Origin of the sequence: Microbulbifer sp. NBRC 101763, assembly GCF_040371615.1 — a bacterium.
GTDB lineage: Bacteria > Pseudomonadota > Gammaproteobacteria > Pseudomonadales > Cellvibrionaceae > Microbulbifer > Microbulbifer variabilis.
Genome location: NZ_BAABQV010000007.1, coordinates 114,975 through 313,398, shown reverse-complemented (window position 1 = coordinate 313,398; position 198,424 = coordinate 114,975). Strand labels below are relative to the sequence as shown.

151 protein-coding genes and 2 pseudogenes (1 of these 153 running past the window's edge) are annotated in these 198,424 nt (G+C 47.4%); 89 read left to right on the top strand and 64 right to left on the bottom strand.

Annotation, left to right across the window (positions count from 1 at the left end):
- The first annotated feature begins 157 nt into the window (after positions 1-157).
- The 33 genes and pseudogenes from ABWV76_RS18700 (at position 158) to ABWV76_RS18540 (ending at position 40,616) form a co-directional block, all read left to right on the top strand.
- A complete protein-coding gene (locus ABWV76_RS18700) occupies positions 158-601 on the top strand; it encodes a hypothetical protein (RefSeq protein ID WP_353376945.1) in 444 nt (147 codons plus the stop codon).
- Positions 602-714: 113 nt separating this feature from the next.
- Positions 715-1,017, top strand: coding sequence for a hypothetical protein (locus ABWV76_RS18695; RefSeq protein WP_353376943.1), 303 nt, complete (start codon positions 715-717; stop codon positions 1,015-1,017).
- A gap of 118 nt (positions 1,018-1,135) precedes the next feature.
- Positions 1,136-1,744, top strand: coding sequence for a tetratricopeptide repeat protein (locus tag ABWV76_RS18690; protein ID WP_353376942.1), 609 nt, complete (start codon positions 1,136-1,138; stop codon positions 1,742-1,744).
- A gap of 99 nt (positions 1,745-1,843) precedes the next feature.
- Positions 1,844-2,158, top strand: coding sequence for a hypothetical protein (locus tag ABWV76_RS18685; protein ID WP_353376941.1), 315 nt, complete (start codon positions 1,844-1,846; stop codon positions 2,156-2,158).
- Positions 2,159-2,222: 64 nt separating this feature from the next.
- Positions 2,223-2,666 carry a hypothetical protein gene (locus ABWV76_RS18680; protein ID WP_353376939.1) on the top strand — a complete coding sequence of 148 codons (444 nt, stop codon included), beginning with the start codon at positions 2,223-2,225 and terminating at the stop codon, positions 2,664-2,666.
- 188 nt (positions 2,667-2,854) lie between these two features.
- Positions 2,855-3,166, top strand: a complete 312-nt coding sequence (locus ABWV76_RS18675) for a DUF4279 domain-containing protein (protein ID WP_353376938.1) — start codon at positions 2,855-2,857, stop codon at positions 3,164-3,166.
- A 153-nt stretch (positions 3,167-3,319) separates the two neighbouring features.
- Positions 3,320-3,628 (top strand): transposase, encoded by a 309-nt coding sequence (locus ABWV76_RS18670; RefSeq protein WP_353376937.1) that lies wholly within the window; start codon positions 3,320-3,322, stop codon positions 3,626-3,628.
- Positions 3,629-3,717: 89 nt separating this feature from the next.
- A pseudogene (locus ABWV76_RS18665) lies at positions 3,718-4,482 on the top strand (IS3 family transposase); the annotation flags it as partial.
- Positions 4,483-4,980: 498 nt separating this feature from the next.
- Entirely contained in the window at positions 4,981-5,811 is an 831-nt protein-coding gene (locus ABWV76_RS18660) for a glycerophosphodiester phosphodiesterase family protein (RefSeq protein WP_353376936.1), read from the top strand.
- 1,143 nt (positions 5,812-6,954) lie between these two features.
- On the top strand, positions 6,955-7,719 hold the full coding sequence (locus ABWV76_RS18655; protein WP_353376934.1) for a transporter substrate-binding domain-containing protein: 765 nt from the start codon (positions 6,955-6,957) through the stop codon (positions 7,717-7,719).
- 2,297 nt (positions 7,720-10,016) lie between these two features.
- Positions 10,017-10,808, top strand: a complete 792-nt coding sequence (locus tag ABWV76_RS18650) for an ABC transporter permease (RefSeq protein WP_020412098.1) — start codon at positions 10,017-10,019, stop codon at positions 10,806-10,808.
- Positions 10,805-11,512: an ABC transporter ATP-binding protein gene (locus ABWV76_RS18645; RefSeq protein ID WP_020412099.1), complete on the top strand. Its 708-nt coding sequence runs from the start codon at positions 10,805-10,807 to the stop codon at positions 11,510-11,512. Before ABWV76_RS18650 ends, ABWV76_RS18645 begins: the two co-directional genes overlap by 4 nt.
- Before the next feature lie 129 nt (positions 11,513-11,641).
- Complete coding sequence (locus tag ABWV76_RS18640) at positions 11,642-12,760, top strand: KpsE/RkpR family capsule polysaccharide export protein (RefSeq protein WP_353376933.1); 1,119 nt, start codon at positions 11,642-11,644, stop codon at positions 12,758-12,760.
- A 93-nt stretch (positions 12,761-12,853) separates the two neighbouring features.
- Complete coding sequence (locus ABWV76_RS18635) at positions 12,854-14,488, top strand: polysaccharide biosynthesis/export family protein (protein WP_353376932.1); 1,635 nt, start codon at positions 12,854-12,856, stop codon at positions 14,486-14,488.
- A 300-nt stretch (positions 14,489-14,788) separates the two neighbouring features.
- Entirely contained in the window at positions 14,789-15,727 is a 939-nt protein-coding gene (gene rfbA, locus ABWV76_RS18630) for a glucose-1-phosphate thymidylyltransferase RfbA (protein WP_020412102.1), read from the top strand.
- Between the two features lie 126 nt (positions 15,728-15,853).
- Positions 15,854-16,402 (top strand): dTDP-4-dehydrorhamnose 3,5-epimerase, encoded by a 549-nt coding sequence (rfbC, locus tag ABWV76_RS18625; RefSeq protein ID WP_353376931.1) that lies wholly within the window; start codon positions 15,854-15,856, stop codon positions 16,400-16,402.
- A 138-nt stretch (positions 16,403-16,540) separates the two neighbouring features.
- Positions 16,541-17,428, top strand: a complete 888-nt coding sequence (gene rfbD, locus ABWV76_RS18620; RefSeq protein ID WP_353376929.1) for a dTDP-4-dehydrorhamnose reductase — start codon at positions 16,541-16,543, stop codon at positions 17,426-17,428.
- A 44-nt stretch (positions 17,429-17,472) separates the two neighbouring features.
- Positions 17,473-18,582, top strand: a complete 1,110-nt coding sequence (gene rfbB / locus ABWV76_RS18615; protein ID WP_353376928.1) for a dTDP-glucose 4,6-dehydratase — start codon at positions 17,473-17,475, stop codon at positions 18,580-18,582.
- A 14-nt stretch (positions 18,583-18,596) separates the two neighbouring features.
- Positions 18,597-20,465: a glycosyltransferase family 2 protein gene (locus tag ABWV76_RS18610; protein ID WP_353376927.1), complete on the top strand. Its 1,869-nt coding sequence runs from the start codon at positions 18,597-18,599 to the stop codon at positions 20,463-20,465.
- A 10-nt stretch (positions 20,466-20,475) separates the two neighbouring features.
- Positions 20,476-21,714, top strand: coding sequence for a glycosyltransferase family 4 protein (locus ABWV76_RS18605; RefSeq protein WP_353376926.1), 1,239 nt, complete (start codon positions 20,476-20,478; stop codon positions 21,712-21,714).
- Positions 21,707-22,654, top strand: coding sequence for a hypothetical protein (locus ABWV76_RS18600; RefSeq protein WP_353376925.1), 948 nt, complete (start codon positions 21,707-21,709; stop codon positions 22,652-22,654). Before ABWV76_RS18605 ends, ABWV76_RS18600 begins: the two co-directional genes overlap by 8 nt.
- A gap of 7 nt (positions 22,655-22,661) precedes the next feature.
- Positions 22,662-23,798, top strand: a complete 1,137-nt coding sequence (locus ABWV76_RS18595; RefSeq protein ID WP_353376924.1) for a polysaccharide pyruvyl transferase family protein — start codon at positions 22,662-22,664, stop codon at positions 23,796-23,798.
- An 18-nt stretch (positions 23,799-23,816) separates the two neighbouring features.
- The gene (locus ABWV76_RS18590) at positions 23,817-24,956 is read left to right on the top strand and encodes a polysaccharide pyruvyl transferase family protein (RefSeq protein ID WP_353376923.1); all 1,140 of its coding nucleotides are present in this window, start codon (positions 23,817-23,819) and stop codon (positions 24,954-24,956) included.
- A 72-nt stretch (positions 24,957-25,028) separates the two neighbouring features.
- The gene (galU, locus tag ABWV76_RS18585; protein WP_282951501.1) at positions 25,029-25,964 is read left to right on the top strand and encodes a UTP--glucose-1-phosphate uridylyltransferase GalU; all 936 of its coding nucleotides are present in this window, start codon (positions 25,029-25,031) and stop codon (positions 25,962-25,964) included.
- Positions 25,961-27,019, top strand: a complete 1,059-nt coding sequence (galE, locus tag ABWV76_RS18580; RefSeq protein WP_282951500.1) for a UDP-glucose 4-epimerase GalE — start codon at positions 25,961-25,963, stop codon at positions 27,017-27,019. Before galU ends, galE begins: the two co-directional genes overlap by 4 nt.
- A 136-nt stretch (positions 27,020-27,155) precedes the next feature.
- Positions 27,156-27,716 (top strand): sulfotransferase, encoded by a 561-nt coding sequence (locus tag ABWV76_RS18575; protein ID WP_353376922.1) that lies wholly within the window; start codon positions 27,156-27,158, stop codon positions 27,714-27,716.
- A 140-nt stretch (positions 27,717-27,856) separates the two neighbouring features.
- Entirely contained in the window at positions 27,857-28,999 is a 1,143-nt protein-coding gene (locus ABWV76_RS18570) for a glycosyltransferase family 92 protein (RefSeq protein ID WP_353376920.1), read from the top strand.
- A 124-nt stretch (positions 29,000-29,123) separates the two neighbouring features.
- The gene (locus tag ABWV76_RS18565) at positions 29,124-31,388 is read left to right on the top strand and encodes a glycosyltransferase family 2 protein (RefSeq protein ID WP_353376919.1); all 2,265 of its coding nucleotides are present in this window, start codon (positions 29,124-29,126) and stop codon (positions 31,386-31,388) included.
- Between the two features lie 270 nt (positions 31,389-31,658).
- Positions 31,659-33,392 carry an SLC13 family permease gene (locus ABWV76_RS18560; protein WP_353376918.1) on the top strand — a complete coding sequence of 578 codons (1,734 nt, stop codon included), beginning with the start codon at positions 31,659-31,661 and terminating at the stop codon, positions 33,390-33,392.
- Between the two features lie 5 nt (positions 33,393-33,397).
- A complete protein-coding gene (locus ABWV76_RS18555) occupies positions 33,398-34,330 on the top strand; it encodes a glycosyltransferase family protein (RefSeq protein ID WP_353376917.1) in 933 nt (310 codons plus the stop codon).
- Positions 34,331-34,359: 29 nt separating this feature from the next.
- Positions 34,360-36,372, top strand: a complete 2,013-nt coding sequence (locus ABWV76_RS18550) for a capsule polysaccharide biogenesis protein (protein ID WP_353376916.1) — start codon at positions 34,360-34,362, stop codon at positions 36,370-36,372.
- A gap of 1,029 nt (positions 36,373-37,401) precedes the next feature.
- Positions 37,402-38,646 carry a capsule polysaccharide biogenesis protein gene (locus ABWV76_RS18545; protein ID WP_353376914.1) on the top strand — a complete coding sequence of 415 codons (1,245 nt, stop codon included), beginning with the start codon at positions 37,402-37,404 and terminating at the stop codon, positions 38,644-38,646.
- Between the two features lie 191 nt (positions 38,647-38,837).
- Positions 38,838-40,616, top strand: a complete 1,779-nt coding sequence (locus tag ABWV76_RS18540; protein ID WP_020412120.1) for a DEAD/DEAH box helicase — start codon at positions 38,838-38,840, stop codon at positions 40,614-40,616.
- An 86-nt stretch (positions 40,617-40,702) separates the two neighbouring features.
- Here the strand turns inward: ABWV76_RS18540 and ABWV76_RS18535 are convergent, their stop codons facing one another.
- Complete coding sequence (locus ABWV76_RS18535; protein WP_353376912.1) at positions 40,703-41,242, bottom strand: cytochrome b; 540 nt, start codon at positions 41,240-41,242, stop codon at positions 40,703-40,705.
- Positions 41,243-41,315: 73 nt separating this feature from the next.
- Positions 41,316-42,284, bottom strand: a complete 969-nt coding sequence (locus ABWV76_RS18530; protein ID WP_020412122.1) for a LysR family transcriptional regulator — start codon at positions 42,282-42,284, stop codon at positions 41,316-41,318.
- Positions 42,285-42,464: 180 nt separating this feature from the next.
- Between ABWV76_RS18530 and metE the strand changes: the two genes are divergently transcribed.
- Complete coding sequence (metE, locus tag ABWV76_RS18525) at positions 42,465-44,699, top strand: 5-methyltetrahydropteroyltriglutamate--homocysteine S-methyltransferase (protein WP_353376911.1); 2,235 nt, start codon at positions 42,465-42,467, stop codon at positions 44,697-44,699.
- Positions 44,700-44,766: 67 nt separating this feature from the next.
- Here metE and ABWV76_RS18520 read toward each other — a convergent pair whose 3' ends face one another.
- Both ABWV76_RS18520 and pepQ read right to left on the bottom strand, forming a co-directional pair.
- Entirely contained in the window at positions 44,767-46,818 is a 2,052-nt protein-coding gene (locus ABWV76_RS18520; RefSeq protein WP_353376910.1) for an amidohydrolase family protein, read from the bottom strand.
- A gap of 205 nt (positions 46,819-47,023) precedes the next feature.
- Positions 47,024-48,325, bottom strand: a complete 1,302-nt coding sequence (gene pepQ / locus ABWV76_RS18515; protein ID WP_353376909.1) for a Xaa-Pro dipeptidase — start codon at positions 48,323-48,325, stop codon at positions 47,024-47,026.
- 83 nt (positions 48,326-48,408) lie between these two features.
- On the opposite strand from pepQ, the gene purU reads away from it, so the two are divergent.
- The 4 genes from purU to ABWV76_RS18495 all read left to right on the top strand — a co-directional run bounded on the left by purU (position 48,409) and on the right by ABWV76_RS18495 (position 55,205).
- On the top strand, positions 48,409-49,248 hold the full coding sequence (gene purU / locus ABWV76_RS18510) for a formyltetrahydrofolate deformylase (RefSeq protein WP_282951487.1): 840 nt from the start codon (positions 48,409-48,411) through the stop codon (positions 49,246-49,248).
- Between the two features lie 591 nt (positions 49,249-49,839).
- Positions 49,840-50,571, top strand: a complete 732-nt coding sequence (locus ABWV76_RS18505; RefSeq protein ID WP_020412128.1) for an AraC family transcriptional regulator — start codon at positions 49,840-49,842, stop codon at positions 50,569-50,571.
- 393 nt (positions 50,572-50,964) lie between these two features.
- A complete protein-coding gene (locus ABWV76_RS18500; RefSeq protein ID WP_353376908.1) occupies positions 50,965-53,772 on the top strand; it encodes a TonB-dependent receptor in 2,808 nt (935 codons plus the stop codon).
- Between the two features lie 101 nt (positions 53,773-53,873).
- Positions 53,874-55,205 carry a glycosyl hydrolase family 18 protein gene (locus ABWV76_RS18495; RefSeq protein WP_353376907.1) on the top strand — a complete coding sequence of 444 codons (1,332 nt, stop codon included), beginning with the start codon at positions 53,874-53,876 and terminating at the stop codon, positions 55,203-55,205.
- A 253-nt stretch (positions 55,206-55,458) separates the two neighbouring features.
- On the opposite strand, the gene ABWV76_RS18490 is transcribed toward ABWV76_RS18495, so the two are convergent.
- The 9 genes from ABWV76_RS18490 to argS all read right to left on the bottom strand — a co-directional run bounded on the left by ABWV76_RS18490 (position 55,459) and on the right by argS (position 86,081).
- Entirely contained in the window at positions 55,459-55,803 is a 345-nt protein-coding gene (locus tag ABWV76_RS18490; protein WP_157533367.1) for a hypothetical protein, read from the bottom strand.
- Positions 55,804-55,915: 112 nt separating this feature from the next.
- The gene (gene gcvP, locus ABWV76_RS18485; protein WP_353376905.1) at positions 55,916-58,807 is read right to left on the bottom strand and encodes an aminomethyl-transferring glycine dehydrogenase; all 2,892 of its coding nucleotides are present in this window, start codon (positions 58,805-58,807) and stop codon (positions 55,916-55,918) included.
- Between the two features lie 743 nt (positions 58,808-59,550).
- Positions 59,551-60,813 carry an MFS transporter gene (locus ABWV76_RS18480; RefSeq protein WP_353376904.1) on the bottom strand — a complete coding sequence of 421 codons (1,263 nt, stop codon included), beginning with the start codon at positions 60,811-60,813 and terminating at the stop codon, positions 59,551-59,553.
- A 238-nt stretch (positions 60,814-61,051) separates the two neighbouring features.
- Positions 61,052-65,323: a non-ribosomal peptide synthetase gene (locus tag ABWV76_RS18475; protein WP_353376903.1), complete on the bottom strand. Its 4,272-nt coding sequence runs from the start codon at positions 65,321-65,323 to the stop codon at positions 61,052-61,054.
- Between the two features lie 10 nt (positions 65,324-65,333).
- Complete coding sequence (locus ABWV76_RS18470) at positions 65,334-75,071, bottom strand: non-ribosomal peptide synthetase (protein ID WP_353376902.1); 9,738 nt, start codon at positions 75,069-75,071, stop codon at positions 65,334-65,336.
- Between the two features lie 3 nt (positions 75,072-75,074).
- A complete protein-coding gene (locus tag ABWV76_RS18465) occupies positions 75,075-80,156 on the bottom strand; it encodes a non-ribosomal peptide synthetase (protein WP_353376901.1) in 5,082 nt (1,693 codons plus the stop codon).
- Between the two features lie 1,485 nt (positions 80,157-81,641).
- Positions 81,642-83,120 carry a nucleoside hydrolase gene (locus ABWV76_RS18460; RefSeq protein ID WP_353376900.1) on the bottom strand — a complete coding sequence of 493 codons (1,479 nt, stop codon included), beginning with the start codon at positions 83,118-83,120 and terminating at the stop codon, positions 81,642-81,644.
- Between the two features lie 175 nt (positions 83,121-83,295).
- Entirely contained in the window at positions 83,296-84,183 is an 888-nt protein-coding gene (locus ABWV76_RS18455) for a dTDP-4-dehydrorhamnose reductase family protein (protein ID WP_353376899.1), read from the bottom strand.
- Positions 84,184-84,344: 161 nt separating this feature from the next.
- Positions 84,345-86,081, bottom strand: coding sequence for an arginine--tRNA ligase (gene argS, locus ABWV76_RS18450; RefSeq protein WP_353376898.1), 1,737 nt, complete (start codon positions 86,079-86,081; stop codon positions 84,345-84,347).
- 117 nt (positions 86,082-86,198) lie between these two features.
- Between argS and sbcB the strand changes: the two genes are divergently transcribed.
- The 4 genes from sbcB (at position 86,199) to ABWV76_RS18430 (ending at position 91,188) form a co-directional block, all read left to right on the top strand.
- Positions 86,199-87,668 (top strand): exodeoxyribonuclease I, encoded by a 1,470-nt coding sequence (gene sbcB / locus ABWV76_RS18445; RefSeq protein ID WP_502914814.1) that lies wholly within the window; start codon positions 86,199-86,201, stop codon positions 87,666-87,668.
- 111 nt (positions 87,669-87,779) lie between these two features.
- Positions 87,780-88,796 (top strand): aspartate carbamoyltransferase, encoded by a 1,017-nt coding sequence (locus tag ABWV76_RS18440; RefSeq protein WP_026304938.1) that lies wholly within the window; start codon positions 87,780-87,782, stop codon positions 88,794-88,796.
- Between the two features lie 119 nt (positions 88,797-88,915).
- Positions 88,916-90,343: an NfeD family protein gene (locus tag ABWV76_RS18435; protein ID WP_020412144.1), complete on the top strand. Its 1,428-nt coding sequence runs from the start codon at positions 88,916-88,918 to the stop codon at positions 90,341-90,343.
- A gap of 77 nt (positions 90,344-90,420) precedes the next feature.
- Positions 90,421-91,188, top strand: coding sequence for a slipin family protein (locus tag ABWV76_RS18430; RefSeq protein ID WP_020412145.1), 768 nt, complete (start codon positions 90,421-90,423; stop codon positions 91,186-91,188).
- A 158-nt stretch (positions 91,189-91,346) separates the two neighbouring features.
- On the opposite strand, the gene pgi is transcribed toward ABWV76_RS18430, so the two are convergent.
- Positions 91,347-92,969 (bottom strand): glucose-6-phosphate isomerase, encoded by a 1,623-nt coding sequence (gene pgi / locus ABWV76_RS18425; protein ID WP_020412146.1) that lies wholly within the window; start codon positions 92,967-92,969, stop codon positions 91,347-91,349.
- Between the two features lie 70 nt (positions 92,970-93,039).
- Here pgi and ABWV76_RS18420 point away from each other — a divergent pair, with 70 nt between their 5' ends.
- Positions 93,040-93,192 (top strand): hypothetical protein, encoded by a 153-nt coding sequence (locus ABWV76_RS18420; RefSeq protein WP_157533368.1) that lies wholly within the window; start codon positions 93,040-93,042, stop codon positions 93,190-93,192.
- Positions 93,193-93,285: 93 nt separating this feature from the next.
- Here the strand turns inward: ABWV76_RS18420 and ABWV76_RS18415 are convergent, their stop codons facing one another.
- On the bottom strand, positions 93,286-93,480 hold the full coding sequence (locus ABWV76_RS18415; protein WP_157533369.1) for a hypothetical protein: 195 nt from the start codon (positions 93,478-93,480) through the stop codon (positions 93,286-93,288).
- A gap of 349 nt (positions 93,481-93,829) precedes the next feature.
- Here ABWV76_RS18415 and ABWV76_RS18410 point away from each other — a divergent pair, with 349 nt between their 5' ends.
- The gene (locus ABWV76_RS18410; protein ID WP_353376895.1) at positions 93,830-93,976 is read left to right on the top strand and encodes a hypothetical protein; all 147 of its coding nucleotides are present in this window, start codon (positions 93,830-93,832) and stop codon (positions 93,974-93,976) included.
- Positions 93,977-94,000: 24 nt separating this feature from the next.
- On the opposite strand, the gene ABWV76_RS18405 is transcribed toward ABWV76_RS18410, so the two are convergent.
- Together ABWV76_RS18405 and nhaC are read right to left on the bottom strand one after the other, a co-directional pair.
- A complete protein-coding gene (locus tag ABWV76_RS18405; RefSeq protein WP_020412148.1) occupies positions 94,001-95,044 on the bottom strand; it encodes a DUF3549 family protein in 1,044 nt (347 codons plus the stop codon).
- 19 nt (positions 95,045-95,063) lie between these two features.
- Positions 95,064-96,530 carry a Na+/H+ antiporter NhaC gene (nhaC, locus tag ABWV76_RS18400; RefSeq protein ID WP_282951474.1) on the bottom strand — a complete coding sequence of 489 codons (1,467 nt, stop codon included), beginning with the start codon at positions 96,528-96,530 and terminating at the stop codon, positions 95,064-95,066.
- A 326-nt stretch (positions 96,531-96,856) separates the two neighbouring features.
- Between nhaC and ABWV76_RS18395 the strand changes: the two genes are divergently transcribed.
- From ABWV76_RS18395 to ABWV76_RS18370, 6 genes are all read left to right on the top strand, one after another.
- On the top strand, positions 96,857-98,026 hold the full coding sequence (locus tag ABWV76_RS18395) for a 1-acyl-sn-glycerol-3-phosphate acyltransferase (protein WP_353376893.1): 1,170 nt from the start codon (positions 96,857-96,859) through the stop codon (positions 98,024-98,026).
- An 89-nt stretch (positions 98,027-98,115) separates the two neighbouring features.
- The gene (gene dinG / locus ABWV76_RS18390) at positions 98,116-100,254 is read left to right on the top strand and encodes an ATP-dependent DNA helicase DinG (RefSeq protein WP_020412151.1); all 2,139 of its coding nucleotides are present in this window, start codon (positions 98,116-98,118) and stop codon (positions 100,252-100,254) included.
- Positions 100,255-100,347: 93 nt separating this feature from the next.
- A complete protein-coding gene (locus ABWV76_RS18385; protein WP_353376892.1) occupies positions 100,348-100,671 on the top strand; it encodes a YqcC family protein in 324 nt (107 codons plus the stop codon).
- Positions 100,672-100,968: 297 nt separating this feature from the next.
- Positions 100,969-101,661 carry an ATP-dependent zinc protease family protein gene (locus tag ABWV76_RS18380; RefSeq protein WP_020412153.1) on the top strand — a complete coding sequence of 231 codons (693 nt, stop codon included), beginning with the start codon at positions 100,969-100,971 and terminating at the stop codon, positions 101,659-101,661.
- A gap of 54 nt (positions 101,662-101,715) precedes the next feature.
- Positions 101,716-103,248, top strand: a complete 1,533-nt coding sequence (locus ABWV76_RS18375) for an inactive transglutaminase family protein (RefSeq protein ID WP_020412154.1) — start codon at positions 101,716-101,718, stop codon at positions 103,246-103,248.
- A gap of 9 nt (positions 103,249-103,257) precedes the next feature.
- Positions 103,258-104,262: an alpha-L-glutamate ligase-like protein gene (locus ABWV76_RS18370; RefSeq protein WP_020412155.1), complete on the top strand. Its 1,005-nt coding sequence runs from the start codon at positions 103,258-103,260 to the stop codon at positions 104,260-104,262.
- A gap of 79 nt (positions 104,263-104,341) precedes the next feature.
- Here ABWV76_RS18370 and ABWV76_RS18365 read toward each other — a convergent pair whose 3' ends face one another.
- Positions 104,342-105,502 carry an acyl-CoA desaturase gene (locus ABWV76_RS18365; protein ID WP_020412156.1) on the bottom strand — a complete coding sequence of 387 codons (1,161 nt, stop codon included), beginning with the start codon at positions 105,500-105,502 and terminating at the stop codon, positions 104,342-104,344.
- Between the two features lie 677 nt (positions 105,503-106,179).
- Here ABWV76_RS18365 and ABWV76_RS18360 point away from each other — a divergent pair.
- Positions 106,180-108,183, top strand: a complete 2,004-nt coding sequence (locus ABWV76_RS18360) for a hybrid sensor histidine kinase/response regulator (protein ID WP_353376890.1) — start codon at positions 106,180-106,182, stop codon at positions 108,181-108,183.
- Positions 108,184-108,255: 72 nt separating this feature from the next.
- Here the strand turns inward: ABWV76_RS18360 and ABWV76_RS18355 are convergent, their stop codons facing one another.
- On the bottom strand, positions 108,256-109,059 hold the full coding sequence (locus ABWV76_RS18355; RefSeq protein ID WP_020412158.1) for an inositol monophosphatase family protein: 804 nt from the start codon (positions 109,057-109,059) through the stop codon (positions 108,256-108,258).
- Positions 109,060-109,193: 134 nt separating this feature from the next.
- On the opposite strand from ABWV76_RS18355, the gene trmJ reads away from it, so the two are divergent.
- The 23 genes from trmJ to ABWV76_RS18240 all read left to right on the top strand — a co-directional run bounded on the left by trmJ (position 109,194) and on the right by ABWV76_RS18240 (position 134,388).
- Complete coding sequence (gene trmJ / locus ABWV76_RS18350; RefSeq protein WP_051089477.1) at positions 109,194-109,985, top strand: tRNA (cytosine(32)/uridine(32)-2'-O)-methyltransferase TrmJ; 792 nt, start codon at positions 109,194-109,196, stop codon at positions 109,983-109,985.
- A gap of 105 nt (positions 109,986-110,090) precedes the next feature.
- Positions 110,091-110,567 (top strand): Fe-S cluster assembly transcriptional regulator IscR, encoded by a 477-nt coding sequence (iscR, locus tag ABWV76_RS18345; protein ID WP_026304944.1) that lies wholly within the window; start codon positions 110,091-110,093, stop codon positions 110,565-110,567.
- 63 nt (positions 110,568-110,630) lie between these two features.
- Positions 110,631-111,845 carry an IscS subfamily cysteine desulfurase gene (locus ABWV76_RS18340; protein ID WP_026304945.1) on the top strand — a complete coding sequence of 405 codons (1,215 nt, stop codon included), beginning with the start codon at positions 110,631-110,633 and terminating at the stop codon, positions 111,843-111,845.
- A 27-nt stretch (positions 111,846-111,872) separates the two neighbouring features.
- Positions 111,873-112,295 (top strand): Fe-S cluster assembly scaffold IscU, encoded by a 423-nt coding sequence (gene iscU, locus ABWV76_RS18335; protein WP_020412162.1) that lies wholly within the window; start codon positions 111,873-111,875, stop codon positions 112,293-112,295.
- Between the two features lie 14 nt (positions 112,296-112,309).
- Complete coding sequence (gene iscA, locus ABWV76_RS18330; protein ID WP_020412163.1) at positions 112,310-112,660, top strand: iron-sulfur cluster assembly protein IscA; 351 nt, start codon at positions 112,310-112,312, stop codon at positions 112,658-112,660.
- Positions 112,661-112,786: 126 nt separating this feature from the next.
- Complete coding sequence (gene hscB, locus ABWV76_RS18325; protein WP_020412164.1) at positions 112,787-113,317, top strand: Fe-S protein assembly co-chaperone HscB; 531 nt, start codon at positions 112,787-112,789, stop codon at positions 113,315-113,317.
- A gap of 78 nt (positions 113,318-113,395) precedes the next feature.
- The gene (hscA, locus tag ABWV76_RS18320; RefSeq protein ID WP_353376889.1) at positions 113,396-115,267 is read left to right on the top strand and encodes a Fe-S protein assembly chaperone HscA; all 1,872 of its coding nucleotides are present in this window, start codon (positions 113,396-113,398) and stop codon (positions 115,265-115,267) included.
- Positions 115,268-115,317: 50 nt separating this feature from the next.
- Entirely contained in the window at positions 115,318-115,656 is a 339-nt protein-coding gene (fdx, locus tag ABWV76_RS18315; protein ID WP_020412166.1) for an ISC system 2Fe-2S type ferredoxin, read from the top strand.
- A gap of 28 nt (positions 115,657-115,684) precedes the next feature.
- Positions 115,685-115,879, top strand: a complete 195-nt coding sequence (iscX, locus tag ABWV76_RS18310; protein WP_020412167.1) for a Fe-S cluster assembly protein IscX — start codon at positions 115,685-115,687, stop codon at positions 115,877-115,879.
- A gap of 203 nt (positions 115,880-116,082) precedes the next feature.
- Entirely contained in the window at positions 116,083-116,511 is a 429-nt protein-coding gene (gene ndk, locus ABWV76_RS18305) for a nucleoside-diphosphate kinase (protein ID WP_282951468.1), read from the top strand.
- 63 nt (positions 116,512-116,574) lie between these two features.
- The gene (gene rlmN / locus ABWV76_RS18300) at positions 116,575-117,693 is read left to right on the top strand and encodes a dual-specificity RNA methyltransferase RlmN (protein WP_353376888.1); all 1,119 of its coding nucleotides are present in this window, start codon (positions 116,575-116,577) and stop codon (positions 117,691-117,693) included.
- Positions 117,694-117,965: 272 nt separating this feature from the next.
- Positions 117,966-119,858 (top strand): cytochrome-c peroxidase, encoded by a 1,893-nt coding sequence (locus ABWV76_RS18295; RefSeq protein WP_353376887.1) that lies wholly within the window; start codon positions 117,966-117,968, stop codon positions 119,856-119,858.
- 602 nt (positions 119,859-120,460) lie between these two features.
- Positions 120,461-122,407, top strand: a complete 1,947-nt coding sequence (locus ABWV76_RS18290) for a cytochrome-c peroxidase (protein ID WP_353376886.1) — start codon at positions 120,461-120,463, stop codon at positions 122,405-122,407.
- Positions 122,408-122,775: 368 nt separating this feature from the next.
- Positions 122,776-123,555 carry a type IV pilus biogenesis/stability protein PilW gene (gene pilW / locus ABWV76_RS18285; RefSeq protein WP_040628362.1) on the top strand — a complete coding sequence of 260 codons (780 nt, stop codon included), beginning with the start codon at positions 122,776-122,778 and terminating at the stop codon, positions 123,553-123,555.
- Positions 123,545-124,504, top strand: coding sequence for a RodZ domain-containing protein (locus tag ABWV76_RS18280; protein WP_353376885.1), 960 nt, complete (start codon positions 123,545-123,547; stop codon positions 124,502-124,504). Before pilW ends, ABWV76_RS18280 begins: the two co-directional genes overlap by 11 nt.
- A gap of 100 nt (positions 124,505-124,604) precedes the next feature.
- Positions 124,605-125,717, top strand: a complete 1,113-nt coding sequence (gene ispG, locus ABWV76_RS18275; RefSeq protein WP_353376883.1) for a flavodoxin-dependent (E)-4-hydroxy-3-methylbut-2-enyl-diphosphate synthase — start codon at positions 124,605-124,607, stop codon at positions 125,715-125,717.
- A 57-nt stretch (positions 125,718-125,774) separates the two neighbouring features.
- Entirely contained in the window at positions 125,775-127,037 is a 1,263-nt protein-coding gene (hisS, locus tag ABWV76_RS18270; protein WP_353376882.1) for a histidine--tRNA ligase, read from the top strand.
- A gap of 70 nt (positions 127,038-127,107) precedes the next feature.
- Positions 127,108-127,821: a YfgM family protein gene (locus ABWV76_RS18265; RefSeq protein ID WP_020412176.1), complete on the top strand. Its 714-nt coding sequence runs from the start codon at positions 127,108-127,110 to the stop codon at positions 127,819-127,821.
- Positions 127,821-128,984, top strand: coding sequence for an outer membrane protein assembly factor BamB (gene bamB / locus ABWV76_RS18260; RefSeq protein ID WP_353376881.1), 1,164 nt, complete (start codon positions 127,821-127,823; stop codon positions 128,982-128,984). The genes ABWV76_RS18265 and bamB overlap by 1 nt, the downstream gene beginning before the upstream one ends.
- A 141-nt stretch (positions 128,985-129,125) precedes the next feature.
- Positions 129,126-130,520 (top strand): ribosome biogenesis GTPase Der, encoded by a 1,395-nt coding sequence (der, locus tag ABWV76_RS18255; RefSeq protein ID WP_353376880.1) that lies wholly within the window; start codon positions 129,126-129,128, stop codon positions 130,518-130,520.
- Positions 130,521-130,659: 139 nt separating this feature from the next.
- Positions 130,660-132,123 carry an NAD-dependent succinate-semialdehyde dehydrogenase gene (locus ABWV76_RS18250; protein ID WP_282951457.1) on the top strand — a complete coding sequence of 488 codons (1,464 nt, stop codon included), beginning with the start codon at positions 130,660-130,662 and terminating at the stop codon, positions 132,121-132,123.
- Between the two features lie 55 nt (positions 132,124-132,178).
- A complete protein-coding gene (gene tsaA, locus ABWV76_RS18245; RefSeq protein ID WP_020412180.1) occupies positions 132,179-132,868 on the top strand; it encodes a tRNA (N6-threonylcarbamoyladenosine(37)-N6)-methyltransferase TrmO in 690 nt (229 codons plus the stop codon).
- A gap of 698 nt (positions 132,869-133,566) precedes the next feature.
- Complete coding sequence (locus ABWV76_RS18240) at positions 133,567-134,388, top strand: MBL fold metallo-hydrolase (RefSeq protein WP_020412181.1); 822 nt, start codon at positions 133,567-133,569, stop codon at positions 134,386-134,388.
- Between the two features lie 376 nt (positions 134,389-134,764).
- On the opposite strand, the gene ABWV76_RS18235 is transcribed toward ABWV76_RS18240, so the two are convergent.
- Complete coding sequence (locus ABWV76_RS18235) at positions 134,765-135,553, bottom strand: class I SAM-dependent methyltransferase (RefSeq protein ID WP_282951455.1); 789 nt, start codon at positions 135,551-135,553, stop codon at positions 134,765-134,767.
- Positions 135,554-135,705: 152 nt separating this feature from the next.
- On the opposite strand from ABWV76_RS18235, the gene ABWV76_RS18230 reads away from it, so the two are divergent.
- The gene (locus ABWV76_RS18230) at positions 135,706-136,194 is read left to right on the top strand and encodes a GFA family protein (protein WP_353056847.1); all 489 of its coding nucleotides are present in this window, start codon (positions 135,706-135,708) and stop codon (positions 136,192-136,194) included.
- A gap of 83 nt (positions 136,195-136,277) precedes the next feature.
- On the opposite strand, the gene ABWV76_RS18225 is transcribed toward ABWV76_RS18230, so the two are convergent.
- Positions 136,278-137,906 carry a di-heme oxidoredictase family protein gene (locus ABWV76_RS18225; RefSeq protein WP_353376878.1) on the bottom strand — a complete coding sequence of 543 codons (1,629 nt, stop codon included), beginning with the start codon at positions 137,904-137,906 and terminating at the stop codon, positions 136,278-136,280.
- Positions 137,907-139,137: 1,231 nt separating this feature from the next.
- Here ABWV76_RS18225 and ABWV76_RS18220 point away from each other — a divergent pair.
- The 8 genes from ABWV76_RS18220 (at position 139,138) to ABWV76_RS18185 (ending at position 148,673) form a co-directional block, all read left to right on the top strand.
- Positions 139,138-140,166 carry a glycosyltransferase family 4 protein gene (locus ABWV76_RS18220; protein ID WP_353376877.1) on the top strand — a complete coding sequence of 343 codons (1,029 nt, stop codon included), beginning with the start codon at positions 139,138-139,140 and terminating at the stop codon, positions 140,164-140,166.
- A 513-nt stretch (positions 140,167-140,679) separates the two neighbouring features.
- Complete coding sequence (locus ABWV76_RS18215; RefSeq protein WP_353376876.1) at positions 140,680-142,698, top strand: protein-disulfide reductase DsbD family protein; 2,019 nt, start codon at positions 140,680-140,682, stop codon at positions 142,696-142,698.
- Entirely contained in the window at positions 142,676-142,849 is a 174-nt protein-coding gene (locus ABWV76_RS18210; protein ID WP_353376875.1) for a hypothetical protein, read from the top strand. Before ABWV76_RS18215 ends, ABWV76_RS18210 begins: the two co-directional genes overlap by 23 nt.
- 15 nt (positions 142,850-142,864) lie before the next feature.
- Positions 142,865-143,341, top strand: coding sequence for a redoxin domain-containing protein (locus ABWV76_RS18205; protein ID WP_353376874.1), 477 nt, complete (start codon positions 142,865-142,867; stop codon positions 143,339-143,341).
- 16 nt (positions 143,342-143,357) lie between these two features.
- A complete protein-coding gene (locus ABWV76_RS18200; RefSeq protein ID WP_245556662.1) occupies positions 143,358-143,861 on the top strand; it encodes a protein disulfide oxidoreductase in 504 nt (167 codons plus the stop codon).
- A gap of 177 nt (positions 143,862-144,038) precedes the next feature.
- Complete coding sequence (locus tag ABWV76_RS18195) at positions 144,039-144,857, top strand: MBL fold metallo-hydrolase (protein ID WP_353376872.1); 819 nt, start codon at positions 144,039-144,041, stop codon at positions 144,855-144,857.
- Positions 144,858-144,950: 93 nt separating this feature from the next.
- Positions 144,951-145,643, top strand: coding sequence for an aspartate/glutamate racemase family protein (locus tag ABWV76_RS18190; protein ID WP_353376871.1), 693 nt, complete (start codon positions 144,951-144,953; stop codon positions 145,641-145,643).
- A 549-nt stretch (positions 145,644-146,192) separates the two neighbouring features.
- Entirely contained in the window at positions 146,193-148,673 is a 2,481-nt protein-coding gene (locus ABWV76_RS18185) for a TonB-dependent receptor plug domain-containing protein (RefSeq protein WP_353376870.1), read from the top strand.
- Positions 148,674-148,785: 112 nt separating this feature from the next.
- Here ABWV76_RS18185 and ABWV76_RS18180 read toward each other — a convergent pair whose 3' ends face one another.
- From ABWV76_RS18180 to ABWV76_RS18010, 35 genes and pseudogenes are all read right to left on the bottom strand, one after another.
- Entirely contained in the window at positions 148,786-149,244 is a 459-nt protein-coding gene (locus tag ABWV76_RS18180) for a hypothetical protein (RefSeq protein WP_020412192.1), read from the bottom strand.
- Between the two features lie 84 nt (positions 149,245-149,328).
- Positions 149,329-150,870, bottom strand: coding sequence for an NADH-quinone oxidoreductase subunit N (locus ABWV76_RS18175; RefSeq protein ID WP_020412193.1), 1,542 nt, complete (start codon positions 150,868-150,870; stop codon positions 149,329-149,331).
- Positions 150,867-152,444 carry an NADH-quinone oxidoreductase subunit M gene (gene nuoM / locus ABWV76_RS18170; RefSeq protein WP_282951444.1) on the bottom strand — a complete coding sequence of 526 codons (1,578 nt, stop codon included), beginning with the start codon at positions 152,442-152,444 and terminating at the stop codon, positions 150,867-150,869. The genes ABWV76_RS18175 and nuoM overlap by 4 nt, the downstream gene beginning before the upstream one ends.
- Positions 152,441-154,279, bottom strand: a complete 1,839-nt coding sequence (gene nuoL / locus ABWV76_RS18165) for an NADH-quinone oxidoreductase subunit L (RefSeq protein WP_353376868.1) — start codon at positions 154,277-154,279, stop codon at positions 152,441-152,443. Before nuoL ends, nuoM begins: the two co-directional genes overlap by 4 nt.
- Before the next feature lies 1 nt (position 154,280).
- Positions 154,281-154,598, bottom strand: a complete 318-nt coding sequence (nuoK, locus tag ABWV76_RS18160; protein ID WP_020412196.1) for an NADH-quinone oxidoreductase subunit NuoK — start codon at positions 154,596-154,598, stop codon at positions 154,281-154,283.
- Positions 154,588-155,112 carry an NADH-quinone oxidoreductase subunit J gene (nuoJ, locus tag ABWV76_RS18155; RefSeq protein ID WP_020412197.1) on the bottom strand — a complete coding sequence of 175 codons (525 nt, stop codon included), beginning with the start codon at positions 155,110-155,112 and terminating at the stop codon, positions 154,588-154,590. The genes nuoK and nuoJ overlap by 11 nt, the downstream gene beginning before the upstream one ends.
- An 85-nt stretch (positions 155,113-155,197) precedes the next feature.
- On the bottom strand, positions 155,198-155,716 hold the full coding sequence (nuoI, locus tag ABWV76_RS18150) for an NADH-quinone oxidoreductase subunit NuoI (RefSeq protein WP_020412198.1): 519 nt from the start codon (positions 155,714-155,716) through the stop codon (positions 155,198-155,200).
- Between the two features lie 40 nt (positions 155,717-155,756).
- Positions 155,757-156,713, bottom strand: a complete 957-nt coding sequence (gene nuoH / locus ABWV76_RS18145; protein ID WP_020412199.1) for an NADH-quinone oxidoreductase subunit NuoH — start codon at positions 156,711-156,713, stop codon at positions 155,757-155,759.
- 7 nt (positions 156,714-156,720) lie between these two features.
- Positions 156,721-159,558: an NADH-quinone oxidoreductase subunit NuoG gene (gene nuoG / locus ABWV76_RS18140; protein WP_353376866.1), complete on the bottom strand. Its 2,838-nt coding sequence runs from the start codon at positions 159,556-159,558 to the stop codon at positions 156,721-156,723.
- A 79-nt stretch (positions 159,559-159,637) separates the two neighbouring features.
- The gene (nuoF, locus tag ABWV76_RS18135) at positions 159,638-160,912 is read right to left on the bottom strand and encodes an NADH-quinone oxidoreductase subunit NuoF (RefSeq protein WP_353376865.1); all 1,275 of its coding nucleotides are present in this window, start codon (positions 160,910-160,912) and stop codon (positions 159,638-159,640) included.
- The gene (nuoE, locus tag ABWV76_RS18130) at positions 160,890-161,456 is read right to left on the bottom strand and encodes an NADH-quinone oxidoreductase subunit NuoE (protein WP_353376864.1); all 567 of its coding nucleotides are present in this window, start codon (positions 161,454-161,456) and stop codon (positions 160,890-160,892) included. The genes nuoF and nuoE overlap by 23 nt, the downstream gene beginning before the upstream one ends.
- 140 nt (positions 161,457-161,596) lie before the next feature.
- Positions 161,597-163,402 carry an NADH-quinone oxidoreductase subunit C/D gene (gene nuoC / locus ABWV76_RS18125; protein ID WP_282951439.1) on the bottom strand — a complete coding sequence of 602 codons (1,806 nt, stop codon included), beginning with the start codon at positions 163,400-163,402 and terminating at the stop codon, positions 161,597-161,599.
- A 47-nt stretch (positions 163,403-163,449) separates the two neighbouring features.
- Positions 163,450-164,097, bottom strand: a complete 648-nt coding sequence (locus ABWV76_RS18120; RefSeq protein WP_020412204.1) for a NuoB/complex I 20 kDa subunit family protein — start codon at positions 164,095-164,097, stop codon at positions 163,450-163,452.
- Between the two features lie 19 nt (positions 164,098-164,116).
- On the bottom strand, positions 164,117-164,530 hold the full coding sequence (gene ndhC / locus ABWV76_RS18115) for an NADH-quinone oxidoreductase subunit A (protein WP_020412205.1): 414 nt from the start codon (positions 164,528-164,530) through the stop codon (positions 164,117-164,119).
- A 443-nt stretch (positions 164,531-164,973) separates the two neighbouring features.
- Complete coding sequence (locus ABWV76_RS18110) at positions 164,974-165,159, bottom strand: hypothetical protein (protein ID WP_353376863.1); 186 nt, start codon at positions 165,157-165,159, stop codon at positions 164,974-164,976.
- A gap of 579 nt (positions 165,160-165,738) precedes the next feature.
- On the bottom strand, positions 165,739-166,359 hold the full coding sequence (locus ABWV76_RS18105) for a class I SAM-dependent methyltransferase (protein WP_353376862.1): 621 nt from the start codon (positions 166,357-166,359) through the stop codon (positions 165,739-165,741).
- Between the two features lie 561 nt (positions 166,360-166,920).
- The gene (locus ABWV76_RS18100; protein WP_353376861.1) at positions 166,921-167,511 is read right to left on the bottom strand and encodes a TrmH family RNA methyltransferase; all 591 of its coding nucleotides are present in this window, start codon (positions 167,509-167,511) and stop codon (positions 166,921-166,923) included.
- A gap of 579 nt (positions 167,512-168,090) precedes the next feature.
- A complete protein-coding gene (locus ABWV76_RS18095) occupies positions 168,091-168,603 on the bottom strand; it encodes an SEL1-like repeat protein (protein WP_353376860.1) in 513 nt (170 codons plus the stop codon).
- Positions 168,604-169,127: 524 nt separating this feature from the next.
- Positions 169,128-169,853, bottom strand: a complete 726-nt coding sequence (locus ABWV76_RS18090) for an SMI1/KNR4 family protein (RefSeq protein ID WP_353376859.1) — start codon at positions 169,851-169,853, stop codon at positions 169,128-169,130.
- Between the two features lie 98 nt (positions 169,854-169,951).
- Positions 169,952-170,362 (bottom strand): hypothetical protein, encoded by a 411-nt coding sequence (locus ABWV76_RS18085; RefSeq protein WP_353376858.1) that lies wholly within the window; start codon positions 170,360-170,362, stop codon positions 169,952-169,954.
- A gap of 1 nt (position 170,363) precedes the next feature.
- Positions 170,364-171,194, bottom strand: coding sequence for a CPBP family intramembrane glutamic endopeptidase (locus ABWV76_RS18080; protein ID WP_353376857.1), 831 nt, complete (start codon positions 171,192-171,194; stop codon positions 170,364-170,366).
- A 721-nt stretch (positions 171,195-171,915) separates the two neighbouring features.
- Positions 171,916-172,512 carry a hypothetical protein gene (locus ABWV76_RS18075; RefSeq protein ID WP_353376856.1) on the bottom strand — a complete coding sequence of 199 codons (597 nt, stop codon included), beginning with the start codon at positions 172,510-172,512 and terminating at the stop codon, positions 171,916-171,918.
- Positions 172,513-173,336: 824 nt separating this feature from the next.
- A complete protein-coding gene (locus ABWV76_RS18070; protein WP_353376855.1) occupies positions 173,337-173,819 on the bottom strand; it encodes a YcxB family protein in 483 nt (160 codons plus the stop codon).
- Between the two features lie 1,172 nt (positions 173,820-174,991).
- Entirely contained in the window at positions 174,992-175,414 is a 423-nt protein-coding gene (locus ABWV76_RS18065) for a hypothetical protein (RefSeq protein WP_353376854.1), read from the bottom strand.
- Between the two features lie 1,153 nt (positions 175,415-176,567).
- Complete coding sequence (locus ABWV76_RS18060) at positions 176,568-177,014, bottom strand: SF0329 family protein (RefSeq protein WP_353376853.1); 447 nt, start codon at positions 177,012-177,014, stop codon at positions 176,568-176,570.
- A 107-nt stretch (positions 177,015-177,121) separates the two neighbouring features.
- Entirely contained in the window at positions 177,122-177,520 is a 399-nt protein-coding gene (locus tag ABWV76_RS18055; protein WP_353376851.1) for a hypothetical protein, read from the bottom strand.
- A gap of 611 nt (positions 177,521-178,131) precedes the next feature.
- Entirely contained in the window at positions 178,132-178,272 is a 141-nt protein-coding gene (locus tag ABWV76_RS18050) for a hypothetical protein (RefSeq protein ID WP_353376850.1), read from the bottom strand.
- 59 nt (positions 178,273-178,331) lie between these two features.
- Positions 178,332-178,976: a hypothetical protein gene (locus tag ABWV76_RS18045; protein WP_282951430.1), complete on the bottom strand. Its 645-nt coding sequence runs from the start codon at positions 178,974-178,976 to the stop codon at positions 178,332-178,334.
- 653 nt (positions 178,977-179,629) lie between these two features.
- Positions 179,630-180,238: a hypothetical protein gene (locus ABWV76_RS18040; protein WP_353376849.1), complete on the bottom strand. Its 609-nt coding sequence runs from the start codon at positions 180,236-180,238 to the stop codon at positions 179,630-179,632.
- Positions 180,239-180,269: 31 nt separating this feature from the next.
- Positions 180,270-180,683 carry a hypothetical protein gene (locus ABWV76_RS18035; RefSeq protein WP_020412222.1) on the bottom strand — a complete coding sequence of 138 codons (414 nt, stop codon included), beginning with the start codon at positions 180,681-180,683 and terminating at the stop codon, positions 180,270-180,272.
- Positions 180,684-180,771: 88 nt separating this feature from the next.
- A pseudogene (locus ABWV76_RS18030) lies at positions 180,772-181,014 on the bottom strand (DUF7674 family protein); the annotation flags it as partial.
- 240 nt (positions 181,015-181,254) lie between these two features.
- Complete coding sequence (locus ABWV76_RS18025; protein WP_353376847.1) at positions 181,255-181,566, bottom strand: hypothetical protein; 312 nt, start codon at positions 181,564-181,566, stop codon at positions 181,255-181,257.
- A 65-nt stretch (positions 181,567-181,631) separates the two neighbouring features.
- Complete coding sequence (locus ABWV76_RS18020; RefSeq protein ID WP_020412226.1) at positions 181,632-182,045, bottom strand: SRPBCC family protein; 414 nt, start codon at positions 182,043-182,045, stop codon at positions 181,632-181,634.
- Positions 182,046-182,171: 126 nt separating this feature from the next.
- Complete coding sequence (locus tag ABWV76_RS18015) at positions 182,172-182,420, bottom strand: DUF7336 domain-containing protein (RefSeq protein ID WP_026304956.1); 249 nt, start codon at positions 182,418-182,420, stop codon at positions 182,172-182,174.
- Positions 182,421-182,514: 94 nt separating this feature from the next.
- Positions 182,515-182,865 (bottom strand): hypothetical protein, encoded by a 351-nt coding sequence (locus ABWV76_RS18010; RefSeq protein ID WP_353376846.1) that lies wholly within the window; start codon positions 182,863-182,865, stop codon positions 182,515-182,517.
- A gap of 933 nt (positions 182,866-183,798) precedes the next feature.
- On the opposite strand from ABWV76_RS18010, the gene csrA reads away from it, so the two are divergent.
- Positions 183,799-183,987: a carbon storage regulator CsrA gene (gene csrA, locus ABWV76_RS18005; RefSeq protein ID WP_020412229.1), complete on the top strand. Its 189-nt coding sequence runs from the start codon at positions 183,799-183,801 to the stop codon at positions 183,985-183,987.
- 432 nt (positions 183,988-184,419) lie between these two features.
- Here csrA and ABWV76_RS18000 read toward each other — a convergent pair whose 3' ends face one another.
- From ABWV76_RS18000 to ABWV76_RS17980, 5 genes are all read right to left on the bottom strand, one after another.
- A complete protein-coding gene (locus ABWV76_RS18000; RefSeq protein ID WP_353376845.1) occupies positions 184,420-185,064 on the bottom strand; it encodes a DUF4304 domain-containing protein in 645 nt (214 codons plus the stop codon).
- Between the two features lie 165 nt (positions 185,065-185,229).
- A complete protein-coding gene (locus ABWV76_RS17995; protein WP_353376843.1) occupies positions 185,230-188,004 on the bottom strand; it encodes a valine--tRNA ligase in 2,775 nt (924 codons plus the stop codon).
- A gap of 147 nt (positions 188,005-188,151) precedes the next feature.
- Positions 188,152-188,976, bottom strand: a complete 825-nt coding sequence (locus ABWV76_RS17990; RefSeq protein ID WP_353376842.1) for a hypothetical protein — start codon at positions 188,974-188,976, stop codon at positions 188,152-188,154.
- Positions 188,977-189,000: 24 nt separating this feature from the next.
- Positions 189,001-189,423, bottom strand: a complete 423-nt coding sequence (locus ABWV76_RS17985; protein WP_020412233.1) for a DNA polymerase III subunit chi — start codon at positions 189,421-189,423, stop codon at positions 189,001-189,003.
- 111 nt (positions 189,424-189,534) lie between these two features.
- The gene (locus tag ABWV76_RS17980; protein ID WP_020412234.1) at positions 189,535-191,001 is read right to left on the bottom strand and encodes a leucyl aminopeptidase; all 1,467 of its coding nucleotides are present in this window, start codon (positions 190,999-191,001) and stop codon (positions 189,535-189,537) included.
- A gap of 189 nt (positions 191,002-191,190) precedes the next feature.
- On the opposite strand from ABWV76_RS17980, the gene lptF reads away from it, so the two are divergent.
- Positions 191,191-192,327 carry an LPS export ABC transporter permease LptF gene (gene lptF, locus ABWV76_RS17975; protein WP_020412235.1) on the top strand — a complete coding sequence of 379 codons (1,137 nt, stop codon included), beginning with the start codon at positions 191,191-191,193 and terminating at the stop codon, positions 192,325-192,327.
- The gene (gene lptG, locus ABWV76_RS17970; RefSeq protein WP_026304958.1) at positions 192,314-193,375 is read left to right on the top strand and encodes an LPS export ABC transporter permease LptG; all 1,062 of its coding nucleotides are present in this window, start codon (positions 192,314-192,316) and stop codon (positions 193,373-193,375) included. Before lptF ends, lptG begins: the two co-directional genes overlap by 14 nt.
- 6 nt (positions 193,376-193,381) lie before the next feature.
- On the opposite strand, the gene ABWV76_RS17965 is transcribed toward lptG, so the two are convergent.
- The 3 genes from ABWV76_RS17965 to ABWV76_RS17955 form a co-directional block, all read right to left on the bottom strand.
- Positions 193,382-193,873, bottom strand: a complete 492-nt coding sequence (locus ABWV76_RS17965; RefSeq protein WP_353376841.1) for an RDD family protein — start codon at positions 193,871-193,873, stop codon at positions 193,382-193,384.
- A 76-nt stretch (positions 193,874-193,949) separates the two neighbouring features.
- Positions 193,950-194,438, bottom strand: a complete 489-nt coding sequence (locus ABWV76_RS17960; protein WP_020412238.1) for a hypothetical protein — start codon at positions 194,436-194,438, stop codon at positions 193,950-193,952.
- Positions 194,439-194,857: 419 nt separating this feature from the next.
- Positions 194,858-195,553 carry a class I SAM-dependent methyltransferase gene (locus tag ABWV76_RS17955; RefSeq protein ID WP_353376840.1) on the bottom strand — a complete coding sequence of 232 codons (696 nt, stop codon included), beginning with the start codon at positions 195,551-195,553 and terminating at the stop codon, positions 194,858-194,860.
- Positions 195,554-195,636: 83 nt separating this feature from the next.
- On the opposite strand from ABWV76_RS17955, the gene ABWV76_RS17950 reads away from it, so the two are divergent.
- From ABWV76_RS17950 to tadA, 3 genes are all read left to right on the top strand, one after another.
- The gene (locus tag ABWV76_RS17950) at positions 195,637-197,271 is read left to right on the top strand and encodes a GMC family oxidoreductase (protein ID WP_020412240.1); all 1,635 of its coding nucleotides are present in this window, start codon (positions 195,637-195,639) and stop codon (positions 197,269-197,271) included.
- Positions 197,268-198,071, top strand: coding sequence for a putative RNA methyltransferase (locus ABWV76_RS17945; protein WP_020412241.1), 804 nt, complete (start codon positions 197,268-197,270; stop codon positions 198,069-198,071). Before ABWV76_RS17950 ends, ABWV76_RS17945 begins: the two co-directional genes overlap by 4 nt.
- A gap of 74 nt (positions 198,072-198,145) precedes the next feature.
- Positions 198,146-198,424, top strand: partial view of a tRNA adenosine(34) deaminase TadA gene (gene tadA, locus ABWV76_RS17940; RefSeq protein WP_020412242.1) — the 5' portion only. Its footprint extends 177 nt past the window's final position; the window shows 279 of its 456 coding nt (coding positions 1-279); it begins with the start codon at positions 198,146-198,148; its stop codon lies off the right edge, out of view.

Sequence of the window (198,424 nt, the reverse complement as noted above, 5' to 3'; positions counted from 1 at the left end):
GGACCCAAATCAGCTAAAGTCAGTTTACATTAGCATTGCTGACCAAATTCAAAACCATGTTTCAGGTAAAAAGGGATAACAATACGCTGCACCTGACTCCGGCGCCTATGCGCCTCCGCTGGTGAGCTCGGCGTTAAGCCAAACCAGAATTGAAGTTATGGATAAAATCGAATTACAGAGAAAAACTAAAGCTAAAAACGGTAAGGTTGAGGCCTACTGGTTTGAGAACGAGAGTATCGGGTTACAGAAAACATTATTCCATCGTATAACCATACCTCTAGAACCTTTTGATTCAGGTCTTGAGTATGAGGAGCAGCCACTATCAACTGAAATAGTCTTGGACTGGTACGAGTTAAACTTAGCGAATTCAGCGGAACTCGATGGGGCTAATTTATCACACGAGTCATACCCAGAAGCAGAAGGTTCGGTTTATGTCGGTTGTGCTCACAATTGGTGTAATGTAAAAGAGCTAGTGTTTTCTAAAGCAAATGATGGCCGCTATGAAATAAAAGGTTCCGTTGTCGTTGAATTTGAGAATGAGGGTGTGGCTCAAAATGAGCCGTTCACTTTCGAAACAACAATCGAGGTAGTCACGGCTTAACAAGCGGCTGCTGTCGGACTGCCAAAAGCGTCACTCATTTTGCTGATGCAAAAGCAGCGCCACTTTTTCTCAGCCGCAGAGCCGGGCGTTATGTGTAAAGTAGGGAAGTACTAATGAGTATAGACAAAGAAAATATTCCAGACTTTTCTGGTAAATGTATTTCAATGTGTTTGACCGACTCGGAATGCAGTCATGATTTGGACAATCCACGCTTTGAATATCAAGGTGGAAAATTATTTATTGTTGGTGAGATTCCAGTTGGATGCAGTGAGTCAGGTTGGGATGCTGGTCATGTTGGCGCAGCTGAATGGGCACAAGTTATAAGCTATGTGCTTTTCGATGATTTTGAATCGTATACAAAAGCAGTAAAAGTGTCTGAGTCGTATTACGAAAATAGTAACGAGAAAAACACATAACAAGTTACTGCATCCGACCACCTACACTACGCTCCCTTTGTGCTGTACGCTACGCTAGCACAAAGCGGCTCCATTCCGGTGGCGGCTGAGTAAGGCGTTATAAATCATAAGGAGTGGCATGAAACTAAGCACTGTATTACTAACACTTCTTCTCACTGCTTGCGCAGGAATGAACCAAAATCCCGGTGAAAGAACAACCGATACTAATTGGGAGCAAGGCAATTACTCCAGGGCAATTGAGGTTGCTAGACCGTTAGCCGAGCAAGGCTACCCTTGGGCTCAATTGCGTTTGGGCATTTACTACAATTCTGGATACGGTGTCGAAGTCGATATTCCTGAAGCGATAAAGTGGTACAAACTAGCCGCGCGTCAACTCGATGAAAGCAAGTGGGCTGAAGGCTATTTCGTTGGTGCAACTGGTGAGTACGGTTACTTTGGGCAAAAGAATGACGCACTTATCGCTCAATACCGGCTGGCTGATCTCTACTATAACGGTGAAGGCAGCGATAAAAATCTCGTACTTGCCTTGCTTATCATCAACAATGTAATTGCAAAATCAAATGGTGAACCACAAGTCTTTTTCTGCTGTGACTGGTCTGGCGGTCGCTGGTTTCGGCAAACTCAATTTACTGACTTAAAGTCAAAAATTGAGGCAGAGCTTACTGACACCCAAAAAGCAGAGTTCAGTAAATTGTCGGCAATTTGGGTGCTAAAAAATGATTTATAACAAGTAAAAGCAGGTTGCTACGGGCCTTTGGCCCTTCGCGAGACGGCCTACGCTACGCTCCAGCCGCCCCTGTTGTAGTCGTTAAATGTTCAGTGAGTTATGACACCAGAAGAATTCATGAATAATGTTGTCGAGTCTATCGATTCTTTGGTGGATTTGTATTCACAGGGCAAGAACGGACCGACATACCTTAGATCTGAGCTAGATAAAATTGAGTTATCTAATGAGCAAAGGGAAAAAGTGTTGGAGTTGATCCAGCTAGCAGTAGGAGAGGCCACGCATGCAATAATATGTGGCATAGAGGGGACTGCATCACTCGGTAGTAGTCAAGAAATCTATAAGCTACTTGATGAAAATGGCAATGAACTCACTGGAAACCTTGACGCCCTGCTTTTCGAGAGGCTTGAGGGGTAAACATTTAACAAACACAGGCAGTAAAGCTCCGGCCCTCCGCGGGGCGTTAACTGCTGAGGGAGCCATGAAACTGAACCACCCAAAAAGCAAGATGGCTTTTGAGCCAAGTCCAGGATGGTTTCTCGGTCCATTTGACATATATGATCGAGAGGAGTCTTTAGGGGAAAAGCTCAACGAGTATGATCCGCTTGAATCCAATCAGCTTCAAAATTTATTTGATGGATACTTCTTTAAAGAATGTGGGTACGCAACTAAGCATAAGGCAGCGATGGTTAAGTGTCTTGTTGAAGCATTGAGCGAGGATGCATACGACTTTTCAATACATCTTCCCAACTATGAGGATGAAGAAAACTATTTTTTCCTTCCATCGAGTTGGAAGTTTTCTCGACCTAGGTATATTTTTGAACAAGCATATATAGCTTCAGTTAGGCACTGGGGTAATGAATTAAAAGAGACAGGTTTGGAGCTTCCTGACGCTAAACAGTTGGGAATCGGAAAATGCAGTTAATAAGTGCAGGCACGATTGCACCTTCGGTGCTGGCCCCCGCCGCTTCGCGGCTCCGGCCCGTGCTGCAGACGTTATGTTTAGAAAGAAGTTTAACTATGGCATGTACTGAAACATTCTCAACTCTTGTAATTGTTTCTAGCGAAATAGAATCCAGAGAAATTGAATTGATTCTTGGTGTTGAGTGAACAGTGAAAAAGGAAAAGGAGCCAGATTCTAAGTATCGTCATAGAAGGGAAAACGCTGTCTGGAAATGGTCTACCGAAAAATTATTGGATTCAACTGAAAATAGTATTCATATAGATAAACTGATTGAAATATTTAAGTCTAAGGCTTCAGAACTACAAAAGTTAAGAGATATGGGTTGTAGAACTGAAATATGGAATTATTGGGATTCTACTGGGCAAGGTGGACCAAGCCTTTATGTCAAGACTATGAAAGACCTAGTGGAATTAGGTTTAGATATTGTCTGGGATATATATTTCGATGATGGAAGTGGATAAACATAACAAAAAACGTACCTGATAAAATACTGCTTCGCTCGTTTCACTCGCTACACAGAATTTTTCAGGTAATTTAGGCGTTATAAGTAAGACTTGCCCACGTTTGGTAGACACCCTGTATAGTTAGGTTTAGGCCTAACACGGAGGTGTATCATGGGTAAGAAAAGAACTCGGGCGTATACGGAGGAGTTCCGTAGAGAAGCAGTTAAGAGAGCAGAAAAGCCTGGAGCAACAACGGCTTCTGTGGCTCGAGAGCTAGGCGTCAGCGCACAGCAGATCTACAACTGGCGTCGTCAATTTAATCGACTGTCTGATAAGCAGTTCAATAGTTTAGACGGCGTCAACTATTTCAAGCAGGAAAGCACTGAAGTTCGCAAGCTCAAGAAGGAACTGCATGAAGCACGTCAGGAGGTTGAATTTCTAAAAAAGGCAGCTGCGTACTTTGCGAACCACCAAGAGTAAAGTACGCACTGATACAAGAGCATGTGGGGTCATTCCCGGTTAGCTTGATGTGTCGGTGTTTAGAAGTCTCAAGATAGGGTTATTATCGATGGCGAGGGCGGTTGCCACCTTCTCGCACGATTGGAAAGATACGAACAATCGATAAAATCCGAGAGATGTTTACTGCGTTTAAAGGTCGTTATGGAGCGCCTAGAATCGCTTGCGAGCTTCGAGAGTTAGGTGAGCCATGTTCACGGAACTACGTCGCTAAGCTTATGCATCAGGAGCATATTAAAGCGAGAAACGGCAAAGGCTTTCGATATAGTCAGCCCGTAGAGGGGAGCATTAATGTCTCCGCCAACTTACTTAAGCGTTGCTTTGATGTGGATCGACCAAATTGCCGCTGGACAAGTGACATTACGTATATCTGGGTTCTGGAGCGGTGGTTGTACCTCGCGGTAGTTATGGATCTGTACTCTCGACGTATTGTAGGTTGGGCATTCGACTCCCAGATGACCGATGAATTGACACGTCGAGCATTGAAAATGGCTCTAGAGCGACGACAAATAAAGCCTGGACTAATAGTTCACTCTGACAGGGGTGTGCAATATCGATCGCAGAAATACCAGGATCTCGTGTCTGAAAGCAAGTGCAAGCCGAGTATGAGTCGCCAGGCTAACTGTTGGGATAATGCAGCAATGGAATCATTCTTTTGCAGGCTAAAAGTCGAGCTGGTCTATGCTGGAACATTCGAAAGCGAAGTGCAAGCAAAATCTGAGGTGTTTGAGTACATTGAGATTTTCTACAATAGGGTTCGTAAGCACTCTGCATTGGGCTATGTAAGTCCAGCAGAGTATGAGCGTAACTATACATAGTTAGAGTGTCTACTTTTAGTGGGCAAGACCAATAGTAAAATAACTTAAATTTGATTATAACGAACCCAAATGCAAAGGATAATTAATTGAGCTGAGAACAATCTATTGAAAAATATGTGCGCTAGTACCGATTATTCGGCTGAATCACTGTTGCGTAAACTAAGTATATAGATTTAAGGTGAACTGTCGATTAAACCTTTACAATCTAAATTAAATTTTTATGACAAGAATAAATGTTTAGCGTTTAAGGTTAGTTAAGAATATTCTACTAATTTTCTAGTAAATCTTCTAGAGCGTAATAGAAGTATTTTGTCATCACACTAATTTTTTAGTTCAAGTATTATTTGAACCAGATTGGAAACATGTTTATTAGATTCTTGTTATAGAGCAATATTAAGCACCTAAAGCATAGATTCAATAAACTAGCAGGTTTGATTGGTAGTATATTTGTATTTCATGTAGTGGTTTACCAATTTAATAATAAAGGAAATTCTCTAAATGAAAAAAATGTTAAAAGCCATTGTCTGTCTTGCTTTAGGAGTCGGTTTCTGTAATCAGGCCTTAGCTATAGAGATTCTTGCTCACAGGGGGGCGTCTGGTGAGTACCCTCAAAGTACTTCCCTAGCATTTGATATGGCCATGGAACAGGGTGCAGATATCCTGGAGCTGGATGTTCATTTATCAAAAGATCGTTACATCATTATTAATCATGATGCAGATCTCAAAGACAATGTAGGGGTGTCTGATAAAATTGAAGATTTGACCTTAGGTGAAATTAAATCCCTGGATGCAGCATATGAATTCACTCGTGATAATGGTAACAGTTATCCCTTTCGAAATCAGGGGCTTACTTTGTTAACACTGAATGAACTATTCGAGCGTTATCCTGATGGTTTATTCAATGTAGAGATTAAACCTAATGATAAAGTGCTCTCAGAGATACTTTGGCAGATTATTTCAGATTATCGGATGCAGGGGCAGGTTACCGTTGCGAGCCAACATAGCAAAGCAATGAATCATTTTCGTGATATCAGCGGGGGTGAGGTTAGAACCAGTGCAACCATAGGTGAACTTATTGAGGCAAGTCTTGCCTGGAGCACAGGGTTCGGTTGGGCTTTCAAGCCTAAGTTTGATGTTGCTCAGCTTCCATATAGCATTACAACTAAGCCCTATGTGCGTTTTTTCCAGAAAAAAGGGGTACTTGTTGATCTGTGGACCGTGAATGATGAAGACCATATAGAGCGCAGTATTTCACTGGGTGTAGACGGCATTATTGGTGATTATCCTGATCGTATTTATCAGGCACTTGTAGATGCTGGAGAACGCTAATTTTTGAACCAAATTTCTTTATACTAATTTACAACTATAGCAAGCCATCATTAATAGAAGAGGGGCATCGTTGATAATGAAATGAGTAATCCCAGGCAATTTTTGATCATTTTGATGGTGTATGTAAATTTACGATACCGGCTTAAGAGTCGGTTTTTTATTCAAAAATAAATATTAATATATTGAAGTCATAGATTGTAATCAATCCCCTTGATATTTAGCGTCGCCCTTCTGCTTGCTACCCCATCAATTTGATGTTTAATAGAATCGATTTGTAGGCGCCAGACAACAGTACAGTATAATTTTAAAGTGTGTAAAACGGTTTCTTCAAAATAAAGAAATTTAATTGTCACCAATTAAAACTGATCAGGAAAGCGGATCCACTTTCAATTTATAGAATAGTTTCTATGTTTACTTTTATAATTTAATAATCAATTTTTTATTTTAAAATGTGATGGCACATCTTTAGCTTACTTATTTGTCACTTATAGGAATTTGATATGGCCGAAGAGATTTTCCCAGTATTTGTCAGGTCGGCCAGCTTGGTTTCAGATAATGCGCATTTAATAATATATGATGGGCAATATCTAACTCTATTTAGGAGTTTGATCTGGGAAAGTATGCTAAATTTTGGTGACTAATATAAATCTTTTGGTGTTGTGGAATGGGGCGGCTGCGAATGTCCAGTTACGAAGAATGTTCAAATGGGCGATGACTTACTTCAGTTTAGGTATATAGCTCCTATTGAATAAAAGTAACAGGAAATTTGATAAGGAAGAGATTGCGTCAAAGATGACTCAATTTAATGCCCATTACTAACGGAAATTTCAAGTATCTATGAAGGACGAAAGAAGTAGGCAGCTCTTCTAAAGCTTTTAACTACTGCTTATTTATTAGAAGGAGTAAATAATACCAAAGATGCTGGAAAGTTTTTCATGCCAAAAGGGATTAATATTTAATTTTTTATTACACGCAGGTTAATTATCTATAGAGGTCCACCAATCTATACGCGCCACTGACATCACATTCGACTTATGGGCGAATTTTGGCGCTAGTCCGTGTTCATTACCATATAGGGTATTATTTCATAGCCTAATCTACTATCTAACTTATTCTAATTTCGGTGTCATTCTGAGTATTGTTATGCAAAACAATGGATTAAAACAGCTAGTTTTGATTTCCTTTCTATTTGGTTATGCACTGTTCACTTCCGCGTCAGAGCTTAAAGTAGCGATTGAGGAGGATGCGCCACCATATGTGGGGAATAATGCGGAACGCGGACTCGAGGTAGATGTAATACTAAAGTCACTTCCAGAATATTCAATAACATTTTTACAGATGAGCTGGGGTGATATTCCAAAAGCAATTGGGAGGGGAATTGCAAACGCAGAAGCAAATGCGATCGAACATGGTGGCCCAGAGAAGTACTACTACTCAAAATACTATATCGGTTTTGTAAATTATGCGATTAGTCACAAAAGTAAAGGTTATAAGATAGATAGTGTGAATGATCTTGTTGGGCATGATCTCATTGTTTGGCAGGGAGCCCATCTTACTCTCGGACCAGATTTTAAGCGCCTGTTCTCGCCTGGAGCGCCTGGCAGGAAAAACTATGTTGAGGCTGATAACTCAGAGGATCAAGTCCTAGACTTCTGGAGAAACCCAGATTCTATCATAATAGTTGATAAAAGTATTTTTATGAATTTCACTATTGTGGAGGGACACTCAATGGATGAAGTGGATATCCACAAGATTTTTTTGCCTGTTACTAAATTCAAGATGGCATTTAAGAATGAAAAACCTAGAGATGATTTCAATAAGGGGTTAGACCGACTCTGTGCCAAAGGTGAATATGCTAAGTTGTTGAAGGAATATGGTATCCCAGAAAAAGCAAACATATGTGAATGAAATGTAATTTTGAACTAAGACTTTAAATTTTGGATGCGTGAAAAAATAAGTGATATGAATATATTTATAAATTATCTAGATAATAATTGGTTTTTAAGTCATTCTCTCTAAGCAACCTATTCATATATATTGCGATAAATACTCTCGGTTAGTTTTCCCCAAGAATCGCCATGGTAAAAGATTTATAACTGATGACTCTATAGAAAATACAGGCTGGATTGTCGTTGTTGAAGATTAAGATAACTCAAAAATGAAGTCCTTGACGCTTGATTTCACATAATTAGATACTTCAGTAGACTAATCTTAAGAAAAACTGGCTCTCTTCGCCTTACATAGCATCTAGCTAAATATCATTATGATCCGAGCTCTTGTATGGTCGAGAATGCATATTGCCTTATGAGTATCATGTTGAATGATTTATTCATGAGGATATGTATAAAATAAGAGCAATTATTGAGAAGTTAATTTTTATTCTATGGATTCTTGAGTTGACTTTCAGTGAGAGTAACCGCCTCAAATTTTGATAAATTTTAATATTTTCCAAGCCTGTATTTCTTATAAAAATCATAGATGAGCTTGGTTCCCAGTAGATTACGATAAACATGGGAACACTCTAGTCTGCTAAGCAGTTTATTTCATTAAAACGACTGGTCTAGAAAGCTTGACTCAATCTACTAAGACTAACTTCCGTAGAATGGATTGATGCTTATTGGTTAGAGTTTCAAGGCTTACCACAACAAATTGTCTGTAGTTTACAAAGTTTACTTTTTTGTGTGGCAAGCTGCCACCAGTTATCGAACGATAATCGATGCTATGTAGAATAATTGATATTATCCCAAGCTGAAAAGAAACAACTGTCTAACAAGCGGATAATTTTTGATGTTAGTGTATACCCATTGATTTGAGCTTGCCCCGAAATACGTAGTCTTTTACCACACACTGAGAGAAAGGGACAGATATCGAAAATGCGTAGTTTTTCAACTAGATTATTCATTGAGCCATTAGGCTTGTAACTTTATAGATCTTGCTGGTGGTAGCTGCGGGCAGTTAAATACGACTAATCTACTAACAAACTTAGCCTGCTTAATAGCTGGTTTACGATACTTTAAGCTGGGTGTGTATTATTTTGCTAACGTATAGTGACCTTGCAGTATCTATTAAAAGCTCATCGGCGATGATCTCGGTCGGCTGGTTGATTGATTGGGTGGACGAAGTGTTAGCCTAAATTTAGGTTGTTCAGTGACCGTTAACCACAAGGCAATCTTACTTGGATTGTTTAACTAAAAGCCTGTTTTAGGCGTGAATCTTGTTATCACCAACAGAGCGTTGCTGTGAAGCAAATTGAGCTGGTTTGGCTTTTATGAAAAGTCACTCCAATCGGGCACGGGCTTAATTAAGAGATATCATTTTCACATGCTAGGCAAGCAAACGCCCAAGTGCGGATCACAGTGTGAGGACCTTTGTTTATTGCGTGAGTATGGGAGCCTATACCTTTGCAAGGTATGGCGTTGGTCAAGTCAGCCCTGAAGCAAAATCTTATCACTGTAGTTTTGGCATATGAGTACTAACGTATGCAAAAGATTGAGTAGAGTTATTGTTTTCCTTAGAATGCAATCGATTGCATCGTTGAGCGACACCCTCTGAGAGCACTACCTCAATCAGGAGCGCCTCTATCGTTGCATAAGATTTGTTCAATTTATAAGGTTTATTAGTACGCTCAATAAATGATCGAATCGTTGGGTCATATACCGTGAATTTAGGTTGGAGCGGAAATTGTAACTGGTAAATTACGAAGAGCTGCACACGTTACGTTGAGGGAATGTTTGAGATTTTGGGTAAAGGTTCTTGCTGGAAATTTGCCCAGAGTGGATGCTTATTCGCCTGCTTGCCATTCAAACCATTTGGTCCAAGATTAGCCATTGGCGACAGGAAGCGTGCGTGCATTGAGTGGATTGATCAAAGAGTGTACCTTTTCAGACTACTCAGTCTGATCTCACCAATTTAGTGTAGGAAAGTTCGTAATGGCGCGTAATTAATTCGTCAAGACGCTGATGGCGGGACTGCGATAGCATACCGCGCCTATTAAGGACGCAACTGGCGTTTTCAGGAAGATTCGCTATATAAAGTGTGTGACCCTAGTATTTTTCACGCTAATAACAACGATCACAGCAAAAAGGCGCGTGTAACAGTTGTAACAATGTGAAGAAAATCCCACCAAATGGAATTGAGTTAATTATCCCAGTTTGTTGCCCTGGTTGGCGTGGAACTGGTTCACATATATCAAAGAAAAAGCTGATATGGAATCCTCCGTTCAACGCACAGTGTGGCAGATCCAGCGTGATGTAATTCATGCGATGCTGGTTAGGGAGATGAAAACCCGTTTTGGTAAGTGGCGGCTGGGCTACGTGTGGGTGCTGCTCGAACCGTCTCTGCATATGATGGTGCTTGTAACAATTTTCAGCTTGGTTAGGGAAAACTTCTACCCTGGTATTCCCACTGCATTGTTCATGTTATCTGGAATTGCGCCTTTCCTTTGTTTCAGCCATTGCTTTGGGAAGGGGCTTACTGCTATTGAGCCGAATAGGGGGCTGTTTAACTATCGGCAACTGAGACCATTTGACGCAGTACTGACTCGCACGCTGTTGGAGTTTGCCATCTATTTAGTAGCCCTGACATGCTTACTTGGCTTGCTAGCGTGGTTCGGAGTGTCCACTCGTTTTAATAACTTCTTGTTGTTAGTAGTCGTAAACTTGCTATTTTTCTGCTTCTGCCTTGGGCTTAGTTTGGCTCTCTGTGTTGTTGGCCAAAGGTTTCCTGAAGCTGCGAAGATGTCCCCAATAATTGTACGATCGCTATACTTTTTGTCTGGGGTGTTTTTCTCACTGGAGCAAATTCCAGAAGAGTATCACCCTTACCTGGTATGGAACCCACTCCTACATGTTATTGAGCTTACTCGAGAGGGGTTATTTGTTCAGTATCAAGGAGCTTTTGGAAACCTTAACTACTTGATATTTATTTCCGTTTCTTTCCTCGCCTTTGGCTTGCTGACATATAGGGCTAACTGGCGTGACCTGGTGAGAAGCCAATGATCAAGTTGGAAAATCTAACAAAGTCTTATCGTACGCCAAATGGCCGTAAAGTACTGTTTCGCAATGTGAACTCGACTTTTCCAGAAGGAAAAAATATCGGTATTTTGGGCCGCAATGGTGCGGGTAAATCAACATTGTTACGCATCATGGGAGGTATTGACTATCCCGATTCAGGGCGGGTGGTAACAGATCGGAGAATTTCCTGGCCCATGGGGCTTTCTGGCGGGTTCCAGGGAAGCCTAACTGGACGGGATAATGTAGCTTTTGTTTGTGGAATACATGGCATTTGGGGTGGGGAGCAGCGCAAGGTTATGGACCGGGTTCAGGACTTTGCCGAAATCGGCGATTATTTCGATGCTCCAGTAAAAAGTTATTCTTCTGGAATGCGCTCACGCCTCGCTTTTGGGCTCAGTATCGCCGTAGATTTTGATACTTACTTGGTTGATGAGGTGATGTCTGTCGGGGATGCGCACTTTAAGAGAAAGTGTGAAGAGATTATTGCCGAGAAGCGCAAAACTTCAACGTTCATTATTGTTGCCCATGCTATGCCATTGTTACGAAAAAATTGTGACGTTGGTATTTATCTTGATGCTGGACAGCTTACCGTATTCGATACGGTGGATGACGCTATTGAAAAATACCAGGGTGAACAACCTAGACCCAAACCCAAAGCTGGCAACGCCAATAAGGCTCTTAAAGTATAAAAGTTGATTATGGAAGCTAGAGACTCGCTCAAAGCAGAGCAAAAAATGGACCTTGCCAAGTATAAAGCGAAAAGCACTCTACGGAACGCTTTTAAGAGCTTAAAGCAATGGGTGGGGGAAAATGCATCAGTGAAAGATAAAACAATTAAAGATCATCTCTATCGGTGGCGTGGTATCACCCTGTTTGTTGTCTTACCACTTATCATGGTCAGTGCTTACTATCTTTTCTGGGTTTCTGAGCGCTATCTAAGTAGCACCCAGCTAATTGTAAAAGATAGCGGTTCCAGTCAAGTGGCCTCACCAGCTCTGGGTTTCCTTATGCCAGGAGTCGGCACAGATAATCAGGATGCCTTCCTGGTGGTCAACTATATCCAGTCTCTGGATATGGCTCTGTATCTCGATGAAAAACTGAAGTTGGCTGAGTATTACCAGAGCGATCACCATGACATTTTCTCCAGGCTGGCTCTAGATGCTACGCAAGAAGACTACCTGGAGTATTACCGGAGCCATATCAACGTAGGCCATGATGAGACTACAGGTATCATCACAATAGATATGCAGGCCTATGACCCTACTTTTGCGCAGCTCTTGGTGGAGACAGTTACTCAAAAATCTGAAGACTTTGTCAATGCGGTGAGCAATCAGCTGGCTGACAAGCAAGTTGCCTTTGTGAAAACCGAAGTCGAACTGGCGCAAAGCAAGTTACGAAGTACTAAACAGGAGATTCTTGATTTCCAGAACAGCAATAATGTGGTTAGCCCGGAGGAGTTAACCAAGGGGATAAGCAGCATTATTCAAGGCCTGGAAGCTCGCTTGGCAGAGCAGCGGGCGAATCTCACTGCAGCTAAAACCTACCTGAATACAGACTCCTCGCAAATTGTTTCCATGATGGCCGAAATTGGAGCACTGGAAAAGCAAATTGAAATGGAGAAGGTTCGCTTGGTCGGTATCGGTGAGGAAGAGGGCGACCAGAGGCTTAATAGCTTGGGAGCGCATTTTCAAAATCTGGAGTTAGACCTTCAATTTGCTACTGATGCCTACGCGGCTTCTTTGAAAGCACTGGAAACTGCCCGAATGGAGGCTTCAGGTAAGCTAAAACATTTAATGGTAGTGACTCAGCCTTCTCTTGCCGAGGAAGCCGAATACCCACACAAACTATATAACCTGACAACTCTCGCCATAATACTATTGATGCTATATGGGATAGTAAAAATGTTAGTCGCCAGCATTCGCGATCACAGAGTGTAACCTGGGCAGGGAAGGACCTGGCTCATAGATAGAACCGGCGAATATCGCCCTCTTATTAACTAAGTTAATTTTCATTTACAAAGAATGACGAAAATGATTAAAGGGAAAATAAGAAGCTTTGGTTTAGGAGTAGGGCTACTAGTTTCATTTGTCAGTATACAGTCTGTAGCTCTAGAGACTCAGCTAATAGATGAAGTGGCACCTACAGAAATACCGCGATCAGGTGTGCCAGTTTTTGGTGAATCCCTCTTTAAAGGAGCCTTCAAGGACCAGCCATTTAGCGGTTTTAATCCTGACTACCGGATCACTATAGGTGATCAAATCAATCTGCAGCTCTGGGGTGCTTATAGTTTTAGTGCCACCTTGCCAGTTGATCCCCAGGGCAATATTTTTGTGCCTGAAGTTGGGCCTGTTCATGTTGCAGGCGTTAAAAATGGCGTGCTGAATGATTTTGTCCTGCGGCATGTAAAGCGCGTCTTTAAAAATAATGTACAAGCGTACGCGAATTTAGAGGCTAGTCAGCCGGTAAAAGTGTTTGTTACCGGGTATGTTAACAGTCCCGGCTTATACAACGGCTTTAGTTCTGATTCTATTTTGTACTATCTGGATAGTGCCAGCGGTATTGATGCAGAAAGTGGTAGTTTTGTTGACATTAAAGTCATGCGCCAGGGAGAGGAGATACAAGGAGTAAATCTGTACAACTTCCTGGTGGACGGCATTATGCCAGCTCTCCAGCTTCGTAATGGTGATGTTGTTGTAGTGGGCGGGCGGCATGGATCGGTAACCGTGGAAGGTGCGGTACAGCAACCTGCTCAAATGGAATTCGTAGGGCCTTATACCCAGCTTGGGGAAATGCTACTTGTGACCAAGCCCGACCCACAAGCCAATTTTGCCCGAATTACTCAGGTCATTGGTGGAGTTCAGCAGGCTAATTACATGCCGTTAGCGGATGCTATGACAACGCGATTGTACCCTGGAGCACAAGTAGAGTTAGTACGAGATAACGATATTGAGTCTATTTCGATACGTGTATCGGGTGAGCTGGATGGTCCAGCTACCTATGTTCTTCCCTATGGAGCAACACTCAATGAATTGTTAGATCAGTTGAGTTTCCGAGGCAATGCTGATGTAGATTCTATTCAGCTTTACCGTAAAAGTGTTGCCGAGAGGCAGAGAGCAGCTTTAGATCGTTCGTTGGATGCCCTGCAAATGGAAGTATTAACGCGTCAGCCCAATACTGATCTGGAGAAGTCAGCGCAAAAAGACAATGCCATGATGATTCAAAATTTCATTGAGCAGGCACGCAAGGCTGAACCCAGAGGGCAGGTCGTGATTGCAAACAACCCAAACGCGGCGAAAATGCTTCTTGAGGATGGTGATGAACTGGTAGTGCCTCTAAAATCTTCAACGGTTTCAATAGTGGGAGAAGTTATATTTCCAACTTCTCTTGTGTATAGCAAAAAGCGTACTTTAGAGGACTATATCGAGCTGGCCGGTGGATTCGCTAATAATGCTAATCGCGATGAACTCGTTATTTTGCACCTCGATGGCACTATCAGTCGTATTGATGATAGGGACTTTGATAATCGCCTGGGAGATCGTTTGCGCCCCGGAGATGAAATCATGGTGATGCCAAAAATACAGTCTAGTGAATTACAAGTAACCAAAGATGTCACCGAGATACTTTATCGTATCGCAGTTGGCACAGCCGCAGTTCTCTCCTTCTAAATTGGTACGCGGTGCCCGTTATTTTTATTCATATTGGCCTCATTATTGCTGATTAATTGTCAGGAGCCGCCGAGTTTGGCTCCTGTCTTTTACGGTTATGAATATAGCTTTTGGCGAGTGTAGGCACGTGTAATACCGTTTTCATTAATTGTATGTAACTATGCACGTCAAAATTATTTAAATAAATTTTGACTGATAATCGCATTCTGTCCAATTAAACAAACCGGGCAAAAACCCCTGAATTTATCTCTGAGGGGCGTTCTCGGATCATTAAAGGATGTAAATTCAAGGGTGGGCGAAATGGTTGTGAAAGGATCTTCTGATAGAAAGGGGATAATCTTAGCTGGAGGTTCAGGTACTCGCCTGTATCCCCTGACCAAAGGTGTAAGTAAGCAGCTGATGGCTGTCTATGATAAACCGATGATTTACTATCCACTGACAACCCTGATGTTGGCAGGTATCAGAGACATCTTAATTATCACTACACCAGAGGAACAGTGCCTATACCAGCGCTTGCTCGAAGATGGTGCTCAATGGGGGATCAGTATTTCTTATGCAGTACAGCCCTCACCGGATGGTCTCGCCCAGGCCTTCTTGATTGGGAGAGAGCATGTGGGTAATCATAAAAGTGCACTTGTTTTGGGTGATAATATTTTCTACGCACAGAATTTCAGCCAGATACTTCAACATGCCAATGCTAAAGAGGCTGGAGCCACAGTATTTGGGTACCGTGTTGCGGACCCTCGTGCCTATGGGGTAGTTGAGTTTGATAGCGAAGGCTGTGCCATAAGCCTGGAGGAAAAGCCCGAACATCCAAGGTCCAACCATGCTGTTACGGGTTTGTATTTTTATGACAACCAGGTTTGTGATATTGCCCGGGAAATTAAACCTAGTGCTCGTGGTGAACTGGAAATTACCGATATTAATAAGGTCTATCTGAATGAAGGGCAACTTGACGTAGAGCGACTCGGACGAGGAAGCGCCTGGCTGGATACTGGTACCCATGACAATCTGTTGGAAGCTGCACATTTTGTTCAGACTATTGAGCGGCGTCAGGGTCAAAAAATAGCTTGCCCGGAAGAAGTTGCCTATCGTAAAGGGTTTATAAGCGCTGAAGACTTGGAAAAGCAAGCCCATCCGCTAATGAAGAGTGGTTACGGCAAATACCTGATGCAAATACTGATTGAGAGTGGAGAGAGTTCAACTCTGAATGCACGACGATACGCACTAGGGACATAAAAAGAATTGCTTCGGGATAATTCGAGCCATAAATTTTAGTCAGTAGGCTATTGCAATATTGCCGGTTGTTCATGATGGGCCGTCAGCCGGCGCCTTCCCCTCTTACTTTGTGATTACTAATGTTGTATGAAAATCATTGAAACAAAAATTCCCGATGTAAAAATTATCGAACCCAAAGTATTTGGGGATGAGCGTGGCTTCTTTTTTGAGTCTTTTCGAGATGACGTTTTTAATAGAGAGTGCGCTGAGAGAGTCTTTGTGCAGGACAATCATAGTAAATCTTCTCTGGGGATACTGCGTGGCTTACATTATCAGACTGAGCAGACGCAGGGTAAATTAGTTAGGGTGACTCAAGGCGAGGTTTTTGATGTTGCCGTGGATCTACGCAAAGGTTCAAACACTTTTGGTATGTGGGTTGGTGTTTATCTTTCTGCAGAGAATAGAAGACAGCTCTGGGTGCCCGAAGGTTTTGCGCACGGGTTTTATGTTACTAGCGAATCTGCCGAATTTGTCTATAAATGTACGGATTATTATGCACCAAAGTATGAGCAGTCGATTGTTTGGAATGACCCGGATTTGAACATAGAATGGCCGCTCGTTGGTGATGAACAGCCACAGCTATCGCCGAAAGATCGGGATGGGAAATACTTTAAGGATGCTACCTATTTCGCCTGAAATTTAGGACTTATTTCCTTAAAAGAGTGTAATTACCCTTCTGGTTGTAATTCAGTCTCGTTGAATCGGAAACATCTTTTTTTGAGCGGCAAACTGAGCTGCTTTTAGTGTATTGGTAAGCAGGCACAAGAGACACTTATGAAAATTCTAGTAACTGGGAAGAATGGGCAGCTGGCCACTGAGCTTCAGCAGCAGTGCCCCAATGAGTTTGAACTGGTGTCTCTAGCTAAAGAAGAACTGGATATTTCTGATAGAGCAGCTGTATTTTCGGCAGTCGAACATTTTTGCCCTGACGTGATTATTAATGCAGCAGCCTACACTGCAGTAGATAAGGCTGAGCAAGAGAAAGAAAAAGCTTTCTCTATAAATACGCTTGGTGCAGAAAATCTGGCTCACGCCTGTAAAGAGTTTAATTTACGTTTTCTACATGTATCAACGGATTTTGTTTTTGATGGTGAAAAATCTTCTCCCTATTTAGTATCAGATACCGTAAATCCACTTGGCGTCTATGGAAGCAGTAAAGCTGAAGGTGAGTCCGCTGTTCAGAATATAATTCCTGAAGCAATAATTTTAAGAACAGCCTGGGTCTATGCTGCCCATGGTAAAAATTTTGTTAATACGATGTTACGCCTGATGAGTGAGCGCGATGAGCTAGGAGTAGTGGCTGATCAGGTGGGAACACCGACATGGACCGGATCCATTGCGCAAGCTCTATTTTGCTTGGCCGAAAGTAAAGAGGCGTATGGTATTTATCATTGTACAGATCTCGGTGTGGCCAGCTGGTATGACTTTGCAGTAGCTATCTTTGAAGAGGGAAAGGCAAGTGGCCGGATTCCCCTTGATAAGGAATTGATCATTAAAGCTATTGCAACGAAGGATTACCCTACCCTTGCAAGAAGACCCGCTTACAGCGTGTTGGATAAGAGCCGTTTAGTTGATGAGCTAGGTATGGAGTTGAGGAACTGGCGTGATTCGTTGAGATTTGCCTTATCTCATAAAGCACTTCAGCGAAATGTTGAGCAATAACCCCCTTTTAATATTTAAGAACTAAAATTAATAGTGATCTTAAGATGAAAAACTTACTGGTAACTGGCGGCGCTGGTTTTATAGGTGCCAACTTTGTGCACTACTGGATAGAAAATTATCCGCAAGATACAGTTATCGTGTTAGATGCATTAACTTATGCAGGTAATCTCAAAAGTTTGAATTCGGTAAAGGATTGTCCAAATTTCCAGTTTTACCAGGGTGACATCTGTGACACTGATCTAGTAGAAACGCTTCTCAGAGAGCATCGTATAGATACATTGGTACACTTTGCGGCGGAAAGCCATGTAGATCGCTCTATCAGTGGTCCCGATGTATTTATTCAGACCAATATCATAGGTACTCATAGCCTACTTAAAGCGGCAAAAAAAGTTTGGCTGGAAGAGGGGGTCAATCGCGAGATACACCGTTTCCATCATGTTTCAACTGATGAAGTATACGGAACTCTCGAAGCTGAAGAACCGGCATTTAGTGAGGCTACCCCTTACGCACCTAATAGTCCTTATTCAGCGAGTAAAGCCGCATCAGATCATCTGGTACGCGCCTACCACCACACTTACGGACTAAAGGTAACCACCAGTAATTGCTCAAACAATTATGGTCCCTACCATTTTCCGGAAAAGCTGATCCCGTTGCTGATCACCAATATCTTACAAGACAAGCCATTGCCAATTTATGGTGATGGCCAGCAAATTCGTGATTGGCTCTATGTTGAGGATCATGCTCGAGGTATCGATTTGGTAATCCGCAAAGGCGAACTGGGCGAGTGTTACAACATTGGGGGAATTAACGAATGGACCAACATCAATATCGTAAAAATGATTTGTGAGTTGATGAATAGAGAGTTTGAAGCTCAACCAATACTTGCCAACAGGTATCCGCAGGCAACTTCTGTAATAGCTGGCAAAGCCCAAGATCTTATTATTTTTGTGGACGACAGGGCTGCTCATGATCGGCGCTACGCTATAGACCCACGGAAATCCAATAGCCAGCTGGGCTATCAACCACAGGAGAGCTTTGAAACTGGCATCCGAAAAACGCTCCTTTGGTATTTAGAAAACGAGGATTGGTGGTCTTCAGTGATGGATGGCAGTTATCGACAGTGGATAGAACAGCAATACAGCACCGCTGAGTAAGGATGGATAAATCAATGGGTATTAAGATACGAAAGCGTTTCAAGGCTGCTGGATCCGTGCAGGAAAAGATGTTCTCAGAGCAGGTGCAGGTATGGGTAGACGTATGTGGAGTTATCGGTGGGCGACATCTGCTGATACAAGGTTGGGCGTTCCACCCTGAATACAAATCTCTGGACTTCCGGCTTGAATATATCGGCAGTGAAGAGGACAGCAGCTCTCAGGATGTAGGTGAGCTTAATTATTATACCCTGAGAACTACTCGATTAGATGTAAACAGACATTTCAAATTCGAAGGTGATAGCTGCTGGGGTTATAGCCTCCTAGTGGAATGGCCCTATGATGTCGCTGTGGAAAACACTTTTCTGCGCATGACTGTAAGTGCTGACAGCCAGTCTAAAGGGGTAGAGCTTAAGCCATTTGTAGAGTTAACCGGTGAAACCTTATTTGGTCACTGTATGACTTGGCGTACGGGAGAAAAGGCTGAATTGCTCAACTTGATGTTTGAGAGCATGGGTAATGGGGTCTTTGAAATTCCGGGATTAAAAAAACTAGAAGAAAGCCAACTCAAGTCTCTGGTTGACTGGCACTGGGATAGTATTCTGGCAGTGCCCGGCCACGGACTATTCCTTTCTGGCTGGCTACTTGATGGTCAGCGGGATCTGGCAAGTTTAGTGCTACGTACTACTGATGGCAGCTACAGTCTCAATTTGCTCGAGGAATCTGCACGTTTTGACCGTATTGATGTCTTAGAGGCCTTTCCCGGTAGAGCTGAGCCAAACTATAAGGCAGGCTTCTTCACTTGGGTGCCCATGCCACATCTGATAGAGCGGGCCAGTCTAGAGATGCTGTTTTTTACAAAAGAGGGCGGCTTGGGCGTAGTGCCAGTTCGGCAGTCTAACGTTCGTGAAGATATCACCCAGGCCAGCCAGCAGGTGCTGGTGAATTTCAATGTAGATGGCCGGGAATACCAGAGCAATATGCGTAAATATATTGGCCCGGCACTGTCTGCGCTTTGGTCCAATCGGCGCTATCTCCTGGAAGATCCCCAAGTGGAAATATTGCAGTTCGGGCAAGAGGTGAAAGAACCCAAGCGTAGTGTGATAGTGCCGCTATATGGTCGCTATGACTTCTTACTGCACCAGATAGCCCAATTTACTGAGGATGCCGATTTTGCCGAGACGGAACTGATTTATGTTCTGGATGACCCCAGGCTCTATGATGCGTTTATACCTTTCTGTTATGACACCAGTATGTTGTTCCCTGTAAGCTTCAAGGTGATTTACGGCGGTCGTAATTTGGGTTATGCCGGTGCTAATAATCTCGGAGTACGCTATGCCAGCGCAGATAACTTAGTATTGCTTAATTCAGATATTATTCCTAGCTGCAGTGGTTGGATATCCAGAATCGAACAAAAAGTATCTTCGCTGAAGGATGTCGGTGTGGTTGCACCAAAGTTGGTTTTTGATGATGGCACAATCCAACATGTGGGAATGACTTTTTCCAATAGCGTCCAGTTTGGCAACTTATGGTTGAACGAACACCCAGGTAAGGGTAATCCGGAATGGTTGGTGGACATTGATTCTGTGATGGAATCACCGGCAGTTACCGGTGCATGTATGTTTATTAGCAAAGCGTTATATGATTCTGCGGATGGTCTGGATGAGACTTATGTACTCGGGGATTTTGAAGATTCTGATCTCTGCTTGAAATTACGCGAAGCAGGCTACCGTCACTATGTTCTTGCCGATGAAAAGCTCTACCACCTGGAGCGGATGTCACAAAATTTGTTCGAAAATAGAGACTGGAAATTTAAAATCACCCTTTATAACGCCTGGCAACATACCGAGCGCTGGGGAAGCCTGATTGAACAGCTGGTTCGTTAAGGAATTATCAATGACTGAACACAGAATACTGATTGTTTCCCACGGTCACCCGGATCACAGCAAGGGTGGTGCAGAAGTGGCCGCCTATAACCTGTTTAAGGAATACGAACGACTGGGCTTGGACACTGTTTTTTTGGCACGTACCGACCAGCCTTCCCATGGAGGATCTGCTTTCTCCACTATTAATTCGGACAAAGAGATTCTATTCCATACCCATATGTCCGATTTTTTCCTGTTCCAATCGGGTTGTAAAAAGCATGTTTGGCAGGAATTTCGTGCATTATTAAAGCGCTACAAACCGACTGTAGTACATTTTCATCATTACATTCATATGGGGTTGGAATTGATCCGTGAGGTAAGAAATACCTTACCGGATGCACGTCTTGTTGTAACACTGCACGAATATTTAGCTATCTGTGCTAATAATGGCCAAATGGTTAAGCCAGGCAAACAGATGAAGCTTTGTTATAAGTCATCTCCCACTGACTGTGCACGTTGTTTCCCCGAGCGCTCTGCAGCGGACTTCTTCCTGCGGGAGAAGTATATCAAATCCATTTTTAACTTGGTGGATATGTTCGTCTCACCCAGTCATTTTCTGATTGAGCGCTATAAAGCCTGGGGAATCCCCGAAGAAAAAATGGTAATGATCGAAAATGGCCAGCCGGAGATCGAAACGCCTGCACCTCGTCCCTTAGCAGAAGGGGAAGGGCGCGGCCGTTTCGCTTTCTTTGGTCAGATCAATCCTTTTAAAGGTGTAGATGTATTGCTGGAGGCCTTTAAACTGTTGCCCGAAGATATCCAAGAGAAGGTTCACTTGGATATTCACGGAGCTAATTTACAAGGCCAGACGGAAGAGTTTCAGGAGAAAATTCTTGGGTTGTTAGAGGATCTGGGCGATTTGGTTACCTTGCATGGATCCTATGAGTCCCATGAAATAGGTCGCTTAATGGAGCAAGCCGACTGGGTGATTATTCCTTCGGTATGGTGGGAAAACTCACCGATGGTTATTCAGGAGGCCTTTAACCATGGCCGTCCTTTGATCGGTAGTGATATCGGCGGTATGGTTGAAAAAATTTCCGATAATATAAGTGGGCATCATTTCCGTAACGGGAGTAGTAATTCTCTGAAACAGGCAATACTGAAGGCTTGTGGAGAGGATAGTAGCTGGAACCTGATCGCAAGTAATATTCCGAAACCTCTAACTGTTAGTGAATGCGCAGATAAACATATGGGTATTTATCATGGCTAAACTATATCTGCATGTCGGAATGCCTAAGACGGGCACCAGTTATATTCAAGCCTATATGAACCTGAATGCAAAAAGGCTAAAAGGTGATCACGATGTTGATGTTATATCGGGGCGGGATCCACATATTATTGCATGTGAGCATATTGGGGATGCTCGCTTACGAAAGCGCGAAGATATTAACGGATTGTTGCAGGAAAAAAAGTTATCTGAAATATCCAAAAAACTGACTACATTTAGCACAGGCTCTGTAGCTATCTGTTCATCTGAGTATTTTACGCTCTCCGATAAGAAGTCGGTTTTGAGTTACTTCTCTTCCTATTTTGATGAAGTAGAGGTTATCTATACCGTTCGTAGACAAGACAAGTTACTGGCTTCAGGATTTAACCAGGATGTAAAAGCTTTAGGTAGAACTTCTAATCTTGTTTGGTCAAAAAAAGATAGCCTTCTGGATTATTATGCCAACTGTCAGGAATGGGTAGATCTTGGAGCGAAAGTATCGATCATTAATTTTGATCAGGTGCGAAGTTCAAACCAAAAGATAGAGGAACAGTTCTTTGAGGTCTGTGGTATATCTGGAAATTTATCAGGTTACGCTATTCCAGATTCAAAAGGAGCGAATTACTCCCTGAAAAAGAGAGAGGTTCTTTTAAAGCTGGCTCTTAATCGGAGAGGCGTGTCTGCGCCAGAGCTGCTGGAAGAGTTTATCTCCTTTAACAATCAGGATGTTGAGTTTGTACTCCCAAAATATTATGCAAGGGTATTGATGGGGTATTACTCTGAGTCAAATAGGAAGTTTGCTGATAAATTCTGTATCGGAACTGATATGAGTGAATTTATAGTTTCTGAACCCTTGGTAAATGGTATAAGTGGATTTGAATGGAATCCATTGTCCGAATCTGAATGTCTAGTCGATTTCTTTATTCAAAAGTTAATTCCTTAGGTGCTGTATGAAAAGAATAGCATTTGTTGGTGCTAACCCAAATGGGTCATCATTTAATAAAAATACAGAAGAAGCTTTTTTAAATTCTGGGAATAACACGGGAAATTATGCATTTTGGAATGCAGTAGATCGACAGGTTTTAGGTGATAAGAAGTATATCGAAGGTTGGAATTTCAATCCTGAGAAAATTCAAAGTGAGTTTGATCTAATTGTTCTTCCTGCGTCAAATTTTATACATCCTGATCGGGATATGGGAAGTTTGGCAGACAAGCTGGAAAAAGCAAACCTCCCAGTCTTAGTGGTTGGCCTAGGGGCGCAAGCGACTCACAAGAATGAGGGGGTTAAGTTTAAGGAAGGGACTATTAGGTTTGCTAAAGTTTTGAGTGACTTAGCTACGAAAATCGCTGTTCGAGGAGAATATACGGCTACACTCCTTGAGTCATTTGGGGTTAATAATGTAGAGATTGTAGGGTGCCCATCAAATTTTACAAATTTAGATCCTGAGTTGGGTGTAAAGAGTGAGAGTTCTTTAAGAGCATTAAAGAATATGCCAGAAGAAAAATTAAGTATTTTGGTAAATATTGATGCGCACAGGAAAAAATTTAAAAAAGTTTTTGATGGATTTCATTTATCAATAAAGAAAAACTATTTCGAGGTTGTATGCCAGAATCCCCTTGAATTAGTTTCTTTAGCACGTGGAGACGCATATGATGAGGAAAATCATCATATGCTTCATCAGGCTGACTTATGGTGTCCTGGTGAGTCAAGAGATGTATTCGAGCGCTTTGTTAAAGAACGGTTTGTTACTTTTTTTAATGCAGAGGCCTGGATGGAATATGTTCGAAAGTTTGATTTGTCAGTTGGTACACGATTACATGGAAACATGCTTGCTTTCCAAAGTTATGTCCCATCATTGTTTGTTTCCCATGATACGAGAACAAGTGAGCTTGCAGATATTATGATGCTGCCAACTTGCTCTTGGGATATGTTTGTAGCTGGAGGTGTTGCAGACATGGTAGATGGTTGTAAATTTGATGGGGCGGCTTATGACAAGAATCGAAAAGCTCTGATAAAAAGATATCTTGATGTTTTAGCTGCTTATGATATTTCAGTTTGCAATAAGCTTACTGAGTTTGTAAATTAAAAAATTGGGGTTGCTTTTGTGAAGTGGAGCTATGTTGGTCCAGGTTATGGGAAAAAATTTTTCCCGAATGATATTAATAAATATAAATCACAGTTTAGTGGTAATACTGGAAATTTAATTTACTACTTTGCTACGCAGTGCGTTATTGATTTTTCAGGTAGGCCGATGAGTGTTGGCACTGATACGTCGATTTTTAATCGTGAGGGTGCTGGTATTGTGCTTTCACTTGCAAATCAACTCGGGTTTCATACTGATTTGTCAAAAAGAGGGCTGTCACTTTGTAATTTGAATGTTCCTGTGATTGGTTTGGGGTTGGGGGCGCAAGTAAAAACCAAAACAGATGACATTAGTTTCATACCAGGAGGAACAATCTCTTGGCTTAAAGATTTTTTCGAACGCAGGAAGGGGGCAACAATAACACTGCGAGGGGATTACACTTTAAGTTTGATGGAAAAACTGGGATTTTCTAACAACGTGGTATCAATAGGATGCCAAACTAATTTCATATCCTCCGATAAGAGATTAGGGGAAAATATCTATAAGAAAATATGTGGAAATAAACTGGAGAGAATAAACATAGCTGCGGGTAGTCCATTCAATAAAGAACTAAGAAGTCTAGAGGCATCTTTGCTAAGGATGGCCGTGCAATCAGATGGTGATTATATTGTTCAGCATCCTGAGAGTTTTATATCGCTGGCGGCAAATTTTTCCGATGATGATTTCGAAAAATCCTTTGAGAAGATATTCCCTGCTTTTTCATCTTCTGGATTTTCTGAAGCAGAATTTAGGAGCGCAGTTAGAAAAAATTTTAGACTATATAATGATGCTGTAAATTGGATGCTATCTCACAGATCTACGGATGTCGTTGTTGGTACTAGAATCCACGGTGTTCAGTCTGCAATACAATCTGGTGTTCCTGCTATTTGTTTGTATATTGATTCTAGGACACATGAGCTTTGTGAAAAAATGAAAATCCCCCATGCATCAGCGAGTTCTTTTGAGGCTGGAATAAGCAAATCTCAGATTGAGTCAATTCTTAAAGATTGGGATTTTGAAGAATTTGATAGGAATAGGCTAGAGCTTGCGAAAAAAATGGAAAAATTTCTTGATGATAATAGTGTTCCATTAGGGCGTTCTCTAAAAGCCTTGGTTGATTAGAAAGTAAAGTAGAAATTTTAAAAGGATTTTTATTCTTTATATTAATTGTTTGTAGATACAATGCGAATTTAAATGAAAGCAATTTTACCTGTTGCCGGCTTGGGAACCCGTATGCTGCCGGCCACCAAGGCTATTCCCAAAGAAATGCTGCCTATCGTCGATAAACCGCTTATTCAGTATGTGGTCAATGAGGCGGTTGCCGCTGGGATAAAACATATTGTGTTGGTTACCCATTCCAGTAAGAACTCTATCGAAAACCATTTCGATACCAGTTTTGAGTTGGAGGCTACCCTAGAGGCCAGGGTCAAACGACAGCTATTGGATGAGGTTCGGTCCATCTGCCCGAAAGACGTTACTATCATGCATGTACGCCAGGGTGAGGCGAAGGGGTTGGGGCATGCTATCTTATGCGCCCGACCATTGGTGGGTGATGAGGATTTTGCGGTGTTACTTCCGGACGTCATTATCGATGATGCAGCTTCTAATCTCTGCCGGGATAATTTGGCGCAAATGTTGTCGCGATTCAATCGGATTGGTGTTAGTCAGGTGATGGTTGAGCCGGTTCCGGTAGAAGAAGTGCATAAATATGGCGTGGCGGATTGTCAGGGAGCGGCGTTGTCTCCAAATGCCTCGCAGCCAATGACAGCCATTGTGGAAAAGCCTCCTGCAGCTGAAGCGCCATCGAATTTAGCAGTGGTTGGACGCTATGTATTGTCACGCAAGCTATGGCCCTTACTTGAGCAGACATTACCAGGTGCCAGTAACGAAATTCAGCTTACTGATGCTATTGCAGAGCTGATGACACAGGAAACAGTTGAGGCTTATCGTATGGTCGGCAAGAGTCATGATTGTGGCTCTAAGTTGGGCTATCTAAAGGCAAATGTTGAATACGGATTGCGCCATCCAGATTTAGCAGAAGATTACCGGGCTTATTTGAATACGTTGATGCTATCTGGGGATATGGCTTCCGATAGTCAGATCCAGCTTCCAGAGGATGCTGCTGCATGATTGAGAATAGCGAAACGATGGGTAGACGGGTATTGGTTACCGGTGGCGCGGGTTACATTGGCTCTCACACCCTGGTGGCATTACAAGAGGCTGGGTTTGAGGCTGTAGTTATCGATAGCCTGTGCAATAGCTCCGAAGTAGCTTTACAAAGAGTACAGGCGATTAGCGGCAAACCGGTTCGCTTCTATCGTGGTGATATTAGAAACCGCAAACTGCTAGACCAAATTTTTACTGAGAATGTGATTCATGCCGTAATTCATTTTGCCGGACTGAAGGCAGTAGGTGAATCTTCACAGAAGCCGATCGACTACTACCAGAGTAATGTTAGTGGCAGTCTGGTATTACTGGAGGCTATGCAGGCGTTTGGAGTTAAGCAGCTGGTGTTCAGCTCTTCCGCCACTGTTTATGGTAGTGAGGCCCCTGTGCCTTATGTGGAAACTCTACAAACTGGTCGCACCAGTAACCCATATGGCACCAGTAAATGGATGGTAGAGCAGGTTTTACGGGATGCGGCCGCTGCGAACCCAGAGCTTTCTGTGGCACTCCTTCGATATTTTAATCCTGTTGGTGCGCATCCTTCTGGATTGATTGGAGAAGATCCTCAGGGAATACCTAACAACCTGCTACCTTATATCGCCCAGGTTGCAGTGGGTAAGCGCAACGAGTTATCGATATTTGGCGATGACTACCCCACACCGGATGGCACCTGTCTGCGGGATTACCTTCATGTAGTGGATTTGGCGATAGGGCACGTTCGAGCCTTGGAGTGGCTGGCAGATAAGTCAGGCGCAGAAGCATTTAACCTTGGGACCGGTCGGGGCACTTCTGTACTGGAAATAGTTCGAGCTTTTGAACGGGCTTCAGGTGTAACAGTTCCCTATCGGCTGTCACCACGTCGTGCAGGCGACCTGCCAGCTTTTTGGGCTGATGCTTCCAAGGCAAAATGTGAATTGGGGTGGGTTGCAAATCTGGGGTTGGAGCAGATGATGGCCGATACTTGGCGGTGGCAGAGTAAAAACCCCCATGGCTATGGCGCTGTTGCTACCAATAAGTAGATGAAAATGGCGCTAGCGATATTTTCTTGAAAATAGCAGAAGAAAATAGAGAATCTCGCGAACGTCTCACTATGCACTGTGTTGACAGCGTTAAGTTAGCTCGGCATTGAATAAACAAGTTTTTTAGATTTTTAGCATGAAAGTATTTCAGATTGGCTTTAATAAGTGTGGTACGACAAGCCTGAACCACTTTTTCTTGCGCAATGGCTATAAAGCTATTCACTGGGATCATGGGAACTTGGCTTTACAGATTGAAGATAACTATCTACATGGACGGCCATTGCTGAGTGGATATGAAGATTTCGATTTCTTTAGCGATATGGAGCTGGTTTCAAGTCGGTGCCTATATGCCTTCGAAAAATACTATCAGGAACTGGACCGACAGTACCCAGGTTCTCTTTTTATATTAAATACACGCCCTGTGGATAAATGGATAAAGAGTCGCCTTAATCACGGTGATGGAAGTTACTTGCGGCGTTTTGAACAAATCTACTCGTGTAACCGTGAAGGCGTTATAGATCGTTGGAAGTACGAGTGGTACAAGCATCATTCAAATGTGCTTCAGTATTTTTATGGGTGTGAGAACTTCCTTCTATTTGATATTGAAAACGATGATGGAAGCAAGATAAAAAAATTTACTGGCTGTTCAAAAATGCAGGCTTCTTTTTACAGACATGATCACCGGACCAGCTGTTAGTATGGTTGGTGCTACGACTGAGATAAAGTGTGTCTGCACTTTTCTGATTGTCACTCCTGTTAGATTATACGTTATTTTAATAGTGACCACTTTCGAAACTTTTTAGAATAGTTGACTAAAGATGGTCTTTTGGAGCGCGAATGAAGTTTGGAATCGCTGCGATTTTTAAAAATGAATATGAGTATATTCTTGAATGGATTGTCTATCACCAGTTGATAGGTGTTGATGCCTTTTATATTGCTGATAATGTCAGTGATGATGGATCCTCACAGTTATTGGAAGCACTGGACAGCCTCGGTGTGATAAAAAGGGTTTATTTCCCCAGAGTTGGTACCGGTGGTCCACAGATGCCTGCTTATAATAATATGTTGCATCGGTTCGGTAATGAAGTTGACCTTTTGTGTTTTATTGATGCCGATGAATTTCTTGTCAGCACAAATGGCAGTAATTTAAAGGATGTTTTATCTGATTTTTATGCACTAGAGGATGCTGGTGCTCTGGCACTCAATTGGCGAAACTTTGGGTCGTCCGGTCATAAATTCAAGGATGAGGGCTTGGTAATTGAGCGTTTTACATATGCCTCAAAACAAGATCATGATTTCAATCGACATATCAAGACGATCTTAAAGCCCTCTATGGTAGAGAGGATGCATGTTCATGAATGTATCCTTAAATCTGGACGTTATTATTCAGGGAATCTTCAACCAACGGTCTTTGAGAATGGCAGTCCGTGTGAGCCCAAGACGAGCAAGGTTCTCTATGATGGGATAAGAGTTAATCATTATGTGGTTAAGTCCCGTCATGAGCATGTTATGAAAAAGGAGCACAAAGGCTCTGGAGCTGGCAGTGCAGAGAGAAAAAAGGGTGAGGCTTACTTTAAGGCGCACGATTTAAATGATGAGAGAGATAAGGCACTGCTCTGCTATGTTGATGACGTGAAGGCAGGCGTTGCAGCCCTGAGGGATCGTATTGGTGCAGAAACCCCATTCCTCTGTTACGGGAAAGCGTTTGTTGATGTTAAGCCTGAGCTGATTACCGGTTGGGCTGTTACAGAGTCTGATTGTCCTGTAAAGATTCGCTTGTTGGTCAATGGCGTAGAACACCTTGTCGATTTGAGTCGGGCGCGCCCCGATGTTGTACGTAAGGGGCTTTCCAAAAGGCTACAATGTGGCTTCAGTTTTAAACCCAAGAAGGTTATCACTAGCGAAGATAAAATTGAGGCGTATATATACGGTACGACTGTTGAAGCGAAGGTTAACTTTAAGTTGGATATTAGCGCTTAGGAAGAAACCTTATATATGGCCGGATATGGCATTGGAACAAGTAGCTAAACTTGAAAGTAAGGTTATTCCGGTACGCATAACAAGCACGGTAAAGTGCACAATTAAATAGCGGGATTTAATACTGGTGTTTAAATTTTTGAAGTCCCTGTTTCGTATTGATTTGATCTCCAGGCTTAAGCCAGCACTTGCTATTAGTCGGGCTAGTGATGCTTCGATGAATTTTGACTGGTATTCTGAGGGAAAAGATCCGCAATTTTTGGTAAAGGGACGGATGCCCAGTGCCGGATGGTATATGGTGGAAATTGCTTTGAACTATAATCAGTCTTCTATAGATTCAAAGATCTACTTTGATTATGGGGCTGGTTTAAGTGAATCTGACAGCATTTTTATTCCTATTAAATCCGGTAAAGTCACCAAGCGCCTGGTATACCTTTCTGCTCGACCACAGGCAGTACGTTTTGACCCCATGGAATCTGTGGGGCTATTTTCAGTAAAGCGTTTTAACTTAGTCAGACTTTTGCCCCAGTTTGCTTATGATCGCTTGGCTCAGCGTCTCAACAATATGCACTTTAAGTTTCGTAACTTGGGAAAAGCGAATGTGTTGCGGAGCATTCGCGAGGAAGCCTTAGAAAGGAATTGTTGTTGGCGTGATTTGGCGTTAGAACACTACGGGAGAACTTTTATTAAGAGACGTCAGTCTCGCGATTATAATGAGTGGATCAGAACCGTTGAGCTCAAACGCCTCGAATCTGCGGATAAGGGGCTTTCCCTAAATACAAATACAGGCCCCCTGATTTCAATTGTTGTCCCTACTTACAATACTGATTTAAAGCTATTGTGCGCTTGCGTTGACTCGGTACTAGCACAAAGTTACGGCAATTGGCAGCTTTGTATTGCCGACGATGCGTCTTCGGAACCACAGGTTAAGGCTTGCTTGAAGGAATACCAAGCCAAAGATGCACGCATCCAAGTGGAATTCCGGAAAAGTAATGGACATATTTCAGCGGCTAGTAATAGCGCTTTAAATTTGGTAAAGGGCGAATATATCGCTTTACTGGACCATGATGATACTCTGGCGCCGCACGCCCTACAAAGAGTGGCAGAGGAGATTCGGAAGAAACCGCAAGCTCAATTGCTTTATAGTGATGAAGACAAAATTGATCATTTGGGTGAGCGTTTTGATCCGCACTTCAAGCCGGATTGGAATCCTGATCTTCTATTGTCACAAAATTATATTTGCCATTTGACGGTGCTAAGGGCATCTCTAGTGGCACGGGTAGGAGGCTTCCGCTTGGGGGTTGAGGGCAGTCAGGATCACGATTTGCTCCTGCGTTGTTCGCCCTATCTGAATGCTGGTAATGTCGTACATATTCCGGAAATACTATACCACTGGCGAGCGATCAATGGTTCCACCGCCCAGGAGGGCGACGCCAAAAGTTATGCAGCCAAGGCGGGCTTAAAAGCGGTGACTGATTACTTTGAAAGTGAAGGGTTGCAAGCTATGGCAGAGCCGGGTACAGCACCAAACAGCTATCGGGTGCACTGGACTATTCCTCAGCCTGCTCCTTTGGTGAGTTTACTGGTTCCAACTCGGGATGGCCTGGAGATTCTTAAGCCCTGTGTAGAGGCGATTCTGTCCAGAACAGATTATCCGAATTATGAGGTGCTGATTTTGGATAATCAGAGCCGTTGCGAGGCAACATTGCGCTTTCTGAAGGAGATTAGTACTTCTAATACAAGAGTTTCAGTGCATCGTTGGGACCACCCATTCAATTACTCTGCGATTAATAATTTTGGCGCTGAGCTGGCCAGGGGTGAGATTATAGGGTTGGTGAATAACGACATCGAGCCTATCAACAGAGGCTGGCTGACAGAGATGGTAAGCCAGGCGCAGCGGCCTGAAATCGGCTGTGTGGGCGCAAAACTTTACTACTCCAATGATACTATCCAGCACGGTGGAGTGATTCTCGGGATTGGAGGTGTCGCAGGCCATTCCCACAAGTATTTCAACCGTAGTGAATACGGTTATTTTTCGCGCCTGCACTTAGTGCAAAACCTTTCAGCAGTGACAGCCGCGTGTCTTTTGATACGTAAAGCGGTATTCGTGGAAGTGGGGGGGTTGGACAGTGCTAATTTGGCGGTGGCTTTTAATGATGTGGATTTATGTCTCAAGGTGCGCGAAGCGGGTTATCGTAACCTGTGGACACCTTATGCGGAACTCTACCATCATGAATCAGTTTCCCGAGGCGCCGACAATACCTTGGCTAAACGCCGCCGTGCGCAGCGTGAGGCGCAGTATATGCGCAATCGTTGGGGAGAGTTGTTAGATACTGATCCAGCTTATAATCCTAATCTGACGCTTGTGCATGAGGACTTCTCATTGGCATAAATCTGAAGTAGTAAGGCACCTTAGCTATATTCGCTGATTTATTCTAATGGGGACTTCTTTGCATTTGCCAGCTTGCCATATTAAGAAAGTGGCGCGTATGGATGCTCTTCTGTTGCGCTTGGCGGTAAGGCTGGGGGCTTACGGGCATAACTATATAGGAAGCTTTGGGCGGGCAGCATAACCGGATCAGTTTTGGCATAATCTGTTGTTGCCCCAGGCCTGCAATAAAACAAACTCTCGTATCGGTAACCAGAGCGGTGCCCTGATCTTATGACACTTTCCCAATTTTTTGTTGCGGGTATCTTTACCCTGGTAATCGGTTCCCTGATTTTCACACGTTTCCGCCCTTCTCTGGTCTTTGCTTCAGCTGCAGGAGCCTGTTTTTTGACCGGATTGGTACCTGCGGAGTCGGTGTTACAGAAGGGGGCTAACCCGGGTTTGGTGACATTGATAATTTTATTACTGGTATCGGTGGGGTTGGAGAAGGCCCGTTGGTTGCGGGCTCTTTCAGAAGGGTTGATCAATGGCTCCCTGAGGATCAGCCTTCTGCGCTTAACTACTGCAACAGCGCTAAGTTCAGCTTTTCTCAACAATACTGCTGTGGTGGCAGCTTTGGCGTCCAGCGTCAAAGGACAACGCCGTTTACCGGCAGCAAAGCTGCTATTACCACTTTCCTATGCCGCTATTCTCGGTGGAACCCTGACCTTGATAGGCACTTCTACCAACCTGATTGTTAATAGTTTCGTGCTGGACCGTGGCCTGCAAGGCCTGGAGTTCTTCACTTTTTTGCCAGTAGGATTGGCCGCAACCTTAGTGGGGCTGGCAGTGTTGTTGTTGTGTAATCGCCTTTTACCTGAAGGGGCGGTAACTGAGGAGCCGGTGACTGAATATCTGCTGGAAGCAGAGGTAGTGGCAGATTCTCCCCTGGATGGCAAGAGCGTTGAACAGAACCGCTTGCGCCAGCTGGAGACCCTCTACTTGATCGAAATTGTTCGTGGAAATCAAATCATAAGTCCAGTGGCACCTTCAGAGGTGCTCCGTTGTGGGGATAAGCTGATTTTTAGTGGTGATGTCCGAGATCTGGGACGTTTACAGGATATTGAGGGGTTACGCCTTTTCGCTCTGGAAGATGAGAAGTTGGACCTGAATCTCACCGAGGTGGTGGTAACGCCCAGTTCCAGTATCCTTGGCCAAACCCTAAAGGGGTGCAACTTTCGTACTCGTTTCGACGCTGCTGTAGTTGCTATGCGCCGTGGCGGTGAACGGTTGTCAGGGAAGCTGGGGGAGATAGAGCTGCGCGCGGGAGATGCGCTGCTGCTGGCAGTGGGAGCGGATTTCAAGCATCACTTAAATATCGATAAGAACTTTTATGTGATAAGCGGTACTGAAGTACGGCGTGAACTTTCACGGCGGGATAACTGGCTGCTGGGCCTTGGTTTTGCTGCCGTAGTTTCCGGTGCGGCGCTCGGCTATTTTTCGTTGCTGAAAGGACTGGTGGTATTGCTGGGTGGCATGATAGGGCTGGGTATCGTATCGACTACTGAGATGCAGCGACGCTTCCCTTTCCAGATATGGTTAATTATTGCCTGTGCCTTGGTACTTGCAGAGGCCTTTGCTGTTAGTGGCTTGGCGGACACGCTGGCTGGTGGTTTGAGGAGTATGCTTGCTGGGTGGGGGCCGTTGGCTGGTCTGGTGGGTATATTTTTACTGACCTTAGTCCTAACCGAACTGATGACGAATAATGCAGCCGCCGCGCTTACTTTCCCCCTTGCCTGGAGTTTGGCAGAGAGTTTTGGGGTGAGTTGGCTGCCTTTTGTAATGGCCGTGGCCTATGGGGCCAGCGCAAGTTTTTTGACTCCATTTGGCTACCAGACCAATCTGATAGTGCAAAACTTGGGTGGGTATCACTTAAGGGACTTCCTGCGTGCGGGTTTACCTCTCACCATTGCATACTCTTTGACTGTCCTAACATTATTGCCAATCGTATTTCCCTTTGAGAATTGAAGCTTTTGAGAACTGAATTGGATAATGCGAACCGCTGGTTGATCGTTGAAGAGGGCCCAAATCCCTCAACGGATTATTTTGTTATTCCTTATTTGCGGAAGAAAAAAGCGCAAGTACAGCGGTTGTCTTTTTCGGAAGTTCTTAGTGGTGATGAGCTTGAGGGCCTGGGATTGATATTTGTACGTTATATCCCCAGATCATGGCAGTCTCTTATCCATAAAAATCTTAGTAAATTGTCAGAAATTTATTTATTTATTGATGACGATTTATTTGATTGGTCCGCCTTTGTTGGCTTGCCCCTCCGCTATCAACTAAAGATTTTTCGTTATAGTTGGTCACGACAAGGTTGGCTGAAGTCCATAGGGGCAGGTCTGTTGGTCTCAACGCCATATTTACAGAGCAAGTATCAGGAATGGTCTCCACAGTTATTACAGGCGCAGCAGATAGATTGTAGTGGAGGTCAACCTCTAACAGTTTTCTATCATGGTTCTGCATCGCATATTGAAGAAATTCGCTGGTTGGTCCCAATAATTCAGAAAGTATTGCAAAGAAATTCAAGTTTGAATTTCGAAGTTATCGGTGATGGGCGTGTAAATAACCTGTTTCGAGGGATGTCAAGAGTAAAAGTAATACATCCTATGAAATGGTCAACCTATCTATCCATGTTGCAAAAGCCAGGGCGAACTATTGGTTTGGCACCGTTGCTAGACACTCCATTTAATAAAGCCCGGTCTTACACTAAGTTTTTTGATATTACACGGGCTGGTGCTGTAGGAATATATGCGAATGGGGATATTTATGGCAGGGTGATTCGTCATCAGGAAAATGGTTTGTTGGTGCCTATGGAGACTTCGGCCTGGGTAGATGGCATTTTACATTTAGCGGATGATAAACAATTACGTGAGAAGTTATTAAGTGAGGCTCGACAATGTCTGTAATCGGATATTGTTCGCTGGGCCTTAGCCGATTGCGCAACCTGGAACATTTTCTAGGGGCTCCCTGTCAGTATGTGCTGTCAAAACCAGGTAAGTCTGTTACCCATATGGTTGGTTGGGGTCTTAAGGCAACTGCAATTAAGGCGCAGCGTATAGCCGTTCGCTCAAATTTACCTTATTCCTGTATTGAAGATGGATTTTTGCGATCACTGGGTCTGGGGGTTGAGGGCGCTGAACCCCACAGCTTAATTGTTGATCAGACAGGTATTTATTACGATGCCTCCCGCCCAAGTGATCTTGAGTCCTTGATCGGAGAATCTGCTTGTTCGGCAGAAGAGATAGAGCGAGCAGAAGCAGGGCTCCGGCTTTTACGAAGCTATAGACTTTGTAAATATAACTCTGCTGATGATACTCCCCTGGAATTACCGGACAGTCGCGCTTATGTGTTGGTAGTTGACCAAACCTATGGCGACAAATCTGTTAGTGGAGGATTAGCTTCAACGAAACATTTCCAGCAAATGTTGGAAAGCGCCATCCGTGAAAATCCTAGGGCTGAAATATTAGTAAAAATTCACCCAGATGTTATTGCGGGAAAGAAACGCGGATATCTGGAAGAGCTGGCGGAGGAAAAAGGCTGTAAGCTACTTACCCAGGATATTTCTCCTTGGGCAATATTTGATCGAGTTGAAAAGGTCTATGTGGTAAGTAGCCAGCTGGGCTTTGATGCACTAATTGCTGGTAAAGAAGTGCATTGTTTTGGTATGCCTTTTTATGCTGGTTGGGGGTTGACCAAGGATCGCCAAAGCTCGGAACGCCGTGGAATCAAGCGTACTTTGGCGGAGATTTTCGACGCTGCTTACCTGCGCTATTGTCGATATATAAATCCCTACACAAGACAGAAGTGTGAATTTGAGGATACTGTTGGACTCATTGCGGAACAAAAAAGACAGTGGAACCGGTTTCGGGGACAGTGGCAGGGCATTGGGTTTTCAGCTTGGAAGCGTCGATTTATTCCTGATTTCCTTGGAAATAAGGATAGGGTGAAATTCTCTAAAAGATATAGCGAAGCAAGAAATCTGGATATCGGTACCAATATCCTGGTTTGGGCAAGTCGAGCGTCGAGTGAATTAAAGGAGGAATGTAAGCGCTCAAACTTAAATTTATGGCGGGTAGAGGATGGTTTCTTACGCTCTGTTGGTTTGGGGGCAGATTTAATTTCGCCAAAGTCGCTGGTTTTTGATTCTCGTGGTATCTATTTTGATGCGGAGCAACCAAGTGATCTTGAAGCGCTGTTAAATTTTGGGGTTTTTCCAGAGTCATTATTAAATAGGGCCAGAAAGCTACAAAAATCGCTGATCAGAAAACGCTTAACTAAATACAATTTAAGTGTTTGTAAGCCAATATCCAGTTTAGGTATTTCCTCAGATAAGAAAGTGATCCTGATTCCTGGTCAAGTCGAAAGTGATGCATCCATTGCCTATGGCTCACCAAAATTAAAAAGTAATTTTTCATTGCTTGAAAGAGTAAGGCGCGATAATCCAGGGGCATATATTGTGTATAAACCCCACCCGGATGTGGTAGCCGGAGCTCGACTGGGAGCGCTGCCGGCAGGTGCTGAGTCTTTGTTTGATTTAATAGTAGAGCAGGGTGATTTTTCTTTTTTATTAGAAAATGTTGATGAAGTACATACACTCAGTTCACTGAGCGGCTTTGAGGCTCTGATGCGCGGGGTAAGGGTGGTAACCTATGGCCTGCCTTTTTATGCAGGCTGGGGTCTCACAAATGATAAACTTATAGAAAACAAGGAGATGAGTAAAAAAGACTTATTTGAACTGAAGTCTCGTAGGCAGCGCCACTTAAGTCTGGATCAACTAATTGCGGCTACTTTATTGCTTTATCCGGTATATGTGGATAGAAATACTGGGGAGTATATAGACGCAGAGACAACAGTTGAGCTGTTAGAGTCTGAACGAAATTTGAGTGTCCGAAATAATATTTTCTTTAAGTTTTTCTGTTGGTATCGGAGTAAATTTTTGCGTTATTAGTTTAAGCGGTTGTTGGCTAGGCGTAGACTTCTACCTTAGAAGATATGTAATACAGGTCTTTGTGAAATATATTTTCATTTAGGTTATTTGGTTTTGTGTTTTCTTGATATTGATCTCGCACCTTTAAATAATCGCATTATTTTCTAATTACAGTCTAATTTTGAGTGGGATTTGCGGTATTTGGGTTCTTTTCAGGAATTGCTTCATCTTTTTTAAGTTAATGCCCTTTTCTCTAGTTGCGAGTCCTGTTTTGTTGTTGAAGGTAACTTTATTCTTAAGTTTTCCTGGGATTATCTGTCTCGCTTATGGTTGCTATCAATGCTGTCTTAAAGCCTGAGGCGAGTCATAGAGTTTTGCTTTGCAAAAAGAGTTGATCAGTGGTTTTGTATTTAATGGTTTTTCGCTTTTCTGAGTTTTGGCAGTGATTTTATTTAAGGGGAAGATGTTTTATTCAATTCAAGCTGCAAACGATTGCAGCTGCGCTGCTTCTATTCTTTGAGCTGGACTAAACTGCTCACCGATGATGTACGGCTGTGCGCAGTGATAAAAATTTGTTGGGTAAAAAACAGGGTGCGGTTATATCTGGACTGTTAGTCTACTTTGAAGGGGCACATGCGCTGTATTTGTGTGTGATGGCATATTTTTTTTCTTGATATAAGATGCTTTTTCTCCGGGCACTGGCAATTGGCGGGCGATAGATTTATTTGCGTCTTTGAAAATATGTAAAGGCCTAAATTAATCGACTCTCAATTTCCACTAATACAGACGCTGTCTTTGTAAATAGCTATTAAGAAAGGTTCAATGTATAGGCCTTGGCTTGTCACTGATCTGTAGAGAGCGGTATTGCGGAGTTAGAGGAGGCTTTAGGAGCTTGACTTTAGATGAGATAATACCTCACTGTGGGTTGTTGACTAACTTAAGTTTTGTGGTATCGAAATGCGTAGGCAAGTTTCTGTTCTCTCCTCCTACACTTGCCTACCGACAAGTTGTATTGCGCCAGCTTATTGATACTCAGGGGTAGATCAATTTATGTCTGTTGCAGTATTTCTACAGGGGCCTCATGGTCCATTTTTCGCCAGGGTGGCGAAAAGGCTATCCCAACATGGTGTGATCACCCATAAAATCAACTTTAACGGCGGTGATCGCTTTTTTGCGTGGGCGGATTTCCAAGAAGATTTCGCTGGTAGCGAGGATGACTGGCCATTCTTTTTTCGCCAATACCTGTTAGACAAGGGGGCTGAGGCGGTCTTTGTCTATGGCGATTGCCGACGCTACCACGCCACGGCAAGAGAAATCTGTTCATCACTTCAAATCCCTTTTTGTGTATTCGAAGAGGGATACTTGCGCCCAGATTTCGTAACTCTGGAGTGGGGAGGAGTAAATGCTTTCTCCCAGAGGGATTGGTCTGAGGAGACAATTAACCAGTACGAACCTAATGGGCGCCAAAAAGGGCTTCCCGTAGGGCAAACGTTCTGGCATAGAGCACTTTTTGCGATCGAATATTACTTGGCAATGCGTTTTGGACAGTCAGAATTTCCTTATTACCGGCATCACCGTAGTCGTGATTGGCTGGAGGAGGGTACTAACTGGCTTCGCAGCTTTGTTCGCAAGGGACTTTACAAGATAACGGAGCATAAGCTGACTGATCGGTTAACTTCAAATCTGAGTCAGCAGTTTTTCCTGTTTCCCCTGCAAACCCGAGATGATTTTCAGCTTAGGAGGCATTCCGACCTTCTTTCTATAGAAAACGCCATCGATGTAGTGCTGAAGTCCTTTGCCCAGAATGCTCCAGAGGGCACAGTGGTTGTTATCAAACATCACCCTATGGATAGAGGCTTTTGCCATTACCAGAAGCTGATTGATGTGTTGGCCGAGCGGTACAGTATTGTCGGAAGGGTTATCTACTGCCACGATTTACACCTACCCACTCTGCTCGATCATGCCAGGGGGGTTGTGACAATCAATAGTACGGTGGGTATTTCAGCATTGCTGCATAAAGTTCCTACCAAGGTGCTTGGTCGTGCACTTTACGATATCCCCGGATTAACCCATCAAGGTCAGTTAGCCAGCTTCTGGTCATCACCCGAGAAAGTAGACTTTACATATTTTCAGCGTTTCCATACCTATCTTTACGAGCAAACCCAGATTGACGGTAGTTTCTCCAAAGGCATTGATAAGACAATAGACGGAGTGATAAAGCACTTACAATCAGTTGCCGTATTAGCTGCACAGGGACCTGTTTCCGTCGAAACCTGTAGTACAGATGCCGTATAAAGCATGGGTGCTCCCAACTCCCTGCTCCTCCTCAGCCTAATACGGCATCTCCTAAAGGCTTTCAGTTGCACTGGTCACCCTTTGTTTAAAAAATAGGCTGATCTAAATCGACTAACCTGTTAGACTGCGCGGCCTTTTGACCCGCCGCTCCGGTCCCTCGATAGGGACTTTGGCTTCAAGTGAATTCCGAAATGACCGATACCCCTAAACCGGCCGGCTTCGACCAGCTGGGCCTGCCGCCTGAAATCCTCAATGCCATTGAAAAGCTTGGTTATGAGACTCCGTCCCCAATTCAGGCGCAGACTATCCCTTCCTTAATGGAGGGCCGCGATGTACTGGGCCAGGCACAAACTGGTACCGGCAAAACAGCTGCTTTTGCGCTGCCGCTGCTTTCCCAGTTAGATTTGAGTGACCGGCGCCCCCAGGCGCTGGTATTGGCGCCGACCCGTGAACTGGCAATCCAGGTGGCAGAAGCTTGCCAGGCCTACGCAGGCAAACTTAAAGGCTTTCATGTAGCACCGATTTACGGTGGTGCCGACTACCGTGGACAGATACAGCAGCTGAAGCGCGGAGTACAGTTAATAGTGGGAACCCCAGGTCGGGTGATGGACCATATGCGCCGCGGTTCCCTGGACCTCTCCAACTTACGTACGCTGGTACTGGATGAAGCCGATGAAATGCTGCGCATGGGCTTTATTGATGATGTGCAATGGGTATTGGAACAAATTCCCGAAGAGCGCCAGATTGCCCTTTTCTCTGCGACCATGCCCAAAGAGATTGCCCGTATCGCCCGAGAGCACCTGCAGGAGCCGGTAGAAGTCAAAATTCGGGTTAAGACCGAGACTGCTGAGACTATTCGCCAACGGTACTGGCCAGTGGGTGGTCTTCACAAGCTGGATGCACTGACCCGCATTCTGGAAGCTGAGCCAGTGGATGCCACAATTATTTTTGTGCGCACCAAGAACAGCACTGTGGAGCTCGCAGATAAGCTGGCAGCGCGTGGCTTCGCCAGTGCAGCACTGAATGGAGATATGGCACAGAACCTGCGTGAGGCGGTGATCGATAAGCTCAAGAATGGCAAACTCGATATCGTAGTGGCCACTGATGTGGCGGCGCGAGGCTTGGATGTGAAGCGTATCAGCCATGTGATCAATTACGACATCCCCTACGATACCGAAGCCTATATCCACCGTATTGGCCGTACTGGTCGCGCAGGCCGTGAAGGTGATGCCATCCTGTTTGTTGCACCGCGTGAACGCCGCATGCTGCGAATTATTGAGAAGGCCACCAAAAAGCCGATTGAAAAGCTGGAGTTGCCAAGCGCGGCGGCGGTTAACAGTGCTCGTATGCAGCGTTTCCGTGAACGTATTACCGCAACATTGGAAGGCCAAACTGATCTGGCTCCCTACCGCCAGCTGGTAGAGGAGTTCCTGGCACAAAATGAAGTGGACCCACTGGATGTGGCCGCGGCGCTGGCTGCGATGGCTCAGGGCGATCAGCCTTTGTTGATCAAAGAGCAGGAGCCCAAGCAGCGCAGAGAACGACGCGAGCGCGATGATGACTTCGAAGGGGCGCGCGGCCGCAAGCGAGGTGGTTATGAGAAAGACCGCAAATTGCCGGCACCGGACGAAGGCCTGGAGCGCTACCGTATCGAAATCGGACGCGAACATGGTGTAAGGCCTGGCAGTATTGTTGGCGCAATTGCCAATGAAGTGGAGCTGGATAGTTCCTACATTGGTCGTATTGAGATCTACCCGGATTTCACTACGGTGGACCTGCCTGAAGGAATGCCAAAAGAAGTCTTCCAGCACCTGAAAAAAGTGCGTGTGTCTGGAAAGCCGATGAAGATATCACGCTTTGATGAGGCGAGCTCAAAGCCCAAGGGTAAACCGAAAGGTAAACCCAAGGGTAAGTCGAAAGATAAGCCAAAAGGAAAGCCCAAGTTCAAGCGGGAGAATAGCGGGGAGTAATATAGCCCCTATAAAAAACGGCGCCGAAGGCGCCGTTTTTTATTTGATAAACCATTTTAGTTTATCGCTTTTTCTATTCTCTGGTGCTAGCGCTGCGGCAGCATACGGGTCAGGGTGGTATCGCGCTTCACAAAGTGATGCCACAGGGCGGCGGCAATATGCAGGCCAACCAATACCAACAGTGCCGGCCATAGAACGTCTTTGTGAAGGAAGGCGAGCTGCTTGCCCAGATCGGGGTTTTTCTCTAACAGGCGTGGCAACGCGAAGAGACCAAAAAATTCAGTATCCCGGCCAAACAGCTGGCGCATGGCAATTCCGGATACTGGCATTGCCAACAAGACCAGGTATAGGGCGCCGTGTGTCAGTTTGGAAACGGCCTTCTGCCAAGTAGCTCCCTGAATTTCCGGGCGCTTGTGACGTGCACGCCAGTAAAGGCGAACAGCCAGCAGCATCAGTACAGCAACACCCAACGAGAAGTGCAGGCGTACAAACCAGCCGCGCATGGGGTCCTCCCGGTCGAAGAACTCATGTAGCTCTACAGCGCCCCACACGGCCAGCAGTAGAATCACAAATAACCAGTGCAAGCCCTTGCTGACTGAATTCCAGCCTTCGTTCGATGTTGACATAGGTAAATCTCCTGTAAAAACAATGCCCGAGAAGAGGCTTATCAATTGTGGCGAGTGTGTGCACCCGCTCCCGTTATGTCTCTGTGGTTAATTCGGCCTGTCGGTTTTTATCCCCAGTGGCAGCGCGAATGCCCTTCAAGTGGGAAAAACAGGTATCCCGCGCTGTTTGTAGGAAGTCAGCCAAGTAAGCCTGCTCCAGTATTTCCTCTCGCACCGCTGCGTAGAGGGTGCTCCAGAGGCCCTTTTCCCCCAAGCGCAATTGCGCAATAAATCCTTTTTGCAGGTATTCGTGTAGGGCCCAGTCGGGTAGGGCACAGACACCACGGCCACTGGCCACCAGTTGCACCATCATAACCGTCAATTCTGCCGTACGCACATCTGCGGGTTCAACACCTGCCGGGTCGAGGAAATGTTGGAATATATCCAGGCGCTCCCGCTCCACGGGATAGGTGATCTGTATTTCTCCGTCCAGGTCATTGGGGGTGACCCAGCGCCGCTTGCCATTTTGTAATAAGGGGTGGTTACGGCTGAGCGCCAGGCACATCTCGAAGCTGAACAGAGGGTAGTAGTGGATACCTTTCAGCTCTGAATCAGGGTTGGAGGTGACCACGAGATCCAGATCGCCGCGAACTAGTGCCGGTAGCGGTGCGAAGTGAAATCCACTACAGAGGTCCAGCTCTACTTCGGGCCAGTCGTCGCGGTAGGTATTTAGGGTTGGCATCAGCCACTGATAACAGCTGTGGCATTCAATGGCGATATTGAGACGGCCGGACTGTCCTGAAGCGAGCCGGGCCAGGTCGCGCTGTGCGACGGCCACCCGCGGCAGTATGTCGTCAGCGAGCTGTAACAGACGCAGTCCTGCGCTGGTAAAGCGTAGCGGGCGGGATTTGCGCACAAATAACGGCTGATCGTGGCGCTCCTCCATTTCCCGGAATAAATGGGATAGTGCCGACTGGGTTAGGTGTAGCCTCTCGGCGGCTCGGACCAGGCTGCCGGTCTCCCTTAGGGTGCAAAGGGCACGTAGTTGACGCAGCTCAATCATCTTTAAATTTATTCATGTTAACCGCAAAAAATATGAAATTGATTGAATAACACTGTGCCGACACAATCAAGTCTGAATTATCGCGGAGTGTGTGACGGGATCTGGAACCGGCGATTTACCGCGAACGACCGTATACACGGAGCGATGCTCCCTCACAGGAATGGACTTGGTAACAGAGACATGGCGCAGACACATATTCTTGGCTATCCCCGTATCGGGGCCAATCGTGAGTTAAAGAAGGCCCTGGAGGCATACTGGCGTGGGGAAATTTCCCAGCAGCAACTCTTGCAGGAGGGAGAGGAAATACGTCGTAGCAACTGGCAGGCACAGAGTGATGCCGGTCTGGATTGGGTGACAGTGGGAGATTTTGCCTGGTATGACCAGGTACTGAATCACTCGTTGATGTTTGGTGTGGTGGGCGATCGTTTTTCTGAAGGTGCCGCGGAGAACAAACTGGATCAGTACTTTCGTTTGGCGCGGGGGCGAGCTCCCTCTGGGCAGCCGGTTGCGGCCAGTGCCATGACCAAGTGGTTTGATACTAACTACCACTACCTGGTACCAGAGCTTACTGATCAACAGGCCTTCTCCCTGGATAGTGAATGGTTGTTGGATGAAGTGCGTGAAGCTCAGGTTCAGGGGCATAAAGTAAAGCCGGTAGTAATGGGTCCCTTAACCTACCTATGGTTGGGAAGAGGCGTTGATAGCGCTTTGGCCCTGTTGCCGAGTTTGTTGCCGTGTTACACACAGTTGTTTTCGCAGCTGGCTGATCTCGGTGTGGGGTGGGTTCAGCTCGATGAACCAATCCTGGGTTTGGACTTGCCAGAAGAATGGCGCTCCGCATTTATTGGTGCATACAAGGGGATTGGCGCGGATTCTGGCAGCCTGAATTTACTCCTGGCAACTTACTTTTCCCCACTGCGGGAAAATCTACAGCTGGCTTTCTCTCTGCCAGTGGATGGTGTGCATCTTGACTGTATACGAGCGCCAGAAGAATTAAATACCGCCCGCGATCTCCTTGGTGATAAGCAGGTACTTTCTGCGGGTGTGGTGAACGGACGTAACATCTGGCGTGCAGATCTGGATAAATGGCAGCGTGTCCTGAAGCCAATGGCGGAAAAGCTGGGTGACCGCTTGTGGATCTCAGCCAGTTGTTCGTTGCTACACAGCCCGGTAGACCTGGATACTGAAATCTCCCTGCCCGTGGAGCAAAAGCAAAAACTTGCCTACGCTCGCCAAAAACTGGATGAGCTGGTGCACCTGCAAAGTCTTCTAGATCAAGAGGTAAGTACGACCGTAACCGAGTTGAAGAGCGGTGATAAAAGCGGTTCAGTTGCCCAACAGCTACGGGATACATGGCGTGAACAGGGTTACCTGGAGCGTGTTCCCGTGCAGGCTGAGCGCTGGCAATTACCACTGCTGCCTACAACGACTATCGGTTCATTCCCACAGACTGATCTACTGCGCAAGGTTCGCCGCCAGTATCGCAATAGTGAAATCAGTGAAAAAGATTATCTGGAGCATTTGCGCGCGGAGATTGCTGAAGCGATCCGGCGGCAGGAAATTCTTGGCTTGGATGTTCTGGTTCACGGTGAAGCGGAGCGCAACGACATGGTTGAGTACTTTGGTGAACAGCTTGATGGATTTGTGCATACCGGCAATGGTTGGGTGCAGAGTTATGGTTCCCGCTGTGTAAAACCGCCGATTATTTTTGGGGATATTTCCCGGCCCCAGGCAATAACTGTGGAGTGGAGCAGCTACGCACAGAGCCTTACCAAAAAACCTGTAAAAGGCATGTTGACTGGCCCGGTAACAATTCTCAACTGGTCCTTCCCGCGAGAGGATATTCACCGCAGTGAGAGCTGCCTGCAAATTGCCAGGGCTTTGCGTGAGGAGGTTCTGGACCTGGAGTCGGCGGGTATCGGTATTATTCAAATAGATGAGCCGGCTCTGCGCGAAGGCGTGCCCTTGAGAGAATCAGAACATGCAGATTACTTCTCGTGGGCGGTGGGTTGTTTCCGCTATACCTGCAGTGAAGTGAAAGCGGAAACGCAAATCCATACTCATATGTGCTACAGCAATTTCAATGCAATTATGGATGCGATTGTTTCCCTTGATGCGGATGTGATTACTATTGAATCTGCGAGATCTGACCTGCGCCTGCTCAGCGCTTTTGCCGACAAGGCCGGTGGTTACCCCAATGAAATTGGACCTGGCATTTACGATATTCACTCTCCCAATGTGCCGGATAGGGGTGAGCTGGTGGAGCGGCTTAAGAAAATTGCACAGGTGGTGCCAGTTGAGAGACTTTGGGTAAATCCGGATTGCGGCCTTAAAACCCGTAACTGGGCTGAGGTGGGGTCATCCTTGCTGAATATGGTAGAGGCTGCGCGCACTGTGCGTACAGAACTGGCTTAGTCAATTTATAAGTAGAAAAACCGGCAATCATTTGGATTGCCGGTTTTTTCTTTTCTGTTTTTTCCGCTTATTGGGACTTGGCGGCTACTGTAGTAGTGTTATTTAATTCAAATGGCACTGAAGGGTGGAAAGGTTTAATACCCAAAGCTGTGTAAAGCTCATCCGGGCGATACATATTCTGCCCCTCGAGCACCAGTGCGGTGCGACGCAGCGCGGTAATATCCTCGAGAGGATTTCCCTCCAGTAAAACCAGGTCTGCATTTTTCCCCACCGCAATACTGCCAGTGTACTCGTCGGCCCCCATAACCTGCGCCGGTACCAGGGTGGCCGTGCGCAGCACATCAATATTGGGAATACCGGCTTTGGCATAGAGCTCCAGTTCACGTAACAGGGTAAATCCGGGGATGCCATCGGAGCCCGCGACCATAGTGACCTTGTGCTCGTGTAGCTTGAGCATCATGGCCAGCAGGGCTTCCGCTGAAAGGTCGTAGTCATCCCGGTGTTCCGGCTTCACATCCAGTTCGGCTCCAATAAAAGCGCGCTGGATATTCACTGGAAGGTGGTCGGTAATATCGGCAAATTCAGGATCTACTTTGCCCGGTTGGCGCAGTAACATCGAGCTGAATACGGTGGTGGTTGCGTCTACGACAGTGCCTTTCTTGGCTAGCTTATCCAGGAAAGCAGCCACTTCTTTGCTATCCAGATCCAGCTCGTGGGCGTGCTCCCCGATTTCTGTAAAGCGCAGTCTTTTACGGGTATCTATCTTGCCCATAAAATTCAGGAACAGCATATTGATATGCTGAATTTCATCAAAGCCCGCGTCCACTGCCTCTTCGGCGGTCATAAATGCAGGAATATGACCGGACAAACGCATACCATTTTCGTGGATATGCTTGGCTAAGGGAGCGATCCACTCGGGCTCCATTGAGCTGTAGGTTTTAATTTGCTGATAGCCGCGATCCGCGTACCATTCGACAATATCCTTGGCTTCTTCCAGGCTGTCTGCAGTCTTGCCCATACGCATGGCATTTTCGCTTTCCCGGTCCATAAAGCCCGCGCGGAATAGGTCGCCGCCAATGATTTGCTCTGACTCAAACATCCCTTCAATACGCATGATACTTTCATGGGTATTACCGATGTCGCGAACATTAACAATGCCAGCGGCCATATTCAGAACACCATCGGTAGGGGATAAGTGGGCGTGCATATCCCAGAGGCCGGGGATCAGCGTATGATTACGGGCATCAATGGTGGTTGCCCCGTTGGCTTTGATCGGTTTTTTACTGATTTTTGCGATCTTTCCATCTTTGATCAGAACATGGTGCTTTTTCTGTAGTTTGCCAGATTCAACATCAACCAGGTTGACGTTGCTGATCAGGATGGGTTGGATTGATGTGTGGGTATGTTTCTTGGCAATACCTTGCAGGTACTGGTCTGCGGCTGCGACTTGCCGGGTTTTCAGTTCTTCGAGGTGAGATTTATCCCAGCCTTTGCGCAGGATGGCGAACCATCCCCCCTCATCGGAGGCAAATAAATCCCCATTGTCATCATACCAGGCGAGATCTGGGGTAAAGCCCAGGCCACTTACGCCGTAAAGGTGGACCATTTTCTTTTTCTCGCCTTGTTGCAGGGTCACTTTATCAAGCTTATGGAGGCGTGCTTTTCCCTGCGGCAGTAAATCAATATTTTGATCTGCATCGGCAATCAGTGCTTTTACCAATTGCGTCTGTACGGCAAGGGTGCTGTTCTTGGGAATATAAAATTGAGCTTCGGAAGTTTTTGCACTGCCATGTTCATCGGAACCTTTCCAGCGAGCGACACCATTTTCCAGGGAAAATTCTTCGCTGACTGGAGCACCAAATGGGCTGATCCCTTCAATGGATAATTGCTCGGGCATTGCCGCCTCACCGATAGTGAAGCTCTCCTTGAGGTTTAGGCGACGGTTATTCCAGCCGAGCTTTAATTCACCAGATACCTTTGTTCCATCCTGGTGAATAACTTCAGAGCCCGCAATGCCCTCTTTATCGTAAAAAATATACTCGATTGATTTTGCATAAGCGCTATTGGCTGCGGCTAGAACTGTGGCTGCGATAAGCGTTGTCAGTGTTTTTTTTCTCATGAACTGTCCCTTTTCTTGTTGTAATACCGGTGATGGACTTTGGCTTCTTTTCGGTGAGGGGGCAAGCAGCTTAGGGGCGCAAGCGGCGAGAGGAAAAGCGGGAGCGGTAGGGCGTTCTTTAATGTTTTAACTTTCGGAGTAAGGTAAAGGTATTGCGAGAGCGCTTACCTGTAAGCACTCTCACAATATTGCTTTAGTCTATGAACTAAGGGTTGCGAGAAAGGTTTTCGTTGCCGGTTGCGTGTACGACAATATTGTCTTCAATACGCACGCCGCCATAGGGGCGGAAGCTGTCGACCTTATCCCAGTTAACCTCGGCAGCGAGGTCTGAGTCTTTCAGCTCTCCCAATAAGCTGTCGATAAAGTAGAGTCCCGGCTCGATGGTAAATACCTGGTTCTCCTCGATAGCTCGGCTGGTACGCAGGAATGGGTACTCGGCCGGTGGGGGTGTCGTGCCTCCATCGGGGCCGGTCTGGTGACCGCCGACATCGTGTACCTGGAGGCCGAGGAAGTGACCCAGGCCGTGTGGCAGGAAGGGGCGAGTTAAGCCGGATTCCACAGCACTCTCGGCAGAGGTTTTGATAATGCCAAATTGGGCCAACAGCTCCCCCACGCTTAAGTGACACTGGCGATGCAGTTCCGGGTAGGGCAGGCCAGGTTTGAGGCCGTCCACCAGCTGCAAGTGCTTTTCATCCATAGCTGTCACCAGCTCTGCGAACTCGTTATCGGCATAGGCGTAAGTGCGGGTGATATCGGAGCAGTAGCCATTGCAGTCGGCACCCGCATCGATCAGGAAGCTTTTCAATTGCGACTCAGGCAGGCGTTCGGTAGACAGGTGGGTGTAGTGCAGGATTGCGGCGTGTTCATTCAGGGCAACAATATTGCCGTAGGGCATACGGTTCTCGCCCTGGCCAGCAGCGCCCAGGTAGGTCTGGTTGATTTCAAATTCACTGGCGCCACTGCGGAAAGCCTGCTCGGCGGCCCGGTGGCCATTGACCGCAATACGGTTCGCCTCACGCAGGCAGGCGACCTCATAAGGCGTTTTATAAGCGCGAGCCCAGTGCAAGCGGTTGATCAGAAGCTCCGGATTTTCCTCCCCCAGTGACCAGCCTTGCAGCTTCTCGCTCTCGCCGATAAAAGCGGCATTCTCTGGGCTCAGGAACGCCTGGGCATCGGCCGGCTTGCTCAGTAGCTCGATATCGTAGAAATCGCTCCAGAAGGTCTGGGGTGCCGGCGGTACATAGTGCCAAAAGTCTACTGGACGGTAGAACAAAAGCTTTGGCTTTTGTCCGCGCTGATAGATAACCCAGCTGTGGGGATTGTCGGTAATGGGAACCAGTGCCTTAAAGTGGGGATTCACCTTAAACGGGTAGTAGTTATCGTCCAGGAACTGCACCCTGGGAGCGCCACTGAATACGTTGAGGATTTCAAACCCGCTCTGCTCGAGGATTTCATCGTAGCGGCGGCACAGGGTGGCCATATGATCGGCGTAAAGGTTTTTATCCATGTTCTCCCCAAAATGGATCGCTGAATCTATAAGACGGCATAGTGTATAGTCTGATGTCTGGATATTTGGCCTGAAATTCGACCATGGAAAAGAAGATACTGCTGACCGACTGCCCTGATGATAAGGGGCTGATCGCGAAGATTACCAACATTTGCTACAAGCACCAGCTCAATATCATCAAGAATGACGAGTTTGTAGACCGGGAACAGGGGCGCTTCTTTATGCGTACCGCCCTTGAAGGGATCTTCAATGATGCAACTTTCCTGGAAGATCTGGATATGGCCCTACCTCAAGGTGCTGAGCGGCGCCTGGTTTCGACAGAGCGTAAGAAACGCCTGGTGCTGATGGTTACCCGTGAGCCTCACTGCTTGGGGGATATACTGATGAAATGCTATTCAGGTGCTTTGGATGTGGAAATCACAGCAGTGATCGGTAACCACCCTGATCTGGCGAGCCTGGTACAAAAGTTTGATATTCCCTTCCATTGCGTGCCTGCGGAAGGGATGGATCGTGTGGCACATGAGCAACAGGTTGCTGCGTTGGTAGATGAGTACAACCCGGATTACCTGGTGCTGGCCAAATATATGCGTGTACTCACTTCTGATTTTGTAGCCCGCTATAGCGGTCGCATCATCAATATTCACCACTCCTTCCTACCTGCCTTTATTGGAGCAAAGCCCTACCAGCAGGCCTATGAACGTGGTGTGAAGATCATTGGAGCCACAGCGCACTTTGTTACTGATGACCTGGATGAAGGGCCGATTATTGAGCAGGATGTCATTCATGTAGACCATGCTTACTCCGCAGAATCTATGGCAGATGCCGGTAGAGATGTTGAAAAGCTAGTACTTTCCCGGGCCCTGCAATTGGTGTTGCAGGAGCGGGTATTTATCCATGGGAATAAAACCGTAGTGTTTAAATAAGAGATGAAAAAGGGGGCTGAGAGGCCTTTTAGCTGAAATGGTGTATAAATTCAGAGGACAGAATGGGAATGAATAGTACCCGGATTCACAAATTTCCACCCAGACAGAGAACAATAACAGGTCTACTATTTTTTTTGTTGCTTTCAGCTTGTTCTAACCATGGGCCTATTCCCGGGATGGTGGAGTCTTTTCAAACTGAGATAGCCCCCAATGGCGCCAAGCGTTTTACATTCAGCATAAATCGAGAGCGACGTGATATACCTGCGCCTGTTGTGGCGAATACCAGCCCTCAGCGGCGAACGCAAAATGAGTCAGTGAGAAAAGTGGGTTCGACTCGTCGAGTTGAAAGTTACTTTGATTGGGCCCTTGAACAAAAGATGTTGGAAACAGGTTTTTGTACGCAAGGGTATTTTGAGATTGAACGTACTATTTCAGAGTATGGTGGTGAAGTGCGTGGAGAGTGTAGAGAAGGAGCGTTTTAGTGCTTTTTCTGACTTTCGTTTTCCAGATTAGGTTTATTGTTTAAAGAGGGCTTTTTAGTCAGTAGTAAAGCTTGGGTTTCGGTTAGTACTAAAAATGTAGATAAGAATAATGAAGTACGAATCAATTTTAGAGCAAGTCTCTACTCAGCAGATCATTGCAGTATTTGACCTTATATCAGATATTATTTTTTGGGTAAAAGATGAATCCGGCTATGTGGTGCATTGTAACCGGGAGTTTATTGAGCATGTCGGATGCAGATCCTTGCATCAGGTAGTAGGCCGCTCAGATATGGACTTCTCCCCTTCTTATCTCGCTAAAAACTATATGCGTGATGATAAAAGGGTGATGGCAGGAGAGACTATTACAGATCGGCTGGAATTGAATATTGGTAAAACAGGCGAGTTAGTTTGGTTTACGACATCAAAACGCCCATTAAAGAGTGCCAGTGGAGAAATCATAGGAACCTATGGCGTAGCTCGAGATCTTAAAGAGACAGTTAAGACTCTCTCTAGAATGGATAAACTTAAAAGGCCAGTTGAATACATAAAAAATAACTATAGCCAGCCAATTGCAGTGGAGGATTTGGCAGAGGCCGCGAGTTTATCGGTGAGTGCATTAGAGCGGCGTTTCAAAAAATATCTGGATAAAACACCTATGCAATTTGTTCGGGAAGTCAGATTAGAGAACTCTCGCCGTATGTTAGTGGAAACGCAAAGCCCAATATCTGAAATTGCTTATCGGGTGGGATTTACGTCGCATAGTTACTTCAGTAGACACTTCAAAGGCATGTTTGGACAGCTTCCAGCAAATTATCGTGATGAAGTTCAGTCCAATATATAAAGATCAATTAAGCTGAGTATCCTCAGCGACTCTGGAGAGAGTATTGCGTTATCCTCTCCTGTTGAGTTGATAGCCGCCCATTTCATTCATTTCTGGAAATTCTATACCTAAGTTTGACATAGGTTTTTATTCCTAAAAACAAACAGTTAGCTGACTGTTTTTGGCTTTCTGTGACTGTTTATTTTTTTCTTAAAATCTAAGACGCCGATTTTGTTTCATTAGTGTCCCAGTATTGATTACCTCTTCATCAGGGTTTTTTTTTAGGGTTTTAGTGCTCAACAAATGAACTGTCTTTTTGGGGTTTAGGGTCCCCTGACAGTTTTGCGTCAGCCCTCCACTTGGGGGCTGGCACTTTTTGAATCTCGGATAAAAAGAATAGAAAGTTGGGACGCTATGAAATCAATCAATAAGAATAGTCTAAACAAGGTTAAAATTCGGAGTAAGGGGCTTAAGCGCAAGACTATAGCCTCCGCTATTGTTCTAATCATTAGTAACATGGCTAATGCAGAAGAATCCTCCGGTGAGGATAAGCCGATAGAGCACATCGAGGTAATTGGCATCCTTGAAAGTAACACCAGAAACTTGGAGATCAAACGAGATTCCAATGCCATTGTGGATGCGATAACCGCAGAAGATGTAGGCAAGTTTCCGGACAAAAATGTTGCAGATTCACTTCAACGTGTACCGGGAATAACAATTACCCGCAGTGGTGGTGAGGGTAGTAGGGTTAGTATTCGTGGCACCAGTGCTGAGTGGACCTTGACCCAGTTAAATGGAAATTACATTGCAACCTCCGATGGAGGAGCACCATCTCGTAGCTTTAATTACACTTTGTTGCCTTCCAACATGATCAGCAAGGTAGAAGTCTATAAAAGCCCGGAAGCTAGAATTGATGAAGGGGGAATTGGTGGAACAGTTATTCTGCACAGCCGTAAACCTCTGGAAATGGAGTCTGGAGAGGGCGTTATTACCACTGAAACCACTTATTCAGATACCAATGAGCAGTGGGAGCCGCAGTATAGTGCTTTTTACTCCTGGAAAAATGAGAGTGAAACCTTCGGTATTCTGGCTGGCTATACCAAACAGGACAGAACTGTAACCTCTATTGAAAACTACGCAAGCCATTGGCGATTCCACTCAGACACGGTTGAAGGTGCCGAACGCCCGGCAATTGTTGACCAGGAAACTGGCGAAGTTTACAACAATGTTTGGGCGCCCAGGGCTATGGGTATTGGTAATCATGAGCAGGATAGGGCCAGGGATGGTTATCAAATTACCACTCAATGGCGGCCAACTGAGCGCTTGGAATTTTCTCTGAACTATTTCGGTTCCCAGTTGGGATACGATACCCGTAGTCAGACCCTCACCTTAGCTGAATGGAATGATAACCATAACCCCTACTTTGGCGTTGAGCTGGAAGGGGACACCGTAGTTACCTATGGCAACGGTGATAACGGCCTGCTAAATGCGAATAACTGGGGAGATGCTGATGTCAATGGTGGTGTCGAGGTAGAGCGAGGTTTAATGTCTCCGCAATTGACCGGGCAGGATAGCTACGGTGAATCAGAATCTCATACCTTCGACCTCGAAATTCTTTATGAAGGTGACTCTTACACAGCAGCAGTAAATATTGGACGAAGCTCTGCAAAAGGTGGTGTCTCCGAAAGAATCATGGCAAATATGGATGCACGTTATGGTTCTGTAAATAGTTGGCTGTGGTCTATTGCCGATGGGGAACCTAGCTACGAAATCTCTACAGATCTCACCTCGGATCAAGAGGCCTATCCATACTATGACTGGTTTAGTTCTGACGCTACCCAAAATCGGGACAGAGAAGATTATTATCAGCTTGACCTGGGGTTTGACACCAATTGGGGAATAGTCAACAAAGTCTATGTCGGTACTAAATATCGGGATCATGAAGCAAAGTCCCTAAGAGATACTTTCTTGTGGGATGACGGTATCTCGGATAACGGTGGTTATCGTGGGTGGTTGTCGGGTACAGAATGGTTCCACAACCCGGATTTTCATCCAGATACTTCGATCTTACTTGGTAGCGACGTAATCGATAATAGCGCAGGCGATACCGGGGCTATTAACTATCTACCTTTTGATATAGATGCGCTTAAAGCCTACGTGAGTGATAATTTCACCCGGACTGTAGTTCCTGTGTTATCCGGTACCTATACCATCGAGGAAAAAATATTTTCTCTTTATGCCCAGGCGGACTTTGAGTGGGAGGCTTTCCGGGGTAACCTTGGTGTCCGCTATGTTAATACAGACCTAACTACCTCGACATACGATGACATTATTGGTCAAGAGACAGATATTACCAGTGCAAATAATAGAAGTGCTGATAGTGAAAACTTTCTGCCAAGTTTAAATATTGCCTGGGATCTAACTGATGAGCTGGTATTACGATTTGCTGCAGCAAAAACTATGTCTCGAGTCAGTTATGCTGACTTGGGGCAGGCTGAGTCATATGGCCCTCCTGTAAATATAAATTCACCGGATTCTTGGACCGGACGTGGGACCGGTACTTCCGCAAATACTGGACTAGAGGCGATGCTTTCCAATCAATTCGACCTGGGAATTGAATGGTATTACCTTGATGGTTCCGCACTTGGAGCAACATTATTTAGTAAGGATATTAGCAATCTTCCTATAACTACAACTGAAGTCGTATTGCGTGAGCACAGTTGCTGTAATGGTCCCATTGAAGTCGATATGACTACAAAAACAGGAGGTGCTGAGGCAACTTCTAGAGGTGTTGAACTATTTGCACAACATGCGTTTGAAAGTGGTTTTGGTGTAATGGCTAATTATACCTACACTGACACTAGTACTTCGGGAGTATTTGTTAATGGTGTAGAAACTGAAGCAGAAATTCCTGGAACGGCAAAGCATCAATACAACCTTTCCGGTTACTATGAAAACGATTTGTATAGTGTACGAGCATCTTACAATTGGAAGGATGACCGGGCTGGAGGGCTTCATCAGGGATATAATTTGTACGACAAAGCCTATGGGCAACTTGATCTTAATGCCAGCTATACCTTTAATGAAAACCTCAATTTCACGGCATCTATTATTAATTTAACAGAGGAAAAGACAGAGGGGTTCTGGAAACAGGAAAACAGGATGACTTATTATAATTACTCTGGTCGCCGATTATATATTGGTGCAAACTATAAATTCTAACACCTCGTTGATCGTAGTATTGGGTGTAGAGCATACGCTCTACACCATTTTTTTAACTTGAGATGTTAGGCTATAAAATTTACAGAACTACATAATAAAAAATGAGAAAAGATATGAAGCAACCAACACGTAGAGCAATGCAAGCTGTTTGCGCCACCTTCCTATTTCAGGCTGGTGCATACGCAGATATTGAAGTGGTCAATTCGGATGTCTGTCCCTCGGACACTACAACAGTAAGCTATTCTGAAGCGCTTAATTATCCTGATGAATTTTGTGGTCTTCTCAATAGTGGTGATTTAGTCGGCCTATCAGGTGGGGCTTCAATCGAACATCTGGGGACCAATTGCCAATTGACGGGTAATGACAGTCGCCAAATAGCGAAGACATTATGTAAGTCTGAACCTTCAGCACCACATGTTGTGAGTGGAAGCAGTTGTTCATCCGATGCAGACCCGGTTACCTATCTTGAGGCACAAATTTATAAAGATGAGCTGTGTTCGGTTCTGGGGGACTGGGAAATTGCAAACCTTGCCGATAATGCCTCCATGGATGGCAGTGGATATGGGTGTGGTTCACGCAAGAATGAAATACGTGAGCTGGGCTCAACACTGTGTAAATCTGATACTCCTCAGGAAAGTGGATCTGCTCCGAAAGTTGCCTACATAGAGGTTAACAGTAATAACCTGGGCAATGCGGGCTGCTTTACAGAGAGCGATGGTAGTCAGTTGTTCGATATAGCTGTTATCTTCGCGGCAAATATTAATTACGATGGCCAGAAAGCTGTTTTGCATTTCAATAATCAAGTGTCAGACCTGCTCAATAACAATTTGAGTACAGTGCAAGATTTACAAAACAAGGGTACGAAGGTGGTACTCAGCGTTCTCGGAAATCACCAAAATGCAGGTTGGTCCTGTTTTGCCGATGAGCAGTCCGCTGATGACTTCGCGCAGCAGCTCAAAGATGCCGTGGATCAATATGGGTTGGATGGTATTGATATTGATGATGAGTACTCGCAGTGCAGCCAAACCTATTCTGACTCCTTGGTAAAAGTGACTAGTGCATTACGAGAGAAGATGCCTAACAAAATTATTTCTAAAGCACTTTGGAGTGATACCGATGCTTTTCAGGCTGAATGGAATGGGAAGAAACTGGGCGACCAATTAACTTATGGTTGGGAGATGAGCTATTGGTTGGGCTCAAGCTGTACTTCACGAATTCAGAATTACTTAAATTTGGGGGTCGATAGATCCAAGTTGGGTGTTGGCGCTTCTACTGTGTTGAATACTGCTTCTGCAGCGAGCGCTTTAGCATCGTGTAATGAGAATAATAATCTTGGTGGCGGCACTATGATTTTTAATGTGACTAAAGATTCTAGCAGCTACCTTTCTACAGTATGGCCAGGTACTTCAGAGATCCCTAATTGCCTTAAGTGATTATATAAACCCTGGCTGAGAGCCCCGTGGGAATTGGCATTAGTCGATGAAGCGGGGTAGGTCTTAAAAAAAATGAAGATTGAAAAGTAGTTCAAGGGAGTGAAAAAGGTGTACTCAATTATTGACTCTGGTATTTATTCTAAAATTACTATGTTGGGTCAATTTTCATTTCTTTGAGTCAAGCGGGGGTAGCCTGATATCTTTTTACGTTGGTAACAGCAGTGCTTCCCCTACTCAGTACTTAGAAACAACTTTACGAAGCCATTACTACCTTGCCTCCCTCACAGATGGCCCCATTGTTTGGCCGATCATACCAAAACTTAATTGGTATTCGAGCAGCATGAGCAGCTAGAACTACACTTTGAATTTGTTTAATGGACTCGTGAGTTACGCCTTGGGAGTTCCCTACTTCAATATAAATACGTTTGCCACTTCCATCTGTACATGCGGAATTAAAAGCTTGCGGAAAATTAATTTCCAGCCTCCCATCGGGTAGAACACCAACAGTTTCTGGAATCTGGTAGCTGGGCATAGCTACGCTTGCTAATGATGGACTTGATATAGCCAGGAAGGATAGACCGATCACAGTTTTCTTCACTTCGACTCCTTTTCGTGTAGCTTTATAGGTTAGTAATTTTTGATTGTGCTTAATGATATAGAAAAGCGGGCATATAGCCCGCTTTTAAATCCACCTGTGAGAGTGTTGGATTTTACTCGGCGTAGCTCTCGATCGGAGGGCAGGAGCAGATCAGGTTGCGGTCGCCGTATACGTTGTCGATACGGTTGGCAGCCGGCCACACCTTGTGTTCTTTTAACCACGCTGCCGGGCGCGCAGCGATATCGCGGGAGTAGCTGTGGGTCCACTCTTCGCTCATCACGTCCTCAAGGGTGTGAGGGGCGTTGTGCAGCGGGTTGTCCTCAGAAGAATATTTACCGCTGGTGACATCTTCCACTTCCTGGCGAATTGTTGCCATCGCTTCGATAAAGCGATCCAGCTCACCCTTGGATTCGCTTTCGGTAGGCTCGATCATCAGGGTGCCGGCTACCGGGAAGGACATGGTGGGGGAGTGGAAGCCAAAGTCCATCAGACGCTTGGCGATATCCTCTTCAGTGATACCGCTGGCTTCCTTAAGTGGGCGCAGGTCAACCAGGCACTCGTGGGCAACAAAGCCATTGGTGCCGGTGTAGAGCAGGGAGTAGTGCTCACCCAGCTTCTTGGCTACGTAGTTGGCGTTCAGGATCGCCATCTCGGTAGCCTGCTTCATACCCTGCTTACCCATCATGCGGATATACATCCAGCTGATTGGCAGGATACTGGCGGAGCCCCAGGGAGCGGCGGAGATGGTGCCGTTATCCAGGTTGGTTTCCGGTACTTCAGTCACCGGGTGGGCCGCCAGGTAGGGCTTCAGGTGTTCGCCAACAGCGATCGGGCCCATGCCGGGGCCGCCACCACCGTGAGGGATACAGAAAGTTTTGTGCAGGTTCAGGTGGGATACGTCACCACCGAACTGGCCCGGCGCGGCGACGCCGATCAGGGCGTTCATGTTGGCGCCATCAATATAAACCTGGCCGCCAGCCTGGTGTACCAGGTCGCAAACTTCGCGGATACCTTCCTCAAATACCCCGTGGGTGGATGGGTAGGTGACCATCAGTGCGGCAACGCGGTCGCCGTGCTCTTCGATTTTGGCTTTCAGGTCTTCGATATCCACATTGCCTTTATCATCACAGGCAACCACTACCACTTTCATGCTCACCATCATGGCGGAAGCCGGGTTGGTGCCGTGGGCAGAGGCGGGAATCAGACAGATGTCGCGCTGGGTTTCGCCCTTCGCTTCGAAGTACTTTTTGATAGCAACCAGGCCTGCGTATTCACCCTGGGAACCGGCGTTGGGCTGCAGGCTCACCGCATCGTAACCGGTGCAGGCGGACAGCATCTGCTGGAGCTGGCGGAACATTTCCGCGTAGCCTTCCGCTTGATCTACGGGTGCGAAGGGGTGCAGCTTGCCGAACTCGGGCCAGGTGACTGGGATCATCTCCGCAGTGGCGTTCAGCTTCATGGTGCAGGAGCCCAGGGGAATCATGGAGTGATTCAGGGCGATATCCTTGGCTTCCAGAGACTTGAGATAGCGCAGCATTTCGGTCTCGGAGTGGTAGGTGTTGAACACCGGGTGGGTCAGGAATTCAGTATCGCGCACCAGGGAGGCGGGTACACCCAGGGAGCCCTTGCTGGCAATTTCGCTGTCCAGAGTATGCAGATCGATGCTGTGTTCGGTGCCGATAAAGGCATTGATCAGGTCGGACACATCCTGCAGGGTGGCGGTCTCACTCAGACTCACACCCAGGGCGTCTTCACCAATTTTACGCAGGTTGATCTCAGCGGCCAGGGCGCGCTGGTAAATCTCTTCCTGCTTGGCGCCAACGGTGACATTCAGGGTATCGAACCAACTGTCGTGGGCCAGATTGAAGCCTTCCTGCTGTAGGGCGGAAGCGAGAATATCTGCCAGGCGCTGGATGCGGGCAGCGATGGTTTTCAGGCCTTCAGGGCCGTGGTAAATCGCATAGAAAGAGCTCATTACCGCCAACAGCACCTGGGAAGTACAGATGTTGGAGTTGGCTTTCTCGCGGCGAATATGCTGTTCGCGGGTTTGCATGGCCATGCGCAGGGCACGCTTGCCTTTGCTGTCGACGGAAACGCCGATAATACGACCCGGTGCGGAGCGCTTGTAAGCTTCGCGGAAGGCGAAGAAACCAGCGTGGGGACCACCGTAGCCCATGGGGATGCCGAAGCGTTGATTACAGCCAACAACTACGTCTGCACCCATATCACCCGGCGCTCTCAGGGCTACCAGGCTCATCAGATCTGCGGCCACGGTTACCAGGGCGCTGGCTTCGTGCACCTTGGTGATGATATCGGTCAGGTCGCGCACGCGACCGGTGCTGCCGGGGTATTGCAGCAGGGCGCCGAACAGCTCGGCGGGGATATCTTTCTCCACATCGCCTACAACGACCTCGAAGCCGAAGTGCTCGGCGCGGGTTTTAACGACGGCGATGGTCTGCGGGTGGCAGTCCTGGTCCACAAAGTAGACGTTGGATTTGTTGCGTTTGACCTGGCGCTTACACATGGCCATGGCTTCAGCTGCTGCGGTACCTTCATCCAGCATGGAGGCGTTTGCCAGTTCCATACCGGTGAGGTCCATAATCATCTGCTGGAAGTTCAGCAGGCCTTCCAGGCGGCCCTGGGCAATTTCCGGCTGGTAAGGGGTATAGGCGGTGTACCAACCCGGGTTCTCCAGCACATTGCGCAGGATCACATTGGGGGTAATGGTGTCGTGGTAACCCATACCTATAAAGGTACGGTAGATCTTGTTGCGCGCCGCAATATCTTTTAGCTCTGCGAGGGCCTCCACTTCATTGATCGCATCGGCCAGATCCAGCTCATCGGTCTTGCGAATGGCTTCGGGCACGGTTTTCTCGATCAGCTCTTCGAGGCTGGCAACTCCGAGGGTTTCCAGCATGGCCTCTACCTGTTTGGCATCGGGGCCAATATGGCGATGGATAAAGGCGTCGTGTTGTTCCAACTGCTGCAGCGATGGTTGGGTCATAAACTTCGTTCCTGTAGTCGCAGGGAGTCGTCGCGGTGCGCTCGCGGTTAAAAATAGCACCTGGCCTCGGTACCGCTTTTCCTGTGGAAAGCCTCGGGCCTCCGCATTGCGGATAGGCGAGGGTAACGCTTGGGAGAATCGGTTTGCTGGCAGCCCCAGTGTTGCAATACGGAACCAGAGGGGAAGCCGGGCCATAGCGGCAGGCGCGCATCTTAGCAATCGGCGCGAGTAGGGGCAATCTGCGGGTTTTGGGCGGGGAAACTGCTAAATTTTGGCACAAAAAGTGGGTTAAATCCTGTGAAATGGGGGCTGGGGAGATTTTGTTCTACATATGGCTGAGCAGATTTGAAGTCTGCCTATTTCACTATTAGGCCGCTCAATGCTAATGGAATGCTGAATGCCGTGCTTCTTCCCTACGTTTTTTCTTTTTTTCTCAATAAGCACACCATCTCAGCTCCTTCTACAGATTAGCCAACACCTTATTGAGAGCGACGTATCAGCCACCAAGAATTGCGATATGGGTGTAGTCAAAGCGACCATGGATGCCGCTTATGGAATGAGGCTTATATTAGATGTCGTTTAGCCCGGGTGCTGAATCTTTAAATCCACGAATGACCGGTTATCTGGGGTGAGATAGAGGAATGTTCAAAATAGAAAGAAGTTTTGACGATATAACCACCCTAAGGAATTCAATCGCTTTCCTGCAAGTAGGTAATCCCCCCGAAGGGGGATGAGACTGGACGCTAACCTTGCTCTATCATTCGCCTGTCTTTGGCTATTACTTTGGGGTTAAATTCCGGGCTCAAAAATATACAACTGCCACACAGCCCCATGGCTGCTAGCAATAACCAGGTATTGTTCAATCCCATTACGGCTGCGCCAAAACCACAAACCAGTGAACCAATAACACCGCCAAAGCGAGTTGTTAATGAAAAGATGGAATCAACAGTTGACCTGACTTCGTCCTCCACTGCTTCATGTTGTAACTGGGCAGAGGCAGAAAGCCCCAGACCGATACTAAAATTAAACAATAAGAATAAACTTACAAACAGTAACAAATCTCCAGACAGCGCCAGTAACATCACTAAAGATAATTTTATCAGACTGGCTATCAAAAGTACTTTCCCCAATTGATGGTTCAAAAATTGAGTCATCCAGGTAGTAATTCTCGCTGACAGACTGCCTAATAGCATGATCAATGCCATTAATAATCCGTACAGCCAGCCCACGGACATATCGCCTGATAAGGCCTCTAAGCGTACCGGCCAATATTTTTCGATAGCACTGGCTATTGGAGTCAGTAATATAACAGTCAACAACAAGCGCCATAGTGATGGCGAGTAACAGGCTTTAATACCTAAACTGAGCTGGCTGGGTATTTGACTGATATTTGAAAGTCGAAAACGATCAAATACACGATTCTCCCTGATCTTTGTCTTGGTGAAGGCGAACAAGAGTAAACTACTTAGCAACGCCAAAAATATAAGTCCCCGATATAGATCCAGATCATGATGTCCGAAATATTCCCCACTTCCTACGACCAAGGCGCAGCATAGTGCACCTAGGGCTCCGATGAGTCCGGCACGAGTCGCGATACGCGCAAAACCCTCCTGTAGGCTCATTGTACCTTCAGCTTGGTTAAAGCATTCTACAAACCAGGCATTTAAAGATCCTGAAAATAATGCCTGGCTAGCTCCCCATAAAAACATCGCCACCAAGGCTCCATAGAAACTTTGCCAAACCAATAGCACCACGTAACAAGTCATAGCCATTGTCAAAGAGACTAAGTATACCTTTTTCCGACCGATCTGATCCGCCAAGCTACCAGTAGGTAATTCAAAAAGCATCACTGACAACCCCATGACTGCCAGTATCATCCCCAGCTGCGGCATAGACATACCCATAGCTAAAAACAAAGGCGTTAATATAGGCAATATTAAATAGGTGGAGAAAAAACCCCATCCCATTTGAAATCCGTATAAACGGATTAATTCTATTCGCTTCATAAACCCATCCTAAGGAGCCCCTGAAAAACTCTGTAATACCCCTGAAAGCCCCGGCGGATATCAGTTGTAGGGCAATCATACTTAATGAAACATATTCAAGTATTAGAGAGATGTTGGAAATAATTTAGAGATTGACTGAATTTAAACATAATTTTAAGGCTATACCAGAATCATAATTTCCTGTTTAGGGGAATTCGTACTCTGTAAAAGACGAATCCCCCCCCTGGAAAAATCAGGTTTACATTTCTGTAGTTTGAGCTTCTGGTGCTAGATACGTTTGTTGTCCAGCAGATAATTTACGGTTAATTGCCATGGCTATAGTATTCAGAGTCTCATCTTCGATCATGACCCGCTCGTGTTTGGCTTTAATAGAAATATAATCGCAATTTAATAACAGATCTTCGAACCCATTTTTGGGTGTTGAGAAGCCCTTTTTAAATACGCCTTGAATGTCAATATAGTCATTGATCAAAGCAAGGGTTTGTGTCGGGGTTGCTTCATCAGAGACACTGCTACCTTCAAAGAAAATCGCAGGTCCGCCATAGGGTTGGAGTGATTTAACATATTCGGCATAAAATAGAAATGTATCAACCATTTCCGCTTCAAAACGGCCACATTCGAGTAATCTGGAATCTTGTTTTATAGTATCAATCATAGTTTGTTCTATGGTGATTACTACAGGATCAATTAAAAACAACATTTCAACTTGCTCCCCTAAAGCTTCCAGCTTTTGAGCAATACCGAGAGAAACCATGGCTCCTTCGCAGTAGCCCCCCAGAAAATATGGTCCACCCGGCTGCTTTTTACGTATCACGGCTAAATAGTAATCAATCAAATGGTTCAATCTAATTTGTCGGCCGCTGTACACCTGTATGTTTTCCAATAATTGGACCGGACGATCGATATCAAGCTTTTCCACCAGTGGGATAAAAGTTTCTGGCCCTGCTGCCGCAGGAATCAAAAATAAACCAGTTTTATTACTATCACCATTGAAAGTCATAAATTTTCCAAACTCATTATAATCTTTCAAAAAGTCAACAATTTCATTTTCTGTGCAGGATGAAAAGTTAGGTATAGATTGTGATTTTATCTTTTCTGCCAAGCCCCTAATGGTTGGTTGTTCATTAAGTAATTTAGGCGAAACCCGGATATTACTGCGACTACAGTGATGATAAACTTTAAGTAGCAATATTGAGTCTCCGCCTAAATCAAAGAAATTGTCAAGTACACCTATGGTCTTTACACCTAATAGCTTCTCCCAAATTAAGCACAACTCGCGCTCTAATTCATTTTCTGGTTCAATATATTCTGCTACGGTGGTAAAATTGGGAATTGGCAGTGCGTTTCGATTTAGTTTTCCGCTAATTGTCAACGGCAAAACGTCAAGCAAAGTAAAGGTTGTTGGTATCATATAGGCAGGTAAGTGAACGGAAACAAAAGCTTTTAACTCATCAATAGTTGATTCTTGTTTTTCACTTAGAACCACATAAGCAGCAAGGTACTTATTCTCTTCTTGGCACCTGTCTATTACTACCACCTGCTGCACCCTGGGATGTTGTGCAAGAACAGCTTCAATTTCGCCTAATTCAATGCGATAACCTCGGATCTTCACTTGAGAATCATTTCGCCCCAAATACTCCAGCTCGCCATTAGGTAACCAACGGACTAAATCACCAGTTTTATAAAGTCGAGTATTAACCTCGTCCTCTGGTGAAATAAATGGATTTTTAATAAATTTTTCAGCTGTGAGCTCCGCCCTATTGAGGTACTCCCTGGCCAATCCTTCTCCCCCTATATGTAATTCACCCGGGGCACCGATAGGTAAAGGTTTTAATCTACTATTGAGAACATATGCCTTCATATGTTTTAGGGGCCGCCCAATGTTGGAACGGCTGGTATCTTCATCGACTGTCAGCTCTTTGTATGTTGCAGTCACGGTTGTCTCTGTGAGGCCATACATATTTACCAGCCTAATTGACTTACTACCATTGGTATCCCACCACTCTTTAAGTTGTTCAATATTTAATTTCTCCCCACCCAAAATCACCAAGCGAAGTAATTCAAGAGGTTCACCAGTGAACCTCAATGTATCAACCAGGGCATAAAATGCAGCCGGCGTTTGGTTTAACACCGTCACTTGCTCTTGCTGACACAGGCGGACGAATCCGGGAAGGTCCGTCTTGATTTCGGTTGTTGGTACTACCAGCTTTCCGCCTGTGGTCAGGGCTCCCCAAAGTTCCCAAACACTGAAGTCAAAGGTATAGGAGTGATATAAGACCCAGGTATCGTTATCATCGAAGCTCAAATCTGCCCGGGTGCTTTCTAACAGCCGCATCACATTTTCATGAGTTTGTAGCACTCCCTTAGGTTTGCCTGTCGTACCTGAGGTATAAATTACGTAAGCCAAATCTTGAGGCTCAATATCGCTGACAGGTATGAGGCTGACGTCATCAGCTAAGGGTACAGAGGCATCTGCAAATACTAATACGGGTGTTAGCTCAAGTTCGCCAGAGAGTGCCGTAAAGGTACCAGTGTATTTATTGTCGGTGATGACTATGGGTACTTCAGTATCCTGGAGGATATACAAGGTTCTGCTTGATGGGTAATTGGGAGAGATGGGTACGTATGCGCAACCCGTTTTAAGAATTGCAATAATACTAATCACCATTTCCATGCTATGATCGAGGAAAATACCGATCAGCGTGCCGGATTTAAGGTGCTCTCCATATGCTGATTGATAATCAGCCTGGAGCTTTAAAGCGAGTTGGTTAGCTCTATTATTTAATTGGTCATAACTTAACGTTTGCTGCTTAAAAGTTAACGCGGGTTTATCGGCAAATGACCTAGCCTGGATTTCAAACAATTGGTGAAGACATAAATTTTGTGGGGAGCATGGTGTGGTTTTGACCCAGTCAACCAACAAGGTTTTCCTCTCCTGTTCACAAATCAAGTCCATATCGGCAATAGGTTGCTGTACATCAGCAACTATCTCCGCTAGTATCCTTTGATATAAAGTGGAGAATCTAGTAATTGTCTGCAGGTCAAATAAACTAGTAGAAAAATTAATAAAACCGTCAAGTTCAACCTGCCCGTCATTAATATGTAAACTTAAATCAAATTTAGCAGGGGAATACTCTTGATTATACTGCGTGCCCTCTTGTGATTCGTCATCTGAAAGTCCTTGGTTAAGCTCGCTTAAGGACTGCTGAGTAAATGGAAGGTTTTTATCTTCTTCGCGGATCTTCGACGAGGTATTCTCTAGGCTGAATACGACCTGAAACAGAGGATGACGGGAAGGGTCCCGTTCCACATTAAGCAGTTTAACTAAGCGTTCAAAAGGTAGCTCCTGGTGAACTTTGGCTCCTAGAACAAGCTGATGAACTTTATCTATCCATTGTGCAATTGTGAAGCTCTCATCTATTTCTCCCCTTAACGCTAATAAGTTAACAAAAAAACCTATCACGCCCTGAGTTTGTGCATGGTGACGATTTTCTGACGGTGTGCCGATAACTAAGTCTTTCTGGCCGCTTAAAGTCGAAAGTAATAGATAAAAACCGCTAAGCATTAGACTATACAGTGTTGTCTTCTGTTCTCGGGCTAACAATCTTAATTGGTGTGAAAGCTTTGCATCCAAAGAAAATTTCAAAATCTGCCCACGGTAATCGAGTTGGGGCGGACGTGGTCTATCTGTGAATAAATGAAGTGAGCTGTAACCATTCAGTTGCTCAAGCCAGTAATTCTCTAGATTTCGTAATTCTTCTCCTTGTAAAAATGCTCTTTGCCATACGGCATAATCGCTGTACCGAATGTCTATCTGTGCGAGCTGTGGCTCCTGCCCAAGACGGTAAGAAGAATAGGCATGAGATAATTCGGTAAAAAAAATCTGTGCTGACCAGCCGTCAAATGCAATATGGTGCCAGACAAAAAGTACAAAAGCTCCTTGGGGAGAATCAAGTCGAATAACCCTAAACGGTCTTCCTTTGGCCAGGTCAAAGTCCTGCTCTATGGCTTCTTGCAGCCCATTTAACAGAGCAGCATTGTCTTTTTTTGATATACAGCGAATAGTTAAGGGGATATCAAGGACCTGCTGGTAAGCATCACCATTTTCATGAAGGCGATAAATGGTGTTGAGTATGGGATGGCGCCTAACCATATACTGAATGGCATCTACTAATGCCGGGTAGTTAATATCATCGGATAGTCGAATCAGGTGCGGGATATGATAGGCATTACTTCCTTGCTGCCACTGATGAATAAATAATAACCTTTCCTGGGCAAAACTAAGTTCAGACTTCTCTTCGGGTGTGGAAAATATTATCCTATTGATAAAGTCGCCTTTACTGTATATGTGATTAAATTTCAATAGGCGAGTTAATGACGACTTTTGCTCTTTGATTAACTCTAATAGATCGCTGTTCGATAAATCTTTTTTGCTGTTGAGGCGCAGTTGTTCTCCATCCAGCCAAATTGCGACTTGATTGGTTTTTATTTTGCTGATTAATTGATTCATTTTATTATCCCTATAGGACCATCTCAAATTCTTGAGTTTCGTCCTGGTTTGATGCTGCGTCTTGCTGTAACGAAGTACTTAATTTTTCAATTGTTTGATTTGCAAATAACATTGCTAGTGGGATGTCTATACCAATTATCTGACGACTTTTGGCCCCAAGACTGATGGCTTTGATTGAATCTCCCCCGATACTAAAGTAGTTATCGCGGATACCAACCTGGTCCAATCCCAAGACTTGTTGCCAAACCTCGCATAATTGGCGTTCAAGTTGCGTACGTGGTGCCAGATAATCAGTCTGGGAAACAAGTTTGGGAGTTGGCAAGGATTTTTTATCCAGTTTACCGCTTAAATTGACAGGTACTTTATCAATCCAGTTAAAGCTTGTCGGAATCATATAGTCGGGCAATACCGATGTTAATGTAGCTTTTAATAGATCAAGATCTTTGGATTCCCCGGAATCTGGTACTAAATAGGCTGCCAAGTATTTTTGATTTTGATATTCATGATCCGTTACAACCGCTTGCTTAACTCCTTCCAGGTCATTTAAAGCCGCTTCGACTTCACCTAACTCAATACGGAAACCTCTAATTTTCACTTGTAAGTCATTGCGACCGATATAATCCAGCTCACCGCTGGGTAACCATCTGACCAGATCGCCAGTTTTGTAAAGTCTGGTATAACCTCTGGCTTTATCTTCCTTGCTGGCAAAGGGGTTTTTTATAAAACGCTCTGCTGTCAGTTGAGGTTGGTTCAAATAGCCCCGGGCAAGGCCGGCTCCGCCTATGTGCAACTCACCAACGGCCCCTATTCCTAATAACTGACCTGATTTATCGAGGACATAGCTTTTGTTATTGGCGATGGCCCTGCCTATGGGGATCCGGTTGTCTTCTGATTGAGGTGGACAATGATATTGATGGCTACTGATAGTCGCTTCTGTAGGTCCGTAGACATTAATGAGTTTATCTCCCAAATCACTGGCCAGCTTGGTTGAGGTCACTTCGCCACCCGAGATGACTCGCTTCAAGCCATGCTTTTCCCCAAGCTCCAATGCCAGTAGGAGACTGGATGGTGCATCCAGGTGAGTAATGGACTCTTGCTCAATCAACTGCTCAAGATGACTAAAAGACTGGATATCGGCTTGACTGGTAATTACTAGCCGCGAACTACTAAGCAGTGCGATAAATATTTGCTCTATTGAGGCATCAAAAGTGTAGTTAGCCAGTAATAACAGAGACTCATCAGAAGAAATCTCATACGCTTGTATATTATGCTGCATCAAATTTACGCAACTACGATGCTCAATCATCACACCTTTAGGCATGCCAGTGGTACCGGATGTATAAATCACATAAGCCAGGTCGGATGGTGATGTCAGCGCAGGTAAATTTTCTCCACTTATTGCTTCATTCAGAAGTAACTCTTGGGTTACACAGAATATGAATTCTTGACGTTCAAGACCGATGATTTTTCGGAGTTTATCCTCAATACTCTCTCCTGTCAGGATCATCGGGCATTGACTGTCAGATATGATATAACGTAGGCGCTGCTCGGGGTAATCTGGAGAAAGCGGCAAATAAGCTCCACCGGATTTTAGTACTGCTAAAATAGCAATGACCATATCGATACCGCGTTCGAAATATAGTGAAATAAGGGTATCTGGAATTATCGATTGCCCGTAGGCTGATTGATATTGTTTTGATAGGATGCGGGCCAGGCGGTTGGCCCTTTCATTAAGTTGACGATAAGTAATCCGCTGCTGTTCAAAGATCAGTGAAATGTTATTTGGCGTTTGCAGGGCTTGCTGTTCAAATAAACCATGTAAGGTTTGTCCCTCAGGGAAGTCAATTCTAGTATTATTCCACTGACCCAGGATTAGTTGACGTTCAGTTTCACTAACTCGGTCAATCTGATCTATACATAACTTCGGTGTTGCCAACAAGCTTGTGAGTAGGTGTTGATACAGGTTGGCAATGCGAATGATGGTATTTTCATCAAAAAGGCTGATCGCATAATTAAAAGTTGCAGTAATTTCCTCACTACCATCATTTAAAAATAGACTTAAATCGAAAATTGCCGGTGAATAAAGAGAAGTTTCTCCATCAAGTTCAGAGGGTAAAAAAGGAAAATTTTCATTAACATTTTCTTTCTGAACAAAGCTCTGTACGCCGAACATGACTTGGAAAAGTGGGTGGCGCGAGGTATCACGTTCAACATCAAGTGCCTCGAGCAGGCGTTCAAAAGGCAGTTCCTGATGCACTTTAGCCTGAGTAACGGTCTGATGCACCTGGGCTATCAAATCCCTTACAGTCATTTTAGTATCAAGAATAGTTCTCAATACTAGAGTGTTCACGAAAAATCCAATCAAGTCTTGAGTTTGGGCATGGTGACGATTATCTGAGGGTGTGCCTACAAGAATATCTTCCTGCCCGGATAAGGTTGCGAGGCAAAGATAAAACCCAGTTAGTAATAGGGTATATAAGGTAGTACCTTCAGCTCTTGCAAAAGCGCGTAACTGCGCTGACATATTTCTGTCTAGGATAAAGTGATAGTGCTTACCTCTTTGATCAGCCTTTGGCGGCCGTGGATGATCTAGTGGCAGTGCCAAGGGTTCATAACCGGACAACGTTTTTTGCCAGTAATTCAGCAGATTTTCCAGTGTCTCACCTTTGAGATGGGCTCGTTGCCAAACAGCATAATCATGATATTGAATTTCCAGCGACGGTAATGATGCTTGCTGCCCCTCACAAATAGCATGATAGATTTGTGAAAATTCTTTAATGAAAATGCCAGTAGACCAGCCATCAAAAGCAATATGATGCCAAAGAATCAACAAGTATCGTTGTTTTCCTAACTGGTACATATGTAAGCGGACGGCACCCTCATGGTTTAGATCAAAAGGGTGATTATTTTCCCTTAGCAGGGCAGTCTTCAATTGAGCTTCATCATTAAGCTGGTGCTTGTTTATTTTTATCTCCCTGGGCTGAACTTCTTGTAGGCTGACACCATGTTTGTCAGTGTAATAGATACTGTTGAGTACAGTATGACGTCGTACTACCTCACATATTGCCCGTTCAATATTATTCAGCGATGCCTGCGGCTTGAGCCTGACTAAGTAGGGAATATGATATGTACTTGCCCCGGAGTCGAATTTCTCGATAAAGAATAAACGTTCCTGTGAAAAAGACAGGGGATAAGGGCCGACTTTTACCGAAGGAATTCTTAGTAGAGGCTTCTCCTCAAGCCCTTTGGAGAGGGCAGCAATATTTTTTTTCTCAAACAGAGTTGCTAGGGGAAGTTCAATACCTAATTCCCTGCGAATGGTAGCTATGAGTTGCACCGCATTGATCGAATGTCCACCGATTCGAAAAAAGTCATCCGCAATACCTACACGATCAAGTCCCAATATCTGCTGCCAGATCAGGCAGAGATTTTGTTCAAGATTGGTGCGGGGAGGGAGATAGTTATCATTTATAATCAATTGTGGATTTGGTAACGCACGATAATCCAGTTTTCCATTAGGGGTTAATGGCAACTTTTCTAGAAAAATATAGCTTTCAGGGACCATGTATCCCGGTAAATTAGTGAATAGAGTTTGCTTTATGGTTTCCGGTGAAGTTTTCTCTCTTGACTTAAGTACTATATAAGCAACTAATATTGTATTTTCTTCATGGTGAAAAGTAGTCACTAGTGCCTGTTTTACTTCGTCAATTTCATGTAGGGCTGACTCGATTTCCCCTAATTCGATCCGGTAGCCCCGTATCTTAACCTGCTTACCAATGCGCCCAAGGTACTCTAAATTTCCGTCTGGTAACCAGCGAACCAAATCCCCGGTTTTATATAGCCGGTCATGTCCCCTTTCTCTATCTTCATCACTGGCATAAGGATTATTAATAAAGCTCTTAGCTGTCAGCTCTTTCTGATTAAGGTAGCCGTGAGCAATACCTGCACCGCCAATATGTAGTTCCCCGGAAGTCCCGACAGGCGACAGCTGGCCACTTTTATCTAAAACATACAATTTCTTATTATACAGTGGACTGCCAATAGGCAGTTTTCTCATCTTGGTATTCAAGTGACAAGCAGTAGCAAAAACAACCGTTTCAGTAGGGCCATAAACATGTGTGAACGAAATTTCAGGGTGGTCGTTAACTAGCTGGTGAAAAGTTCCTGCATTGGCCTTTTCTCCACCAAACAAAATATTTTTTACCTTCAACCCGTTTAACAGGTTCTCTTTGGCCAAGACACTCAGTAATGCTGTTGTGATAAAAAATGAATCAATATGATGGCTATTTAGATAATTTATTAAGTGTATAGGAGATTGGATTACGTCCTGCGTAGCGAGATGCATACTACAGCCATTAAGAACACTGTAAAATAAGTCAAATATAAAACCATCAAAAGCATAGGAGGACAAACTGGCTATATTGGTCACCCTGGAGGCTTCCAAATAACGATTATTACAAGCAAAGGCTGCTACTGCATTATGTGGCACTAAAACGCCTTTAGGCTTACCTGTTGTCCCTGAGGTATAAATCACATAGGCAAGATGATTGCTACCTGATGTTTCTGGTAAATTATCGTAATGATATTCGGCGATTCCCTTATCATCATCAACTACCAGAGTTGATGGGGCCTGGTACTCGCCAGCGTCAGATGCGGATAGTGCCGATAAGCTCTGCTTATCACTCATTACTAACGAGACTTGGGCATCCTCCAGCATAAATTTGATACGTGCTTGAGGGAGGTCTGGAGCAATTGGCACATAGGCAGCTCCAGCTTTCAGCACAGCCAAAATGGCAACCACCATATCTGCACTACGTTGAAAACATAATCCTACTAGAGTGTTGGGTTGTATTGTCCCTGCGGCGCTGGCCCTATATTTATCTAAAAGCGCACGTGCAAGACGGTTGGACTTTTGATTAAGCTCCCGATAGCTAAATCTGTATTGCTCAAAAACCAGGGCAATACGATCAGGTGTCTGCCTGACCTGTTGTTCAAATAATCCATGTATAGTGTCTCTGTCGGGATAATTAACCTGGGTATCATTCCACTGGTACAACGTTTTCTGCCGATCAGCTGCACTTAGCTTTTCTATTTGTGCTATCGGAAGGTCTGGCCGAGAAAGAAGACCGGAAAGCATTCTTTGGTAAAGGCTGGATATACGCACTATAGATTCTTTATCAAAAAGACTTACCGCATAGTTAAACCCCGCTGTAATTTCATCGCCACAATCATTTAGGGATAAACTTAGATCAAATTTTGCCGGTACATATAAGTTGCTTTCATCAACTAATTTTTCAGGAATGAAAGGTAATTTTTCGGAATCACTGATTTCCTGCCCATTATTCTGTAGACCAAACATTACCTGGAATAAAGGGTGGCGAGAACTATCTCGCTCTATCTTCAGCTCTTCCACTAGACGCTCGAATGGGAACTCCTGGTGTACTTTGGCCGAAGTTACGATCTGGTGCACTGTAGCGAGTAGTTCTTTTATCGACATTTCGGGCTTGATTACAACACGCAGAGCCAGGGGGTTAACAAAAAAACCGATCAAATTTTGAGTCTGGGCATGATGACGATTATCTGACGGTGTGCCCACTAAAATATCTTCTTGCCCAGACAGGGTTGTCAGGCATAGGTAGAATCCACTAAGAAGTACCGTGTATAGGGAGGTTCCTTGATCTCTTGCTAATGTTCGTAACTGTGCTGAGATTTGACTACCTAGAGTGAACCGATAGTATTTACCTCGGTGATCAGCCACTGTGGGTCTGGGGTAATCAAGTGGTAAAGCCAAAGGTTCATATCCGGACAAACGTTGTTGCCAATACTGTAGCTGCTTCTTTTGCTGCTCTCCTTGCAGATAGTCGTGTTGCCAGGCAGCATAATCACGATATTGAATATCCAGTTCGGGTAGGTGAGCTTCTCGCTTTTGACATATGGCTTGGTAAATTTCTGAAAGCTCTTTAATGAAAATCCCGCTAGACCAGCCATCAAAGGCGATGTGGTGCCAGAGTATCAGTAGATAATCTACTTCCCCTAATTGATATATATGAAGTCGAATTGCCCCTTCCTTTTCAAGGTCAAAAGAACGCATACACTCTTTTCTAACTAAGAGCGTTAATTGTTTTTTATCCGCAGCCTTGTGCATTTGTAAAGTGACAGGAGTAGAGAGCACTTCTTGCCGACTAATCCCCGTGTTATCGGTATAATAGATACTGTTAAGCACAGTATGCCTACGAATCACAGCGTTTAGTGCTTGTTCAAGCTTGTCCAGCGATGTCTTTGGCTTTAGCCGGGTAAAATAAGGTATATGGTAAGCACTGCTTCCGGATTCAAATTGTTCAATAAATAGCAGTCTTTCCTGAGCGAAAGACAGTGGAAATGCGGTTGCATTTGAGCGTGGGATTGTCAAGAGTTCCTGTCTTTTTAATCCTGAAATCAGAGTGGCTATATTTTTTTGTTCGAACAAATCTTCCAGTGAAACTTCTATAGCCAGTTCTTGGCGAATAGTAGCAATTAGTTTCACTGCATTGATTGAATGGCCACCTATACGGAAAAAATCATCCTTAACGCCTACTTGTTTCAGCCCCAGTACACGTTGCCAGATCTGACACATCTGACTTTCTAGTTCGGTTCGGGGTGCAAGGTAGTTATCCTTAGAAATTAGTTCTGGGGTGGGTAAAGCACGATAGTCTACCTTACCGTTGGTGGTTAGCGGGATCTGATCCAAGTAAGCATAGCTCTCCGGTAACATATACTCAGGTAAGCTAAGAGCCAATGTCTTCCGCAAGGCTTCTGATGAAATATCTTGTGCTAGAAGAGGTACTATATAGGCTATCAGTAAGGTACTACCCTGATGATGATAAGTTGTCACCAGTGCCTGCTTTACCGCTTCTATGTTGGTGAGCGCAGTTTCGATTTCTCCTAACTCAATTCGGTAACCCCGAATTTTAACCTGCTGTCCTATGCGTTCCAGATATTCCAAGTTTCCGCTGGGTAACCAGCGCACCAAATCGCCGGTTTTATATAGGCGATCATACCCCCTGCTTTTATCTTCATTATTGGCAAAAGGGTTATCGATAAAACTCTGTGCTGTCAGTGCTTCCTGGTTGAGATAGCCTCGGGCGACTCCTGCTCCACCGATATATAATTCCCCTGGAGCCCCGATGGGTACCGGATAACCTTTTTTATTAAGTACGTAAGCCTTAACATTATTGATAGGGCGCCCTATACATCGATTATTATTTTGCTGATAAAAGTTCAGGCTTTGAATGGCTGTTACCGTAGCTTCAGTTGGTCCGTATTCATTAATAAGCTTGTCTTTCCAAATATTTACCAACTCCGGTGAACAAGATTCACCGCCAAATACCACTCTTTTTATTTGCTGTTTGTTTTTGATATCACCTAAAGTCAACAAATGAGCAGGAGATGCTACCAAGTGTGTAACCTGATGTTTGGCTAATAAGCCGATGATTTTTTCCGGTTGTTTTAATATTCCTCTTTCGGGTAATATCAACCTCCCACCATTCAACAGAGCCAAATAAAAGGGCTCAACTGAAGCGTCAAAAACATAAGACAACAGCCAAAGTACACGTTCTTGATTGTCAAAATTAAATGCTTCGCTTTGTGCTTTAATTAGATTAACAACGGATTTATGCTCTACCATTACTCCTTTAGGAGTACCGCTTGTGCCTGAGGTATAGATTAGATACGCCAGGTTGTTTCCTTGCGGACCATGACTTAGGTTTTCGATAGAATACGGCGCAGTTTCTACTTGGTTATCTACTGCAAGCAATAAAGGTGGGGTAGGGATTTCCTCGAGTAAAGAGCGGAGTTTATCTAGCTTGAAACTTTGACTTAATACCAGAGCAGAATTACTGTCTTCTAATTGAAATTTCAGACGTTTTTGAGGTGCATCACAGGCAAGGGGCAGGTAAGCTGCGCCGGCTTTTAGCACAGCTAATATCCCTATTACCATTTCCAGGCTTTGCTCAAAATATAGGGCAACGATAGTATCAGGTCTTATCGTATCTCCGTGTTTATTTTGATAGTTATGCTGTATTGCTCTTGCTAACTGATTAGCTTTTTCATTCAACTCTTGGTAAGTTAATTGTTTTTCTTCAAAACTAACCGCGATTGAATCATGATTTATTAGGGCTTGAGTTTCAAATAGATGTGATAAGCTTAGCTCATTACCACCAGGTGAGCTTGTCTGATTCCAATCAATTAAAACTTTTTGGCGATCCCTATCTGACAAACTATCAAAAGTATTGATAGATCGTGAGGGCTGCTCCAGCATCTGTACCAAAATTTTTTGATAGACTCTACCGATATGAATAATGCTGTCTTCATCAAATAGACTTACGGCATAACTAAATATACCTTTTATCTGGTTCCCACTGTCATCGAGAGTTAGGCGTAAATCCGCTTTTGCAGGCGAATATAATGGATTTTGAGGATCTGTTTCTACCTGGGTAAACGGCAATTCATATAGGTTTGTCAAACCAAAATTTTGTACCGTAAACATTACCTGAAACAATGGATGGCGGGACAAATCCCTTTCCACTTCCAGTGTATCAATGAGAGACTCAAATGGTAGATCTTGGTGAGTTTTAGCCGCAGAGACTACCTGATGTACTTGCCTGATTAATTCATCAGCTGTTATATCTGCATTTAACTTTAATCGTAGCGCCAGTGAGTTGACAAAAAAGCCAATTACGTCTTGGGTCTGGGCATGATGACGATTATCTGACGGAGTACCTATCAGGATATCTTCTTGCCCTGATAGGCTAGACAGTGTTGCAAAAAAAGCACTGAGGAGGACGGTATATAGAGTAGTTTCCCTTGTTTGGGCATAGTGCCGCAATTTCAGGGATAGTCCAGTCTCTAACGTAAAGTAGGTATTTTTTCCTCGGTAATCCATTTTTTTGGGGCGAGGGCGATCTGTTGGTAAAACTAAAAGTTCATAACCGCATAAGGTATTATGCCAGAAAGACTTTAGCTTGGAGAGATTCTCTCCATTTAGGTAATCCCTCTGCCATTGGGCATAATCGCTATATTGGATAGATAGGTCTGGTAAGCGTACTTCCTGACTGTTAAGTAGAGACTGGTAGATGCTAGATAATTCCCGTAAGAAAATATCCATTGACCAGCCATCAAACGCAATATGATGCCACATAATTAGCAAATACAGCTTTTTATTGACCTCATAATATTTCAGGCGCATTGGTGGATCTTGCGACAGATCGAAGGGACGCACTATCTCATCTTTTACCGCCGGTAGTAACTTTTCTTCTGTGCTTAATTGGTTTGTCGAAATTTTAACAGGGTCAGATAATATCTGGCTGATATTCCGGTTATCAGACTCAATATAGACTGAATTGAGCACGGGATGGCGTATTGCCAAATGTGTAAAAGCACTTTGTAGAATATCTAATCGGGCATCTTGGTTCAATTGCACTAAATATGGAATGTGATATGCACAGGTTTCAGGCTGTAAACGTTCAATAAATAATAGTCGCTCCTGAGCAAAAGACAGGCGGTATTGTATGAGTTCCTCAAGCTTGGAAAACTTTTTCTGTGAGTCAATTTCTCTTTTTTGTAAATACTTAACTAACTGAGACTTTTCTGCTTTCAATCGTGTTAGTAGTTCTTGCGGTATTTCATCACCGCTACTTGCCAATTTAAGAATATCTCCACTGACCCATACAGCCAGTTTATTTTTCTTGAGTTCTTTTAATAACGCCAACATCAACTAAATCTCCATTACAAACTGATTATTAGCCGTAGGCTTATCAGCCAGCTTGGGAATGACCATGCTTTGCTGGTTTTTTAATGCAAGTGCTAATCTGGCAATGGTGCTGTGCTCTAATAGTAGGCGTAAGGGAATATCTATCCCGCTTAACTTTCGGCTGACAGCTGTGAGCTTTACTGCATTGATGGAGTTGCCACCGATACGGAAGAAGTTATCCTCAATCCCGACCTTGTCCAGCTTCAAGACTTCTTGCCAAACTGTACATAAATGTCGTTCAAGCTCATTTCTTGGCGCTTCGTAATTATGCTGCGTGACCAGTTCTGGCTCAGGTAACAGATTGGGGTCAAATTTGCCATTGATATTAAGGGGGATGACATCTATTAAATTATATGAATCAGGTACCATATAATTGGGTAGGCTCGATTGTAGAAATGACTTTATTGCGTCGCAATCCAATACTACATCATGTGTTGAAACCAAATAGGCTGCCAAGACTTGATTACCCTTTAACTCCCGTTTAATAACAACTGCCTGCTTTATTTCAGGGTGAGTGCACAAGGTGTTTTCGATTTCACTTGTTTCTATTCGATAACCACGGATTTTTATTTGGCTGTCGTTTCGGCCAAAATACTCTAGAGAACCGTCAGGTAACCAGCGGACTAAATCACCAGTTTTATATAATCTATCGTAACCTTTATCCAGATCTTCCTGTGTTGCAAAATAGTTGGGAATAAATCGTTGTTGCGTTAAGGTTTCTCTATTTAAATATCCGCGAGCCAGGCAAGCTCCACCTATATATAATTCGCCAATAACACCAACAGGTGAATAATGTCCATGTTCATTTAATACATAAAGCCTCACATTATCGATTGGTTTTCCTATGTTTATTTGGTCAGGTTTCTCTATTTTTTGCTGTGTCACACATACCGTGGCTTCTGTCGGGCCATATTCATTAAATGTGAACTCGGCAGGTAATACTGCTAATGGACTTAAATTGTCACCACCTGTGTGAACTAATGTTAATGTGGAATTCCTTAGTTCTTTCGCAATTTCATTGAGTATTGCAGTTGGAATAAATGCCTGGTTAATATTATTCTCATTGATATATGAAATTAGCCTTTCACTCTCAACTCTACATTCATCCGAGGCAATATGGAGTTCCGAGCCAGATAAAAGTGCTGGAAATATTTCAAAAACACTGGCATCAAAAACATAGTTGGAGAACTGCAAGATCCGTTTTTCAGTATTCAACTGATGACTTTTGATCATGTATTGAGCCAGATTTACTACACTTTGGTGCTCTATCATCACCCCCTTGGGTTTTCCTGTAGTGCCGGAGGTGTAAATCACATATGCAAGAGCTTTGGAATCTAGCTTAATAGCGGGAGATGCTGACGATTGAGTGAGTAGCAATTCAGGTATGTCAACAGAAATAAGTAATGGAATATTTTTAAATTCTGATAGTTTTTTATCAATCGCAGTAAAGTGGTGCCGTTGCGTTAGAATAATCGGAGCTTGACTGTCTTTAAAAATAAATTGAGTACGTTGCTCTGGGTATTCTGGAGAGATGGGTAAATAGGCTCCGCCAACTTTTAAAACGGCTAACATACTAATAATCATGTCCAGGCTGCGATCTAAATACAGCGCTACTATTGTATCTGGTATTAACTCATGGCCGGTTTGAGCTCGATACTGAGTGAGAATAACCTGGGCAAGTTGATTAGCCTTCTTATTAAGCTCCTGATAGCTGATAACACTATCCTGATACACCAGGGCTGTATTTTTGGGGGCTTTACTTACCTGGGATTCAAATAATTCAACCAAAGTTCTGCTCGCTGAATATTCGGTATCGGTATTATTCCATCTGGCAATCTGTTGATTCAGTTTAGCATCAGCTATAACCAAATCTGATATTTTACTGGCATCCCCCTGCAGGATTTGGGTCATTACTGACTTAAATGAGGCCATCATATTCTGAATAAACCAAGGGGCATGTCGTTCCTGATTGAACTCCCATAGTACGGTAACAGGATCACCACTACCTTCCTGCCCGATCCTGGGTATAACCACAATATTTAAATCGAACTTTGCAGATTTGCTGCCGATGGCTTCGACCAATTGCATCTCTGAGATGCCAGGCAATGTCATTTTGGGTAATGGAGAATCATGAAAACTAAAACAGACCTGAAATAACGGATTTAATCCTTTAATACGTTCAGGGTTTACCAAATCAACTACAGTTTCAAATGGAAGTTCCTGATTTTTTTGTATTTCTTGTGTCGTATCAAAACATGTATGAATAAAATCATTGATTTCTTGTTTTGAGTTCTGTTTTATTCTCGCAACATTGGTTGCCACCATCATTCCGATAGTGTTCTCTACTCCTTGATAATTACGGTTCGCAGTGCCAGTGCCGACGCAAATATCGGTATCGCCGGAGTACCGAGATAATACTAAGTTGACGGCCGCCAACATAAAGGAAAATGGCGTTACTCCCTGTTTCTGACAATAATTTTGTATCTTATGCCAGAAATTCCGAGGGATCTTCATTTTTTTAGTGTCTCCTCCCTTTAAATCTCCCGTGGCGGTCTGAGGTAAATTGATTTTAGTTGGGGCATCTTTGAGCTTTTCATACCAGAATAGCTTTTGTTTTTCAGCTGCTTCGCTCGTTAGCCAGTTGTTTTGAAAAACAGCAAAGTCGGCGTACTGCCCAACATGATTAAGAGTTATATTTTTTCTGCCCTCGAGTCTTTGCTGATAGCAGGAGAATAAATGCTCAAGAAATATATTCGAGGACCAGCCATCATGGACAAGGTGGTATTCAATATGAATAAGAATATGTTCTTTGTCTGTTAATTTTACTAATCCCCAGCGTACCAAAGGTAGTTGGGTAATGTCGAATACCTGATTCAGACCTTCTGCTATTAAATAGTCAACCTGCTGTTGAGCCTGGTGATAATTCATGGAGCTAAAATCATATCTAGCTAACTCAACCTGGTAGTTTTCATGGATGTATTGGCAGGGTTCTTCCAAAGAATAGGAGCTTCGGTAAATCTCATGTGCATCGACTACATCCTGGATAGAGTGAGCAAGAATGTCTGGATCGATTTCACCTTTTAGAATCAACTTGCTCTTTGCATGATATGCTCTATTTCCTGGGTTGGATTTTGTCAAAAACCATATGGCTCGCTGCTGAGAGGATAAAGGTGAAATAGTCCGATATTTATTATCCCTGGTATTGATACTGAAACTTTGCTGGCAGCGAGGTAATTCCTGCCAGATATTTTCAGGTGTGCGCTCTGTATAAATTAACTCAACTGGAATATTTACAGATATTTCTCTGGCGAGTTTTGAACATAATCGAATGGCTGAGATTGAGTCGCCACCAGCGGCAAAGAAGTCTTCTTTCCATGCCAAAGGTAACGCTGTGTATTCATTTATCCAGGCTAGAAACGTCGCCTGTTCAGAATTAAGATTCACATCCACCATCGCAGATGTGTCGTGTGTTGCCATCGATAATAAAATCGATTTATCTATTTTTCCATTCTCTGTCAGCGGAAGCTCAGGTAGAATATGAAAATGCTCAGGTACCATGTGAAGTGGCAAATGTGCCTTTAGGTGTGATGCGAGCTGTTGTATATCCAACGAGACTTCTCGCTTGAGTACTGCATATGCATGCAACGATTGTTTGTTTCCTGTATCGCTTACAAGTACACATGCCAAGGCAATGCCATTTAGAGTTTTTAGGCAATTTTCAATTTCCGAAAGCTCTATTCGGTGGCCTCGTATTTTTACTTGCGAGTCATTCCTGCCTATAAACTCAAATTCGTCTCCTTGGAGGCGTCGAACTAAATCTCCTGTTTGGTATATGCGTTTATAACCGTCGCGACTAATTTCCGATGGTAGTAAATTACCGCTGATAAATTTTTCGGCTGTTAATTCTGGTTTTCTCCAGTAGCCACGAGCAATGCCTGTACCGCCAAGATATAGTCCTCCAATATCTCCGATGGCCACCTGCTGTAAATTACTATCTAACACCCAGGCTTCGGTATTCTTTAACACTTTGCCGATATTATTTGCTGAATCCCCATGTGTAAAAAGGTGTGCGGTCGCGCAAACAGTAGTCTCTGTCGGTCCATAGGCATTGAAAATTTTGCTTTGCCTGTTGAGCTTTTGCATCATATCTAGTGCCGGTGCTTCACCAGCAACAACAATACTTTGCAAGGAGTGAAGTTTTTCTTCAGGTAATAACGCTAATAATGATGGTGGTAAAGTGGCAAACTGTATTTGATTGTCTCGGATTAGGATCGCAAGTTTATTGTGATCTTTACGTTCCTCCTCGCTAGCAATATAAATCGTTTGCCCCAAAAATAGACTGGCAAATATCTCAAATACACTGGCATCAAAAACATAAGATGCAAACTGTAATGTCCTTTGATAATTAGCTAGTGAAAACCTTTCAATTTGAGCCGAAGCGAGATGAAGGATATTCTGATGAGTGATCATGACCCCTTTAGGGTTGCCTGTTGTTCCAGAGGTGTAGAGTACATAGGCAAGATCATTAAGGCAGTTCTTTTTAGCTTCACCTATTGAAGGGTCGGGTTCAGTAGTATCTTTAGTGTCGGAAAAGAGTAAAGTTGGCTGGTTATGAGATGAGTTGAGCCAGCTCGTCAGCTGAGCATCATGATGAGTTTGAGTTACAACCACTCTGGTTTTGGTATCCTGAAAAATATATAAAGCTCTCTCTCGTGGATACTCTGTAGAGATTGGAACATAGGCAGCTCCGGCCTTTATTACTGCCAATATGGCTATTATCATGTCCAAGCTTCGATCTAAATACAGTGCAACCAGATTTTCCTCTGAGTTTTCTTCTTTAGCCAGCGTCTGACTGATTAGAGTCGAAAGTGACTTTGAACGCTTATCAAGTTCTTGATAACTAATACTTATTCCTTGATGTACAAGAGCTGTTTTATTTGGATTTATACTGATTTGCTTTTCGAAACAGCTATAGACCGACTGGGCTTTTGAATTGAAATTCTCGCTGTGAATTTTTGGTGAATTAAATATTTCATTGATTTCCATTATCAGTACTCCATTATTATTTTTTGAATTAAATTTGTATTAATTGTAAATATTGAGAGGTTTAAGCTCGGGTGCTTTATCCGGTTTGTACTCTTTTTTAATGACTTTCAAATATTATAAATATGGCAGTTTTATGACTTTCTATATGGCGTATATGATCGATCAGGTCTGATAAGCCCCATGGATCTATAATTGCTTATTGCCTAATAGGCTAAGATTTCCATCTCTTGATGGACAGGGCGGTAGATACTTTGGGTGGGGCTAAGTAAATTAATATCGAATATGAGAGGCGTGCGCCAACAAAAGATAGTTTTTCAAATAATTTAAAATAAATAACTTGAAGCGAAAGTCGTTGTTTAATTTGAGGCTGCTTATCTCTTGTTTGTTTAAAGTGAGATAAGAGTGAAGTAATAAATAGAGCTAGGCGTTGATGGTAATATACATTTTTCATAGTGCCGACTTCCATGTTTATCTGTCACTACAATCCTGCGCCAGGACGTTATCAGAAATAATTCTGCGTATCAACGGCAAAATACATTGAATGAATTTATGTCGAATTTATTAATGATTATTTGTTTGTTGGTACATTTATGAATAGCGGTACAAATCGTACTTTTTGTATGGTTATGACTTCATGCGTTATAAGTTGTAGAGGGTTGTATCATTATCAGGTGACATGAAATGTTTCATCTGGCGGTTTTAAATATGTATATATCCTTTTTACCCATATAGATGTGGGTTTGATAATACTATTTAATGGGTGATTCATTGCGCATTCACTGTGTAGGCTTGCTTAAATCTTTTCAGTTTAGTGATAGTGGATCATTTTCGATGAACAATCTGTGCTAACTATTGCTAGAAAGGTATTGAATATCGTATTCTGAAAAATTTTTCCCCTTAAGTCCTTGTTGATTGTTGGTACCTATTTTTTAGGTTGGTCTTTTTCGACTTTATCGAATTGAGCAATTTGGATAAGTAGAAGGCTTTCTCGAATTCTTCGATAGTGATAATGCAATGTCTCAATAACGGATGATGTGGGCTTTCCTGCATAGTCACACTAAATGAGACTGAATAGCCTAATTTTTAGACAGATCTGGTCGTAGTGAAAAGTCCAAAGGCAAAGATGTTTATTTGTTTACTTAGATGAATTTAAAAATGAAAACAGCTTCTGAATTGTGCCGCTTAAAAGTACATGGAAATTTTAAAGTTGAGCTTGAGAAGAAGTGGGTGCATACCCGGCTCTGTCGGGACATTTTTTGACTAAGAAAAAATTGTCTTTCGTATTTGCATTAAATATTACTAAGGGTATCCCTATTTTCAGGGTTTATTAATTTATAGTTCGGAAAAATACCTGATCTCATGAAATCGTGTGGTGTAAGGGAGTATTGCTGGGTCTATTGTTTTGCCTAGGCAAAGGACCTTTTAATGCTTTTGCAGTTATTCTGCATTAAATTAAAAGGTTCCTTAATATTAAGACAATCTAGATTAGTGTAGTTTAGCCCGGCACCTAGGGCCCTTACGTGCACTATTAAAGCCATCACGCAGGCGCTCAATCATTGCTGTACGGGCGGCATCATGATTGATTCCCATAACCACATTAACTTCCAGCCCTTCACCGCTTTCAGTAATTGTGGTTTTACCCACGGTAGGGTCGAAGGTGATGGGGTCGTAGGGAGTCATACTGTCGGCCAGGCCGGCATTTAGCTGGTCTACTTCGATAAACCCAGGTACCAGGTCCATCTCCAGAGTTTCAGGCTCCAGCAGTACCAGTGCGGCGATAATATCCCACAGGCGGATGACGGCATCCATAGCGAAGTCACCATTACCTTGGAAATCTCCACCTTCAAATTCACGAATAGAGCTGAGAAGTTGAGACGTGTAGCAGGCTTCCGGCGTTGCGCGGCGTTTAGCCAGGGCTTCGATGGTGCTGCCCTGTACCTTGGCCATATCGGTAGAGTTGGTGGGTACCAGATAAGTTTCAATATTACTTTCGCTCAGGGCGTCAAAGGCCCACTGTGCACTCAAGGGGTCGAGCAGAATATTGAATTCCTGGTGGGTACTGAAGTCGCTGTCACAGCCGAAGCTTGGGTGGGAGAAAATATTGCCACCCAGGTTGCGAGATTTGTCGCCAAAGCAGGCCGCCTCGTGATCTGCAGTAAATGGCTGGTAATTTTCAAAGCCGCCACCCATCATAATTACGCGATCAATTTTATCCAGCTGCTCTTCGTTGGCTTTGCCAAGTACCCGGGCCAGGGTGGTGAGTTTGCCGGTGTTGAAAACTACTGGGGGCTTCTCCAGGTTATCCAGGGTGTCAAGAATAATATCCTCAGCTAGCTCGAAATTAAAGGAAACACCATTGTTGCCCTGGTAGCGATAGTGCGCCTGCTTTGCGCGTGGGATTAGATGATCGGTGCCATATAGGGTGGAGCCGTTGTCGCGCCAGGGGCCGGGCACATATTGGCCGTAAAGGTTAATCCCCATGGCGTTGCGGCGTTCCAGGTTCCAGGTGCCGGTGGTGAAATCCGAGGAGTTAGGCAGCTGATAATCATCGCGGCCTGTTACAGCTTTGTCGTCATTTACCGGAGTGCTGGAAGCCTTGCCATTAGCTCCGTAGGCGACCTCTTCAGTGGCAAAGTAGGCACCGCGAATTACTTTGGTATCGTTGTTGCCCAGCCACTCAAGTATGTTGTAAACCGTATTGGCTCCATGTGCTACAGTATTGAAGGAGTCTTCGACGACTGCCAGTTCCAGGGTATAGCGGGGGTCTTTGGCAATCAGCATCAGTGCCACGGCATCGTCAAAGTTATTGAAGTCGCCAATCCAAATAATGGATTGGGCATCTTCGTTTTTGCTGGCCTGATACAGCTTATTACCGTGGTGGCCACTGTCTGCGTTGCAAGAAGCGAGTGTGGCAAGACTGCCCAGTAGCAAAGCCCCTGCAGAAAACCAGTGTTTTAATTTCATCAATTCTTCCCTAATTTTCGAATGGTTTAATCCTGGAACCCAATAGGTCTTCCATGATCTATTCGGTTGCCACTTTTGTAATACTCGTGGTTTATGTATTGAGATATTGCAAAAGAGATGCCGATTTTAATCGGCAGCGATACATCCCTGTTGAACCAATTGAAAACTGCCTACATCAATTTCCAATAAATGGCTTTAAATTTCGAGCCAGCTGTTGCTGTAATGGTTCCTTGCCTTGAATGCCTAAGTCTGTAAGGCGTGATTTATCCAGTTGGCAATTGTATGGGCGCGGTACAGAAAAATTGGGTTCACTATCTGCACTGATATGATCGGCCCTTAATTCGCAGGCTTCGGCAATAATGTGAGCGAGCTCATAGCGGGTGCAGGCGGTATCGCCGCTCCATTGATAAATGCCTTCAAACTTGGTGTTACAGCAAATTTTTAACAGACATTGCTCCAATACTTCTGCTACTTCCTCCACACTGGTGGGAAAGCGAACTGCCCAGTGGTCCAGTGTGACCGGTTTTTGTTCTCTCAGTGTATCCAGAAGGGCAGTAATACCGGATTCCTCCAGATAGGCGACGGGTCCAAACAGCCAGGGCAGTCTTAATACCCAATGGTTAGCGTTTTTCAGTACCGCTTCCTCTCCGGCTCGCTTGCTGCGGCCATAGAAATTTACAGGATTGGGGATGTCATCGGAACTGTAGGGTGCCGCTGTTCCATCAAAGACATAGTCGGTGCTGATATACACTAACTGTGCATCGATTTCGCTACATTGTTTTGCCAAAAGCTCTGTGCTGCTGACATTCAGTTGCCAGGCAGTATCTGGGTTTTCGGCACAGCGGTCTGGCCAGCGCTCGGCGGCACAGTGGATTACGACATCGGGCTTAATTTCTTGCAAGCAAGTTTTTACTGCGTCGCTATCAGATAAGTCCAGGTGAATGAGGTTTTCATCTACGCGGGAAAAAGCGGTACCAGCTACGGTAAAAGCCGGGTTGCTGTAAAGTTGTTTAAATACACTGCGGCCTAATAGGCCGGAGGCGCCGGTAATCAGGATTTTCACGGGTTACGTTCCTTTAATCAGGCCAGTGGGAGAAATGTGACCCTTATAGAGCAATTGATGATGCAGGATGGGTGGGCAGGAAGCGGAGAAAGCTTACCTGCTCGAGCTGCCCGGCTCGCCAACCTGCATATTTGCTGGAGGTGTGGCCGGGCAGGAGTCAATTACATTTGCTCCATCACTTCAATGCCGAGTAAACCGAGGCCAGTAGCAATAGTGCTGGCGACGAGGTTACACAGTTGAAGGCGGCTGTGCTTCTGCTCTTCGCTGACGCCTTTTTTCAGTACCGGGCAGGCTTCGTAGAAACTCATATAGGCACTGGCCAGCTCGTACAAGTAGGTGCAGAGTACGTGTGGAAAGGTATCTTTGGCTACCTGATCCAGTACTTCCCCAAATTGGCTTAGTTTAATGGCCAGGGCGCGCTCTTGAGGGCTTTCCAGATTGATGTCGCCCTTGAGTTCGCTCGGCTCAATACCGGCCTTGCGGAAAATACTGCGGACGCGGGTATAAGCATACTGCAGGTAGGGGGCTGTGTTGCCTTCAAAGCTGAGCATGGATTCCCAACTGAAGATGTAATCGTTAGTGCGGGTTTTGCTCAGATCGGCATACTTTACTGCGCCGATGCCCACCTTGCGCGCGATTTCCGCACAGGTTTTTTCATCCAGCTCAGGGTTTTTCTCGGCTACCAGTTTCTCTGCCCGCTCCACCGCTTCGTCCAGCAGGGCTGCCAGTTTTACGGTACCACCGGTGCGGGTTTTAAAAGGTTTGCCGTCATCGCCCATCATGGTGCCAAAGGCGCAGTGCTCAAGAGAAACGGATTCCGGCAGGAAGCCAGCTTTGCGTGAGGCGACGAAAGCCTGCTGCAGGTGCAGGGATTGACGGGCATCTACTACGTAGAGGATGCGGTCGGCTTTGAGCTGGTTGGCGCGATAGCGGATGGCTGCCAGGTCGGTGGTAGCATACAGGTAACCACCGCCTTTCTTCTGAATAATCATCGGGCTGGGATTGCCCTCTTTGTCGGCCATCTCTTCCAGGAACACTACGATAGCACCTTGGTCTTCTACGGCGATGCCGTTATCCAGCAGTTCTTTAACCAGCACCGGCAAATCGTCGTTGTACTGGCTCTCGGCGTAAACGTCCTCCTGTTTGAGGGTGACATTCAGCTTGGAGTAGATTTCTTCACAGTGGCTGATAGATATATCGATAAACTGCTTCCAAAGCTTCAGGCACTGCTCGTCGCCGCCTTGCAGCTTTACGACGTATTCACGGGCGCGGTCGGCAAAGCCTTCTTCGTCGTCGAAGCGCACTTTGGCTTCGCGGTAGAATACTTCCAGGTCGGCTAAGGCCACCTCTGCATCACTATCCGCCAGCTTGTCAGACAGGTGAGCCAACAACATACCGAACTGGGTTCCCCAGTCACCCATATGGTTTTGACGGATAACCTTGTGGCCCTGGAACTCCAGCAGACGCGCCAGGGCATCACCGATAATGGTGGTACGCAGGTGGCCCACGTGCATTTCTTTGGCCAGATTGGGGTGGGAGTAGTCGATAACTACGTTCTTCGGCTCTTCAACAGCGGCGATATTCAAACGCTGATCCCCATTCGCGGCCAACAGCTGCTGGCTCAGCCACTGCTCGCTCAGGTGGATATTCATAAAGCCGGGACCGGCGATCTCGACCTTTTCGATCATATCGCCTTTTTCAAGATGTTCCAGGATTTTGCTGGCCAGCTCGCGGGGGTTGGTACCGAGTCGCTTGGCTGCACCCATAGCGCCGTTGGCCTGATAGTCGCCAAATCCGGCTTTTTTCGCAGGTGCCACGATGGGGCCGCATTCTTCGGGGGTACCGGCGGCGAGCATGGCGGCCTGGAATTTATCGGAGAGGAGTTGGCGAATATTCATAGAGGGATATAGCTGTCTTAAATTCGTGGAAACGCCGAATTTTAATGGGCGGTGGCGGCTTTGCAACCAACCTTCGCTATAGAGAGGTTTAAATCTGGATGCAAGTGTCCAGACGGCATGGCGCTCAGTGGTATGATGCCGCCAAATTATGGAGGTACCGTGAGTTCTACCACACTTTATTGGCACGATTATGAAACCTGGGGTACAGACCCGGGGGCTGACAAGCCGGCGCAGTTTGCCGGTATCAGGACTGACGAAGAGCTGAATATCGTCGGCGAGCCGTTGATGATTTACTGCCGCCCCTCAGTGGACTGCCTGCCGCAGCCGATGGCGAGCCTGGTGACTGGAATCAGCCCGCAAAAGGCCCTGGCCAATGGCGTGCCGGAAATAGAATTTATCCAGCGCATCCTCGCCGAGCTGGGTGCGCCCGGCACCTGTGGGGTGGGCTATAACAGTTTGCGTTTTGACGACGAAGTTACCCGCTACACCCTGTATCGCAACCTGTTAGATCCCTATGAGCGCGAGTGGCGCTCCGGCAACAGTCGCTGGGATATTATCGACATGGTGCGACTCACTTACGCCCTGCGTCCTCAGGGCATCCAATGGCCGACCCGAGAAGACGGTGCGCCGTCCTTTCGCCTGGAAGAGTTGACCGCTGCTAATGGTATTGCCCACGAGGGTGCCCACGATGCCCTGTCGGATGTGCACGCCACGATTGATATGGCGAGACTGATCCGTAAGCAGCAGCCGAAATTATACGATTATGTATTCCGCCTGCGTCGCAAGCAGGAAGCTGCCAAGATGATTGATATGCGCGAGCGTCGCCCGCTGTTGCATATCTCCGGCAAAGTGTCTGCAAATCACGGGCATTTGACCTATGTAATGCCTTTGGCCAGCCATCCAGTTAATCGCAATGCGGTCATTGTTGCCAATCTGGCGATGGACCCCGAACCGTTGCTTAATTTGGATGCGGATACCCTGCGCGAGCGCCTTTACACTGCCCGCGACCAGCTTGGTGAGGGCGAACTGCCTGTGGGTCTGAAGTTGGTGCATTTAAACAAGTGCCCGGTTCTGGCCCCGGCAAATATGCTTGATGACAAGCGCGCCACTGAGTTAGGTATCGACCGCGCAACCTGCGAGGCGAATTGGCAGAAGCTCAAAGATGTTGACCTGACTGAAAAGCTACACAGCGTATTCCTGGATCGGGAGTTTCCCAAGAAAGATGTGGAGGCCGATTTATACGGTGGTTTCCTCAGTGATGCCGACCGCGATATCTGCCGTGAGCTCCACCGTGGGCTGGCTGCCCGAGGCCCCGAAGCGCTGGCTGGTGAAGTGCCTTTTAGTGACAAACGCCTGCCTGAGCTGCTGTTCCGCATGCGTGCGCGCAACTTTCCTGAGACCCTGTCTGAAGAGGAACATCAGCGTTGGCAGATCTGGTGTTTCCAGCGTTTAACTGACCCTACCGCTGGGGCTTCTATCACGCTCGAAGATTATTTTCGCCAGTTGTCCGATTTACGGGTACAGCACCCGGAGCGGATCTTGCTGATTACCGAGCTGGAAAACTGGGGCGATAGCCTGCTCGCCTAATGTATCGAATCACGCCGGCGGTTATTCTTCCTCTGGGCTCTGCTGCAGTGCCCAAGTAGAATGCCGCTCGCGAACACCTGGCGCCCACAAGGCGCAACCACTGGAGTAACCATGGACTTTATCGGAGCCAATATTCTGTCCGTCAGCCAGTTCGAGCGTGCCGACATAGAGCGCGTGTTCGATGTGGCCGACGCCATGACCCCTTACGCCAAGCGCGAAAAAGTAACACGCGTGTTGGAGGGGGCGATTCTCGGCAATATGTTTATGGAGCCGAGCACCCGCACTCGACTCAGCTTTGGCGCGGCTTTTAACCTTCTGGGTGGTACCGTGCGTGAAACCGTTGGAATTACCGCCAGTGCCATGGCAAAGGGGGAGTCCCTCTACGATACGGCGAGAGTGCTCTCTGGTTACAGTGATGTGATTTGCATGCGTCACCCACAGGAGGGCTCTGTGGCAGAATTTGCCGCGGCGAGCCGCGTGCCGGTGGTCAATGGTGGTGACGGTGCCAATGAGCACCCCACCCAGGCGCTGCTGGATCTCTATACCATCCGCAAGGAGCTGGCCGCCCACGGTCGCACTTTGGACGATTTCCGTATCGCTATGATTGGCGATCTCAAGCACGGGCGCACCGTACATTCGCTATGCAAGCTGTTGTGTCTGTTTGGCAAGGTGCAGGTGGTTCTGGTATCTCCGCCGGAGCTGGCTATGCCGGAAGGGGTGGTAGAGAAGCTCCGTACCATAGGGCATGATGTGACGGTCACCGATCAGCTGGAAACCTCTATTACCGATGTGGATATTGTCTATTCCACCCGCATCCAAGAGGAGCGTTTCGCCTCCCAGGAAGAGGCCAACCTTTATCGCGGTCGCTTCCGTCTAAATCGTGAAATTTTCACCCGTAACGCCCAACCAAATACGGTGATTATGCATCCGCTGCCCCGGGATTCCCGCGCGGAAGCCAATGAGCTGGATACGGACCTAAATGAGCACCCGAGCCTGGCAATTTTCCGCCAGACAGATAATGGCCTGCTGGTTCGTATGGCATTGTTTGCTCTGTTATTGGGGGTGGAAAACCAAGTGGACAAGTACGCCCGTGAGGTGAACTGGCACAGTCGCCGCAACCCGGTTTAATGCTGATTGGTTCCGTTTTCAGATAGCGCCGCTTTTTTCTGTTAATCTGATTGAGTTAGCCCGGCCAGTATTGATCTATCTGGTCCGGGTGCCTCTGCAATCGCATCAGGGAAAGGTGCATGTTGAATCAGATTTCGCCTGCGGTTTTCTCTCGCAGCGTCGCTTTTCTGGCGCTGTTTTTTTCCGTATTAATTTGTAAAAGTGCCGCGCAAGAAGGCGCTTTTCCCCATGTGGCACTTTTAACCATCGATGGCGCCATTGGCCCGGCTACTACCGATTATTTTAAGCGTGCCACAGAGGAAGCGGGAGAGCGGGGTGCAGAATTAATTATTTTGCACATCGACACCCCCGGCGGCCTTGATGCCGCTTCGCGCGATATTATCCAGCACATCCTTTCTTCCCCAATTCCAATTGCAACTTATGTCTACCCATCTGGCGCCCGTGCGGCCAGCGCCGGTACTTATATCCTCTATGCCAGCCAAATAGCAGCCATGGCTCCAGCTACCACCCTTGGCGCCGCTACACCGGTACAAATAGGGGGCCCGCCAGGAACACCCACTCCGGGAGGTAAGCCCCAAGAGAATGAAAAAAAAGAGGAAAAAGAAAAGGAAGAAGGTGACGAGAAAAGCGAAGAGGAAAAAGAGGAGAAGCCTCTATCCGGTACTGCGATGGAACGTAAGGTGGTTAATGATTCGGTCGCATTTATCCGGGGGCTCGCTCAGCGCCATGGGCGCAATGCGGATTGGGCAGAAAAGGCGGTGCGCGAAGCGGCAACTCTGACGGCTTCGGAAGCACTTGAAATGAATGTGGTGGATATTGTTGCCAAAAATGATCAAGACCTGTTAAAGCAGATTGCAGGGCGCAAGGTCTCCCTTGACTCCGGCGAGATCACTCTATCAACAGAAATTGCGCAACTACCCATAGAAAATTATGAGCCGGATTGGCGCAATGAATTACTGGCGCTGATTACCAATCCGCAGGTTGCCTATATTCTTCTGCTTATTGGCATTTATGGCTTGATATTTGAAGGCTATAGCCCCGGAGCCTTTGTACCCGGAATTGTCGGAGTTATCTGTTTATTATTGGCATTTTACGCATTACAGGTCTTGCCAATTAATTATGCAGGCCTGGCCCTTATTATTGTTGGCGCACTGCTGATTGTTGCGGAAGTATTTATGCCCAGCTTTGGCGCTTTGGGTATTGGCGGGATTATTGCGTTGGTGATTGGCTCGGTAATGTTGATTGATACCGATGTTCCCGGCATGCAGGTCTCGAGAAAGCTGATTGGCGCAATTGCCGGAGTAAGCGGGCTCTTTTTGTTGACATTTTTCCTGGCTATCGGCCGAAGCTTGCGTACGCCGCGGGTGCCAGCTGACCAAGCCCTTGTAGGGCGCTCCGCGGTAGTTAGTGATGTCACAGAAACGGAGGTGCTGGTGCACCTCGATGGAGAGATCTGGAAGGCCCAATGTGAGACACCATTGGAGCCGGGGCAACGTGTACGGGTAATCGCACAGCACGGTTTACTTTTATATGTAGAGCCTGGTTAATTGTTTTGAATTTATCAACCTGTGAGCGTACTTGCATGCTTGCAGATTTCAGGTGGTGAGAACAGGGAGAGAGGAAAATGGTCAGTTATTTTATTGGTCTACTAGTGCTCGCGGTAGTGCTGCTGCTGATGTATGCCATCCGCATCCTGCGAGAATATGAGCGCGCGGTGGTATTTTTTCTCGGGCGTTTCCAAACAGTTAAAGGCCCAGGCCTGATCATTATTATCCCCATCATCCAGACTATGGAGCGTGTGGATTTACGCACCGTGGTAATGGATGTACCCACGCAGGATGTTATCAGCCGCGATAATGTCTCAGTGAAAGTTAATGCAGTGGTTTATTACCGCGTAATCAACCCACAGTCTGCAATTATCAATGTAGAATTTTACCACGAGGCAGTAAGCCAGTTATCCCAGACTACTCTTCGCTCTGTGCTAGGTAAACACGAATTGGATGAGATGCTTTCTGAACGCGATAAGCTTAATGTGGATATACAAAATATTTTGGATGAGCAAACGGATGCCTGGGGGGTAAAGGTAACCAATGTTGAAATTAAGCATATCGATCTCGATGAGAGTATGGTTCGAGCTATAGCTCAGCAGGCCGAAGCTGAGCGGGCGCGGCGCGCCAAAGTTATTCACGCAGAGGGTGAAGCCCAGGCGGCTTTGAAGCTCACTGAGGCGGCTGATCAACTTTCCAAAAATGCAAATGCAATTACCTTGCGTTATATGCAAACTATGATTGATATTGCCGGAGCCAATAACAGCTCAACATTGGTATTTCCGCTGCCGCTTGATTTGATTGAGCCGCTTCTTAAGCGAGGTTCACAGGCTGGTGGTTCCTAAATCTGGGGCCGCTTGCTTTTAGGTGTGTTATTATTTTTATAAGAACAGGTGTGAGAGGAATAAGGAAATTAACTGTGTAAAATCTAAGATAAATTAAAAAGGCCGCATTATAACCGCGGCCTTTTTTGTTGAGTAATACCTTTCTGCCCTAGGATTTTCTACAGTAGTTTTTCCATCAGAATACGGGTGGAACTATCCCAATCTTCCGGTACTTCGCTATCGGCCGCCTTATGAATTTTTGAACTCAGCTGTTTGCCAAGTTCCACACCCCATTGATCGAACGGATTGATACTGAGCAAGCAGCCGCCCACATAAACTTTATGTTCGTACAGCGCCAGCAGAGCCCCTAAGTGATGAGGGTCCAGCCTATCAAGGATCAAGGTATTACTTGGGCGGTTACCTGGGATTACTTTATGTGGGGCCAGTGCATGGGCTTCGCGATGGGTATAGCCGGCCTCTTCAAGTTCCTGGCGCGCTTCATGCAGGGATTTACCACGCAACAAAGCCTGGCTCTGGCTGATGCAACATGCCAGTAGCCAACGGTGCTGTTCATGTAATTTAGAAGTTGGCTCTTTCACCGCAATAAAATCCGCGGGGATCAGGTCGGTACCTTGATGTAGCAGCTGGTGAAAAGAGTGTTGGCCATTAGTGCCTTCGGTACCCCAGATTACACTGCCGCTCGGATAGTCCAGCGCTTGACCATTTTTATTTACGCTTTTACCCAGGCTTTCCATGTCTAACTGCTGCAACCAGGCTGGGAATTTTGCCAAACGTTGAGCGTAGGGCAGAACAACCTGGCTGCTGGTATTCCAGCACTGCCGATACCAGAATTGAATAAGGGCCATTATCACTGGCAGGTTATCCTGCAGAGAGGTATTGGCGAAATGCTGGTCCATAGAGTGAGCGCCTTGCAGCAGCTGCTCGTAAACTTCATAACCGCAGGCTAGAACGATCGGCAGGCCAATGGCGGACCACAGGGAATAGCGGCCACCCACCCAGTTCCACATTGGGAATATATTCTCAGGGGCGATGCCGAAGTCCTGTGCCGCAACAATATTGCTGCTTACGGCAACGAAATGTTGAGCAAGTTTCTCTTCATCACAGCCAGCAGCTACTATCCAGCGGCGCGCAGAGAGAGCGTTCTCGCGGGTTTCCAAGGTGGAAAAAGATTTGGAGGCGACGATAAACAGGGTTTCCTCAGGGTTAAGACCCCGAAGGGTATCACTGAGATCAGCACCATCCACATTCGCTACAAAGTGAATCTGGAAATCTTCCTTGTACCATGGGCTAAGTGCCTCCACTACCATGCGTGGACCAAGGTCAGACCCACCAATACCGATATTAACAATATGGCGAATTGGCTTTCCGCTGAATCCTCGCCAACTTTGGTTGTGGATATTTTTGGCAAATTGCCTCATCTGTGTGCGGCAGTCAGCCACTGCGCGTTCGTGATCATTTTGTGGTTCACCCTGGAAGCGCAGGGCAGTATGTAGGGCCGGGCGGTGTTCAGTATTATTGACATTGGCGCCGCTAAGGAGTGCTGAGATCTGATTGCCTAGATTCTGCTCTTCGGCGTAATCGAGTAGTAACTGGAAGGTATCCTTGCGTAGGTGATTCTTACTAAAATCCAGGTAAATACCTGCGGCTTCACAGCTAAAGTTTTTTGTACGTTGCGTATCGGTAGCGAACAGCTCACGCAGGGACCATTTATGTTGTTTAAAATGAGACTGCAATTGTTGAATTGCTGCGGCTCGGCTGAATGCCAAAGTTTCACTTGTCATGGTGATTGCTGATTAACTCTCTTGTGAGCGGTTTCTTATTGCGAATATCACACAAGCTTATGGTGCATGATTGAAAAAAGCGGGTAATGCTAACGCATTCCAGTCTGTTGGCTGGCGCCCGAAGCGTTACAGTGTATTACAGTGGATAGTTTCCGGTAAGAATGAACTGCTCAAAAGACAAATGCCGCTCGTAAAAGCGGCATTTGGTGGTGATTCATACTAAATAAAGCTTTTCAGAGTAGGTGTCTGTCAGCTCCGATTTGGTCAAAACCTCATTTAGTATGAATCACCACGCTGGTTCTGCTTGAAAGTGATTTTACTTCACCACTTTCATGCAGCGTACTCTATCCGAAGCCATCCAGCAGTCAGCATCTGCGGGGCAGGCCATTGAAAGAGGAATTTGTTCAGCGCCAGGAGGGCAGTAAGCTGGAGGTGCCGGAGGGCTACAGCAACCTGCTAGAACCAGTGCACTGATAATTCCGATTAAGTACTTGGCTGGAGTGAAATTCATCCCCTAACTCCTTTCCGTTGATGTAGACATTAGCATAGCCAATAAAACGTCACCTGTTGGTCAGCTTTGTAAAATGCTCTCTACAAAGATACCGCCTAGTTGAGTGTAATAGGCGCAGGGATTAAATAGCTGCCAAGATTAAAGTCTGGAAAAAAGTCGTGCCAATTTATTGTGTTTTGTGCTTTAAAAAGCGAGTTTTTTGCCAGTTTAGGGCGTATTTAAATTAACGGGGTGTATTTATTTTTTTTGCTTCTTCCAAGTTGGAAAACTTGCTCAAAAGAGAGATTAATTTTAGATGGTTTTTTAATTTTATTTTGAGGGTTTGGGGAAAAGTGGCGGGAAATAAATGATGAAAGGGTGGTTGTTAAAGGAGGATGAAGCAGTGGGAATTGCTGGAAATTTACAACAAGTCTTCAGAGTGAGTCACTCTGTTAGAGGTTGGGAAGAGCTTTTTATTGGTTCATTTAGTGAATTGGTTGAGATATGGCAGCTTTAAAATTATAAAACCGCCGTATTTGAATCAATGAGTGGGTTTGGGTCCATGAAGAAAATTACCAAAGGTCTGAGCAAGGGTTTCTTCACGTGCAGGGTCACGTAATGCGATTAGCAGGGAGTTTCGTATCTGGGGAATGAACATTAAGTCCGATAGTAACAGGTTAAATGTGCTTTGATCTCCAGTGTGCGCCAAGTTGGTGAGCCAGAGCTTGGCCAGTTCTGGGTTCTCCAGATCAAGTGCGCAGCGACTGCCAATTGCTGCGAGTACTTCTTTGTTCCTAGCCGCGTTAGAGGATTGCAGCAGTTTTTGTAGGAACGACTGGCGCAGCCCTTTAGCTGGCGAGTTTGAGATACCGCGTGCGGCGGCGCAAACCACATTAAAGTCAGGCGTACTATCGGCGAGTAATGTATTGGCTCGAGTGATGATGGCTTCTGCCAGTTGATGGTCGATAGTTTCGTTTTCCAGGCAGTGGCACAAGCTGACAAATACTGGCGCAGCTATCTTTGAAATTTGGCACATAAGAAGCGCCTTTTCACTTTCCCAGTGAGCGGCAAGGTCAGCAATGCCCTGCAGTGCCAGGTTGTCCCAGCGGGACTCCTGCGGGTTGCGGAAGTAACTGAGTACCGTTTCAAAATGAGCGCTGGGCTTGTGTTTCAACAGCAACCCGGTATGGGCATGAAATGCAGCTTGTCGCTCGGTAGAAGGGGTATAGAGAAGGCCGCTCTGTTGTAGCAATTGATCCAGCTGCGCTGCGGATTCAGCGGCAGGCCCCCTTAATTCCTGTGCCAGCGCACGCAGTAGACCATCGCGAGCCTGTAACTGTAATTTACCCTGCTCATCGAGAGGAAAACGCAGGAACCATACCGCTGGCTCGCCGCCTTCGGCGGGTTGCAGTAAAAGCCCGGTCCAAGCCTGGCGCAAGTAGGGGGAAGGCCAGGGCTTTTGACCCGCTTCAAAGGCTTCGGCTGTGGATTTGGATATAGACTGCAGGCGCCGGCCCAGGTCGAACCAGCGCAATTTAAAGTTAGCCTCTTCTATAAGGCTGCTCAGGGTACCGCTTTCACTCATGGGTGACTTATCTACTTCCTTAGGACGCAGTGGCTGCAATAGAGATGGGTTTTTGCTTAAAGTGCAACCAGCCGTATGCAATTGCCAGCAGCGGGCAGATGATATTGAACAGGGCGTAGGGCAAATAATTCCAGGTTCCAATACCGAGAGTTGCGGCCATAAAAGCGCCACAGGTATTCCACGGAATCAATACGGAAGTGATGGTGCCTGAATCCTCTAAGGTGCGTGACAGGTTTAGCCCGTGTAACCCCTTTTCCTTGAAAGCTTCGCGGAACATACGGCCAGGAATAATAATCGCCATATATTGATCGCCAGCAGCTAAGTTCATGCCAAAACAGGTGAGTACGGTGGAGGTCACTAGGCCGCCGACAGTTTTAACGAGTGATAAGACGCCAGTGACAATCACTTGCAGGAAGCCTGCGCGCTCCATGGCTCCACCGAAAGCCATGGCGGAGGTGATCAACCACACGGTATTAAGCATGCTACTCATACCGCCCTTCGATAGCAGTGCGGCCACGTTTTCATTACTGGAAGTGGACTTGTAGCCGTCGAACAAGCTGTACCAGGCGCCTTTAAGGGCTGCCAGGGTACCCTCTCCACCGCCCAGGCGGCGTGCGGCTTCAGGTTCAAAAATCAGGGCAATCGCACAGCCAACCAGGGAGCCGATGATCAGGGTAGGGAAGGCTGGGACTTTGCGCCAGGCCATGGCCAACAGCAATACGAGGGGTAATAAGCTGATAAGCGAGATCTTAAATTCGCTTTTTAGTGCGGCTAACAACGATTCGATATCACTGGCGGAGGCACTGCTGGCTTCAGAGGTGAAGCCGAGGAAAGCAAAAGCGATCAGGGCGATTGCGAAAGCCGGGATAGCGGTGGACATCATGTGGCGGATATGCTGAAACAGGTCATTTGACGTTACCGCTGCGGCCACATTGGTGGTGTCGGAGAGGGGGGACATCTTGTCGCCAAAATAGGCGCCTGAAATCACTGCGCCAGCAGTAACTTCCAGGGACAGGCCGAGGGCGCCAGCGATCCCCATCAGAGCTACGCCCAGGGTGCCGGCGGTAGTCCAGCTGGAGCCAATACTGAGGCCTACGACGGCACAGATAATACAACTGGCGGCATAGAACCATTGGGGGGAGAGAATCTGTACGCCGTAAAAGATCATAGAGGGTACAGTGCCGGCCAGTATCCAGCTGCCGATCAGGGCGCCCACTGCCAAGAGAATTAGAATAGCGCCAAAGACCAGGCCGATGCCGTGCAGCATGCCGCCTTCCATATCGCTCCAGCTGTGACCATTCTTCATACCCATCAGGGCGACCACACAGGCGCATAACAGCAACGCAATCTGGTTCGGGCCGTAGGAGGAATCGGCACCGTAGAAATAAACAGACAGGGATAACAGGGCGATCAGGATCCCTAGTGGGATCAGCGCATCCAGCAGGCTGGGCTTGCGCGGTTCATTATTGGGGCTGGCTTGAGACAAGGTGAACTCCTGCTTGACTGCGTGGCTAGTGCCGTTTTCGTTATCGTTGTTTTTGCCGTCGGCGACGGTTGATCCTCCTATTCTCTCGGCTTGGGGCGGTGAAGTCTACTTTGAATAGAGAACCGAACAGGAGGACCTTTTCACTGACTGACCCGTCTAAGCATGCTTTCATCACTCCCATCAGGTATCTGGATGGGAGAGGTGCTAGCAGTTCGGCGAGGCTTCCGGTATGTTCTGCGCCGATTTCTTATCCCGGCTAGCCTTAGCCGCACAATAAAATGAGCCAGGGCCACTTGAAGTTAGCAGGTCCGGCAGGTAGTGATTTCATGAGAGCAAGTGAGTTAGACCCCGCTCAATTCGAGGATATGCGCCCCTATCGCGATGATGAGGTGCGCACTGTACTGGACCGGTTGATTGCCGATCCAGAAATGTCCCATGCCGTAGCGCATTTCCTGATTCCTAAGTTGGCGCGCCTTGAAGGTCCGCTGGCTTGGTTGGTACGTCAATTTCTACGCTTTGAATTCCGCAATGTACACGATGTGCGCGGCGTGCAAGCGATTGTGGATAAATACATTGACAAGGTGGTGAGCCGTACCACCTCTGGCTTGACTATCTCTGGGTTGGATACTCTGCCCAGGGATCGCGCCTGCCTATTTGTGAGCAATCACCGGGATATTGCCATGGACCCTGCCTTTGCGATTGTGTCCATGTATAAGGAAGGGCATGAGACCTCTCGAATCGCTATTGGCGATAACCTGCTCAGCAAGCAGTTTGCCAGTGACATTATGAAGCTCAATAAGTGCTTTACGGTCAAGCGCAGTTCCGGCAGCCGTCGCGAGAAGCTGGCAGCGGCGAGCCAGCTATCCAATTACATTTATTACTCTATCGTCAACGAAAACGAGCATGTGTGGATTGCACAGCGCTCGGGCCGTGCCAAGGATGGGTTGGATCGCACCAATCCGGCCCTCGCAGCCATGTTTGCAATGACCAAGGATCGGGATACGCCTTTTGCCGAGTTCTGGAAGAAGCTGCACATTGTGCCGTTGTCCATCTCTTACGAATGGGATCCCTGTGATGGCCAGAAGGCCAAAGAACTTTACGTCACTGAGCACAAGGAAGAGTATAAAAAGGCCAAGAATGAAGACCTTGCCTCCATCGGTAAGGGGGTTATTGGCCAGAAGGGGCGCGTTCATACCGCTTTTGGCACCCCGATCGAAGGAGACTTCGACGATGTAAACAGCCTGGCTGAAGAGATTGACCGCCAGATTGTGGGCAACTATGTCCTGCACCCCACCAATTTAATCGCCTATGAGATGCTTTATGGTGATGTATGTGGCTTGCCGGTGGGTTACCCATCAAAGCCATGGGATCCCAGGGATTACGAGGAAACCCGAGAGAAGTTCAAGGCGCGTATGGCCAAAGTTGATGAGCGCTGGCGCGACAAAGCTATCCAGGCCTATGCCAATCCGGTGGTATCCCGTCTGGCATTTGAATGATCACTGGTTGGGTGGAGTGGTGGCGAGAGTGTGCTTAGTGGATAATAGCGCCCCTTGCGCCACTCACTAGCGAATAGATTCCACTTCCTGTGCTCAACGACAAACACAAAACCGCCATCCAGGCCGCTTATAGCCAATTCCTGTCCAGCCGTGGGCTTAAGGCCCGTTACGGGCAGAAGCTAATGGTGGCGGCCATCGCCCGTACGCTTGGGGCTATAAGCCAGAATGCCAGCGGCGAACGCGATGTGGAAAAGAGCGATGGTGAGCATATTTGTGTGGTTGAGGCTGGTACAGGTACGGGCAAGACAGTGTCCTATCTCCTCTCAGCTATCCCTCTGGCTCAGGCCCAGGAAAAGACCCTGGTGATTTCTACTGCCACTGTGGCTCTGCAAGAGCAGATTATCTACAAGGATCTGCCTGAAGTTGCTCGCCATAGTGGTCTGAAGTTTGAATACAGTCTGGCAAAGGGGCGAGGTCGTTACCTATGCCTGTCTAAGCTGGACCAACTACTTTCCAGTTTCTCCGCAAGTGGCACCGGTATTTCCCTCGGCCTCTATGAAGACGAGTTACCCCAAGTGGAAGCGGAGAGCATTGCCCTCTACCAGAAGATGACCGACAGCCTGGCAGCCGGCAGCTGGGATGGTGATCGTGATAACTGGGCAGATGCGATTGAAGCCGATGACTGGAGCCGGGTGACTACAGACCACCGTCAGTGCAGTGGCCGTCGATGCCCTCATGTAACTAACTGCAGCTTCTTTCGCGCTCGAGAGAATTTGGGCAAGACCCAGGTAATCGTGGCCAATCATGACTTGTTGTTGGCAGACCTGGCTCTGGGGGGGGGCGCTATATTGCCGCCGCCGGAAGAGACAATTTATGTACTCGATGAGGCCCACCACTTACCAGATAAAGCACTAAATCATTTTTCCCACCACAGCCGGGTTGGTGCCTCCACTGGTTGGCTGGACCAGGTCAATAAAGTACTGGGGCAAATGCTGGGGGAAATTGGTGATGGTGCGGAATTGGATCGCTGCGGTGAACAGCTGCCAGCGGTACTGACCTCGGCCAAACAGGGCCTTGAGCAGATGTGGCCCTTGATTGAGGAGTTGTGCGAATTTGAGGATGAACGCGGTAACACCACCCGCCACCGTTTTGAGGGCGGTGTGGTGCCGGAGACCATGGCACAGCTTGCAGAAAAATTGCGCGAGGATTTCGACGAGCTGGAGAGCTTGTTCAATAAAATGCTGCAAACAGCCCAGAGAATGCTGGAAGATGCACATTCACCTGTGCCGATTGTGGACTTGGAGCGCTGGTATCCACAATTGGGCAGCTGGTATGGCCGTGCCGAAGCCAACCTGCAGCTCTGGGCCAATTATGCCCGCCCCGATACTGGCGGTGCCTTGCCGCAGGCGCGGTGGGTAACCCTGGTGGACTGGGGTGGCTCTACTGATTTTGAGGTGTGCAGCTCACCGATACTCGCGGGTAAAGCTCTGGAGTACAGCCTGTGGCGACGTTGTTACGGTGCGGTGCTTACCTCAGCCACGCTGACCGCATTGGGTAAGTTTGACCGTTTGCGCATGCGAGCAGGTACCCCGGACAATGCCAGTTACCAAGTGGTACCTAGTCCCTTTGATTTCTCTCGGGCTACTTTGCAGGTTCCTGCCAGCGCAGTGGATGCAGGCAATGCAGACCGCCATACAGATGCGGTGATTGATGCCTTGCCGGAACTACTCAATGGCAGTGGTGGTTCTCTGGTGCTGTTTTCCTCTCGCAGGCAGATGGAAACTGTTTACGAGTCGCTGCCAGGCACCTGGCGCAATCGCATACTGATGCAGGGGCAGAAGTCCCGCCAACAGTTGCTGGATAGCCACCGAGAAATAATCGATGGAGGAGGCAACAGCGTTCTGTTCGGGCTCGCCAGTTTTGCCGAGGGGGTTGACCTTCCCGGTGACTACTGTCGCCATGTAGTGATTGCCAAGTTGCCTTTTGCCGTGCCGGATGACCCAATTGAGGCTGCACTGGCAGAATGGATTGAGGCCAAGGGTGGTAACCCCTTTATGCAGATTACTGTGCCCGATGCGGCCTTGAAGCTGGTTCAGGCCTGTGGTCGCCTACTGCGGGCTGAGGGGGATAGCGGTACTGTCACTCTGCTGGATCGGCGAGTAGTTACCCGGCGCTACGGTCAGGCAATACTTAACTCACTACCGCCCTTCAGTCGCCGAATCGAGTAATCTCTTATAAGTACTCCGACTTTCTCTGTCAGTGTGTGCGGGGTGCGTGAATCTTATTGCTGCGCAAATTGAGCAGCTCTGGTATTGGATGATATGCAAGCTATTTATTCTGAAGTTGCCGATCAATTATTGATTCTTGAGGCGGAGCTGCGCCGCATGGAGTTGTGGCAAAGTGAGCCGCCGCCGGCGGAGGCACTGGCCAGTTCGGAGCCATTTTGTGTTGATACCCTGACTCTGCCCCAGTGGTTGCAATTTATCTTCTTACCGCGCATGCGGGTGATGATTGAGCAGGAAGTGCCGCTTCCCCGGGAGTGCAGTATTGCCCCCATTGCGGAGGAGTTTTTCAAGACCCGCGGTGGTGCCGAAGAGCTGATAGTAATCCTTGAGCAGATAGACCAGCGCTTACGGCTTGGCTGATACAAGTAGGAGCGATACCCATCTCTGCCTGCCGGGTGTCGCCACTTCCATTCCTCCATGTCTTTCTGATGCTGACTGTCTGTTGTCCCTATTTGGATTGCAAAGATCTGGCGCATGTCACATTGTGGCGCTTGCATAGCCCGGCTGGATGGAGATCCCTGTTCACTTGGCTCTGTCATAGGCTAATATCGACTTTTTGCTTGGCGTGGGGAGGAATTTTCCCACGTTTTACCGTGAACGCTGCTGAGACGGTATGGTCGGATTGAAATGCTAATGGGGCTAGAGGTAATCGTTAGGATGCAGAAATTTTCCCTTCTGTGGTTATTGGTGGCGGTCCAGCTTTTGGCGGGCTGCCAATCTGTATTGTATCCCGGTAAGGAGCGCACTCAACCGGCATCAGTGGGAACACAGCAGACAGAGCCGCAGGGTGAATTGGTACAGTGCCCTGAGCCCGTGGAAGTGATTTGTGCCGAACCGGAAGTCAGGGTTGTTGAGAAGGTTATCGAACGAAGCGTTGAAAAAGTAGTCGAAGTGCCCGTTGCCAAGGACAAATTGGTGCTCGGAGCAGTGGAACAAGTCTCCGTTGAGCCCTCTGGCCTGGTAATAGAATCCATTGTCGATACAGGTTCACCGACCTCCACTTTGCGCGCCCAGGCGCTGACCCGCTTCGAGCGAGACGGCGAAGACTGGATCAGAATCCAGCTGACCAGGGCCGATGGTGATGGCAAGGCCAGGCCCGTGTCTGTGGAATTGCCGGTCAAGCGGCATATCCGCGCTACACGGCTCGGTTTTCCCAGCCAGCGGCGTCCGGTGGTGGAAATGAACCTCACCGTGGGGAGTATCACCCATATGGTTGAGGTCAGCCTGACAGACGAGGGCGGCACTGATGTTTTGATGCTGCTGGGACGCAATTTCCTCAAAGACGCCGCAGTTGTCGATGTGAGCCGTCGCAATGTTCAGGGCCCACCCCAAATATCCGGGGGCAAATAGGCCGAGTTGAAAGTTAGGTTCCGATTGGAACCGTAGATTTACGGGGAAGGGCGAATGTCGCCGCGTGTCCAAGTTTATGTCATTGCGGCATTGCTCGCATTGATCGGAGCGGGTCTTACCGCATACAAACACTTCGAATTAGGTTTTCCACTACTGCCGGGCGAATACCGCACCGTTTGGACCATTGAGGCCAAAGTGGGCTTTGATGCGGAGGGTGGGCCTGTCAAGGCAGCCCTTACACTGCCCCGTGAGCAGCGCAATATGGAAATTCTTGGGGAGACATTCAGCTCTTCAGGTTTTGGCTTTTACATTGCCCGTGAAAACGATGAGTACCGGGCAATCTGGACACGCCGCTCGGCAGAAGGGGCCCAGTCCCTATTTTACCAGTTGGATGTTTATCAGACTCCCGGCGCTGCCCTTGAACAGCCCCTGAATCTCAGTACCGAAGTGCAGAAACCCTTCCTCGGTGCGCGAGAGCAAGAGGCCGTGCGCCTGGCTATCAATTCTTTGGTACAGCAGGCCCGTGAGCGCTCCTCCGATGTGGAATCTTTTACCACCCAGCTGCTGTTTGAGCTGAATGATGACGGCAACCAGGATCGCAACCTGGTCTTTCGTCATTATGCTGATAGCTCCCTGGTAGATGTAGCTCTATTGATGCTGGCTACTGCTGATATTCCCGCCCATCGAATTCGCGGCCTCTATCTTGAAGATGACCGGCGCCGGCTGACACCCGAGGACCTTCTAGAAGTCTACGATGGCAGGCGTTGGATCGTGTTTGAGCCCAACAGTGGCATGCCCGGTGTGCCGGAAAACTTTTTTATTTGGCAGCGTGGCGGCAAGAGCCTGCTGGACCTGGAGGGTGGGCGTAACTCTCAGGTGACTTTTTCGGTGATTGCCAATGATGTACCCGCACGAGATGTTTCCATGCGCAGTACCAGCCAGGATAAAGAGGCCCTGGTTGATTTCTCTATCTACAGCCTGCCCATTGAACAACAGAGTATTTTTAAACTGATTCTGCTGGTACCCGTAGGGGCCTTGGTAGTGGTGCTACTGCGAGTATTTGTAGGGTTGCGCACCTCCGGTACCTTTATGCCGGTGCTACTGGCGATTGCCTTTATCGAGACCCAGCTGATTACCGGACTCTCCATCTTTGTGCTTATCCTGGTGCTGGGATTATGGGTGCGTTTCTATTTAAGCCGGCTCAACTTGTTATTGGTGTCGAGGATCGCCGCCGTAGTGGTAACGGTGGTGCTCATAATGGGAATGATCAGTGTGGTTAGTTTCAAGCTCGGTATCGAGCAGGCGCTGACAGTCACTTTCTTCCCAATGATTATTCTGGCCTGGACCATCGAGCGTATGTCAATCGTGTGGGAGGAAGACGGCCCCTATGAGGTGATTGTCCAGGCCGGTGGTAGCCTGCTGGTGGCAGTGCTGGCCTGGTGGGTGATGACCAATCGATATGTTGAGCACTGGACATTCAACTTCCCTGAACTGTTATTGGTGCTGTTGGGCTTTATTCTGGTTATAGGTAATTACACCGGTTATCGCCTCAGCGAACTGATGCGCTTTCGGCCTCTGGTCAGGTAGGAGGTTGTTATGCTTCACTTTTCGTTCAAGCATATGATCAATAAGGTACGCGGTGGAGTAGTTTCACCGCTGACCTTGAACGATATCGGTGTGCTCGGTATGAATGCGCGTAATATTAATTACATCGCGCGTTACAACGACCGTAAAAAATATCCCATCGTTGATGACAAACTGAATACCAAGCACGCCGCAAAAAAGGCGGGAATCCCTGTGCCTGAACTGATTGAGGCCTTTGAGACTCCTGCCAGTCGCAAGCGGGTTATGGAAGTGATTGACCCCCTTTGGCAGTTTGTGATTAAGCCGGCACGTGGATCGGGGGGCAAAGGCATCCTGGTGATTGCGGGGCGCAATGGTGATAAATACAAGAAAATTTCCGGCTCGGAAATCGAAGCATTGGATATTTTGCGCCACGTTAATAATATTCACAGCGGCCTATACAGTCTCGGAGGCAAGCCCGACCGGGTAATGGTGGAGTCTCTGGTGGATTTCGATCCGGTCTTCCAAAGCTACTCCTTTGAAGGCGTGCCGGATATCCGTGTGATTGTTTTCCGTGGGTTTCCGGTGATGGCGATGCTGCGTTGCTCCACTCACGACTCCGATGGTAAGGCCAATTTGCACCAGGGGGCTGTTGGAGTTGGCATCGACCTGGCTACCGGAAATAGCTGTCACGCTGTGCAGCGGGGTCTACGGATTAATCGTCACCCGGATACCGAGGTGCATTTCGATCAGTTAAAAGTACCGGGCTGGTATGATCTGGTGCGTTTGGCGGCAAGTTGCTATGAAATGACTGATCTAGGTTACCTGGGTTGCGATATTGTCCTGGACCGCGCGCGGGGCCCGCTTCTCTTGGAAGCTAATGCTCGTCCCGGCCTCGCCATTCAGGTAGCCAATGGCGTCGGTCTGCGACGGCGCCTTAAGTTTATTGAGGAGCTGGATGAGGATATGCTCAATAAAAATGTGGATGAGCGGGTGGCTTTTTCTATGCGCGAATTTGCGGCTGACAAAGGGTTTTAGGGGGAGTCTTGCCACTTGAAAATTTTGATCCCGGCAATGCTAATGCTTGCCGGGATTTGTAGATGAAGCAGGCTGCCCTCTAGGTCGCTGTGAGAGGGCATAAGTGAAATTGATTCATCACCATCTTTAAGCGTTTACTCTGCATTTTTAGGGAATATTCTAATTCCCGGATTTTTGTCTGGATTTCTTTCAGTTCCCACCGGGGTGGGGGCTCTTGCCGCGCTTTATTATTTCGACGGATTTGTAAGTTGCTCCACTTGCTGTTTACGTCGGCAAGATGCTGTTCCTCCTTCGCTAGCCATTTTTGCCAAAACTCTCTGTATCGGGAGTCAGCCAGTCTCTGTCTGGCTTCTTCAAACAAAGTTGTGAGGTGTGCCTTATAGGCCTGAATCGTCGCTGCTTTTTTCAGATTTCGGGTAATACCGACCCAGCTCAGCACCTTGACCATCCACTTGGTTGGGTCGTACTGGTACCAGCGAATACCACTTCGATAGTCAATCTGGAATGTGTGATGGTAGTTGTGATAACCCTCACCAAAAGTAAACAGGTTGAGGAAGGGGTTGTCCCGTGCAGTGATGTCTGTGCGAAATGGGCGCTTTCCCCACATGTGTCCGAGGGAATTAATCATAAATGTGGTGTGATGATTAACGACTACACGCAATACCCCGGCAAGCAAAAACATACCAATAATATCGCCGGTCAAAGCTCCCAGTGCGATAGGTAGGCCGATATTCATTGCCAGGGTAATGGGTACGTAGTGGTTGAACTGCCACATAACGATCTTATCGCGTTTCAGGTCATTCACATTTTTGTAATCCAGGCGACCACTCGGGTAGTCGTGCATCATCCAATCGATATGGGAGAACCAGAAGCCGCGTTTGGCTGAATAGGGGTCTCGGTCATTATCGTCAATGTGGCGATGGTGATGACGGTGGGCGGCACACCAGTTTAGCGTGGTGTTTTGCAGTGCAGCGGCAGTAAATAAGGCAAATAAAAGGCGTAATGACCAGTGTGCCTCATAACTCCGATGCGACCACATACGATGGTTGCCTGCAGCAACCGAAAAACTGCATAGGGCGCCGTACACGGCAAAAACAAGCCACTGATACCAATGGTAGCCATGGATCACACCATAGATAGGCACCGCAGTCAGCGCTAAAAAGCCGGTACTGGAAAAAAGTATTGTGGGAATCCAAAAGCATTTGCGTTTATCTGAGTTAACGGTAGAGGCTGTGCGCATGTTTTGTTCCGGTTCAAACTGCTCCAGGTAGAAATGGTGAAATTGACGCTCAGTTCCATGGAAAAATCTGCCTTGGAACCCCGCTTTATCGCCACCTTGTTAGTCACATTGATTCAAAGATAGTCGTTGAGCAAGTCGGAGGTTGGCGGTTAATTCCCAATCTGCTGGTTGATAGGCTGAGTCATGATTCCCAGTGGCGAGAGATGCCTAGAGGTTGGTATCTCACTTCAGTAAGTGTTATTCGGTAGGATCTGGTGCACTATTCCGGCGCAAAAGAAGAAGCTGAAGTCACTTATTGGTTCACGATTGTCAGGATATTAATTAAGGTGCTGGACTGTCGGCCCCCGAGATATTGGAGTTTCAATAGTTGGCATGGCAATTGCTTTGACTAATTGTGCGGGAAGCATGACCCGCACTTCGGGAAGAATGCACGAGGTTATGGCAAACCGTCTCCTCTGAGTAACTTCCCGTTTTCTCTCATCATCGCTGATTACGGCCCCGCTTTGCGGGGCCTTTTTTATCTGTCACAGCATTTCCGTTTGAAACAATTCTTTAAGTTTGTGACCTCTTGTAGAATTCCCGCAGATGTTATTGCCGGGTGAATAGACGCCCTTTTTACTACTCGGTATAAATGACCCATTTCTACCGCAAGCGAATACCAACAAATTGAGCGCAGTGTGTCCGAGTCACAAGTTTCAGGCCAACCTCCCCTCCTATTCCAGCTGGCTACCTCCGATGAGCTGCACACTTTGGATGCTGCTCGGCTTACCCGACAAGCTGCGAACCTGCAGGGATTATTGCAGGATGTAGATTGCGGGCTGTGGGAGTGGCATTTGAAAACCGGTGCCCAGAGAGCCCAGGGAGATATTTGGCTCCTGTTTGCAGACAGCGCCCGCGGTGCATTGGAATCCCTTTGGACTGGCAGTGAGCTGCGCCAGGTCCATATAGATGAGCGCGATCGTATTTTTGCTTTGCGTGAGCAGATTAACGGTGTTGGTGGCTACTTTGATACTTGTTTCCGCGCTTATGATGTCTCAGGCCAGTTGCGTTGGCTGAGGGTATGGGGCAGGACGATTCACAGCAGTGATTCCAATGGAACAATCGCTATCGGCAGCTGTGCCGATTACAGTGAAGCCCTGTCACAGAGCTATCTTTCAAACCTACCGGCTGAGCGCCCCTTACAGGCTCTCTCTGGTGTTGGCGATGGCTTGTGGGAATGGGATCTGCGTGCAGATGAGATGGTGTTAGACGATGCCTGCTGGAGCATACTCGGTTATGAGGTGAGCCCCATTCGCAGTATTGGGCGTTCGGCTGCGGCACAGTGGAAGGCCAGGGTGTTGTCTGAAGATGCTTCCCGGGTCGAGCAGGCCATGCAGGACCACGTGCGTGAGCGCCTTCCCCTTGATGTTGAATTTCGCCTGTGGCGTTCTGATGGAAGTATTGTCTGGGTGCGCTGCCGGGGTAAGGCCCAGCTCAACAGTCGCGGCCAGCCGGTACGGGTATTAGGTACCCTGCAGGATATCAGTGGTAGCCGCGAGACTTTATCGCGAGTGGAGCGGGAGCTACAGCAGCAGCGCGAAGAGAATGCGCATCGTGCAGATCTGCTTTTTAGTCTGAGTCACGAACTGCGTACCCCACTGAATGCGATACTGGGCTATAGCCAGATGGTGGAACTGGACCAGACCCTCAATTCGGACCAGCGGCAGAGGCTGGGAGAGATTCGTCGCGCCGGCCAGCATTTGTTGCACTTGGTTGGGGATGTGCTCGAACTGGCTCGTATTGATAGCCGGCGCCTCGGTCCGTCAATGGAATCCATTCGCCCTGCGGAGCTTGTAGCCGAGTGCAAGCGTCTACTTGAGCCCCTGGCTGAAACTCGCCGGGTGAGCCTTGTTTTTGAGCCTCTGGGTTGGGAGTCCGCATATATTTGCGCGGATCCGGTGCGCTATAAACAGGTGGTTCTCAATCTCGCCGGCAATGCGGTGAAGTACAACCGGGAAAATGGTCGCGTCATTATCAACTTTGCCCCAGAGGCTGAAGGCTGGTTACGCTTGAGTATCCTCGATACGGGTAAAGGTATCCCACCGGAGCGGCGTACCGAAGTGTTCGAGCCATTTAATAGGCTGGGCGAGGAAAAAGGTCATATTGAGGGCACGGGTGTGGGGCTTGCGATTGCCAAGCGCTTGACCGAGGCCATGGGTGGGCGCATTGATTTTGATAGCCAGGAGGGGCAGGGATCGATTTTTTGGATCGAGTTTCCCATGATTGATGCTCCTGACGCGCTGATGTCTTTTTCTGCCCAGCCGGAGGCGCCGTCACATTTGCCTGAGGGGCGCCTATTGCTTGTGGATAACCGCCCTACAGCTGCGAGCAGGTTGAAAGAAATGTTGAAAGATACCCCGCAGATCCAGTGCCTGGTAGCCACTGATGTTGTGGAGGCGATTTTTATTGCGCGAACTATGCATCCCGAAGTGTTGCTGTTTCACAGTGAACTGCCGGGTATGTCTGCGGCGGACCTGGTGCGTATCCTTGAGGAGGATATTTCCACTCGGTCGACGCGTTTTGTGTTGGTTGGTGAAAATCCTACAGGGGAGAGTCACCCAATGTTGCCGGATCAATTCGATTTTGTGCAGCTTTCGAAAGTGCTGGCGGAGAGCCTTGTGAGTGCAGGCCGATCTACCTGAAATGCACTCAGGTTGTACTGAGGAAAAGTTGTAAATTACCCGGCCATTAGCCGGGTAATTTATATCGCGGGGTTAGCGGATACCACCGAGGTGCTTGCCCACGATTTGTATCAGGGGCTTGAATACTTTGGGGGTGGCGCACACCAGATTGCCGGAATCCAGGTAGTCTTCCCCTCCGCGGAAGTCACTGATCAGGCCGCCTGCCTCTTTTACTAGCAGGGAGCCCGCGGCGATATCCCAGGTGTTCAAGTACATTTCCCAGAAACCGTCAAAGCGACCAGCTGCAACATAGGCCAGGTCCAGGGCTGCGGCGCCTGGGCGGCGGATACCAGCGGTCTGCCCGGCGATTTCTTTCAGGGCGGATAGGTAGGGGTCGATGTTTTCCAGGGCCGGGCCATTAAAGGGCAGGCCAGTACCGATCAGCGCTCCGCGCATGCCCTGGCGCGGGGATACCCTGATGCGGCGTCCGTTCAGAGCAGCACCGCGACCACGACTTGCGGTGAATTCCTCTCGTTTAATCGGATCCAGCACCACGGCATGTTCAATGCGACCGCGATAGCGGCAGGCGATGGAAATCGCAAACTGGGGTACGCCATGGATAAAGTTAGTGGTGCCGTCGAGAGGATCGATAATCCATTCGTAATCGGGTTCCGCACCCTCCAGCAAGCCGCTTTCTTCAGCGCGAATGCTGTGTTTGGGATAAGCCTTGCGAAGGTGATAGATGATCTCCTGCTCGCTGGCTTTGTCCACTTCAGTGACGAAATCGTTGCGCGCTTTCTCCTCGAATTTCATCAGGTCGCCGCGCTCCCAGGCCCGTTCGATCAGTTCTCCGGCCTTGCGCGCCGCGCGCAGGGCAATATTTAGCATGGGTTCCATAACTATTCCGCACTAAGTGGTTGAAGGGGTTAAAAAGCAGACTGCGAGTTGACCGCAGCGGACGCGATTGTAGGGATTCCCATCCATTTTTGCTACACTCGCGCGCCCCCATGACACCGATTTATTACTTCAGTATGGCCAAGTCCCCTTTAGATACGACTCCGCTCAATGCGCTCGACAATGTGCGCGTGGTTTTGGTTAACAGTGCCCACCCCGGTAATATCGGAGGTGCGGCGCGCGCGTTAAAGAATATGGGCTTGAGCCAACTTTACCTGGTGGCTCCGCGTGAATTCCCGGCGGCCAACGCAATTTGGCGCGCGGCGGGGGCGGCGGAGTTGCTGGATAGCGCTGTGGTTGTAGATACCCTGGAGGAAGCGGTAGCGGATTGTGGTCTGGTGGTGGCAACCAGTGCCCGAGAGCGCCGTATACCCTGGCCACTGCTGACCCCGCGCCAATGTGGTGAGCGAGCGGTCGCGGAGGCGCCAAGCCACCCGGTGGCGCTGGTCTTTGGGCGCGAAGACCGTGGGCTTACCAATGAAGAGCTTCAGGCCTGTAACTTCCATGTACATATCCCGGCAAATCCGGAATACAGTTCCCTGAACCTGGCAACCGCTGTGCAGGTACTGGCTTACGAAGTGCGTATGGCCGCCTTGGAGGCCGAAAAGGGGGAGCCGCTGAACTATGCCGACTGGGATCGCCCCCCAGCCAAGGCCAGCGATATGGAACTGTATTTTGATCACCTGCAGGAGTCCCTCGGCGAGCTGGGCTTTATCGACCCTGACAACCCCCGTCAGACTATGACCCGCTTGCGTCGACTATTTAGTCGAGTGCGCCCTGATGATATGGAGCTGGGTATCCTCCGCGGCATGCTGACCTCTATCCAGAATTACATCCATCGCACAGGAGGTAAGGGGCGCCCCGACTAGGTAAATACCCGAGTTGGGCGGGGGGTTATATACTTGACTGTAGTGCTGGGTTATTCCATACTCGCGCCCCGATCGGAAAAGGCTGTACATCAGTTTGGAGCTGATATGCGTTTGACTACTAAAGGCCGCTATGCGGTCACCGCCATGCTGGATCTGGCGTTACACGCAGAGCGTGGGCCGATCAGCCTAGCGGATATTTCCAAGCGCCAGGGTATTTCCCTGTCTTATCTGGAACAGTTGTTTTCCCGCCTGCGCCAATCTGGTTTGGTTTCCAGTGTACGTGGTCCCGGTGGCGGCTATCGCCTGGCCCGTGACGGCGAAGAAATTTATGTGGCACAGATTATCGATGCGGTAAATGAATCTGTGGATGCCACCAGTTGCGGTGGCAATGCCGATTGCGCCAATGGCGAACAGTGCCTGACACACTATCTCTGGTCTGATTTAAGCGACCAGATTCACGGTTTTCTGAGTGGTATCAGCCTGGCCAACCTTGTGGCTCGTGCGGAGGTGCAGGAAGTAGCGCGTCGACAGGATATGCGTGAGACACCGGAAGAGCGCATCGCCGTACTTGGCGGACTATAAGTGCCGGCCCGGTTGGGGCCGGGACGGGGTATTAGAGATTTATTGAGCGGAAACGGTATGACTATGAAGCTTCCCATCTATCTGGATTATTCAGCTACCTGTCCGGTGGACCCGCGCGTCGCCGCAAAAATGGCGGAACAGCTGACGATGGAAGGCAATTTCGGAAACCCGGCCTCCCGTTCCCACCTGTTCGGCTGGAAAGCGGAAGAGGCAGTGGAAAATGCCCGTCGACAAGTGGCGGAGCTGATTAATGCGGATCCGCGTGAAATTGTCTGGACAAGCGGTGCCACCGAGTCCGACAACCTGGCTATCAAGGGTGCGGCCCATTTCTATCAGGGCCGTGGAAAGCACATTATCACCTCAAAGATCGAGCACAAGGCGGTGCTGGATACCTGCCGCCAGCTAGAGCGTGAGGGCTTTGAGGTCACCTATCTGAACCCGCGTGAGGATGGCATCGTTTATCCCGAGCAGGTGGAGGAAGCACTGCGTGAGGACACCATTTTGGTGAGCTTAATGCACGTCAATAACGAGATTGGTGTAATCAACGATGTTGCCGCGATTGGCGAACTGTGCCGTGCACGCAAAGTAATTTTCCATGTGGATGCGGCGCAGAGTGCCGGCAAGTTGCCGATTGACCTGCAGGAAATGAAGGTCGATTTGATGTCCTTCTCCGCACATAAGATTTACGGCCCCAAAGGGATCGGCGCCCTGTATGTTCGCCGCAAGCCACGGGTGCGCCTGGAAGCACAAATTCATGGTGGTGGGCACGAGCGCGGTATGCGTTCCGGCACCCTGCCCACTCACCAGATTGTGGGTATGGGTGAAGCTTTCCGCATTGCCAAAGAGGAAATGGCGCAAGAAGGAGAGCGACTGCTGGCCCTGCGCAATCGCTTCTGGAATCAAATCAAGGATATGGAAGAGGTTCATATCAACGGATCTGCGGAACAACGTGTGCCCGGCAACCTGAATGTCAGCTTTGCGTTTGTAGAGGGCGAGAGCCTGATTATGTCCCTGCGCAACCTGGCGATCTCTTCCGGCTCAGCCTGTACATCCGCCAGCCTTGAACCGAGCTATGTGCTGCGTGCCCTGGGTGTGAACGATGAACTGGCACACAGCTCACTGCGTTTCAGCTTCGGCCGTTTTACCAGCGAGCAGGATGTAGATACTGCTGCTACTGAAGTGCGCAAAGCGGTTGAGAAGCTGCGCGAACTGTCGCCTCTTTGGGATATGTACAAAGACGGCGTAGACCTGAACAAGATTGAATGGGCCGCTCACTAAGCGCGCGCAAGAGTTAGGAGAACAGTCATGGCCTATAGCGATAAAGTAATTGACCATTATGAACATCCCCGCAATGTCGGGCGAATGGATGACAAGGCGGACAACGTCGGAACTGGAATGGTTGGGGCACCTGCCTGCGGTGATGTGATGCGCCTGCAAATCCAGGTAAGTGAAGAAGGGGTCATTGAAGACGCCAAGTTCAAGACCTATGGCTGTGGTTCTGCTATTGCCTCCAGCTCCCTGCTCACCGAGTGGGTAAAAGGGAAGACCATTGATGAGGCAGAGCAGATCAAGAATACCGCTATCGCTGAAGAGTTGGCCTTGCCCCCGGTAAAAATTCACTGCTCGGTACTGGCGGAAGATGCGATCAAGGCTGCGGTGCGCGATATTCGTGAAAAACGCGGTGAATCTGCCAATGCTGGTGAAGCAAAAGAGTCCGCCGCAGGTTAATTCTACTGGGCTATGTGCCCTACAGCAGTGAAGGTATTGTTTTGGCTATTACCATGACCGAGGCCGCCAAGACTCACATCAAGAGTCAGCTGGCCAAGCGCGGCACAGGTATCGGTATCCGGGTAGGAGTTAAGACCGCCGGGTGCTCAGGCTTGGCCTATGTACTGGAATTTGTCGACTCGACAGAAGCCGAAGATGTGGTGTTCGAGCAGGACGATGTAAAGCTGATCGTCGACCCCAAAAGTTTGGTTTACCTCGATGGAACCCAACTGGACTTTGTCAAAGAGGGGCTAAACGAAGGCTTTACCTTCTCTAACCCTAACGTGAAAAATGAGTGTGGCTGCGGAGAGAGTTTCCACGTTTAATCGGAACTCGCCGCAGCGAGGCCGGGTGCACTGTGCATGCCGGCCTTTTTATTGGTCCGGTAGCGACTGCCGGGCGGGGGCGCCGCCGCCCAGTTTTTAAGGCCCAGTGCCGGTAGGTGAACTGAGATGGCAACCAACCTGACCCATTTCGAAATATTCGGGCTTGAGCCCACCTTTGAACTCGATCGCAACGCCCTGGCAGCGCGCTATCGGGAATTGCAGAGGGAATTCCACCCGGATAAATACGCTTCCAAATCTGAGCGTGAGCAGCTGCTGGCTATCCAGATGGCGGCACAGATTAATGAAGCCCACACCGTTCTGCGCGACCCGGTGCAGCGCGCCGCATATCTACTTAAGTTGGCCGGCGTGGAAGTACCGCCGGAGCAGACTACCGCCGATACGGAATTCCTGATGCAGCAGATGTTGCTGCGTGAACGCCTCGAAGAGGTACGGGAGCAACCCGATCCAGCCTCCGCCCTTGAAGAGCTTGCCGTTGAAGTGCAAGGCCTATTCCGCAATGAGCAAAAGCAATTTGCTGAGGTTTTTGATGCTGGCAAGTTGGTTGAGGCCGAGGGCTCCCTGCGCAAACAACAGTTCCTGGTGAAGCTGCAGTTGCAGATTGAAGAACTGGAAGCCGATCTGTTCGGTGATTACTGAGCGACAATTGATAATAACTTGGGATATGGCACTGATTGTGCCGTGGCAACGCCACCCTGACGATAGAAGAGATTAGCAATGGCATTACTGCAAATTTCCGAACCGGGACAGAGCCCCGATCCTCACCAGCGCAAGTACGCTGTGGGGATTGATCTGGGGACCACCAACTCGCTGGTGGCGACTGTGCGTAGTGGTTCAGCAGAGGCCATCGCCGACGAGCAGGGCAGAGTGATACTGCCCTCGGCGGTACACTACGGCAGCGAGACTATCACCGTGGGTGCCAAGGCCCGAGCACGGGCCGCGCAGGACCCATACAACACCATGATCTCCATCAAGCGCTTGATGGGGCGTGGGGTGGCAGATGTCAAAAGTCTTGGTGAGCAGTTGCCTTACCACTTCGCTGACAGCGATGGGGGTATGCCTTCCATCGAAACTGCTGCCGGCCCGGTAAACCCGGTACAGGTATCTGCGGAGATTCTAAAAAAGTTGGCTCAGCGCGGCCGCGAGGCTCTATGCGGCAAGGATGGCGGTGAGCTGGATGGTGCGGTGATTACCGTGCCGGCATACTTTGATGATGCCCAGCGTCAGGCCACCAAAGATGCGGCCAAGCTGGCAGGTTTGAAAGTGTTGCGTCTACTCAATGAACCTACGGCGGCGGCTGTGGCATACGGCCTGGACAGGGGCGAGGAAGGGGTTATAGCAGTCTATGACCTCGGTGGTGGTACCTTCGATATTTCCATTTTACGCCTGTCCCGTGGTGTTTTCGAAGTGATGTCGACTGGTGGTGATACCGCACTCGGTGGTGATGACTTTGATCGTACCATCGCTGCCTGGATAGCCGAACAGGCAGGTCTGGGTACGGACCTGGATGCCGCTACCCAGCGCCAGCTCCTCGATAGTGCCTGTGCGGCGAAAGAAGCCTTGGCCAATGCCGAACAGGCGGAGGTGGGCCAGGGAGATTGGCAGGGTGTATTCGACCGGGCAACTATGGCCTCACTGCTGGATCCCTTGATTGATAAAACCTTACGCGCTTGCAAGCGCGCTCTGCGCGATGCTGCCATCGACGTTGAGGAGGTGCAGGAGGTAGTGCTTGTAGGTGGCTCTACCCGTACCCTGCGGGTGCGTGAGCGGGTCGAGAATTATTTCGGCCGAGCGCCTCATGCAGAAATAGACCCGGACCAAGTTGTTGCTATTGGTGCGGCCTTGCAGGCGGATATGCTTGTGGGCAACAAATCTGATGATGAGCTGTTATTGCTGGATGTGATTCCCCTATCGCTTGGAATCGAGACCATGGGTGGCCTCACTGAAAAATTGATCGCGCGCAATACGACGATTCCGGTGTCTAAGGCTCAAGAGTTCACCACTTTTAAGGATGGTCAGACAGCGATGGCTATCCATGTAGTGCAGGGAGAGCGGGAGCTGGTGAGCGATTGCCGCTCACTTGCGCGCTTTGAGCTGCGCGGTATCCCGCCGATGGTGGCAGGTGCGGCTCATATCCGTGTGACTTACCAGGTGGATGCGGATGGCTTGCTGTCAGTTAGTGCCGTGGAGAAGAGCAGTGGTGTCAGTGCAGATATCACAGTCAAGCCTTCTTACGGGCTTGAGGACAAGGATATCGCCCGTATGTTGCAGGATTCCTATACCCATGCTGCAGAAGATATTGCCCTGCGCGCACTGCGTGAGGCACAGGTAGAGGCAGAGCGTACCTTGGAAAGCCTGCTGGTTGCACTGCGTGAAAATGGTGCTCAGTTGCTGCAGGAAAATGAATTAAACGAGCTGGAACTTGCTATGGAGGCGTTGCGTCTGGCCCATAACGGTGGCGATGCAGAAGAGATTCGTCGTCGTATGGAAGCTCTGAATAAGCTGTCGGAACCCTTCGCTGCCCGGCGAATGGATGCGTCGATTAAGCGAGCGATGCAGGGCCACAGCCTGGATGAATTCGATAAATAAGCGGCTGGGGCACAGCCCCGTCGGATTGAGACCATAGAGAGTCAGTACCCATGCCGAAGATTGTATTTTTACCCCATGCCGAAATTTGCCCTGAGGGTAAGGTCGTGGAAGCGGAGAGTGGTGTCAGCGTAATAGATGCAGCGCTGGCCAACGATATTGAAATTGAGCATGCCTGTGAGAAGGCCTGTGCCTGTACCACCTGTCATGTCATCGTACGCGAGGGTTTTTATTCCCTTGAGGAGCCTGATGAGCTGGAAGAGGATCTGCTGGACAAGGCCTGGGGGCTGGAGCCCGAATCTCGTCTTTCCTGTCAGGCCATCGTTGAGGATGAAGACCTGGTAGTCGAGATTCCCAAGTACACAATAAACCAGGTTTCGGAAAAGCACTGATCGGTGCGGGTATTGGGGGAGCCAAATAATGAAGTGGACTGACATTCACGATATCGCCATTGAACTTTGCGACACTCACGAAGAGGTGGACCCACTTACCGTTAACTTCGTCGATCTGCGTAACTGGGTAATGGCATTACCGGGGTTTGATGATGACCCTGATCGCTGTGGCGAGAAGATCCTGGAGGCGATCCAGGCCGCTTGGATTGAAGAGCGAGAGTAGTTGAGTGGAGTTAACCGAGTATTGGTAATGGAGTACAAAAGTCGATCAATACCCCGTATAATCCGCCGGCCGCGAAATGCGGTGATCAAAATTTGAGTACCCCCGGCCCGGTGGGTACGGAAGGAATATCAGGAAAGAGCAACTGTGCAGGTTGCTCTTTCTGTATGTAAGTTCAGTAACGAAAAATCACATTGGAGATAACCATGGCCCTGGAGCGTACCCTTTCCATCATCAAGCCGGACGCAGTAGCCAAAAACGTAATCGGTGAAATCGAGAGCCGTTTTGAGAAAGCTGGCCTGAGCATTGTTGCCATGAAGATGGTGCACCTGTCCCGCGAAAAAGCTGAAGGTTTCTACGCTGAGCACAAAGAGCGTCCTTTTTTCAAAGACCTGGTTGATTTCATGACTTCCGGCCCGGTTGTTGTACAGGTTCTCGAAGGCGAGAACGCTATCCTGGCAAACCGTGAGCTGATGGGCGCTACCAATCCGAAAGAAGCTGCTGCTGGCACCATCCGCGCTGATTTCGCTGACAGCATTGACGCCAACGCAGTACACGGCTCTGACTCCGCAGAGTCCGCTGCCCGCGAAGTAAGCTACTTCTTCGCTGACGACGAAATCTGTCCGCGCGCTTAATTTGTGTGCTGAAATCGCACTGGTCCGTCTGGGCCGGTGCAGTTCTTCCCCGAGGTGAAATGAATGACCGCTGAGAAAACCAACCTGCTCGGCCTTTCTGTTGAAAAGCTGGCCGCCTTCTTTGAATCATTGGGCGAGAAGCGTTTCCGCGCTATCCAGGTTTTAAAGTGGATTCACCAAAACGGGGTGAGTGACTTTGCTGAAATGACCAATGTCAGCAAGGCACTGCGCCAGAAACTGGCAGAAGTTGCTGAGATTCGCGCTCCGGAAGTATTGGAGCAGTGGGATTCTGCCGATGGTACGCGCAAATGGCTCATTAAAGTTTTTGGTGATAATGCCATCGAAACCGTTTATATCCCCGATGGGGATCGCGGTACTTTATGCGTATCCTCCCAAGTGGGCTGCTCCTTGGATTGCAGTTTTTGTGCAACCGGAAAACAGGGCTTCAATCGGGACTTAACTGCTGCTGAAATCATTGGGCAGGTGTGGATTGCCTGTAAGTCTTTCGGCCAGCTACAGCCGAAAGGTCCACGCAAGGTAACCAATGTAGTGATGATGGGAATGGGTGAACCCCTGCTCAACTTCGACAATGTAGTCGATGCAATGAACCTGATGATGGAAGACAACGCCTATGGCATCTCCAAGCGCCGCGTAACCTTGTCTACTTCAGGTGTAGTACCCGCATTGGATCGCCTTGCGGATGTTACTGATGTAAGCCTGGCGATATCCCTGCATGCGCCCAACGATGAACTGCGCAATGAGCTAGTACCGATCAATAATAAATATCCGATTGCGATGCTGTTGGATTCTGCTAAGCGCTATATCGACCGCATGCCAGACACCCATCGTAAGATGACCATCGAATATACGCTGATGCGCGAGGTTAATGATCGCCCTGAGCATGCTGAGCAACTGGCGGAACTACTGCGCGATGTGCCAGTAAAAATTAATTTAATCCCTTTTAATCCGTTTGAGCTTTCCGATTATCAGCGGGTGAGTAATAACGCTTTGCGACGCTTTCAACAGATTTTACTCGACAAAGGTTATACCGTAACCGTCAGAACCACTCGCGGTGATGATATTGATGCAGCTTGTGGTCAATTGGCAGGAAGTGTGAATGACCGGACCCGCCGCTCTGAACGCTATCGCAACGCTGAGCGCCCTGTCCGTATTGTAGGCTGAGTACCAATTTAACCTGAGTGTCTTGAGCTGGCGATTAGCTGGGATGCCAGGTGGTCCTAAAACATCTTCTTCCGATCTGGGTGGCTTAGAGCTGCAGTTTTGGTAGAGGATAGTTTTTAAATCTTTTATTCCTCTCTAAGTGGTAATTCCTCGCACGCCTTGCCTTCGATTTGGTGGTGCCTTTTTTTACTCCGAAGTCAACCAACCCGCAGGGTAACGCGTTAACAGTCCAGAACTTTTTAAAAAGTAGATGGAAGGGACTGTTAAATTATATGAACGTTCAGAAACTGGATTTAATGCTATTTTCCAGAGCCTTATTACGGCTTTTTTTTCTAACACTCGTTTTGATAATGCTTGGTTGTGGCTCGGGGTCGTCCGGTGGTGAGGATCGCTCGGTTCCGGATATTGTAGGGGGTGATCCCGATCCCGATCCCGATCCCGGTCCTGCAGAGGGAAGCTCACCTGCAGAATTGATTGGTCATGCTTACTCTGGAACCAGTATCGGCCTTGTCTGGGAGCGGGATGGTGAAACCTATTTCATCTATCGTAATGGAAAAAAAATAGCGGAAGCCAGCAATAACTTTTTTATCGACCAGAGCTTATCGGTAGATACTGAGTACGCGTACTCTGTCAATACCGTTGATGCGGCCAGCGAGCTGGAAGCCTCCCAGATCATCGTTAAAACATTAGTCAATGATACGAACGAGGGGCTGAATAACGGCACAGAAGATGATGTCTTAAATGAGCGTATATCCGCTTTTGAGGAATGTAAAAATGCTTCCAGTGCGGTGGACTTGCTCGAAGAAGACCTGGATAACTGTTTGGCAGCTATGCTCAAACTCAACCGTATGGCCCCTCTTGTCGAAGACATACGCGCTTTTGCCGCACGTGTTCGCAGTGAGCAGGAGCCTGCTATGGTGGAGCTGGGAATGCGCCTGTTCCACAACAAATCCTTAAGTGCAAATCAAGATGCCTCCTGTTCGTCCTGCCATCATCCCGCGATTGGCTGCGGTGGGGATGACCTCTCAATGCCGGTGGGTATTAATGCTATAGATACCGCCCTGCTGGGGCCGGGGCGCTCAGATGGTGTTAACGAAGTACCTTTAGTGCCAAGGAACTCACAGGCTATTTGTAATGCCTCACTGTGGTCTCGGGGCCTGTTCTGGGACAATCGGGTTTCTTTAAGCCCTGATGGTGTCCTCAGAACAGACTCGAGAGATGTTACGAATAATACCGTCAATGCTGTAGGAACTGGCTCGTTGGCACTGCTTATGGCACAGGCACATTTTCCGGTAACTGCTCCGCCTGAGATGGGGGATATCACCGACTTTGGATATAATGATTCTGTTGATGAGAATTTTACTTCCTATCGCGAGGATATATTAGCAGCCAGCCTGGATACTGCAGCTTGGGGGGCCTTGTTTACTTCCGCTTTTGGTGATCCCGAGATTAATTTCAGCCGTATTGCTCAGGCAATTGCAGCTTATGAAGCCGTACAGATATTTATCGATAATCCGTTTTTTGAATATGTCGAGGGGAATCTGGAGGTGCTCAATGCTGAAGAGAAGCGCGGTGCAATCACTTTTATGTCAAGAGATGCCGGTTGTACTTTCTGCCATAAAGGGGCTTTCTTTACCTCTGAGGCACTGATGGCTGCCAATTATCCTCAAATAGGCATAGGCACGGATGCAAGCGGAAGTGGTGCGGATTTGGGGGGAGAGGGGTCTTTGGGGCTTGGAGCCTTCCGTGCGCCTACTCTGCTAAATGTAACTATCACGGGCCCTTGGGGGCATAGCGGGCAATTTGGCACTCTGAGAAGAAATGTCGAACACTACAGCGACCAAGGAGCTTCCATCCTTAGATATTTTGAAAATAACGAGATGTGTGATCTTGACCAATTTAAAAATCTGCAGGATTGTCCGAGCAAGGTGGCTCCCAATGGTTTGGCTCACTCCCAAGATATTCTCGATGGGAACGATGGAGGAGGCATCAACCGTTTGACCGAAGACGAAATTGACTTTGTTGTGACATTCCTGGGTACGCTTACTGATCCGAATGCAGCGGATATCAGTTCCAATGAGATTCAGTTCCTGATACCTCCCAGAGATGGTGGCCCAGACGGTAAGCAGCTGGATGCAAAAGACCAGAGCGGAGAAATCTTGTAAGTTTCAGTTAGATTTTTCCCGGACTGCATGAAATATTAAAAATAATATGGCGAGTATAGAGGGTATGGTTCCTACAGCTCTCTATGCTCGGCAATCATAGCAATCCTAGTATTGTAGAAGCAGCATGCTCTTGCGAATGGCAATTGTAAAAAATACCTACATTGACTGGTACTGCCATTGTGTCGGGCTCGGGTTAAAAATAACAGATAATTCTTGCCCCCGAAGATCACCTTAACCGCACTGACAGTTTGCGACTCCCTCAACAGAAATTGTCGGGTAAAGGCGCTAAATTGTTTACTCCTATGGCTGAAGCGACTGGTAGTTAAATAGCCAGGCTCTGTGGCCAGTTGGCCATCAAAGTAGAATCAGTTTTTTGTTAGCAACAATTGCCACCAAGGCAGTAGATATTGTTTTGGGTTTATTCAAACGGCCAAGGCAAGAGATAATTCAGATCTTTATCCTTTGAAATTAAAAAGGACTTTTGTTGAGTTTCAGCAAACCCTGGGGATGTTAGCTTTTGGTGCCGCAAGGGGCACTAGTTCGCTTATTGCCTGTCCAGAGCTTCTCAAATGAGGTTTTAGTGGCGGGGTCGGTCAGATTTTATGAAAGTTCATAGTAAAAATTCGAATGTATCGATCATGGTATTGCTGCGGCTGTTGATCCTGCCACTGTTTGTGTTGGTAGCGGGTTGCAGCTCGGGCTCTTCCGGTGGGGATGACAATCCGTCCTCTGATCCAGTTGCAGATGGCAGTGGCGGAGATATAGGCACTGGTGGAGATGTAGGTGGTGATGGCGGCTCGGACACCAGTACAGGCGGTGATAATGATACTGGGGGTAGCTCCCAACAGGGAGGTGCTCCCGCAAAGTTAATTGCTAATGCTTTTTCCGGTACCAGTATCGGACTCTCGTGGGAGCGTGATGGGACAACCTATTCCATCTATCGTAACGGTGAAAAAATTGCTGAAACGAGTAATCACTACTTTGTCGACCAGGGGCTTTCGATAAATACAGAGCACACCTACACAGTGACTGCTGGAGACGTCGATAATGATAGTGACATCGCCCGGGTCAGTGCAAAAACCTTGCTGAACAATACCAATAGCGGGCTCAGCAGCGGCGCGGATATTGAGGTGGACAATGATCGCATTTCTAATTTTGCAGAGTGTAACAATGCACGCAGTGCATTGGATCTGCTTGATGCAGATTTGGATTCCTGCCTTCAGGCCATGCTTGAGCTGAATGGTATGGCCTCTCACTTGGAGGATATACGGGCATTCGCCGCCCGAGTCCGCAGTGAGCAGAGCCCCGCAAAGGTGGAGTTGGGTATGCGCTTATTCCACAACAAAAGCCTCAGTGCCAATAACGACACCTCCTGCTCGTCCTGCCACCAACCGGTTATGGGTTGTGGAGGCGATAACCTTTCTATGCCTATTGGAGTAAGCGCGCTCGATCCGGCTCTAGTGGGGCCGGGGCGGTCAGATGGTTTTAATGAAGTGCCTGTTGTGGCGAGAAATGCCCAACCGATCTGTAATGCCGCACTTTGGACTCGAGGGCTTTTCTGGGATAACCGTGTGGCAATTACAGATCGGGGGCTGAGAACAGACTCCCGCGATGTCAGTAATAATACCGAAGCGGCAGTGGGTATTGGTACCCTGGCTCTAATGATGGCCCAGGCACATTTTCCCGTTACCGATGCTGCAGAAATGGGGGACATTACCCAATTCGGCTACGACAATACTATTGAAGGTGGATTTACCGCCTATCGCGAAGAGATAATTGCGGCAAATCTGGAGAGTGCCAGTTGGAGCTCGTTATTCAGCGCTGCTTTCGGTGATCCTGAGATTAATTTCAGCCGTGTTGCTGAGGCTATAGCTGCTTATGAGGCAGTACAATTATTTATCGATAACCCCTTCTTTGATTATGTGGATGGTAATCCGGATGCTTTGGATAGCGATGAGAAGCGCGGGGCTATTACCTTTATGGCGGGTAATTCGGGCTGCACTAACTGTCATGGCGGCGCCTTCTTTACTACCCAGGGGCTTAGGGCTGTAAGTTATCCACAAATAGGCGTTGGTAAGGATGCTAGCGGTAGTGGTGCCGATCTGGGTGGTAATGGTGCGGGTAGTTTTCGTATTCCAACACTACTCAATGTCGCCATCACTGGCCCTTGGGGACACAGTGGCCAGTTCGCCACGTTAAGGAGAAATATCGAGCACTATCGCGATCGATCAGGTTCCATTACCCGATATTTTGCCAACAGCGAAATGTGTGATTTGGAGCAATTTGTGGGGCTGCAGGACTGTGCCAATAAAGTGGCTCCCAATGGCCTGGCTCATACCCAGGATATTCTCAGTGGGAACGGCGGGGGCGGAGCCAATAATCTCAGTGATACAGAGATCGACCTGGTGGTGAAATTCCTTGGAACACTCACTGATCCGGATGCTGCCAATGCCAACTCTAATGCGATTCAGGCTCTGATGCCCCCTCGGGATGGTGGCCCAGATGGCCGGCAGCTAGAGGCGAAAGACCGCGAGGGCAAGGCGCTATAAATGGGAGCCAGGAGAATACTATTCCGCAGAATATTATTAGCTCTGTGATATCCGCACTTTTTCTCTCCTGTAAGCCCGCGACAAGTCGGGCTTGGTAACTGTTAATTGGAATTCATTGGGGTTATGGAGCTGCAACGGGCTGTACTTTACGGCAGTATAGGGCCCGGGAAGCACAGGTTAGGGGTTACGACCGGTTGATGGGACGGCAAATAGTGACTGGGTTTGTGTTGAAAAATTAATCAGCCCTGGGCGTATAGCGAATTTCGGTTGACGGATGTAGCAGGTCTTACGCCGCCTAGCTGGGGTTGACTGCGCCCAAGGTGCTTCCGCTAGATGGACAGATAAAAAATAAATTTACAGGTGATGTTGTGTCTGCAAAATCTTTTGGCCTGCCGTTTTTGGGGCTGTTATTTACTGCTCTGTTGGGGGGCTGTGTAACGACCGGGTTGCCTGAGCGCCAGGAAGTGAACCTGGATAAGGCCCTGGAAACTCACGTGCAGTTGGGGCTGCGCTATCTGCAAAGCGGTGATAACCGTGAGCTGGCCAGGCGTCATTTCAATAAGGCTCTGGAATTAGGCAGGAAAAACCCACTAGCCCACCATGGCCTGGCTTTGTTATATCAGGCAGATGGCGAGCTGAAGGTGGCTGAATCCCATTTCAAGAAAGCCCTGCGTTATGGCGATAACTTTTCGATGGCGCGCACCAATTTCGGGGTTTTTCTCTATAAGCAGGAGCGCTACAAAGAGGCGCTGGAGCAGTTTCGCCACGCTTCAAAAGACCTGACCTATAACCGTCGCTTCTTCGCCCTGGTTAATTATGGCCGCACTGCCAGCCGACTGGGTATGCTGGAGGAGGCTGAACAAGCCTACACTCGCGCTTTGGCCCTGAATGCAAATCTGCCTGTGGCCCAGCTTGAGCTGGCTGAGTTGAAGTTTGAGGCTGGCGATTATGCCGTGGCCAAGCAGTACCTGGATAAATACAGCGAAAATAACCGCCAGACACCGCGGTCCCTGTGGCTGGGTATCCGCATCGAAAAGGTGTTTGGGAATCGTGACAAGGAGCTCAGTTACGCGCTTGCCTTGAAGAATTTGTACCCGTACTCTGCGGAAACACTGAAATATCAGGAGTTGAGTGGTAATGACGGATAGTAGTTCCGCGCACCGCGATAGCGGTGAAGCCGTACCCCCGACACAAACGTCCCCAGTTTCTCCAGGTAGCATCCTGCGTGCAGCGCGTGAGGATGCTGGCCTGTCCCGTGAAGATTTATCCCGGCGCTTGTGTATTATCGATAACACGGTGGAATGGCTGGAAGATGATATTTTCGAGCGTCAGCCCGAGATAGTTTATGCACGTGGCTATATCCGCAATATCTGTAGGGAGCTGGGTGTTCCTTCAGAGCCAGTACTCACCGCCTATGATTCCGCACGACCTCAGCCGCAACCACGCAGTGAAGGCCGCCGTATAGAGGTGAAGGCCGATGCCCTGCGTCCTGCCCGTCGAAAGGGACATGGAGTGTTGGCAATATTGCCTCTGCTTGCTGCCGGGGGCGTCTTTTGGTGGCTCTATGGCGGTCCGGTAAATATTCCCTCTGTACCAATGCCAGTGGCACTGACGGATGAAGTTTCCCAGGCTCCTGAGGAGATACCAGGGCAAAGTACGGCAATTCTAAAGCAGGAAAACAGTGCAATAGAGCAGGGTGATTCTACTTTTGTATTACAGGAAAGCCCTGTTGACCTCAATAGCGAGCAGATTGCCGTTGAGGCCCCCACTGTTGCTCTCGCGGCTCAGTCACAGGCGACTTCTGCTGAGCCCTTATCGGAGCTTCCCGCCGAAGTGGCGCAACTGGATCAGCAACTGCAAGGTGCCTTACGGCTCAGTTTTGATGAGGACTCCTGGATTGAGGTGAAAGATGCAGGTGGTGTAGTACTCTTAGCCGGAGTGCAGGAAGCGGGCACTTCCAAAGAGCTGGATGGGCGCGCACCTTTTGAGTTGATGCTGGGAAATGCCCGCGCGACCAAAGTGGTTTATCGCGAGCAAACGATAAATAGCGACCCTATTGGAAACCGCCGCACTCGACGCCTGATCGTTGGTGATTGAAGTGATCCCCTTAGTTTGGGCGCGAATACTGTAGGTTTGCGCCCAATCTCTCTATAATCTCCCCTCGATTTTTTAGCAGCAATACTGCCAGGTCAGCCCTATGCAATTTGAATCTCCCATTGTTCGCCGCAAGTCGCGCCAGATCATGGTAGGAGACGTACCGGTCGGAGGTGATGCCCCGATATCGGTGCAAAGCATGACCAATACTGAAACCTGTGATGTAGCCGCTACAGTGGGGCAGATCCAACGTTTGCAGAAGGCCGGTGCCGATATTGTGCGGGTATCCGTGCCTAGTATGGAGGCCGCTGAGGCCTTTGGGGAAATTAAAAAGCAGACCGATGTACCGCTGGTTGCGGACATTCATTTTGATTACCGCATCGCCCTGCGCGTGGCCGACTTGGGGGTGGACTGCCTGCGCATTAATCCCGGCAATATCGGTCGAGAGAAGCGTATCCGCGCCGTGGTTGATAAAGCCCGCGATCTGAATATACCGATTCGTATCGGAGTAAATGCGGGCTCTCTGGAAAAAGATCTGCAGAAAAAATACGGTGAGCCAACGCCTGATGCACTGGTGGAGTCCGCCCTACGCCATGTGGATATCCTTGATGGTCTGGACTTCCAGGACTTCAAGGTGAGTGTAAAAGCCTCGGATATCTTTATGGCAACAGCTGCCTATCGCAAACTGGCCGAGCAAATTGAGCAGCCCTTGCACCTGGGGATCACTGAAGCCGGTGGTCTGCGTGCGGGCACGGTGAAATCTGCGATTGGCCTCGGTGCCCTGTTACTCGATGGTATCGGCGATACGCTGCGTGTGTCCCTGGCGGCGGACCCTGTTGAAGAGGTCAAAGTGGGCTGGGACCTGCTCAAAAGCCTGCGCTTGCGCAGTAAGGGTATTAACTTCATTGCTTGTCCCAGTTGTTCGCGCCAGAATTTCGACGTGGTGAAAACCATGAACGAACTGGAGACACGCCTGAAAGATATCACTACACCGCTGGATGTGGCTGTGATCGGTTGTATCGTCAATGGTCCTGGAGAGGCGAAGGAGGCGGATATCGGCCTTACCGGCGGCACTCCCAGCCATGCTATTTATGTAGACGGTCAGCCGGATCGCAAATTTAAGAATGAGAACCTGGTGGATGACCTGGAACGCCTGATTCGTGACAAGGCTGCAGCCAAGGCTGAGCGCGAAGCGGATATCATCGCCAAGGCGTAGCGGGCTCCAGCCTGCAAGCACCATCCGAATAGTTGAGTTAAATATTAAGGAACAGCGTTGAAACAACTTCGCGCAATTCGAGGCATGAACGACCTGCTGCCGGAACAGTCCCCGGTTTGGCAGTATGTGGAAGCCACTCTCAGTGAACTTTTTACCCGCTATGGCTATAACGAGATTCGTACGCCCACGCTGGAGGCGACCCAGTTATTCAGCCGCGCGGTGGGTGAAGCCACCGATATTGTCGAAAAGGAGATGTACACCTTTGAAGACAAGAGCGGTGACAGCGTTACTTTGCGCCCTGAAGGTACCGCCGGTACTGTGCGCGCAGCGATTCAGAATAACCTACTGATCCAACCCCAGCGCCTGTGGTACTTTGGTCCCATGTTCCGCTATGAGCGCCCACAGAGGGGCCGCCTGCGCCAGTTTCACCAATTTGGTGTGGAGGTGTTCGGTATCGAAGGCCCGGATATCGATGCGGAAATGCTTATTATGACTGCGCGCCTGTGGCGCCAGCTGGGTATCAGTGAGCATGTGACCCTGCAACTCAATTCCCTCGGTAATTCAGACAGTCGTGCGGCCTATCGCGATGCATTGGTGGCCTATCTCAGCGAGCATCGCGAGCAGCTGGATGAAGATAGCCAGCGCCGCCTCGAGCGCAACCCGCTGCGTATTCTCGATAGTAAAAATACGCAAACTCAGGAACTGCTCGCCGACGCCCCCTGTCTACTGGACTTCCTTGATGAGGAATCTACCGCCCACTTCACCCAGCTGCGCGCGCTACTGGATGCCGCAGGTGTGAAGTATGAAATCAACTCTAAACTGGTACGCGGTCTCGACTATTACGGTAAAACCGTATTTGAATGGGTGACTGATAGCCTCGGTGCCCAGGGCACAGTCTGTGCCGGTGGTCGCTATGATGGTCTAGTAGAGCAGATGGGGGGGAAAGCCACTCCAGCGGTTGGTTTCGGCCTTGGGGCTGAGCGCTTGGTGCTGATGCTGGAAACCCTCGAAGTTCTGCCGGATAGCCTGGCGCAACAGGTGGATGCCTACCTGGTGGCGGTGGGTGATGTACAATCAGCCGCCTTAGCTGCTGCAGAGCAGCTACGGGACGAGCTGCCCTGGTTGCGCCTGCAGGCGCACTGCGGTGGCGGAAGCTTTAAGAGCCAAATGAAGAAAGCCGATAAAAGCGGTGCCGATTATGCACTGATTATTGGCGAGGATGAGGCCGCAAATGGTCAGATAACAGTGAAATACCTCCGTTCTGAGCAGCAACAACAGACCCTCCAGCTGAATGAGCTGGCCGCACTGTTACAGGGCTGATCAAAATACTCCGGGGGGCGGAGGCCCCCGTCGGGAAAGTTAGAAAACCACAGGAAAGGCGATTTACCCAATGTCTGAGCATCTTACCGAACAAGAACAAATAGAAACGCTGAAGCGCTGGTGGGCGGAGAACGGCAGGGGCATTGTTACCGGCGTGGTCCTGGCTCTCGCCGGCTACTTCGGCTATCAATGGTGGCAGGGTGACCAGCGCGGCAAGGCTGAAGCAGCTTCTGACCTGTATCAAAATTTTGTTGAGGCGGTATCCGCCAATAACAATCAGCCGGACAATAAACAGCTGACGACCGCAAAAACACTGGCGGAGCAGCTCAAGAACGAGTTTGGCAGTCGTATTTATGCCAGCCAGGCGTCACTGCGCTTGGCTGCCATCGCTGCAGATAACAATGATCTGGAAGCAGCTCAGCAACAGTTGCAGTGGGTGATCGATAATACCGAAGAGACTGCCCTGAAGCTGTTGGCCAAGCGCCGACTTGCCTCGGTAATCGCTGCGCGCGGTCAACCCGATGAGGCTCTGAAGCTGATAGAAGGCTCTGTGCCGCCAGCGTTTGCTGCTCTCTACTCTGAAACTCGTGGAGATATCCTGAAGCAAAAAGGGGATAATGCCGGTGCGCGTGCAGCGTATGAGAAGGCAATTTCTGAGTTGCTGCCGGAGCAGGCTGGTAGCACCCAACTGCTTCGCCTCAAGGCTGATAGCTTAGCAGTAGTGAGTGACAAAGCTGTGCAGGAACAGAATCAAAGTGAGCCAGCACCAGAGGGAGATGAGTAATGGGATTTCTCAATCGCGCTGCGGGGCGTACAGCTGCAGTAGCCCTGGCAATCGCCCTGGCTGCCTGTGCCTCCAACGATGAAAAGGAAGATGTCGAGCCGGTTGAGCTGGTGGATATCAATACCAGTGTTGAGCTGCGTGAGGTCTGGTCAGCGAGTATTGGTGATATCGATAAAAAGCGCTATGCCATGCTGCAGCCGGGTCTGGCTGATGGCAAATTGGTTGCGGCCAGTAGTGATGGTGAAGTTACCGCATTTGAACGCAGTACCGGCCAGCCTCTGTGGGAAACTGACCTGGATATCGAGTTAAGTGGTGGCGTTGGTGTCGGTCTTGGTATTGCGGTTGTAGTGGACTACCGTGGTCGGGCCATAGTGCTCGACCTGAACAATGGTGCAAAGTTGTGGAATTACCAGGTCTCTGGAGAAGTGGTTTCTGCCCCTGCGGTCGGTTCCGGGGTTGTGGTTCTGCAAACTGTCGACGGCAAGCTGGTTGGCCTGGATGCAGGTACCGGTGAAGAGCTCTGGAGTCATAATACCACCCTGCCAGTATTAACTCTGCGCGGCACTGCGGCTCCCGTCATCAGCGGTGGCTTGGTGCTCGCTGGTCTGGACAACGGTAAACTGATCGCCCTGGATGCCCGGGATGGCACTCCCCGCTGGGAACAGCGAGTTGCTATACCCCAGGGCTCCGCCGAGTTGGAGCGAGTTGTGGATATCGATGGCTCTCCGGTTGTGCGGGGTGATCTGGTATTTGCGGCGAGTTATCAGGGCAGGGTTGTTGCCCTGTCCAAAGATGGCGGCCGGGGCTTGTGGGCCCGCGACGCCTCCACACATCATGCGGTAGCGGTTGGTGGTGGCCATGTCTACCTTAGCAGTGTCTCTGGTAGTGTGTACGCCTACAATGTGGGCAATGGCCAGATTGTCTGGACGAACAATGAGTTGTTGCGCCGAGAGCTTAGCGGCCCGGCTTATTTCCAGGGTGTCGTTGTTATCGGTGACTTGGAAGGTTACCTACATGTTCTCGATCCAAACACTGGACAATTTATTGGCCGTGAGCAGGTAGATGGCGATGCGATTCGCATCCCCATGCTGGTGGATGGCGATCTATTGTTTGTCCTTTCGGATGACGGTGAGCTGGTTGCCCTGCGCCTAGCTCAGGACTAAAAAACCTCAATATTGATGGTGGACAACTGTCTACCACTGGGCCTCGGGCCCGCAAAAGGAGCCTGCTTAGCAGGTGAATTGAAATCGCCCGCCTCGAGCGGGCGTTTGTATTTATTTATTAGGCTAAAAGCCAGAATTTGTATGCTGCCAGTAATCGCCCTGGTCGGGCGCCCCAATGTGGGCAAATCCACCCTGTTTAATCGTCTTACCAGGAGCCGTGACGCCTTGGTGGCCAACTATGCAGGTCTTACCCGTGACCGCAAATATGGTGAGGCGGAGATCGACGGGCGCAAAGTACTCCTGGTTGATACCGGTGGTATTAGCGGCGGGGAGGAAGGTATTGATGCTGCCATGGCGCAGCAATCTATGCAGGCTATAGAAGAGTCGGATATTGTCCTGTTCCTGGTGGACAGTCGTGCCGGGCTCACCCCTGCAGACCAAATGATCGCCGAGCGACTGCGTACTCGCTCCAAGCCCACTTTTCTTGTGGCCAACAAGGTTGATGGGGTCAACCCGGATATTGCCTTGGCTCCGTTCTATGAGCTGGGTATCGGTGAGCTGTTCCCAACTACTGCAACACAGGGGCGTGGCGTTCGCTCATTGATGCAAAGAGTGGTGGAAGATCTACCTGAGGTGATAGAACCCGAAGAGGTTGATGAGGCCACCGGGATCAAGATTGCTATCGTCGGCCGACCCAATGTGGGCAAATCGACCTTGGTCAATCGACTATTAGGCGAGGATCGTGTAGTTGTTTATGACCAGCCGGGAACCACCCGCGATAGTGTCTATATCAATTATGAGCGTGACGAGAAACCTTACACCTTGATCGATACTGCGGGAATCCGCCGGCGCAAGAACATTAAGGAATCGGTAGAGAAGTTCTCTATCGTAAAAACCTTGCAAGCGGTGGAAGATGCCAATGTGGTGGTTCTGGTGATTGATGCCCGTGAGGGCCTGGTGGATCAGGATATGCACCTTATGGGTAGTGTGATCCAGGCTGGGCGTGCCTTGGTTGTGGCTCTGAACAAGTGGGATGGCTTGGAAGCGGATCATCGTGAATACGTGAAAGCAGAGCTGGAGCGCCGCTTGCGCTTTGTTGATTTCGCCGATGTACATTTTATTTCTGCACTGCATGGCACAGGTGTCGGTCATTTGTACGACTCTATCGAATCGGCCTATCAGAGTGCTACAGACAAACTCTCTACTAACCATCTGACTCGTATTCTCCAATGGGCAGTAAGTGAGCACCAACCACCATTGGTGCATGGCCACCGTATCAAACTGCGTTACGCGCACGCAGGTGGACAGAATCCGCCGGTGATTGTGATCCATGGCAACCAGACAGAGCAGGTACCGGCCCACTATGTGCGCTATTTGGAGAAGACCTTTCGCAAAGCCCTGGACCTGCAAGGGACTCCGGTGAAGATTGAGTTTCGTACCAGCGCCAACCCCTATGCCGATAAGAAAAACAAGCTGACGGACCGGCAGAAGGCTAAGAAGCGCCGTCTGATGAAGTTTGTGAAAAAGAAAAAGTAAGGCTTCTAGCGCCAGTCAATCCAAGTGTCGCAAATCCCCTCATAGTGTTGCACTTTGAGGGGATAATTACGGGTTAATATCCTAAGCAGTTGATTCCCATTGCAATGGGAATCGGGCAAGAGACCATAAGGAGATGGCGATGCTGGAGCTGAACAACCCTGCGCTGCTGCGCACCCAGTCTTACATCAATGGCCAGTGGATCGATGCCGATTCCGGTGCAACTTTTGATGTCATAGATCCGGCTACTGGCAAAGTTGTTGCCAGCATTGCCGACCTTGGGGGAAACGAAACACGTCGTGCCATTGAGGCTGCCGCTGCCGCGTGGCCGGCCTGGATGGGAACACCGGTCAAAGAGCGCGCCAGGATACTGCGTCGCTGGTATGACTTGGTTATTGCCAATACCGAAGATTTAGCCAAAATACTGACTGCCGAACAGGGGAAGCCCCTTTCCGAGTCATGCACTGAAATTGTCTACGGTGCCAACTATATCGAATGGTTTTCCGAAGAGGCTAAGCGTGTTTATGGTGATGTGATAGCACCGCCTGCCAGCGACCGCCGTATAGCAGTAATCAAGCAGCCGGTGGGTGTTACCTGTTCCATCACTCCCTGGAATTTCCCTAGTGCCATGATTGCCCGCAAGATGGCCCCTGCTTTGGCCGCTGGTTGCCCCTTTATTGCCAAGCCTGCTCAAGAGACCCCGCTCTCCGCACTGTCCCTGGCTGTGTTGGCTGAGGAGGCAGGTATTCCCGCCGGTATCTTTAATATCGTCGCTGGACAGAATGCACCGGCTATCGGTGCCGAGATGACTTCGAATCCCCTGGTGCGCAAGTTCACTTTTACCGGTTCAACCGCTGTAGGCAAGCTGTTACAGGCCCAATGTGCCCAGACCATGAAGAAAACCTCCATGGAGTTAGGCGGTAACGCGCCCTTTATTGTTTTTGACGATGCGGATCTGGATGAGGCGGTAAAAGGAGCCATCATCTGTAAATACCGCAATGCGGGCCAGACCTGCGTCTGTGCCAACCGGATTTTTGTGCAGGAGGGGGTTTATGAAGCGTTTTCACACAAGTTTATTGAAGCGGTCAATAAGCTAACCCTGGGCAACGGCGTAGATGACAAAACCGATGTTGGGCCCATGATTACTACCAAGGCCGTTAAAAAAGTAGAGTCTCTGGTGGAGGATGCCCTGCAGAAAGGTGCGCAGACCCTGGTTGCCGGAGGGCCCAGTTCTATAGGAGATCACTTCTATTCCCCTATGGTACTTGGTAATGCCACGGATCAGATGCATCTATTTAAAGAGGAGATTTTTGGGCCTGTCGCGGCCTTGTATAAGTTCTCCACCGAGGAAGAGGTTGTGAGGATGGCCAACGATACTGAATTCGGCTTGGCCTCCTACTTTTACTCCAGGGATATTGGCCGTGTTTGTCGCGTATCTGAAGCCCTTGAATACGGCATGGTGGGCGTTAACGAGGGCATAATTTCCAATGAGATGGCACCGTTTGGTGGAGTGAAGGAATCTGGCCAGGGACGAGAGGGGTCCAAATACGGTATTGAGGACTACCTGGAGGTAAAGTACTTGTGCATTGGCGGCATTGATAAATAAAAAAACAGCAACTGGTTTAAAATGTCCGGCTCATTAATGGTTACTTGGAATTTCCATGGTTGTTGAGCCTATAGGGCGTGTGCATTCCTGCTTTGGTGAGAAATTTGGTGTGCCCCGGCAGCCAATGCTTGCCGACGCCAGTCGTGCAAGTATTGAACTATTATCACCATTGAATGTAGCGGATGCGGTAGCGGGTCTGGAGGAGAATAGCCATATATGGGTGGTATTTCTGTTTCACCAGGCAGCTGGGCAGTGGTCTGCCAAAGTACGTCCCCCGCGATTGGGTGGTAATAAAAAGCTCGGCGTACTCGCTACCCGCTCACCATTTAGGCCAAACAATATAGGCCTTTCTGTAGTCCGTTTGGTAGAAGTGCGAACCTCACCAAAAGTTGAATTGGTTGTTGCTGGGGCTGACCTGGTAGATGGCACCCCGGTATTGGATATCAAGCCCTATGTGCCCTATGCCGATGCATTACCATCCGCAGAGAGTGCTTTTGCCGGTGCCGCTCCTGAATTGACCCCTGTGTTTATCCCCGAGGAGATTCTGCACCAGGCAAGGGAGTTCTGCGATGACTGGGGAACAGATTTACCACGGTTAATTGAGCAAGTACTGGCCCAAGATCCCAGGCCTGCTTATCAGCGGACAGATCCTAAGCGTGTCTATGGGATGAAGCTGTGTGGTTTTAATCTTTGCTGGCGCTATACCGGGAAGGGAATAGAAGTGGTCTCCTTAGTTGCTCTGTAAGATGCCTTAAATTTTCTATCTTAGGGTGTCCCTATATGTCTGGTAAAAACAGGATATCCACTTTCAGTTATTTCAATGTAGCTGCTAGCGTTGGAGTCTAATATAAGTCCAATACATGAGTAATACTATGCGGAATCAATTTTACTTGGAGATAATTTGAGGGTGATTTTTAGGTTAACTTGAAAATAGGGGCCTGAATGTTTGCAATCGTTTTCTAAAATTAGGTGCACAATTTTTAAAGGCACTTAAAAGAGTTCTTCGCGGTTTGAGTAAATAGCTTTCTAGGCGATTGTGGCAATAGTGAAATTATAACCGTAGCGGATAATATAAATATTTATAAGGTTCTGCCTGGGAGTTTTTTCTTTTAGGTAAATGTTTACCTATATGCTAATGGCTCGATTGTTTGGGTGAGGCCTGCGTGTGATTTACTTAAATCATTTATTTTTTGTCCCTTATAGAAAGGGGGTGTTCTTAAAAATTACTTTACACGAAAAAAATGCTCAAAAAATCATATGTAATAAGTCAACTCATGATGTGACTGTTCGGGCATGCTTTTTTCAAGTGCATCCAAAAGCATGTCGTTGGATTTCTCTGGTTACCTTTGAAGTAGTAATATGTCACGTATTTTCAGGGAAATTGCAATTTCCTCTTTACTATAACCACATAAGAATAGCGCTCATTGATTTAGAGGGTACCCCATGTCTGTACGTGAATCCTTTCGCTACCAGGATCTTGATGCGTTGCGAGTTGGCCGCTTTAATATGGGAGTCAACACCACTTTTGTTGTATATCGGCTGAATGGCACAGTGATTGACACAGGGCCCAGTAATCAGTGGCGCTATGTCAAATCTTTTATCCAAAGTGGTCCCATCAACCAGCTTTTGCTCACCCATCACCATGAAGATCATAGCGGTAATGCTGGACTTATCCACCGCCTGACCGGTGTCCAGGCTTTGGCTCCTGAGCAAACCATTAGTATTCTCAGGAAGGGGTTTCGCATACCGCCCATGCAGAAACTCTTCTGGGGTACTGCGGGCAAAGCAGAAGTGGCGCCGCTGCCCGGGAATATCTTTATTGGTAAAGAAAGAGTTGTACCTCTGTTTAGTCCAGGGCATGCTAAGGATATGACTTGCTATTTAATACCGAATCGCGGTTGGCTATTCAGTGCGGATCTTTATATTGCCAATTACCTCAAATTTTTGCGGATAGATGAGCATATCCCCACTTTACTGAAAAGTATTAAAGGGGTACTTGATCAGGAGTTCGACGTAATTCTCTGTCCGCATCGAGGAGTGGTAGAGAATGGGTGGAAGCAGCTTAATGAGAAATATGAATTCCTGCTAAACTTAACTGGTGATGCACAAAATTTACAAAAAAAGGGTCTGTCCCTGGAAGAAAGTACTTTGCGTCTGCTGGGTAAAGAGGGTTTGGTTAGCAAACTCACCGGTTATAATTTTTGCAAGAGAAACCTCATTGCTTCCTGTTTGAATGTTAATCTTGATGAAATGCCTCGATTTTAATGCCTCTCTAAGAAATTTTTAATGTCCTTAGTATAATAGTTTTTAGGTCGGCTTGGTTTCATTGATTTGATTGCCTTTGAGGGGTTAATTAAGTTGCTTTGGATTTAGGTGCGTAAAGGCCTCTACTGCTATTTTGATTTTTATAGTTGTTGGTTGGAATTATTTTCACTTCGCATACACTGGAGGTGGTCGGTGCTCAATATAGTAGTTTTGGATAGCATTGCACTGGGTATATGATCAATAATCAGTGAGGAGGGATTATATCTGGTGTTGGTCGCAAGCTAGATGGTGGCGAGGTTTCTTGGGGCGCCAGGTGATGAATGAACGATATACCTTGTTTTTGGTCCGGAGTACTGTATGTAAATCTGTTTTTATATTATTTTTCTGCTTCAATAATAAATCTTTTGATTCTTATTCCTGCATTTTTGCGAGTCTTGGGCTCTATCTTTTTAAAATATTTACTCATGACTTGATGAGAAAACTTTTCTCTTTGCGGGGGCTGCAAATGTCTAAACTGGGGTACCCAAGATAAGAAAAACGCTGTGAGCGTGTCTCGGGTCCCAAAGTTTTCCACATGATGAATTTCATCAATCCTGGGTAGGTAAAATCCTGACCCTTCGATATAATTGCGCATTTCGTTGAGCGTATAGTGGTTGTAGGGATCGAGAAAACTCTCAAAATATGGTTGCCAGTCATTATCGTGTTGGAATTCGTATACTGTATCCCAGAAATTCTCATGACCAACCTGAAAACCGACCACAATCTTGCCACCTTCCTTTAAGTGCTTATAGAAGCCATCCCAGACCTTCTTCTGGTCTGCCACCCAATGTAGGCAGCTGAAGGAAAAAATAATGTCGAACTGCTCATTGAACTGAATTTCGTCGGCACTCATCTGCTCGAAGGAAAGATTGGGTATGCCAGTGTGGACTTTACGGGCGTGGTGAATCATATCTTCAGTGAGATCCACACCGATAATTTTACCATTCTCAAGGCGTTCGGCTAGATAATGGGTGATTCTGCCATCGCCACAGCCGACATCGAGAATGGCACTGGCCTTTTGATAGTTGCAACGTTGTATGGCTTCCATTGCATGGCGCCACTGCATGGAGGACGCTTTTACATATTCCTGAGCCTGCCATTTATCGTGTCTGATGGGCTTATCCATGGTTTTGGCACCCTGTTGCTTATTCGGTGGGAGTTTCTCAGTCTAGCCCAAATACAATTACAGGAAGGGATAACCGCGAGTTGCTTTTCTGTCGGTAAAAGCATATCTGTAAATTAGACTTGATCAGGGATGAAATTTCAGGGAGGGATATCGTGAAACTTAAAGGTTCTTGTCATTGTCAGTCGGTGCGGTTCACCTTGAACTCCGAGCAACCCTATCCTTTCAATCGCTGTTACTGCTCAATATGTCGCAAGACTGCTGGGGGAGGGGGCTACGCAATAAACTTGGGAGGAGATTTCAATTCCATGAAGGTTGATGGCAAGGAATTTTTATCGGTTTATCAGGCTAGAGTAGAGTGTCCTGAGCGGAGTGAGGTTTTTGAAAGTCCAGCTCAACGCCATTTTTGTTCCAGGTGTGGCAGTGCACTTTGGCTCTGGGATCCACGTTGGCCAGAGCTGGTACATCCCTTTGCCTCAGCTATAGATACCGAGTTGCCTATCCCTCCTGAGCGGACCCACATGATGTTGCAGTATGCCAGGCCTTGGATAGAGCCAGATATTCACGAGAGTGATCAAAGCTTCGACGCTTACCCCGAGGAATCCCTGGCAGAATGGCACAAATGCCGTCATCTTAATGTGTAGGTCATTACCCAATGATGATATTAAATGAAGAGAGGCGGAGCGAGCCATTTGGCCGCCCCGCTTCATTGTGTTGTTCAGGCAAGTTATTCTGGGGCTAGGTAGAGAACCAGGTTATTGAGAAAGCTCAGAAGGTCGGCTTTTTCTGTATCACTCAATGCATCAAACTGTTCTTTACTGGATTGAGCTTCACCACCGTGATAGAGAATGGCTTCGGTCATCGTTGTTGCGCGTCCGTCGTGTAAGTAGGGGGCTGTAGAACCTACGCCCCACAAGTTTTCCGTTAGGAACACTGATGCGCCTACATTGCCCTCGTCGAACTCCTCCGCCATGGCCCTACCCATATCGTGCCGTTTAAGGTCGCCATATAGACGTACAATAGCCCCACCATTTTCAGATTCTTCAAATTGTCCCAGGGTTTGTCCTGAGGCGAGTTCCTGAGGGTTATCGAGAATATCAGTCAGTAGGTTGAACTGTAGTGAAGTTGTCGGCAGGCCGGCAATGTCTCCTGCTGGGTATGTCTCGTCACGGAAGCTGGCATGCTTGGAGGGCTCGTAAAATATTGGTGATGCCACTTCCATTTCAGGGCTGTGGCAGGAAGCACAGTCAATAGAATTAAAAATCACTTCACCGTTTTGAATGCCGGCAATATCAGCTTCGCTAAGTGGTAGACCGTAAGTCTCCTGTTCCTCTTCACTCAATGTGCTGATTACACTATTGAGTTCAAGCTTGGTAACGGGACGAGGTTGGGCGGCATTATAAATGGCCAGTGCAGTGATATCCCCAACACTGAGTTCGTTGGTTACTGAGTCAAAATCGCTATCGGCATCCCCCACCAGCTCTGTAGCTTGCATGCCAAGTTCCTGGTGAGCAGCTCCACGTACAAAGGCGCGGACATAACCCGTGAGCCCTTTCCACTCAAAAGGACGAACAACCAGGTCTGTATCAATGCCATCGAGATTATCGTAATTTACATTTCCACAGGAGACACTGATTTCACCAAAGTTAACCCCCTTGGTTATCATTTCCACTATATGACTTTCTCCTGAGTTACAACTTTCGGAGATGGCGTCGTCGCGTAGTGTATGCAGTTCCGTGGTCATTTCTTCAGCAACTAGCTGTACCGCCCCCATGCCAAAGAGGTGTGGCGATTGACGCTCGATAAAGCCTTTTTGTTTACGTTCCGGGTCCATACGGATCACATTGTCATTCACACCACCACCGCCATCGGCCACGGGTACATTGTGGCAACTAATACAGGAGTCACCATTTGGACCGGTGGTCCTGTGCGGTAGGATATTGGCCCAGGCCATGGGGCCTTTTAGATCCGGCCTTGGAAAACTGGTAAAGCGTTTACCATTGCCGACGTTGACTCCAACTCCGTCTAGGGCGTTGTAATTCATTTCGAACAGTTCATCCCCCTCCTCAAAGGCGTGCACATAGGCCTCTATGGGATCCATGGCTTCCAACTCCGATTGCTCCAGGTGGCCACCAAGGTGCCTCTCTACAGCACCGGCCTCGAGGATTTGCACAGTATTAAAGATTTCACTGAAATCAAAGGGCTGTTGCCGGGATGGTCTGGGTCCTTTTCTGGCATTCTTGGGAACTCGGTTTTTATCGTGTTTGGAACCAAAGTCAGCCAATATGGGTACCGGGGTAAACAATAGGGCTGATAGTGCCATTGAAATAGGTAATAGATGCTTTTTGGAAATCATTAACTGTATCTCCCGATTCTGATGAGACATGGATGGAGCGATTATGTCTATGCAGATACGCTTGATATGAGACTGAATTGACTACTTTCCTGTGGCTAAACAGTCAGCTATAGGAATAATTGCCTATTCATTGAAAATTTAAATTTTTCAGTCTCATTAGGTGCACTTTCATAGAACTAAAGTGCATCCATGCAGGCCTTGAAAAAAAAATGTTCGAGACCTTAGGCTTAAAAATCGGGAAATATAATTGAGAAGACCCATCTTTTGCCCAGGATTGATTATTACTTCCAGCCCAGGCTCCAACCCCGAATATTTATTTTTGCCCATAACCCGTTGCGTGCTTGCACAACTCTGTTGTAATTGTCTGACATGTCTTAGTTGTCATGTTTTATCCTGTAGTTCCGTGATTATGAATAAAATTTTCCAAATGTAGATCTTCAAGTTGGCAGTGAGTGGGGAGAATCTGTGAGGTGTGAATGCGAAATGTGTAAAAAATAAGGATGCAGGAAGCGGTGAGGGGATTGCTGGGAAGATTGTGGCTCACAGGTATCTTAGGCCTCGACATTTTGGCGTTCTTTCCTTCTTTTGGAAAGCTGTGAGCTAATTAAGGTGATTAGTGGTTTAGACTAGAAATCTGTTAAAACTGGAGAATGGCGTAAATTACATTAATGTGGCGTGAATTATTGCTTCTTTGACATATATTTCAATAAGTAAAGAGTGAGATAGTTTTACCTGTTCTGACTGCTATAGTTCCGGGGGCATGGTACATGCTCAAGGTTATCTAAATTATGGGATTTAGTGATTAATAAAGTTTGTTTGATTTATAAGTGTGTGAGATTTTCAGGCTGGTTGTGAAGTAGGGTAGCCCAACTGGAAGAGAGTTTTGCTTTAGTTTTATGAAAAAAAAAGAAAGATTAGTTGAAAGAAAACACAGGCTCTTGAGCTGGTATATTAGAGGTATTGTCGCTCAATATCCAGTTTGGGTCTGTCTGAAGTGAGTTCGTTGGGGAAAGTGTTTTTATTATTGGAAGTAAGTTGCTGAAATGGATTCTGATGCACAGAAAATTGAGCATCTAAAGATAAATAGGGAATTTCAGGAAATATGTTCGTAATTTTAATTGAAAAAATATCCTGTTTATATCACCGTTGTCTATTTGAGGTATTGTCAAATAAGGGAGTGCAAGGTTTGAGTAGCAACTTTGTTGTATGTTGTAGTTAAGGAGTATCAGATATGAAGATATTAATCGCCACTGATACATACCCACAGCAATTAAATGGTGTTTCCAGAGTTCTTGATAAGACTTATAAAGAACTCACCTTACGCGGGCATGAGGTTAAAATATTATCAGCTGATGATTGTATGGCCTTTCCATGGCCAGGATACCAGGAAATAAAAATTGCAGTTTTCCCTGGGCAAAGAGTAACCCGGATTGTGGATGAGTTTTGCCCTGATGCTATTCATATTATGACAGAGGGCCCGGTGGGATGGGCGGTGCGAGGTTATTGTAAACAACGCGGTCTAAGATTTACTACTTCTTGGCTTTCCAGACTTTCAGAATATATATCAATCCGAGTAAAAATTCCTGTCAGCTGGTTACATAATCTTTTATTGCGGTTTCATCAGTCAGCGGCGCACACAATGGTAACAACAGATGGCATGGCATCTGAAGCTAAGGCTATGGGGATTACCAGGGTAAGACACTGGCGGCGTGGAGTGGAGTTGGATAAATTTCGTCCAGTAGAGTCGACAGTCTTCGATGGTTTGCCTAGGCCTGTTATGTTGAATGTGGGGCGTGTTGCCGTTGAAAAATCACTGGAAAAATTTCTCTCGCTTGAGCTTCCGGGAACTAAGGTTATCGTAGGGGATGGTCCCCAATTAAATATATTAAAAAGAAAATTCCCATCAGCAATTTACATGGGGGTTCGTGAGGGGGAGGCGCTGACAGAATGCTATAGCAGTGCAGATGTTTTTGTATTTCCCTCCTTAACTGATACTTTTGGCCTGGTTAATCTTGAGGCATTGGCCTGTGGTTTACCTGTTGCTGCTTACCCAGTTACTGGCCCAAAAGATATTATTGGTGATGCTCCTGTAGGAGTAGTGCATAAAAATCTGAAAGTGGCGATTGAGCGCGCTCTTTTACTTAAAGGAGAAGATTGTATTGCCCATGCCAGAACTTTTTCGTGGGATGTTGCTACGGAAGACTTTCTCTCCGGGTTGGTGCCTGTCAGGGTGGAAGAGCCGGTTGCTGTGGAGTTCTAGTTTTCATTCATACCATAGGATGAATTTTTTATAATTTAAGAGGCTGGTTTTCGGTAAATTTGATCTGTAGTGTTTAAGTATAAACTTATAGATTGGCCATTATATATGGTTAGACATTTACCTTCTCAATCATTTGGTGTTTCAGTTTTATTATATCGATCACATCACCTTGAGCTGCAATCTGTAAAACCTCGGTATAATTTTCAATTATTTTTTGGATATAAGCCGTTATATTCGCTTGTACAGCATGGATCTCCTGGAATCTCAGGATGGCTATTAGGGCTTTATCGGTGTGCGAATTTGCTTGGCGTCAGGGAATTGATCATTCAAAATGATTAGAGAGGCTTAGGAGACGCCATCAATATCACAAGCAAGGAAATGTCCGCCATACACTTATAATGAGAACATACGACACCTGAGTCAGGTTATGTCATAGTTTGTGACTTAATCCCAGACTGTCGGAGTATGTGTTGTAACAATTCCAGGAACAATGCCGCCGAGGAAGCGACAATTGTGATTGATAGAAGAAATTTTTTAATAAATATCCTGGGTTTTTTACTACTGGCGGGAAGTACACATCTCATTGCCCAGGAAAGTATATCTGGAGACCATGTTACTGTTCGTTGGTTGGCGCCTTCAAGTTTTGTAGATCGAGCCAGTGAAAAAATCGGTTTCTACTTTGAAGTTGACCCCGGCTGGCACGTTTACTGGCGTAATCCCGGGGACTCGGGGGCGGCACCGCGATTCACCATAACTCCAAATGGAGCCGAGGTAGGGGCAATTGAGTGGCCATTCCCCTCTCGTCTCAAGATAGAGCACCTGACCAACCTAGGGTATGAAGGGAATGTCGCCTACCTGTTCGATTTAACTCCTGACAGGGGAGGCAAGGTAATTGCCTTAAGCGCCGAGCTTGAATGGCTTGTGTGCAAAATAGAATGTATTCCCGGGTTTGGCACTATGACCTTAACCCGCCCGGTATCAGATGAGACTCGCTGGTCTTCAGCGAACCTGGATTTGCGGAATCACTTTGCAAAGAGGGTTCCCCAGTCAAGTGTGTATAGCCCCTGGAAACCGATTTCTCTGGCGGCGCAAGGCAAAGATCGAATTCATCTATTACTCGAGTCGGAAACGGCATCTAAAGCACCTAAAGTATTCCCCATAAATGGTGACCTATTTACCGCGTCAAAGCCGAAACTTCAGCGGGAAGGAAAGACGCTGGATTATACTTTTGGGCGCCAACCTGGTGCTGCCTTGAGTGAATCTGCGGATTTTGTGTTAACGGATGGTACTCGTGCCTGGCGCCTGGATAGAGTTTCGTTTGGTACAGCAATGCCAGAAGCAAAGTCGCGCCCTCTATGGCTTCTGGTCCTCGCTGCCCTAGCAGGTGGGATTATTTTAAATTTGATGCCCTGTGTTTTTCCCGTACTTTCCATCAAGTTATTGGGATTGGTAAACGAGGGCTATAGCGAGAGTGGCAGGTGGCGAGAGGGGCTTTTATATGGCGCTGGGGTGCTTACTACATTTATCGCCTTGGGAGTATTGCTTCTGGTACTTCGCTCATGGGGTGCGGCTATCGGTTGGGGGTTCCAATTGCAATCCGCTCCGGTGGTAATGGCGCTGATAGCACTTTTCTGGCTTATGGGTTTGTCGTTCAGTGGTGTCTTTGAGTTCGGGCACCGCCTGGTAAATCTAGCTGGCGTCAGCCGGGGGGGCTCTTTTGCAACTGGGGTGTTGGCTGTATTCGTAGCGGCTCCCTGTACAGGGCCTTTTATGGGAGTTGCATTGGGTACCGCGGCTGTATTGCCGGCGGTTGAAGCACTGCTTATTTTTCTAGGATTGGGGATGGGTCTTGCCGCACCTTTTGTCTTACTCTGTGCCAGCCCAGTTCTTTTAAAGCGGTTGCCGAGGCCCGGTCCATGGATGGAAAAGCTGCGCCAATTCCTGGCTTTTCCTCTCTACGCGACTGTCATCTGGCTGCTTTGGGTGCTGGGGAGGATTCTGGGGGAGAGCGGTTGGTTAATCGGTGCCTTATTATTGTTGGCAGTTACTTTCACTTTATGGCTCGGATATAACTTTTCACGTATCGGCCGTATTATTGCATGGATATTGATGCTGACTTTTTTGGTGATTGGCTATTCGACCTTAACCCCGAAAGAGAAGACGTTTTCCAAGGTTGCTGCCGGTTGGCAGGAGTATGATCGCAGTTTATTGGATCAGGCCTTGGAAGAGGGGCGTCCAGTATTTATCGACTACACTGCGGCATGGTGTATTACCTGTCAAGTGAATAAAAAACTAGTTTTGGATACGCCTGAAGTACAAAGATTATTCCATAAGAATAAGGTTTTGCTACTCCGCGCGGATTGGACCAGGCAGGACCCAGAAATCACAGAGGCTTTGGCTGCCTTGGGACGTAATTCTGTGCCGGTCTACGCCTGGTATCCAGCTGGATCCAGAGAACCACAGCTTTTGCCACAAATATTGCAGGAATCCATAATCGCCGATTTATTCAATGAAAAAAGAAAAAGCAAATAGAAAAGGGCAACTGGTCATGGGTATGAAGATTATAAATAGCAGCCTCTTCTCGAAAGGCTGGTTATGGTTTTTTTTATTGCTCTCATCCAGTGTGGCGGCAACTGCCGTACCGGGCGAAAAGGCGCCAGATTTCTCAGTTGTTGATGCTTAGGGGGATAAGCATTCATTGGCAGATTATGCGGGTCAATGGCTTGTAATTGAATGGTTTAACAAAGATTGTCCCTATGTAAAGAAACATTATGGCAGTGGTAATATGCAATTCCTGCAGAAAAAATATACTGAGCAGGATGTTAGATGGTTAACAGTTATTTCTTCCGCCGAAGGCAAGCAGGGATACCTGGAGCCGGCAGAGGCACTTAGTGTGGCCAAAACCCATAATTTAAGTGCCAGTAGACCTTTTTTATTGGATACCAGTGGTGAAATGGGGCGTGCCTTCGGTGCCAAGACAACACCACATATGTTTATTATTAATCCTGAAGGGAAAGTGGTATATGCAGGGGCAATTGATGACAATGACTCAGCAAACCCCTCAGTTATCGCCAATTCCCACAATTATGTCTCTGCTGCCCTGGATGCATCCCTCAAAGGAAAAGTCGTTCCACGGTCATCATCCAGGGCCTATGGTTGCAGTGTAAAGTATTAGAGAAGAGGTGGTAGAGGTGCGGGATCACTGGGTTCGGCTGGCGGGAAAATTTGCAGTCTTCGCCTTGCTTGCGATTCTGGTGACAACAGCAGTTGCTTACTATCAGCAGCGAGATGTACCAAAAGAGCAGGCACCTCCCCTTAAGGGGGAGTCACTTCACGGCAATCTCCTCGACCTTCAGCAGATGACAACCCAGGGACCGGTACTTATCTATTTTTGGGCAACCTGGTGCCCCTACTGTCGTATAGTTTCTCCAAAAATTTCTGAGTTGGCCCGTGAGCACCAGGTTATTGGTATCGCTATGCAGTCTGGGTCAGAGGAGGTGGTGGAAGAGTATATGCAGCGCTACAACTTAAAATTCCCCACGATCAATGACCCCGGAGGAGTTACCAGTGCCCTTTGGGGGGTCAGGGTTACACCGACTATGGTTATTGTAGGGAGTGATGGAAAGATAGCCTGGGTAACCAGCGGCACTACTACCAAGCTGGGACTGAAGCTGCGCTTGGAGTTGACTGAATAGCAGGCTTATTTTGGCTGGATTCGGTTTTTCTTAAGAGCGAGAGCCGGAATGTCGCCTGAAGAAAATTTGCTGATTTACCGATTTACTGAACTCCAAACAGGATAATCAGCAGGATGGCACGATATGCCTTTCCTGAGGTGAGATTTCAATGCCTACTTTCCAGTGCCGGAGGGTTGTGTGTCGGTTATTGATTCTTTTGACTATAAGGACCTGGATGCACAAAGGGTTGGCAGGTTTGACTTTGGAATCAATACGACGTTTATCGTATATCGATTGAAGGACACCATTGTTGATGCTGGTCCCAGTAATCAGTGGAAATACGTGAAGTGGTTTGTTAAGAATAAGCCTTTCAAACAACTGTTGTTAACTCACCACCATGAGGACCACAGTGGTAATGCCGGCTCCATTTATAAACTTACGGGTATTCAGCCTCGGGCTCCCAAAGCAACTGTCGAAATCCTAAAGAGGGGTTTTCGCATACCGCCAATACAGCGTCTGATATGGGGGGCTGCGGGATTGGCTGAAGCTGCAGAATTACCGAAGGATCTGCGCATAGCTGGTGAGAAAGTAATTCCCATACCAGCTCCAGGGCATGCGAAGGATATGACTTGTTATCTGATGCAGGATCGCGGCTGGATTTTTACTGCGGACCTCTATGTTGCCAGCCATCTAAAGCTGTTGCGCAAAGATGAAAGTATCCCGACCCTGATGCAAAGTATCCGCAGGGTGCTTGAGTATGATTTCGAACTGATGCTCTGTCCGCATCGGGGAATGGTTGAGAATGGAAAAAAGCGTCTGCAGGATAAATATGACTATTTGTTGGAACTGTCCAGCGCAGCACAAGAACTCGGTCGACAAGGGCTGCCACTCAAACAGATTACCAAAAAGCTTCTGGGGCGCGAGAATTTAATGGGTTTGTTGTCCGGATATAATTTCAGTAAAAGAAATCTGATCGCTTCATGTATGGCATTTGATCCATCCAAGTATTCCAAATAGATTTCTCTTTAAGTATGAACGATAGAGTGTCTTGTGGGTGAGTCTCAGCCGTGTTAAAAAAATCAATCTTATAAAAGTATAAGGAATAGGAATTTGAAAAAGTTGGGATTACTCGGTGGTATGAGTTGGGAGAGTACCCAGACTTATTATCAATTGATTAATCAAGGGGTTAATCGTCAGCTTGGAGGACTGCACTCGGCTGAGATTATTCTATACAGTGTGGATTTTGCGGCAATTGAAAAATTGCAAGTTGCTGGAGAGTGGGAGGAATCAGGGCAGTTACTGGCCAGATCTGCTCAGAGCATCCAGGCGGCGGGCGCAGACTGTGTATTGATATGTACCAACACCATGCATAAAGTGGCCAGCCAGGTAGAGCTATCGATTAATATTCCGTTGTTACATATTGCCGATGCTACGGCCGAGGTTCTTGTCCAGAAGGGAATGAAAAAAGTTGGATTGCTGGGTACTGCATTCACAATGGAGCAGGACTTTTATCGGGAGAGAATCCAGAGTAAATATGGGGTAGCAGTTATTGTTCCTGAAAGGAGTGATCGAAAAAAGGTACATTCGATTATCTTCGATGAGCTTTGCAAGGGAGACTTGCGTGAAGATTCCAAAAAAGAGTATCTGAGAATTATTCAATCTTTGTCAGATAGGGGGGCTGAGGCTGTGATTCTTGGGTGTACTGAAATAGGCTTGTTGGTCACTCAGGATGATATCGAGGTTACCCTCCTTGATACTACTCAAATTCATGCGGCTAAGGCGGTTGAGTTTGCTCTTTCATAACTAAAAAGCCGATTGCAACGTTGAGAATTACTCAATTTAGTGCTGGGTGATTCTTAACTATTGCCCTCTAATGTAATTTCTTTTCAGAACTTCACTCTCTTTAGGATGGCTTGTTTGATTATCGAATCAAATTATTCTGGTCTTGTTGATTTCACTCTTCCGAATAGAGGTTCACTCTTTTAAGTTCCATAACCGATTTAAATAAAATTTAAATTGATCCAGGCATATGTCGGTTGTTATGAATGACATAAATGTCGATTTAATCAGATAAGGCATGATTTAAATTGTCAATATCTGTTATTTAGGTATTTTAATTTCTCATTTTTACTGGCACTTTCTATTTGTGTCACGCTTTTTGCAGTGATCATTAATGATGATAATCTTCGGTCGGTATACTAACTCCTGCAGTATGTTGTCCGTTGTAGTGTTGGCCAGCTTTAAATGTACTTTTTTCTAATAGTGATTTTTCGCTAGCAATATATTTTGAGTGTCAGGTAGGTTGGGTAGTTTGGCTAGGAAGATAAAACAGATAATTAACAGGGTAATTTCATGAAAGTAAACAAGAGGCGTTGGTTGGCATCTTGTGGCGCTCCATCGCTGCTGGCGATGGCGGTAGCTGCAGTGTCCAGCCCCGTTATCGCTGAAGATGCACTTATAGAGGAAGTAATCACAATAGGTACTCGAGTTGAAGGCCGCTCGGCTACAGACTCATCTGCACCGATTGATGTTGTCACTGGCGATGAATTTGTGAATCAGGGAGATGGCGATCTTAATAACCTGTTGCGCAACGTCGTGCCTTCCTACAATGTGAATGCTAAGCCAATCTCTGATGCTGCATCGATTGTGCGCCCTGCCAACCTGCGCGGACTACCACCGGATAGCACCCTGGTTCTGGTAAACGGCAAGCGCCGTCACCGAGCTTCTGTGATTGCTTTCCTCGGCAGTGGTGTATCTGATGGCGCCCAGGGGCCGGATATTTCAGCCATTCCTGCAATTGCCCTGAAGCAGGTGGAGGTCTTACGTGATGGTGCAGCTGCACAGTACGGGTCTGATGCCATTGCCGGTGTGATTAACTTTCAGCTGAAGGATGCTGCTGAGGGTGGCTCGGTGGAAGTCAAGCATGCGACTACTGCTGAGGGTGATGGTGATCAGAGTATGGTTGCCGCCAACTTTGGCCTGCCATTGACTGATTCGGGCTTTGTGAATTTCAGTATGGAGTATCGTGAGCAGGACTCTACTAGCCGAAGCACTCAGCGGGATGATGCTGCGCAGCTGATCGCCGATGGCAATACTTTCGTTGCTAACCCTGCACAAATTTGGGGGCAACCAGAAGTTAATGATGACACCAAGTTCTTTATCAACAGTGCTATTGAACTGAGTGATAAGGCGGAGGTATATGCTTTTGGCAATTATGCCAGTCGCTCCACAGACGGTGGATTTTATTTTCGTAACCCAGAAACTCGGTCAGGTGTTTACGCGGATGATGAGGGAAATCCACTGATCGGTGATCTCGATCCAACGAATGGTACCGACAGTTGTGAGAGCGTTTCTGTATCCGAAGCTCATGACTTAGATGAATGTTTCTCTTTTACGGAAATACTTCCCGGCGGTTTTACGCCTCGTTTTGGTGGTGATTTAGAAGATTATTCTATGGTCTTCGGCCTGCGGGGTGAATTTGCCAGTGGTATTGGTTATGACGTTAGCGCCAGCAGAGGGCATAACAAAGTAGATTTCAATATCTACAATACTGTAAATGCCACCATGGGGCCGGACACCCCAACTAAGTTCAGCCCTGGCGGCTATGCACAAACTGAGACAAACTTTAATATCGATCTCACTAAAGCTACAGAGATTGCTGGCAAGACATTGTATATGGCTGGCGGTTTTGAGTGGCGAGAAGAAGAATTTGAAGTTAATTTGGGAGATGAAGCCTCCTGGTACAAAGGCCCCTTAACCGAGCAGGAATTTTCGATTGGATCAAATGGATTCCCAGGTTTTGGACCGGAAGTAGTGGGTACTTTTGATCGCGACAATATCGCGCTTTACACCGATTTTGAACTGGAGGCGACAGATAGCTTACGTCTTGGCGCGGCGCTGCGCTGGGAGGACTTCTCTGATTTTGGTGACACTTCTAACTTCAAGTTGTCTGGGCACTATGAAGTTAATGAGATATTGGCGTTGCGCTCTACAATCAGTACGGGTTTCCGAGCACCTACGCCAGCCCAATCAAATATCAGTAACGTAACTACAGCCTTTACTGAAGGGCAACTTCAAAATAAAGGCACTATCCCCCCCACTAATCCCATTGCTGAATTGAAAGGCGGTAAACAATTACAACCGGAAGAGTCCGAGAGCTTTACTCTTGGCGCTATTGTTTCAGCTGGGGACTGGGAAGTTACCCTGGATTATTTCCAGATAGCCGTAAGCGACCGTATTACGCAGTCAGCTGACCAGAAGTTGAGTGATGATGAGCGTGCTCAGCTAGTGGCAGATGGCATTAGCGGCGCTGATTCTTTGGACTTCTTCCGCTTTTATACCAATGACTTTGATACCAAGACCCGTGGCATTGACCTGGTTGCGACTTACCCTCTGGGTGAGGCCACAGACCTGAGCTTTGCTGCAAACTGGACTGATACTGAAGTAACAGATTATAGGGAAGAGACGATTAGTGATATGCGTCTCAGGCAACTGGAAGATGGACTACCAAATGTTCGTGGTAATGCCACGATTAATCATGTAGGTGATGGCTGGCGCGGTCTAGTCCGACTGAACTACTATGGCAGCTACTGGGAAGCGCATCTGGATGACTACAGCTTGCCTATTGATGCTGGTGATGAGTGGACAGTAGATATTGAGGGTGCTTATGAGTTTAGTGAGTCTCTGTCCCTGATTGCGGGTGCTGAGAATCTGTTCAACAATTATCCTGATAAAAATCCCTGGTCTGGTGTTGCTGGCGCTGAATACCCAGAGACTGCACCTATGGGCTTCAATGGTGCACTTTATTATTTACGTGCACAGTATGATTTTTAAAGTCTACAGCGATGTAGTTAAGCCCGTATAAATATTAGACTCAGCCGATTAATCGGTTGAGTCTAATAATCGGATTCTTATTAAATAAAAAGTCCATTGTAAAAATTAGCACTTACATATCCCAAAGGGAGTTAGTGGCCATTGAAAGGGTGATACGCTCTTTATCCTGGATCTGTTTGAGGTCTTCGAATATTTCCTTTACCTCCATTGACTCTATAGCTCCATAAACCGCCTCGTACAAGCTGGAGAAGTAACGGTCCACCTCACGGCCCATATTGTTAATTTCTTTGATTGTTGGTGGATTACTTAATGGTAGGTGGCGAATAAAGTCCTTTGCACTCTCCTCGTGAGTGTATTGCAGCCACGTTTTCATCACTTTTTGTTGCGCGACTTCGCCATAGTTGGCAAGGTTTCTGGCCATCCGTTGCTCATGCTCGAGCATGTGTTTCAATAATAGTTGGGTTCGGTAGTCGTCTGATTTCTCAAGCAAATCCTCATAGAGGCTCGCCATGTCCAGGTGAAATTTCTCAGCGTCTTCGATAATTTCAAATGCCTGTTTGAAAGTTTTCATAATTTTGCCCTTTGGTACCTGTTGGCTTTTTATTGGGCGGAAAAAACAGGTCGTGCGCTTGTACGGCCATACCCTTAAGTATCGTTATAGTGCATTTATCCAGTTGATCAAGAGTTGGGGAAATATACCAAATACAAGTAAAGCCCCAGTCAGAATAATTAATAGTAAATTCCCGGAGGTGGCGATTTGCACGCTTCCACTGGGTTCTTCGGTAACTATATTATCTCTTTGTACCATGATCAGTAGAAGGCGCAAGTAGTAAAATAGCCCCAGTGCACTACCAATAACTACACTTGCTAGAAGTATCCACAATTGCCCCTCTATACCAGCGGTGAAAATATAAAACTTGCCAATAAAGCCAATAGTTAATGGGATACCGGCAAGGGATAAAAGCATTGCCGCCATGCAGCCGGCGAGCCAGGGGGAGCGCCATAAGAGCCCCCGATAAAAATCGCACTGATATGGATTTTCTGAATTTAGAGTGGGATTTTCAGGGTATTCACCGTTGAGAACTTTCTCTTCAACTGAATCTGCAATTAGACCTACCACAGCGAAGGCACCTAAGGTGGTAATGATGTAAGCTACAAGGTAATAGATAACAGCTTCGGTGCCAAAAGTGCTTTTGCCGATAATAAATGCGACTATCAGGTAGCCAATATGGCCTATGGAAGAGTAGGCTAATAGCCGCTTGATATTAGTTTGCATTAGGGCCAGGAGATTCCCCACCAGCATACTGGCCACAGCCGCAATAGACAGCATATCAATAAGTACCTGGCTTTCATAAAGATCCAAAGTACTAAAAAAGCGCAATAGGAAGCCGATAACGGCACCTTTACCCACAGTGGCGATAAGCGCTGTAGTTGGTGTCGGAGCACCCTGGTAAACGTCTGGAGTCCAAATATGAAAAGGCACCAAGGATAATTTAAAGGCTACTGAAATTAGTAGGAGAGTAACTCCGGTTGCAAACAAAGTGGAAGTTTGTGAAAGCTCCGTCATGTGGGATGCTATTCCACTAAAGCTTAAGGAGCCGCTGGCACTGTAGATCAGGGCGATACCAAATAGCCCCAAAGCTGTGGATAAAGCGGATAGGAGCAAGTACTTAATTGCTGACTCTAGAGATTGCAGCTGCTCTTTTTGTGGGGAGAGGTCACCATTTACGGCAAATCCAAGCATAGGATATAAAGCCAGGCTGATCAGCTCGAGTCCGAGGAAGAAAGTAGCAAAATGGCTTGCGAAAACCAGGGTGGTGGCCCCTAGCATCGCCAGTAACAGGAGGATATAAAACTCCTCCGGATAACTGCCGGAATTTACTTTTGGGTTGCATCTCATGCGTAAGTAACTGTATCCCATGATACATACAGCAATTGCTGTCAAGAGTAACAAAAGGGCGAAGAAAAGTGAGGTGTGGTCTACCAGTAACAGTCCAGTTACTTGGATAGAGCTGGCTCCAGTGGACAAGGTGCCAGCTACCCAGAAGCATGAAATGCCGGCGAGCACCAAAGTGATAATAGTGGTCGCTAGTGCTCCGACATGCCCTCGCCAGAATGATACCTGCAGCAAGAGAATGACAATTCCTGCACTTACTAACAATAGAGGTAGTATTCCAAAAAGTTCCTGTGCATTCATGGAGACTTATCCCCTGTTGAAATTAGGATTTCCTGGCGCTGCGATTTGGAGGACAGGAGGTTTTGATCTGGAGCCACTGCTTTAATCTCGGCTATTGCCTGGGTAACAGTGGGTTCAGAAATATTAAAAATTGGCTGTGGGCGCAGCCCTATCACAACTAAAAGTAGTGCGAGAGACAGCAGGGCACAGGATTCCCGAAGGCTGAGGTCAGCTGTATCTCCACTCTCTGAAGGTGATTCAAACTGATTTCTCAGTTTCCCGAAGAAAACCCTCTGCATCATTAACAATGCGTAAAGTGCAGCCCCAATCAGGCCGATAGCGGCGAGTGCGGTGATCCAATGGTTACTACGGAAACTGCCCACCAGTACAGTAAATTCAGCAACGAAGTTCCCCAGCCCCGGAAGTCCGAGAGAAGCGATTGCGAAGAATAGTGCTACTGCTGACAATTTCGGCAGGATGGCCCAGACTCCGCCCAGCTGTTGCATATCCCGTGTATGCAGTCGATGCTGCAATGCACCAACAAGTGCAAAAAGAGCTGCGGTGCTCAAGCCATGTGCAATCATCTGCATCACGGCACCTTGCACCGCGATGGTATCCAGTGCATAGAGACCGAGCAGTACAAATCCCATATGGCTGACACTCGAGTAAGCAACCAGCCTCTTCATATCTCTTTGTGCGAATGCCAACATGGCGCCGTAGATAACACTGATTGCGCCAATAGTCATAGCTACCGGGGCGAATGCCATAGAACTCTCGGGAAACAATGGTAAGTTGAAGCGCAACAAGCCATAAGCCCCGGTTTTTAAGAGAATAGCTGCCAGTAGGATACTACCAGCGGTTGGAGCTTGGGTATGGGCATCTGGCAACCAGGTATGAAATGGCAATGCCGGTAATTTCACAATAAAGGCGATAAAGAACCCGAGCATCAGCCAGTAGGCGGCATTGGCTGTAAGTTCTGCGCCGAGCAACTCGTTGTAGTTGAAGGTAAGCTGGCCGGAGTTCCTATAGTGGATATAAGCCAATCCAACTATAGCGATAAGCATCAACAAGCTACTAGCTTGGGTAAAAATAAAAAACTTAATGGCGGCATAGATTCGCTTTTCATAACCCCATACAGCAATTAAAAAAAGCATGGGAATCAGCATGACTTCCCAGAAGAAAAAGAATAAAAAAAGATCAATAGCCGTAAAAACTCCTACAACTCCAGCAAGAGTCCAAAGAAAATTAAAATAAAAAAATCCACGACGAAAATTAATATCATTCCAGGTCATGACCAGTCCAAAGATACCCATCGCTATCGTCAGGGTAAGCATCAGGAAACTCAGGCCATCAACTGCGAGATGAAAACTAATACCAAACCTGGGAATCCAGGCTGCTTGTAAGCTGTCCCACCATGGTCCACCTGACACTGATTGTGGAGTACCCAGATAAGACCAATAATTAACAAGAAGTAGCGCTGCTAATAAGAGGCTGACCAAGCTAATCCAGCGCCCACCCTTTTGAAGATAGCGCTCAGAGAGCCAGGCAATAATACCTCCCGCAAATAGAATAATTATGATTGCCAGTAATGTCATAGGGCCACCAAGAGAGCGAGGAACAGAATGGAACCAGCTGCGAAAGTTGCCAGATACCAGCGTATCTGGCCATTTTGGGAAGAGCTGAGCAGGCTATTCAGTTGTTGGCTGAACGCGGCGGTGCCTTTATATATGCTATCGATTATGTCCTTGTGATTTAGACGTGCCAGGTTTCTAAATGGCTTGGCCAACAGGTTTTCGTAAAGCCAGTCAAAACCCCAGCCGCTAAACCAAAATTGCATAATCGGAGAGCGCTTTTCGCCAATCTTTTGCTGCTGCCGAGAGAGTCCCCAAGCTATCACAAGCCCGAAGAGTGGCATAGCAATGGCAATCCCCTCTACCCAGGCAGCTGGATGCTCCCATGTTTGTGTTCCAAATACTGACTGAAGTGGTGGCGCCAACATCCCACCAAAAAGCGCGAGCGTGGCGAGTATTGCCAAGGGCACACGCATTACTGTGTTATTGGCATCTTTGCAGTGGGATGAGGATGAACCTTCACTCCCTGCGAATACAAGGAAGAGAACCCGGAAACTATAAATTCCAGTGACCAGGGCACCTAAAATGCCGGCTAACCACAGACTGTTAAAACCGTCATGGAACTCCCATGCACGTAAAAGAATCTGGTCTTTACTATAAAACCCAGAAGTAAATGGCAGTGCCGCCAGGCAAGCGCATCCAATGGCGAAACAAATAAATGTAAATGGAATTCTTCGGTAGAGCCCACCCATAGTAAAAATATTCTGCTCATGATGCAGGCTTAGAATCACAGAGCCTGCAGAGAGAAATAGTAGTGCCTTGAAGAAGGCGTGGGTCATCAGGTGAAAGATAGCTCCAGACCAGGCACCTACGCCGAGTGCAAGGAACATATATCCAATCTGGCTGATTGTGGAATAGGCGAGTACACGCTTGATATCGCTTTGTGCAATAGCACTGAAGCCGGCCAGTAGCAGAGTTAGCGCGCCCACCACGGCAACAGCCGTCATTGCAGTCTCTGAGAGCATGTAGAGCGGATGCATACGGGCAATAAGGTAGACTCCAGCCGTCACCATTGTGGCCGCATGTATTAAGGCACTGACTGGTGTTGGGCCAGCCATGGCATCAGGTAGCCAAGTCTGCAGTGGTAGCTGGGCTGATTTACCAACTGCACCACCCAATAGCAACAGCGTGGCAACTGTGATTATTTGTGAATTTGCCCCGGAGCTATCTGCAGCGGAAATGAGTTGCGGGATATTGAGAGTGGAAAACTCAAAGAAAAGCAGAAACAGTCCAATGGCCATGGCGGTATCGCCAATGCGAGTGACGATAAATGCCTTTTGCGCAGCTGCGCCGTTGGCTGGATTTTTGTACCAGAATCCAATTAACAGATAGCTGCATAGACCGACTCCCTCCCAGCCCAAATAGAGTAAAACCAGATTGTCAGCCATTACCAGAATCAGCATGGCGCATACAAAGAGGTTCAGGTAGGCAAAGTAGCGGCGAAAATCTGGATCTTCACGCATATACCCTGCTGAGTAGAGGTGTATCAAAAATCCGACACCAGTAATAATCATCAGCATAACCAGCGTAAGCCAGTCTACATGAAAATTGAAACCCAGCTCCAAGTTATCTACCAGCATCCACTGCCAAAGGGCGATATTCACGACTTCCCCAGGGTTCTGCCAAAAGACAGTCGTCGCGACAATAGCAGTGAGTAGTGCGGAGATTCCGACACTACCAACCCCGATAGCAGTGACAAATTTTTCTGAGGGTTCTTTTGAATAAAATAATGGGATAGCCACCAACAACAGGAAGCCAATAAGCGGTAGAAGTGGCACCCAGGCCAAAAGTCCCTGCATATTAACCTCTTAGTTCATTTAATTGGTCTATATCAACTGTGTGTTTGCGGTGGTAAAACTGGAGAACCAGCGCAAGAGCAATCGCTACCTCGGCCGCAGCAAGAGTAACCACAAAAACAAACATTACCTGGCCATCGGCATTTCCCCAGTGAGCACCGGCAACAACGAACATCAAAGCTGCGGCATTAGTGCATATTTCGACACACATCAACATAAAAATGATATTACGCCGCATCATTAATCCAGCAAGGCCCAGGCAGAAAAGGATCGATGCTAAAAGCACACCGGCCTCTAGCCCCGGTGCAGTTTCAAATGGCATTGTTTGAATCTCCCTGGTCAATTTTCCTGCGTCGTGCTAAATGAAAAGCACCGACCAAACCAGCGAGTAACAACATTGACGCCAGCTCTACCGCTAATACATAGTGGCTGAAAAGGGCAATTCCCACCTGTTTAGGGCCGATATAGTGAAAGGTCTGTGTAGATGATATCTGGCCACTACTGACCAATAGAATCAATTGAACCAGCAGGAGAGCAGATAGTATGGCAGGACCAACCCAGGTGGTGGGTTGGAGCCAGGCTTGTTCCTGCACAACCGTAGAGTCCCCTTGGTTGAGCATCATAATTACAAAAATAATCAGTACCATTATGGCGCCGGCATAAATGATTACTTCCAGCGCAGCTGCAAGAGGCGCACCGAACTGATAAAAAATTACCGCCACGGCTAAAAGGGAAGTAACCAGGTAGAGCAGGGCATGCACGGCATTTTTATGAAAAATTACCATGATGGTAGAAATGATAGCGATCGCTGCAGTAAGGTAGAAAACAAAATTCATTCAAGCTCTCCCTCTCAAATTATTTTTATGTTTTCATTTGTAAGGCCACTTTCTCTGCAAGAAGGCCAGCTATATGACTGTTTCCTTACAGATTTAGACTCTTAATATTGATCGGTGCAGCTTCATTTTCAGCTTCACCTTTATCTTTCCCAGTGATGGCCTTGCCGGCCACCTGATAAAAACTGTAATCGTGATACTTTCCCGGGCCGTTGATCAGAAGGTCTTCCTTCTCATAAACCATATTTTGTCGATCGTATTCGCACATCTCAAAGTCAGGGGTCAGCTGTATGGCATAGGTGGGACAAGCATCTTCACAGAGGCCACACATAATGCAGCGTGAGAAATTGATACGAAAATACTCCGGCCTCCAGCGTCCATCTGGGTCTTCGGTTTTCTGTAAAGATATGCAATCAGGGGGGCAGGCTACGGCACAGAGATTACAAGCCACACAGCGCTCATCGCCATTGGGGTCACGAGTGAGAATGATACGGCCTCGATATCGTGGAGCCAGATACGGTTTTTGATCGGGGTATTGTACGGTGACATTACGCCGAAACAGGTGTTTGAAAACCAGCCACATACTGCGGAGTTGACTCGCGATCATGTATTTTCTCCAGCCAGTATTTCAGCAAAGAAGCTTTGGGCTAGGCAGTCCATAACAATACCCCCGCAGTGACAAGTAAATTAATTAATGCCAATGGCAACATTACTTTCCAGCCAAACTTCATCAGCTGGTCATAACGTGGGCGTGGCAAAGAGGCTCGAAGCAAAATAAAAATTGCCACCAGGATTGCGGTCTTCAGACAAAACCAGATAATGGGTGGTAGCCATGGCCCATGCCAACCACCTAGAAAAAGAGTCGTAATTAAAGCTGAGATAAGAATTACGGCCAGGTATTCGCCTACAAAGAACATCCCAAATTTCATACCGGAGTACTCGGTATGAAAGCCGGCAGTGAGCTCGTGTTCCGCTTCGGGTAGATCGAACGGGGTTCTCCGGCTCTCTGCAATACCGGCAATGAAGAACACAATAAAGCCGACAAATTGGGGCATGATAAACCAGCGTTCAGCTTGAGCGTTGACAATATCCCGCAGGTTAAAGCTGCCGGACATCATAACCACACCCATCAGGCTCAAACCCATAAAGACTTCATAGGAAACGGTCTGTGCTGCGGCACGTAACCCCCCGAGAAGGGCATATTTATTATTGGAGGCATATCCCCCAAGGATAATGCTGTACACCGCAATAGAGCTCATCGCCAGTACAAATAGTAAGCCAATATTAAGGTCCACCACGCCAATACCCGGGGACATTGGCACTACGGCGAAAGCAATCAGCATGGTGGCCATCACAACTGTTGGCGCCAGTACAAAGACCGGAATATCTGCAAAGCGGGGGATGAAGTCTTCTTTAAAGAAAAGTTTAATCATGTCGGCAAGCACCTGAAGGGTACCGAAAGGGCCTACGCGATTAGGCCCGGGTCTGTCCTGCCAAAAACCGAGTAGACGCCGTTCACCCCAGGTTAAAACTGCCGCGAGTATTACCGTGGCAATTAATACCCCGAAGATATTCAGCAGTGTTATCCAGATCGGTGTGCTCATTGCTCAATCAGTCCTCGGTTATTGCGGGGGCTTCTGCCGGCCGTAGTGACGCGTATCCAGGTAGGAGAGGAGATAAGGTTTCAAAATCTGGCAAACCATACGGTATACCCACAGTGCCAGAGGGAATTGTGGGGCTTATATGGACTTCTGCACGGTATGTCCCGCAGCTGGTCTCCAATTCAATCAATTCCCGTTGATGAATGTCGAAGGCTTTAGCATCTATATGGTTAACCATTACAAAAGGCGCCTCAATGACCTCGGAAATACCCATTGCCTGGTTACTAAGCTCTTCGGAACCAAATAGCCGATATAGCGGTAACATTTGTACATGGCTGGGATCAGCAGCCACTTCTGGAGGTGTGCTAGGTGCGGGCCATTCCGGCATAACCCGCTGAGGCCGTTCAATCCTGATGCCCGAGGGGCCGCCTCTGCGTTCACCACCAACCTCCTCCTGGAACTTGAATATCGATTGGTTGGAGTTCCACCCGGGCGACCAGATATTGGCTTGCAGCGGGGATCTGTTGGGATTGTGGATTCCCTCCATGCTGAAACTCATCGGAGCATCAGGGTCCTGAAGTGGAGGATTCTCTGAAACCTGTTTCTCCGCGTGTATTGCTGTGCGTCCACTGTAGCGGGCGCTTTGGCGTGCTACTTTTAGGCCATCAATACGGAAATCTTCATCGGGCCCGAGCGAGTCGAGAGCCTTAAGTACCGGAAATTCCCGTGCAATAGCATCGCTGAGGTCTGTGCTGTGCTGCCATTCGGCAATCGCTGACAGGTTAGCGGGTTTCTCTGTACAGAAATTTACCGCATCCATCAGCCAGCGCCAGCTTTCCTGGATAAATCCCTTGCCCTCGTAGACAGCATAGAAGCGCTGGGCCAATCCGTTATTATTGATAAATGTACCCTGGGATTCCGCAGTTACCGAAGCTGGAAAAATCCAGTCTGCGCGCTTGGAAGTAGGGTTAAGAAGAGTATCCAGCAGGATAATTTCGTCAGCTTGTGAAAGTAATTGCTCGAGGGACTTCTTATCCAGGCGTCGATAGAGGTCATTCTCAAGAATCATCAGGGATGTAGGGATTTGATTGTCAGTATTTTTTTTCAGGCGTTCGAGCAACTCGTCAAGATTCCCTTTTCCATCATTAAAAAATTGGATAAGTCCTAAACTGTTGACCTCATCGCAGGCCAAATAGAGCATGGTAGGTTGTTTTTTGTAATCACTTAACACAGTGGCAACTTGGGCTGCGCTTTTGAGTGTATCAGCGTGTTTACTCGATGTTCCCGAGATGATTAATGGCTTACTGGAACCGCGAAGTATTCCCGCTGTATGAGTAATCAATTCAAGTAGTGATGGTTCAAGGTCTGGAGACAGGCTTGTGGGATCAGAAATTGCCAAGGCGAGGTTACAGGCGAATGAAGCAACTTTTTCAGGTGATTCAAATAATGTATTAGAGGTTATTTTCTCTAAATTACTCAACTCTGTTCCAGCAAAAATAATCGGACTGTAATCTCCCTCCAGTTGCCTTACAGAGGAATCTTGCCACAGTGGAATTTTCAGTGATTTTGCTTGCTGTTTCTGCCGATTGCGTGCGGCTTGGCGAACAGCTAAGGAAATACGTGGTGCGGTATTGTATATATCCTCACCGAGAATCAGTATCGCATCGGCATTCTCAATTTCCGGTGTAGAGGGGCTTTGAATTCGATCATCTTGCTGGATGGTGCTCACCAGATGCAGAAGTTCCTGATCTCTTTGACTCAGGCCTGAGTAAAAATTATCAGAACCTACCAGTTTTCGCAGTGCGTAGTTATTTTCCAAAGAAGTGCGTGGAGACCCAATTCCAATCAGGTTTCTCTTACCTTGATTGGCCATTGCTATTTGTTCCGCCAAATGGAGGACCGCCTCTTGAGGGTTTATTTCTCGATGCAGACGGTCGCCTTTTTCCGCCGTAGAACTGATTACGTCCTCTTGGCGAACAGAGAGCACTTTTTGGATACGAGTGGCACTGTTAATATATTCGTAGCCAAAGCGCCCCCGGTCACAAAGGAAATAGCCATTGATATCGTGGTGATAAAGGTTGGTGATCCGTCTCAATATCGGCTCATTGCTGTTGCCGGATTCCCTGGCTCCCGGTGCAGTGTTACAGCCCACAGCACAATGCTCACAAACAGATGGAGCTGTCTGCAAATCCCACTTGCGCACAAAGTGCGAGCTGAAGGTTTTGTCGGTAAATACGCCAGTTGGGCAGACCTCGACTAAATTTCCGCTGAAGCCATTTTCAAGCCTTCCCTCTTCCTGGCGGCCGAAATAGACCTGGTGATTTCTTCCAAGTGCTTGTAGGTCTTCTCCACCGGCATAATCATTGTAAAACCTGACACAGCGATAACAGGTTATACAGCGATTCATTTCATGGTTAATAAAAGGGCCCAGATATTGGTTGCGATGGGTGCGCTTGGTGCCCCGGTAACGTCGCATGGTATGGCCAGACATTTCTGTCATGTCCTGGAGATGGCACTCTCCACCCTCTTCACAGACCGGGCAATCGTGTGGGTGGTTGGTCATCAGGTCTTCGATAATACTGCCGCGAAACTCCTCCGCTACCTCATCCTTGACGCTATAAATACCGCCGTCACGGATAGGTGTCATACAACTCATAATCAGGCGGCCATGCTGGTCTTCACTATCTTTATATTCCATCATGGCGCATTGCCGGCAAGCGCCCACTGAACCCATTTCCGGGTGCCAACAAAAATACGGCACATTGAGCCCCAGTGTCAGGCAGGTGCTGAGCAGGTTCTGCTCACCGTCGACTTGGTATTTTTCACCGTCAATAGTGATGGTTGGCATCGCTAGTCCATTATTGTTGTATCGATATCAATTCAATTACTGATCTGATAGTGGCCTCTGCTGAGGATATAAATTGAATTTATTCATAGGGGCAGCAATGGTTTTCTATGTGGTCGATAAAATCCTGCTCGAATAGTTTCAATGCACTTTGCAGTGGTTCGGCAGCCCCTGGAGCAAGAGCGCAAAATGTCTTACCGGGGCCAATACGCTGGCACTGCTCGCGCAGCAGATCTAAGTCTTCCGGTAAACCTTCGCCGTCCTCTATTCGTTGCAGTATTTTTACAACCCAGGGCAGGCCATCCCGACAGGGGGTACACCAGCCGCAAGATTCACGGGCAAAGAACTGGGAGAGGTTCAGTACCAATCCCACAGGACAAGTCTGATTGTCCAGAACAATGATTGTGCCTGTACCCATACGGCTTCCGGCTTTACCGATGACGTCATAATCCATCGGTAGGTCCAGATGCTCAGGCCCCAGAAAGTCCGTGGAGCCACCGCCAGGCAGGAATCCCCTTAGCTTCAGTCCATCCTGCATGCCACCAGCATGTTTCTCGATTATTTCCCGGATAGGAGTGCCCATTGGAAGCTCCCATGTGCCGGGGTTGTTTACTTTACCGCTGACCCCGAAAACTTTGCTGCCAGCATCCTCTCCTCGCCCTAGGCCTCGGTACCAGTCAACTCCAAGCTCAATCAGGTGGGGGATATTGCAGAAGGTCTCCACATTATTGACCACTGTGGGTTTACCCCACAGTCCGCTCACCTGGGGGAAAGGCGGCTTTGCTCTAGGAATAGCACGACGTCCTTCCAACGCATTTAACAATGCGGTTTCTTCGCCACAAATGTAATTACCCGCACTGCGGTGTACGAAGATTTCCAGGCTAAATTTGCTATCAAAAATATTACTGCCAAGAAAACCTTGCTCCCTGGCTTCTGCGATCGCGTTTTCCAGGCGTTCGGCAGCTAAATGGTATTCACCGCGAATAAAGATGTAACCAATAGAAGCACCTATGGCATAGGCGGCTATTGCCATACCTTCCAAAAGCAGGTGAGGATCGCGCTCCATAAGCAGGCGGTCCTTGAAGGTGCCAGGTTCCATCTCATCTGCATTGCAGACAATAAATTTTTGTTCGGGAGATCCTTCACCCCTGGGAACGAAACTCCATTTCAGGCCCGTATTAAATCCCGCGCCTCCACGGCCGCGAAGCCCACCATCCTTTACTTGCTCAATAATTTTATCCGGGGCCATGGTGTGAGCTTTACGCCAACCCCTATAGCCGCCATTTTCCAGGTAGCGTCCAAGATCCGCGGCGACATTTTGGTCGGTGACATTTTTAGTCAGGGGATTTGTCAGCATGGTATTTTTTCTTTTTATCAATGAGATCGTCGATGGCCGATTCATCGAGATTTCGGTGCATTTCTTCACCCAGCATCAGAACCGGTGCTTTGTCGCAATCCCCCAGGCAAGGCGTTTCCAATAAAGTGAAGATACCATCTGCGGAAGTTTGTCCCGGTTCTATAGCCAGGGTTTCAGTAATGTGTTTTTGCATACGGTCACAGCCCATAACCCAGCAACTTGCGCTCTTACAAAGATAGATAACTTCCTTTCCCACAGGCTGGCGGAAAATAAGTTGAAAATAGGTAGCTACACTTTCCAGCTCAGCAACGGGGATATCCAAGTAATTGGAGATAGCCTGGATAGTATCGTCAGAAATCCAGCGGCGATGCTTTTGTACAATTCTCAGGGCCTCCAGCCCCACAGAGGATTTGTTCTCGTAGTGAGAAGCCTCCCGATCAATTTCCTCTTTTTCCTCGGCTGTGAGAGGCCCGGAAAATTTGTCTGAATCCCTGTTGCTATGCTCCATTACTTCGATTGGTTCCGGTTCTAGTAAGCTGGACATATATGCATCCTCAGGCGAAATCGCGGAGGCATATGTGATTCACCTGTGTTGCACATGAACACTGTGGCACTGGCGAATAGAAATTTCCTACGCACTGGTCTCCTCCGCTGCGATGCGACCTGAGGCCGCGTATTTATTATTTACCTATCTACATCAGCCATAACAAAATCAATACTGGCAATAATTGCGATCAAGTCGGCAATTAGCAGCCCCCTAGACATCAGTGGAATCATCTGTAGATGCGGAAATGAGGGGGTGCGAATTCTGGTGCGATATGACGTAGTGCTGCCGTCACTGATAATTTGGTAACTATTTAGCCCTTTCGTCGCTTCTATTGGGAAACACACTTCCCCGGCAGGCATTACCGGCCCCCAGCTGTTATTAACAAAATGCTGGATAAGAGTCTCGATATCCTGCATGGTGCGCCCTTTGCGAGGGGGCGTGGTCAAGGGATGATCGGATTTATAGGGCCCTGAGGGCATATTCTCCAGGCACTGGCGAATTATTCTCAGGCTCTGCCACATTTCATCCACTCGCACCCGGCAGCGATCAAAACAATCCCCGCCATCGTAAGTGGGAATATCAAATTCGAATTGATCGTAGCCGCTGTAGGGTCTTTTTTTACGCAGATCCCACTCCAGACCTGTAGCGCGCAAGCCTGGCCCGGTGACACCCCATTCCATGGCTTCTGCGGTATTGTAGACGCCGATGCCCCTGGAGCGACGTTGTAACAATTTATTCTTGATAACCATGCCATCGTAGTCGCGCAGACGTGCGGGCATATAGTCGAGAAATTCCCGCACCATCTTGTCCCAGCCTTCAGGTAAATCCTGGGCAACACCACCAATGCGGAACCAGGCCGGGTGCATGCGCCCGCCAGTGATTGCTTCTACGATGCCAAATAATTTTTCACGATCAATGAACATATAAAAGACGGGAGACATCTGTCCCACGTCCTGGGCGAATGTGCCGAAAAATACCAAATGGCTGGAGATGCGGAAAAATTCGCACATCATTACCCGAATGACCTGGGCACGTTCGGGAACCTGAATTCCAGCCAGTTGCTCAAGGGCCAATACGTAGGGCAGGTTATTCATAACCCCACCTAGGTAATCAATGCGGTCTGTGTATGGCACATAAGTGTGCCAAGCCTGGCGCTCCGCCATTTTCTCCGCACCGCGATGGTGATAACCAATATCCGGCACGGCATCCACGATTTGTTCGCCGTCTAGTTGCAAAGCTACGCGGAATACGCCATGGACACTGGGATGGTTTGGCCCCAGGTTGAGGAACATAAACTCTGAATCCTCATTATGGCGAGCCATCCCCCAATCTTCTGGGCGAAACAGCAGAGCTTCCTGTTCACGGCGCTCCTTCTCCTCGGATAATGAGAAGGGGTCCACCTCTGTAGCGCGAGCGTGATGATCTTTCCGTAATGGGTGACCTTTCCAGGTTGTCGGCATCATAATACGCTGCAAGTGCGGGTGGCCGTTAAAGTGGATTCCGAAAAGGTCCCATACTTCCCGTTCATACCAATTAGCGTTTTCCCAGATACTGGTAATCGATGGCGCAGACAAATGAGACTCAGGGAGTGCGATCTTAATACGAATAAACAAGTTACGGCTAAAAGAAAGCAGCTGGTAAATAAGGGTGAAATCACTGGCTGGTTGCTTTTCCGGACCCTCCCCACGATTAACCCGCAAGCGCTCATCAATAGCGCTAAGATCGTACAGCATGGCAAAGGGGCGGGAAATATCCTGTTTGAGAAAGCTTAATAGCGGTATTAGGGATTCGGTATCGACCCACAGCGTGGGCATGTCATTGCTGTCAGGTTGCAGCCAATAATTATGCCGTTGATATTCACGGTTCAGGTCTTGCAAGAAAGCCCGGGCTTCTTTGCTATAGGGAGTCTCGCTGTGGACACTTTTTGCTATGACGCCTGTCATCGGGCATTCCGTTGTTATTGTGTTGTCTGTCAGCGGCAACAGTGTGGCTATACAGTATCTGGTGAGCGCAAAACATCTGCGCGCATGCGCTCCTCACGGTGCAGGTCACGTTGGCTTTGTTTGGGGATTTTCCTCGTACCCTGCTCATCCACCACCCAGCTAAAGCTGCGTCTCTCTGCGGCAACTGATTTTTGTAAAAGAGTAAGTCCCTGTAGCAGCGCTTCTGGTCGGGGTGGACAGCCCGGTACATACACATCTACCGGAAGGAATTTATCCACACCCTGTACAACGCTATAAATATCGTACATTCCACCGGAGTTGGCGCAGGAACCCATGGAGATAACCCACCGAGGTTCAATCATCTGTTCGTACAGGCGCTGCACTACCGGAGCCATTTTCAAGAATACAGTTCCGGAAATCACAATAAGATCAGCTTGACGGGGTGTAGCGCGAATAACTTCTGCGCCGAAGCGAGAAATATCATGACGGCTGGTAAATGCGGTAGCCATTTCCACATAGCAACAGGAGAGTCCAAAATTAAATGGCCACAGTGAGTTTGAACGACCCCAAGCGACAAGCTCTTCCAGTTTTGCAAGCAGGATATTTTTCTTTAGATCTTCGGCTATTGCACCGTTTTCCGTTTGAGAAGAATCGGCGGCAATTACATCTTGGGCTTTGCTTAACTGCCAACGCATAGCATATTCCTATGAGTGTTTATTGATGATTTTCGCGATCAATCAGACTCTTTTGATGGCCACCCCATTCCAGCGCACCCAGTCGCCAGAGGTATATCAGGCCCACCAGCAAGATCACAATAAACACGGTGGCTTCGATAAATCCAAGTAGTCCTGTTTCATAAAATGCAATAGACCAGCTAAACAGATAGATAGCTTCCAGGTCGAATACGATGAATAAAATGGCAACCAGATAATAGGCAACAGAAATACGTAATCGGGCACTACCTTGAGAAATAATGCCGGATTCAAAGGGCTCGTCGGTGGCGGGATCTCTGCGCTTCTGGCCAAGGAAATATGAAAGTCCCAGCATCAATACGATTAATGCAAGCACGGCCAGGCAGTAAACTATTAGTGGCCATACTTCCGGGTTGAACTCTTCTGGATAGTTCAACGTATTTCTCCCCGATTTTCTTCTGGGCCTGAGCCCGGGTTAACCACTGATACTGCGACGAAATTTACAGCGCAAAAATATTGAATGGGGATGCTTTCAGGCAAAATGAAAGCTGATTGAATAAGATGTTCTTATTCTCTGTTTATGGCTATATCTTGGGCGCTTCTATTATGGGCCCATACATATAACTGATCGTTCACTGTTTATAAATCGTTGCGCCACCAAGCGCCAGTACGGCCAAGGAACTTTTAATTCTTATATACCCCATTCTTATGAAAGCTGATTCTGTAAAAATAAGCGTCAGGTGGATTTTTGCGAAAATTGGGCAATAATAAAGAGGGCTGAGCCCGATAGCCAGATGTTTAATGCATTGTAGGGATTAATGTAACTCCCACCTTTGGATCAAAGGTTACTCATTTCCATCAGCTGCTGCTGGGCACTTTTCATGTGGGTGAGTTTATCTTTTTCCTTGGCGACAACTTCAACCGGTGCTTTTCGACAAACTTCGGGTTATTGAGCTTGCTTTCGACGCGAGCGAGACCCTTGGATAATTTTTCGATCTCTTTTAGCAAGTGTGCGCTTTCAGCTTTGACATCAATCAGGCCGGCCATAGGCACCAGCAGTTCCATACCGCCCACTACAGAGAAAGCCGCTAGCAAAACTACGAGCTCACGAACAGAAACATCCTATAAGGCTTAGCCAGGAGGTACGGTGGCCAAGGACACCGAAGCCATGTGGCCTAATGGGTAGAGTCAATGATGCAGTTGTGTAGTGAAGGTTTACGTTCTTATCTGGGGGATCTGCTTAACTTGCCGCTATGAAGCTGTCAGTATGGCCGCTGACTCATAACTAGGCCTAACCTGATAGCCACCATCGCGGGGATAGACATAAGTGGTGAGATACAGCAGCGCCTCGGTCAGTAATGGCCAAGGTGATTAAACAGAAGTCAGCCGATAGCATAGTAGCCAAATGCCAAGATGAATACCTTGATCATGGTGAAGGCCTGAACCCAAAAAACACGCGTTAAAAGACAGGGCTAGCCTACCGATATGTTTCCAGTCGGATAAAGTTGAAGTAGCGCACTGCCATGACACTTAACGCAATTGAAGAACTGCTCAAGGCTATCGTTGGGCAGAGATGTATTACGGGTAGGAAACTGCCCATGGTGGACACGTATGATGGGTAGTATGAGGGACGGTAGCCAGAAACTACCGGCTACCCAATTTAGATTGTTTTCTCGCTACGATGGAGAATATATGCCAATGATGCGGTGTACCATCTGTAGTTTCTCCTGAAAGGTCATGTTCAGTCCACTTTAATAGCTCAAAGTTATTGAAGTGTTTTCTTATCTTCGATTCATTCATAACCAGAGTATCACTCCAAAATGCTTCCTTATCATACTCAGGCCCAGCCATTGTATCTTTTGGCCCTAGGAATGAACCGCAAAAGATCCCGCCTTCTGTCAAAGAGTTAGTTATTTTCAACCAAACTGACTCAAAATCTTTTTCAGGACAAAAGAAAAGACTGGCATCAGCAACTAGCAGTGAGGACTCAGGATAATTGAAAGTATTAAAACTATCCCTGGATAGAATAACCTGCTCATCATCTATGAATCGTTTACGACATCTAGATATAGATTCATTCTCGATATCAAAGGCATGAACTGTGAAATCATTACTGCGTAAATAAGCTATATCTGATCCTGCTCCACAGCCACAATCAACAGCAATCTTTCTTCCTTTTACTTTGCTAAGAGCAAAAATTAAATCTTCTCGAGTATCACTATGTTCTGTCGAGTCATAATAGTTAGAGATCTCTCTCGTTGACATTCCCTATCTCCGATGAGTAGAAAATCTAACGTCGCCAACAGCGGCCGAGCGTAGTGAGATCCAGGCCCGAAGGGGCGATGCTGTCTTTACTTGGTACGCCTAGCATGGGCGTAAACTAATGGGGCGAAAGTCCCCTGTAGGAAGATCAACATTTAATGCTAACTACTAGCGAATGGCAACTGCAACACCGCGCACTCTTGTAGGGAGGAGGCTGCTAGCAAGACTATGAGCTGACGAACAGAAACATCTTCTAAGGCTTAGCCTGGAGGTGCAGTGGCCAAGGGCGCTGAAGCCGGGTGATCTAACGGGTAGAGTCAATGATGTAGTTATGTAGTGAAATGTCACGCTCTTATTTGGGGAGATCTGTTTAGTTTGCTGCGGTGAAGTTGTCAGCGTGGCCGCTGACTCGGAAGTAGCGCACTGCATGAATCTCTACTCAAATGAAGAGCTGCTCGACTCTATCGTTGGGTAGAGATTCATTACGGATAGGGAACTGTCCATTGCAGGCTCGTACAATGGGTGATGTGGGGATCGGTAGCTAGAAACTACCGGCTACCAGATTTAGGTACCGCGGCGTGCCCGCTTGTATTTTTCCTGATACTCACGGCGCTGCTTAGTAATTTCATACAGTACAATTCCGGAAGTTGTTCCTAGATTCAGGCTTTCAATCATTCCAAACATTGGAATGGATACGCAGAAATCACTGTTTTCTACTGCCAAATCGCTTATACCTCGAGATTCGTTACCAAACCATACGGCTAATTTCGGCTGCGTATAATCAGCCTCATGTAGTATAAAGTTGTCTTTTCCTTTTACATGAGGAGAGGTGACGATGGAGGTGAATCTATTATTGGCCAAGTGGGCTAAGCACTCCTCTGTACTGTCAAATCGCTTTACAAAACTCCATTTTATTGCAGACACAGACGGTTTTGAAAGTGATTTTCTCTCTCTCATTTCCTGCCAATCATCAGGCAGTGAGTTACGCGGATCAACGATATATGTTTTCTCTACACCTAAAGCATTGACGTTTCTAATAACTGTGCCAATATTTTTCATATCTATTGGGCATTCGAGAACAGCAATTAGATTCTTACAACGGTATGGCTTAATTTCATCAGCTCTCTTTCGAGCTTCACTTTTCTCTAGTTCCATATTCTCGAAAATCTCAGATAGTTTGCTTGACGCCTGACGCTTAAAGCACCAGCAGCAAAACCAAAGCGGCGGTGGGGTGCCTTTATTTGGTACGCCCAGCATGGGCGTGAATTAATGGGGTGAAAGTCCCGTGTAGGTGGATCACCATTTAATGGGCTCCATTAAATGCTAACTACTAGCGAATGGCAACTGTAACATCGTGAGGTCTTGTGGGGAGGAGGCCGTTAGCAAAATACGAGCTGACGAACAGAAATATCCTAAAGGCTTAGCCTGGAGGCGAGGAGGCCAAGGACACCGAAGCCATGTGGTCTAGCGGGCAGAGTAAATTGTGCAGTTGGGTAGTGAAAGTTCACGTACTTATCTGGGGAGATCAGTTTAGCTTGCGGTTGTGAAGTTGTCGGCGTGGCCGATGACTCGGAAGTAGCGCACTGCCATGATACTCTACTCAAGTGAAGAGCTACTCGACACTATCGCTGGGTAGAGATTCATAACGGATAGGGAGCCGCCGATTGCGGACCCACACGATGGGTAATGTAGGGGCCGGTAGCTAGAACTACCGGCTACCCGATTTATGCATTTTTACCCATTTACTTGAGCATTATATTTTTTAAGCGTTGACATTATATCTTTGTCGGGGTTTTCCATCCCCTTGTAAATCAGCAACGCCTTTTCACAATGCTTCTTTGCCTTGGCAAGGTTATAGGTTGATTGCTCTTTGTCCGCATAAGCATGACATAAATGATACTCAGATTCATAATGGCCCAGAGACACAGCTTTTACCCAATACGAAACCGCTAGTTTTTGATTTTGTTTAATTCCGAAACCAAAGAACGTTAAGTACCCTAGATTATTTAGCACATCGACTTGTAAGCCCTGAAACTCTGGATCAACTTTTTTTAGATTAGATAGCTCCTCCCAAGACCTAGCTGATAGTTCATAGTCTTTATTTCGATAATGACATGTACCTGTGTAATATAGTTTTTCGGCAACATTTGAAGACTTCTCTAAGCCGATAGATTCTGGCCCACAATCTTCCTTTGATAACACGGGTGCCGAGAATAGAGCCAAAATTAATAATATTGAATTTCGCATGATTTTTCCGAAAATTACACAAAGTAAATTGTCTGGTGGAGGCCCGCTGGGCTGGAAAGAACTGCCTCGTCTTGGTACGTCAAGCATGAGCGCGGCCTAATGGGGTGAAAGTCCCCTGTAGGAAGATCACCGTTTAATGGGCGCCATTAAATGCTAACTACCAGCGAATGGCAACTGCAACACCGATGGGGAGGAAGCCGCTAGCAAATACGAACTGACGAATAGAAACATTCTATGCGGCTTAGCTGGGTGATTTATCGGGTAGGGTCAATAATGTAGTTGTGTAGTGAAAGTTCACGTTCTTATCTGAAGGGATCTGTTTAGCTTGCTGCTGTGAAGCTGTCAGCGTGGCCGCTGACTCGGTAGTAGCGCACTGCCATGATACTCAACTCATATGAAGACCTGCTCGACACTATCGTTGGATGGAGATTCTTTACGGATAGGGAACTGTCCATTGCTGGCTCGCACAATGGGTGGTGTGGGGATCGGTAGCTAGAAACTACCGACTACCCGATTTAGGGCTTTCACAAATCATCCTCTGTTAGTTTGGCCATAAAGTCATTAAAGGAATTTGCCACTGGGACAAATTCATTTCTCAACAGTTCGAACTTGCAATCTTCAGGCAAACTTTCAAAATTGTTTATGACTTGAATTGGTTCAAATTGAGCCAATTCATTTGTTCTCTTTACTTGGCCTTGATCAAAGCCATATTTTTCTAGAGTATTTAACAGTTTCTGGTCATAGTAACAGTAGCCATACTTCTCTAGCATAAATTTACGTCCAACTATCGAATACATATAGTTGTCATAATAGTAATAGACCTGACCAAAATCTCTTTGGTCAGTGGATATTGCAAAGAGACTACCAAATGATTCTTCCTCGTATGCAAAAGACATCATATTGTCAGGAAGAACATCAAAGTTTTCTTTAGAGTTTTCATTAGAGGCAAACAGTTCTGGCCAGTTTAAATTTGAAGGTTCATTACCGTCAAAGCGGTCATACCAAACGCCAAAAATGCCAGCCACATTTGCCTTTTGTATGAATGGCAAATCAGTTTTAATCTGGATTCCAATTTCCAAGTCTTCATCATTAGGCGAAAACAAACAGCCGTTTGTTTCTTGTAGAAAATCGCCATATTCCCTTGGAAATTTTTTGTATCCAAATCTTTCTTTAAGACGATTACTAACGTCCAAAATATCATCTGGAGTTAACGAAGGAAATTGAGGTATAACATCTATATTTTTAAACATATTTAGATTTCTTTAAAGTGTCCTAACAGGGCTAGCAGGGGTAGATAAAGCACGTAGCGGTTTGGCTGCCGCTCTGGCTGGCTTTGTTATACTAACCACTAGTTAAACTCCCTTGGGCAAGGCTCAGACGCACCTGGCAACATTGTAATAGTGGCGTTTCTATTAAAATCTTTCGAACTACCATTCTTGGTAAGATATGTGAAATACCCCTCTTTATATACACACCAATTCCAGAAATATACCTCTGCACCATGAATCATTCGTGCTTTAACTCTCCATTCCTTGATTTTGGGAAATACTGCCTCTCCTTTATAGTTAGTATCTATACTCATTCTTGTTTTTTCGAACCCGTAAGGATATGTATTTGAGACAAGCGTAACAGTCAGATCCTGTAGCGGCTCACCTGATTCGTTTTGAACTGTAATCATTGATGCTGGCTGTAATGTCTTGTTAATGGGATAACAGCCCGACAACAAAAACATAGCTGTCACGCTAATTAATTTTTTCATACTAAGAGCCATAACGTCTCTCGAAAGCCCTGCTCCGTCGAACGGTATGGCGAAAAACGAGGTACGCGATAGCGTAGAATACTGCGATACACAAGCCAGTGTCGCTGGCCACCATATCCCACAGCTTTGAGCGCGAACCCGGTTCCGTTAAAAGCAGTACAGGAGCCGCGAACTGGAAGAAGAAGTTGTGAGCAGCGTGGGCGATGGCGGCAACCCAGACTGAGCCGGAGCGCATTCTGAGCTCGCTGAATACAAAACTCATGGCGATAACACCGAGGCTATAGATCAACGCCATGAGCAACGTATAATCTGTCTGGTAGAAACCTCCGTAAGCAATGAGTGGAAGATGCCAGGACGCCCATACAAGTCCGCTGACGAGATAGGGGTTCTTAACACCACCACCTACCAACTTTGGCAACAGGAATCCTCGCCAACCGAGCTCTTCCCCAAATGCGCCGATCAGGCCGAGCACTAGGACGGATAGAAGAACAGGGCTGAGTTGGATCAGTTGTTCCAATGACACCAGCGAGAATTGCCGGATATCGAGGGCTGCAGATACCAGACTCGTTAGCAATACTAATAGGAATGGAATTGCGACGGCATAGACGTAGTAGCGTCCCTTTCCGATCCGAAAGCTGACATCTTCATATCCAGATTTCAGGATGAGTCTCAGCACTATGGAAAGAGCGCCAGGGATGCACATCAGGGCGACTATCCAGAGAGGGCCGAAGCTCCTGACACCCCCGCTGGCGATGATGAACGCCTCAAAGCTCCAGCTAATTACAAGCACTGAGACGATGAAGACTAATGCTTGGTTTCTGTCTCTCATCATACCTCCGTGTATTCAACGGCTAACGCTTTGCACGCTGGCGAGCGAAACGTAGTGTAGCGAGTCCAGCCCGCGCTTTTTGCGGGCGATTGTGTCGTAACTTGGTAGGCCCAGCATGGGCGTGAATTAATGGGCTGAAAGTCCCTTGTAGGAAGATTACAGTTTAATGGGTCCATTAAATGCTAACTACTAGCGAATGGCAACTGCAATACCGCGAGGTCTTGTGGAGAGAAAGCCGCAAGTAAAACTACGAGCCGACGAACAGGAAAATCCTATAAGGCTTAGCCTTCTGCTGTGAAGTTGTCAGCGTGGCCTCTGACTCATAAATAGGCTCAATCCGCTAGCGACCATCGCGTGGGTAGAAATCAAGTGGTGGAATATAGCAGCGCCTCGGTCAGTAATGATCAAGGTGACTAAACAGAAGTTAGCCGATGGCATAGTAGACAAGTGCCAGGATTAATACCTTGGACATGGTGAAGGCCTGAACCTAAAATCCACAAGTTAAAAAGACTGGGCTAGCTTACCGATATGTTTCCAGTCGGATAAAATTGAGGTGGCGCACTGCCATGACACTCAACTCAAACGAAGAGATGTTCGACACTATCGTTGTGTAGAGATTCATTACGGACAGGGAGCCGCCCATTGCGGGCCCGCAAGAGGGGTGGTGTGGGGCCGGTAGCTAGAAACTGACGGCTACCTGATTTAAGTGATGAAACATGCAAAACTAAATAGTATTTATGTTAATCTTCTTAACATAAATTAATTCACAAGCTCCTTTTCCAGTATCTTCACGAGTTTGTGAACTTTCCCAATACCAATTATCGGTGGTAGATTTTACGTTTACCAAACTCCCTGATATTTCTATAATATCTCCCTTACGAATTTCATCAATGAGGCCTTCTATAGCATCGTTACCAGGAATGAGGTGCATATTCGCACTATGGGTTTCAATTTCTCTTCTAGGTATTGGAAATGAGTCTACCCGCCACCAATAAAATCGACGTGATTGTGATATCTTAATTTTTTCTAGGACACTCTCATCAGACATATTTCCCCAACCTAATACTAAATCAGTAGGTGAAAGCTCTGCTTCTCGACCAGTACGATAGTTTTTCTTTGATAGTACTTTTGCTTTAATTCTAAATTCTGCAATTTCCGTAATATTGTATTTTCCAAAACTGAAACTAAAAATCGAGTCAATTTTCTCCTGCTGAGGTAGCTCAGGTGCCATTACACCAGGCCCAAACGACACCTCAGGTGAGTGGTTGTAAAATTTCCAAATTCCACCAACTATCAAAACTAAAAAAAGTGCTTTTTTCATATTTATCTAAGATTCACATAACGCTTAAAGCAAGCGCGTATTTATGCGTCGCCTTGCCTTTTTTTGGTGCGCCCAGCATGGGCGTGGACCAATGGGGTGAAAGTTCACACTAGGAAGATCACCATTTAATGGGTCCCATTAAATGCTAACTACCAGCGAATGGCAACTGCAACACCGTGAGGTCTTGTGGGGAGGAAGCCGCTAGCAAAACTATGAGTTGAGGAACAGAAACATCATACAAGGTTTAGCCTGGATGCGAGGTGGCCAAGGACACCGAAGTCGGGTGATCTAACGGGTGAATTAAATGGTGCAGCTGTGTAGTGAAAGTTCGCGTTCTTATCTGGGGAGATCTGTTTAGCTTGCAGCTGTGAAGTTGTCAGCTTGGCCGCTGACTCATAAATAGGCCCAGCCCGCTAGCCACCATCGCGGGGATGGAAAGCAAGTGGCGGGACATAACAGTGCCTCGGTCAGTAATGACCAGGGTGATTAAACAGAAGTCAGCCGATGGCATTGTAGCCTAATATTAAGATTAATACCTTGGACAGGGTGAAGGCCTGAATCCAAACTCAACGAGTTAAAAGGCAGGGCTAGCCTACCGATATGATGCCAGTCGGATATAAAATTGACGTAGCGCGCTGACATGACACTCAACTCAAGTGAAGCGCTGCTCGACACTTTCGTTGGGCAGAGATTTATTACGGATAGGGAGCCACCCATTGCGGACCCGCGTGATGGGTTGTGTGGGGGCCGGTAGCTAGAAACTACCGGCTACCCGATTTATGTATTGGCTGCATTGTAGGCACAATTTTAATTTTTTATTGAAATCAATGTTTACCCTTAATCTTGGTAACTATCTCATTAATTAATTCAGCAGGTAATAACGATTTAGATAAGTACTGCTGCCCCCCAGATTTAGCTACCAAAATAAGCCCTAAATCGGTTTCAATAATACGCTCGATATCTGCCCACAACAGAGCTGTTATCGTATAAGGATTCTGTGTCTGGATTCCATTCTTATCTATGGTTAATTTAACTTCACTACCGGCACTTTTCCCAAGCATTTGCCGTGCTAACCACCAAGCTCGTCGAAATCGAATGTGAATCAGTTCCAGCACGCCTAATGCAATTAACGTGCAACCTGCGATCTTAGGTTGCTCAGTAAATAACAGTAATCCCGCACCAGAAGATAATAATAATGTAGGAAGAAGATAATTTGGCTTGACGTTTTTCCCATAGGGGAGAGACTGATCATAACATTCGGCAAGGTAATCTCTAGATAAGGTAAATTGAGTATTAAAAGGCTGCATAAAAACAACTTATTGCGTTTGGTAAATTTGTCGTAGCACTACAGTGAGTGTCAGGATGATTCTTTAAGCTGATGTCAATTACGCCACATCTCTCATAAGACCTTGACTTAGCCCCAGATAACGCCTTTAACAACGGCAAATTACGGAATCGAAGGCGTAGTAATTTGTCCGCTTGCCTAAATTTGGCACGCCCAGCATGGGCGTGGACTAATGGGGTGAAAGTTCCGTGTAGGAAGATCACCGTTTAATGGGCGCCATTAAATGCTAACTACCAGAGAATGGCAACTGCAATACGGTGAGGTCTTATGGGGGGAAGCAGCAAGACTACGAGCCGGCGAACGGAAACATCCTATAAGGCTTAGCCTGGAGGCGAGGTGGCCAAGGATACCGAAGCTGGGTGATCTAACGGGTGGAGTCAATGATGCAGTTGTGTAGTGAAGGTTCACGTTCTTATCTGGGGAGATCGGTTTAACTTGCTGTTGTGAAGCTGTCAGCAGGGCCGCTGACTCATAAGTAGGCCCAGCCCGCTAGCGACTATCGCGAGGATAGACAAAAGTGGTGGGACACAGCGGCGCCTCGGTCAGTAATGACCAAGGTGATTAAACAGAAGTCAGCCGATGGCATAGTAGCCTAATGCTAAGATTAATACCTTGGATACCGTGAAGGCCTGAACCTAAATCCATGAGTTAAAAGACAGGGCTAGCCTACCGATATGTTTGCAGTCGGATAAAGTTGAGGTAACGCACTGCCTTGACACTCAACTCAAACGAAGAGCTGCTAGACACTATCGTTGGGTAGAGGTTTATTACGGATAGGGAAGCGCCCATTGCGGGCCCGCACGATGAGTGGTGTGGGAGTCGGTAGCTAGAAACTACCGGCTACCCGATTTATGCATTATTTTGACATCAAAACCAAAAGAGTTGCTAAAACTGCAGCCCAAAAAGGTTTTGCTAGTTCTCTACCAGCAACTAATTATTCGCGATCCACTCCTGTCCCTTTAACCCATACGAAATAATACTCGATGAAAAACCAAATCGGAGGGGCGAAAATCCAAACTCCTAAAATAACGTGAATATATTTGTATTTTTTAAAACTTCCAAATAAATAGGACAGTCACCGATCTTGTTTGTGAATGACTGTCCATGTTGTTTTGTGAACTTCCCTTAAAGACTTCAAACCATATGATTGTTACTGGGCAGTCCGTAATGAGCTGGTCGATCACAGCAAGCCACCCACCGAAAACGGTCAGACCACCAACAGAATGACCAGGAGACGTACTCAAAATTGTGTCCGGCGGTTTCCCAATGGATCAAGACTTGAGGCTCACCAGCATCAGGTACCGAACACCACAGTCCTCCATCGCGTATAAGCTGAGTTTCATCAACGTCGCCACGTTTGATATTCCGGCTCTCAACAGCATTAACATTTCTAAAAAGCTTGAATTTAATTATGTATCTTGTGTTCGCGGTAATAGGCGATTCAAACCCACTGGTAGAGAGGTAGAATTGTCCCGCTGGTTTGGTATGGCCTTCCGCAAAATAACGATCGTTAGTGCCGTGGTAGAACAGTTGATCTGAGTGAAATTTTACGCTCATAAGTATTACACCTTTGAACAGTAAATAGAAAATTATGGTATATGGTAGCCAACCATAGATACAAGGTATAAGAACTTTAACCGCTATATTTCTCTACTTCAATGGGGGCCGCCAGTTTGAAATTTGCTGTAAAATACAAACGTTATTTACTTTTGAATCTTTATCTTGACGGGTTTCAAACTCGCCAGATTGATAGTTCAGCGTCGTATATCCCACACCTGCTTTTTGTATTTAACCATTCAATTCTCCTCTATTTAATTCGAGTACTTAGTGTAATGCATAAGAGTGTTGAAAAATATTATCATTACCACCATGAGGAAATTGGTTTATTTAATGTGTTTTTACATGACTCCTCAATAACCCGCAGCTGTAACATAGCGAAGCGGGTTGTAAGCTGTCGGGCGCCGAAGGCACGTAATTCATTGACTGGTACACCCAATACGGGCGTGGACTAATGGGGAAAATGGGGTAAAAGTCCCTTGTAGGAGTATCACCATTTAATGGGTTCTATTAAATGCTAACTACCAGTAAATGGCAACTGCAACACCGTGAGATCTTGTGGGGAGGAAGCCGCTTGTAAAGTTATGAGCTGACAGACCGAAATATCCTAGAAGGCTTAGCTTGGAGGCGAGTTGGCCAAGGACACCGAAGACGGGTGATCTAGCGGGTAGAGTCAATGATGCAGTTGTGTAGTGAAAGATCACGCTCTTATCTGGGCAGATCTGTTTAGCTTGCTGCTGTAAAGCTGTCAGCGTGGCCGCTAACCCATAAGTAGGCCCAACCCACTAGCCGCCATCGCGGGATAGAAAAAAAGTGGTGGAACACAGCAGCGCTTCGGTCAGTAATGGCTGAGGTGATTCAACAGAAGTCAGCCGGCGGCATAGTAACCAAATGCCAAGATTAATACCTTGGATAGGGTGAAGTCCTGAACCCAAACTCCATGAGTTAAAAGGCAAGGCTAGCCTGCCGATATGTTTCCAGTCGGTTAAAGTTGAGGTAGTGCACTGCCATGATACTCAACTCAAATGAAGAGTTTTTCGACACTATCGTTGGGTAGAGATTCATTACGGATAGGGAGCTGCTCATTGAGGGTCCGCATAATGGGTGGTCTGGGGTCCGGTAGTTAGAAGCTACCAGCTACTAGCTACCAGATTCAGTGCTTTTCTAGCCGCGCCTCAATTACTTTCAATGCTGCCCTATTTTTTGTTTTCCTCTTTAGCTCAGGTAGGCGTCTTAAACCTATACGCTTATCTGAAGCTCGAAATATGTTAATCAACCCCCAATGGTCATTTTGAAAATTCTTTGACATCAGCTCATCTTTTGGAGTGTCAATATACTCTCGTATTAGATTGGAAATATCTGGAACATCACTGCCATAAGGATACCACTTAGTATTTACTCGTTTAGGATGATTCTTCCCAATAAAATCTCTTGGGTAGTCCCAGATTATCTCCTTGCCTAATGTAATCCAATATCTAGGAATATCGGTAGATCCCATTTGTGAATCCATTCTATAGGCTCGGCAATGCAATTGCAGATCAAGTCCATCTGCTCGCAGCAAATAAAATTCCTTCTGCAGTTTACTCCAAGGTCTTCCCATTACTTATATCTCTATAGTACTAATGTCGCCAACACGAACCGAAATGGAGCAGCGAAGCTTCGGAATGTAGGTCCAGCCAGCTTTTCTGGCGATCGTACCTGGTATTGCTATAACTTACCTGACACATACTTTGAGCCTAGGTAAAAAAACACTGCGCTAAATAATAATGGGACAAATAAACTAAACCAATAATACCCACCCAATACTACAGACAGAATACCCTCCATTTGAACAGCACCCAGCCTGACAGTAATCAAAGCCAACAACACTAATGCCGACACCAATGATATTTTAAGCTGAGAGGACGACAAATTTGCCAAGCCTATAAAGATACCAAACAACGCCCCTTTAATAGCAAAACTTGTAGAATCCATAGGCCAGCATCCATATTCTGATTGTTCGCAGGGATGATGAAACATCACATGCGAAGAACCATAAATCATGTCTCCTACGAAAAAAGCTAACCAAGGAAACAAAATTACAAACAAGTACTTTATGTAGGTCACAGAGCCCTCATGAGTTATAAAGCTGCCAGCATGGGCCGAAATGAAGCAGCGAAGCTACCGAATGTAGGTCCAGCCAGCTTTGCTGGCTATCGTGCTTCGCCTTAGTACGCCCAGTATGGGCGTGGGCTAATGGGGTAAAAGTTTCCTGTAGGAAGATCACCATTTAATGGGGTCCATTAAATGCTAACTACCAGCGAATGGCAACCGCAACACCGCGTGGTCTTGTGGGGAGGAGGTCGCTAGCAAAACTACGAGCTGACGAACAGAAGCATCTTATATGGCTTGGTCTGGAGGCGAGGTGGCAAAGGGCACCGAAGTCGGGTGATCTAACGGGTAGAGTCAATGATGCAGTTGTGTAGTGAAAGTTCACAGTCTTATCTGGGGAGGTCTGTTTAGCTTGCTGCTGTGAAGCTGTCAGCGTGGCCGCTGATTCATAAGTAGGCCCAACCCGCTAGTCACCATCGCGGAGATAGACAAAAGTGGTGGAGCACAGCAGCGCTTCGGTCAGTAATGGCTGAGGTGATTCAACAGAAGTCAGCCGGCGGCATAGTAACCAAATGCCAAGATTAATACCTTGGACATGGTGAAGTCCTGAACCCAAACTCCATGAGTTAAAAGGCAAGGCTAGCCTGCCGATATGTTTCCAGTCGGATAAATTTGAGGTAGCGCACTGCCATGACACTCAACTCAAATGAAGAGCTGCTCGACATTGTCGTTGGGTAGAGATCCATTACGGGTAGGGAGCCGCCCATTGCGGATCCCTGGATGGGTGGTGTGGGGGCCGGTAGCTAGAAACTACCGGCTACCAGATTTATAGCTTTATCACAAATTTGTCAGACTCTAGCTTCTTCGAGACAAGGTCAAAAACTTTGTAGCGAAGTTCATCTGACACTTGAACAAGCAAGCCCAACGTCTGTTTATCTGAGAAATACTCGTACTGGATGATTTTGTTTAATCCAGTATCAAGGCACTCAAGGGTTGTTCCATCGGTGGCGCTGACACAAGCGCTTACCCCTTCGGATTTAGGGCTAATCTCCACATATATGTAGTCGGATGTCGATTCATTTGTTTGATCATCATATGTTTTAAGAATGCGATGATTAATAATTTGAGAGTTATTGTCCGGAAGTAACCATGTAGGTTCCTCTCCGATTTGACTTAAGAAAAGCAGGTTTCGAAGGGTTCGGCTATATCCACCAGACTTTAAAACACCGTCACGCTTTGAATAGACACGTATATACTGGATTCCTTTGTCTCGAATTGTTTCTACATCTGAAAGCTCGATTATTTCTTTAGTTTCTTTGTCAGGAGTTGCGATTTCTACCGCATTTCTCCTTGTGTTTTTCGTTATCTCTTGAAAGATAAAAAAAGCCCCAATTAATGAAGTAATCAATAATAGTAGAAAGAGTATTGAGTTAACTCTGTTGATTGTTAGAAATATCTTATTATTTTCCATATCTATCCTTGGTTATAACCACTAAAACAGGCACGGCTGGAGCGTAGCGTAGGTCGTCCTGCGAAGGGGCAAAGGCCCGAAGCAACCTGCTTGTACTTGGTACGCCCAGACGGGGGGCAACTAATGGCGTGAAAGTCCGTAAGTTGTCCGGCCCCGAAGGCGCGTAGTTAATTGATTTGTTAAGACTTAGCGCTAGCGCTACCATGCCGTGATTAGCCCCCAACCAATGGTTGGCCCTAGAAAAAACGCAATTATATACCGCCAACGAAGACCTACAGCTTTTGGTAGAAAAAGTCCTAAGAGAAAGCCTATGCCTGCCAGAATACAATATAAAAATAACCCCATTGCAAAAGAAGCCAAGAACATCGAAGGCTCTTCTGAGGGGAAAATGTAATGATCGATAACACCAATAATTAGGAATAGAACCATAGGGGTAACTGCCCCTAGGACAGGAGCGACCAAACTACGTTTAGTCGGTTTCGTTACTATGAGATAAGCCAAAAGCGTTAGAAGACCGAACTCTATCAGCATTGACCCAGTTGTTAAGAGTATATCCATATTCCTCCAAAGGCTTAACGCTATGTTCAGAGGCCTATTCAAGCAAAGCTTGAGCGAGGCCGTAGGTCGGAACGTACTGCAACCTTTTGTTATGCCTATACTCTATAGTTGTCTTTACCTGTCCAGCCCACTGTACCACTACAACTACCAGATTTGACTCGAACCTTTACCCATGTGATTAAACCTTCAGTATATTCGTTCAGTAGATCAACTTTAGAACCGGATTCAGCTTTACATAAAACAGATGAATTCAAGTTAGGCTCTAACCATAACCAACTGTTACTGCCGTTTTCATGATTTAAGTGAGGAACAGAATTTGACACAGGCTGATGCAAGGAAATACTTACATTTATATCTTTAGTAAGCATGCTTAATACCTGGACCTTACAAGTGTTGGCGTCTTTCATTGCACTAGCAAGATCCTTTTGTCTAACACCCAACCAGCTCTCTTTGGTTACGTTGCTATTTATATCGCCACTAAGATCACCTAACTTCTTGAAAACACCCTTTAGTTTTGCATTGGCATCTGCTGACAAGTGCACTTTTGAGTAATATCCTAACTCCGAGGGTGACTGACATATAGCGTTTGCTGCTGCTGTTAACTCGGATATTAACTCAATTCCTGCATTAGTTGATGCATTTACATTACTGGTAAGAATAAAATGCAACGGCATAAGTAACAAAATTATTTCATCTTTTCTCATTTAGATCTCCTTTCCTTTTTTTGCATAATGCTTAAAGCACCGGCGTGGCTTTATTTGTTAGGGCTGCTCTAGTTTTGGCAATCGCACTAGTCGCTTGCTTTGCGTGCCACTTCTTACCGAGACTATAAAGAACTACCATTTCTCCAAGATCCGCTTTACCGCCACGACACCAACCTAATTTCACTTGAACAAGATTTTCTTGGCTGCCCTTCAGGGTCTCATATACCTTTATTCGGATTACTCTTTCCGCTCCACGAACTAAATAATCTTCTTGTTCTTTACTTAACACTCGATGTTCCAACTCAGGGATAGATATGCTAGACACTCTGCCAATATGAACTTCTTTGGCATTTTCAGCCCACTGTTCTGGGGTCCAATTTAGCTCCTGACATGTAAGTGCATCTTGAGCGAAGAAAGCAAGTATAAGGGTCAATAAAATTTTCATTTCAGGTTTATAATCCTAACGCCCACAGCGTAGGCCGTCTTGCGGAGGCCCGGAGGCCCGGAGGGCCGTAGCAACGTGCCTGTGATTGTTAGAGCGGTGCTTGCCCGTGAAACCCGACATAGAGCCACTTTAGATTCTTAGGCATTACTTCCCAGTACGGCCGAGCATTATCGCTATTTACTTGCCAAAACAGATTCTCTAAGAACGCGACGTCAATTGCTTTCATTATTCCACTTTCACCGTGCTCGTACTCTGAACTAATGGTTTCAAGGAGTGCCTGATAATTATCAGCTGCCACTTTATTTTTCATTTCACTATTCATGGCATTCGCTAGTGATTCAAACTAAGAATATGAAGAGAATTCCGTTTGACCAACCTGTTCCAATAGTCATCATATAACTTGTCAGCATGTGCTGATATTTCAGGATAGGCTTCCTTAATTTGTCTATAAAAGGTATCTAAATCCATCTCGCTTCTCGGTCTGGAGTTCTAACGCCCTGCACACGGGCGGCCGAAGTGAAGCGTAGGCCGTCCAGCCCGCGTAGTTTGCGGGCGATCGCGCTGCTGTTTGTTATGTTTTTTCACACTTTACTCTTTCTAGTAACGCAAACACTTTATTTGCGATCTCTGCTAACTGGGTGTTTAGCTTATTTACCTTATCTTCATCTTCGGTTGCATATTCTGTGACCAGCAAATCGTCAATATCACAAGTTGGTGCATATTTAATCCAAAGATCTTCTAAAAAGCTAAAGTCATTTCTCTCTATTTTATTTACCGCCCCTAGGGCTTCAAGTTCCCATTCGGGGATACCACGAGACCGAAAGTAACTAGCGGCTTCAAGCAATGCGATCTTAAGTTCTTCTTTAACCATGATTCGAAACATAACGCCGCCATAACCGGCGCGAGGGACGAGGGTCCGGCGCCGAAGGCGCTTAGTTAATGGCCTTGTTAGTTGCTTTTACTTTCAACATGGCGTTTAAAATTATTAAGGATGCTTTGCCAGCCTTGCTTTTGTTGCTCTGCTGCGTTTTCATCCTCAGCCTCGAAAGATTCAACAACTCTTACTCCGTTCGCCGTTTCAGTAAATTCAACAATTACAACTCGATCATCATTAAGCGTAAAATGTATCCTTTCCCTAGGTGAAACTTTGGTAAAGGAACCTTCGAAATCGAAACCTATAGACCCATCTTTTGCTTCCATTCGATAGTTAAATTTTCCACCTACGTTCAGATTTATATCTGCCTTAGGGCAGCACCATTCATCTAGTGCGAAATTCCATTGGACAATGTCTTCAGGGTTAACCCAAGCATCCCAAACAACAGGAAGTGGTGCATTTACTTCTGTCTCAATCGTGATCTTCATTCTTTTTCCTAACTTTAATCTTTGCGGGCAACTAACGCCGCCAACACGGGCCGAAATGGAGCAGTGAAGCTGCGGAATGTAGGTCCAGCCAGCTTTGCTGGCGTCCGTGCTTGGCTTTGTTAAGCATTACACTGTAACGTACCCCTCGGACCAATGATCTTTGCCTATCTCATATTCATCAATATAAAACCCACTTTCCTCATCGATCTCAAGAGGATCAATTAGCTTTGGGCAACCAGAGAACCCTGGTTGAGAAGCTAACCTTTCAATGGCGCCTAGAGCATCCTCTTTACTTGCGTAGAGACCAATGACTTTTACACATTCATTATCTTCTGCGATGACGTGTAAGTGCTGTAGTAAAAATGCAGATTTCATATTGTGCTTAACGCTTGGGTATGCGGCGGACCGCGCGAAGCGTGGGCCGTCCGGTGGAGGCCACGTAGTGGCTGGAACGAACATCACCCACTTGTTAGGTGACGATTTTAACTACATCAGCCGTTGACTTATCAAGCTCTTTGGCAAGAATCAGCGCATTTTTTATTACCCAATAAGGCGAGTCGGGATCGAACGGTGTACTGGGTCTTGTCAAATTCCAGAGCATCTTTGCAACAGCCTCTTCAAAGAGATATTGGCTAAGTCTGACTCTATCGTTTTGCTTCTCGGCCTTAACTGTCCGGTCTCTAATTGTGGAATGAAGTCCGTGAGCTTTTACCCATCGGTGCTTTTCATCGCAAAACTTCCAAAGCAGTCTATTCGACTCCCGATCAGGAACACTATCTTCAAAGTAATTTAGAAGTGACTTGATCTCTTCAACGTACATACGAGTCACCTAACAGTGTATTCAAAAGCAGCCGCATTATATCACCAGTCAATATATCCCAAGAGGAGAAAATTCTTCTAGCCAGAAAAAACAAATAAATCAGCAAGTTAGCTGATAATGGTGGAAAATTACGCTAGTGGATATATTGCGGCTGCATTATATCCTGATATTTTGCTGCTTTTTATCACAGACGTAACCCATTCAAAATCAATAAGTTAATATGCTTTTTTCTGTGGATATGTGCGGCTGCACTTGATCTTCGAGATTGACAGAGGAAGAAAGCAACAAGGTGCATATAAAAGCAGCAAGGTGAAGCCGCTAGGGATGAGCTGTTGTTTCTGGATTACAAAGTGAGTTTCGGGGAAGAGAACCAATCTTAACGGTTATTTTTATGTGCAACTGAGATTCTCAGTTTGTTAATACACAAAATATAGGCACAAAAATAATCTTATTGGATTTTATTCAGTTTGTTTTAGTGTCAAAGCTGCGTAAAATCGGTGGATATTTATCGATATTTGGGTCGTCATTGAACAGCCTTCTGAAGGCCGATGAGCAAAGCGGTCCAAGAAACTCGAGAGAATCAATAATTTCCTAAAAACCATTCCCTCAAAGGAGAACGGTAGCGTGACGTAAAAGTAAGTAAAAGGCGCTGACCCAAGGTGCGCTAACACCTGGGGCCAGCTAACCAAATTGATATCATCACTATCAAAATGGCTATATGGATCATACGCTAGAAACCCACTCGTCTTCAATAAAGTGGAGTCCATTCAGTAGTTTGGGGCGTGTCCCTTGGCTCTGGAAGCGTTGCGTCTGCCTTTTTTATCTCTATGCCTACCGTTCTCGCGCACCACCTGATACTTCCTTAAAAATTACTTTCAAACCCTTCCATTAAGGGAGGTCTACGTATGATTTGAGTATTCATAGGAAGCAAATATGTTGATCTTAAAGCGCCGGACGGGTGAAAACTTACGGATTGGAGCGAACGTCTCAATTACGGTATTGGAAGTTAAGGGTAATCAGGTAAAGATAGGCATACGTGCTCCCAAATCTCTACCCGTTCACCGTGAGGAAATCTATAGACGTTTGCAAAAGGAGAGGGTGTTGGGGGATGGAGGTGGTTGAGATTTCGGAACGCGCGAAGCAAGGGCGTGCGTTGCGTGCACAGTCTGCCGGGCGATAGGGTTAAAGTCTTGCTGGAGGCGCGCTAGCGCGTTCTGAGGTGGCCACGCGGGACTTGAGCCACTTGTTATAAATACGGTGTGAGATGAGTTTCCTTACCTGTATATAGCTGTTTCCCATCTCGCGCAAAGCGCCTTAATTAGGCCATGTGTTTCAGCGGAAATTTGATCAGAGAAAATGATCGTGAGCACTGTACCCCTACCTTTTACACCCTTGTAACCTGGCATGTTATAGATGCATCGAAAAAAGAGGTCTTCATCCTCCTGACTATAAAATCGTGGGCCTTCCAGATGAATCGAGTTCATAAATTAATACTTATTACACCTTTAGTTTGGGTGCACGTCTAGCACATCCCAAACCTAAACTGATTATACGTTACGATGCCCATGGTAGAACTATTTCACCTTCTTTGTAGTCATTAAGGCACATTAGGTTCCTAGTCCTTAATACAATGCCTTGTAATGAGCTTTTGAACGCATCTGGATTACTTAGGAGGAATACAAACTCACCAGCCCTGCGCTGAACAGCATCTTCCCAAGTGCGATCATACTTGGAGTCGCATATGTTTTGAAAGTAACACTTAGCCTCATCTAGATTACCTGAAAGGGCTTTAAATAAACCGCAATAATAATCATCCCATATAGAGCGACGTTCATCTCTGGAATACCATGAAATAAACTCTTCTACAGATTTATATTTCTCTAAAAGGTGTGAGGCTAAGGTTGCTGCCTCTATAGTTATCTTATCGACTTTATGTTCAAAATCAGAATCATCTTCTGCGTTTGCAAAACCGGGAAGTCTATTAGGTATATGAAAAGCCCAGCCGGCCGACTCATAGAAAAAATGACTAACAGACACATTTACATAAGTGCCTCTTGTGTGAGAGCTGGGTTGAAATTCAACTACTACAGACCACCAACCGTTGTCTTTATACCAGATTCGAGATTTACCGGATTGTACAAATCCTAAAGGCTTAAGGTTTTCTCTAGCTTTTTGCGTAATTAGTTTATTGTGATTCATCTTCTTTTACATATAACATTGAGCACATACTCAGGTTCTGGAGTTGTTGGAAAATCGAAAGGCGCTAGGGCAAGAAGGGGTTGCTTGATTTATATCAAAAAAAGGGGGCAGAGCCCCCTTTTTTAAATCAGATCCGCTCTTCACCAGAGCGGATTATCAGAACCATTAAAGGTTGCTGATTTCCTCAAGCTGCTGCTGCAGACGCTCGTGAGCACCTTTCATTTCCGCGAGCTTGTCCTTTTCCTTGGCAACAACGGCTTCGGGGGCTTTGTCCACAAACTTGGGATTGTTCAGCTTGCCCTCGACCCGTGCCAGCTCTTTCGATAGCTTATCAATCTCTTTTTGCAAGCGTGCGCTTTCGGCTTTAACGTCGATCAGGCCGGCCATGGGTACCAACAATTCCATATCGCCTACCAGGGCCGTGGCGGAGGCGGGGGCCGCTTCACCACTTTCCAGCCAGGTAATTTCTTCGAGGCTCGCCAGTTTGATCAGCAGGCTGCGGGCTTGCTCCAGCAGTTCTTGGTCACGGCTGGAACCGCCGCGCAGAATCAGTGGGATTTTCTTCGCCGGGGAAATATTCATTTCACCGCGAATATTACGCACGCCTTCAATAACCTGCTTCAACCAGGCAACAGCCGCTTCCGCTTCTTCATCAATCTTATTCTTGTTAGGTTCTGGATAACGCTGCAACATAATGGTATCGCCTTCAGCACCGGCGAGGGTTTTTACACGCTGCCAGATTTCTTCGGTGATAAACGGCATCAGCGGGTGGGCCAGACGCAAAATGGTTTCCAGTACGCGGATCAGGGTGCGGCGGGTTCCTTTCTTCACTGCGTCGGAGGCGTTGTCGTCCCACAGTACCGGTTTGGACAGCTCCAGGTACCAGCTGCAGTACTCGCTCCAGACAAAGTCGTACAGGGCCTGGGAGGCGAGGTCGAAGCGGTAGGTGTCCATGGCTTCGCGTACGGTGATTTCGGTGCGCTGCAGCTGGGAAATAATCCAGCGGTCGGCGATGGTCAGTTCATAGTCGCTGCTGTTGTCCTGGCCACAGTCCTGTCCTTCGCAGTTTTGCAGCACGTAGCGGGAGGCATTCCAGATCTTGTTACAGAAGTTGCGGAAGCCTTCGATACGGCCTACATCAAACTTGATGTCACGGCCGGTGGATGCCAGTGAGTAGTAGGTGTAGCGCAGGGCATCGGTACCGTAGGCTTCGAGCCCTTCGGGGAAGTCCTTGCGGGTTTGCTTTTCGATCTTCTCGCGCAGGTGCGGCACCATCATGCCGGAGGTGCGCTTGGCTACCAGGCTCTCCAGGTCGATACCATCGATCAGGTCGATAGGATCGATCACGTTGCCCTTGGATTTGGACATCTTCTGGCCGTGGTTGTCGCGCACCAGGCCGTGCACGTACACGGTGTTAAACGGTACTTCCTTCTTGAAGTAGAGGGTCAGCATCATCATGCGCGCAACCCAGAAGAAAATAATATCGAAGCCGGTGACCAGCACGGAGCTGGGGTGGAAGGCTTTCAGTTCTTCGGTATCTTCTGGCCAGCCCAGGGTGCCGAAGGTCCACAGGCCGGAGGAGAACCAGGTGTCGAGTACGTCGTCGTCCTGGCGCAGGCTGATATCGGTGCCCAGGCTGTGCTTCTCGCGCACTGCCTCTTCGCTGCGGCCAACGTAGACATTGCCGGCGTTGTCGTACCAGGCGGGGATGCGGTGGCCCCACCACAGTTGGCGGGAAATACACCAGTCCTGGATATCGCGCATCCAGGAGAAGTACATGTTTTCGTAGTTTTTCGGTACGAACTCAACGCGGCCATCTTCAACGGCGGCGATGGCTTCATCGGCCAGGGGCTGGGTTTTTACGTACCATTGATCGGTGAGCCAGGGCTCGATCACGGCGCCGGAGCGGTCTCCGTGGGGTACCTTGAGGGTGTGGGGTTCTACTTTTTCCAGCAGGCCGAGAGCGTCCAGGTCATCGACAATCTGGGTGCGCGCGGCAAAGCGCTCCATGCCTCGGTATTTTTCCGGCACTGCGTCGTTCAGGTGGGCGTCGGCATCGAGGATGTTGATCATCTCGAGGTTGTGGCGCTGGCCCATTTCGTAGTCGTTGAAGTCGTGGGCCGGGGTGATTTTCACACAGCCGGTGCCGAATTCACGATCGACGTATTCGTCGGCAATAATCGGGATTTCGCGATCCGCCAGGGGCAACTTTATGGTCTTGCCAATCAGGTGCTGGTAGCGCTCGTCTTCCGGGTGTACGGCTACGGCGGTATCGCCGAGCATGGTTTCCGGGCGGGTAGTGGCGACCACCAAGTGGCCAGAGCCGTCGGAGAGCGGGTAGCGGAAGTGCCACAGGTGACCCTGCTTCTCTTCGTTTAATACTTCCAGATCGGAGATCGCAGTGTGGAATTTCGGGTCCCAGTTCACCAGGCGCTTGCCGCGATAAATCAGGCCGTCTTCATACAGTTTGATAAAGACTTCCTGCACCGCTTTGTAGAAGCCGTCGTCCATAGTGAAGCGTTCGCGGGACCAGTCGGGGCTGGCGCCCAGGCGGCGCAGCTGGCGGGTAATGGTGCCGCCGGACTCTTCCTTCCACTCCCAGACCTTCTCAATAAACTTGTCGCGGCCCAGGTCGTGGCGGGATACGCCTTCGGCGCCCAGCAGGCGCTCTACCACCATCTGGGTGGCGATACCGGCATGGTCGGTGCCCACTTGCCACAGGGTGTTGTCTCCCTGCATGCGGTGGTAGCGAATCAGGGCGTCCATGATGGACTCCTGGAAACCGTGGCCCATATGCAGGCTGCCGGTGACGTTCGGCGGCGGGATCATGATGCTGTAGGGCTTGGCCTCAGTATCCCCGGAAGGCTTGAAGTAGCCATTCTCCTCCCAGGTTTTGTACCACTGCTGTTCGATGGCGTTGGGCTGGTATGTTTTGTCCATGCGGGCGGGAAACCTTGTGTTTAACTGACTGCGTGCACAGCGTTTTGGCTCAGGATAGTCTGGTGCTTGCTCGGGCTGCGCGGAAAAGGCGGCAATTATACCGCCGGGGTCTGGTGGGCAAAAGGCAGGTTTTGCCTGTATTGGTAATCAGTCCCAGACGCCCAGCTCGTCGACGACTTTTTCTATCTGTGCGCGCAACCGCCTCTCCAGTTGTGGCAATTGCTGTGCAACTAACTGTTCGATCAGGGCCTGGCGCTGCCGTTCCTTCTCGGTTGGCTCCAGCTGGTCGGCAGGCTCCCCTTCTTCAGTAATGGCTTGGGCCATTGCCAGGGCCTGGGTGCGTGTACCTGCGCTGGTGGGGTCTACCGGCTCTGGACTTTGGGCATCCTGGTCTACACCGGTGGGAACCTTGCCACCAGTGAGGCGCGCACGAATATGGGCAGGCAAGAAAGGGTTTTCCTGGGCGGGGCTGCTCTCTACCTGAGCTTGCTTCGCAGTTTCAGTTATCCCTCTGCCAGTCGCTTCAGGATCTGTCACCTCGGTTTCAGTCTCAGTTGGGGGCAGTTCCTGTAGTGGACGCAGCAATGCCAGGTCGGACTCAGCTAGCTGCATTTCGCACTCTGAAGGGGCAACTTCTTCCACCGGCGAGAATAGAATAGGCAGATCCGCCGTATCCAGGGCATCCTCCTCTATAGTAGGAGCTGGTTGTTGCTGAGACATAGAGTCTGTTGATGAAGGGAGATCCGATGGTGGCTCGGCAGTAAGGGTGGGGACCTCTACCTGGGATCGGGGCTCTGGTGTCTGTTGGGGAGTGCCTTGCCCGTGAGGGCCGGCTACCTGATTGAGCAGGGGAATTTCGTCCAGGTCGTCGCTATTAAGGAGGTCGTGCAACGAACTGAGCTCGCTGAGCAATTCGCTGGGCTGCTTGCGTTGTTGTCCGCGCTGCTTGTGTTTGTTCTTTCGACCGGACATAGCGGTAGTGAGTAATTACATGCCTTAGTTGATCTTATGGGATTGTAACGGATATCCACGATCACGGAAGTGACCAAATCGTAATCGTGAACGCTGCAGTGTATCTGGATGTTGTACAACTATCTCCGCAAGGCGCTCAAAGCGGCTGAACCACTTGGGCACTTTGCTACATAAATTAATCAGCAGTCCATGGTGAGTTCCCGGATCTTCCCCGCTATTAATTTCAATGGCTGAGTGCTGCTCTTCGCTTTGAGCAGCATGTGGGAGAAAGCTGTCTTCGCGAAAAGTCCACAATAGCTGGTCGATCTGGCTGGCGTGGTCCCGGTTATCGACGGCAACCAGCACGCGCAACCCACTGCGGTAAGCCTTTTCCGCAAGGCGACAGGCGAAAATATCCGCTTGTTGGGGCTGGTCGGATGAAAGGATATAAAAGTCGATTCGAGTCATCGAGGGCGCCGGTGAAATTCTTGTCCATGCAGAAACGACAGACGGCCCCCACCGGAGCCGTCCTATCAGCTACCCACCGTAAAGTGGGCGGCTATTGTGCGCGTTTAGCGCTTATTTGCCCAGGAGGTATTCAACTAGTAGTGGAACCGGGCGGCCTGTAGCGCCTTTGGCGGCGCCAGACTTCCAGGCACTACCTGCGATGTCCATATGTGCCCAGTTGTAATCCTTGGTGAATCGCGCCAGGAAGCATGCGGCAGTAACAGAGCCCGCCTCGCGGCCGCCAATGTTTTGCATATCGGCAAAGTTGGAGTCCAGCGAGGGCTGATATTCATCCCACAGAGGCATTTGCCAGGCGCGGTCTCCGGTAGTCTCGCCGGCCTTGATCAGCTCTTTAGCGAGCTTTTCGTTATTGGCATACAGGCCTGTTGCATGGTGACCAAGGGCAATAACACAGGCACCAGTCAGGGTAGCGATATCAATAACAGCACGGGGTTTGTACTTGCCGGCATAAGTAAGGGCATCGCAGAGTACCAGGCGGCCTTCGGCATCGGTATTCAGGATCTCGATGGTTTTACCTGACATTGAGGTCACAATGTCACCGGGCTTGCTGGCGCCGCCACTGGGCATATTCTCTGCGGCAGCAACCATACCCACAACATTGATCGATGGCTTCAGCTCTAATAGTGCATTCATCACACCGAAGACACTGGCAGCACCACCCATGTCGTACTTCATTTCATCCATAGCCAGGCCGGGCTTGATGCTGATGCCACCGCTATCAAAAGTGATGCCCTTGCCGACCAGTACAATCGGCTTGTCACTGGCTTTACCACCTTTGTAGTTCATGGCAATCAAGGCCGGCGGCTGGTCGCTCCCCTTGGCAACACTCAGCAGGGCACCCATGCCCAGGGCTTTCATTTTCTTTTCATCAAGGACCGTGGTAGTGAGCTTTGTGTGTTTTTTGGCCAATGCACGAGCTTCACTTGCCAGGTAATTGGGGGTACAGATGTTGCCTGGCATATCGCCCAGTTCACGGGCTACATTACTACCGATTGCTTGGGCTGCCCCGATATCGATTCCAGATTGAATAGATTTGAGTTGCTTTCGCTCCAGGCCGTGTACCGTGAACTTGCTCAAGGGATAGGGCTTTGCGTCAGTCTGGCACTGGGTGAAGCGGTAGGTGGCAAGTCCGGCTGCCATTGCAATTTGCTGTGCTTGCCAGGACTTGTCTGCACCGTCTACATCCAGTTCACACAGATAAGAAGTGGCGTCCTTGAACTTTTTAGCCGCTGTAGCGCTGGTCGTGGCCAGCTTGCGGAATTCAGCCTGGGTGAGAGCACCCTTGCCGGCACGAACGACCAGTACGCGATCACTGGGACCTTCGATCAAGTCAATCAGTTGGGTGCTGCCTGGCTTGGTGCCGAGGTCACCGCGCTTGAGGATTTTGCCAATCACTCCCCCGGTGAGTTTATCTAGGCTTTTTCCACTGTGGGTAAGGCTGTTTTTGGCATCTGCCGAAATAATGGAGCAGGCTGTGCGCTGTTTGGTGATATCCAAAACCTTGGCGGAGAACTGCATTTTTAGCTTTCCTTAAAATCTGACAAAAGATTGCATGGCTCTGAGCCGAGACATAGCAAGAATTTTTAGTGATAATGCGTCGCACAAGTTTAACCTGCCCGTCTTTGGAATGCTGTAGTCGGTGGGAAACTTGTTCATTTTGAGTCCAGATTTCATCACACCGCTGTCACCAAGGAATACGTTCGCCCTGTGATTATTTTCCGCTACCTCTGCCGTGAGCTGCTGTTTGCCACGCTGGCAGTCAGCGCTGTTTTACTTTTAATGGTGATGAGTGGCCGATTTGTTAAATACCTGGCGGAGGCTGCCGCGGGTGATATCTCGGCTAATATTCTTTTCTCCCTGATGGGGTTCCGTCTGCCGGGGTTCCTTGAACTTGTGCTGCCCCTGGGGCTTTTCGTTGGGATACTGCTCGCCTACGGTCGCTTGTACATTGAGAGTGAAATGACAGTGTTGCATGCCTGTGGTTTCAGCGAGTGGCGGCTGCTGATGTATACCCTGGCTCCAGCATTGATGGTGGCTCTGGTCGTGGCTTCCATGAGCTTGTATTTCTCTCCTGCAGGTGTGGCACGCTCTACTAACTTGCTCAATATTGAGAAAGCCCGCAACGAGTTCGACCACCTGATACCAAAGAAATTTATCTCCACCAGTGGCGGTCGTGCAGTCTATTACGCTGAGTCCCTTAGTGAGGATAAGTCCACAATGCAGGATGTTTTCCTGGCTGAGTTGGGTGCGACTGAGGAGGAGACACAGGCAAACCATCAAGTGGTGACCCGTGCGCGCGAGGGTGTGCAGCAAGTCGACCCTGAGACAGGGTTGCGTTATTTGGTGTTGCGCGATGGTTATCGTTATGCAGGGGTGCCTGGGCAGCGTGAGTACAGGCAGATGGAGTTTGACACTTATGAGGTGCTGCTCGAGGTTCCTCAATTGCGCAATCGTTGGCGTGACCAGATGGAATCAGCACCCACCTTGCAGCTATTAAAGAGTGATGACCCCAAAGAGAAGGCATTCCTCTACTGGCGCTTCAGCCTTCCAGTTTTAGTGCTAGTGGTCGCCGTGTTGGCTGTCCCTTTATCCCGAACAAACCCCCGGCAGGGGCGCTTTGCCAAGATGATCCCTGCGATCCTCCTTTACCTGATATACCTGGTAACTCTGCAGGGCGTTCGTGGTGCCATTGAGGACGGCAAGTTTGCCAACCCCTCTGTGATTTGGCTGGTGCATCCGCCGTTCCTATTGATCGGTTTGTTGTTGCTGGCTATGAGGAACTGGCGGCGCAAACCCAAGTTGCGCCCAGAAGGAGTAGGGGAGGCGACAAATGCTAAGGCTTGATCTGTATATTGGTCGAACCATAGCCCTGGCAGTGGGTGCGGTACTTCTTGTTATCCTCGGGCTGGATATTGTATTTGCCATTGTCGATCAACTGGGAGAATTCAAGGAAGGCTACGGCTTTGCGGAGGCAGTGCAGTATGTTTTGTGGAAGCTTCCTGCACGGATTTATGAGCAGTTAGGTTTTTCCGCACTGGTTGGTTGTATGGTTGGCCTGGGGACTTTAGCCGGAACCAGCGAGTTGACGGTTATGCGCGCTGCTGGAGTATCGATCGGGCGTATTGCCTGGGCTGTGATGAAGCCGATTATCCTGCTGATCCTGATCGGTTTGGCACTGGCCGAATTTGTTATTCCCAAGACAAATGTCATTGCTGAGAACAACCGTGCCCGCGCGCTCGGAGAACTGGAGGCCACCGGTCTGGAGAGTGGTCTTTGGCTGAAAGACAGCGGGGAATTTGTGCATTTCAACGCGGCCCTGCCGGATGGCGAACTATACGGAATAACCCGCTATCACTTTGACAGTGATCAGGAGCTTAAACGCGTAGAGTTTTCTGAGCGTGGGCAGTTCGAAGGGGATAAATGGCAGTTGGAAAACAGTCGTATTACCAGCTTTTCAGCGGAGAATACCCAGAGTGAACTGGTACCGACCAGTAGCTGGAATGCCGAGATTTCCCCAGAGCTTTTTGCGCTCATTGTACCGCTACCCTCAGACCTATCCCCGAGAGATCTCTGGTCCTATGGTACCTTTCTCGATCGCAAGGACGAGGATTCCAGTCGCTACTGGCTGCAGTTCTGGAAAAAGCTTTTGCAACCACTCACCATTGCCAGCCTGGTGATGGTAGCGATCTCCTTTATCTTTGGGCCTTTGCGCGAGGTAACCACGGGGTTACGGGTTTTTACCGGCATTATTGTCGGTATTGTTTTCCAGACAGTGCAGGATATGCTTGGTCCGTCTTCATTGGTTTTTGGCTTCCCACCACTACTGGCCGTGGTGGTGCCCATAATTCTGTGCTTCATAGTGGGGTGGTTACTACTTAAGCGCGCCCGCTGAAGCGAATCACTTTTTCTTTTTGGGCAGCAGGCGCACCTGGGACTCAGATATCAGGTCGTGCCAGCTGGCCTTATCAGACCTGGCCCAAGCGGAAAAATAGCCGAGGCCAAGGCATGCCAATGATATTGGTGCCACCACAGCACGCAGGATACATTGACGCCATGAAAGCTGGACGCCATCGGGATTGGCTACGATGAGACGCCAGGCGCGCATACCAACAGTTTGTCCAGCCACACGCCAGGACCAAAAAAAGTATCCTGCGATGACCGCAACTGCACCCAACTGGTAAATCGGGCCGCCCACACAAGGACTGTAATCCATGGCTTCCGGCTGGCAGTTGAGACCTCCAATTGCCGATGCGACAGGTAAGGCGACGAAGCCATAGACCATTATTAGCCCCATCAGGATCAGCAAATCGTACATCAGGGCCGCAAGGCGCCGTCCAACACCGGCTATAGGTAGTTCTGGGAAGGTAGTTGGGGTATTTGAGGTACTCACGGCAATCTCCGCCAAATTCAGATGGCGGAGATTCTAACAAACCTGAAGCTATGCAAGGAAAGGCCGCTTGCCAGTACTAGAATTCGTACTCGAAGGAGACTTTGAATTTGTCGTTTGAGAGGCTAAACCCATAATCGACAGAGTTGCCAATCTTACCGCGGTTGGTGGTATAGCGCAGTAGGCTGTTCCGGGCTGTGCGTTTATTACGTTGCTTATAGGTCTCAAAACCCATTTTCAGGATTTTGACCAGGGCTTTGCCTCCGGTAGTTGGTCGGTGTTCAGAAGGGTAGGTATGCATCTTCAGCCATTGGTAGTTAAGACGTCTCTGTGTACTGTTCATGGAGTTGTTGCGGAGGAAATCTGCTGCTTGGAGAAGGTCTGCATTGCCCATAGCGAAGGCGCTATCAGAGAAGTAAAGATTGCCGGATTGTAAATTGAGGGCCTGTTGGGAGTCGGGGATAAATAAGTCATCAGCGGAGCAGAAGCAGCAGGCGGGAAGCAGGAGCAACCCCACAGTTGTTGGTAAGGTCTTTCCCTGTCTGATTCTGAAGTTGCAGAGTACCATTCGATTTACCCCAGGGTGTTACTTCTCATCGGGACGCCGTAAGCGGTCGTTAAATTTATTATGGGACACCCAAATCAAAGCGTTATCCCTTATAAAATAGGCGGCTCTTACAACTTCACTTACTGGACAGTCGGGGATTGACGGTTAATTTTCTGCAGGCCGCATTAACTGGACACTTTTCCATTTTTGTCCAAGCAGTCGCAGATGTGAGCAGCAGGACGCCAATGTTTTTTTATTATTTTTTTGATATTGCCAGATTAATGCTAATGAAAAATTGATCTTGAGTTATGGGTCAATATCCATGGGTCTACCAAGACCCAGATCGGTTAAAACCGCAGCTTGGCGTAATAATTTTCTATACTGAACTTTTAATGCCACTTTTCCACAGAGAGTAATTGTTGGCTTGTTTGCTCAGGGCACTACAAAGTGGTTGTTCGCCGGCCGCTCAAGATAAGTGAGGCTGGAAGTCCGGTTGTGGGATTGAGGGGCTCCTTCAGGGAGAGCAGTATCAGGTTATTTTGGGTAAACAGATCAACCCAGCTTGATATGGTGCGGAAGTACCAGGGTGCGGCCTCTTCGAAATTCCCTTCGATCCCTTCCCAGGTGCCGGGTCTCCAGCCATCTGTGTAATCCTGCTCTCCGCAAGAAATCAAAGGATGTAATGTCTGGACCAGCAAGTGGCCTCCAGGGTTGAGTAGGCTGCCAGCTTTCTGGAAAAAAACCTCCGTTGCCGATTCACCGATCAGCGAGAAGTTACACACCACCAGGTCAAACTTTTGCCCCAAGGCTTTCGTGTCCAGGTCTTCATAGCTGGTTGTCAGGAATTGTTGATAATTCCCGCTGCGATGCTGTGCCTCTGTAATGAGTTCGGCTACGGCATCAATACCGTAGACATCAATGTTTTTAGCTGCCAAGTTGCGGGCCAACCAGCCTTCGCCGCAGCCGACATCCAGGACATTTGTAGGGTTGTGCGCCAAAATAGCTTCGATAATGGCGCGGTTGGTGATTAACTCCCGACTGGGAATAGCCGCTCGATCAATAACATTCACCCACTCCCCAGCATTTTTGTGCCAGCTTTGCAGGATTTTATTATCACTGAACTCGTAATCCTTCACCTTTGATCCTTTTCGTCTATGTAATTTCTTTCTGGTTGAGTGTACCGTCATGACAAATCCAGCTGCAAAGGTGCTGAGGTCCCATGTCCACTCAAATGGTGTTTGATTATGTGATCGTAGGTGCCGGCTCCGCCGGCTGTGTATTGGCTAACCGTTTGAGTGCTGATGAGCAACATCGGGTCTGCCTGCTGGAGGCGGGCCCTCCAGATCGCAGCCCACTGATCTCCATGCCCCTGGGGATAGGTATGCTGCTTTCCGGGACCGGTTACAACCTTCATCACTTTACAGAACCCCAGGAACACCTGCACGAACGGCGCCTGTTCTGGCCTCGTGGTCGCACCCTGGGTGGCAGTAGTTCTATTAATGCGATGGTTTATATTCGCGGTAATGGTGAAGATTATGATGCCTGGGAAGCTGCCGGCAACCCGGGCTGGGGTTGGCGTAGTATGCTGCCGTATTTCCTTCTGTCTGAAGGTAATGAGCGTGGTAGCGATGCCCATCACAGTGGCTATGGTCCGCTTTCAGTTAACGATCTGAAATGGAAGACTGAGTCGGGACAGGCATTCCTGCGGGCAGCACAATCTGTCGGACACAGGTTAAATGATGATTTTAACGGCAGCCAGCAGAGTGGAGTCGGCTTTTACCAGGTAACCCAACGTCATGGGCGCCGCTGTTCTGCCGCTGCGGCTTATTTGCATCCAGTCAAGAAACGTCCCAATTTAAGGGTATTGACCCGCAGCCCGGTAGCGCGCCTCATGTTGAAGGGCGATCGGGCAGTGGGGGTGGAGTTGCTCAACGGCAAAAAGATCCTGGCAAATAAGGAGGTTTTACTCTGTGCTGGGGCGATTCAGTCTCCGCACCTACTATTACTCTCAGGTATTGGCCCCCAGGAGGAACTGCGGAAGTTTGATATTCTGCTGCAGAATCACCTGCCTGGGGTAGGGAAGAACCTCCAGGACCATTTGGATATTTCCCAGGTAGTGAAAACCTCGGCCCCAGTCACTTTTGCAAATGACTTGTGGGCGAAACTGAAGCACGCTACGCGCGCGCCTGAGTGGTTCTTCCTGAACCGCGGGCCATTAACCAGTAATGTTGCTGAAGCTGGGGGCTTCGCCAGTTCAACCTTGGCTAATGGCTGCCCGGATATACAGTTTCACTTCACTGCAGTGCCATCTTTTGATCACGGTCTTACTAAACAGTCTGGGTATGGTTACACGATGCATGCATGTGCATTGCGCCCTAAAAGCCGTGGGGAAATCACTCTCAATACTGAGAACCCCAAGGCGCTGCCGAGTATCCAGCCAAATTACCTAAGCGAACCAGATGATATGCAGGTGATGGTGGAATCCTTCGAGATGTCTCGGGACATCATTAACCAGGAAGATTTGCTGCGCTATCAGAAACGGTTGTTGTTGCCCGATCAAAAGCTCACCAACAAGGCTTCTATCAAGCACTATATTCGCCAGCATGCCGAGACAATTTATCACCCGGTGGGAACCTGTAAGATGGGCAATGATGATCTTGCGGTGGTCGATGCTGAGCTAAAAGTGCATGGTGTAGATGGACTGAGAGTTGTGGACGCCTCCATAATGCCCACCCTGATCAGCGGCAACACCAATGCGCCGGTGATCGCTATTGCAGAAAAGGCGGCGGATCTGATCTTGCAGCGTACGCCGCCATCAATGATGAAGAATACTCAAGTTCAGGAAGTTGAATGATTTGGCAATGTCCTCTCTGTGCAAAGCCGTTGACGCTGGGAAAAGAAACCTGGCACTGCAGTAACCGGCACAGTTTTGATCGAGCACGGGAAGGTTACGTTAATTTGTTACCGGTTTATCGCAAGCGTCGTAAGGAACCGGGAGATTCAGCTGAGATGTTGCGCGCGCGGCGCCGATTTCTCAAGGCGGGTTATTACCGCCCATTAGTAGATGCAATTGCAGCGCTGTTGCCACCGAAATCCGGTCGTAAACTCTTGGATATTGGCTGTGGAGAGGGATATTACTTACGCCAACTGGAATCCGCTGGGTGGCATGGTCATGCCCTGGCTGGTGTGGATATTTCAAAGTCCGGTGTGCGTATGGCAGCTAAATCTGACAGTGGCGCCCAGTTTATTGTGGCCAGTAATGTCAACCTGCCGGTATCCTCGAATAGCGTAGATGACTTGCTACGCATTTTTGCGCCGGCCCCGGATGAAGAAATGCTGCGGGTGTTAAAAGTGGGGGGGCAGCTGTTGGATGTTTCACCTGGACCGGACCACCTCTGGACCCTAAAAGGCCAGCTATATAAAGAGCCACGTAAACACCCTGCGCCAAAATTGGTTGAGGAACTTTACCCTGAGGTGGATATGCGCTGTTGCTTTCCTTTTAAGTTGCAGGGGCACGAAGCGATTACCGATTTTCTCGCCATGACCCCCTTTGCCTGGAAAGGCTGCCGAGAGGCCCGTGCAGAATTGGAGCAACAGGACAGCCTGGTTCTGGAAGCCGACTTTATTGTGCGCCGCTTTATCAAGCGTAAGTAGGTTTTACTTAGGGTAGCGAAATGATTTCTCCCATGGCTGCAGCTCGGGTTGATAGAAGTAACTAGAAGAGATTTATGGCAACACCAAAAGACTATGCATTTATGCGCAGGGCCCTGGAATTGGCGGAACTTGCCGCAGAGAGGGGTGAGGTGCCTGTTGGAGCAGTGCTGGTTCAGGATGGCAAGATTATTGGCGAAGGCAGCAATCGTCCCATCGGGAATTGTGACCCAAGTGCCCATGCGGAAATAGTGGCGCTGCGTCGAGCTGCTGAAGGTAAACAGAACTATCGCCTGCCCAATACAACGCTTTATGTAACGATAGAGCCCTGTACCATGTGCTTCGGTGCCCTGGTT

What these genes read in the sequence shown, in the direction of transcription:
- ABWV76_RS18700 (WP_353376945.1), top strand. Translation starts at nt 158, where the DNA reads ATGGATAAAATCGAATTACAGAGAAAAACTAAAGCTAAAAACGGTAAG.
- ABWV76_RS18695 (WP_353376943.1), top strand. Translation starts at nt 715, where the DNA reads ATGAGTATAGACAAAGAAAATATTCCAGACTTTTCTGGTAAATGTATT.
- ABWV76_RS18690 (WP_353376942.1), top strand. Translation starts at nt 1,136, where the DNA reads ATGAAACTAAGCACTGTATTACTAACACTTCTTCTCACTGCTTGCGCA.
- ABWV76_RS18685 (WP_353376941.1), top strand. Translation starts at nt 1,844, where the DNA reads ATGACACCAGAAGAATTCATGAATAATGTTGTCGAGTCTATCGATTCT.
- ABWV76_RS18680 (WP_353376939.1), top strand. Translation starts at nt 2,223, where the DNA reads ATGAAACTGAACCACCCAAAAAGCAAGATGGCTTTTGAGCCAAGTCCA.
- ABWV76_RS18670 (WP_353376937.1), top strand. Translation starts at nt 3,320, where the DNA reads ATGGGTAAGAAAAGAACTCGGGCGTATACGGAGGAGTTCCGTAGAGAA.
- ABWV76_RS18660 (WP_353376936.1), top strand. Translation starts at nt 4,981, where the DNA reads ATGAAAAAAATGTTAAAAGCCATTGTCTGTCTTGCTTTAGGAGTCGGT.
- ABWV76_RS18655 (WP_353376934.1), top strand. Translation starts at nt 6,955, where the DNA reads ATGCAAAACAATGGATTAAAACAGCTAGTTTTGATTTCCTTTCTATTT.
- ABWV76_RS18650 (WP_020412098.1), top strand. Translation starts at nt 10,017, where the DNA reads ATGGAATCCTCCGTTCAACGCACAGTGTGGCAGATCCAGCGTGATGTA.
- ABWV76_RS18645 (WP_020412099.1), top strand. Translation starts at nt 10,805, where the DNA reads ATGATCAAGTTGGAAAATCTAACAAAGTCTTATCGTACGCCAAATGGC.
- ABWV76_RS18635 (WP_353376932.1), top strand. Translation starts at nt 12,854, where the DNA reads ATGATTAAAGGGAAAATAAGAAGCTTTGGTTTAGGAGTAGGGCTACTA.
- rfbA (WP_020412102.1), top strand. Translation starts at nt 14,789, where the DNA reads ATGGTTGTGAAAGGATCTTCTGATAGAAAGGGGATAATCTTAGCTGGA.
- rfbC (WP_353376931.1), top strand. Translation starts at nt 15,854, where the DNA reads ATGAAAATCATTGAAACAAAAATTCCCGATGTAAAAATTATCGAACCC.
- rfbD (WP_353376929.1), top strand. Translation starts at nt 16,541, where the DNA reads ATGAAAATTCTAGTAACTGGGAAGAATGGGCAGCTGGCCACTGAGCTT.
- rfbB (WP_353376928.1), top strand. Translation starts at nt 17,473, where the DNA reads ATGAAAAACTTACTGGTAACTGGCGGCGCTGGTTTTATAGGTGCCAAC.
- ABWV76_RS18610 (WP_353376927.1), top strand. Translation starts at nt 18,597, where the DNA reads ATGGGTATTAAGATACGAAAGCGTTTCAAGGCTGCTGGATCCGTGCAG.
- ABWV76_RS18605 (WP_353376926.1), top strand. Translation starts at nt 20,476, where the DNA reads ATGACTGAACACAGAATACTGATTGTTTCCCACGGTCACCCGGATCAC.
- ABWV76_RS18600 (WP_353376925.1), top strand. Translation starts at nt 21,707, where the DNA reads ATGGCTAAACTATATCTGCATGTCGGAATGCCTAAGACGGGCACCAGT.
- ABWV76_RS18595 (WP_353376924.1), top strand. Translation starts at nt 22,662, where the DNA reads ATGAAAAGAATAGCATTTGTTGGTGCTAACCCAAATGGGTCATCATTT.
- galU (WP_282951501.1), top strand. Translation starts at nt 25,029, where the DNA reads ATGAAAGCAATTTTACCTGTTGCCGGCTTGGGAACCCGTATGCTGCCG.
- galE (WP_282951500.1), top strand. Translation starts at nt 25,961, where the DNA reads ATGATTGAGAATAGCGAAACGATGGGTAGACGGGTATTGGTTACCGGT.
- ABWV76_RS18575 (WP_353376922.1), top strand. Translation starts at nt 27,156, where the DNA reads ATGAAAGTATTTCAGATTGGCTTTAATAAGTGTGGTACGACAAGCCTG.
- ABWV76_RS18570 (WP_353376920.1), top strand. Translation starts at nt 27,857, where the DNA reads ATGAAGTTTGGAATCGCTGCGATTTTTAAAAATGAATATGAGTATATT.
- ABWV76_RS18560 (WP_353376918.1), top strand. Translation starts at nt 31,659, where the DNA reads ATGACACTTTCCCAATTTTTTGTTGCGGGTATCTTTACCCTGGTAATC.
- ABWV76_RS18545 (WP_353376914.1), top strand. Translation starts at nt 37,402, where the DNA reads ATGTCTGTTGCAGTATTTCTACAGGGGCCTCATGGTCCATTTTTCGCC.
- ABWV76_RS18540 (WP_020412120.1), top strand. Translation starts at nt 38,838, where the DNA reads ATGACCGATACCCCTAAACCGGCCGGCTTCGACCAGCTGGGCCTGCCG.
- ABWV76_RS18535 (WP_353376912.1), bottom strand. Translation starts at nt 41,242, where the DNA reads ATGTCAACATCGAACGAAGGCTGGAATTCAGTCAGCAAGGGCTTGCAC.
- ABWV76_RS18530 (WP_020412122.1), bottom strand. Translation starts at nt 42,284, where the DNA reads ATGATTGAGCTGCGTCAACTACGTGCCCTTTGCACCCTAAGGGAGACC.
- metE (WP_353376911.1), top strand. Translation starts at nt 42,465, where the DNA reads ATGGCGCAGACACATATTCTTGGCTATCCCCGTATCGGGGCCAATCGT.
- ABWV76_RS18520 (WP_353376910.1), bottom strand. Translation starts at nt 46,818, where the DNA reads ATGAGAAAAAAAACACTGACAACGCTTATCGCAGCCACAGTTCTAGCC.
- pepQ (WP_353376909.1), bottom strand. Translation starts at nt 48,325, where the DNA reads ATGGATAAAAACCTTTACGCCGATCATATGGCCACCCTGTGCCGCCGC.
- purU (WP_282951487.1), top strand. Translation starts at nt 48,409, where the DNA reads ATGGAAAAGAAGATACTGCTGACCGACTGCCCTGATGATAAGGGGCTG.
- ABWV76_RS18505 (WP_020412128.1), top strand. Translation starts at nt 49,840, where the DNA reads ATGAAGTACGAATCAATTTTAGAGCAAGTCTCTACTCAGCAGATCATT.
- ABWV76_RS18500 (WP_353376908.1), top strand. Translation starts at nt 50,965, where the DNA reads ATGAAATCAATCAATAAGAATAGTCTAAACAAGGTTAAAATTCGGAGT.
- ABWV76_RS18495 (WP_353376907.1), top strand. Translation starts at nt 53,874, where the DNA reads ATGAGAAAAGATATGAAGCAACCAACACGTAGAGCAATGCAAGCTGTT.
- gcvP (WP_353376905.1), bottom strand. Translation starts at nt 58,807, where the DNA reads ATGACCCAACCATCGCTGCAGCAGTTGGAACAACACGACGCCTTTATC.
- ABWV76_RS18480 (WP_353376904.1), bottom strand. Translation starts at nt 60,813, where the DNA reads ATGAAGCGAATAGAATTAATCCGTTTATACGGATTTCAAATGGGATGG.
- ABWV76_RS18475 (WP_353376903.1), bottom strand. Translation starts at nt 65,323, where the DNA reads ATGAATCAATTAATCAGCAAAATAAAAACCAATCAAGTCGCAATTTGG.
- ABWV76_RS18470 (WP_353376902.1), bottom strand. Translation starts at nt 75,071, where the DNA reads ATGTTGGCGTTATTAAAAGAACTCAAGAAAAATAAACTGGCTGTATGG.
- ABWV76_RS18465 (WP_353376901.1), bottom strand. Translation starts at nt 80,156, where the DNA reads ATGGAAATCAATGAAATATTTAATTCACCAAAAATTCACAGCGAGAAT.
- ABWV76_RS18460 (WP_353376900.1), bottom strand. Translation starts at nt 83,120, where the DNA reads ATGAAATTAAAACACTGGTTTTCTGCAGGGGCTTTGCTACTGGGCAGT.
- argS (WP_353376898.1), bottom strand. Translation starts at nt 86,081, where the DNA reads ATGAATATTCGCCAACTCCTCTCCGATAAATTCCAGGCCGCCATGCTC.
- sbcB (WP_502914814.1), top strand. Translation starts at nt 86,199, where the DNA reads ATGGCGCTCAGTGGTATGATGCCGCCAAATTATGGAGGTACCGTGAGT.
- ABWV76_RS18440 (WP_026304938.1), top strand. Translation starts at nt 87,780, where the DNA reads ATGGACTTTATCGGAGCCAATATTCTGTCCGTCAGCCAGTTCGAGCGT.
- ABWV76_RS18435 (WP_020412144.1), top strand. Translation starts at nt 88,916, where the DNA reads ATGTTGAATCAGATTTCGCCTGCGGTTTTCTCTCGCAGCGTCGCTTTT.
- ABWV76_RS18430 (WP_020412145.1), top strand. Translation starts at nt 90,421, where the DNA reads ATGGTCAGTTATTTTATTGGTCTACTAGTGCTCGCGGTAGTGCTGCTG.
- pgi (WP_020412146.1), bottom strand. Translation starts at nt 92,969, where the DNA reads ATGACAAGTGAAACTTTGGCATTCAGCCGAGCCGCAGCAATTCAACAA.
- ABWV76_RS18415 (WP_157533369.1), bottom strand. Translation starts at nt 93,480, where the DNA reads ATGAATTTCACTCCAGCCAAGTACTTAATCGGAATTATCAGTGCACTG.
- ABWV76_RS18410 (WP_353376895.1), top strand. Translation starts at nt 93,830, where the DNA reads ATGAAAGGGTGGTTGTTAAAGGAGGATGAAGCAGTGGGAATTGCTGGA.
- ABWV76_RS18405 (WP_020412148.1), bottom strand. Translation starts at nt 95,044, where the DNA reads ATGAGTGAAAGCGGTACCCTGAGCAGCCTTATAGAAGAGGCTAACTTT.
- ABWV76_RS18395 (WP_353376893.1), top strand. Translation starts at nt 96,857, where the DNA reads ATGAGAGCAAGTGAGTTAGACCCCGCTCAATTCGAGGATATGCGCCCC.
- ABWV76_RS18385 (WP_353376892.1), top strand. Translation starts at nt 100,348, where the DNA reads ATGCAAGCTATTTATTCTGAAGTTGCCGATCAATTATTGATTCTTGAG.
- ABWV76_RS18380 (WP_020412153.1), top strand. Translation starts at nt 100,969, where the DNA reads ATGCAGAAATTTTCCCTTCTGTGGTTATTGGTGGCGGTCCAGCTTTTG.
- ABWV76_RS18375 (WP_020412154.1), top strand. Translation starts at nt 101,716, where the DNA reads ATGTCGCCGCGTGTCCAAGTTTATGTCATTGCGGCATTGCTCGCATTG.
- ABWV76_RS18370 (WP_020412155.1), top strand. Translation starts at nt 103,258, where the DNA reads ATGCTTCACTTTTCGTTCAAGCATATGATCAATAAGGTACGCGGTGGA.
- ABWV76_RS18365 (WP_020412156.1), bottom strand. Translation starts at nt 105,502, where the DNA reads ATGCGCACAGCCTCTACCGTTAACTCAGATAAACGCAAATGCTTTTGG.
- ABWV76_RS18355 (WP_020412158.1), bottom strand. Translation starts at nt 109,059, where the DNA reads ATGGAACCCATGCTAAATATTGCCCTGCGCGCGGCGCGCAAGGCCGGA.
- trmJ (WP_051089477.1), top strand. Translation starts at nt 109,194, where the DNA reads ATGGCCAAGTCCCCTTTAGATACGACTCCGCTCAATGCGCTCGACAAT.
- iscR (WP_026304944.1), top strand. Translation starts at nt 110,091, where the DNA reads ATGCGTTTGACTACTAAAGGCCGCTATGCGGTCACCGCCATGCTGGAT.
- ABWV76_RS18340 (WP_026304945.1), top strand. Translation starts at nt 110,631, where the DNA reads ATGAAGCTTCCCATCTATCTGGATTATTCAGCTACCTGTCCGGTGGAC.
- iscU (WP_020412162.1), top strand. Translation starts at nt 111,873, where the DNA reads ATGGCCTATAGCGATAAAGTAATTGACCATTATGAACATCCCCGCAAT.
- hscB (WP_020412164.1), top strand. Translation starts at nt 112,787, where the DNA reads ATGGCAACCAACCTGACCCATTTCGAAATATTCGGGCTTGAGCCCACC.
- hscA (WP_353376889.1), top strand. Translation starts at nt 113,396, where the DNA reads ATGGCATTACTGCAAATTTCCGAACCGGGACAGAGCCCCGATCCTCAC.
- fdx (WP_020412166.1), top strand. Translation starts at nt 115,318, where the DNA reads ATGCCGAAGATTGTATTTTTACCCCATGCCGAAATTTGCCCTGAGGGT.
- iscX (WP_020412167.1), top strand. Translation starts at nt 115,685, where the DNA reads ATGAAGTGGACTGACATTCACGATATCGCCATTGAACTTTGCGACACT.
- ndk (WP_282951468.1), top strand. Translation starts at nt 116,083, where the DNA reads ATGGCCCTGGAGCGTACCCTTTCCATCATCAAGCCGGACGCAGTAGCC.
- rlmN (WP_353376888.1), top strand. Translation starts at nt 116,575, where the DNA reads ATGACCGCTGAGAAAACCAACCTGCTCGGCCTTTCTGTTGAAAAGCTG.
- ABWV76_RS18295 (WP_353376887.1), top strand. Translation starts at nt 117,966, where the DNA reads ATGAACGTTCAGAAACTGGATTTAATGCTATTTTCCAGAGCCTTATTA.
- ABWV76_RS18290 (WP_353376886.1), top strand. Translation starts at nt 120,461, where the DNA reads ATGAAAGTTCATAGTAAAAATTCGAATGTATCGATCATGGTATTGCTG.
- ABWV76_RS18280 (WP_353376885.1), top strand. Translation starts at nt 123,545, where the DNA reads ATGACGGATAGTAGTTCCGCGCACCGCGATAGCGGTGAAGCCGTACCC.
- ispG (WP_353376883.1), top strand. Translation starts at nt 124,605, where the DNA reads ATGCAATTTGAATCTCCCATTGTTCGCCGCAAGTCGCGCCAGATCATG.
- ABWV76_RS18265 (WP_020412176.1), top strand. Translation starts at nt 127,108, where the DNA reads ATGTCTGAGCATCTTACCGAACAAGAACAAATAGAAACGCTGAAGCGC.
- bamB (WP_353376881.1), top strand. Translation starts at nt 127,821, where the DNA reads ATGGGATTTCTCAATCGCGCTGCGGGGCGTACAGCTGCAGTAGCCCTG.
- der (WP_353376880.1), top strand. Translation starts at nt 129,126, where the DNA reads ATGCTGCCAGTAATCGCCCTGGTCGGGCGCCCCAATGTGGGCAAATCC.
- ABWV76_RS18250 (WP_282951457.1), top strand. Translation starts at nt 130,660, where the DNA reads ATGCTGGAGCTGAACAACCCTGCGCTGCTGCGCACCCAGTCTTACATC.
- tsaA (WP_020412180.1), top strand. Translation starts at nt 132,179, where the DNA reads ATGGTTGTTGAGCCTATAGGGCGTGTGCATTCCTGCTTTGGTGAGAAA.
- ABWV76_RS18240 (WP_020412181.1), top strand. Translation starts at nt 133,567, where the DNA reads ATGTCTGTACGTGAATCCTTTCGCTACCAGGATCTTGATGCGTTGCGA.
- ABWV76_RS18235 (WP_282951455.1), bottom strand. Translation starts at nt 135,553, where the DNA reads ATGGATAAGCCCATCAGACACGATAAATGGCAGGCTCAGGAATATGTA.
- ABWV76_RS18225 (WP_353376878.1), bottom strand. Translation starts at nt 137,906, where the DNA reads ATGATTTCCAAAAAGCATCTATTACCTATTTCAATGGCACTATCAGCC.
- ABWV76_RS18220 (WP_353376877.1), top strand. Translation starts at nt 139,138, where the DNA reads ATGAAGATATTAATCGCCACTGATACATACCCACAGCAATTAAATGGT.
- ABWV76_RS18210 (WP_353376875.1), top strand. Translation starts at nt 142,676, where the DNA reads ATGAAAAAAGAAAAAGCAAATAGAAAAGGGCAACTGGTCATGGGTATG.
- ABWV76_RS18185 (WP_353376870.1), top strand. Translation starts at nt 146,193, where the DNA reads ATGAAAGTAAACAAGAGGCGTTGGTTGGCATCTTGTGGCGCTCCATCG.
- ABWV76_RS18180 (WP_020412192.1), bottom strand. Translation starts at nt 149,244, where the DNA reads ATGAAAACTTTCAAACAGGCATTTGAAATTATCGAAGACGCTGAGAAA.
- ABWV76_RS18175 (WP_020412193.1), bottom strand. Translation starts at nt 150,870, where the DNA reads ATGAATGCACAGGAACTTTTTGGAATACTACCTCTATTGTTAGTAAGT.
- nuoM (WP_282951444.1), bottom strand. Translation starts at nt 152,444, where the DNA reads ATGACATTACTGGCAATCATAATTATTCTATTTGCGGGAGGTATTATT.
- nuoL (WP_353376868.1), bottom strand. Translation starts at nt 154,279, where the DNA reads ATGCAGGGACTTTTGGCCTGGGTGCCACTTCTACCGCTTATTGGCTTC.
- nuoK (WP_020412196.1), bottom strand. Translation starts at nt 154,598, where the DNA reads ATGCCATTTGAAACTGCACCGGGGCTAGAGGCCGGTGTGCTTTTAGCA.
- nuoJ (WP_020412197.1), bottom strand. Translation starts at nt 155,112, where the DNA reads ATGAATTTTGTTTTCTACCTTACTGCAGCGATCGCTATCATTTCTACC.
- nuoI (WP_020412198.1), bottom strand. Translation starts at nt 155,716, where the DNA reads ATGATCGCGAGTCAACTCCGCAGTATGTGGCTGGTTTTCAAACACCTG.
- nuoH (WP_020412199.1), bottom strand. Translation starts at nt 156,713, where the DNA reads ATGAGCACACCGATCTGGATAACACTGCTGAATATCTTCGGGGTATTA.
- nuoG (WP_353376866.1), bottom strand. Translation starts at nt 159,558, where the DNA reads ATGCCAACCATCACTATTGACGGTGAAAAATACCAAGTCGACGGTGAG.
- nuoF (WP_353376865.1), bottom strand. Translation starts at nt 160,912, where the DNA reads ATGCTGACAAATCCCCTGACTAAAAATGTCACCGACCAAAATGTCGCC.
- nuoE (WP_353376864.1), bottom strand. Translation starts at nt 161,456, where the DNA reads ATGTCCAGCTTACTAGAACCGGAACCAATCGAAGTAATGGAGCATAGC.
- nuoC (WP_282951439.1), bottom strand. Translation starts at nt 163,402, where the DNA reads ATGACAGGCGTCATAGCAAAAAGTGTCCACAGCGAGACTCCCTATAGC.
- ABWV76_RS18120 (WP_020412204.1), bottom strand. Translation starts at nt 164,097, where the DNA reads ATGCGTTGGCAGTTAAGCAAAGCCCAAGATGTAATTGCCGCCGATTCT.
- ABWV76_RS18110 (WP_353376863.1), bottom strand. Translation starts at nt 165,159, where the DNA reads ATGGAACTGCTGGTGCCTATGGCCGGCCTGATTGATGTCAAAGCTGAA.
- ABWV76_RS18105 (WP_353376862.1), bottom strand. Translation starts at nt 166,359, where the DNA reads ATGTCAACGAGAGAGATCTCTAACTATTATGACTCGACAGAACATAGT.
- ABWV76_RS18100 (WP_353376861.1), bottom strand. Translation starts at nt 167,511, where the DNA reads ATGGAACTAGAGAAAAGTGAAGCTCGAAAGAGAGCTGATGAAATTAAG.
- ABWV76_RS18095 (WP_353376860.1), bottom strand. Translation starts at nt 168,603, where the DNA reads ATGCGAAATTCAATATTATTAATTTTGGCTCTATTCTCGGCACCCGTG.
- ABWV76_RS18090 (WP_353376859.1), bottom strand. Translation starts at nt 169,853, where the DNA reads ATGTTTAAAAATATAGATGTTATACCTCAATTTCCTTCGTTAACTCCA.
- ABWV76_RS18085 (WP_353376858.1), bottom strand. Translation starts at nt 170,362, where the DNA reads ATGAAAAAATTAATTAGCGTGACAGCTATGTTTTTGTTGTCGGGCTGT.
- ABWV76_RS18080 (WP_353376857.1), bottom strand. Translation starts at nt 171,194, where the DNA reads ATGATGAGAGACAGAAACCAAGCATTAGTCTTCATCGTCTCAGTGCTT.
- ABWV76_RS18075 (WP_353376856.1), bottom strand. Translation starts at nt 172,512, where the DNA reads ATGAAAAAAGCACTTTTTTTAGTTTTGATAGTTGGTGGAATTTGGAAA.
- ABWV76_RS18070 (WP_353376855.1), bottom strand. Translation starts at nt 173,819, where the DNA reads ATGCAGCCTTTTAATACTCAATTTACCTTATCTAGAGATTACCTTGCC.
- ABWV76_RS18065 (WP_353376854.1), bottom strand. Translation starts at nt 175,414, where the DNA reads ATGAGCGTAAAATTTCACTCAGATCAACTGTTCTACCACGGCACTAAC.
- ABWV76_RS18060 (WP_353376853.1), bottom strand. Translation starts at nt 177,014, where the DNA reads ATGGGAAGACCTTGGAGTAAACTGCAGAAGGAATTTTATTTGCTGCGA.
- ABWV76_RS18050 (WP_353376850.1), bottom strand. Translation starts at nt 178,272, where the DNA reads ATGGGCGGCTCCCTACCCGTAATGGATCTCTACCCAACGACAATGTCG.
- ABWV76_RS18045 (WP_282951430.1), bottom strand. Translation starts at nt 178,976, where the DNA reads ATGGAAAATAATAAGATATTTCTAACAATCAACAGAGTTAACTCAATA.
- ABWV76_RS18040 (WP_353376849.1), bottom strand. Translation starts at nt 180,238, where the DNA reads ATGAGAAAAGATGAAATAATTTTGTTACTTATGCCGTTGCATTTTATT.
- ABWV76_RS18035 (WP_020412222.1), bottom strand. Translation starts at nt 180,683, where the DNA reads ATGAAAATTTTATTGACCCTTATACTTGCTTTCTTCGCTCAAGATGCA.
- ABWV76_RS18025 (WP_353376847.1), bottom strand. Translation starts at nt 181,566, where the DNA reads ATGTTTCGAATCATGGTTAAAGAAGAACTTAAGATCGCATTGCTTGAA.
- ABWV76_RS18020 (WP_020412226.1), bottom strand. Translation starts at nt 182,045, where the DNA reads ATGAAGATCACGATTGAGACAGAAGTAAATGCACCACTTCCTGTTGTT.
- ABWV76_RS18015 (WP_026304956.1), bottom strand. Translation starts at nt 182,420, where the DNA reads ATGAAATCTGCATTTTTACTACAGCACTTACACGTCATCGCAGAAGAT.
- ABWV76_RS18010 (WP_353376846.1), bottom strand. Translation starts at nt 182,865, where the DNA reads ATGTACGTTGAAGAGATCAAGTCACTTCTAAATTACTTTGAAGATAGT.
- csrA (WP_020412229.1), top strand. Translation starts at nt 183,799, where the DNA reads ATGTTGATCTTAAAGCGCCGGACGGGTGAAAACTTACGGATTGGAGCG.
- ABWV76_RS18000 (WP_353376845.1), bottom strand. Translation starts at nt 185,064, where the DNA reads ATGAATCACAATAAACTAATTACGCAAAAAGCTAGAGAAAACCTTAAG.
- ABWV76_RS17995 (WP_353376843.1), bottom strand. Translation starts at nt 188,004, where the DNA reads ATGGACAAAACATACCAGCCCAACGCCATCGAACAGCAGTGGTACAAA.
- ABWV76_RS17990 (WP_353376842.1), bottom strand. Translation starts at nt 188,976, where the DNA reads ATGTCCGGTCGAAAGAACAAACACAAGCAGCGCGGACAACAACGCAAG.
- ABWV76_RS17985 (WP_020412233.1), bottom strand. Translation starts at nt 189,423, where the DNA reads ATGACTCGAATCGACTTTTATATCCTTTCATCCGACCAGCCCCAACAA.
- ABWV76_RS17980 (WP_020412234.1), bottom strand. Translation starts at nt 191,001, where the DNA reads ATGCAGTTCTCCGCCAAGGTTTTGGATATCACCAAACAGCGCACAGCC.
- lptG (WP_026304958.1), top strand. Translation starts at nt 192,314, where the DNA reads ATGCTAAGGCTTGATCTGTATATTGGTCGAACCATAGCCCTGGCAGTG.
- ABWV76_RS17960 (WP_020412238.1), bottom strand. Translation starts at nt 194,438, where the DNA reads ATGGTACTCTGCAACTTCAGAATCAGACAGGGAAAGACCTTACCAACA.
- ABWV76_RS17950 (WP_020412240.1), top strand. Translation starts at nt 195,637, where the DNA reads ATGTCCACTCAAATGGTGTTTGATTATGTGATCGTAGGTGCCGGCTCC.
- ABWV76_RS17945 (WP_020412241.1), top strand. Translation starts at nt 197,268, where the DNA reads ATGATTTGGCAATGTCCTCTCTGTGCAAAGCCGTTGACGCTGGGAAAA.